Origin of the sequence: Synechococcus sp. A10-1-5-1 (assembly GCF_023115425.1) — a bacterium.
In the GTDB taxonomy this organism is placed as follows: domain Bacteria; phylum Cyanobacteriota; class Cyanobacteriia; order PCC-6307; family Cyanobiaceae; genus Vulcanococcus.
In genome coordinates this window covers 554,913-777,278 of record NZ_CP096032.1, presented here as the reverse complement: position 1 = coordinate 777,278, position 222,366 = coordinate 554,913, and the positions used below count along the sequence as shown (strand labels likewise).

224 protein-coding genes, 4 tRNA genes and 3 rRNA genes (2 of these 231 running past the window's edge) are annotated in these 222,366 nt (G+C 60.4%); 122 read left to right on the top strand and 109 right to left on the bottom strand.

Annotated elements, in window-relative coordinates:
* On the bottom strand, positions 1-287 hold the 5' portion of the coding sequence (locus MY494_RS04115) for an AEC family transporter (RefSeq protein ID WP_247911471.1). The gene continues 613 nt to the left of window position 1, outside the view; 287 of the gene's 900 nt are visible here — the first part of the coding sequence; the start codon lies at positions 285-287; the stop codon falls past the left edge of the window.
* Positions 288-310: 23 nt separating this feature from the next.
* Here MY494_RS04115 and MY494_RS04110 point away from each other — a divergent pair, with 23 nt between their 5' ends.
* The 6 genes from MY494_RS04110 (at position 311) to rrf (ending at position 6,625) form a co-directional block, all read left to right on the top strand.
* Positions 311-667: a hypothetical protein gene (locus MY494_RS04110; RefSeq protein ID WP_247911470.1), complete on the top strand. Its 357-nt coding sequence runs from the start codon at positions 311-313 to the stop codon at positions 665-667.
* Positions 668-1,234: 567 nt separating this feature from the next.
* Positions 1,235-2,719 (top strand): 16S ribosomal RNA (locus MY494_RS04105).
* 174 nt (positions 2,720-2,893) lie between these two features.
* Positions 2,894-2,967: transfer RNA gene (locus tag MY494_RS04100), tRNA-Ile, on the top strand.
* Positions 2,968-2,992: 25 nt separating this feature from the next.
* Positions 2,993-3,065: transfer RNA gene (locus tag MY494_RS04095), tRNA-Ala, on the top strand.
* Between the two features lie 421 nt (positions 3,066-3,486).
* Positions 3,487-6,362 (top strand): 23S ribosomal RNA (locus tag MY494_RS04090).
* A 146-nt stretch (positions 6,363-6,508) separates the two neighbouring features.
* Positions 6,509-6,625 (top strand): 5S ribosomal RNA (gene rrf / locus MY494_RS04085).
* The 16S, 23S and 5S rRNA genes sit together here with 2 tRNA genes alongside, the layout of an rRNA operon.
* 233 nt (positions 6,626-6,858) lie before the next feature.
* On the opposite strand, the gene MY494_RS04080 is transcribed toward rrf, so the two are convergent.
* The 3 genes from MY494_RS04080 to MY494_RS04070 form a co-directional block, all read right to left on the bottom strand.
* On the bottom strand, positions 6,859-7,008 hold the full coding sequence (locus MY494_RS04080) for a hypothetical protein (RefSeq protein ID WP_247911469.1): 150 nt from the start codon (positions 7,006-7,008) through the stop codon (positions 6,859-6,861).
* 267 nt (positions 7,009-7,275) lie between these two features.
* Positions 7,276-9,831 (bottom strand): ATP-dependent Clp protease ATP-binding subunit, encoded by a 2,556-nt coding sequence (locus tag MY494_RS04075; protein ID WP_247911468.1) that lies wholly within the window; start codon positions 9,829-9,831, stop codon positions 7,276-7,278.
* Between the two features lie 182 nt (positions 9,832-10,013).
* The gene (locus tag MY494_RS04070) at positions 10,014-10,478 is read right to left on the bottom strand and encodes a GNAT family N-acetyltransferase (RefSeq protein ID WP_247911467.1); all 465 of its coding nucleotides are present in this window, start codon (positions 10,476-10,478) and stop codon (positions 10,014-10,016) included.
* A 46-nt stretch (positions 10,479-10,524) separates the two neighbouring features.
* Between MY494_RS04070 and lysA the strand changes: the two genes are divergently transcribed.
* From lysA to MY494_RS04025, 9 genes are all read left to right on the top strand, one after another.
* Positions 10,525-11,904: a diaminopimelate decarboxylase gene (gene lysA / locus MY494_RS04065; protein ID WP_371820709.1), complete on the top strand. Its 1,380-nt coding sequence runs from the start codon at positions 10,525-10,527 to the stop codon at positions 11,902-11,904.
* Between the two features lie 90 nt (positions 11,905-11,994).
* On the top strand, positions 11,995-12,762 hold the full coding sequence (locus tag MY494_RS04060; protein ID WP_371820708.1) for a diadenylate cyclase: 768 nt from the start codon (positions 11,995-11,997) through the stop codon (positions 12,760-12,762).
* The gene (locus MY494_RS04055) at positions 12,759-13,553 is read left to right on the top strand and encodes an isoprenyl transferase (protein WP_247911464.1); all 795 of its coding nucleotides are present in this window, start codon (positions 12,759-12,761) and stop codon (positions 13,551-13,553) included. The genes MY494_RS04060 and MY494_RS04055 overlap by 4 nt, the downstream gene beginning before the upstream one ends.
* Positions 13,554-13,633: 80 nt before the next feature.
* Positions 13,634-14,536, top strand: coding sequence for a biotin synthase BioB (gene bioB, locus MY494_RS04050; protein ID WP_371820707.1), 903 nt, complete (start codon positions 13,634-13,636; stop codon positions 14,534-14,536).
* The gene (locus MY494_RS04045) at positions 14,533-15,447 is read left to right on the top strand and encodes a rhodanese-related sulfurtransferase (protein WP_247911463.1); all 915 of its coding nucleotides are present in this window, start codon (positions 14,533-14,535) and stop codon (positions 15,445-15,447) included. Before bioB ends, MY494_RS04045 begins: the two co-directional genes overlap by 4 nt.
* A 5-nt stretch (positions 15,448-15,452) precedes the next feature.
* Positions 15,453-16,394, top strand: a complete 942-nt coding sequence (locus MY494_RS04040) for a DUF952 domain-containing protein (RefSeq protein WP_247911462.1) — start codon at positions 15,453-15,455, stop codon at positions 16,392-16,394.
* 2 nt (positions 16,395-16,396) lie between these two features.
* Complete coding sequence (locus MY494_RS04035) at positions 16,397-16,894, top strand: hypothetical protein (protein ID WP_247911461.1); 498 nt, start codon at positions 16,397-16,399, stop codon at positions 16,892-16,894.
* Positions 16,891-17,535, top strand: a complete 645-nt coding sequence (locus MY494_RS04030) for a DUF429 domain-containing protein (RefSeq protein WP_247911460.1) — start codon at positions 16,891-16,893, stop codon at positions 17,533-17,535. Before MY494_RS04035 ends, MY494_RS04030 begins: the two co-directional genes overlap by 4 nt.
* An 11-nt stretch (positions 17,536-17,546) precedes the next feature.
* Positions 17,547-17,918: a DUF1622 domain-containing protein gene (locus MY494_RS04025; protein ID WP_247911459.1), complete on the top strand. Its 372-nt coding sequence runs from the start codon at positions 17,547-17,549 to the stop codon at positions 17,916-17,918.
* On the opposite strand, the gene lipA is transcribed toward MY494_RS04025, so the two are convergent.
* Positions 17,915-18,820 carry a lipoyl synthase gene (lipA, locus tag MY494_RS04020; protein ID WP_247911458.1) on the bottom strand — a complete coding sequence of 302 codons (906 nt, stop codon included), beginning with the start codon at positions 18,818-18,820 and terminating at the stop codon, positions 17,915-17,917. The genes MY494_RS04025 and lipA overlap by 4 nt on opposite strands.
* A 4-nt stretch (positions 18,821-18,824) precedes the next feature.
* The gene (gene recR, locus MY494_RS04015) at positions 18,825-19,460 is read right to left on the bottom strand and encodes a recombination mediator RecR (RefSeq protein WP_256463426.1); all 636 of its coding nucleotides are present in this window, start codon (positions 19,458-19,460) and stop codon (positions 18,825-18,827) included.
* A gap of 50 nt (positions 19,461-19,510) precedes the next feature.
* Here recR and psbP point away from each other — a divergent pair, with 50 nt between their 5' ends.
* Positions 19,511-20,074, top strand: coding sequence for a photosystem II reaction center PsbP (psbP, locus tag MY494_RS04010; RefSeq protein WP_247911457.1), 564 nt, complete (start codon positions 19,511-19,513; stop codon positions 20,072-20,074).
* A 20-nt stretch (positions 20,075-20,094) separates the two neighbouring features.
* Entirely contained in the window at positions 20,095-21,099 is a 1,005-nt protein-coding gene (locus MY494_RS04005; protein WP_247911943.1) for an FAD-binding protein, read from the top strand.
* Here MY494_RS04005 and MY494_RS04000 read toward each other — a convergent pair.
* From MY494_RS04000 to MY494_RS03990, 3 genes are all read right to left on the bottom strand, one after another.
* Complete coding sequence (locus tag MY494_RS04000; protein ID WP_247911456.1) at positions 21,096-22,118, bottom strand: NAD-dependent epimerase; 1,023 nt, start codon at positions 22,116-22,118, stop codon at positions 21,096-21,098. The genes MY494_RS04005 and MY494_RS04000 overlap by 4 nt on opposite strands.
* Positions 22,119-22,455: 337 nt before the next feature.
* Complete coding sequence (locus MY494_RS03995) at positions 22,456-23,868, bottom strand: nucleotide sugar dehydrogenase (RefSeq protein WP_247911455.1); 1,413 nt, start codon at positions 23,866-23,868, stop codon at positions 22,456-22,458.
* A gap of 141 nt (positions 23,869-24,009) precedes the next feature.
* The gene (locus tag MY494_RS03990) at positions 24,010-25,770 is read right to left on the bottom strand and encodes a TolC family protein (protein ID WP_247911454.1); all 1,761 of its coding nucleotides are present in this window, start codon (positions 25,768-25,770) and stop codon (positions 24,010-24,012) included.
* A 70-nt stretch (positions 25,771-25,840) separates the two neighbouring features.
* On the opposite strand from MY494_RS03990, the gene MY494_RS03985 reads away from it, so the two are divergent.
* Together MY494_RS03985 and MY494_RS03980 are read left to right on the top strand one after the other, a co-directional pair.
* Positions 25,841-27,148: an NHLP bacteriocin system secretion protein gene (locus MY494_RS03985; RefSeq protein WP_247911453.1), complete on the top strand. Its 1,308-nt coding sequence runs from the start codon at positions 25,841-25,843 to the stop codon at positions 27,146-27,148.
* Complete coding sequence (locus MY494_RS03980; RefSeq protein ID WP_247911452.1) at positions 27,145-27,345, top strand: hypothetical protein; 201 nt, start codon at positions 27,145-27,147, stop codon at positions 27,343-27,345. Before MY494_RS03985 ends, MY494_RS03980 begins: the two co-directional genes overlap by 4 nt.
* Here the strand turns inward: MY494_RS03980 and MY494_RS03975 are convergent.
* Together MY494_RS03975 and MY494_RS03970 are read right to left on the bottom strand one after the other, a co-directional pair.
* The gene (locus MY494_RS03975) at positions 27,342-28,388 is read right to left on the bottom strand and encodes an FUSC family protein (RefSeq protein ID WP_247911451.1); all 1,047 of its coding nucleotides are present in this window, start codon (positions 28,386-28,388) and stop codon (positions 27,342-27,344) included. The genes MY494_RS03980 and MY494_RS03975 overlap by 4 nt on opposite strands.
* Positions 28,382-29,335, bottom strand: coding sequence for an aromatic acid exporter family protein (locus MY494_RS03970; protein ID WP_247911450.1), 954 nt, complete (start codon positions 29,333-29,335; stop codon positions 28,382-28,384). Before MY494_RS03970 ends, MY494_RS03975 begins: the two co-directional genes overlap by 7 nt.
* Positions 29,336-29,402: 67 nt before the next feature.
* Between MY494_RS03970 and MY494_RS03965 the strand changes: the two genes are divergently transcribed.
* Positions 29,403-29,621: a DUF6737 family protein gene (locus MY494_RS03965; protein ID WP_247911449.1), complete on the top strand. Its 219-nt coding sequence runs from the start codon at positions 29,403-29,405 to the stop codon at positions 29,619-29,621.
* Here MY494_RS03965 and MY494_RS03960 read toward each other — a convergent pair.
* Together MY494_RS03960 and MY494_RS03955 are read right to left on the bottom strand one after the other, a co-directional pair.
* Entirely contained in the window at positions 29,618-30,514 is an 897-nt protein-coding gene (locus tag MY494_RS03960; protein WP_247911942.1) for an LCP family protein, read from the bottom strand. The genes MY494_RS03965 and MY494_RS03960 overlap by 4 nt on opposite strands.
* 111 nt (positions 30,515-30,625) lie before the next feature.
* Positions 30,626-32,416 carry an ABC transporter ATP-binding protein gene (locus MY494_RS03955; RefSeq protein ID WP_247911448.1) on the bottom strand — a complete coding sequence of 597 codons (1,791 nt, stop codon included), beginning with the start codon at positions 32,414-32,416 and terminating at the stop codon, positions 30,626-30,628.
* 185 nt (positions 32,417-32,601) lie between these two features.
* Between MY494_RS03955 and MY494_RS13195 the strand changes: the two genes are divergently transcribed.
* Positions 32,602-32,727: a hypothetical protein gene (locus MY494_RS13195; protein ID WP_256463425.1), complete on the top strand. Its 126-nt coding sequence runs from the start codon at positions 32,602-32,604 to the stop codon at positions 32,725-32,727.
* 126 nt (positions 32,728-32,853) lie between these two features.
* Here the strand turns inward: MY494_RS13195 and MY494_RS03950 are convergent, their stop codons facing one another.
* Positions 32,854-33,255 carry an RNA-binding protein gene (locus MY494_RS03950; protein ID WP_247911447.1) on the bottom strand — a complete coding sequence of 134 codons (402 nt, stop codon included), beginning with the start codon at positions 33,253-33,255 and terminating at the stop codon, positions 32,854-32,856.
* 323 nt (positions 33,256-33,578) lie between these two features.
* On the opposite strand from MY494_RS03950, the gene MY494_RS03945 reads away from it, so the two are divergent.
* Positions 33,579-33,779, top strand: a complete 201-nt coding sequence (locus MY494_RS03945; protein ID WP_247911446.1) for a hypothetical protein — start codon at positions 33,579-33,581, stop codon at positions 33,777-33,779.
* Between the two features lie 20 nt (positions 33,780-33,799).
* Here MY494_RS03945 and MY494_RS03940 read toward each other — a convergent pair whose 3' ends face one another.
* The 6 genes from MY494_RS03940 to MY494_RS03915 all read right to left on the bottom strand — a co-directional run bounded on the left by MY494_RS03940 (position 33,800) and on the right by MY494_RS03915 (position 45,256).
* Positions 33,800-35,632, bottom strand: a complete 1,833-nt coding sequence (locus tag MY494_RS03940; protein ID WP_247911445.1) for a DEAD/DEAH box helicase — start codon at positions 35,630-35,632, stop codon at positions 33,800-33,802.
* A gap of 92 nt (positions 35,633-35,724) precedes the next feature.
* Positions 35,725-36,078 carry a phosphomannose isomerase type II C-terminal cupin domain gene (locus tag MY494_RS03935; protein WP_247911444.1) on the bottom strand — a complete coding sequence of 118 codons (354 nt, stop codon included), beginning with the start codon at positions 36,076-36,078 and terminating at the stop codon, positions 35,725-35,727.
* Between the two features lie 9 nt (positions 36,079-36,087).
* A complete protein-coding gene (gene recD / locus MY494_RS03930) occupies positions 36,088-37,752 on the bottom strand; it encodes an exodeoxyribonuclease V subunit alpha (RefSeq protein ID WP_247911443.1) in 1,665 nt (554 codons plus the stop codon).
* The gene (locus MY494_RS03925) at positions 37,749-41,363 is read right to left on the bottom strand and encodes a UvrD-helicase domain-containing protein (RefSeq protein ID WP_247911442.1); all 3,615 of its coding nucleotides are present in this window, start codon (positions 41,361-41,363) and stop codon (positions 37,749-37,751) included. The genes recD and MY494_RS03925 overlap by 4 nt, the downstream gene beginning before the upstream one ends.
* Positions 41,360-44,617 carry an exodeoxyribonuclease V subunit gamma gene (locus MY494_RS03920; RefSeq protein WP_247911441.1) on the bottom strand — a complete coding sequence of 1,086 codons (3,258 nt, stop codon included), beginning with the start codon at positions 44,615-44,617 and terminating at the stop codon, positions 41,360-41,362. The genes MY494_RS03925 and MY494_RS03920 overlap by 4 nt, the downstream gene beginning before the upstream one ends.
* Before the next feature lie 3 nt (positions 44,618-44,620).
* Positions 44,621-45,256, bottom strand: a complete 636-nt coding sequence (locus MY494_RS03915; RefSeq protein WP_247911440.1) for a metallophosphoesterase — start codon at positions 45,254-45,256, stop codon at positions 44,621-44,623.
* A gap of 103 nt (positions 45,257-45,359) precedes the next feature.
* Here MY494_RS03915 and MY494_RS03910 point away from each other — a divergent pair, with 103 nt between their 5' ends.
* Positions 45,360-45,719, top strand: a complete 360-nt coding sequence (locus MY494_RS03910; RefSeq protein ID WP_247911439.1) for a hypothetical protein — start codon at positions 45,360-45,362, stop codon at positions 45,717-45,719.
* Positions 45,720-45,721: 2 nt separating this feature from the next.
* On the opposite strand, the gene MY494_RS03905 is transcribed toward MY494_RS03910, so the two are convergent.
* Both MY494_RS03905 and MY494_RS03900 read right to left on the bottom strand, forming a co-directional pair.
* The gene (locus tag MY494_RS03905) at positions 45,722-46,042 is read right to left on the bottom strand and encodes an MgPME-cyclase complex family protein (RefSeq protein ID WP_247911438.1); all 321 of its coding nucleotides are present in this window, start codon (positions 46,040-46,042) and stop codon (positions 45,722-45,724) included.
* Entirely contained in the window at positions 46,039-46,788 is a 750-nt protein-coding gene (locus MY494_RS03900) for a pyridoxine 5'-phosphate synthase (RefSeq protein ID WP_247911437.1), read from the bottom strand. The genes MY494_RS03905 and MY494_RS03900 overlap by 4 nt, the downstream gene beginning before the upstream one ends.
* A 122-nt stretch (positions 46,789-46,910) precedes the next feature.
* Here MY494_RS03900 and MY494_RS03895 point away from each other — a divergent pair, with 122 nt between their 5' ends.
* The 6 genes from MY494_RS03895 (at position 46,911) to MY494_RS03870 (ending at position 49,757) form a co-directional block, all read left to right on the top strand.
* Positions 46,911-47,642, top strand: coding sequence for a lysophospholipid acyltransferase family protein (locus tag MY494_RS03895; RefSeq protein ID WP_371820706.1), 732 nt, complete (start codon positions 46,911-46,913; stop codon positions 47,640-47,642).
* Positions 47,643-47,668: 26 nt separating this feature from the next.
* Positions 47,669-48,196 carry a hypothetical protein gene (locus MY494_RS03890; RefSeq protein ID WP_247911436.1) on the top strand — a complete coding sequence of 176 codons (528 nt, stop codon included), beginning with the start codon at positions 47,669-47,671 and terminating at the stop codon, positions 48,194-48,196.
* Between the two features lie 48 nt (positions 48,197-48,244).
* Positions 48,245-48,478: a BolA family protein gene (locus MY494_RS03885; RefSeq protein WP_247911435.1), complete on the top strand. Its 234-nt coding sequence runs from the start codon at positions 48,245-48,247 to the stop codon at positions 48,476-48,478.
* Between the two features lie 16 nt (positions 48,479-48,494).
* Positions 48,495-48,818, top strand: coding sequence for a Grx4 family monothiol glutaredoxin (gene grxD, locus MY494_RS03880; protein ID WP_247911434.1), 324 nt, complete (start codon positions 48,495-48,497; stop codon positions 48,816-48,818).
* Between the two features lie 229 nt (positions 48,819-49,047).
* On the top strand, positions 49,048-49,242 hold the full coding sequence (locus MY494_RS03875; protein WP_247910437.1) for a hypothetical protein: 195 nt from the start codon (positions 49,048-49,050) through the stop codon (positions 49,240-49,242).
* 284 nt (positions 49,243-49,526) lie between these two features.
* Positions 49,527-49,757, top strand: coding sequence for a hypothetical protein (locus MY494_RS03870; RefSeq protein WP_247911433.1), 231 nt, complete (start codon positions 49,527-49,529; stop codon positions 49,755-49,757).
* Positions 49,758-49,944: 187 nt separating this feature from the next.
* Here the strand turns inward: MY494_RS03870 and MY494_RS03865 are convergent, their stop codons facing one another.
* Positions 49,945-50,211 (bottom strand): DUF6761 family protein, encoded by a 267-nt coding sequence (locus MY494_RS03865; RefSeq protein ID WP_247911432.1) that lies wholly within the window; start codon positions 50,209-50,211, stop codon positions 49,945-49,947.
* Positions 50,212-50,317: 106 nt separating this feature from the next.
* Between MY494_RS03865 and MY494_RS03860 the strand changes: the two genes are divergently transcribed.
* Positions 50,318-51,070, top strand: a complete 753-nt coding sequence (locus tag MY494_RS03860; RefSeq protein WP_247911431.1) for a response regulator transcription factor — start codon at positions 50,318-50,320, stop codon at positions 51,068-51,070.
* Here MY494_RS03860 and MY494_RS03855 read toward each other — a convergent pair.
* Entirely contained in the window at positions 51,030-51,581 is a 552-nt protein-coding gene (locus tag MY494_RS03855) for a hypothetical protein (RefSeq protein ID WP_247911430.1), read from the bottom strand. The two genes, MY494_RS03860 and MY494_RS03855, sit on opposite strands and share 41 nt — an antisense overlap.
* A complete protein-coding gene (locus MY494_RS03850) occupies positions 51,578-51,847 on the bottom strand; it encodes a hypothetical protein (protein ID WP_247911429.1) in 270 nt (89 codons plus the stop codon). Before MY494_RS03850 ends, MY494_RS03855 begins: the two co-directional genes overlap by 4 nt.
* Before the next feature lie 31 nt (positions 51,848-51,878).
* On the opposite strand from MY494_RS03850, the gene MY494_RS03845 reads away from it, so the two are divergent.
* Entirely contained in the window at positions 51,879-53,264 is a 1,386-nt protein-coding gene (locus MY494_RS03845; RefSeq protein WP_247911428.1) for a glycoside hydrolase family 13 protein, read from the top strand.
* On the opposite strand, the gene crtH is transcribed toward MY494_RS03845, so the two are convergent.
* The 4 genes from crtH to MY494_RS03825 form a co-directional block, all read right to left on the bottom strand.
* Positions 53,261-54,802, bottom strand: coding sequence for a carotenoid isomerase (gene crtH, locus MY494_RS03840; protein WP_247911427.1), 1,542 nt, complete (start codon positions 54,800-54,802; stop codon positions 53,261-53,263). The two genes, MY494_RS03845 and crtH, sit on opposite strands and share 4 nt — an antisense overlap.
* 28 nt (positions 54,803-54,830) lie before the next feature.
* Positions 54,831-56,201: an FADH(2)-oxidizing methylenetetrahydrofolate--tRNA-(uracil(54)-C(5))-methyltransferase TrmFO gene (gene trmFO / locus MY494_RS03835; protein WP_247911426.1), complete on the bottom strand. Its 1,371-nt coding sequence runs from the start codon at positions 56,199-56,201 to the stop codon at positions 54,831-54,833.
* Positions 56,202-56,259: 58 nt separating this feature from the next.
* Entirely contained in the window at positions 56,260-56,382 is a 123-nt protein-coding gene (locus MY494_RS03830) for a photosystem II protein Y (RefSeq protein WP_185187962.1), read from the bottom strand.
* 103 nt (positions 56,383-56,485) lie between these two features.
* Positions 56,486-57,004, bottom strand: coding sequence for a gamma carbonic anhydrase family protein (locus MY494_RS03825; RefSeq protein ID WP_247911425.1), 519 nt, complete (start codon positions 57,002-57,004; stop codon positions 56,486-56,488).
* Positions 57,005-57,133: 129 nt separating this feature from the next.
* Between MY494_RS03825 and MY494_RS03820 the strand changes: the two genes are divergently transcribed.
* Positions 57,134-57,205: transfer RNA gene (locus MY494_RS03820), tRNA-Lys, on the top strand.
* Between the two features lie 698 nt (positions 57,206-57,903).
* Here the strand turns inward: MY494_RS03820 and MY494_RS03815 are convergent.
* The gene (locus MY494_RS03815) at positions 57,904-58,473 is read right to left on the bottom strand and encodes a PAP/fibrillin family protein (protein ID WP_247911424.1); all 570 of its coding nucleotides are present in this window, start codon (positions 58,471-58,473) and stop codon (positions 57,904-57,906) included.
* Positions 58,473-59,144, bottom strand: a complete 672-nt coding sequence (locus MY494_RS03810; RefSeq protein WP_247911423.1) for a hypothetical protein — start codon at positions 59,142-59,144, stop codon at positions 58,473-58,475. Before MY494_RS03810 ends, MY494_RS03815 begins: the two co-directional genes overlap by 1 nt.
* A gap of 165 nt (positions 59,145-59,309) precedes the next feature.
* Between MY494_RS03810 and MY494_RS03805 the strand changes: the two genes are divergently transcribed.
* Complete coding sequence (locus MY494_RS03805) at positions 59,310-60,368, top strand: fatty acid desaturase (RefSeq protein WP_247911422.1); 1,059 nt, start codon at positions 59,310-59,312, stop codon at positions 60,366-60,368.
* A 3-nt stretch (positions 60,369-60,371) separates the two neighbouring features.
* On the top strand, positions 60,372-60,629 hold the full coding sequence (locus MY494_RS03800) for a hypothetical protein (RefSeq protein ID WP_247911421.1): 258 nt from the start codon (positions 60,372-60,374) through the stop codon (positions 60,627-60,629).
* Here the strand turns inward: MY494_RS03800 and MY494_RS03795 are convergent.
* From MY494_RS03795 to MY494_RS03775, 5 genes are all read right to left on the bottom strand, one after another.
* Positions 60,626-60,937, bottom strand: coding sequence for a hypothetical protein (locus MY494_RS03795; RefSeq protein WP_247911420.1), 312 nt, complete (start codon positions 60,935-60,937; stop codon positions 60,626-60,628). The two genes, MY494_RS03800 and MY494_RS03795, sit on opposite strands and share 4 nt — an antisense overlap.
* Before the next feature lie 20 nt (positions 60,938-60,957).
* Positions 60,958-61,365, bottom strand: a complete 408-nt coding sequence (locus tag MY494_RS03790; RefSeq protein ID WP_247911419.1) for a sigma factor — start codon at positions 61,363-61,365, stop codon at positions 60,958-60,960.
* Between the two features lie 99 nt (positions 61,366-61,464).
* Positions 61,465-61,656, bottom strand: a complete 192-nt coding sequence (locus tag MY494_RS03785; protein WP_247911418.1) for a hypothetical protein — start codon at positions 61,654-61,656, stop codon at positions 61,465-61,467.
* A gap of 242 nt (positions 61,657-61,898) precedes the next feature.
* The gene (locus MY494_RS03780) at positions 61,899-62,594 is read right to left on the bottom strand and encodes a DNA-binding response regulator (protein ID WP_247911417.1); all 696 of its coding nucleotides are present in this window, start codon (positions 62,592-62,594) and stop codon (positions 61,899-61,901) included.
* A 67-nt stretch (positions 62,595-62,661) separates the two neighbouring features.
* The gene (locus MY494_RS03775; RefSeq protein WP_247911416.1) at positions 62,662-63,270 is read right to left on the bottom strand and encodes a sigma factor; all 609 of its coding nucleotides are present in this window, start codon (positions 63,268-63,270) and stop codon (positions 62,662-62,664) included.
* 68 nt (positions 63,271-63,338) lie between these two features.
* Here MY494_RS03775 and MY494_RS03770 point away from each other — a divergent pair, with 68 nt between their 5' ends.
* Positions 63,339-63,494: a hypothetical protein gene (locus MY494_RS03770; RefSeq protein ID WP_247911415.1), complete on the top strand. Its 156-nt coding sequence runs from the start codon at positions 63,339-63,341 to the stop codon at positions 63,492-63,494.
* Here the strand turns inward: MY494_RS03770 and MY494_RS03765 are convergent.
* The 3 genes from MY494_RS03765 to MY494_RS03755 form a co-directional block, all read right to left on the bottom strand.
* Positions 63,491-64,897: a glycosyl hydrolase family 57 gene (locus MY494_RS03765; RefSeq protein WP_247911414.1), complete on the bottom strand. Its 1,407-nt coding sequence runs from the start codon at positions 64,895-64,897 to the stop codon at positions 63,491-63,493. The two genes, MY494_RS03770 and MY494_RS03765, sit on opposite strands and share 4 nt — an antisense overlap.
* A gap of 713 nt (positions 64,898-65,610) precedes the next feature.
* Complete coding sequence (locus MY494_RS03760) at positions 65,611-66,102, bottom strand: MliC family protein (protein WP_247911413.1); 492 nt, start codon at positions 66,100-66,102, stop codon at positions 65,611-65,613.
* A gap of 33 nt (positions 66,103-66,135) precedes the next feature.
* Complete coding sequence (locus MY494_RS03755; RefSeq protein WP_247911412.1) at positions 66,136-66,282, bottom strand: hypothetical protein; 147 nt, start codon at positions 66,280-66,282, stop codon at positions 66,136-66,138.
* A gap of 376 nt (positions 66,283-66,658) precedes the next feature.
* Between MY494_RS03755 and MY494_RS03750 the strand changes: the two genes are divergently transcribed.
* The 3 genes from MY494_RS03750 (at position 66,659) to MY494_RS03740 (ending at position 67,392) form a co-directional block, all read left to right on the top strand.
* Positions 66,659-66,814, top strand: coding sequence for a hypothetical protein (locus tag MY494_RS03750; RefSeq protein ID WP_247911411.1), 156 nt, complete (start codon positions 66,659-66,661; stop codon positions 66,812-66,814).
* Positions 66,815-66,880: 66 nt separating this feature from the next.
* A complete protein-coding gene (locus MY494_RS03745) occupies positions 66,881-67,156 on the top strand; it encodes a hypothetical protein (protein WP_247911410.1) in 276 nt (91 codons plus the stop codon).
* 59 nt (positions 67,157-67,215) lie between these two features.
* A complete protein-coding gene (locus tag MY494_RS03740) occupies positions 67,216-67,392 on the top strand; it encodes a hypothetical protein (protein ID WP_247911409.1) in 177 nt (58 codons plus the stop codon).
* Positions 67,393-69,210: 1,818 nt separating this feature from the next.
* Here the strand turns inward: MY494_RS03740 and MY494_RS03735 are convergent.
* Positions 69,211-69,654 (bottom strand): hypothetical protein, encoded by a 444-nt coding sequence (locus MY494_RS03735; protein ID WP_247911408.1) that lies wholly within the window; start codon positions 69,652-69,654, stop codon positions 69,211-69,213.
* 138 nt (positions 69,655-69,792) lie between these two features.
* Entirely contained in the window at positions 69,793-70,092 is a 300-nt protein-coding gene (locus tag MY494_RS03730; protein WP_247911407.1) for a hypothetical protein, read from the bottom strand.
* Between the two features lie 111 nt (positions 70,093-70,203).
* On the opposite strand from MY494_RS03730, the gene MY494_RS03725 reads away from it, so the two are divergent.
* Genes MY494_RS03725 through MY494_RS03715 form a run of 3 tightly spaced genes read left to right on the top strand, consistent with a single transcriptional unit; the run spans position 70,204 to position 71,658 of the window.
* Complete coding sequence (locus MY494_RS03725; protein WP_247911406.1) at positions 70,204-70,863, top strand: L,D-transpeptidase; 660 nt, start codon at positions 70,204-70,206, stop codon at positions 70,861-70,863.
* Positions 70,844-71,299 (top strand): hypothetical protein, encoded by a 456-nt coding sequence (locus MY494_RS03720; RefSeq protein ID WP_247911405.1) that lies wholly within the window; start codon positions 70,844-70,846, stop codon positions 71,297-71,299. The genes MY494_RS03725 and MY494_RS03720 overlap by 20 nt, the downstream gene beginning before the upstream one ends.
* A 20-nt stretch (positions 71,300-71,319) precedes the next feature.
* The gene (locus tag MY494_RS03715) at positions 71,320-71,658 is read left to right on the top strand and encodes a phenylpyruvate tautomerase MIF-related protein (RefSeq protein WP_247911404.1); all 339 of its coding nucleotides are present in this window, start codon (positions 71,320-71,322) and stop codon (positions 71,656-71,658) included.
* A 6-nt stretch (positions 71,659-71,664) separates the two neighbouring features.
* Here the strand turns inward: MY494_RS03715 and MY494_RS03710 are convergent, their stop codons facing one another.
* Together MY494_RS03710 and MY494_RS03705 are read right to left on the bottom strand one after the other, a co-directional pair.
* Positions 71,665-71,961, bottom strand: a complete 297-nt coding sequence (locus MY494_RS03710; protein ID WP_247911403.1) for a hypothetical protein — start codon at positions 71,959-71,961, stop codon at positions 71,665-71,667.
* Between the two features lie 26 nt (positions 71,962-71,987).
* A complete protein-coding gene (locus MY494_RS03705) occupies positions 71,988-72,419 on the bottom strand; it encodes a secondary thiamine-phosphate synthase enzyme YjbQ (RefSeq protein WP_247911402.1) in 432 nt (143 codons plus the stop codon).
* A gap of 26 nt (positions 72,420-72,445) precedes the next feature.
* Between MY494_RS03705 and MY494_RS03700 the strand changes: the two genes are divergently transcribed.
* Positions 72,446-72,982, top strand: coding sequence for a hypothetical protein (locus tag MY494_RS03700; protein WP_247911401.1), 537 nt, complete (start codon positions 72,446-72,448; stop codon positions 72,980-72,982).
* A 224-nt stretch (positions 72,983-73,206) separates the two neighbouring features.
* Positions 73,207-74,010, top strand: a complete 804-nt coding sequence (locus MY494_RS03695) for a sterol desaturase family protein (protein ID WP_247911400.1) — start codon at positions 73,207-73,209, stop codon at positions 74,008-74,010.
* A gap of 36 nt (positions 74,011-74,046) precedes the next feature.
* Here MY494_RS03695 and MY494_RS03690 read toward each other — a convergent pair whose 3' ends face one another.
* Entirely contained in the window at positions 74,047-74,229 is a 183-nt protein-coding gene (locus MY494_RS03690) for a hypothetical protein (RefSeq protein ID WP_247911399.1), read from the bottom strand.
* Positions 74,226-75,230, bottom strand: a complete 1,005-nt coding sequence (locus MY494_RS03685; protein ID WP_247911398.1) for a lysozyme — start codon at positions 75,228-75,230, stop codon at positions 74,226-74,228. Before MY494_RS03685 ends, MY494_RS03690 begins: the two co-directional genes overlap by 4 nt.
* Positions 75,231-75,334: 104 nt before the next feature.
* Here MY494_RS03685 and MY494_RS03680 point away from each other — a divergent pair, with 104 nt between their 5' ends.
* The 4 genes from MY494_RS03680 to MY494_RS03665 all read left to right on the top strand — a co-directional run bounded on the left by MY494_RS03680 (position 75,335) and on the right by MY494_RS03665 (position 78,187).
* Positions 75,335-75,532 carry a hypothetical protein gene (locus MY494_RS03680; RefSeq protein ID WP_247911397.1) on the top strand — a complete coding sequence of 66 codons (198 nt, stop codon included), beginning with the start codon at positions 75,335-75,337 and terminating at the stop codon, positions 75,530-75,532.
* 182 nt (positions 75,533-75,714) lie between these two features.
* Positions 75,715-76,974 carry a cytochrome P450 gene (locus MY494_RS03675; protein WP_247911396.1) on the top strand — a complete coding sequence of 420 codons (1,260 nt, stop codon included), beginning with the start codon at positions 75,715-75,717 and terminating at the stop codon, positions 76,972-76,974.
* Positions 76,975-76,978: 4 nt separating this feature from the next.
* A complete protein-coding gene (locus MY494_RS03670) occupies positions 76,979-77,218 on the top strand; it encodes a TIGR03643 family protein (protein WP_247911395.1) in 240 nt (79 codons plus the stop codon).
* Between the two features lie 723 nt (positions 77,219-77,941).
* A complete protein-coding gene (locus MY494_RS03665; RefSeq protein ID WP_247911394.1) occupies positions 77,942-78,187 on the top strand; it encodes a DUF1651 domain-containing protein in 246 nt (81 codons plus the stop codon).
* A 463-nt stretch (positions 78,188-78,650) separates the two neighbouring features.
* Here MY494_RS03665 and MY494_RS03660 read toward each other — a convergent pair whose 3' ends face one another.
* On the bottom strand, positions 78,651-78,818 hold the full coding sequence (locus MY494_RS03660; RefSeq protein ID WP_247911393.1) for a hypothetical protein: 168 nt from the start codon (positions 78,816-78,818) through the stop codon (positions 78,651-78,653).
* A gap of 120 nt (positions 78,819-78,938) precedes the next feature.
* Between MY494_RS03660 and ppsA the strand changes: the two genes are divergently transcribed.
* The 17 genes from ppsA to MY494_RS03575 all read left to right on the top strand — a co-directional run bounded on the left by ppsA (position 78,939) and on the right by MY494_RS03575 (position 98,154).
* Positions 78,939-81,344, top strand: coding sequence for a phosphoenolpyruvate synthase (ppsA, locus tag MY494_RS03655; RefSeq protein WP_247911392.1), 2,406 nt, complete (start codon positions 78,939-78,941; stop codon positions 81,342-81,344).
* 55 nt (positions 81,345-81,399) lie between these two features.
* The gene (locus MY494_RS03650) at positions 81,400-81,840 is read left to right on the top strand and encodes an NAD(P)H-dependent oxidoreductase subunit E (protein ID WP_247911391.1); all 441 of its coding nucleotides are present in this window, start codon (positions 81,400-81,402) and stop codon (positions 81,838-81,840) included.
* The gene (locus MY494_RS03645) at positions 81,837-83,393 is read left to right on the top strand and encodes a NuoF family protein (protein WP_247911390.1); all 1,557 of its coding nucleotides are present in this window, start codon (positions 81,837-81,839) and stop codon (positions 83,391-83,393) included. Before MY494_RS03650 ends, MY494_RS03645 begins: the two co-directional genes overlap by 4 nt.
* On the top strand, positions 83,390-84,103 hold the full coding sequence (gene hoxU / locus MY494_RS03640; RefSeq protein WP_247911389.1) for a bidirectional hydrogenase complex protein HoxU: 714 nt from the start codon (positions 83,390-83,392) through the stop codon (positions 84,101-84,103). Before MY494_RS03645 ends, hoxU begins: the two co-directional genes overlap by 4 nt.
* A complete protein-coding gene (locus tag MY494_RS03635) occupies positions 84,100-84,663 on the top strand; it encodes an oxidoreductase (RefSeq protein ID WP_247911388.1) in 564 nt (187 codons plus the stop codon). The genes hoxU and MY494_RS03635 overlap by 4 nt, the downstream gene beginning before the upstream one ends.
* Positions 84,664-84,670: 7 nt before the next feature.
* Positions 84,671-86,110, top strand: coding sequence for a Ni/Fe hydrogenase subunit alpha (locus tag MY494_RS03630; protein ID WP_247911940.1), 1,440 nt, complete (start codon positions 84,671-84,673; stop codon positions 86,108-86,110).
* 10 nt (positions 86,111-86,120) lie between these two features.
* Positions 86,121-86,582, top strand: coding sequence for a hypothetical protein (locus MY494_RS03625; RefSeq protein WP_247911387.1), 462 nt, complete (start codon positions 86,121-86,123; stop codon positions 86,580-86,582).
* A complete protein-coding gene (locus MY494_RS03620) occupies positions 86,575-86,916 on the top strand; it encodes a hydrogenase maturation nickel metallochaperone HypA (RefSeq protein WP_247911386.1) in 342 nt (113 codons plus the stop codon). The genes MY494_RS03625 and MY494_RS03620 overlap by 8 nt, the downstream gene beginning before the upstream one ends.
* A complete protein-coding gene (gene hypB / locus MY494_RS03615; protein WP_247911385.1) occupies positions 86,917-87,600 on the top strand; it encodes a hydrogenase nickel incorporation protein HypB in 684 nt (227 codons plus the stop codon). It begins immediately after the preceding gene.
* Positions 87,584-89,908: a carbamoyltransferase HypF gene (gene hypF, locus MY494_RS03610; RefSeq protein WP_247911384.1), complete on the top strand. Its 2,325-nt coding sequence runs from the start codon at positions 87,584-87,586 to the stop codon at positions 89,906-89,908. Before hypB ends, hypF begins: the two co-directional genes overlap by 17 nt.
* 69 nt (positions 89,909-89,977) lie before the next feature.
* Positions 89,978-90,169, top strand: a complete 192-nt coding sequence (locus tag MY494_RS03605) for a HypC/HybG/HupF family hydrogenase formation chaperone (RefSeq protein WP_247911383.1) — start codon at positions 89,978-89,980, stop codon at positions 90,167-90,169.
* Positions 90,166-93,702 (top strand): pyruvate:ferredoxin (flavodoxin) oxidoreductase, encoded by a 3,537-nt coding sequence (gene nifJ / locus MY494_RS03600; protein ID WP_247911382.1) that lies wholly within the window; start codon positions 90,166-90,168, stop codon positions 93,700-93,702. The genes MY494_RS03605 and nifJ overlap by 4 nt, the downstream gene beginning before the upstream one ends.
* Positions 93,699-94,718 (top strand): dihydroorotate dehydrogenase-like protein, encoded by a 1,020-nt coding sequence (locus MY494_RS03595; protein WP_247911381.1) that lies wholly within the window; start codon positions 93,699-93,701, stop codon positions 94,716-94,718. Before nifJ ends, MY494_RS03595 begins: the two co-directional genes overlap by 4 nt.
* Complete coding sequence (hypD, locus tag MY494_RS03590; RefSeq protein ID WP_247911380.1) at positions 94,718-95,770, top strand: hydrogenase formation protein HypD; 1,053 nt, start codon at positions 94,718-94,720, stop codon at positions 95,768-95,770. The genes MY494_RS03595 and hypD overlap by 1 nt, the downstream gene beginning before the upstream one ends.
* Before the next feature lie 3 nt (positions 95,771-95,773).
* Positions 95,774-96,802, top strand: coding sequence for a hydrogenase expression/formation protein HypE (hypE, locus tag MY494_RS03585; RefSeq protein WP_247911379.1), 1,029 nt, complete (start codon positions 95,774-95,776; stop codon positions 96,800-96,802).
* A 199-nt stretch (positions 96,803-97,001) separates the two neighbouring features.
* Positions 97,002-97,187 carry a hypothetical protein gene (locus tag MY494_RS03580; RefSeq protein WP_247911378.1) on the top strand — a complete coding sequence of 62 codons (186 nt, stop codon included), beginning with the start codon at positions 97,002-97,004 and terminating at the stop codon, positions 97,185-97,187.
* A gap of 262 nt (positions 97,188-97,449) precedes the next feature.
* Complete coding sequence (locus MY494_RS03575; RefSeq protein ID WP_247911377.1) at positions 97,450-98,154, top strand: phosphoribosyltransferase; 705 nt, start codon at positions 97,450-97,452, stop codon at positions 98,152-98,154.
* Positions 98,155-98,277: 123 nt separating this feature from the next.
* Here the strand turns inward: MY494_RS03575 and MY494_RS03565 are convergent, their stop codons facing one another.
* A complete protein-coding gene (locus MY494_RS03565) occupies positions 98,278-98,505 on the bottom strand; it encodes a hypothetical protein (RefSeq protein ID WP_247911375.1) in 228 nt (75 codons plus the stop codon).
* Between MY494_RS03565 and MY494_RS03560 the strand changes: the two genes are divergently transcribed.
* Positions 98,491-99,222 (top strand): hypothetical protein, encoded by a 732-nt coding sequence (locus MY494_RS03560; protein WP_247911374.1) that lies wholly within the window; start codon positions 98,491-98,493, stop codon positions 99,220-99,222. The genes MY494_RS03565 and MY494_RS03560 overlap by 15 nt on opposite strands.
* 164 nt (positions 99,223-99,386) lie before the next feature.
* On the opposite strand, the gene otsB is transcribed toward MY494_RS03560, so the two are convergent.
* From otsB to MY494_RS03540, 4 genes are all read right to left on the bottom strand, one after another.
* On the bottom strand, positions 99,387-100,199 hold the full coding sequence (otsB, locus tag MY494_RS03555; protein WP_247911373.1) for a trehalose-phosphatase: 813 nt from the start codon (positions 100,197-100,199) through the stop codon (positions 99,387-99,389).
* Entirely contained in the window at positions 100,199-101,851 is a 1,653-nt protein-coding gene (gene treS / locus MY494_RS03550; RefSeq protein WP_247911372.1) for a maltose alpha-D-glucosyltransferase, read from the bottom strand. The genes otsB and treS overlap by 1 nt, the downstream gene beginning before the upstream one ends.
* Before the next feature lie 39 nt (positions 101,852-101,890).
* Positions 101,891-103,456 (bottom strand): trehalose-6-phosphate synthase, encoded by a 1,566-nt coding sequence (locus tag MY494_RS03545; RefSeq protein ID WP_247911371.1) that lies wholly within the window; start codon positions 103,454-103,456, stop codon positions 101,891-101,893.
* 263 nt (positions 103,457-103,719) lie between these two features.
* Positions 103,720-104,325, bottom strand: coding sequence for a LuxR C-terminal-related transcriptional regulator (locus MY494_RS03540; protein ID WP_247911370.1), 606 nt, complete (start codon positions 104,323-104,325; stop codon positions 103,720-103,722).
* A gap of 212 nt (positions 104,326-104,537) precedes the next feature.
* Here MY494_RS03540 and MY494_RS13190 point away from each other — a divergent pair, with 212 nt between their 5' ends.
* Positions 104,538-104,771 carry a hypothetical protein gene (locus MY494_RS13190; RefSeq protein ID WP_371820671.1) on the top strand — a complete coding sequence of 78 codons (234 nt, stop codon included), beginning with the start codon at positions 104,538-104,540 and terminating at the stop codon, positions 104,769-104,771.
* Here the strand turns inward: MY494_RS13190 and MY494_RS03535 are convergent.
* The 6 genes from MY494_RS03535 to MY494_RS03515 form a co-directional block, all read right to left on the bottom strand.
* Complete coding sequence (locus MY494_RS03535; RefSeq protein WP_247911369.1) at positions 104,698-107,340, bottom strand: cation-transporting P-type ATPase; 2,643 nt, start codon at positions 107,338-107,340, stop codon at positions 104,698-104,700. The two genes, MY494_RS13190 and MY494_RS03535, sit on opposite strands and share 74 nt — an antisense overlap.
* A gap of 219 nt (positions 107,341-107,559) precedes the next feature.
* On the bottom strand, positions 107,560-107,784 hold the full coding sequence (locus MY494_RS03530) for a hypothetical protein (protein ID WP_247911368.1): 225 nt from the start codon (positions 107,782-107,784) through the stop codon (positions 107,560-107,562).
* A gap of 86 nt (positions 107,785-107,870) precedes the next feature.
* On the bottom strand, positions 107,871-108,029 hold the full coding sequence (locus MY494_RS03525; protein ID WP_247911367.1) for a chlorophyll a/b-binding protein: 159 nt from the start codon (positions 108,027-108,029) through the stop codon (positions 107,871-107,873).
* A gap of 93 nt (positions 108,030-108,122) precedes the next feature.
* Entirely contained in the window at positions 108,123-108,278 is a 156-nt protein-coding gene (locus MY494_RS13300) for a hypothetical protein (RefSeq protein ID WP_371820669.1), read from the bottom strand.
* Positions 108,279-108,347: 69 nt separating this feature from the next.
* Complete coding sequence (locus MY494_RS03520; protein ID WP_247911366.1) at positions 108,348-108,539, bottom strand: hypothetical protein; 192 nt, start codon at positions 108,537-108,539, stop codon at positions 108,348-108,350.
* A gap of 842 nt (positions 108,540-109,381) precedes the next feature.
* Positions 109,382-110,659, bottom strand: coding sequence for an RtcB family protein (locus MY494_RS03515; protein ID WP_247911365.1), 1,278 nt, complete (start codon positions 110,657-110,659; stop codon positions 109,382-109,384).
* A gap of 160 nt (positions 110,660-110,819) precedes the next feature.
* Between MY494_RS03515 and MY494_RS03510 the strand changes: the two genes are divergently transcribed.
* The gene (locus MY494_RS03510) at positions 110,820-111,251 is read left to right on the top strand and encodes an Hsp20/alpha crystallin family protein (protein WP_247911364.1); all 432 of its coding nucleotides are present in this window, start codon (positions 110,820-110,822) and stop codon (positions 111,249-111,251) included.
* A gap of 43 nt (positions 111,252-111,294) precedes the next feature.
* Here the strand turns inward: MY494_RS03510 and MY494_RS03505 are convergent, their stop codons facing one another.
* On the bottom strand, positions 111,295-112,179 hold the full coding sequence (locus tag MY494_RS03505) for a sensor domain-containing diguanylate cyclase (RefSeq protein ID WP_247911363.1): 885 nt from the start codon (positions 112,177-112,179) through the stop codon (positions 111,295-111,297).
* A 110-nt stretch (positions 112,180-112,289) separates the two neighbouring features.
* Entirely contained in the window at positions 112,290-112,664 is a 375-nt protein-coding gene (locus tag MY494_RS03500; RefSeq protein ID WP_247911362.1) for a hypothetical protein, read from the bottom strand.
* 401 nt (positions 112,665-113,065) lie between these two features.
* Between MY494_RS03500 and MY494_RS03495 the strand changes: the two genes are divergently transcribed.
* Positions 113,066-113,314 (top strand): hypothetical protein, encoded by a 249-nt coding sequence (locus MY494_RS03495; RefSeq protein ID WP_247911361.1) that lies wholly within the window; start codon positions 113,066-113,068, stop codon positions 113,312-113,314.
* A gap of 31 nt (positions 113,315-113,345) precedes the next feature.
* On the opposite strand, the gene MY494_RS03490 is transcribed toward MY494_RS03495, so the two are convergent.
* Both MY494_RS03490 and cfa read right to left on the bottom strand, forming a co-directional pair.
* The gene (locus tag MY494_RS03490) at positions 113,346-114,227 is read right to left on the bottom strand and encodes an RNA polymerase sigma factor RpoD/SigA (protein WP_247911360.1); all 882 of its coding nucleotides are present in this window, start codon (positions 114,225-114,227) and stop codon (positions 113,346-113,348) included.
* A 7-nt stretch (positions 114,228-114,234) separates the two neighbouring features.
* Positions 114,235-115,482: a cyclopropane fatty acyl phospholipid synthase gene (cfa, locus tag MY494_RS03485; RefSeq protein ID WP_247911359.1), complete on the bottom strand. Its 1,248-nt coding sequence runs from the start codon at positions 115,480-115,482 to the stop codon at positions 114,235-114,237.
* A gap of 308 nt (positions 115,483-115,790) precedes the next feature.
* Between cfa and MY494_RS03480 the strand changes: the two genes are divergently transcribed.
* The 3 genes from MY494_RS03480 to MY494_RS03470 all read left to right on the top strand — a co-directional run bounded on the left by MY494_RS03480 (position 115,791) and on the right by MY494_RS03470 (position 119,480).
* A complete protein-coding gene (locus MY494_RS03480; protein ID WP_247911358.1) occupies positions 115,791-116,735 on the top strand; it encodes a fatty acid desaturase in 945 nt (314 codons plus the stop codon).
* Positions 116,736-117,008: 273 nt separating this feature from the next.
* Positions 117,009-119,237: a cation:dicarboxylate symporter family transporter gene (locus tag MY494_RS03475; protein WP_247911357.1), complete on the top strand. Its 2,229-nt coding sequence runs from the start codon at positions 117,009-117,011 to the stop codon at positions 119,235-119,237.
* 99 nt (positions 119,238-119,336) lie between these two features.
* The gene (locus MY494_RS03470) at positions 119,337-119,480 is read left to right on the top strand and encodes a chlorophyll a/b-binding protein (RefSeq protein WP_247911356.1); all 144 of its coding nucleotides are present in this window, start codon (positions 119,337-119,339) and stop codon (positions 119,478-119,480) included.
* A gap of 73 nt (positions 119,481-119,553) precedes the next feature.
* On the opposite strand, the gene MY494_RS03465 is transcribed toward MY494_RS03470, so the two are convergent.
* On the bottom strand, positions 119,554-120,228 hold the full coding sequence (locus tag MY494_RS03465) for a hypothetical protein (RefSeq protein ID WP_247911355.1): 675 nt from the start codon (positions 120,226-120,228) through the stop codon (positions 119,554-119,556).
* Positions 120,229-120,289: 61 nt separating this feature from the next.
* Between MY494_RS03465 and MY494_RS03460 the strand changes: the two genes are divergently transcribed.
* Complete coding sequence (locus MY494_RS03460; protein ID WP_247911354.1) at positions 120,290-121,432, top strand: sirohydrochlorin chelatase; 1,143 nt, start codon at positions 120,290-120,292, stop codon at positions 121,430-121,432.
* 368 nt (positions 121,433-121,800) lie between these two features.
* Positions 121,801-122,205 carry a DUF2811 domain-containing protein gene (locus tag MY494_RS03455; RefSeq protein WP_371820668.1) on the top strand — a complete coding sequence of 135 codons (405 nt, stop codon included), beginning with the start codon at positions 121,801-121,803 and terminating at the stop codon, positions 122,203-122,205.
* An 8-nt stretch (positions 122,206-122,213) separates the two neighbouring features.
* Here the strand turns inward: MY494_RS03455 and MY494_RS03450 are convergent, their stop codons facing one another.
* The gene (locus MY494_RS03450) at positions 122,214-123,833 is read right to left on the bottom strand and encodes a GMC oxidoreductase (RefSeq protein ID WP_247911353.1); all 1,620 of its coding nucleotides are present in this window, start codon (positions 123,831-123,833) and stop codon (positions 122,214-122,216) included.
* Positions 123,834-123,892: 59 nt separating this feature from the next.
* Positions 123,893-123,969, bottom strand: a tRNA-Met gene (locus tag MY494_RS03445).
* A gap of 55 nt (positions 123,970-124,024) precedes the next feature.
* Between MY494_RS03445 and MY494_RS03440 the strand changes: the two genes are divergently transcribed.
* Positions 124,025-124,690, top strand: a complete 666-nt coding sequence (locus MY494_RS03440; RefSeq protein ID WP_247911352.1) for a transaldolase family protein — start codon at positions 124,025-124,027, stop codon at positions 124,688-124,690.
* Here the strand turns inward: MY494_RS03440 and MY494_RS03435 are convergent.
* From MY494_RS03435 to MY494_RS03420, 4 genes are read right to left on the bottom strand one after another with little or no spacing between them, the layout of a single operon-like run.
* Entirely contained in the window at positions 124,687-125,661 is a 975-nt protein-coding gene (locus MY494_RS03435) for an asparaginase (RefSeq protein ID WP_247911351.1), read from the bottom strand. The genes MY494_RS03440 and MY494_RS03435 overlap by 4 nt on opposite strands.
* Before the next feature lies 1 nt (position 125,662).
* Complete coding sequence (locus tag MY494_RS03430) at positions 125,663-126,175, bottom strand: CGLD27 family protein (RefSeq protein ID WP_247911350.1); 513 nt, start codon at positions 126,173-126,175, stop codon at positions 125,663-125,665.
* A 12-nt stretch (positions 126,176-126,187) separates the two neighbouring features.
* Positions 126,188-126,616: a ribosome silencing factor gene (rsfS, locus tag MY494_RS03425; RefSeq protein ID WP_247911349.1), complete on the bottom strand. Its 429-nt coding sequence runs from the start codon at positions 126,614-126,616 to the stop codon at positions 126,188-126,190.
* Positions 126,609-127,244 carry a DUF3318 domain-containing protein gene (locus MY494_RS03420; RefSeq protein WP_247911938.1) on the bottom strand — a complete coding sequence of 212 codons (636 nt, stop codon included), beginning with the start codon at positions 127,242-127,244 and terminating at the stop codon, positions 126,609-126,611. Before MY494_RS03420 ends, rsfS begins: the two co-directional genes overlap by 8 nt.
* 126 nt (positions 127,245-127,370) lie before the next feature.
* Here MY494_RS03420 and carB point away from each other — a divergent pair, with 126 nt between their 5' ends.
* Genes carB through MY494_RS03405 form a run of 3 tightly spaced genes read left to right on the top strand, consistent with a single transcriptional unit; the run spans position 127,371 to position 132,744 of the window.
* A complete protein-coding gene (gene carB / locus MY494_RS03415) occupies positions 127,371-130,664 on the top strand; it encodes a carbamoyl-phosphate synthase large subunit (protein WP_247911348.1) in 3,294 nt (1,097 codons plus the stop codon).
* Positions 130,665-130,709: 45 nt separating this feature from the next.
* The gene (locus MY494_RS03410) at positions 130,710-131,384 is read left to right on the top strand and encodes a DUF3386 domain-containing protein (RefSeq protein ID WP_247911347.1); all 675 of its coding nucleotides are present in this window, start codon (positions 130,710-130,712) and stop codon (positions 131,382-131,384) included.
* A gap of 34 nt (positions 131,385-131,418) precedes the next feature.
* Complete coding sequence (locus tag MY494_RS03405) at positions 131,419-132,744, top strand: sodium:alanine symporter family protein (protein ID WP_247911346.1); 1,326 nt, start codon at positions 131,419-131,421, stop codon at positions 132,742-132,744.
* On the opposite strand, the gene MY494_RS03400 is transcribed toward MY494_RS03405, so the two are convergent.
* Both MY494_RS03400 and gorA read right to left on the bottom strand, forming a co-directional pair.
* Positions 132,741-133,448 carry an SDR family NAD(P)-dependent oxidoreductase gene (locus MY494_RS03400; protein ID WP_247911345.1) on the bottom strand — a complete coding sequence of 236 codons (708 nt, stop codon included), beginning with the start codon at positions 133,446-133,448 and terminating at the stop codon, positions 132,741-132,743. The two genes, MY494_RS03405 and MY494_RS03400, sit on opposite strands and share 4 nt — an antisense overlap.
* 4 nt (positions 133,449-133,452) lie before the next feature.
* Positions 133,453-134,814, bottom strand: a complete 1,362-nt coding sequence (gorA, locus tag MY494_RS03395) for a glutathione-disulfide reductase (protein ID WP_247911344.1) — start codon at positions 134,812-134,814, stop codon at positions 133,453-133,455.
* A 93-nt stretch (positions 134,815-134,907) separates the two neighbouring features.
* On the opposite strand from gorA, the gene MY494_RS03390 reads away from it, so the two are divergent.
* Positions 134,908-136,164 (top strand): glutathione S-transferase family protein, encoded by a 1,257-nt coding sequence (locus MY494_RS03390; RefSeq protein ID WP_247911343.1) that lies wholly within the window; start codon positions 134,908-134,910, stop codon positions 136,162-136,164.
* Between the two features lie 6 nt (positions 136,165-136,170).
* Here the strand turns inward: MY494_RS03390 and MY494_RS03385 are convergent, their stop codons facing one another.
* Positions 136,171-136,344, bottom strand: a complete 174-nt coding sequence (locus tag MY494_RS03385) for a hypothetical protein (protein WP_247911342.1) — start codon at positions 136,342-136,344, stop codon at positions 136,171-136,173.
* 82 nt (positions 136,345-136,426) lie between these two features.
* On the opposite strand from MY494_RS03385, the gene MY494_RS03380 reads away from it, so the two are divergent.
* On the top strand, positions 136,427-136,993 hold the full coding sequence (locus MY494_RS03380) for a DUF2808 domain-containing protein (protein ID WP_247911341.1): 567 nt from the start codon (positions 136,427-136,429) through the stop codon (positions 136,991-136,993).
* Here the strand turns inward: MY494_RS03380 and MY494_RS03375 are convergent.
* On the bottom strand, positions 136,974-138,575 hold the full coding sequence (locus MY494_RS03375; RefSeq protein WP_247911340.1) for an NCS2 family permease: 1,602 nt from the start codon (positions 138,573-138,575) through the stop codon (positions 136,974-136,976). The genes MY494_RS03380 and MY494_RS03375 overlap by 20 nt on opposite strands.
* Positions 138,576-138,599: 24 nt before the next feature.
* Between MY494_RS03375 and MY494_RS03370 the strand changes: the two genes are divergently transcribed.
* From MY494_RS03370 to MY494_RS03360, 3 genes are all read left to right on the top strand, one after another.
* On the top strand, positions 138,600-138,878 hold the full coding sequence (locus MY494_RS03370) for a DUF427 domain-containing protein (protein ID WP_247911339.1): 279 nt from the start codon (positions 138,600-138,602) through the stop codon (positions 138,876-138,878).
* Between the two features lie 73 nt (positions 138,879-138,951).
* Positions 138,952-139,134, top strand: a complete 183-nt coding sequence (locus MY494_RS03365) for a hypothetical protein (RefSeq protein ID WP_247911338.1) — start codon at positions 138,952-138,954, stop codon at positions 139,132-139,134.
* A 150-nt stretch (positions 139,135-139,284) separates the two neighbouring features.
* Entirely contained in the window at positions 139,285-139,680 is a 396-nt protein-coding gene (locus MY494_RS03360; protein WP_247911337.1) for a helix-turn-helix domain-containing protein, read from the top strand.
* Here MY494_RS03360 and MY494_RS03355 read toward each other — a convergent pair.
* Positions 139,677-140,081, bottom strand: a complete 405-nt coding sequence (locus MY494_RS03355; RefSeq protein ID WP_247911336.1) for an SgcJ/EcaC family oxidoreductase — start codon at positions 140,079-140,081, stop codon at positions 139,677-139,679. The two genes, MY494_RS03360 and MY494_RS03355, sit on opposite strands and share 4 nt — an antisense overlap.
* Before the next feature lie 63 nt (positions 140,082-140,144).
* Between MY494_RS03355 and MY494_RS03350 the strand changes: the two genes are divergently transcribed.
* Together MY494_RS03350 and MY494_RS03345 are read left to right on the top strand one after the other, a co-directional pair.
* Positions 140,145-140,804 carry a ParB-like protein gene (locus MY494_RS03350; protein ID WP_247911335.1) on the top strand — a complete coding sequence of 220 codons (660 nt, stop codon included), beginning with the start codon at positions 140,145-140,147 and terminating at the stop codon, positions 140,802-140,804.
* A 33-nt stretch (positions 140,805-140,837) separates the two neighbouring features.
* Positions 140,838-141,308 (top strand): universal stress protein, encoded by a 471-nt coding sequence (locus MY494_RS03345; protein ID WP_247911334.1) that lies wholly within the window; start codon positions 140,838-140,840, stop codon positions 141,306-141,308.
* Here the strand turns inward: MY494_RS03345 and MY494_RS03340 are convergent.
* Positions 141,305-142,804, bottom strand: coding sequence for a peptide ligase PGM1-related protein (locus MY494_RS03340; RefSeq protein ID WP_247911333.1), 1,500 nt, complete (start codon positions 142,802-142,804; stop codon positions 141,305-141,307). The genes MY494_RS03345 and MY494_RS03340 overlap by 4 nt on opposite strands.
* 90 nt (positions 142,805-142,894) lie before the next feature.
* On the opposite strand from MY494_RS03340, the gene MY494_RS03335 reads away from it, so the two are divergent.
* The 3 genes from MY494_RS03335 (at position 142,895) to MY494_RS13295 (ending at position 145,496) form a co-directional block, all read left to right on the top strand.
* Positions 142,895-144,259 carry a DUF2252 domain-containing protein gene (locus MY494_RS03335; RefSeq protein ID WP_247911332.1) on the top strand — a complete coding sequence of 455 codons (1,365 nt, stop codon included), beginning with the start codon at positions 142,895-142,897 and terminating at the stop codon, positions 144,257-144,259.
* A 301-nt stretch (positions 144,260-144,560) separates the two neighbouring features.
* Entirely contained in the window at positions 144,561-145,043 is a 483-nt protein-coding gene (locus tag MY494_RS03330) for a hypothetical protein (RefSeq protein WP_247911331.1), read from the top strand.
* A 138-nt stretch (positions 145,044-145,181) separates the two neighbouring features.
* Positions 145,182-145,496, top strand: coding sequence for a hypothetical protein (locus MY494_RS13295; protein ID WP_371820666.1), 315 nt, complete (start codon positions 145,182-145,184; stop codon positions 145,494-145,496).
* 206 nt (positions 145,497-145,702) lie between these two features.
* Here MY494_RS13295 and MY494_RS03325 read toward each other — a convergent pair whose 3' ends face one another.
* From MY494_RS03325 to MY494_RS03310, 5 genes are all read right to left on the bottom strand, one after another.
* Positions 145,703-147,028 carry a carbohydrate porin gene (locus MY494_RS03325; protein ID WP_247911330.1) on the bottom strand — a complete coding sequence of 442 codons (1,326 nt, stop codon included), beginning with the start codon at positions 147,026-147,028 and terminating at the stop codon, positions 145,703-145,705.
* 13 nt (positions 147,029-147,041) lie between these two features.
* Positions 147,042-147,497 (bottom strand): phycobilisome linker polypeptide, encoded by a 456-nt coding sequence (locus MY494_RS13290; RefSeq protein WP_371820665.1) that lies wholly within the window; start codon positions 147,495-147,497, stop codon positions 147,042-147,044.
* The gene (locus MY494_RS13285) at positions 147,403-147,978 is read right to left on the bottom strand and encodes a phycobilisome rod-core linker polypeptide (protein ID WP_371820705.1); all 576 of its coding nucleotides are present in this window, start codon (positions 147,976-147,978) and stop codon (positions 147,403-147,405) included. Before MY494_RS13285 ends, MY494_RS13290 begins: the two co-directional genes overlap by 95 nt.
* 223 nt (positions 147,979-148,201) lie before the next feature.
* Positions 148,202-149,302, bottom strand: coding sequence for a dihydroorotase (pyrC, locus tag MY494_RS03315; protein ID WP_247911329.1), 1,101 nt, complete (start codon positions 149,300-149,302; stop codon positions 148,202-148,204).
* A 24-nt stretch (positions 149,303-149,326) separates the two neighbouring features.
* Entirely contained in the window at positions 149,327-149,896 is a 570-nt protein-coding gene (locus tag MY494_RS03310; protein WP_010317753.1) for a YqhA family protein, read from the bottom strand.
* A gap of 163 nt (positions 149,897-150,059) precedes the next feature.
* On the opposite strand from MY494_RS03310, the gene MY494_RS03305 reads away from it, so the two are divergent.
* The 6 genes from MY494_RS03305 to selD are packed head-to-tail and all read left to right on the top strand — an operon-like array spanning position 150,060 to position 157,537.
* The gene (locus MY494_RS03305) at positions 150,060-151,133 is read left to right on the top strand and encodes an amino acid ABC transporter substrate-binding protein (RefSeq protein ID WP_247911328.1); all 1,074 of its coding nucleotides are present in this window, start codon (positions 150,060-150,062) and stop codon (positions 151,131-151,133) included.
* A complete protein-coding gene (locus MY494_RS03300; RefSeq protein WP_247911327.1) occupies positions 151,133-152,089 on the top strand; it encodes an ABC transporter permease subunit in 957 nt (318 codons plus the stop codon). Before MY494_RS03305 ends, MY494_RS03300 begins: the two co-directional genes overlap by 1 nt.
* Entirely contained in the window at positions 152,089-153,300 is a 1,212-nt protein-coding gene (locus tag MY494_RS03295) for an amino acid ABC transporter permease (RefSeq protein WP_247911326.1), read from the top strand. The genes MY494_RS03300 and MY494_RS03295 overlap by 1 nt, the downstream gene beginning before the upstream one ends.
* Before the next feature lie 8 nt (positions 153,301-153,308).
* On the top strand, positions 153,309-154,052 hold the full coding sequence (locus MY494_RS03290; protein ID WP_305852211.1) for an amino acid ABC transporter ATP-binding protein: 744 nt from the start codon (positions 153,309-153,311) through the stop codon (positions 154,050-154,052).
* On the top strand, positions 154,053-155,486 hold the full coding sequence (locus MY494_RS03285) for an MFS transporter (protein WP_247911325.1): 1,434 nt from the start codon (positions 154,053-154,055) through the stop codon (positions 155,484-155,486).
* A complete protein-coding gene (gene selD / locus MY494_RS03280) occupies positions 155,483-157,537 on the top strand; it encodes a selenide, water dikinase SelD (protein WP_247911324.1) in 2,055 nt (684 codons plus the stop codon). Before MY494_RS03285 ends, selD begins: the two co-directional genes overlap by 4 nt.
* Here selD and MY494_RS03275 read toward each other — a convergent pair.
* The 5 genes from MY494_RS03275 to MY494_RS03255 form a co-directional block, all read right to left on the bottom strand.
* Positions 157,534-158,310 carry a hypothetical protein gene (locus tag MY494_RS03275; RefSeq protein WP_247911323.1) on the bottom strand — a complete coding sequence of 259 codons (777 nt, stop codon included), beginning with the start codon at positions 158,308-158,310 and terminating at the stop codon, positions 157,534-157,536. The two genes, selD and MY494_RS03275, sit on opposite strands and share 4 nt — an antisense overlap.
* A 36-nt stretch (positions 158,311-158,346) precedes the next feature.
* Positions 158,347-158,631 carry a 2Fe-2S iron-sulfur cluster-binding protein gene (locus MY494_RS03270; RefSeq protein WP_247911322.1) on the bottom strand — a complete coding sequence of 95 codons (285 nt, stop codon included), beginning with the start codon at positions 158,629-158,631 and terminating at the stop codon, positions 158,347-158,349.
* A gap of 42 nt (positions 158,632-158,673) precedes the next feature.
* Complete coding sequence (locus MY494_RS03265) at positions 158,674-159,360, bottom strand: response regulator transcription factor (RefSeq protein WP_247911321.1); 687 nt, start codon at positions 159,358-159,360, stop codon at positions 158,674-158,676.
* A 201-nt stretch (positions 159,361-159,561) separates the two neighbouring features.
* Positions 159,562-159,801 (bottom strand): DUF3136 domain-containing protein, encoded by a 240-nt coding sequence (locus MY494_RS03260; protein WP_247911320.1) that lies wholly within the window; start codon positions 159,799-159,801, stop codon positions 159,562-159,564.
* 4 nt (positions 159,802-159,805) lie between these two features.
* Complete coding sequence (locus MY494_RS03255) at positions 159,806-160,024, bottom strand: CP12 domain-containing protein (protein ID WP_247911319.1); 219 nt, start codon at positions 160,022-160,024, stop codon at positions 159,806-159,808.
* A 90-nt stretch (positions 160,025-160,114) separates the two neighbouring features.
* Between MY494_RS03255 and MY494_RS03250 the strand changes: the two genes are divergently transcribed.
* A complete protein-coding gene (locus MY494_RS03250; protein ID WP_247911318.1) occupies positions 160,115-160,663 on the top strand; it encodes a hypothetical protein in 549 nt (182 codons plus the stop codon).
* The gene (locus MY494_RS03245) at positions 160,663-161,004 is read left to right on the top strand and encodes a hypothetical protein (protein ID WP_247911317.1); all 342 of its coding nucleotides are present in this window, start codon (positions 160,663-160,665) and stop codon (positions 161,002-161,004) included. The genes MY494_RS03250 and MY494_RS03245 overlap by 1 nt, the downstream gene beginning before the upstream one ends.
* On the opposite strand, the gene arsJ is transcribed toward MY494_RS03245, so the two are convergent.
* A complete protein-coding gene (arsJ, locus tag MY494_RS03240) occupies positions 160,995-162,224 on the bottom strand; it encodes an organoarsenical effux MFS transporter ArsJ (RefSeq protein WP_247911316.1) in 1,230 nt (409 codons plus the stop codon). The two genes, MY494_RS03245 and arsJ, sit on opposite strands and share 10 nt — an antisense overlap.
* Positions 162,221-163,225 (bottom strand): ArsJ-associated glyceraldehyde-3-phosphate dehydrogenase, encoded by a 1,005-nt coding sequence (locus tag MY494_RS03235; protein WP_247911315.1) that lies wholly within the window; start codon positions 163,223-163,225, stop codon positions 162,221-162,223. Before MY494_RS03235 ends, arsJ begins: the two co-directional genes overlap by 4 nt.
* Before the next feature lie 82 nt (positions 163,226-163,307).
* Here MY494_RS03235 and MY494_RS03230 point away from each other — a divergent pair, with 82 nt between their 5' ends.
* From MY494_RS03230 to MY494_RS03205, 6 genes are all read left to right on the top strand, one after another.
* Positions 163,308-163,619: a helix-turn-helix transcriptional regulator gene (locus tag MY494_RS03230; RefSeq protein ID WP_247911314.1), complete on the top strand. Its 312-nt coding sequence runs from the start codon at positions 163,308-163,310 to the stop codon at positions 163,617-163,619.
* Between the two features lie 91 nt (positions 163,620-163,710).
* The gene (pstS, locus tag MY494_RS03225) at positions 163,711-164,691 is read left to right on the top strand and encodes a phosphate ABC transporter substrate-binding protein PstS (RefSeq protein WP_247911313.1); all 981 of its coding nucleotides are present in this window, start codon (positions 163,711-163,713) and stop codon (positions 164,689-164,691) included.
* A gap of 457 nt (positions 164,692-165,148) precedes the next feature.
* Positions 165,149-166,114: a phosphate ABC transporter permease subunit PstC gene (pstC, locus tag MY494_RS03220; protein WP_247911312.1), complete on the top strand. Its 966-nt coding sequence runs from the start codon at positions 165,149-165,151 to the stop codon at positions 166,112-166,114.
* Positions 166,115-166,125: 11 nt separating this feature from the next.
* On the top strand, positions 166,126-167,010 hold the full coding sequence (gene pstA, locus MY494_RS03215; RefSeq protein ID WP_247911936.1) for a phosphate ABC transporter permease PstA: 885 nt from the start codon (positions 166,126-166,128) through the stop codon (positions 167,008-167,010).
* Positions 167,011-167,052: 42 nt separating this feature from the next.
* Positions 167,053-167,850, top strand: coding sequence for a phosphate ABC transporter ATP-binding protein PstB (pstB, locus tag MY494_RS03210; protein WP_247911311.1), 798 nt, complete (start codon positions 167,053-167,055; stop codon positions 167,848-167,850).
* Between the two features lie 15 nt (positions 167,851-167,865).
* On the top strand, positions 167,866-168,126 hold the full coding sequence (locus tag MY494_RS03205; RefSeq protein ID WP_247911310.1) for a hypothetical protein: 261 nt from the start codon (positions 167,866-167,868) through the stop codon (positions 168,124-168,126).
* Between the two features lie 3 nt (positions 168,127-168,129).
* Here MY494_RS03205 and chrA read toward each other — a convergent pair whose 3' ends face one another.
* Together chrA and ppk1 are read right to left on the bottom strand one after the other, a co-directional pair.
* On the bottom strand, positions 168,130-169,272 hold the full coding sequence (gene chrA, locus MY494_RS03200; RefSeq protein WP_247911309.1) for a chromate efflux transporter: 1,143 nt from the start codon (positions 169,270-169,272) through the stop codon (positions 168,130-168,132).
* A complete protein-coding gene (ppk1, locus tag MY494_RS03195; protein WP_247911308.1) occupies positions 169,269-171,371 on the bottom strand; it encodes a polyphosphate kinase 1 in 2,103 nt (700 codons plus the stop codon). The genes chrA and ppk1 overlap by 4 nt, the downstream gene beginning before the upstream one ends.
* A gap of 661 nt (positions 171,372-172,032) precedes the next feature.
* Between ppk1 and MY494_RS03190 the strand changes: the two genes are divergently transcribed.
* Positions 172,033-172,905, top strand: a complete 873-nt coding sequence (locus tag MY494_RS03190) for a CHAD domain-containing protein (protein WP_247911935.1) — start codon at positions 172,033-172,035, stop codon at positions 172,903-172,905.
* A 77-nt stretch (positions 172,906-172,982) separates the two neighbouring features.
* A complete protein-coding gene (locus MY494_RS03185) occupies positions 172,983-173,600 on the top strand; it encodes a Crp/Fnr family transcriptional regulator (protein WP_371820664.1) in 618 nt (205 codons plus the stop codon).
* A 3-nt stretch (positions 173,601-173,603) separates the two neighbouring features.
* Here the strand turns inward: MY494_RS03185 and MY494_RS03180 are convergent, their stop codons facing one another.
* The 4 genes from MY494_RS03180 to MY494_RS03165 form a co-directional block, all read right to left on the bottom strand.
* Positions 173,604-174,743 (bottom strand): cell wall metabolism sensor histidine kinase WalK, encoded by a 1,140-nt coding sequence (locus tag MY494_RS03180; RefSeq protein ID WP_247911306.1) that lies wholly within the window; start codon positions 174,741-174,743, stop codon positions 173,604-173,606.
* A 3-nt stretch (positions 174,744-174,746) separates the two neighbouring features.
* Entirely contained in the window at positions 174,747-175,451 is a 705-nt protein-coding gene (locus MY494_RS03175) for a response regulator transcription factor (RefSeq protein WP_247911305.1), read from the bottom strand.
* Between the two features lie 52 nt (positions 175,452-175,503).
* Entirely contained in the window at positions 175,504-175,686 is a 183-nt protein-coding gene (locus MY494_RS03170) for a hypothetical protein (RefSeq protein WP_247911304.1), read from the bottom strand.
* 68 nt (positions 175,687-175,754) lie between these two features.
* A complete protein-coding gene (locus MY494_RS03165) occupies positions 175,755-175,958 on the bottom strand; it encodes a hypothetical protein (protein WP_247911303.1) in 204 nt (67 codons plus the stop codon).
* 314 nt (positions 175,959-176,272) lie between these two features.
* On the opposite strand from MY494_RS03165, the gene MY494_RS03160 reads away from it, so the two are divergent.
* Entirely contained in the window at positions 176,273-176,491 is a 219-nt protein-coding gene (locus tag MY494_RS03160) for a hypothetical protein (protein WP_247911302.1), read from the top strand.
* Between the two features lie 126 nt (positions 176,492-176,617).
* Here the strand turns inward: MY494_RS03160 and MY494_RS03155 are convergent, their stop codons facing one another.
* Complete coding sequence (locus MY494_RS03155) at positions 176,618-178,312, bottom strand: iron uptake porin (protein WP_247911301.1); 1,695 nt, start codon at positions 178,310-178,312, stop codon at positions 176,618-176,620.
* Between the two features lie 265 nt (positions 178,313-178,577).
* On the opposite strand from MY494_RS03155, the gene MY494_RS03150 reads away from it, so the two are divergent.
* A complete protein-coding gene (locus MY494_RS03150; protein ID WP_247911300.1) occupies positions 178,578-179,165 on the top strand; it encodes a DUF2808 domain-containing protein in 588 nt (195 codons plus the stop codon).
* Here the strand turns inward: MY494_RS03150 and MY494_RS03145 are convergent.
* Positions 179,162-179,848, bottom strand: a complete 687-nt coding sequence (locus MY494_RS03145; protein WP_247911299.1) for a rubrerythrin family protein — start codon at positions 179,846-179,848, stop codon at positions 179,162-179,164. The two genes, MY494_RS03150 and MY494_RS03145, sit on opposite strands and share 4 nt — an antisense overlap.
* 203 nt (positions 179,849-180,051) lie before the next feature.
* Between MY494_RS03145 and MY494_RS03140 the strand changes: the two genes are divergently transcribed.
* From MY494_RS03140 to MY494_RS03115, 6 genes are all read left to right on the top strand, one after another.
* Complete coding sequence (locus MY494_RS03140) at positions 180,052-181,278, top strand: FAD/NAD(P)-binding oxidoreductase (protein WP_247911298.1); 1,227 nt, start codon at positions 180,052-180,054, stop codon at positions 181,276-181,278.
* Positions 181,278-181,787 carry an NADPH-dependent FMN reductase gene (locus tag MY494_RS03135; protein WP_247911297.1) on the top strand — a complete coding sequence of 170 codons (510 nt, stop codon included), beginning with the start codon at positions 181,278-181,280 and terminating at the stop codon, positions 181,785-181,787. The genes MY494_RS03140 and MY494_RS03135 overlap by 1 nt, the downstream gene beginning before the upstream one ends.
* Positions 181,787-182,479 (top strand): pirin-like bicupin family protein, encoded by a 693-nt coding sequence (locus MY494_RS03130; RefSeq protein WP_247911296.1) that lies wholly within the window; start codon positions 181,787-181,789, stop codon positions 182,477-182,479. Before MY494_RS03135 ends, MY494_RS03130 begins: the two co-directional genes overlap by 1 nt.
* Positions 182,480-182,544: 65 nt before the next feature.
* Positions 182,545-182,787, top strand: coding sequence for a hypothetical protein (locus MY494_RS03125; RefSeq protein ID WP_247911295.1), 243 nt, complete (start codon positions 182,545-182,547; stop codon positions 182,785-182,787).
* 48 nt (positions 182,788-182,835) lie between these two features.
* The gene (locus MY494_RS03120; RefSeq protein ID WP_247911294.1) at positions 182,836-185,004 is read left to right on the top strand and encodes a glutamine synthetase III; all 2,169 of its coding nucleotides are present in this window, start codon (positions 182,836-182,838) and stop codon (positions 185,002-185,004) included.
* A 97-nt stretch (positions 185,005-185,101) separates the two neighbouring features.
* Entirely contained in the window at positions 185,102-185,266 is a 165-nt protein-coding gene (locus MY494_RS03115) for a hypothetical protein (RefSeq protein ID WP_247911293.1), read from the top strand.
* 420 nt (positions 185,267-185,686) lie between these two features.
* Here the strand turns inward: MY494_RS03115 and MY494_RS03110 are convergent, their stop codons facing one another.
* The 8 genes from MY494_RS03110 to MY494_RS03080 all read right to left on the bottom strand — a co-directional run bounded on the left by MY494_RS03110 (position 185,687) and on the right by MY494_RS03080 (position 194,920).
* Positions 185,687-187,801: a heavy metal translocating P-type ATPase gene (locus MY494_RS03110; RefSeq protein WP_247911292.1), complete on the bottom strand. Its 2,115-nt coding sequence runs from the start codon at positions 187,799-187,801 to the stop codon at positions 185,687-185,689.
* Between the two features lie 381 nt (positions 187,802-188,182).
* Positions 188,183-188,821, bottom strand: a complete 639-nt coding sequence (locus tag MY494_RS03105; protein ID WP_247911291.1) for an isoprenylcysteine carboxylmethyltransferase family protein — start codon at positions 188,819-188,821, stop codon at positions 188,183-188,185.
* Positions 188,818-189,072 (bottom strand): DUF2933 domain-containing protein, encoded by a 255-nt coding sequence (locus MY494_RS13280; protein WP_371820704.1) that lies wholly within the window; start codon positions 189,070-189,072, stop codon positions 188,818-188,820. The genes MY494_RS03105 and MY494_RS13280 overlap by 4 nt, the downstream gene beginning before the upstream one ends.
* Before the next feature lie 698 nt (positions 189,073-189,770).
* Positions 189,771-192,887 (bottom strand): efflux RND transporter permease subunit, encoded by a 3,117-nt coding sequence (locus MY494_RS03100; RefSeq protein WP_247911290.1) that lies wholly within the window; start codon positions 192,885-192,887, stop codon positions 189,771-189,773.
* Positions 192,887-193,216 (bottom strand): hypothetical protein, encoded by a 330-nt coding sequence (locus MY494_RS03095; protein WP_247911289.1) that lies wholly within the window; start codon positions 193,214-193,216, stop codon positions 192,887-192,889. Before MY494_RS03095 ends, MY494_RS03100 begins: the two co-directional genes overlap by 1 nt.
* A 479-nt stretch (positions 193,217-193,695) precedes the next feature.
* On the bottom strand, positions 193,696-193,959 hold the full coding sequence (locus tag MY494_RS03090; protein ID WP_247911288.1) for a hypothetical protein: 264 nt from the start codon (positions 193,957-193,959) through the stop codon (positions 193,696-193,698).
* Positions 193,956-194,132 (bottom strand): DUF3721 domain-containing protein, encoded by a 177-nt coding sequence (locus MY494_RS03085; RefSeq protein WP_247911934.1) that lies wholly within the window; start codon positions 194,130-194,132, stop codon positions 193,956-193,958. The genes MY494_RS03090 and MY494_RS03085 overlap by 4 nt, the downstream gene beginning before the upstream one ends.
* Positions 194,133-194,194: 62 nt before the next feature.
* Positions 194,195-194,920, bottom strand: coding sequence for a DUF305 domain-containing protein (locus tag MY494_RS03080; RefSeq protein WP_247911287.1), 726 nt, complete (start codon positions 194,918-194,920; stop codon positions 194,195-194,197).
* Between MY494_RS03080 and MY494_RS13275 the strand changes: the two genes are divergently transcribed.
* Positions 194,807-195,184 (top strand): MerR family transcriptional regulator, encoded by a 378-nt coding sequence (locus MY494_RS13275; protein WP_371820662.1) that lies wholly within the window; start codon positions 194,807-194,809, stop codon positions 195,182-195,184. The two genes, MY494_RS03080 and MY494_RS13275, sit on opposite strands and share 114 nt — an antisense overlap.
* A gap of 299 nt (positions 195,185-195,483) precedes the next feature.
* On the opposite strand, the gene MY494_RS03075 is transcribed toward MY494_RS13275, so the two are convergent.
* Both MY494_RS03075 and MY494_RS03070 read right to left on the bottom strand, forming a co-directional pair.
* Complete coding sequence (locus MY494_RS03075) at positions 195,484-196,686, bottom strand: FAD-dependent monooxygenase (RefSeq protein WP_247911286.1); 1,203 nt, start codon at positions 196,684-196,686, stop codon at positions 195,484-195,486.
* A complete protein-coding gene (locus tag MY494_RS03070) occupies positions 196,683-197,174 on the bottom strand; it encodes an HdeD family acid-resistance protein (RefSeq protein WP_247911285.1) in 492 nt (163 codons plus the stop codon). The genes MY494_RS03075 and MY494_RS03070 overlap by 4 nt, the downstream gene beginning before the upstream one ends.
* Positions 197,175-197,274: 100 nt before the next feature.
* Between MY494_RS03070 and cysK the strand changes: the two genes are divergently transcribed.
* The gene (gene cysK, locus MY494_RS03065; protein ID WP_247911284.1) at positions 197,275-198,255 is read left to right on the top strand and encodes a cysteine synthase A; all 981 of its coding nucleotides are present in this window, start codon (positions 197,275-197,277) and stop codon (positions 198,253-198,255) included.
* Here cysK and MY494_RS03060 read toward each other — a convergent pair whose 3' ends face one another.
* From MY494_RS03060 to MY494_RS03045, 4 genes are all read right to left on the bottom strand, one after another.
* Positions 198,256-198,483 (bottom strand): DUF6447 family protein, encoded by a 228-nt coding sequence (locus tag MY494_RS03060; protein ID WP_247911283.1) that lies wholly within the window; start codon positions 198,481-198,483, stop codon positions 198,256-198,258. It lies immediately after the preceding gene.
* A gap of 26 nt (positions 198,484-198,509) precedes the next feature.
* Complete coding sequence (locus MY494_RS03055) at positions 198,510-198,896, bottom strand: hypothetical protein (RefSeq protein ID WP_247911282.1); 387 nt, start codon at positions 198,894-198,896, stop codon at positions 198,510-198,512.
* A 9-nt stretch (positions 198,897-198,905) separates the two neighbouring features.
* Positions 198,906-200,642 carry an ABC transporter ATP-binding protein gene (locus tag MY494_RS03050; protein ID WP_247911281.1) on the bottom strand — a complete coding sequence of 579 codons (1,737 nt, stop codon included), beginning with the start codon at positions 200,640-200,642 and terminating at the stop codon, positions 198,906-198,908.
* A gap of 156 nt (positions 200,643-200,798) precedes the next feature.
* A complete protein-coding gene (locus tag MY494_RS03045; RefSeq protein ID WP_247911280.1) occupies positions 200,799-202,517 on the bottom strand; it encodes an EAL domain-containing protein in 1,719 nt (572 codons plus the stop codon).
* A 286-nt stretch (positions 202,518-202,803) separates the two neighbouring features.
* On the opposite strand from MY494_RS03045, the gene MY494_RS03040 reads away from it, so the two are divergent.
* From MY494_RS03040 to folP, 5 genes are read left to right on the top strand one after another with little or no spacing between them, the layout of a single operon-like run.
* Entirely contained in the window at positions 202,804-203,646 is an 843-nt protein-coding gene (locus MY494_RS03040; RefSeq protein WP_247911279.1) for an ABC transporter substrate-binding protein, read from the top strand.
* 59 nt (positions 203,647-203,705) lie between these two features.
* Positions 203,706-204,896, top strand: a complete 1,191-nt coding sequence (locus MY494_RS03035; RefSeq protein WP_247911278.1) for a GGDEF domain-containing protein — start codon at positions 203,706-203,708, stop codon at positions 204,894-204,896.
* Positions 204,897-204,905: 9 nt separating this feature from the next.
* Positions 204,906-205,130, top strand: coding sequence for an RNA-binding S4 domain-containing protein (locus MY494_RS03030; protein ID WP_247911277.1), 225 nt, complete (start codon positions 204,906-204,908; stop codon positions 205,128-205,130).
* A 45-nt stretch (positions 205,131-205,175) separates the two neighbouring features.
* Positions 205,176-205,907 carry a triose-phosphate isomerase gene (gene tpiA, locus MY494_RS03025; RefSeq protein WP_247911276.1) on the top strand — a complete coding sequence of 244 codons (732 nt, stop codon included), beginning with the start codon at positions 205,176-205,178 and terminating at the stop codon, positions 205,905-205,907.
* The gene (gene folP / locus MY494_RS03020) at positions 205,907-206,740 is read left to right on the top strand and encodes a dihydropteroate synthase (protein ID WP_247911275.1); all 834 of its coding nucleotides are present in this window, start codon (positions 205,907-205,909) and stop codon (positions 206,738-206,740) included. Before tpiA ends, folP begins: the two co-directional genes overlap by 1 nt.
* Here folP and MY494_RS03015 read toward each other — a convergent pair.
* The gene (locus tag MY494_RS03015) at positions 206,737-207,417 is read right to left on the bottom strand and encodes a hypothetical protein (protein WP_247911274.1); all 681 of its coding nucleotides are present in this window, start codon (positions 207,415-207,417) and stop codon (positions 206,737-206,739) included. The two genes, folP and MY494_RS03015, sit on opposite strands and share 4 nt — an antisense overlap.
* Before the next feature lie 193 nt (positions 207,418-207,610).
* On the opposite strand from MY494_RS03015, the gene MY494_RS03010 reads away from it, so the two are divergent.
* The 4 genes from MY494_RS03010 to MY494_RS02995 form a co-directional block, all read left to right on the top strand.
* Complete coding sequence (locus tag MY494_RS03010) at positions 207,611-209,344, top strand: ABC transporter transmembrane domain-containing protein (RefSeq protein ID WP_247911273.1); 1,734 nt, start codon at positions 207,611-207,613, stop codon at positions 209,342-209,344.
* Positions 209,341-211,485, top strand: a complete 2,145-nt coding sequence (locus MY494_RS03005; protein ID WP_247911272.1) for an ATP-binding cassette domain-containing protein — start codon at positions 209,341-209,343, stop codon at positions 211,483-211,485. The genes MY494_RS03010 and MY494_RS03005 overlap by 4 nt, the downstream gene beginning before the upstream one ends.
* A gap of 35 nt (positions 211,486-211,520) precedes the next feature.
* A complete protein-coding gene (locus tag MY494_RS03000; RefSeq protein ID WP_247911271.1) occupies positions 211,521-212,918 on the top strand; it encodes an HlyD family type I secretion periplasmic adaptor subunit in 1,398 nt (465 codons plus the stop codon).
* Positions 212,919-213,109: 191 nt separating this feature from the next.
* Positions 213,110-222,366: the 5' portion of a DUF5801 repeats-in-toxin domain-containing protein gene (locus MY494_RS02995; RefSeq protein ID WP_247911270.1), read on the top strand. The gene runs 784 nt beyond the window's last position; the window shows 9,257 of its 10,041 coding nt (coding positions 1-9,257); the start codon lies at positions 213,110-213,112; the stop codon falls past the right edge of the window.

Sequence of the window (222,366 nt, the reverse complement as noted above, 5' to 3'; positions counted from 1 at the left end):
TAGCCGGTGTTGCCCACCACAGCCCCCAGTTGCAGGCTTCGAGCCGGCAGCAGAGCCGGGATCTGGCGGCAGAGGAACAGGCCGCTGGCGGTCACCGCGGCAATGAGTCCAGCCATGGGGATGGCGCTCAGGGGCAAACCGCTCTTCAGCAACAGTCCCGTGAGGCTTAAGGGCATCCCCCAGCGCAATAGAGGTGGGGCCAGTTGGCTCGGAAGCGCTGGGAAACGCCGGCCCAGCCAGAACCCAGCCAAGAGGCAAGGGGCGAGTTCCAGCAGCAGGCGAAGCATGGCCGCAGCCTGGCAGCTTGCCGATGGGCTTGGGCAGAGCTAACCAGGGGGTAAGCGCCGGAGGGGGAGCTGTGGACGACAGGCCGATCACACCCCATGCGGTTCCGATCTTTGATTCCGACGGCAACCTCACCTATGTGGGCGATGACGGTCGTCGTTATGTGGTGGGACCCCTTCCGGAAACCGACGAGGCCAATGTCGATCGGGTGATGGAACGCCTGCGGGAGGGACAGGCCCTGTTCTCCCAGATTGAGCAGTTGTCAGGGCAGTGGCTGGACCACGTCAGTAGCTCTGACTTGGCCCGTCATTCGGCGTTGGCCCTACTGCTGACGACCTTGGAGACCTTCCTGAGTGATCCGGAGTCAGACGAGGACACCTAAACAGCGCGGATCAGTAGCGGAGGCGACAGCGGCTCTGGTATGGTTGTGGGCCGCTCAGCGATCGCGAGATCACGGGCGGCGAACTGAAAACTGGGTTTACCCGGTGATGTAAGTTCAACAAGCGGTCGAGAGGCCGCGGACCGATAACCCGAGAGACCTGAGAGGGTCGAGCTGAGAAGCGTGTGGTTGTTGGAGCACCTGGACAACTGAACGTTTAGGAACTGACGCTTTCACTGCGTTAGTCGCGAGCTGAGGCTGAGAGGCTGAAGTGAGTGGTTAACGAAGATGCAGTGAGGGTGTGAGGTCCCGTCAAAAATTATTTAGTTGTGGAAGCTTGCTGCTTGCATGATTGTCGACTCTCACGGTTGACGGTTGTGTCGGTGTGCAGTGAGTGGAGCAACGACCGGATCTGAGATCCTGGAAAGTCTGAACGAAAGAGATTTTGTTTTGCACTCTTTGAACGCTTCTGTCAGAGGAAGTGGCATCAACTGCAGCAGTGCGCCAGTGCTGACTGTGGGTGAAGCAAATCAAATTGAGACTGTGAAAGCAGTCAATAGGATTTGATCTACAACGGAGAGTTTGATCCTGGCTCAGGATGAACGCTGGCGGCGTGCTTAACACATGCAAGTCGAACGAACCTTCGGGTTAGTGGCGGACGGGTGAGTAACGCGTGAGAATCTGCCCTCAGGAGGGGGATAACGGTTGGAAACGACCGCTAATACCCCATATGCCGCGAGGTGAAATGAATTTCGCCTGAGGATGAGCTCGCGTCTGATTAGTTAGTTGGTGGGGTAAAGGCCTACCAAGACATCGATCAGTAGCTGGTCTGAGAGGATGATCAGCCACACTGGGACTGAGACACGGCCCAGACTCCTACGGGAGGCAGCAGTGGGGAATTTTCCGCAATGGGCGAAAGCCTGACGGAGCAACGCCGCGTGAGGGATGAAGGCCTCTGGGCTGTAAACCTCTTTTATCAAGGAAGAAGATCTGACGGTACTTGATGAATAAGCCACGGCTAATTCCGTGCCAGCAGCCGCGGTAATACGGGAGTGGCAAGCGTTATCCGGAATTATTGGGCGTAAAGCGTCCGCAGGCGGTCTGTCAAGTCTGCTGTTAAAGCGTGGAGCTTAACTCCATTTCGGCAGTGGAAACTGACAGACTAGAGTGTGGTAGGGGCAGAGGGAATTCCCGGTGTAGCGGTGAAATGCGTAGATATCGGGAAGAACACCAGTGGCGAAGGCGCTCTGCTGGGCCATAACTGACGCTCATGGACGAAAGCCAGGGGAGCGAAAGGGATTAGATACCCCTGTAGTCCTGGCCGTAAACGATGAACACTAGGTGTCGGGGGAATCGACCCCCTCGGTGTCGTAGCCAACGCGTTAAGTGTTCCGCCTGGGGAGTACGCACGCAAGTGTGAAACTCAAAGGAATTGACGGGGGCCCGCACAAGCGGTGGAGTATGTGGTTTAATTCGATGCAACGCGAAGAACCTTACCAGGGTTTGACATCCTGCGAATCTCTTGGAAACGAGAGAGTGCCTTCGGGAACGCAGTGACAGGTGGTGCATGGCTGTCGTCAGCTCGTGTCGTGAGATGTTGGGTTAAGTCCCGCAACGAGCGCAACCCACGTCGTTAGTTGCCAGCATTTAGTTGGGCACTCTAGCGAGACCGCCGGTGATAAACCGGAGGAAGGTGTGGATGACGTCAAGTCATCATGCCCCTTACATCCTGGGCTACACACGTACTACAATGCTACGGACAAAGGGCAGCAAACTCGCGAGAGCTAGCAAATCCCATAAACCGTGGCTCAGTTCAGATCGTAGGCTGCAACTCGCCTACGTGAAGGAGGAATCGCTAGTAATCGCAGGTCAGCATACTGCGGTGAATACGTTCCCGGGCCTTGTACACACCGCCCGTCACACCATGGAAGTTGGCCACGCCCGAAGCCGTTACTCCAACCCTTGTGGAGGAGGACGTCGAAGGTGGGGCTGATGACTGGGGTGAAGTCGTAACAAGGTAGCCGTACCGGAAGGTGCGGCTGGATCACCTCCTAACAGGGAGACAAACAACGATTTTGATGCCTGAGTACTTTTATTCTTAGGCCGAAATCCTGTCACCTTAGGTCGATCGGTACCTCAACTTCAATCCTGTGAGTCGCAAGACTGCACAACGATTGATTTTTAGTTCCTAAACGTTGTCTAGGTCACCCCATAGAGGGTTCACTTCCTGGGCCATTAGCTCAGGTGGTTAGAGCGCACCCCTGATAAGGGTGAGGTCCCTGGTTCAAGTCCAGGATGGCCCATTCCAAACTCCATTTTGGATCCTTTGGGGGTTTAGCTCAGTTGGTAGAGCGCCTGCTTTGCAAGCAGGATGTCAGCGGTTCGAGTCCGCTAACCTCCACTAACATATCTGAACTCCAAAGCCAGGAAGAGCTTCTTGGTTGGTGACTAGACGTTGTTCGCTGAATGATTCCACTGGATAGCCAGTCGTATTCAGCCTCAGCTCATTCGATTGACACGGTTGTGTTGATTTGGTTGAGCTGATGCTGAGTTCACTCCTGAAAGGGAGGGGATTTAGCAGAACCTTGACAACTGCATAGGTGAGTCTGGAAAGACAAAGCATCTCATAGAGGCTAGTTCGAAAGAGCTAGTGATTCTATTTTTTGAGAGCCGAGACCTTCTAGCGTTCTTCCCAATCCGCCGAGGAGCGGGGAGTTTGATCCTTCTTTCTAACTGATGAGTGAGCAGAGCAATCTGTTGATTGATTAAGAGAAAGTCGAGAGAATGGGCCTCAACAGCCTGAAGCGTTAGGAGGATAAATTGGTCAAGCTACAAAGGGCTCACGGTGGATACCTTGGCACACAGAGGCGATGAAGGACGTGTTTACCTGCGATAAGTCTCGGGGAGCTGGAAAAACGCTTTGATCCGGGAATTTCCGAATGGGGCAACCCCTAGAACGGCCAGCTGAATCTATAGGCTGGCGCGAGCCAACCCAGCGAACTGAAACATCTTAGTAGCTGGAGGAAAGGAAAGTAAAAACGACTCCCTAAGTAGCGGCGAGCGAACGGGGAAGAGCCTAAACCGATAGTTTCGACTATCGGGGTTGTGGGACAGCAACGTGTATCAGGGATGTTAGAAGAAGCGTTTGAATGGCGCGCCACAGAGGGTGAAAGCCCCGTATTCGAAAACTGAACTGAGCTAGCTGTATCCCGAGTAGCACGGAGCACGTGGAATTCCGTGTGAATCAGCGAGGACCACCTCGTAAGGCTAAGTACTCCTGTGTGACCGATAGCGCAACAGTACCGCGAGGGAAAGGTGAAAAGAACCCCGGGAGGGGAGTGAAATAGAACATGAAACCGTGAGCTTACAAGCAATGGGAGCCCTACTCATAGGGTGACCGTGTGCCTGTTGAAGAATGAGCCGGCGACTTATAGGCACTGGCAGGTTAAACCGGAAATGGTGGAGCCATAGCGAAAGCGAGTCTGAATAGGGCGATTGTCGGTGTTTATAGACCCGAACCCGGGTGATCTAACCATGGCCAGGATGAAGCTTGGGTGATACCAAGTGGAGGTCCGAACCGACTGATGTTGAAAAATCAGCGGATGAGCTGTGGTTAGGGGTGAAATGCCAATCGAACCCGGAGCTAGCTGGTTCTCCCCGAAATACGTTGAGGCGTAGCGTCTAGTGCTCCAGCAGGGGGGTAAAGCCACCGTTTCGGTGCGGGCTGCGAGAGCGGTACCAAATCGAGACGAACTCTGAATACCCTGTGTGTAACTAGGCAGTCAGACTGTGGGGGATAAGCTCCATGGTCGAAAGGGAAACAGCCCAGACCGCCAGCTAAGGTCCCCAAATCAACACTAAGTGATAAAGGAGGTGGGATTGCCGAGACAACCAGGAGGTTTGCCTAGAAGCAGCCATCCTCAAAGGAGTGCGTAATAGCTCACTGGTCGAGCGATCCTGCGCCGAAAATGAACGGGGCTAAGTGTTGTACCGAAGCTGCGGATTAAACTTGTTTAATGGTAGGGGAGCGTTCTATGTGGGGTGAAGCGTTAGCGTAAGCGGGCGTGGACTGCATAGAAGTGAGAATGTCGGCTTGAGTAGCGAAAAAATGGGTGAGAATCCCATTCCCCGAAACCCTAAGGGTTCCTCCGGCAGGCTCGTCCGCGGAGGGTTAGTCAGGACCTAAGGCGAGGCCGAAAGGCGTAGTCGATGGATAACAGGTCAACATTCCTGTACTGATCATGTTTTGGGAAGGAGGACGGAGAAGGCTAGCCAATCCGGATGTTGGTTACCGGTCCAAGCGTTCGAGGCGTTGAGAGCTGGCGAAAACAGCTTGAGCTGAGGCGTGAGTGCGAGCTGCTACGGCAGCGAAGTTGGTGACGTCAAGCTTCCAAGAAAAGCCCTATACCCGTTAAGGCATGATTACCTGTACCCGAAACCGACACAGGTGGGGTGGTAGAGAATACCGAGGGGCGCGAGGTAACTCTCTCTAAGGAACTCGGCAAAATGACCCCGTAACTTCGGGAGAAGGGGTGCCAGCGAGAGCTGGTCGCAGTGAATAGGCCCAGGCGACTGTTTACCAAAAACACAGGTCTCCGCTAAGTCGCAAGACGATGTATGGGGGCTGACGCCTGCCCAGTGCCGGAAGGTTAAAGAAGTTGGTCAGCGCAAGCGAAGCTAACGACTGAAGCCCCGGTGAACGGCGGCCGTAACTATAACGGTCCTAAGGTAGCGAAATTCCTTGTCGGGTAAGTTCCGACCCGCACGAAAGGCGTAACGATCTGGGCGCTGTCTCGGAGAGAGGCTCGGCGAAATAGAATTGTCTGTGAAGATGCGGACTACGTGCACCCGGACAGAAAGACCCTATGAAGCTTTACTGTAGCTTGGTATTGTGCTCGGGCTCGCAATGCGCAGGATAGGTGGGAGGCTTTGATCCATTGCTTGTGGGTGATGGTGAGCCACTGGTGAGATACCACTCTTTGCGAGCTAGGGTTCTAACGGTTACCCGTTATCCGGGAACCGGACAGTATCTGGTGGGCAGTTTGACTGGGGCGGTCGCCTCCTAAAAGGTAACGGAGGCGCGCAAAGGTTCCCTCAGGCTGGTTGGAAATCAGCCGACGAGTGCAAAAGCAGAAGGGAGCTTGACTGTGAGACCTACAAGTCGAACAGGTACGAAAGTAGGCTTTAGTGATCCGACGGTTCTGAGTGGAAGGGCCGTCGCTCAACGGATAAAAGTTACTCTAGGGATAACAGGCTGATCTCCCCCAAGAGTTCACATCGACGGGGAGGTTTGGCACCTCGATGTCGGCTCATCGCAACCTGGGGCTGAAGTCGGTCCCAAGGGTTGGGCTGTTCGCCCATTAAAGCGGTACGCGAGCTGGGTTCAGAACGTCGTGAGACAGTTCGGTCCATATCCGGTGCATGCGCAGGAATATTGAGAGGATTTCTCCCTAGTACGAGAGGACCGGGAGGAACGCACCTCTGGTGTACCAGTTATCGTGCCAACGGTAAACGCTGGGTAGCCATGTGCGGAGTGGATAACCGCTGAAAGCATCTAAGTGGGAAGCCCACCTCAAGATGAGTATTCCCATGGCTTAAGCCAGTAAGGTCACGGGAAGAACACCCGTTGATAGGCTCTATGTGGAAGCGCAGTAATGCGTGAAGCAGAGGAGTACTAATAGACCGAGGGCTTGACCAAATCTCATCTCTCAAAACACAGTGTCCGTCAGGTCACTGTGGAGAGCTTTGACTTCCAGAGCGACTGCCGGAAGCCTGCGAAAGCAAGCCAAGGGCAGACTCGTAACCTATGCAGTTCTCAGGGTTCACCTGAGAGCGAATACCTATCCTGGTGTCCATGGCGCAGTGGAACCACTCCGATCCATCTCGAACTCGGCTGTGAAACGCTGTAGCGCCGACGATATTTGGGGGGTAGCCCCCTGAGAAAATAGGTCGATGCCAGGTAAAACATTCGCTCCAATCACTCAACTCATGCTGCTTGTCCTTGAACGGTTAAGCCATGGGTTGAGACGAGAAAGCCACCCCACAAGGGTGGCTTTTTTGTGTCTACACGACAGCAGCAGCTGGGGCCTGTGGGGCTGAGCTTGAGCCTCCTCTGAAGCTCTAGTGCATTAAAAAGAAAGCCGCCTGAGCTATGCCCTGGCGGCTTTTGCAGTCAAAGCAGTCGCTAACCCAACTCAGGAGCGGTGCACGTGCACCTGTTTCCAGCTCCCGCCAAGCTTCTGCCAGATTCGCGTCTCGCAGCAGCGCGCCGTCAGCGGATCTCCATTCACCAACTTCTGCGTCAGCCGGGTGTAGCTCAACACCACTGATTCATCGTTGAACATTGGATTAAGTGTATCATTGACTTGTTATCTTGCGGGTTGAATATGATTGAGCGAGCTCTCTTTCGTTTGGCGCTCCTGTCTTTTTGTTGAGAGGTCATTGCTCAAGAGCTGCTCTTTAAGGTCATCTGCATCTGTTTTTCTCTTGCATTTCTGAGGCCCTTGTGTTCCCTCTGTGGTTCCTTCCCTGAGGTGGCTGAGCATTATGGGGCAATAAAAAAGCCCGGTCAATGACCGGGCTTATCTGTTGATGCGAGTCAGACCTGAACTTCAGACGGAAGCGAATTCAGGGATGGAAGGAGTGGTGGAGTCCTTGCGGATGACCACCTGCTTGTCGTCGTCGACATCCACCAGGGCGGTGTCGCCTTCACCAATGCGGCCGGAAAGGAACTCTTCGGCGAGGGAGTCTTCCAGCAGGCGCATCACTGCACGGCGCAGCGGGCGAGCTCCATAGCTGGGGTTGTAGCCCTCATCGACCAGGCGCTCCTTAAAGGCCTCGGTCACCGTCAGGGTGATGCCCTTCTCCAACATCCGCGTGAAGACCTCCTTGAGCATGATCTCGGAAATCTCCTTCACCTCGTCGCGGCTGAGCTGACGGAAGACGATGATCTCGTCCAGACGGTTCAGGAACTCGGGGCGGAAGTACTGCTTGAGTTCTTCGTTCACCAAGGAGCGGATTCGGTTGTAGTTGGTCTCTTCGGCATCGCCGCCAGAGAACTCAAAACCGAGGCCACCGCCACCCTTTTCGATGACCTTCGAACCAATGTTCGAGGTCATGATGATCAAGGTGTTCTTGAAGTCCACCGTGCGGCCCTTGGAATCGGTCAGGCGACCGTCTTCAAGAAGTTGCAGCAGCAGGTTGAACACATCCGGGTGGGCCTTCTCGATCTCATCGAACAGCACCACGGTGTAGGGGCGGCGGCGAACCGCTTCAGTCAGCTGGCCACCTTCGTTGAAACCCACATATCCCGGAGGAGAACCGATCAGCTTGCTGACCGTGTGGCGCTCCATGAACTCCGACATGTCCAGGCGGATCATCGCCTCTTCGCTGCCGAAGAAGTAGGCCGCCAAGGACTTCGTCAGCTCGGTCTTACCGACACCGGTGGGGCCGGAGAAGATGAAGCTGGCGATTGGTCGGTTGGGGTTCTTCAGGCCCACCCGAGCACGACGAATAGCGCGGGAGACAGCCTTCACGGCTTCGTCCTGACCGATCAAGCGCTGGTGGAGGGTTTCCTCCATGTTCAGCAACTTTGCGGACTCGCTCTCGGTGAGCTTCTGGACCGGGACGCCGGTCCAAGAGGCCACGATCTGGGCGATGTCCTCTTCGGTCACCATCGGACCGGCCTCAGCGAACACCGGTGTGTCGACAACCGCCACAGGCGTCTCGGCCGTCGTGGTCTCTGCAGAGGTCTCTGCCGATTCGTCAGCGGGCTTCTCGTCCTTGCGGTTCTGAAGGATGGAGCGGATCTGCTCGCGCAGTTCCACTTCCTTGTCACGCAGCTCCCCGGCTTTGGTGAAGTCCTGCTCACGCACGGCCTCATCCTTCTGCTTCTCGATGTCACGCAGCTGCTTGTCGACTTCCTTGGCCGCTGGGGGCAGCTTGGAATTCATCAGGCGTACGCGGCTGCCGGCCTCATCGATCAGGTCGATGGCTTTGTCAGGCAGGAAGCGATCGGAGATGTAGCGATCCCCCAGGGTGGCGGCTGCCACCAAGGCCTCATCCGCAATCGTCAGACGGTGGTGCGATTCATAGCGCTCCTTCAGACCGCGCAGAATCTCGATGGTGTCCTCAACGGAGGGCTCACCCACCTGCACGGGCTGGAAGCGGCGCTCCAGGGCGGCATCACGCTCAATGTGTTTGCGGTACTCATCGAGGGTGGTTGCGCCGATGCACTGCAACTCACCTCGTGCCAGAGCCGGCTTGAGGATGTTGGCGGCATCGATGGCGCCCTCGGCTGCGCCGGCTCCAATCAGGGTGTGGACCTCGTCGATCACCAGGATCACGTTCCCGGCGCCGCGGATCTCCTCCATGATCTTTTTGAGGCGTTCCTCAAATTCGCCCCGATACTTGGTGCCGGCCACCAAGAGACCGATGTCTAGGGTCAGGACACGTTTGTCTTCGAGGATGTCCGGGATATCGCCGGAATTGATGCGCTGAGCCAAGCCTTCGGCGATGGCGGTCTTGCCGACCCCGGGTTCGCCAATGAGGACCGGGTTGTTCTTGGTGCGGCGACCCAGGATCTGGATCACCCGTTCGATCTCGTGCTGGCGACCGACGACGGGATCGAGCTTGCCGTCGGAGGCTTGTTGGGTCAGGTTGCTGCCGAATTCGTCGAGGGTCGGGGTCTTGGTCGAGCCCTTACCGCCGCCGCCGCCGCTGGCTACTTCGGCGGTTTCGCCGAGCATGCGGATCACCTGGGTGCGGACCTTGGCGAGATCCACGCCGAGGTTTTCGAGGACACGAGCAGCGACACCCTCGCCTTCGCGAATCAGGCCTAACAGCAGGTGCTCAGTGCCGATGTAGTTGTGCCCGAGTTGGCGCGCTTCTTCGAGCGACAGTTCGAGAACGCGTTTCGCCCTCGGTGTAAATGGAATCTCAACGGCTACGAAGCCGGAGCCGCGGCCGATGATTTTCTCGACTTCGACCCGAGCGTCCTTGAGGTTCACGCCCATGGACTTCAGGACCTTGGCGGCGACGCCCGTGCCCTCTCCGATCAAACCCAGCAGGATCTGCTCAGTGCCAACGAAGTTGTGACCCAGGCGGCGGGCCTCTTCTTGGGCCAGCATGATCACCTTGATGGCCTTCTCGGTAAACCGCTCGAACATGGGGCGGGGCCTGGCTGCATGTATCCCCAATTTATCAGGGTTGCTTGGGGGTGTGTGAGATCAATTTGAAAAGGTCGGAATCGACCGTCCCATCAGGGTTTAGGCGGCCTGATCGTCACACCGAAGCCGCTCAATGTTTCCGGTTCTCGCTATCAGGAATGGGCGGCAATCCGTACCGCCTCTCAGTCGTGTAATTCAAGCCATTGGATCAGGGCATCGCTTCCGTTGCGGTAGTAGCCGCGACGAATCCCAGCAGTCCTGAAGCCCAGCCGCCCGTAGAGCCCCAGTGCCGCCGCGTTGTCTGAGGCCACCTCGAGGGTTGCCTGACGGGCGCCATCCCCTCGCGCCTGATTGAGTAAGGACTGGAGAACTTGACGCCCTAAGCCCAATCGGCGGTGCGTTGGGTCGACGGCCAGGGTCGTGATTTGCAGTTCATCCAGCACGAGAAGGCCGCAGGCCAGGGCCAGCAGTTGATCGCCTTGCCATAGGCCCAGCCCGGGGCGCTTCTGGTCGGCGAGTTCGCTGATCCATTGCCCTTCGCTCCAGAGCCCCCCTAGGGCGGCTTGGTCGAGGACGAGGCAAGCGTTGAGGTGCTCAGGGAGCAGCGTCCCAAGGCGGGGCGTCGACGCGGCTGTGTCACTCGCCACCGGGACCTCGATAGGGCCTCTTTAGGATCGCCCCATGACTAGTTCGATGGCGACAGCCGATCTCCAAGTGAGCACCCGGCCCTTTGAGAGCAACCGCGATACCAGCAGTCCCAACCGCAACCTCACCCCGGTGACCACGGCCATCGGTCCCGAGGGCGGCTTGGAGGTTGGTGGCTGCGGGCTGAGCGAGCTCGCCCGGCGCTATGGCACACCCTTGTACGTACTGGATGAAGCCACCTTGCGCGGCACGGCGCAGGCCTACCGCAAGGCTCTGGCCTCCCACTACCCGGGTGCTGCTCTGGCGCTCTACGCCTCGAAGGCCAATAGCAGCCTGGCGATTACAGCCGTGGTCGCCTCCGAAGGGCTCGGCCTCGATGCCGTCTCCGCTGGTGAGCTGCTCACGGCGGTTCAAGGGGGAATGCCCCCTGAGCGCATCGTTTTTCACGGCAACAACAAGAGCCTGGAAGAGCTCCAGCTGGCTGCCGATCTCGGGGTCACCGTTGTCGCGGACAACTGGTCGGATCTCGAGCTGCTGGCCTCCCTCGGCTTGAGTCAGCCTGTGCGGTTGATGCTGCGCTTCACGCCCGGCATCGAGTGCCACACGCACGAGTACATCCGCACCGGGCACCTCGACAGCAAGTTCGGTTTTGACCCTGACCAGCTCGAGCCGGTGCTGCAGCACCTCAAGGGCTGCAGCTGGGCCCAGGTCAGCGGCCTGCACGCCCACATCGGTTCCCAGATTTTTGAGCTTCAACCCCACCGCGACCTGGCGGCCGTGATGGCTGATGCCCTGAAGCTGGCTCGTGAGCTCGGCCACCCCGTCTCCGATCTGAACGTTGGTGGTGGCCTGGGGATTCGCTACGTCGAATCGGATGATCCCCCGTCCATCGATGAATGGGTTCGCACCGTGGCCGAGGCCGTTGCTGGTGCTTGCCAGGAGCGGGGCCTTGATCTGCCCCGTCTTCTCTGTGAGCCCGGCCGCTCCCTGGTGGCCACAGCTGGTGTGACCCTTTACAGCGTTGGAAGTCGGAAGGACATTCCCGGGATCCGCACCTATCTCTCCGTGGATGGCGGGATGAGCGACAACCCCCGTCCGATTACCTACCAGTCCCTTTACACGGCTGTCCTGGCGGATCGTCCTGAAGCCGAGGCCAGTGACACCGTCACCCTGGCCGGCAAACACTGCGAATCCGGCGACGTTTTGCTCAAGGACCTCGCCTTGCCTCCAGCTGAGGCTGGTGATGTTTTGGCAGTCTTTGCCACTGGCGCTTACAACGCCTCGATGGCTTCGAACTACAACCGGATCCCCCGTCCTGCAGCCGTGATGGTGCATGACGGCATGGCGGAGTTGGTGCAACGACGAGAGTTGCCCGAGGAACTGCTGCGCTACGACGTTCTTCCCGAACGCCTTCGGCCGGTACTCTGATAGCCAGCAAGTAGAGCAAGGGTGCTCGGGTTGATCGGGGGAATCCAGCTGGGCTTTGTGCTGGATCTCCTGTTGGCCACTGCCCTTGGCATGGTTGTCCTGGCTCGGGTCAATGAGCCACGGACGCTTTGGTTATTGCGGGGCTACCTGACGCTGGTGGCCCTGGCCTGGGTAGTTCAGCGCTACGCCAACCTGCCCCTCACCAGCAAGTTGGTGGACGCGCTGGTCATGGCCTGCAGCCTGGCCCTGGCCATCCTCTGGCAAGGGGAGTTGCGGCGGCTCATGGAGCTGCTGGGGACCGGGCGCCTGGATGTCCTCTTTGGCAGTCAACGGGCCGACAAGATTGCCTCGAGCTCCGTCGGTGTCCTCAGTGAGGCGGCGGGTCGTCTCTCTCAGATTCGTCGCGGCGGCCTGATTGTTCTGGACCTGGGAAGTGACCTGCGTCCAGAGGACTTCTTGAACCCGGGCATTCCTCTGGACGCTCAGCTTTCGGTCGACCTACTGCTGAACCTCTTCTCCATCGACACACCGCTGCATGACGGCGCGGTTCTGGTCAAAGGCAATCGAATTCTCTCGGCCGGGGTGATCCTGCCCCTCTCCCGTCAGGGGGTGAACCGCTACGGCACCCGGCACCTGGCAGCCCTAGGCATCACTGAGCGCTTTGATCGCTGCCTCTGCATCGTGGTCTCCGAGGAGACCGGCACCTTGTCGCTGGCCAAACAGGGCCGGTTGGAGCGACCGATTACAAGTTCGCGCCTGCAGGAATTGTTGAGCGAAGCACTAGCGCAGGCCCCGAAATCCTCCGGTAAAGGTGGTGGTCGTAGCGTGTCCGTAGATTCGTCCGAGCCTCTCGCATGAGTCGTTCCCTGACGACTGCCTTAACTGTCGAAGGGAACAGGCCCTCGCGCTGCGCCCTCCCGCCTGGGTTGGACCCTGGCCGCCTACCGGCGCACGTCGCCGTGATCATGGACGGCAACGGTCGTTGGGCTGGACAGCGCAAGCTCCCCCGGGTGATGGGGCACCGCGAAGGGGTGGAAGCCCTGAAACGCACCCTGCGTCTATGCAGTGACTGGGGCATTGGCTCGCTCACGGCCTACGCCTTCTCCACCGAGAACTGGAACCGCCCCGGGGAGGAGGTCAGCTTCTTGATGACCCTGTTCGAGCGCGTGCTGGCCAAAGAGCTCAAGGCGCTCGAGCAAGAACAGGTGCGCATTCGCTTCCTCGGCGATCTCGAGCAGCTCCCAGAGGGACTGCAGCAGCTGATCGAGGACGCCACGGATCGCACCGCTTCGAACACCGGCATTCGTTTCAATGTCTGCACCAACTACGGCGGTCGCCGTGAGCTGGTTCGTGCTGCCCGGCTGTTGGCAGAACAGGTCGCCCGCGGTGAGCTGGATCCAGCGGCGATCAATGAGCAGGCTTTCGCCTCCCATCTCCTGACCGCCGGCGAACCGGATCCTGATCTGTTGATCCGCACCAGCGGGGAGCAGCGCATCAGTAATTTCCTGCTCTGGCAACTCGCCTATGCCGAGCTGCACATCACCGACGTCCTCTGGCCCGATTTCGATGAAGCGGCCCTGGTGACGGCTTTGATGGATTTTCAGAATCGCCAACGCCGCTTCGGTGGCGTTGAGTCCGTCTCCTCCTAAACCGCGTGACCTCCTCCTCCGTTTCGGTGCGCCACGACTGGAGCACCTCTGAGATTCAGGCGCTCTTGGAGTTGCCCTTGATGGACCTGCTCTGGCAAGCCCAGGGCGTGCATCGTCAGGCCAACCCTGGCTATCGGGTCCAGTTGGCCTCGTTGTTGAGCGTCAAGACCGGGGGCTGTGAGGAGGACTGCGCCTATTGCCCGCAGTCGATGCACAACAGCAGCGATGTGACGGGGCAACCGGAACTGGAGGTGGAACCTGTCTTGGCCCGGGCCCGGGCGGCAAAGGACGCTGGAGCCCATCGCTTCTGCATGGGTTGGGCCTGGAGGGACATCCGCGATGGGGCGCCCTTTGAGGCGATGTTGTCGATGGTGCGCGGCGTCCGTGCCTTGGGGATGGAGGCCTGCGTTACCGCCGGGATGCTGACCGACAGTCAGGCCGCCCGCCTGGCGGAAGCGGGACTGACTTCCTACAACCACAACCTAGACACCAGCCCGGAGCACTACGACCGGATCATCACCACCCGCACCTATGAGGAGCGGCTCGAGACCCTGGCCCGGGTACGAAAGGCGGGGATCTCGATGTGCTGCGGCGGGATCATCGGCATGGGCGAGACCCTGACTGACCGCGCCTCGCTGCTGCAGGTGCTGGCCTCGATGAATCCCCACCCCGAGAGCGTGCCGATTAACGCCCTGGTGGCTGTGGAGGGCACTCCGCTGGAAGAGCAACCCGCCATCGATCCCCTCGAGCTTGTGCGGATGGTGGCGGTGGCCCGAATCCTGATGCCCCACAGCCGCGTTCGCCTCAGTGCTGGCCGGGAAACCATGAGCCGTGAGGGCCAGGTCCTCTGTTTGTTGGCGGGGGCTGACTCGATCTTCTACGGCGAGACCCTGCTCACCACGGGGAATCCCGATGTGGAGGCTGATCAGCAATTGATGAGCGTGGCGGGCGTCACCCCCTGGCAGGAGCAGGTGCCGGCGTGAGCGCCCTGGTGATGGCCTTCTATGGCTTCACCGCCATGGAGGGTTTGCCTGGGCTGCAGCAGGAGCTGAAGGAGCTGGCGCAGCAGGGAGGCGTGCTCGGCACGATCCTGCTGGCTGAGGAAGGGGTCAACGGCACCATCAGTGGGCCCGATGCTGGTGTGAAGGCAGTGCTGGAGCGGCTGCGCCAGTTGCCTGGTCTGGGGGGGCTTGAGGCCAAGTTCAGCCGCGCTGAGCAGCAGACCTTCCATCGGCTCAAGGTGCGGCTCAAGCGCGAGATCGTCAGCATGGGCTGCCCCACGGTGAAACCGGCTGAGCAGGTGGGGACCTACGTTCCGCCGGAGCAGTGGGATGAACTGATCACTGATCCCGACACCCTGGTGGTGGATACGCGCAATCGCTACGAGGTGGAGGTCGGCAGCTTCGCTGGGGCGATTGATCCAGGAACTGAGAGCTTTCGTGAGTTCCCGTCTTGGGTCGAGCAGACGCTGCGGCCGCTGGTGCAGAAGACGCAACCCAAGGCAATCGCGATGTTCTGTACCGGTGGGATTCGCTGCGAGAAGAGCACCGCCTATCTGTTGCAGCAGGGCTTTGAGAACGTCCATCACCTCCAGGGCGGGATCCTGCGCTACCTCGAGGAGATCCCCGAAGAGCGCAGCAGTTGGCAGGGTGAGTGCTACGTCTTTGACCAGCGGGTGAGCGTCAATCACCAGCTCCAGCCCGGCAGCTACAGCCTCTGCCACGCCTGCGGCTTGCCGGTGTCCCCTGAGCAGCGCCTGGAGCCCAGCTACCGCGAAGGCATCAGCTGCCCCCATTGCGTTGAGCGCTTCAGTGACGCCGATCGCCTGCGCTTTGCCGAGCGCCAGCGGCAGATGCAGCTGGCCAGGGAGCGGGGCCAGCAGCACCTCGGCTAGGGCGGATGCGACCCGTTCTCTACAGCTTCCGCCGCTGTCCCTATGCGATGCGGGCTCGCCTGGCCTTGGCGGCCGGTGGGCTGGAGGTGGACCTGCGGGAGGTGTCCTTGAAGGCCAAAGCGCCGGAGCTCCTGGAGGCCTCGGCGAAGGGCACCGTCCCGGTCTTAGTAGAAGCCGACGGTGCGGTGCTTGAAGAGAGCCTGGAGATCATGCGCTGGGCGCTGGAGCAGGCCGACCCCCTGGGGTGGTTGCAGGCGGATGGTGCTGCAACCGCGGACCTGATCGCCCAGAACGATGGGCCGTTCAAGCGCCACCTGGATCGCTTCAAGTACCCCGATCGCCATGGCGAGGCGGATCCCCTGGAGCATCGCGCGGCGGCCCTGGTGATCCTGCACCAGTGGGAGCAGCGCCTAGCCGGTGGAGGTTGGTTGCTCGGTGCGCGGGCGACCCTGGCGGACTGGGCCCTGCTGCCCTTTGCGCGCCAGTTCCGTCTAGCCGATCCCGACGGCTTTGCTGCGGAGCCCGGGCTGCAGGGGCTGCGGGACTGGCTGAGGCGTTTTGAGCAGGCTGAACTGTTTCAGCGGGTGATGGAGTCCCCCTGGGCGGAGCGCCGCTGCTGGCGTTCACCGCGCTGGCTTTATCACCTGGCTTTGGCCTCCGATTGGCAGCAGGCCCGCCAGCAGGGTCAGTACCGGATCTCGACCCGGGGTCAGGGCCTGGAGCAGGTGGGGTTCATCCACGCCAGCTACGCCGATCAACTGGAGGGGACGCATCAACGCTTCTACGCCGATCTCAGCGATCTGCGCTTGTTGGTGATCGATCCAGACCGGTTGGCGGCCCACGGGATTGAGGTGCGTCCGGAGGCCGCTCCGGGCAGCGACGAGCTCTTCCCCCATCTCTATGGGCCCTTGCCCTTGGATGCAGTCTGTTTGGTGGAGCGCTGGTAGCCGTGGCTGAACGCTTGTCACTAACGGAGATCGAGCAACGGGCCGCGGCGCGGGGGCTGCTGCTGCGGTTGCAGGTCAAACAGCTCTTGGCGGTCACGACCCTGCGGGTGGTGGTAGCGCGACTGCGGCAGGGACAGCCGCCCCTGTTGCTCGGCGAACTCAAGGGCTGGGCATTGCCCCTGCCCGATGGCCTGCAGCTCGACACGATGCGCGTTCAGGGTCAGGACACCCAGGGGGTTGGTGCCCTGATATGGGCGGCCACCTTTGCCTGGGCCCTGGAGGCCACCCCCTGCCGCCGCGCCCGGTTGCTGGCGATCCGCGACAACGATCAGCAGCACCGTCGTTTGGTCCGTTATTTCCGTCAGCTCGGCTTTGAGCCCACACGGGAGGTGGCGGCCGCGGCGTTGGATCTCCCCCTGCGCCTGGTCTGGGGTGGTGCGGGCTTGCTGATGCGTGGGGACATCACCGAAGGGCTCGAGCGCGTCAGCCGCCGGCTGTGATCGTCGCTGGCATTGATGTGGGTGGTGCCCGCAAGGGTTTCCACGCGGTGTTGCTGGAGGGCCGCCGCGTGGTGGATCAGCTCAATACCTCCGATGCGGAGGCGTTGGCGCAGTGGTGTCTTCGGGCGGAGCGGATCGCGATCGATGCCCCCTGCGGTTGGGCCCTGGCGGGGCAGCGCTCGCGCCTGTGTGAGCGGCAGCTCTTGGCCGCTGGTATTCACTGCTTCGCGACACCCACCCGGGAGGCGGTGCGAGCCAGCCGCAGCAATTTCTACGGCTGGATGCTGCGGGGTGAATCGCTGTATGCGGCGCTGCAAGGGCATGGGGTGCCGATCGCCCGTGCGGTCCAAGCCCTGCAGGGTCGCTGCTGTTTTGAGAGCTTTCCCCACGGCATCACCATCGCCCTCTCCCCGCAGTTGGAGGTGAAGGCCGCCCTCAAAATTGAGCAGCGCTCAGCACTGCTGGAGCGTTTTGGCGTTTCGCGGAGTGGCTTGAGCAGCATCGACTGGATTGATGCGGCGGTCTGCGCTCTCTTCGCAGAGCGGTTGGCCGAGGGATCCCCAGTCGACATCTACGGCGAGCCGGATGGCGGGCTGTTGGTGTTGCCCGTCGGCGCGCGCCACACTGCGGGCAGCGGCTGAACACAAGGGCGATGGATCTCCATGGGACGGAGCTACTGCTCAGCCATTCGGCCCAAGCGCTTCGGCAGCTGCTGGAGTTCCTCTCGCTGATCTCCGTGGCGATCGGCTTGGTGGCTGTGTTGAGCGGCGCCCGCAAGTTACGGCTGCGGGAGATCCCTCCCCATCTGGCGCAACGGGGTCCGGTGACGATGGCCCGGGTCACCTTCGGCTGCTGGGTGGCCCTGGCGCTGGAGTTTCAGTTGGGAGCCGATGTGGTCTTGACCACGATCAGCCGCGAGCCCAATGCCCTGATTCAGCTGGGGGCGGTGGCTTTGATTCGGACGTTCCTCAATTTTTTCTTGGCTCTGGAATTGCGCCAAGAGGATCGGCACCCCGGCAGCTAGCTGAGGTCTGCCGCGTGATAACTACTGCGCACCAGGGGGCCGGAGCGCACATCGTTAAAGCCCAAGTCCTTAGCGATGTATCCCAGCTCGTCGAACTCCTCTGGCGTCCAGTAGCGCTCCACAGGGATGTGGGCCAAGGAGGGCCTCAGGTACTGGCCGATGGTGAGCCGCTGGCAGTCCACGGCCCGTAGATCGCGCATCGCCGCGATCACCTCGTCGGCTGTTTCACCGAGGCCGAGCATCAGACCGCTCTTGGTGGGAATCCCCGGCGCCAGTTCGCGGGCGGCGGCCAGTAGTCCGAGGGAGCGGCTGTAGGTGGCCCCGCGGCGGACCTCGCCCTGCAGGCGCTCCACGGTTTCGAGGTTGTGGTTGAAGCAGACCGGCTGGGCTGCGAGCACCGTCTGCAGCCGTTGTCGTTGGGCGGCGAGCGCCTCGGCTTCGTCGCGGTAGCCCCCCCAGAAGTCGGGGGTGAGCACCTCGATCGCGATCAGTGGATTTCGTGCCCGGATGGCGGCCATGGCCCGGGTGAAGAGGGAGGCCCCGTGGTCACCTTGATCGTCGCGGGCCACCGAGGTGAGCACGACGTAGCGCAAACCCAGGGTGGTGACGGCCTCGGCGACGCGCTCGGCTTCCTGGTCATCCAGGGGTTCGGGGGCGAGTCCCTTGTCCACCTGGCAGAAGGCGCAGCTGCGGGTGCAGATCGATCCCCCCAGCAAAAACGTGGCCGTTCCGGAGGCATAGCACTCACCGCGGTTTGGGCAGCGCCCCTCCTCACAGATTGTGTGCAGCCGCTGCTGCTTCACCACGGCCTGCACCGACTCCAGTTCGGTGGCATTGCCGATCGGCGTGCGGATCCATTCCGGCAGCCGTTCTTTTGGTGGGACCTTGCTGTAGCGGCTCATCGGATCACTCCATCCGCCGCCGGCCCTCGAGGGCCCGCGCCAGGGTCACCTCATCGGCGTACTCCAGTTCGCTGCCCACCGGCAGCCCGTAGGCGATCCGGCTGACCTGGGTGAAGGGTTTCAGTAGGCGGGCCAGGTAAAGGCTGGTGGTGTCCCCCTCGACGCTGGGGGTGAGGGCCAGGATGACCTCGTTGATGCCATCGCGGTCCACCCGTTCCACGAGAGGCTGGATGTGCAGGAGCTCCGGACCGATCCCATCCATCGGTGAGATCAGCCCGCCAAGGACGTGATAGCTCCCCTTGAATTCGCGGGTGCGCTCCAGGGCCAGCAGGTCGCGCGAATCAGCGACCACACAGATCACGCCGGTGCTGCGTGTTTCGTTGCGGCAGATCTCGCAGAGGGGATCAGCGGAGAGGTGGAAGCAGCGTTGGCATTGGCCCACCTGGCTGCGGGCCGCGAGCAGGGCGTCCGCGAAGGCTTGGATCTGCTCGCTGGGCTGGTTCAACAGGTGCAGCGCTAGGCGCTGGGCCGTGCGAGGCCCAATGCCGGGGAGCCGCTCGAACTGATCGATCAGCCGTGCCAGGGGTCTGGTGAAGCCGCTCAGATCCCTTTGGGCAACTGGCGAGAATCTAAGAGGCATCGCAAGCGATGCGCCGGCGCGTGAGAATGGCCCCGCTAAAGCGCTGATCAATGGCCGTGCTTACCCGCTGGATCTCCCAAGGACTGCGTTCGTTCCTGGCCCTCGGTTTGGTTTTGGTGTTGGTGAGCTGCAGTGCGGTCGCGGCGGGTCTGAACTCCTTCCAGAGCGCTGATGGCCGCTACGCCTTCCTCTATCCCACGGGTTGGACCCGGGTGCAGGTCACCGAGGGCCCTCAGGTGGTCTTCCACGACCTGATCAACGCCGATGAAACCCTCAGCTTGGTGGTCTCGGAGGTGAATGAGACCAACAGCCTGGAGAACCTCGGTAGTGCCGTGGCCGTGGGCGAGAAGCTGCGCCGCGTGGTGATTGCCCCAGAGGGCAGCGGCCGGGAGGCGGAACTGGTGGAGGCCTCTGAGCGCGAAGACGGCGGCCGCACCTTCTACGACTTGGAATATGCCGTTCACCTGCCCGATCGCGATCGCCATGAGCTGGCGACCGTTGTCGTGGATCGCGGCCGGCTCTACACCCTTGCGGCCAGCACCAATGAGCTGCGCTGGCCGAAGGTCAAGGGCCTCTTCCATCAGGTGATCACCTCCTTCACCCTGCGCATCTGATCGCTGCTCCGTTGAAGGAGGTGTTGATCGTTGGCGGGGGGCTAGCGGGCGGTCTGCTGGCCTTGGCCCTGCGGGAGCTCGAGGTCGACGTCTGTTTGATCGCTGCTCAACAGCCCTGCGCCACGCAGTGGAGCTACGGGGTGATCCCCGGCTGGCCGCTCGGTACCTCACCGCTGGCGCTTCAAGCCGCGAAGGCCTCGGGTCTCTGGAGAGACCTAGGGCGCCGCTATGGGGCGATCGGCTGGTCGCGATCTCGCCTTCAGCTTCACAGCGGTCAGCCTTGGTCGCGGCTTCTTCCATTACCCGCGTCCCAGGTCGACACCGCCCGTTTTCACGCCCAACTGCCGGAGCTCTTGCGCTCGAGCGGGGTGCGTCTTCTCTGTGCCGACGCGCTGGCCATCGAGTGGGATCGAGGGGAGTGGCTGGTGCGTTGCAGCGATGGCAGCGACCAGCGCAGTGCCCAGGTCGTGCTGGCTGCCGGGGCGGCCTGCCGCAGCCTCTGGCCGGCGTGGCCTGAGGTTTTGCGCAGTAGCTGGGCCGGGGTTCTCGAGCTGCCGGACTGGCCGGCAACACGCCTTCAGCTTCCGGCCCAGTTCCAGCGCCCCGCGATCGAACGCAGCAGTGGGGAACTCAAGGAACCCTGCTCCGTGGTCGATGCGGGTTTGGTGCCCCGAGGGGATGGCGCGCTGCTGGGGCAAATCAGTCGTTTTTTCCCCGGATTGGCTTTGGCAGAGTCCCCACTGGGGATGGAGCAGGAGCTGAGGCAGGCCATCTCCGCCTCAGCCCTGCCAAAGGGACTGTCTGAAGCGAGCGGGATCTGGCGCCAGGTACCCGTTGAGTTCTCCTTGACGGGAAACCCATGGGCGGCCCCCCTTCCGGATGCTCCGGGCCTGTTCGGCTTCAGCGGTTTCAGCGGCGGCTTTGCCCAGGTCCCTGTGCTGGCCCCGCTGCTGGCCCAGGTGCTGGCGACGGGCAGCGCTACGGCGCAGCGGCAGCTGGAGCAGCTGCAGGTGTGGCAGCCCTAACGGATGAATTCCGGGTGTTCTTGCACCCAGGTCGCGAAGGCCTCCAGGCCCTGCTGAAGCGGTGTGTTGGGCTGAAAACCAACCCAGGCCTCTAGGGCTGAGGTGTCCGCGGCTGTGGCTACGACATCTCCCGGTTGCATTGGTTGGAGGTCTTTGATCGCTGGGCGACCGAGGGCCTTCTCCAACAGAGCGATGAACTCCAGTAGCTCCGTTGGTTGGGAATTACCGATGTTGAACAGGCGGTGGGGGACCGCTGCCGTTGCTGGATTGGGATTGAGCGGATCGAAGCTCGAATCAGGCGTTGCTGGCTTGTCGAGACAGCGGATAACGCCCTCGACGATGTCGTCGATGTAGGTGAAATCGCGCCGCATGTGGCCTTCGTTAAAGACCTTGATGGGAGACCCCGAGAGGATGGCCTTGGCGAACAGGATCGGTGCCATATCCGGTCTGCCCCAGGGGCCATAGACCGTGAAAAAGCGCAGTCCCGTGGCGGGTAGCCCATAGAGATGGCTGTAGGTGTGCGCCATCAGTTCATTGGCTTTTTTGGTGGCCGCATAGAGGCTCACTGGATGATTCACCGCGTGCTGCTCTGAGAACGGCATCTGGCGGTTACCGCCATAGACCGAGCTGCTGGAGGCATAGACCAAATGCTCCACGTCTTGATGCCGGCAGCCCTCGAGGACATTCCCAAATCCATCGAGGTTGCTTTGGATGTAAGCGGCTGGATTCTCGATCGAGTAGCGCACTCCGGCTTGGGCTGCTAGGTGCACCACCGCCCGCGGCATCTTTTGGGCAAACAATTGGCTCACCCCAGCTGAATCTTTCAGATCCAGTTGCTCAAAGCTCCAATCACCATTGGCGCCTTCAACGCGTTGAAGGCGCGCTCGCTTGAGGGCAGGGTCGTAATAGCTGTTGAGGTTGTCCAGTCCAATGACGGCCTCACCACGGTTTAGTAGCCGTTGGGCCACTGCGGCACCAATAAATCCCGCAGCTCCGGTAACTAAAACGGGGCGTCCCACAAGCGGTGTCCCAAACCAACCAGGTGCTCAGGGCCCCATGGGAGCAACCTATTCGACTCAGCCGGTTTCTTCCCCTTCCAGGTGAGTTCCGGGGTGAGCGAGAGATCCACCTCGCTGGAGAGTCCCGTCTATAGCGCAGGCGCACATCGCGGAAGGCTTCCATGCTTGGACTGTTGGAGCAGTAGTTAACCGTCCGAGCTGAACCACAAGGGCCACGGCTGAATAGGGCCCAAGCTGATCAGCGCGCGCGAAAAACAGAGCCCCAGTCCATAAAAACTGATCTAGCTGCCGAGGTTGGACAGCCACTGGCCAAGCCAGAGGCGTTGAAACGGGGAACTCAGCCGCACCCAACCCGCCAGACCTGCAAGCCAGCTGCGCGAGCGGCTGCTAGATCCGCGATCGAGCGAGCATCGAACAGCCAGGCCGGTTTGCGCATGCGAGGGGCCAGATCAGCCCAGTCCAGATGGGTAAAGCTTGACCACTCGGTGAGGATCAAGACAGCATCCGCCTGGGCGACGGCCTCTGCAGGAGTCGCGACACGTTGCCAGACCCCTTCACCGCTCAGAGCCCCGCCAGTTGGGGCGTCTTGGGGTTCTGTTCCAAGGTCACCACTCATTTGGTGTTCGGGAACCTTGGGGTCGTAGATCGCGAGCTGAGCGCCTTCCTCCAGAAGGTCTTTGCAGATGCGGATTGCAGGAGCCTCTCGGGTGTCGTTGGTGTCCGCCTTGAAGGCAAAACCGAGAACCGCAATGCGCTTGCCGGTCACGGTGCCGAAGAGCCGTTGGACAACGAGCTGCGCAATCCGGTCTTGCTGCCAGGTGTTCAGCTCGACCACGCTTTGCCAGTACGACGCCTCAGCGTGAAGCCCGTAGTGGCCGCAGAGGTAGACCAAGTTCAGGATGTCCTTCTGGAAGCAGCTGCCGCCGAAACCAGGACCAGCCTTCAGGAACTTGGGACCAATGCGGGAATCAGTGCCGATGGCGTGGGCAACCTCGTTGACATCCGCGCCAGTGGCCTCACAAAGCGCCGCAATGGAGTTGATCGAGCTGATGCGCTGTGCCAAGAATGCATTGGCGGTCAGCTTCGAAAGTTCAGAGCTCCAGAGGTTGGTTCGGAGAATCCGATCTTGCGGGACCCAGTTGCCGTAAACCGAAGCCAAGCTCTCGATCGCAGCCGGATCCTCTCCACCAATGAGGACGCGATCCGGGGCTTCGAGGTCCGGGATGGCCGTGCCTTCCGCCAGGAACTCGGGATTGGAGAGAACGGAGAACGTCTTGGGAGAGCCGGCACCGGCGACCTCCCCTTGAGCCGCGGAAAGAATCGCCTTGACGGTGTCGGCGGTACGGACAGGAAGAGTGCTCTTCTCAACAACGATGGTGTGGCCTTGGGCACAAGCAGCTACCTGCCGAGCAGAGGCCTCGATCCAGCGCAGATCGCTGGCTTGGCCGGCACCAACACCCTTGGTTTTGGTGGGCGTGTTGACGGACAAGAAGACCATGTCCGCATTAGCGATCGCGGCATCGACCTCTGTGGAGAAGTGAAGGTTGCGCCCTCGGCAGCGACCGACGACCTGATCTAAACCGGGTTCATAGACCGGAAGCTTGGAGAGATCCGGGTCGTTCCAGGCATCAATGCGCGCCTGGTTGAGGTCCACCACCGTGACCTGGATATCGGGACAGCGATCCGCGATTACCGCCATGGTCGGGCCACCCACGTAGCCGGCGCCAATGCAGCAAATGGTGCGGATCATGCGCTCAGAAAACCTCGCGCAAGCCTATGGGTAAACCGGCTTAGGGAACCAGCAGCTGACGAAGAAGCAGCTCAATCCCACCTCGACCGTTATTTGCACCAAGAAATTAGGTGGGAAGTTTGCGAACACTCGAGCCAAGGGCTAGTCGCTGGGAGCAGGTGTGGCAGCCCTCCAGGTGAGCTCCGGGGTGAGCGGTGTGGCTGGATCCCGCGGCACTGGCAGGAGTTCGCGCAGCAACTGGGCGTAGGTGATGTTCACCCCAACGGTGGCGTTCAGCCGCTGCACCAGGCTGGCGATCAGGCGTTCCTGGGTGATCGAGAGATCCACCTCGCTGGAGAGTCCCGTCTGGTAGCGCAGGCGCACATCGCGGAAGGCCTCCAGGGCTGCGGCGACCCCGCGCCGGGCTGAGGCCAACTTGGCCAGGCTCGCTTCGTGGTTAAAGAAGGCTGCCTCCAGCCGGAGGCGAATTGCATTGCGGCGGGCGGCGTAGTTCTGCCCTGCTGCTTCGACGCGCCGCTGCAGGGCCCTGGTCTCGCCGCTGGTGGTGCCAGCGTCAAAGAGCAACCAGCGGACACTCAGGCCAAAGGACCAGTCGTATCCACTGCTGTTCAGGGTGGGGATCACGGTGGAGCCGCAACAGCCCCCGCCACTGGTGGTGATGTTGAACTGATTGACGTTCTGGCCGTAGCTGCCTCCCCCGGCAAACAAGGAGAGCCGCGGGAGCAGTTGGGCGGTGGTTGCGTCCTTTTGCAGCGCCAGGGCTGTTCGGGTGGCGAGGATCGCCTCGAGTTCGGGGTTGCCGCGGTAAGCCGCCAGCAGGCTCTGCTCGAGGTCCAGGGGCCACTGGGGCATCACGGCGATCGGATCGCTGGCGCTCGGGGTGACCGTGGCGGGCAGGTTCAGCACCAGGGCCAGCCGACGCCGGGCAATGGCACGGTCGGCCAGGGCCTGGATTAAGGCCTCTTGGTCACTGGCCTCGATGGCGCGGCGCCGCAGGACATCCAGCCGCGGAACCAGACCCGCCAATTTCAGATCGAGGGAGTCCTGAAGGATCAACAGGTCATCGCGCACCGCGGCGTCCTGGATGCGCACGTTCTGATCGGCCTGCTGCAGCTGGTAGTAGGCCTCGCTGATGGTCAGCTGGAGTTGACGCAGTTGGTTGCCGTAGACCTGACGCTCCCGCTCCAGCACCGCTCGGGCGCCCTGAACCCTGGGGGTGCGGGCGAAGTCCAGGAGGGCATAGTCCAGTTGCAGCCCCGCGGCTCCAATGCTGCTGGATTGGTTGAAGTAGGCCCCCCCGCCGGTAGGGACATAGAAGGCTCCTCCTGCTTGATAGAGGGGGCCCAAGTTCAGGTTGCCGTTGCCAACAGAGGCGGTGTTGTTGGAGCTGATCTGTCCGGTGCTCCCCCCGGCAAACGCGCTGATTCGCGGCCAGTAGGTGCCGAGGGCCGCCTGCACCTCATCGAGGGAGGCGGCGACCTGCTCCCGTTGGGCCTGCAGCTCCGGGTTGTTCTGAAAGCCAATGGCGAGGGCCTCAAGCAGGCTTAGGCCCTCAACGACTCCGTCTTTGAGCTGTTGGGGACTCGGAAGGCTCAGCGGTGCTGGGGCAGCGGCCTGGCTTGGCTGTAGTCGTTGGCTTGGGGCCCGATTGGGCTGCAGCAGGCTTCCAGGAATCGGAGCGGTGACCGCTTCGCGCGGCGGAATCCCTTGGGGATCGGCGGGGATCAGGGCATCCAGCACCCGAAGTTGCTCATCCAGCGCCTTCCAGCTGCGCTCCAGCCTCTTCACCTCCGCAGAGCTGGCTTCGATGCTGGGTTGCGCCAACGCCACCGGGCTACCAAGGCTCACCAGCACCAGGCTGCAGGCCAGGCTCGCGATTCGCCTTGTTGCAGCGACGCGCAACGTCCAAGAGAAGTTGTGCTGCAGTCTGACGAATCTGGCCAGAATCGCTCAGGCCCAGCATCCTGTCGCTATGTGGCAGCAACGTCGGCAGGACCTCCAGCAGCGTTGGCTGGGCTTGAGCGATCACAACCAGGTGGGCGTTTGCCTGGCTGGAGTCGGTGGAGTTCTGGCGCTCTGGGCGGTGTTCTGGCCCATACCTACTGAGGTGAGCGGTCAGGGGGTCTTCATCTACCCCGATAACGCTGGGGTCCTCAATGCCCGCTCCGGGGGACAGGTGCTCGACGTCGCGGTCAAGGTGGGCGAGCCGGTGCGCAAGGGCCAGGTCCTGATGACCCTCTATCTGCCGGTGCTGGAAAAACAGCTGGCGCAGCAGCGGGGAAATCTGGCCCAGTTGGAGCGAATTAATGCCGATCTTGATCAGCGCGATCTGCTCCGCTTGGAGACCGAAAAGCGCGCTGTGGAGGTGGCCCTGGCGAAGTTGACCGACGACAGCGCCCGCTATGCCCAGCTCCAGTCCACCTACAGCTCCAAGCTGAGCAATCTCGATTGGTTGGCTCGCCGGGAAGTCGTGGCCCCGCTCTCCCGCGAGGTGGTGGCCGTGCAGCAGGGCTTCACGAACACCAGCGTCGATCTCGACGCGGTGAAGATCCAGCGCAAGAAGGTGCTGACCGATTACGAGCAGGTGAAGCTCGACATCGAGACCGAGGCCCTCAATCGCCGCTATCAGATCGATGACCTCAAGCGGCAGATTCGCGTGACCGAAGCGCAGATTGCCTACGACGGGGAGGTCTTGGCCGGCCGAGACGGCAGCCTGCTCGACATTCAGGTCATCTCAGGGCAAACCGTCTCGACAGGACAGCGGCTGGGCACGATCGGACGTCCGCAGCAGCCTGGTGCCAAGGCCCCACCGCTGCGGGCCGTGGCCTATTTCTCCCCAGCCGATGCCCGGCGTTTGCCCCTGGGGTTGCGGATGGAATTGGTACCGCAGTGGAAACAGCGCGGGCGCTTCGGCGGCATCGTGGGGCAGGTCACCCAGGTCCTGACCCTGCCTGCCACCGAGGACGACGTCTCCACCACCACTGGCAACCCCCAGCTGGCCAAGGAACTCACCAAGGAGGGCCCGGTGATGCGCGCGGAGATCGAGTTGGGGCGCGACCGTTGGAGCAATGACGGCTACCGCTGGACCCTCTCCGGGGGCAGTGGGGTCTTCCCCGTCCGCGATGGCCTGACCCTGAACGCCCATGGCTACGTGGAGTGGCGCTCCCCCTTGAGTTATGTGCTTCCGGGGCTGCGTTCGCTCACCGGCGGCTACCGCACCCTCAGAATTGACGCCCTATGGAACCGTCCCTTCCTCAGGCAGCCCGGAACCTTGGAGTGAAGCTCAAGGCCTGGCGCTTACCTCCCATTCGCAATGCCCTTCTGCGCAAGGAGTTGCCCTGGTTGGTGGCGGAGGTGGTGTTGCTGTTGATCCTTTTCAACGCCAACGCCCCGGAGCTGTGGTTCTGGCTCGTGGTGCTGCTGGTGGTCTTGGGCTATCGGGTTGAGCGCTGGTGGGCCTCCAGGCCGGAGTCCTAGCGCGGTAGTAAGCCGGCCCAGGTCCGTTCGGCGTCCTGCATCGCCTGCTCCGCCTGGCGGCAGAGCAGCAGCCGAGCGGCGATCCGCTCCAGCCGCTCCAGCGGGATTCGGTTCAAGCTGGGGTCTGCGAGTTCGTGGTTCAGATCCAGCCAAGCCTGGGGCAAGGTCAAGGCTGAACTAGGCGGCAGGGGCAGGGTGCGTCGGCGCGCAGAGAGTTGTGCCTCCCACTGCTCCAGCCTCTGGCTCAGGACGCGCAGCAACGCGGCTTCGCCCTGATGGAGCTGTTCGATCAAAGCGCTGTCGTTCAGCGTGGGGGCCCGGTGCACCATTCCACCCACCATCAGGATCAGGCGCGAGCAGGCGTCATCGAGGCACTGCACCAGCCGAACGCTGGGATGGTGGCTGGCTCCTTCACCCAGTTCCAGGGTAAGGGCCGGCCGCAGTCCTCGCAGGCTGATCAGGCGAGCGCGCAGGCGCTTGTAGTCCGCGATCCCCGGTGCCGCTCTGGTGCTGTTCTCCAGGCGTTGGGCCAAGTCTTGGTAGGTCAGTCGCAGGTCGCTGAAGAGGGCGCCGTACTGCTGCAGGATGGTGTCGAGGCTGCGGGTCGGCCAGAACAGACGCAGGCTCAGCAGGCCCACCAGAACGCCAAAGACGGTCCAGAAGAAGCGCAGTGGAATCCAGGTGCCCAGGTCGGTGGAATGGGAGAGCCAGCCCATCACCACGATCAGTCCTCCCACTTTGTAGCCAACCAAGAGCTTGAGCCAACCCCCCAGTAGCCGTAGGGAGGCCAGGGTGATGGCAATGGCGAGTGGCATCGGCAGATCCCTTAATCCCCAGTAGCCCACCAGCAGCAGGATCGAGCCCAGTACGGTCCCCAGCAGCCGTTGACGACCCAACTCAATCGCGCCGCCGTAACTCCCTGTCCCGATGGAGACCACCGCCAACGGGGAGTAGAAGCCATAGGCCAAGCCGCTCATCGCGGCGAAGCCATTGCAGAGGCCAGCTGCCAGGGCCAGCCTTAATTCCGCGCGGCTGATCAGCATGGCTGGCGTGCCAGGGTCCCCAGGCTGGCGTGTAGGGGCCTGGTCTCTTCTTCGAGGGCAAGCAACTGCAAGAGGGGGAGCTGTTGGGTTTGGGCTAGCTCTTGCCAGAGTTGGGGCGCACGGGTTGGCGTGGCTTGGCCTGCGCCTTGCAGCTGCTGATTCAGCCCGCGGATGCACTCCTGCAGCGGAGTGGCTCGCCCGATTTCAAGCGTGGGTAGACCTTCGATTAAGCGCTCCCAGGCAATCCAGTGGAACTGCACGAGCTGCCAGAGCCGCAGTCGTTGCTGCCAGCGGCTGGAGTGCAGGCGCTTCTGGCGCGGGCCGCGGCGTTCCCGCTCCACCAAATCCGTCATTTTCATCAAGTCACTGGTCAGGGGAGCGGTGTTCAGCGGTCTGGGTCGCCCCTGCTCTCCATTGAGCCAGCCCTGGTAGCGCTCCAGTTGGCTCTGCAGATCAGCCAGGAGTCGATGGTCGAGCCTCTGCAACTCCCGGTAGCTATTGCGCGGCCAGAACAGCAAGCCCACCCCCAAGGCCACCAGGCAGCCCACCACTGTGTCGAGGCCGCGGTTGAAGACGTAGTCCCAATCCAACGCCTCGTAGCGAGGAATCATCAGGAACATCACACTCAAGGTGGCCGCGGTGCTCAGGCCCGATTGCCAGCCGAAGAGGCGCAAGACGGGAATCAACAACAGGATTGAGGCCATCACCCCGACCCAGCCGCTGAGGATGGTGTGCACCACAAAGGTCACCAGTCCTCCCACCACCGTTCCCATCACTCGAGCGGTCGCCGCTTTGACGGTGTGGTCATCGTTGTCATCGACAACAATCACCACCGCCATCAGCGGATACCAAACAAACTCAATTCGCTCAAACCACAGAGCAATGGCCGCCGTGATGAACACCGCCGTGAACATCTTGAGGGTGTTGCGCACCAGCAGGGCATCCACAGGCCGCGGCGTCGTTGTTCTGCGGGGAGCTTATGGAGAACTGCTGAGATGAGCTCGTTCTGAATCCATGCCTGAGTCCCAACCCGCGTTCTGGAGCCTGAAGCCCTGGTGGTGCCAGCCCTGGTCGATCCTCTTGACCGGAGTACTGGTGATCGCCGCCAGTTGGTTCCTGCTGCACCGCTGGTGGATCAGCGCACCAGTGGCCGTTGCTGTTCTGGCCTGGTGGGGTCTGTTTCTTGTCGCCGTTCCTTCGGCCTATCGCTCCGGTGCTCTTGAGGAGCCCTAGAAGAGGAATTTGAAGCGCTCGGAGCTTCCCGCTGCCGCGGCTCCGGCCGCGGTTGCTTCCGGCCATTCGGCTTTCCAATAGCTGACGCCCTCATGCATGAAGGGCTGACCGCCGAGGCGCTCGGCATTGAGTTCGGTGCTGCCCATGGCGCTGATCAAGCCACCGATTTCCATCGGCCCGAGGTCCGTGCGCAGGTCTTTGCCGGCGACGGCCAGGAGCGAGGGCAGGCGCACCAGGCTCTCCGGACGGGTGATCTGTTTGAACAGGGCCTTGAGCACCAAGCGCTGGCGATCCAGGCGACCGATGTCACCCATCTCGTCGTGGCGGAAGCGCAGGAAGCCTTCGAGGTCTCGGCCCTTGAGAACCTGTCTCCCGGGCTGCAGATCGATGTGCAGGCCTTGGGTGTTGTCGTGGTACCACATGCGCTTGGGCACGTTGACCTCAAGGCCGCCGAGGGCATCACCAAGGCGCCGGATCACCGCCAGGTTCACCAAGATGTGGTGGCGTACCGGCCGCCCAAGGTGCTTTGAGAGCTCGGCCTTCACGGCATCGGGGCCGCCATAGGCATAGAGGGCATTGGCCTTCACCGGGCCAAAGCTGCTGGAATTGATGTAGGTGTCGCGGGGCACCTGCAGCAGCTTGGTGACCCCGTTCTGCACACGCATGGTGTACATCACATCGGTGTTGCCGCCGCCCACATCGGTCCCGAGGATCACCACATCAGCGTCGCTGAGGCTGTTCCAGCTGCTGAAGGGATTGACCAGCTGATGGCGCTCGCTCACCTGGGGACTACTGAGGTAGTCCGCGACTGGAGAGGCCAGTAGGAGTCCACCACCCAGCCCAAAGCCAATGGCCGTCAACATCGCGCCGCGTTCATCGCGGCGGCGGGGCATCGGACTGGCTGGGGCTGTTTTCAGGATGGGACTCTTCATTCTCACAATTTATTTCTTTTTCTGCCGCCCATCTTGTGGGCCCCCTTGCTTTGGTGCCAGTTCTTTGGCTGGTTAGAGAGCTAGGGCCTCGTTCTGGCGCAGTCCGGCCTGAACGCGCCAGAGATTGACGTAGGCCCCGCCGGCCGCAATGAGCTCCTCGTGGCTGCCGCTCTCCACGATCCGTCCCTGGTCCATGACCACGATCCGATCCGCATGGCGCACGGTGGAGAGGCGGTGCGCAATCACCAAGGTGGTGCGCTCGGCGGTGATCCGCTCGAGGGAGCGCTGAATGGCCGCTTCGGTTTCGTTGTCCACCGCAGCGGTGGCCTCATCAAGGATCAGCACGGGCGGATTTTTGAGAATCGCTCGGGCCAGGGCAATCCGTTGGCGCTGTCCCCCGGAGAGGCGTTGACCCCGCTCTCCGACCACCGTGTCGTAGCCCTGCGGCAAGGCCTCGATAAAGCGTGAGGCTTCCGCCAGTTGCGCCGCCTGCTCGATGGCAGCGCGAGAAGCGTCAAAGCTGCCGTAGGCAATGTTCTCGGCCACGGTGCCGTGGAAGAGGAAGACCTCCTGGCTCACCAGGCCAATCGCCTTGCGCAGGTCCCCCAGCTCCAACTCCTGGACAGGCTGATCATCGATGCGGATCGTTCCGCTCTGCAATTCGTAGAGGCGCAGCAGCAGTTTCACAATGGTGCTCTTGCCGGAGCCCGTGGCCCCGACGATTCCCAGGGTGCTGCCGGCGGGAATCTCCAGATCAAAGTCCCGCAGCAGCAGGTCCCGGCCGCTGTAGCCGAAGCGCACCCGTTCAAAGCGGATCTGACCGCGGACGTTCTGGCTGGGCAGTGGGCGATGGCCGCTGGGGATGGCGATGGGGGTGTCGAGTAAATCCAGAACCCGCTGGGTCGAGGCCATGGCCCGTTGGTAGTCATCCAGGGTTCGCCCCAAGCTGGTCAGCGGCCAGAGCAGGCGTTGGGTAATGAAGACCAGGAAGGAATAGGTGCCGACATCAATCGCTCCGCGCCAGGCCTGAAGGCCGCCAATGACCAAGATCGCCAGAAAGGCAAAAAGGATCGCGAAGCGAATCAGAGGAATAAAGGCTGCCGAGAGGCGAATCGCTTTGCTGTTGCTCTTCTGGTAAGCACGGCTCTGGTTGCAGAGGCGATCGGTCTCCCACTGCTCGGCGGCGTAGCTCTTAATGGTGAGCATTCCTCCGAGGTTGTTGGCGAGTCGGCTGGCCAGGTCCCCTGCCCGCTCGCGCACCTCGCGGTAGCGCGGTTGCAGGCGCTTCTGGAAGTGCAAGGAGCCCCAGAGGATCAGGGGAATGGGTAGGAAGGAGACCCCAGCCACCGTTGGCGAAAGCCAGACCATGGCGCCCCCCACCGCCAGGACGGTTGTGATCAGCTGCAGCACCTCGTTGGCGCCGTGGTCAAGAAAACGTTCGAGCTGATTGATGTCGTCGTTGAGGATCGCCAGCAGTCGGCCGCTGGAGCTGGATTCGAAAAAGCCCATCTCCAAGCGTTGGAGATGGTCGTAGGCCTCCAGCCTGAGCTCGTGCTGCACCGTCTGGGCCAGGTTGCGCCAGAGCAGCGCATAGAGGTACTCGAACAGTGACTCCGCGCTCCAGATCACAAACGAGAGTCCCGCCAGGACCCCGAGTTGCCCGGGGATCGAGGTCACTCCCCAGCTGGCCAGCCAGGAGGTGTCTTGCTGGACAACCACATTCACCGCTAGGGCAATCAGCACCGGCGGTGCCAAGTCGAACAACTTGTTCAGCACAGAGCAGAGCGCTGCAAGCCGGACCAAGCGGCGATGGGGCCTAAGGGCGCGCAGCAGACGGCGCAGTGGGGGTTGAGCTGTGGTCATGGCGCCATTCAACGCCGGCGGGCTGAATTGAATATGAAGCTGCTCACGAGGAACTGATTTCCTGATCGCACCAGCGTTAGAACCGTGGTGTCTCTGACAGGAGGGTGTGTATGACCCGTTCGAGATCGTTTCATCGCTTCCATCGCTGGACGGCCAAGCTGAGAAGGCGCTCACTTCGAAGTGCCTTGCCTGAGCCCCGTGAAGGCGAGCTGCAGCCCATTCATCCCGTCTCCGAAGTGCGCTGCAAGGAGTGGCAGCGGGACCAGCTGCAGGATCTGATGGAGAGCGAGGCGCTCGAGGTCCGCGCCTGAGCGTTGGCTTGTCCCCTCAGCATCAAAAAATCCCTGTACCAGGACCCGTGATGGGCCTTGGACAGGGATTTTTCTTGGGATTTGGGGGAGTAGCGCCCTGGCCGTGAGGCCTAGAGCGCAACTCAATCACCAGCGATTGCCGCCGCCGCCGCCACCGCCGTAGCCGCCACCGCCGCCACCGCCGTAGCCACCGCCACCGCCGCCATAGCCGCCGCCGCGATTGCCGCCGCCACCGCCGTAGCCGCCGCCGTAGCCACCACGACCGCCGCCGCCGCCGCCACCGCCCTCACGGGGGGTCGCTTTGTTGACGCGGATCATGCGACCCATCCATTCGACGTTCTGGAGGTCGTCGATGGCTTTTTGCTCTTCAGCGTCGCTCGCCATTTCGACGAAAGCGAAGCCGCGCTTGCGGCCGGTCTCGCGATCGAGGGGCAGGCTGCACTTGCTGACCTCGCCGTACTGGCTGAACAGGTCAAGCAAATCCTCTTGTTCTGCTTGGAACGAGAGGTTTCCAACGTAAATGGTCATTCCTTAGACGGAACCTGAAAACTGATTCGTTGATGCTGTGGGGTTCCGTGTGGAGCCTGAAAGCTTTTTGGAATCAGAATCACCCTACAGTGCCGCCCTCCAAAACTCACGGTGCAGTCCAGCGATTGTTTTGGGCGTCTTCATGAGCCACTGACCACGCAGCGACGGACGATCGGCGACGAACGATTGGCTCGCTCCATCTGTTCTGTTATTGGAGCGGTAACGGGCCTTGAAGCAAGACCGAAGGGAAACCGAAGAATCCGGTTGATCCCCATTTATTGTCCCATTGTCAGCAAACGAACACCCGCTATCGGGAGCCCCTGATGACGGCACCAGTCCCCTGGAGTTTGGCTTGGAGCAAGAGCGGGGAGCTCGCACCCCAGGATCGCTTTGACCTGCTTCAGACCCTTGTGGCGATCGAAACCGAAGAGGTGCAGCCCACTTTGGTCATGGCCGTCGAGAGCATGAGCGTGGCTGAGCTCACCGCATTGTCCAGTGAATCCGTGACGGGCCTCTGTGCTTGAGGCCCGTTGGCTGGCTTGATTTAGCCCTGGACGCGAGAGATTTGAAGTTCGCGATTCAACACCTTTAGGCGCTTCAGGTTGTGGAAAACGTCCTCGGGCATGCCCTTGGGTAGGTCCACAAGGCTGTGGCTGTCGAAGATTTGAATGCGACCAATGCTGCGGCCGTTGAGGCCGGACTCATTGGCAATGGCTCCCACAATGTTTCCGGGCTTGATCCGGTCGCGCCAGCCCACCTCGATGCGGAAACGATCCATGTGGTCCTCGGGGGGGCCGTCCTGATCGCGGGGTCCGCGGCGGCCGCCGGGGGCATTGCGGGGGCCGCGATCGCGATCGCCAAAGCGATCGTTGCGGCGACCATCGCGGGACTGAGGTTGTTGGCGGATCCAGTTCTCGTCGTCATGGACCAGCAGGGGCTGATCGCCAACAGCCATCTGCAGGGCAGCCAGGGCCAGTTGCTCAGGGCTGACTTCGCTTTCTTGGCCAACCCGCTTGATGATTTCTGAGAGCAGGGCCTGCTGTTCGCTGAGGTTGCTGTTCTCCTCAGTATTCAGCCCGTTCACGGTTTGGCTCAGGCGCTCCCGCAGACGATCCAGGCGGCTCTGGTTGATGCTTGCGTTGGTTGGGATCTCCATCGGATCGATGGCGCGGCCAACAGCACGCTCTAGTCCGGTGATGAAGCGGCGCTCGCGCGGGGTCACGAAGAGGATCGCGTTACCGGTGCGGCCAGCGCGGCCCGTGCGACCAATCCGGTGCACGTAGGCCTCGGAGTCAAAGGGGATGTCGTAGTTCACGACCAGGCTGATCCGGTCTACATCCAGGCCGCGGGCAGCTACGTCGGTGGCCACCAGCACGTCAACGGTGCCGTTCTTGAGGCGCTCAATCGTGCGCTCCCGTTGGTTCTGGGCTACGTCACCGTTGAGCACTGCCACTCCGTAGCCCTTGGCTTCCAGGGCTTCGGCCACGGTGACCGTGATCGCCTTGGTGCGGGCAAAGATGATCACCCCTTCTTTGGTCTCGGCCTCGAGCACGCGGCTCAGGGCCTCGAGCTTCATTGGACCGTTGACGGTGATGAAGCGCTGCTGAATGCGGCTGGAATCCGACCCCTTGGTCTTGATCGTGATCTCAGCGGGGCTATTGAGGTACTGGTGGGAGATCCGGCGGATCTCGCTGGGCATCGTTGCCGAGAAGAGCACCACCTGCCGCTTCTCGGGTAGCTGGCTCAGAACCCATTCGACGTCGTCGATGAAGCCCATCCGCAGCATCTCGTCGGCCTCATCGAGCACCAGGCTGCGCAGCCCGGAGACATCGAGGGTGCCCTGGCGCATGTGATCCATCACCCGGCCGGGGGTGCCGACCACGATCTGCACACCTCGCTTGAGCTTGTGGATTTGATCGCGGAAATCTGATCCGCCGTAAACAGGAAGCACCCGTAGGTGGGGGAGCTTCGCGGCATAACTCTTGAAAGAGTCGGCCACCTGGATGGCCAGCTCCCGGGTCGGGGTGAGCACCAACACCTGGGGGGTTCGTTGGTTCTCATCCAGGGCCGCCAGCATCGGCAGGGCGAAGGCGGCGGTTTTACCTGTACCGGTCTGGGCTTGCCCCACCAGGTCGCGGCCAAGCATCAGCTCGGGAATGGCGGCCTGCTGGATCGGGGAGGGATCGCGGTATCCGATCTCCTCGAGGGCCTCGAGAATTTCAGGGGAGAAGCCAAAGGCTGTAAAGCCCGTCTTCTCACTGGGTTGTGCGGTCGTGATTTCGATGCTTTCGCTCGGGGCGCTGTCCTGGCTGCTAGCCAAATCGAGCGCGCTGAGATCCACAGAGCTGGTGGAGCTCTCGCAGGGGGTATTGGTCACGTAGTTGATCTGGGCCTGAATCCTTCGTCGACAGGCCGGCAGACACCCGTTTAAGAAACTGCCTTGCCCTTCACAAAGGGTGAAGAGTCAACTTAACACTTGACCCTTTGGTAGTCGTCTGCAAGCCGCTCAATGTCCTCCTCGCTGAGGTGCTCGCCCCGCTGAACTTCAACGATCAAGAGGTTTTCATCCATCGCGGCGGCGCGGTGCACCGCGCCGCGGGGCACCAGCAGGGTGGTTCCCGCCTCCGCCTTAATCGAGGTCCCGTCACATTCGAGTTGACCGGAGCCACTGACCACGACCCAGTGCTCCAAGCGGTGGTGATGGCGCTGAAGACTGAGGCGGTGGCCGGCCTGGATACAGAGGCGTTTCACCAGGTACCCCTCACCGGCACCGATGGTTTCAAACCAACCCCAAGGCCGGTGAACGATCCCTGGCTCCGCCATGGCTGCAGGCTAGGTCGGGCCTTGGTTTTGTCTGCTGCAGGCTCCAACCGGGGTGATCAAGGTGGCCTGCTGCTGGGCCCGGGTCAGGCCTGTGTAGATCAAGCGCGGATCCAGATGCCGATTTGCCGGCAGCAGGAACTGCACAGCTTTGTATTGGCTCCCCTGGGATTTGTGCACCGTCAGGGCAAAGGCGGGCTCTGCTCCATTGAGTTGGGCGGGGTGGAGGAGCCGTTGACCGGGCATCAGGATCCGGCGTTCCGCGCCGTGCTGCAGGACGACGCCGATGTCGCCATTCGCCAGGCCTTGATCTGCACGGTTCAGGCGATTGAGCACAGGGGTGCCAGGGGGCCAGTGCATCGGGGTGCTCTTGGCGAGGTCGCCCAGCAGGGCGCGGTGCACCGCCTCCACCCCCCAGGGACCCTGGCGGATCGGGCTCAGGACGACCAGGTCCTCCAGTTGCGCCAACAGCGCTGCGCTCTGCTCGGGGTCCGGGCGTCCCTCCTGCCAGTCCAGGGCTTGGCAGCTCTGGCGCAGGGCCGACGCTTGGTGCTGAACCGCCTGAAGCAGTGGTGCCGGAAGGGTGCGGCCTGAGGCTTCGAGCCAGCTCACATTCCCGTGGGGATCCAAGGCCTGGAGGCTCGGCTGCAGTTCAAGCAGCACCTCCCCCTGAAGTCCACTTGTTCCTTGGCGCAGCTGCTCGGCCAAAGCGGCAATGGCTCCGTCGTTGCGGTAAGTGGTCCGAAGCTCGACGGCGGCCTCCCCCAATCGCGGCAGTCGTTCTGGCCGGCAGAGCTCCTCGAGGACGGCCCCGGTTCCCACCGGCGGCAGTTGGTTGGCATCCCCGATGAGCAGGAGTTGCGCGTCCGCTGGCAACGCCTCCAGCAGGGCGGCCATGAGCGGCAGATCCACCATCGAGAGTTCGTCGACCACCAGCAGATCCAGCTCAAGTGGGTGGCGCCGGTTGCGGCCAAAGCGCAGCTCCCCTTGGGCCTCCAGCAGCCGGTGCAGGGTGCTGCTGGGCAGCATCTGCAGGCGCTGGGCCAGCTCCGCTTCGAGGCTTTGGCTTCCGTTGCTGACGGAGCTCGCCAGGCGGGCCGCGGCCTTGCCGGTAGGGGCGGCCAGTTGAATGCGAAGGGACGGCGTTTGGCGTAGGCAGGCGGCGAGCATCTGAACCACCGTTGAGGTCTTGCCGGTGCCGGGGCCGCCGGTCAGTAGCACCAGCCCTTGGCCCAAGGCGGCGGAGACGGCCTGGCATTGGCGGGGGTCCAGGCCTGCTTTTGCTGCGGCCGTGACCGCCCCTTGTCGCTCCGCCTCGCTGCAACTCAACTGGCGTTGTGCCCGCTGCTCGAGTGCACCCAGGCACTGATGCAGCTGCTCGTGCCAGCGCCTCCAGCGCAGGACCGTTCCGTCTTGAACGACCGGGGCTTCGGGGGCTCTGCTGGCTTGCTCGGCGCCCACCAGCCAGCCCGCCTCCTCGAGGGCGGAGACAGCGCCTGCAGGCCAGTCCTCGGTGTTGAATCCATCCGGTTCAGGGCCCCGTAGATCGAGTCCCAGCTCGCCTTCTTCCAAAGCCTCGATCAGGGCCTGGACCAGGGGTTGCAGTAGGGCACTACTGCGCTGGGGGGGGAGTAGCCGTTGGAGGCTCTCAAGGACGGCGGCGCTCAGGGCGCTCATGGTTGGCCCTCCCGCAGCAGTTCATCGAGGGCCATCACCCGCTTGAGGCTGGGTTGATCCACCAGCACCCCGGGGGTGGGGGCCTTTGGATCTGGGGTGGGGCCTGGCACGCCTCGCAGAAAGACGTAGGCGTAGCCCCCCAGGTGCTGGACGGGGTTGTAGTTCGGCAGTCGCCAGAGCAAATAGCGATGCAGCGCCACCAGATAGAGATGGGCCTGAAGGGGGTAGTGGCTACGCGCCATCAGGGTCTCCATTGCCGACTCGGAGTAGTCATTGGGGCCGCAGCGGGTGACGCTGCCGAGACGATCCCGCTGGCCGAGCCAATTGCTCTTCCAGTCCGCGACCCACCAGCGCCCCTCCCAGCAGAAGAGCAGGTCGATGGACCCGGTCAGAAAGCCCCTGCTGGCCACCTCAAGCCCCTGCAGCGTTTTGGCATAGCTCGCGCCAAAGCGGCCGCCGGGGTTTTGGGCGAAGGCCTGGGCCAGTCCGCTGCTGCGCACCACCCGCACCTCCCCGCCCTGGGTCGCCAAGGGGAGGTCGAAGTTCATCTCGTTGAGCCAGGACCCGGCCTGGAGGTCCCCCAGTCGGCAGGGGCCCAGGGGGCCGCCGAGGGGTGTCTGCATCAGTTGCTGCAGGGCCTCGAAGAGTCCGTCGCAGGCGTCCCCCTCCAGGCCAGCGCGCTGCAGCTCCTGCTCGATCACGGCATCGGCGTCCTGCCGTTCCCCGCGGCTCACCGCGCCGTAATCCAGGCGCTCCAGGATTCGGTGCAGGGCATCGCCAGGACCTGAACCCCGGGGGAAGTGGGCCAGGGGGCCCAGGTCTGGCCAGGACGCCGCACCACTGGCTGCGCTGCTCTCCTCCAGCAGGGCCTCCTCAAAGCCATCGCTCAGGGCATCGGTGTCTCGGCCCTCCTCCTGCACCTCCGGCGGCAGGCTCACCTGCGAGTGCGCCCAGGCGGAGTAGCTGGCCCGGCCCCAGCTGCTGTCGAGGGATCGCTTGGGACGGGGCCCCAGGCCCAGTTGGCCTTCTTCAGGTGCGGGTTGCCAGGGCTGGCTGATCTCCCCAGAGGCCTGGATCCGCTCGAGCGGCAGCTCCCGTTCCTGATCCCCCTCGAGCAACCAGCCGCTGAGGGGGTTCCCGGTGTCGGCTTGGTCAGGGCCGGGCCAGCCCAGCACCAGGAGGTGCTGGGCGCGGGTGCAGGCCACGTAGGCCAGCCGCTCGGCCTCGGCGATCTGGGCTTGCAGGTCCTGTTGGGCGGCGAGCCGGCCCACCCCCCAGTGGGTCTGCAGGTGCAGATCCAGTTGGGGTTGCCCGTCTGCTGTCCAGCGGCGGCCCAGGCGCTTGGCGGCTTTGGGGGCTTTCCAGAGATAGGGGCAGATCACCAGGGGGTACTCCAGTCCCTTGCTGCGGTGCACCGTGACCACGGCAATGGCGGCTTCGGCGGCATCGCTGCGGCAGAGATGGGCCTCGGGGGTGTCCCGGTTCTCTTCGAGCCGCAGCCGCCTGAGCCAGTCTGCGGCCGCTTGGGCCCCGAGGCCTTGGCGGTGCATCTGTTCTTGCACCAGTTCGGCGGCCTGCTGCACATCCGCCAGGGCCCTGCCCCGTAGGGAGAGCCGTGCCAAGCCTTCGGTGCCCTGCAGGTGAGCCAAGGCCGCCGTTAAGCCGAGTTTCGGCAGACGTGCGGCCAAGGTGCTCAACTCCGCCGTCAGCTGATCCCACTGGGCCGAGCTGCTGGCTTCGATCTCGGCGGCGGACCAACCGAGCAGGGCGGAGGCCGCCAGCAATTTCAAGCGCCCTAATTGGCCGGGTTGGGCCAGGGCATCGAGGAAGCGCTGCAGGGCACTGGCCCCCAGGCTTTCAAAGACATCACCGCGGCTCACCAGGCGGCTCGGGATCTGCCGTCGCTCCAGGGCTGCCCGGAGTGCCTCGGCTTGGTCGTGGCGGCTGACCAAGAGACAAATGTCGCCCGGGTTGATCGGGCGGCTGCGGTCCGCGGTGTTCAGCTGCAGGCCCTGGCTCAGCAGGTCCTGGCAGAGCCCCGCCACCTGGGCCTCCGGACTCTGGCTTGGATCGAGTTCCAACAGCTGCAGCGGCGCTGGGCTGCCGGGGAGCTCCAGGCTCCCCTTGCTGGCCTTGGCCAGCACCGCCGGCACCTCCAGCCGGCTCTGGATCAGCCCGGGCCGCATCAGGGCGTTCAAGCCTGCCACCAGTTCGCTGCTGGAGCGGCGGTTCTCGAATAGGCCAAAGCGCCCATCGGCTTCCTCAGCTGCCTGGCGGTAGGTCTGCAGCTCCCCGCCGCGGAAGCGGTAGATCGCCTGTTTGGGATCACCCACCATCACCAGCAGATGCCGGCTGGGCTCTTGGGCAAAGGCCCGCTTGAGGATCCGCCACTGGATCGGGTCGGTGTCTTGAAACTCATCGATCAGCGCCGCCCGGTAGCGGTGAGAGACCGCCCGTAGGAGAGCTGACGCAGCAGTGGCGTCCCGTCCCGGGTCGAGTTGCTCGAGCAGCTGGCCAAAGCTGATCTCACCGCTGCGCGCGCGCCGGCGTTGGAGCTCCGCTCGGCCCCAATGGCAGAAGTGCAGCAGGGCCAGCTCGGCTGGTCCCTCCACGACCGCGGCAATGGCCCGCAGCAGCGGGGCCTGGGGTAGGGAGACCTGATCGCCGTGGGCGGGAGCGGCGGCCTTGGTGAAGGGTCCGGGGTGGAAGTACTTCTTGAGGTCCTCCTGCTGCAGAACAGCGCTGTATCCGGCGGGAGCGTCCAGCTGGGAGAGCCAGGTCTGAACGCGATTCAGGCGATCGGGCTTGGCCTTGAGGCGATAGGGCTTGTAGTCGACCCCCAGGCTTTTGAGCTCCACCGCGGCCGCGGCGAAGTCCTGCTCCAGGGCCTCGCTGCGGGCTTCCCAGGCGGATCTGAACTGCTCCCAGCTCGCGTTCCAGTAGGGGCCGAGTTGCTCCGCCAGGTTCAGGGCGCTGCTCCAGCCCTCGGGCAACGGGGCGAGCTGCAGCGCTGGGTCGCCATCGAGGCTGCCCAGCAGGTTCACCAGCTGGTCGGGGGTGACCTGTTGGCTCTGCAGCCCCGCCACCAGATGGGGCGGAAGGGGGAGCACCTGCTGCTGCCAGTAGTCGTGGACCAGCTGCTGTCTGCGCTCGCGCCCCTGGCTCTCCAGGGCGACGTCGGGGCCTAGGCCGGCTTCGAGGGCATGGCGCTGCAGGGTCCGGCGGCAGAAGCCGTGGATGGTGGTGATGTCGGCGCGATCCAGCCGCTCCAGGGCGAGCAGCAACCGTCCCTTGATCCGAAGAACCTGCTCGGCGTCCAGGGCCGAGCGCCACTGCTGCAACGGTTCATCGGCCTCGGCGTTCTCCGCATCGAGCAGGACCAGGGCCTCCTGCAGACGCCGGGCAATGCGGTCCCGCAATTCAGCGGCGGCGGCATCGGTGAAGGTGACCACCAGCACCTCCTCGACCTCCAGGGGCCGTGCTCCCTCGCTCAGCAGCCGCAGCACCAGATGGGCCAGGGCGAAGGTCTTGCCGGTGCCCGCGCTGGCCTCCAGCAGCCGGATCCCCGGCGAGAGGCTGAAGGCGTTGGCGTCAAAGGCGGCCAGGCTCATGCCTTGACCTCCTTGCGGCACTCCAGCAGCGGCCCGTACAGGGCTAGGGCCAGGGCCTGGAGCTCCGGGGTGAGCAGGTCGCCCAGGGGCAGATCAGAGCCAAAGCAGACCCGCTGCACAGGGTCGTCCCGCTCGGCCCGTTGTTGAAAACCGCCCTCCCAGGTGTCCTTGGCCTTGGCCCAGCCGCGCCCTTGCCCCGGCCTGCTGCCCTCGGCGCTGGCATAAGCCCAACCGGTCTCCGGCGGTAGACCCCAGCAGTCCATGCGGTGATCGTCCCGCCAGCGCTGCAGTTGCCCCAAGAGCTCTCTGGCTCGCTCCGGGGTTGGGATCTCGTAGCGCTCCAGCACCCGGAAGCGATGGCGATCGCGCCCCACCAGGGCTGCACTCCGCAGTTCCAGGCCGGCGGCCGCCGCCAGGAGGCAGTCCAGCCAGAGCTGCAGGCGTTGGGGCGAGCGGGGTTTGGCGGTGTGGACCAGCACCAACTGGCCGCCGCGACTACTGATCTCGGTGCCGTAGCTCTGCCATTGCAGCGGCTGCTGCTCCGGCTCCCCCAACAGGGCCAGGCAGCTGCGCAGGCTCTCCCAGCGCTGCTCCAATTGCTCCACCTCCAGGGCACCGGCGGCCAGGGGAGGCAGCAGCCCCCGGCCCCGCTCGAGTTCGCGCCAGTTGGGACTCAGGGACTCGTCCTGCTGCTCCTCCCACTCGCGGCGCAGTAGGCCGGAGCGCTCCCGTTCCCCCAGTTCCAGGGCTTCGAGATCGAGCACGGGCTGATCGAATTCCTTAGGCCGAATGCCGAGTTGCTCCAGCCAGAGGCGTTGGGGCGCCTGGAGCCACTGCTGCAGATCGCTCCAGGCCGCGGTGGGAGAAGCCTCGGGAACCGGTGCAGCCTTCGGTGGGGTGCTGAAGGCCAGACCCTGCTGGCAGCTCAGGTCGCCTTGCTCGAGCTGTTGCCGCACCTGCAGGAGGCGTTGGTCGCAACTCGCCGCTGGCCAGGGAGCCATCTCGAGAAAGTTGCTGCGCTCCAAGGCATTGGCGGCGTGCTCCCGCAGGGGAACTGCAGCGCTGCCTAGCTGTTGGCCCAGCAGCTCCAACCATTGCCGCACCGGAGTTGAGGCTTCCAGGGTCTCGCCGGTGCGCTCATCGCGGCAGCTCCAACTCAGCAGCAGGTGCTGCCGGGCTGAGAGCAGGGCCTCCAGCAGGACATAGCGATCCTGATCGCCGCTGTTGGGATCTCCGAGCTCACGGCCGTGTTCCATCAGATGAAAGCCCGGCCGTTGGCGTTGACGGGGGAAGGCCCCGGCATCCAGTCCCATCAGCACCACCACCCGGTGCGGGATTGCCCGCATCGGCTCGAGGGCGCTGATGGTCAGGGCCCCTGAGCGGTGGCCAAAGCGGCCGCTGCCTTCGCTGAGCCTTTCTGCCAGGACATCGGCCACGACGGGGGCCGCTAACTCCAGGGGGCTGTCTGCGGCCACCGCCTGCCAGTCCGCCAGGGCGGCGTGGATGGTCTGCAGCTCCCAAGCCCAGTCCCCACCGTCGCCAAAGAGCAGGGGCAGTTGCTCCCGCAGGCCCTGCACCCACTCCGGCACCTGCCGCGATTGGGCGAACCAACGCAGGCTGCTGAGCAGCTGCCGCAGCAGGGCAATCCAGCGCCCCTGTTGCTCGAGGTTCCCGCTCAGGGCCATGGGGGCGGTGTCGCCTGGGGCCAGGCCCGGGACCTCGGGGAGCACCAGACCCAGCACGAGCCGATCGATGGCCCAACTGAGACTGTGGCTGGGATCCCCGCCGCGGTCTCGCCCATCGAGTCCCCAGCGGAAGCCAGCCCGCTGCAGCAGCGCTGTCAGTTCCCCCGACGCACTGGCTTCGAGCTGCTGGGCCGCTAGCAGTGGGCCACAGCTCAGCACGCTCTCCAGGGCGGTGGCCGTCAGGCGTTCTCCCCCGAGTTGCAGGAGGGCCAGCAGTCCTTGGGCGATGCCCGCTTCGCTCTGTTGGCTGCGGTCTGTCAGGCGCCAGGGCAGACGTACCCCTGTTGCCTCGGCATCGCCGAAGACGGCCGCCACCAGCGGGGCAAACGCCTCCACCTGGGGTGTCATCACCAAGATGTCTCGCGGTTCCAGGCTCGGGTCTGCCGCCAGCAGCTGCAGGATCTGGTCGCGCACGACCTGGAGTTGGCGCAGGCGGCCCGGGCAGGCGTGGAACTCCAGGGAGCGGTCCTGTGGAGCGCGCCTCAGGGGCTGATCGGCTTCGGGTTCGCCGGAGACCAGTTGCTCCTGCAGTTGCTCCAGCAGCGAGGGTTCCCGGTCGCCATGGCGGGCGACGGTGGCGGGGGCGAAGAAGAGATCCCCCTCCTGCCACTGGCCCAGTTGGCTCTCGCCTGTTCCTTCCAGCAATTGCTGAAATTCCGCGCCAAGCCGGCCAAAGCGGGCCTCCAGACTGGGGACGCTTAGCAACCAGTCCGCCGCCAGGGGATCGCTCTGGGCCGCGGGGCCGCTGCGCTGCCAGAGATCGCGGCAGGGGGTGAGCATGTAGAGCTCGACCTGGCGCACGGCGGAGAGGGCCTGCAGCAGCTCCACCTGCACCGGGGCCAGGCTGCTCAGGCCAAAAAACCTCAGTGGTTGATCGCTTTCCAGCTCGGGTCGCCAGCCCGCCTGGAGCCGGCCGATCAGCTCCCGCGCCCGGACGCCAAAGGGAAGGCAACCCAGGCGCTGCACCAGACGCCGCAGCAGCTCCGGTTGCCACTGCAAGCCCTCTGGGAGTGCCTGGGGTTGCTCGCTGAGCCAGGACTCCAGCATGGCCGGGCGATAGAGGCCGTAGTCATCGATGGCATCGGCGATCGCCCGGGCCAGTTGCCAGAGGGCCTGATCGAGTTTCTCCAGTCCGGAGGAGCGAACGGCCAGCCATTGGCGCAGGGGCTGCGCCGTTGGGCTCTGCAAGAGTTCCGGCAGCAGCTCCAGTAGCGGCCAGACCAGGTTTTGGGCCCGCCAGGGATCGGGACCGGTGGAGGGGGGGGCCTCCTCCTCGAGCCAGGCGTTCACCAGTTGCCGCAGCAGGCTGCTGGGGAAGGGGAAGCGCAGATTCGCGGCGATGCCGGCCGGGTTGGCTAGGGCCAGTTGCTCCCCCAGCCAACGACTGGTGGGCCAGGTGTTCACCACCACCTGGGCTTGCTCCAGCAGCCCTGGCGGATGCAGTTGCAAGTTCGTGGCCAGGACGCGAGCCAGCAGCTCAGCGCGATTGCTGCGGTAGACCGTGAGCAAGGCTCAGACGGGGCTCAGGCTGGGCGTCTGCAGGTTATGGGCAAGGCCGGGAACTGACACCACCTCGCGGCTCTCGGGGCAATAGGCGCTCAGGTCTCCGCCGTAGCAGGCGCCGGTGTCCACCATCACGATGTTGGGTAGGTGTCGGACGCTCGGGCCAGGGGTGTGGCCAATCACCACATCGCCAAAGCGCCCGTCGTACTGCTCCCAGAAGCCCATCCGCACCCGCAGATCCGGTTGCCAGGTGCTGGGGTTGAAGCCGGCATGGGTGGCGACCCAGCCTTCCCCCCAGTAGGCCAGAGGCAGTTGCTCCAGTCGCTTCAGCCAGAGGACGCAACCCTCAGGGCCGAGTTGACGGCGGGTCTCTGCGCCAGCGCCGCCGTTGCTGGGGGTCGTGCGCAGGGCTTCGATCAGGTCCTGTTCGTGGTTGCCACGCAGCCAGATGGCGCGGCCGCTCTCCACCAAACCCCAGATCCGCTCCATCGTCGCGGGGGTATCGGGGCCGCGGTTGATCGCGTCGCCGCAAAAAATCAGACGATCGCCCGCAGGCAACTGCGCCAGGAGGCTCTCGAGGGACCCCGAGCAGCCGTGCACATCACCGATGACCCAGTGGCGGGCTTTGCGACTGGCGGTCGTCATGGCTCCACTCTGGCCGGAGGCTTGACCATCTGTCAGCCCCTTGTGGGCATCCCCTCTCAGAGGCTGAAAACGCGATAGCTTCCCCCTAACCGCGCCACTCTGGATGGAGAGCCAGACCCCGGAGAGCCCCCAGCCGGTCGATCCCCGCAGCCTCTCGGTGGGACGGCGGGTTGCGATTTTGGTCAATGCCCTCGACGGGGCTAAACGCACCAACGAAGCGCTGGCCCAATGCGCCAACGGTGACGAAATGGTGGAGGTGCTTTTGAACGCCTCCTCCAAATTGGGCCTGGGATTGACCCAGGCGGAACTCATCCGGACGCCTCCGATCCGCGACTGGATCTGGTGGAAGAACAAGGAGGCGGTACTCACCATCGGCGATGCCAAGCCCCGCTATCAGCAGGACGGAGCGCAGGGCCGTTCCGATGGGGATCAGCCCCGCAAGAAGTTCCTGGGGCTGTTCTGAGCTCAGGTGGCGCTGGCTAGCGCGTCGGGGATCGTGCTGGAGGGGGCCTCAAAGCTGCCCTTGGCCACGAACTCCAGACGGAGCTTCATGAAGTCGATGAACTTCGGATCCGTGGAGACCACCGCAGCGGCGGGTTGGGGTACCTGGTCGGCAATGGCCTTGAGCTCGGGGGCCTGGAGGAAGGCCGGCCGCTTCACCAGCCAGAAGTCGATGGCCTTGCCCTGCTCGCCGTAATTGCGGACACGCTCGCGCAGCACCTCATCGAGGGGCTCTTCCACGGTGAGGAAGGCCTCACTGGCGGCCACGAAGTGGTACAGGGTCATGAACTGGTGCTGCCGAAGAGGGGTTCCCGGCGGGGATTCTGGACCAAAGCCTTCATCTGCCGCACGGCTTCCTCCAGACCCACCGCCAGGGCCCGAGCCACGATGGTGTGGCCGATGTTCAGCTCTTCCATCCCCTCGATGGCGGCAATGGGCTCAACGTTTTGATAGGTCAGGCCGTGGCCCGCGTTGACCCGCAGGCCCAGGCTGCGGGCGATGAAGGTGCCCTCGGTAATCCGTGCCAGTTCCTTGGCTTGGTGCTGCCAGCTGGCCTCGGCGTAGGTGCCGGTGTGCAGTTCCACCCAGCGGGCGCCGCTGGCCTGGCAGGCCTCGAGCTGGGCGGGATCGGCGTCGACAAACAGGCTGACCCCAATCCCGGCGTCCTGGAGACGGCCGGAGATTCCTTTGATGCTGCTCAGCTGGGATGCCACATCGAGACCGCCCTCGGTCGTGACCTCCTCGCGCTTCTCCGGCACGAGGGTGACCATGTCGGGTTGGATGCGCAGGGCGATGGTCTCCATCTCGGCTGTCGCTGCCATCTCCAGGTTCAGGCGACTGCGAACGACCTGACGCAGTAACTCCACGTCCCGGTCCTGGATGTGGCGCCGGTCCTCCCGCAGGTGCACCGTGATGCCATCGGCGCCGCCGAGCTCGGCGAGCAGGGCATAGCTCACCGGGTCGGGTTCGACCGTGCGGCGGGCCTGGCGCACATTGGCGATGTGATCGATGTTGACGCCAAGGCTCGCCATGGCAACCGCTGCTTCTAGGCGGATCCTATGGATGGCGCCCCCAGGCCCGCTCGATTAACTGCCTGCTTCCAGCGCTTTCGCGAAGGGATCACCCCTAGGTTCGATCAACTGTTTTGGCGAAGGTGTTCAGTCCGATGGCGGCGGCAGGCACGGCATCGGAGGCCCTGAGCGAGCGCGAGAAGAGTCTTTGCAACGGCATCAACCCCTGGCTGGCGCCGGTGGCGATGGTGTTGACCCAGGACGTGGCCTTGAAGGGCTTTTTTGGTGGTGGTCTGACGGTTCTTGGCCGCGAGAACCTTCCGGCTGAGGGGCCGGTGCTGCTGGCACCAACCCATCGTTCTCGCTGGGATGCACTGATGCTTCCCCACGCGGCCGGCCGCCGAGTGAGCGGCCGGGATTGCCGCTTCATGGTGACCAGCGATGAGATGACCGGTTTGCAGGGTTGGTTTCTGCATCGCCTGGGGTGCTTCCCGGTGAACCCCCGCAAACCCGCGGCCGCGTCCCTTCGCTTTGCCGTCGATCTTCTCGGTGGCGGCAATCAGTTGGTGATGTTCCCGGAGGGGAAGATCAACCAGCACGATCCGGCCATGCGCCTGATGCCGGGGTTGGCCCGCCTGACGGCCCTGGCGGAAGGTCAGGGTGTGGCGGTTCAGGTGGTTCCAGTTGGGATTGCCTATGGCCATGCCAAGCCGCGTTTTGGTGATCAGGCCGCCCTTTGCTTTGGCGCTCCGATGCGCCTTCAAGGCACCGAGCGAGAGCAGATCAATGCCTTGACAGCAGAGCTCACGCAGAAGCTGGAGGTCGCAGAGGGGTTGGCGCGGCAGGCGGTGGGGCGCCCTTTGCAACGCCCGTAGAGTTCACCCACTTCGCAAGTGGTCCCGTGCGCCGGCAGCTCGCCGCCTTCAGCCTCTCCGCCCTGGCGGCGGTTGTCCCTGCTCTCCTCTCGCAATCCGCCCTGGCCCAGGACGCCCAGAAGGTCCTGGCCTCCCCCAGCTCGGGCCTGAACCTGAGCGCCATCAAGGCCAAGGTGGCTGCCGGTGATGCCGCCGCTGCCGCTGGCAACCTCGAGCAGGCCAAGGCTGACTACGACTCGGCTCGGGAAGGCGCCCAGAACCTGACCCGCTTCTACCGCAGCCTCAGCGGTTCCTTCCGCGGCCTCGATGCTCGAATTCCCCGCGAGATGGATCAGAAAGGCCGGGACGCCTTGGAACTGCAGGCCAAGATCGACCTGCGTCTGGCGGCTCTGCTGCGCCGCATGAACCAGCCGGCCGCCGCCGTTCCCCTGCTGGTGGAAGTGGTGCAGATCACCACTCCGGCCAACCCCATGGGGCAGAAGGCGTACCAGAGCCTGCTCGAGTTGGGCTTCGTTACCACTCCCTTCGCCGGTGGTTCGGCCGCGGGCAACTGAATTCAGTGGCCCGTCTTCTTACAGTTCCAAGCTCACTGATCTGAGGTCATGGTTCATCCCGACCAGGTGAAGGCCGCCATTGGCGTCGCCCTTCCCGATGCCTGCGTTGAGGTGGAAGATCTCACCGGCGGCGGAGATCACCTGCAGGTGAAGGTGGTTTCCTCAGCCTTTGAGGGGCTCAGCCGGATCAAGCAGCACCAGTTGGTCTACGGCGCGCTGCGCTCTGAGCTAGCCAGCGAAGCGATTCACGCCCTCGCCCTGCAGACCTCAACCCCCTTCTGATTTCTCGATTCATCCCATGGATTCCGCCATCAAACAGCGCCTCGATCAGTTGGTGGGCAGCAGCCCGATCTTCGTCTTTATGAAGGGCAGCAAGTTGATGCCCCAGTGCGGCTTCAGCAACAACGTGGTGCAGATCCTCAACGCCATGGCTGTCCCCTTTGAGACCTTTGATGTCCTCTCCGACATGGAAGTCCGTCAGGGCATCAAGGAGTACTCCGAGTGGCCCACTATTCCCCAGGTCTATGTCAATGGGGAGTTCATTGGCGGCTCGGACATCCTGATCGAGATGTATAACTCCGGTGAATTAAAAGAGAAACTTGAGATTGCTCTCGCTAGCTGATCTTCTGGTTTGACTGAAACGATCGGGGCCCTGCTGGGCCCCTTTTTAGTGCCCGGAGACGCCAGGGAATAGGTCTTGGCCAAACTCAAGGACTCCCACGATCAATGCCTGCTTTCGCCCTCTGGCGCTGAGGGTGTACCCCATCCAATGAGTGAGCCTGATCCCAAAAGGGGATATCGGGATTAGAAGTTGGAGCGATTGGATAGGTACCGGCTCCACGAGGTAAGGGATGTCTATCCTTGTTGACCCCCTGCTCTGGCTCATTGAGCTGATCGCTGTCTTCATCGCCTTGAGCATCTATGGGGCGATGTGGAAGGGGGCTCAAGACCAAGCCCAAAAGGGCTGGTTCATTGCCCTGATCTGGGCCGTGGCACTGGTTGCGGCGCTCAATGGCCTGCGGGCGGGCTACATCCTCATGAGCTGATAGCCCTGAGCCGCCAAACCTGGGAATCCCCCACAGACATAAGGCAGTTACACCTGAGTCTCATGAGACAGCTGTTGCGGTAAGTCCGCGGCGGCGTGCAGCACTTTCGGTGATGCGCTTTTTGCAAGCTTCTGGATATGACTACAGTTTCGCTACAGGCTTAACGGCGGCGCGATAGCAATTGCAGTGTCTCATTGGCTTTTCGGTTATGTCTCCGCTTCGAAAAAGGGTTGATCAAAGGACTTGTAGCCCTTAAGAATTTCCTCATATTCCATTCACTCGGCATGCCCCAGGACCCTTGTCTCGCCATCTCCTCCACCGCAGTGCAGGCCCCTCGTCGCTATGAGCTGGCCATCCGCAAGCCGCAGCGCATGACCATCACCGTGCCTTGGGCGCTCTATGAGCGGATGCTCAAGCAGAGCGATGTTCAGGGTCGTTCGCTCTCGAACTTGGCTTGCCACTGGCTTGAGCTGCACGGGGACCAGTTGGATCGAGCTGGGATGTTGAGTCACTAGGGGCACCAAGCCTTTGCTTAGGGCCAAAGGCTTGGCTCGGCTGCCGGGGCCATGTGATCGCTGAGATCCCTTGGCCAGGCTGGGTTGGATGGATGACTCCGGCGAACTCCAAGAGACGCTGGAAGTGGCCCTGGCTAGCTGAATAAAAAAGGGGCCCTCGGGCCCCTTTCCTGTGCAGATCGCGGAACTAGTTGCGCCCCGTCTCGTAAAGGGTGCTCATGTCGCCATTGGGGCCGATGAAGCTGGAGGGATCCATGATCCAGCGGTCCACCAGTTCCTCCAGGCGGCGCTGGGTAATGGGATCAAGCAGGGCCGACCGCCGCAGGGCATGCAGGTAGCCGTCGGCATACAGCCTCAGTTCCGATGGCGCGTGGTAGCGATCCGCCAGGGACTGGCAGGCATCGCAGAGCGATTGGAAATGGCGGATGGCGTCGGGGTTCTGCAGTGCGGTCATGGTTCGAGAAGAGGGCCTCGACCCGGTGGCCAGATATCAAGGCAGCGCCTGATACCGATGAGCCTTTGAAATTACCGATAGCGTAGTGAGAATCAAGGAGAAGGGCGTGTCCACCACACCTCCCAGTCCTGAATCGAATCTCAAGCGGGTTCTGGTGGTGGATCCTCACCCCACCTTGCGCACGGTTCTGGCTCAGCGGCTGCGACAGGACGGCCATCTCACCGCTGCTGTCTCCACCGCCTCAGAAGCGGTCACCCTCTGTGAGGACCTCACCCCTGATCTGCTGGTCGCCGCCGAACTGCTCGAGGAAACGTCGGCCCTGAAGCTGGCCGGTCAGCTGCGCTGTCCCGTGATGGTCCTGACCGCCCGCTCCGGCTCCGAGCCGGTGGTCGCTCTACTCGATGCTGGCGCCGACGACGTCCTGCGCAAGCCCTTCGGTTTGGAAGAACTGGCCGCCCGCTGCCGCCTGCTGCTGCGCCGCAGTGGCACCGGTCTGCAGGAGCGGGTCTGCGTGGGTCCGCTCGAGGTGCATGTCCTCTTGCGTCAGGTGACCCTGCGGGATCAGCCCGTGGAGCTCAGCCCCCGGGAATTTGCCCTGCTCTGCGCCCTGCTCATGCCTCCCGGCATCATTCGCAGCCGCAGTGAATTGCTGCGCATGGCCTGGCCGCCCTTCAGCGGTGGTCCCCGTTCGGTCGACACGCAGGTGCTGACCCTGCGGCGCAAGTTGGAGCAGGCCGGCCTTGGTGAAGGTGGCGGCATCGAGACCGTTCGGCAGCAGGGCTACCGCTTCAGCCTCGACACGATTCCGGCCGATGGACTCAGCTCAGCCCCGTTGACGGGAGCACCCATCGCCCGCTGAGCAGGGCCCAGCCGACCATCGCCTCAAAGGCGAGCATGGCGGTGCAGAGTCCGGCCAGAAGCTGATAAGTCCAGGGCGGGCTGATCCGGCCGATAGAGCTGGTGTCCAGACCTGTCTTCTGGCTGAACTGGCCCAGGAATCCCTCGAAGGCTTGCACCCGTTGGGGGAGTAGGTAGGCCGAGCCGTCCTCTGTTCTGACATAGAACACGCGGCCCCCCTGGCTGGTGGCCACAGGGGTCAGGCCCTTGACCTCATCCCAGTTCAACGACCAACCGCGGCGCAACAGCCAGGAGCACCAGCTGGGATAACCCACCTGAAGGCCGCTCTCACTCAGGCTGACCTCCTCGCTCACCAGGGCCCAGACCAGCAGGAGTCCCAGGGGCAGGGCGCCAATCAACCAGGGCCGGAGCTCGGCCGGGGCCAGCCAGGGCAAGGGGAAGACCAGGGCCAGGTAGAGGCTGATCAGGGTGAAGCGAATCAGCGGTGCCATCGGATAGCGCTGATCGCTCATCGGTCCTCCGGGGAACCGGGCAGCGGTTCAATCACGCTCGAGGGTTGGTAACGCCCGCCAAAGACCTCCTGCTCGCGTCCCTTCCAGAACTCACCCAGGCGCATCAGATCGGCGTGGGCCTCGCGCAGCTTCTCTTCGAATTCCACGGGATTCATCGTGTCCTTGGCCTCCTTCAACTTGGTCAGCCGCAGCAGTTGCAACATCCAAGGTTTGGAGAGTTCACCCCGCTGCTCGAGGTAGCGGGCCAGCTCCTCGGAATTCGGCATGTGGGCAGTGAGCAAGACGAGGGGGCACCCTATGGAAGTGGTGTCAGCTGCTGCGAGTTCGGGTTTCTGTTTGCCCCCAGCCTGGGCAGCGGATGCCGTTGTCTATCAGATCTTTCCTGATCGCTTCTGCCGCAGTGGGCGAGCGCCCCAGCAGGACGACCTGCTGCTGGCGCCCTGGGGTAGTCCCCCCGATCAGCACCACTTTCAAGGGGGTGATCTCTGGGGCGTGCTGGACCGGCTCGATCACCTCCAGGGCCTGGGGGTGAGCTGCCTCTATCTCAATCCGATCTTCAGCTCGGCCGCCAATCACCGCTACCACGCCTACGACTACTTCCAGGTCGATCCGCTGCTGGGCGGCGAGCCGGCCTTTGAAGCGCTCTTGGCGGAGCTCAAACGCCGGGGGATGCGGCTGCTGCTCGATGGGGTCTTCAACCACTGTGGCCGCGGCTTCTGGGCGTTTCATCACCTGCTGGAGAACGGCCAGGCCTCGCCCTACCGCGACTGGTTCATTACCGAGCACTGGCCGCTGAAGGCCTATCCGGCGCCGGGGGAGTTCTGCGGTTACCACGCCTGGTGGAGCGACCCGGCCCTGCCGAAGTTCAACCACGCCCATCCCCAGGTTCAAGCGCATCTGCTGGCGGTCGGTCGCCACTGGATCGAGCGGGGGATCGATGGATGGCGCCTCGATGTTCCCGATGAGGTCGAGCCGAGCTTCTGGGAGGCCTTCCGGCGGGAGGTGCGCGGGGCCAACCCCGAGGCCTGGATCGTCGGTGAGATCTGGGGTGAGGCGCGCCAGTGGCTTGGCGGCCAGCACTTTGATGGGGTGATGAACTACCGGATCGCCTGGGGCACTCTGGGCTGGGTGGCGGCTGGAGCCCTCGCCAAGGGACACCGGCGGGAGTCGATTCCCTACCAATGCCTAACGACGGTCGGCTATCGGGCGCTGCTGCTCGAGACCCTGGGTTGGTATCGGCCCGAGGTCAACTGCGCCCAGCTCAACCTGCTCGATAGCCACGACGTCCCCCGGGCCCTGCACATGCTCCAGGGAGATGTGGGCGCCTTGAGGCTGGCCCTCGTGCTGCTCTTTGCCTTACCCGGAGCGCCCTCGATCTATTACGGCACTGAAGCCGGTCTCTGCGGCGGGGAGGAGCCGGCCTGCCGCGAAGCCTTCCCCTGGAAGAACCGACCCCTGGAGCTGAGTGCCTTTATCGCGGCACTCGCCCAGTTGCGTCGAGATCATCCCGCCCTTCGCTCGGCTGACCTGGAACTCGAGCCCCTCGGGGAGGACGCGCTGGTGCTCATCCGGGGAACGGGGGCCGATCAGCGGCGGCTCGTGCTGAATCGCAGCCGGGACTCAGACTTGGCACTCCCTGACGGCAGCCGGCTGGGGCCCCAGGACTGGGTGCTCTTGGCCTAGTCCGGCAGGGCCCAGGGGTTCAGGCCGAGGTCCGCGCCGATGCGGTGGGCGCAGGCAAAGCCGCTGAAGGCCACGGCGTTCAGGCCTTGACCCGGGAAGCAGGAATCGCCCACGCAATAGAGGTTCTGCAAGCCGGTGCGGTTGAAGGGCATCGGCAGCAGGCCAGGCAGGCGCAGGGCCGGGATCGGGCCATAGCTGCCGCCCATGCGTCCCAGGAAGCGGCGGTGGGTGCGGGGGGTGCCGATCTCCTGGTGGCGGATCGCGCCGCCCAGGCCCGGGAGGATGGCTTCGAGGCGCTGCACCAGGCGAGCGGCATCGGCGGCCTTCTTGGCCTTGTAGGCGCTGGGGCTCAGCTGCTTCCAGGCCTGGATGTCGCTTGGGGTGAAGCTATGGACGATGTGCCGCCCTTCCGGCGCCAGGGAGGGATCCAACAGGGTGGGGATCGAGACGAAGATCACCCCCTGCTCGTCCTCCATCGCCGCCCAGTCCTCCAGCAGCAGGTGGTGGCAGTGGAAGCCCTCGGGGATCACCGAGGCCTCCACCCCGAGGTGCAGGGAGAGGAAGGAGGGGGAGGGCTTGTAGCGCCGGCGCCAGGTGGATTCGGCCTTGGGGGTGTGGGCGGCATCCACCAGCGGTTGGCGCACCGAACCTTTGCCCGCAAAGGTGTCCCAGCGGGTGGCGTTGCTCACCACGCGGCGGGCCTGGATCGTCTCGCCGTCTGCGAGTTTCACGCCGGTGGCCTGGCCGTTCTCGATCAGCACCTCGGTGACCCGGGCCTTGTAGCGGATCGCGCCGCCGTGGCTCTCCAGGCCCGCCACCAACTTCTCGGCGATCACCCCAACGCCTCCCTTGGGGTAGTTGATGCCACCGGCATGGCGATCGGAGAAGACCATTCCGGCGTTAATCATCGGGGTGAGGTCTGCGGGCATCACGCTCCAGCAGAAACACTCCATATCGATCAGCTTCAGCAGCTGCTCGTCCTGGATGTGTTTGCGGGCCACATCGCCGACGTTGAAGGGCAGCCAGCGGGCCAGCCCGAGGCAGGCCAGGGGGGCCTTGAAGAAGACCTTGGCCAGATAGGCCGGGTCCTCGAGCGACAGCAGCGGCATCGCATCGAGGCAGTTGAACACCTGCCAGCAGGTGTCATAAAAGGCGCGGATGCCCTGGGCTTCGTGGGGGAAGAGCCCCGTGAGGCGGGCGATGAAGGCCTCGTAGTCCCGGTCGACGGCGACGTTCAGGCCACCCGGCAGGTGGTATTCGAGCTGGACTGGATCGGGGACCGTCTGGCAGTGCTGCCCCACATCGGCCAGCGCTCGGGTCAGCAGGTTCGTGTGGCCCTTCTCCCCGAAGCCAAAGATCATCGAGGCACCCACATCAAAGGTGTAGCCCTCGCGGCGGAAGCTGCCTCCGGATCCCCCGGGGATCAAATAGCGCTCCAGCACCAGGGTCTTGGCGCCTTTGGCTGCCAGCTGGGAGGCCGTGACCAGGCCGCCGATGCCCGAGCCGATCACGATCACGTCCCAGGAGGGCTTGGTCACGGCAGGGTCTTCCGAAGCAGGTCGAACCCTAGGCGGCGAGCGGGGTCTGCTCGCAGAAGGGGGCCAGATCGCTCAGGGCCCGGTCGCGGTAGGCCCCGTAGCGGCGTCGCTTATCGCGGATTCGCTCGGGTAGCTCCGGCAGCAGGCCGAAGTTAGGGGGCATCGGCTGGAACTTCTCGCTGGGGGCCTCGGCGATGAAGTGGGTCAGGGCACCGCACATGGTGGTGTGGGGCAGCTGAAGCGGTTCCTGGCCGCGTGCCAGGCGGGCGGCGTTGGTGCCGGCCAGCCAGCCGCCGGCGACGGCCGCGGCGTAGCCCTCGGTGCCGGTGATCTGCCCGGCGGCCAGCAGGGTGGGGCGCGTTCGGAACTGCAGGGTGGGATCCAGCAGCTGGGGCGCCTCGAGGAAGGTGTTGCGGTGCATCACCCCGAAGCGCACGAACTCGGCGTTCTCTAATCCGGGGATCATCCGCAGCACCCGCTTCTGCTCCCCCCACTTGAGGTTGGTCTGGAAGCCCACCAGGTTCCACAGGCGCCCGTCCTTGTCCTCCTGGCGCAACTGCACTACGGCATAGGCGCGCTTGGCTCGGCGCACGTCGCGGTCATTGACATCCCCCCAACGGGGATCCCAGAGGCCAATGGGCTTGAGGGGGCCGTAGCGCATCGTGTCCTCGCCGCGGCGGGCGAGTTCCTCAATCGGCAGGCAGCCCTCGAAGAAGGTGGCGTTTTCCTTCTCGAAGTCCTTGAGTTCGGCCTGCTCGGCGGCCAGCAGGGCCTCGCGGAAGGCGAGGAACTGCTCCTTGTCCATCGGACAGTTGATGTAGTCGGCGTCTCCCTTGTCGTAGCGGGAGGCCCGGAAGGCGATGGAGAGGTCGATGCTCTCGCCCTCGACGATCGGACTGGCGGCGTCAAAGAAATGGCAATCGCCTCGGCCGGTGAAGGCTCGCAGGTCTTCTGCCAGGGGTTCGCTAGTGAGGGGGCCGGTGGCCAGCACCGTGATTTGCTCTGGTCCCGGTAGCGCCAGCTGCTCGTCGCGCACCACCGTCACCAGGGGGTGCTTCTCGAGGGTTTCGGTCAGGGCGGCGCTGTAGCGGCCGCGGTCGACCGCCAGGGCGCCGCCGGCGGGGACGGAATGCTTGTCTGCGGTCCCAATCACCAGCGAGCCGAGGCGGCGCAGCTCCTCCTGCAGTAGGCCCGCGGCTCGATCACTGCTGAGGGCACCGAAGCTGTTGCTGCAGACCAGCTCGGCAAATTCGCTGCTGTGGTGGGCGGGGGAGCGGCGCACGGGCCGCATTTCCACCAGCCGAACCTGGATGCCGGCCCGGGCGATCTGCCAAGCGGCCTCGGTTCCGGCCAGGCCCGCCCCGATCACCAAGACGGATTGGGAGCTGGATTGAGACACGCGAAACCGGCTCCGCCTGAATTGATCAGGCTAGGAGCCGGCGGGTGGGCGCTTGCCCTTAGCCGTTGGCGCGCTTGAGCATCATCTGCAGTTGGCCCACGGCGGCGCGGCCGATGTTGAAGACAGCCCAGCTGGCGGCCAGAAGGATCGGGGTCACAACAAGCAGGAGCCGTGCGTCCATGACTGGGGGTAAAAGGAGTGACGTGATCTTACGAACTTCTGCTCCGTCCAAGGCTGATGCTCTGAGGTGCTGATCGATTTCGCAGTAATTGAATGGTTATGGGTTAGTGGAAGCCCAGGTCCGTGGAGCGGCCGGCGTGGGCCATGGCCAGTTGGCGGTAGCGCCGGGCGTGCTCCCGCTGCTCGGCGGCCTTCTCCTCGGAGAGCTCGCGTTTGACCTGGGCTGGAGCACCCATGACCAGCGCCCGGGCTGGCACGTCTTTGGTCACCACCGAGCCCGCCGCGACGAGGGCTCCCTCTCCAACGGTGACTCCGTTGAGGACGACCGCTCCGATGCCGATCAGGCAGCCGTCTTCGAGGGTGGCCCCATGGACCACGGCCCGATGGCCGATGGTGACGTCAGCTCCGATGAGCACCGGTTGGCCCGGATCCCCATGGAGCACGGCCCCATCCTGGACATTGCTGCCTTCTCCGATAACGATCGGGCAGACATCAGCGCGGGCCACCGCGGTGGGCCAGAGACTGGCGCCAGCGCCCAGTTGGACGTCCCCAATCAGCACGGCGCTCTCCGCAACCCAGGCATCGGGATGGACGGATGGCTGGGGCCACGGAGCGCTGGCCATGGGCTTGCTGCAAACGACGCGTTAGCGGCCATTCTCGGGGGGTTTGAAGGCGGGACCCTCCGGGTGATACCTTCACTCGGTGCCCAGTGATGGGCGCCCCCAAACGACGGTGTCTAACCTGCGTTCGGAGGGTCGTTAGCTCAGCGGTAGAGCACTCGGCTTTTAACCGATTGGTCCTCAGTTCGAATCTGAGACGACCCATTTTTGAATCGCTCGATCGTTCTGGCAGCAGCCGAGACGGTCGAGCTTTTTTGTGTCTTCCCCTTAGCTCAGCCAGCTGAAGACCAGCTCCAGCAAGGCGAAGCCCAGCAGGCAGAAGCCAGCCAGTAGGGACAGGGTTGGTGGCAAGTACAGGGCCTGTTACGCCTGAATCCGTTCTAGGCCTCCTCCAATGCCGGCTTGGCTGCCAAAAGCACAGGACACAAAAAAAGCGAGCACCAGCCCGCCTCGAGAAACCTCTTACGAATTGTAAAGGGTCTCTCAGGACCAATGTGAGACGCGCTCTTGCTGGGTCCTGGCCAACCATCCAGCCTGCGCCCCTTGGGATCGTGAGGCAATGGGTCGAATGGCTGATTGCCCAGGCTGGATCCCACGGTGATGCTGTGTCCATCGAACCCGGAGGCGTCCCCATGGACGACACGCCACCTCGCTAGCAGCAGAAGCTCGCTGACCCAAGGCCCCTGCTCCAACAGTCTTCACCCATCCGTAGGGCAGGTCGTCGGACCGGACACTGATTAGGGACGTCTGAGCCGTCGACACTCCATCTGCACCGCCTCAGGTGCCCCAGGAGAAACCAGCCCCACACCTGGACTCTCTGGCCCCAGGCGCCACACCAGCCGCTTCACAGAATCTGCATCCAAGACCCCCGGCCATTTGGTACGGGGGTTTTTGGTGGCCGCCTAGAGCAGTTGATCGAGCTCGAGATCCGGCCGTCGCAGGAGGGCAAAGACCGTTCCGGCATTGCCGCGGCAGATCCGTAGGTCCTGATCGACGACGGTGATGTCGAGCCAGGCGGGGAAAGACTGCTTGACGTTCTGGAGCCACTGCAAACGCTTGCCCCCAAGGCTTGGGCCAACCCAGCCGCCGCGGCGAAAGCTCACGCGCACCCTTTGCTCCAGGCCTGGGTCCAGGGCGATCTCGGCTTCGACGGCGATCCCCGCGATGGAGGCGAGGGGGCCGACTAGGCGAAGCAGATTGACCCCCCGTCCCTGGGATGGCGCCAGGCCCTGGAGGTTCTCCAGCCAAGGAGCGACCGATAGATAGGGCTGCTGGCTGCTGCTCCAACGCAATTCCCAGACCCCTTCGAGCTGCTGCAGGGTGATGGGGTCCGATAGATCGGCCGGCTGGTCGCGCTCCAGGGCTTCAATCAGGGCCTCGACTTGCTGGCGCTGCCGGTTGGCACTGCCCCTGGGTTGCTGCCGCAGGATCTCAAGCAGTTCACTGCGCTCGGGGGGCTTGTCCTTCGCCATCAGGCCTCTAGAACCTGTAGGCGGGCGTGGACCGTCAGGCTGACCTCGGCTTGGGTGTCGACGCTGAAGGCACGCCAGTTGGCTTTGGAATCGGGGCGTCCCTGGAGCTGCCCCCACTCAATGCGTTGCCCGCCGTAGGTGAGCCCAACGCAGGTCAGGCTCTCGTCATCGGCCAGGAGGCTCCAAAGCAGGGCGAGCTGGCTGCGCTCATAGTCCTTAGGCACTGCGCTGGCCCCCTCGCTGGCCACGACGCCGGGTTCCAGGGTGAGGGTCAGATCCCGCTCCCAGCTCAGAAAGCGACCGTCGTGGGTGGGATAGAACCAGCAGGTTTCATTGACTGCCTCCAGCAGTGAGAAGCGGTCGATGCAGTGGAGGGCGTCCGGATCCGAGCTCCGCTGGTAGATCCCGATGGCGTTGCCCTGGGGGTCAAAGCAAGGGATCTCCGCATCACAGATCAGACGCCGAAGCGATCCGCCGCTACCGGGGTCCAGCTGGCCGTCCCAGGGCAGATCGGCCAGGGCCTCGTTGCTGGTCTCGCCTGCGGTGAACAGGCGCAGGGAAAACCCCGTGCTGGGACCCTGATGCTGAATGGAAACGAGATCAGCCCAGGTGGTCTCTCCTTCGGGCAGCAGCGCCAGCGGAGCGATGAGGAACACCAGGGGATGGGCCATGGCAGGCATTCTGACGAGAGCGGCCCATCACTCCATAGATTCTTAAGCAAATCCGTAGCGCGTTTTGTCCTTTTTGCCCCGGTGGTCCGTTTGACAGCGGCCGTTTCTTCCCCCTCTCTCCGGCCGATCAGGGCCGCCCAACAAGAGTTCCCCAGCAAGGCGGAGGTGCTCAGCTGCCTGCCTGAGGAGTTGCTGCGCCATGACCCGCTGAAATCCTGGGGCAGCTTGGCGCTCTCCCTGGGCCTGTCCCTTTTTGCCTACGGGCTCGGGACCTTGATTCCCCTGAGTTGGGCTTTCTTGCCGCTTTGGCTGGTCTACGGGATGGTCACTGGGACTGTGGCCATGGGCTGTTGGGTGCTTGCCCATGAATGCGGTCACAACGCCTTCCATCCCAATCGCCGGGTCGAGGGGGTTGTGGGGTTTGTCTTGCACAGCCTGCTCCTTGTTCCCTACTACTGCTGGGCCCGTAGTCATGCGGTGCATCACGCCTACTGCAATGAGCTGGAGCGTGGTCAAACCCACGTCCCTCCTCGGGCAACCTCGCGCTCCGGGCAATTCACGCAGGCACTACGACGGAAACTCGGCCGCCGGCTCTCGGGTTGGGTCTCCCTGTTCAACCACGTGGTGCTCGGCTGGCCCCTGTATCTGCTGATGGGCGTCACCGGCGGTGAGGCCTACGGCCGGCCCGTCTCCCACTTCCGGATGCCGGCCCAGGGCGTTCCCTTGCAGCGCCCGCTCTTCCCGACAGCCTTCCGCCGTTGGATGGTGCGATCGAATGTCGGTCTGCTGGTGGTGCTGGCGGGCTTGGTGCTGGCCGCCATTCAGTTCTCACCCCTGCGGGTGCTGGCCGTCTATGGCCTGCCTTATCTCGTGGTGAATGGCTGGCTGGTGGTCTACACCTGGCTTCAGCACACCGATGTGGAGATTCCCCACTACGACTCTCAGCACTGGACCTGGGTTAAAGGTGCCCTGCAAACCGTCGATCGGCCCTATGGCCCGCTGATCAACCTGCTGCACCATGGGATTGGCTCGACCCATGTCTGCCATCACGTGAACTCCACGATCCCGCACTACAACGCTTGGCGCGGTACGGCTCTGCTGCGGCAGCGCTACCCCGAGCTGGTGCGCTTTGACCCCACCCCGATTCATCGAGCTCTTTGGCGGGTGGCGACCCGCTGTAGTGCGGTGCGGCAATCCCCGGTGGATGGGGCCTTTTATTTCTGAGCCATGGCTGATCACAACGGACGGCAGCTCAGTACCCGCGAGATGGTGCGGGCCCACGCCTACCCGGTGCTCGCGGCCGTCGCCAGCTTCAGCCTGCTGGCGATTGCGCTGCTGCAGGTGCCCCAGGCGGTGAAGACCCATCGCTACAACCGCTGTATCGATGCCCAGGTGAGCCTGCGCAGCGCCAGCAACCTCAAGGGTCAGCAGGGACCGGGCAAGCTCATTTACCTGAAGGCTGTTCAGCACTGCGAGGGGCTCTAGGCCCCAGCGGAGAGGTCCTCCTCCCAGAGCCCCATCCGAACTAACCATTGGTTGGATTGGCTGCGCTGCCAGCCGTGGTCGAGCTCCAGGACATCGGCAATGGAGACCATCAGATCGAAGAGCTCCGCTTCAAAACCGCCGCGTTGATCGGCCAGGGTTTTGAGTTCCTGGGCGAGTTGCAGCAGCTCGAGTTCCGCCAGCCAGTCCCCCTTTTCAAAGGAGTGGCGGCGGGGACTGGGGGCAGGGCGCCGCTGGCTGAAGAGAGGCAGCAGTCCAGTTAGCAGTTGGGTTAGGTCTTGAAGTCGCAAGGGTTCAGTGCGAAGGCCCCCTAGGGTTCCGGGGCCAAAGGGATGGGACGCAGTCCGCAGGCCTGGCGGCAATCGAGCCATTGGGCCAGAGGGATCCCCAGGCGGATGGCGATTTCCGAATCGGCGAGGTCCAGTTCCAGCCAGCGGCGGGCCTTGACCCAGAGCTCGCGGTAGCGATGGCTGATGCGGACCGCGAAGCCGGTGTCGCGCAGGTGATGCAAGAGCTCCCCTTTGACCTTGCTCACCAGGTAGCTGGAGGGGCGGTAGCCCTTGCGGGAATCGAATTGGGCCGCGCCTTTGCAGAGTCCTTCGTAGGCCGGGCTGAGCAACTCGTCGAGTGGCATGCCCCAGCGGCGGGCTTGTTGACGGGCCAGGCCCAGGTGCTGGCTGGCAAAGCGGCGTTGCTCTGGGGTGAGGGGCGTTCGCATGGTGTGAAAACAGGTGCGGGAGGCTACCCGCGGCGACAGAAGCCAAAAGAAGGCCAAAGAACGGGGCAGCCTGAGGGCTGAAAACCCCAGTGACGGAGATCAGCTCCCCACAGCTGTGCGCAGAAGCGCCACGGTTGTGGGCGGCGGTGGGGAGATGGCGGAAGCCAGAACCGGGAAAGAAAGCCCGGAACCCATGGCCACCCAATTGCTCTTGACCGCCCACCACCGCCAGGCGATGGCCATCGCCTGCGAGCGGGGGATGTGGCTGCCCTTGCCTCTGCCGCTGGACAAGCTGCCAACGCTTTTTTATCTTTCTGCACTGAGTCCGGCGGCGGAGGCGATCAGCACCATCGCTAAGATCAGCTGCTTTGAGCCCTGGTCTGGGGATCTCTGGCTACCGATGCTCGGGCGGCTGTTGCCGTTGCCCCGTCCTGTGCCTCTGGGGGATTGCCAATCCCTCGCGGGATGGCTCCCGAGCCGGAGTGATCAGTTCAAGTTGCTGGATCTGTTGCCGCTTCTTGAGGCCCCGCAACTCAGTGATCTGGTGTGCGGCAGGCCAGGTCGCGGGGGCGCACAAGGCCGTGTCCGAGCCCCCAGGCGATCAAGGCGCGCTGGTCACGAACGCCAACTTTGCGGTACAGCGCGCTGAGTTGACGGCGGATCGTGTCGCTGCGGCGTTGCTCCAGCGCCGCGATCTCCCGGCTGTTGAAGCCCCGGGCGAGCAGCTCCAGCAGGTGCTGCTCGTTGTTGCGTAGGGGAATGAGCCGCGGGGGTTGTTCGCGCAGCCGCTCCCCCAGCAGGGGATCGAGAGACTGCAGGCCGCGCATCAGCATCAGTACCGCCTGGAGCAGCCGGCCGCCGCCGCAGTGTTGGCGGCAACAAAGACCAGCCGCTCCACTGCGCCAGAGCTGGTTCAGTCGCTCTTGCGCAATCGAGGCATCAAGGCAGACCAGAACCGTGGCCTGGGGCAGTCGCTCGATTAGCTCCAGGGCCCCGCCATCGGCCAGCTCATCATCACAAATCAGCAGCAAGTTGTGCTGGCTGGGGAGTGGAAGAGCGAGTAGTTCAGCGATGGAGTCTGCCGCAAACTCACAGCCCTCGAGCAGCAGGGACGCAATCCCAATCAGGCGTTCATCGGCAGAGCAGACGGCAATCCTCCAGCCCTGCTGCAGCTCGGCAATGGCCCGCTGTAGAGCCTGAATCTGCTGGCGGGTTTGCTCAGGATTCACGGCCCCTGGATTGCCATCTGCTCTCTAGCGCTAGAGGCGCGTTGGGGTCTATTTCTTTGGTTTTGGATTAGGAAGCTATGGTCCTAATTGTGCAGGTCTGGGTGTCATTCCAGCTGCGGATCAAGGCTTCTAATTGACTGGACTGAATGTGTTTCTGCGCGGTGCTCAGCTGGGCGGCAAGCCAGCTCAGGCTGGGCTGAATTCCCCTGCGCCGGAGGCTGTCCTCGCTGAGTTGTTGGGCCTTGAGCACCAGGGCGGCCTGATCGCGGGGGAAGGCAATACTGCGGCGGCTGCGCTGGCAAAAACGCAGCAATCCGCGGCGGATCCAGAAGCTGGCGTAGGTGGAGAAGCGATAGCCCCGGGCTGGATCAAATTTCTCAGCGGCCCTCAGCAGGTTGAGGGCCCCTTCCTGCAGCGCATCGGCCGTTGATGCATCGTCTGCGCTGAGCTGGCTGTGCTGTTTTCTCCAGCTGAATCCCACCAGGGCCAGGTTGTGCCTCACCAGTTGATCCCTGGCCCGTCGTCCTCGCTTGCGAATCGCTGGGGGCGCCTGATCAGGCCCGCCTGGATGCTGCTGCCAGCGTTGAATCATGCGCGCCAACTCCAGCACGCTGCGCTCGGGAAGGGGCGGATGCAGGCGGCTGACCCAGAGCCAGTGGCGCACGGATGGATGCATGCGAACTCCCGGAGCTACCTGGAGTGTTCCCTGCCGTTTCGCGGATGCGCCGTGGCTAGAGATCGGTTATGAACAATCCATTCCGCCAGCTGCTTCAGGCCGACGAGCGTTCCTATTTCTGGATCAAGAAGAAGCTGGGCTTAAAAACCGAATACCAAGGGGCCTGGTTGGCCTGGATCGTGGGTCTGTTGATGGGTCTGCTGATCGGAGCGCTCTGGCTCTAGTGGCCGAGGAGTTCCTGGCCGCGGCGGTGAATCGCCTGGGCGTAGTCCGTCCAGGTGCCGTGGCCCCAGTAGCGAAAGCAGCTGGTCTCAAGCAGCAATACATGCAGTAGGGCTTCCTGATAGTCGGGGTCACCGGGCGTGGGTGTTGGGTAGCGCTGGTGGAAGGCTGCGCTGAGTTGCACCATGGGCTCGAGAACGCTCTCGTAGCCCTTGACCCAACTGAGGTCGTTGGTCCAGGAGGCCCCTTCGACATTGCATCCGGCGTCGATGCGCTCCTGCAGCTGCGCGCCCGTCCAGTGCTCTCCGAGGCCGCTGAGGAGTTGTCGCTGGCCGGCCGCCTGGATCGTGGGGTAGTGCTCGGGTTTGCAGCCTTGGGCCTCGAGCAGCTCCAGGAATTCGCTGCCGTTGATGGCGGCAGTCCCCGGCTTGCCGGCGCAGCGCTGGTTGGCCTGGATGAAGGCCTGGGGGAACTCGTTCATCATCACGCCCCCGTTTTCACCGTCGGCGATCTGGGAGACCAGGGACGGCACGCTGATGGCTCCCAAGGGGAGCCGATCGCGGCTGATCGCCTCGTAGTAGGGCTGCATCTGGCCGACCAGCTTGGTGTCGGAGCCCTGGGTCTTGATCAAGGCGGTGATCTCCCGCCGCTCACCCCGTCCATTGCGGGCGATCAGGCGATTGGGCAGGTACTTCTGGGCTTCGCTCAGGGGTTCGCCGGTGAGGGTCTCCACGCTGTGCTCCTGGAGCAGCAGCCAGCGGTACCCCGCCTGCTGCAGGGCTTCCACCAGTGCAAAGAGGGTGTCGGGGTGATTGGGCAGGGCCATCTCCGGTAGGGAGAAGCCGCGCACCCGCTGCAGGGCCTCCAGGCCGAAGGCCGCGGCGAACTGGTGCTGCCAGGCCTCGATCTGCAGCTGTAGATCCGGGATCGGCGTGGAGGGGGCGACGGCGTGGCCCCAGAAGCTGCCGAGCCACTCGACGTGCCGTTGCATCTCGGGATCACAGGCCAGGTAACGCCAGGCCTCGGTGATGTCGCTGCGGCCCATCTGCTCGGCCCCCCAGAGCAGATTTCCGGAGATGTCGAGCATGATCCGCGGGCTGCAGCCCTGCTCGGTCAGTTGGGGGATCAGATCGGCCAGGCGCCGGTAGCAGTGCGCGAAGGGTTCGGCGTTGTGGTTATCCCCCTCGCCGGGGTGCTCCAGCATGTACTGCAGGTGGGAGATCAGCGCTCCATCGGGGCCGGCCGGGATGGTCGGCTGATGCATGTGCAGCGCGCAGGCAAACCCCGAGCGCAGCTGATCGAGCTGCAACGGCGCCTGCCCAGACCAGTAGGGACCGCCGGCGGCCATGGCGGAGCGGATCTCGGTTTCGCGGCCGCAGAGGTGGGGCCTGATGGATGCGCTCATGGAGACGTTCGAACGATTGGACCGAGCTGCTGTGTTCCGGTGGATTTCCCTCGGCTCCACCGCGAAGAGGCCAAATAGCCATGAGAACTATTGCCTAAAGAAGACCGGATCTCTGATCAAGACAAGATTTTTTGCCCCCAGTGATAAGATTAAGAAAAGATGAAAGGCAAGTATTTGCTCATAGCTTTGAGGTGATCCTATGGCCAAGCTCGAATACAGGTCCGCTCGAGGCTCGACGATTCATTCAGTGCCAGGTGTGAGCAGCGCTGAGAAAATCTTTTATGCCTGTAATCGCGATGGTCTTTGTGCCTATTGCGAAGACTTCGCAAGCGCAAAGGATTACGTCGAGTTGCTTGAGATCGGTGACCTTTCTCCTGCTCAACAAGGACGGCGGCCTTTCCCTCGCCGCCGATCACAGTGAGTGATCTCAAGCGCCTTTTGGCTGTGTCATTCCTTGAATTAGCAATGACGCATTGGGTGGTCGTCGCCACTCCGATAGAAGGCCTTGCAGGACGGTTTTGTGTCTGATGGCCCAGGCCGTTTGGTCTTATGAGCGGCCACCACAGTCGCCGTGATGAATAGCGCGAGCAGGATGCCGTCGGTGAGTGGGTCCATCAGCCTCTCCGTGGCTGTCTCTGGTCTAGCTCTGCCTGGGTGTCTTGAGCTTGGATCCGCCAGGAGCGGTTCAAGCGTCCAGTGCAGCTGCCACAGCTTCACGAGCCTTTGAAGAACCTCGTGGATGGCAAGGTCCTCGCAACTGGTGATGGGAGTGCGTAGTCCGTTGCGTTGGGCAGGCTCAGGTGATGAGCGAGGTTGCTCTCGCAGCTCAGTTTCGTCCCGAACCAGTCGATCCGGGTGGTGCCCTGGTGCTCCCAGAGCTCCACGCCGCGGGCGGTGTAGCGGGCGCCGCTGCCGGAGCGGGCGCGGTCAAGTGCGATGTGTTGATCGCCGATGGCGAGATCAGCGCCGCTTGTCGTATAGGCCACCGAGATGGCGTCCTTGCTGCCGCGGCACTGCAGCGGTTTGCGCCAGAAGACGCTCAAGGTGTAGTCGCCCTCGCGGTTGAAGCGCAGGCCCTGGACACTGGCGCTGCGCTGATAGCTCTGCCCCTGCTGATCGGCCGGGAAGTGAAAGGCCCAGCGCTGGCCCATCAGGACGTTGACGTTGCCCTGGCGTTGGGAGAACTGACAGGGGCCGGACTCCACCGCAAGGGTATGGTCATGGCGGCTGAGCTGGCACTAGGCGAGGGTGCTGTCGGCCCGGGCGGGGAGTACATGCCCCAGGCCCAGGAGCGCCAGGAGGATCAAGCGCGAGCGGGGCATGGTTCCTGCGGCATGGGCTTGCCGTCCAACTGTGCAGAGGCCTGCCGGTTCTGCCCACAACACGCTCGGACAAAGAAAAACCCCCGGGTATACCCCGGGGGTTCAGGTTTCCTCTGGAGCGTTAACGCCTCACTTCTTGGTCATGGCAGCGGCACCGCCGAACGCTGCACCGACGATGGCGATGACGGCAAGGATTTCCATGGCTGAAGGTCTTGGGGTGATGGACATCACTGTCACCTCTGCAGCCCTCCTCTTTTGTTCAATCTGAACTCAGTTCACAGAATCTGGTTTCCGTTGCTACTGATGGGGAAATTGCTTCGCGAATGCGCGTTGTCCTGACGGGAGAGCGCATCAATACCTATTTCTTCGCAGGTGTTCAGAGCGGACAGTTCACTTCTGTTGGTCTCCCAACCCTGAAGACATCACCCGTCCATTGGCCATGTATTCGACGTCCAGCTCTGGTTCCCACCATGTCCGCCCTGCGGTGCAGCAGGCGGTCTGGAGCTGGCGTGAGGAACTGATGCGCCAGTCCCATTGCCATCCGGCAGAGCTGCTGCGCCACCTCCATCCCGCTGAGGGCATGCCGCGGCGCTGAAGTCAGCCCAGAGCTCGGTACTTCTGCTGCTTGATTAAGGGCTAGGCGCTGTGCCTGGATGGAGGCATGACGCCTGAATTGGCTGCTGACGTTCTGGAGGCGCTGTTGCTTCTCCACGAGGAGCTTTCGGCTGACCCCGAGGCCCCTTGGTACGTGGGAATGCCGGATCAGACCCAGGTGCTGCATGACGAGCTCTGGTTGCTGGCTGGGGCTAACCCCGAGATCAAAGGCGCGGCCTTGGTGGAGCTTTGGTACAGCGGTGGCCACTCCAAGCTGCTGCCGGTGAAGTGCACCGGTGAGTTGGTGAGCAGCCGCCATCAGTTGGTGGATAGCGCGGTTTAAGAGGTTCTGGCTGGGAGCCGATGGCAGCTGTAGCTTGCGGCCAGCAAGGGCGTTGAACCATGCAACACAGCGATCTGGATTCCTGGATTAAGGAGATTCCCTCGACCTATCACGCCACGATCACAACCTTGAGCGTGAAAGCGTCTGAGGTGGATCAACTCAAAGCACGCATTCAGGAGTTGGAGGACGAGAACGAGGACCTCAAGCGCAAGCTTGCGATTGCCTCTCCTCAATAGGTTCCTAAGAACTGCTAAGGCCTTCTGACGTACACGCCATCGTCCTTAGCTTGGAGCCGTAGCCAGACTTTGTGGAACGCAAGGCATGGGTACGGGATGTTCCACCGCCGGTAGGAGTACCGGCGTTTTTTTTTTTGCAAGACGATGGCATCAGGCCTTGTGGTGAAGCCTTCGGCACGATGGAGTGCATCGAGGCCTCTCCGGCTCGGTAGCAGTCGCTGGCGAAGTGCCCCCGTCTGCCACCAGATATAAAAAAGCCGTTTATCAAGCCGGCTTATTGCAACACAACTGTGTTGAGCACAGTTGCAGCTAGTGAGGCCATGTCCAACGCGGTGCGTGGTTGAGACGTTTGATCAGGCCCTCACCGCTCGATTGGTCCTAACGGCTCTTTGCTCGCATCAGTGGCCTGCAGTGGGGCCCGAGGGTGGCGCGCTTGATCCGGTGATAAGGTTGAGTTGAACACAAGAGACGTTGAGCGCTGGTCCGCAACGATCCAGCTCCTCAACCGGATAACGCGATAGCTGAGACCATCCATCCTTCCTTCGTGACGTATTTCTCCCGTTAGAGCGATACGTTTTTCAGGATCTTCTTACAAGAGTCACCCCCCTTGCTAGGGCCCTCAGTCATGCACCATGACGGGCATCGGCTCGACTGAGCGTTTGAATATCGAACCGTTGTTCATCTCAATCCGAGAACAAATGGAACGACAATCTCATTGGCATCTGTGTTCTTATACCCTCCAGTTCGTGATGTATGCACATTCCACGCCTAAAGCCCAGCATTCACTCTGATCCATCTCACGACGATCTCTGGTCGGCTCAAGCCAAGCGCTATTACCGCCTTGGTCTGAAGTCGGATTCAGTCCAATCCGGAACGACTGAAGTGAGCTATCAGGATCTCGTCAGCGGCGAGAGGGTGATTTGCGCATAAGCCATTGCACTGTCTTTTGGCATGGTTATGCAACGGTGGCCTGATCCATGGCCCAGCATTCCGTCGCTCCGCCTGAAAACAGGCACACCATGGTCATGTCTGGGTCAATGACCCTGTAGGTCGATCCGTCTGCAAAGTTCTTCAGCCTTGCGTGCAAGTGGGCAAGGTCGTGGTCTGGATGTTCCTCGGTTTGTCCCCAACCCTTGCTGGTGAGTCTTTCGATGATGAACACGCCCGTCTCGGAGGTGGGGCCACAAGGTCGGTCAGTTAGAACCCTTTGGGTGAAAACGACAGAAAGTTCTTGGGATCACGCCACTGATGGGGGACTGAAAGGTCTCGCTCGGCACCGGCCGCTACCGCTAGCGCTAGCGCTTGCTTTCTCCAGTCGCGCGTGATGCGTCGCCGTGATGTTGATTGGCTTCTCACTGAGCCCCCTGCGTTCAAGAGCGCATTTGGCGTTCTCTGGGGGGGGGCTGATCGGACTGGTTGATCCCAAAGTGAATCAACTGATTTTTGGTCAAATCAAATAGCGAAGAGAGAGTTGGTTCAGTCACCAACCTTCGGCAATGTGATGGCTGTTGTGATCCAAAGCCGAGCCCCAAATGAAGAGTCTTGGCACCTTGAAGGTAGTAAACGCAATCATTTCAAGGCTTATTTGACCGCATTAGCGAAGGCACGGGTCACGGGTCGGATCTATCGCCTTGTTGATCGTGATGGAGCAGTGCTCGAGCAGATTGATAAGCACCCTTCTCGAGGCTGAGGCGCTTGGCTCGCGCCAGCAGCACCCATGCCTTGCCTTGATGCTCATCAACCACTGAGATCACTCGGGCCAACAACTTGGAGAAAGCCTGGCTCTCACCAGGTCAAGCGGGTTTGAGCGGCACCGCCTTATTCCGGTGTGCCTGAGCCAACCCAGTTCGGGCTGTGCTTGATCACAGCCGAACAGAACTGCAACAGCTCCTGGGGCGTCATGTCGTGCTTGGCGTCATTGGTGCGCCAGGCGCATATCACGAAGTCGGGTTCTGCTTGGCTGCTGCGCTGATCAATGGTGGGGAGCATCGCGTAGCGCTTTTTGCTTTCGCCTTTGCCCGTGGCGGCCTCCCGGTTGTCGTAGGTGCCGATCAGCTCCCAGGCGAGCCATTCCCCAGTCCAGTGGTCGCGGCCCTCTGAGGCCAGCACCGCTTCGTGGATCGCCAGGCGGTATTGCTGCACGTTGCCCTTGCCACCGCGTTTCTGATCGCGCTTCGCCAGCGTCACCGCTTTGCGCTGCACCCAGCCTGGGTAGGTGCCTTTCGCGGCATCCGGCATCCAGTCGGGGGCGGGGGTGTTCATCGCGGGCCCGTGCGCATCTGAAGCATCCTGATCTAGGCCCGCTGGGCACTCATGGCCTTGTAGCCGGGGTACTGATGTTCAGCGATGCTCCGCCCTTTGTCGATCAGCTTCACCGCCCAGGTGGCTTGGGCCATCGCCCTAGTCCCCGCTGCTGAAGTTCAGCACCAGATCGCCAGCGTCATCACGCTCGATTGTGAACTTGAAGGAATCCACGGTGCCGCTCCAGATCCCCTCATCGGGGTCGGCGGATTCCCCGCGCTGCTGGGAGACGTCGTGGTCAAAAAGCTGCTCAAAGACATGGGCCGCCACGATGGCCGCCTGGTCCTCATCCATCTCATCGAGCTCATGGGGCTCGACCGTGCAGCCCTCCAGGGTTTCGGCATCGAGCACGTTCCCCGATCCCAGATCCTCCACCAGGGCCAGCAGTGCGTCGTCCATCGCTTCAGGGTGCCTGCCTTCATGGTGAATCCAGGAGCCCCGGCCGTCCAGGGTTTGTGCATGCAAATCCAGCAGCCCTCGCCAACATGGAGGTAGTGCTCCTGGTCCTGGATGCGACGTTTCACCTCGCTGGCCGGGATCGCCCTGGCCCTGGCCTTAAGCGGTTGTGGTAGCTCCCCCAAGACCAGTGCCACCGGCGCGCCGCTGGTGACAGCTCCGATCACGATTGAGCTGGATCAGAAGATTCCCGCCAAGAGTCAGGGGGTGATGGTGCGCGGTGATGAGCGCACGACCTTTCAGGTGGGCTTCGGGCGCTTGGGGGTGACCTGCGCCAAAACTCGCTTTGAAGAGGGCTACACCCCCCTGGGCCGCTTCAAGGTCAACGCGATCCTCAGTAACGATCGCTTTGAGATGGATCCCAAGCTGATCGCCCAGTCCGGCAAGAGCAAGGCGGAGCTCAGGGAGACCCTGTTCAAGAACATGAACGCCATCGACTTCAAGGGCGATGGCGAGATCGGTGAATACGGGATCGGTTACATCAGCCTGGAGCCGATCGATAGCGTCAAGCAGCCTTTTGCCTTCAACACCTACGACGGCAAATTCCGCTGGTACAGCTTTGCGATCCACGGCAGCAACAACGAAAAGCGCATCGGCGAACAGGTCACCGGCGGTTGCTTGAACGTCTCTGAACCCACCCTGAAGGCGATGCTCGCCTCGGTGCAACTCGGCGATGCAGTTGAGGTCAAAACCGATGGCCCCTGCACGCCCTAGGCCGCTGAACATCGATCACGCCCAGCGCCTGCGGAGCCTCTGGACAGCCTGGTTCCTCTGCCTGCTGTTTCATACCGACTTGGGCTTGATGCCGCTCTTCCATGGCCTTTCGCCAGAGATTGAGAGCCATGTCACCCCCGAACGTCTACCCCTGGTGTTCTGGGCGATGTTGCTCTACTTCCTCGTTCCGCTTGGGGCCTATGTCCTGACCAGCTACGCCTCCAGTGCCCCCGGTTGGCGGCGCTGGCGCTGGTTTCAGTTCGGCCTGAGCGTGGTTTACACCTTGACCAACGTTGCCCATTTCCTCGTCGACATCCTGATTCCTGATTCCCGCTCGGATCAGGTGTGGCTGATGGCAGTGATGTTGCTGCTGGGGCTGCTGATTAATGCCGAGAGCTGGCGCTGGTGCCGCTCCAAATCGTCGTGGCACATTTGAAGCAGTGCCCCTGAGCTGCGATGCCCTTGATCAACGTCCGCACATCGTTGCCTGAGCTGGCCGATGCCGCTGGGCTGCTCCAGGAGCTCTCGGCGGCCTTGGCCCAGCAGACCGGTAAGCAGGAGGCCTATGTGATGACGCTGCTGGAGACCGCGGTGCCGATGACCTTCGCGGGCAGCACCGAGCCGTGCGCCTACGTCGAGATCAAGTCGATTGGTGCCCTTAAGCCCCCGGCCATGACCGCGGCCTTCTGCAAGCTGATCGAGGCACGCACCGGCATTCCTGCCAAGCGGATCTATGTGGCCTTTGAAGATGTCAAAGCCAGCAGCTGGGGCTGGAACGGCAGCACCTTTGGCTGAACCAACTCAGTCCAGCTGCGCGCGTACCTTCTTGACCGCCAGCCCGGCTTCGGTGGCGGTGCCGCCGGCCAGCAGCAGCAGGCCGATCAGGCCCACCAGTTGGTTCTGCGCTTCGGCGGCGGGATCGGCGTTCTGTCCCAGCACGGCTCCGGCGACAAACCAGGCCGTGGCCAGGGCCGAGGTGATCCAGTAGGCCTTCCAGCGCCGCTGGTAGAGGTAGCCCGCCCCCAGGCCAGGGACCACGTTCAAGAGCACCGCCACCCAGCCGGCGGAGGCGGCCAGGATCTGTTCGCGGCTGGGCATGGCTGATGGGCGTTCGGGCGCCGACCCTAGGCAATCCATTGCAGGACGACCGTTCGCTGACGCGGCCCGTCCAGTTCCACCAGGATCACGTCTTGATAGGTACCCAGCACGGGCTTCCCGTCTTGAACGGCCACCATCACCTGGTTGCCCAGCAGGAGGGCCTGCAGGTGTGCGTGGGCGTTGCGCGGTTCATCGGCGGGGATGTTCGGCCGGAGCTCGAGGTCGTTGTGTTTCCAAGGCCGCTTCGCTGGGGCGATCTCCGCGAGCCAAGCCTCCAGGTCCCAGATCAGGCGCTCCTCCAGCTCGTTGATGATCACGGCTGTCGTGGTGTGCTGACCGCTGATCAGCACTGCCCCGTTCTGGGCGCCTTGCTTGGCGATGAAGCGCTGCAGTGCTTCGGTGATCGCGATGCACTGAAAGGACTCTTGCGTTGGAATCTGCAGGCGTTCAACGGTCATCGCGGGCCCCTCTGGCTACGGTCAGCATGAGCGGTGCAGGGGCGATGGAGCGTTGGCGATCCTGCCCAGCCCTGGCTGATCAAGACGAGGCGTTTCTCGCGTCCGTCGCGGACTATCTCGCTCAGCTTCAAGCGCTTTCTCATGAGCAGCGTCACTGTCTGGCGCTTTTCAAGGTGGCGGAGTTGGTCAATGCCTTGATTCAGATCAAGGAGCGCCGCGAGGCCGTTGATCGGGTGGGTCCGGAGTTGGCCCAACGCTCCTTTGCCCTGGTGCGCTCGGTGATCCGCAATCGCACCCTCCCCTACGCCGGTAGCCAGAGCCAATGCCTCAGGGATCCGCAACTGACGGCAGTGATCGATGAGGGCTGCCGGCTGTTTCATCTCGGCAAGACCAACAAGGACCTCTATCAACAAGCGCTGGCCCTCTCTGCAGCGCAGTGCCTGGCCCTGCAGGATCAGCTGGGGCCAGCTCTCGATCAGTACCTGCAGCTCTCAGGTTTGGTGGTTCCCAAGACGTTGGTCACTGCGGTGCGTAAGAGCTTCATTGAGGCCTACCGCAGCTAGAGCCTGCTGGATCAGAGCTCGCTTTGGCATCACTCTGGCCGATTGGATTGAACGCCTCATGAGGTCCGCTTGCTCACGACTTGAGGGCGATGCTCTGGTGGTGCTAGCCGACTTTCTCGCTGATTGGTTGATGCTTGTCCTGAAGCAGAACTGCGGCAAAAGCTGAGCAGTGATGCCAAGAAAACGTCCGCAACCGAGTTCATCAATACTCTCCTGAGTAAACCGTGGCCTGCTTGGTGGTGGCGCTCTTGACTCCTGCGTCGGCTCTTGGAGTGGATGGTGATATCGGTGGATTTATTTTTAATTTTATTGTGATCTTTGCGATTATTCAAAGTCGTCATATCCTTCTTGCGCTCATCCTGAGTGGATTGGCAAGTCGAAGCCTTTTATCGCAGAGGTCGGCTACAGCGAGCGAGCTTTGCCTCAGTCTTTCCTCGTCTGCGGTCTTTGCTTTGGTGATGGCCTTGTTTATTCGGCTTGATGGTCATAGATATCTGCAGATCTGCCAAAATGAGGGTGCGGTGTCTTGGCTCTTCTATGTGGCCAGTTTCATCGGTGCTCTTGTTTTGCAGGATGCTTTCTTTTATTTTGTTCATCGCGTTCTGCATCGTCCTTTTCTCTACCGCTTGGCGCACAAGGGGCATCACCGTTCCTCTCAGCCCTCTGTCTGGACGTCCTTTGCGTTTGACCCGGTTGAGTCACTCATTCATGCGATTTGTCTGATCGCGATCGTTGTCATCATCCCGCTGCACCCTGCGACATTGTTTGCTCTTTTGATGACAATGTCAGTCTGGGCTGCTGTTAATCACATTTCTCCCGAAACCTTGCCAGATGATTTCCCTCATCACTGGCTTGGTCCTTGGGTCATCGGCCCACTGCACCATTGCATTCACCATCGCAAACAGACGCTGCACTACGGCCTCTACTTCACGTTCTGGGATCGCGTCTTCCGTACGCAAGCCGAGGACTACGCCTTGCGTCTCGAGGCTGTCCAGAAGCGGTCTGCATCGTCCAATCTCCCGTCTTAGGTCGGTTGCGGGTGAGCTTTTCGACGCCTGCCGCCTTTAGCGCCGTTTGCGTTTCTCCCGCTCGCGTCGGTTCGCTTTGCGGGTGCCTCCGTATTGGTAGCCAGGCAGTGAGCTCTGTCGCTGCCAACAGCTGGGGCAGGCGAAGCGCCAGCTGGCACTGGCCTGGGTGCGAATCCTGTAGTGCAGGTCCCCAGGCTGCTGGCAGAAGTCGCAGTTCATGGCTTGCGGAACTCCATCCACCAGCCGCTGCCTGGACCTTCCACCATCCAGCGCCGTCCCCAATTGTGCTCGGAATAGCGCTGGGCTTGGCCGCTGCCGATGGCGGTCGTGACGTAGCCGCCCCCGATGAGATCAGCTTCGCCGTTGGGGTCATGCATCAGAAAGGTTCGTCTGCTCGGATCCCAGCCCACAACCACGCTCCAGTGCCCCACACCGGTTGGCTGCTCCACCGATCCGAGATGCAGCCAGCCCACCGGCGCTGGGATGCCTTGCTGCAGTGACGCGATCAGGTCTTTGATCGATCCATCCTGGCGGAACTGGGCCTCCAGGCCGCAGGCTTTGATCGCCTGCAGTTGGGCGGTTGCCTCCGTGCTCTCGCCATAGCGCAGCACCAGCTCGAGGTACTGGTCGTCGATCTGTCTGCCGCCTTGAAAGAACCCGGGCCGCAGGAACTCCACCGCCATGGCGCAGCTCGAGCTGAAGCACATGCGCGGGCCCTGCGTTGTGGCGCTGTTGTTCTGGCAGCAGTAGGGCACCGCCAGGGCGATTGAACTGTGGCGTTCGGCGTGTTGAATCTCGGCGGCTCGGCGCTGGATCAACCCTGCCAGGGGGCCGCGGGATCCCCGAATCCAGCGGGGGAGCTCCTCGCGGATCACCCGTGCTGGTGCTTCTCCAGCCAGAAGCCGCCTGCGCAGGGTGGATCGCTGCAATGCCCCTGCTCCGACGTTGAAGCAGAAGCTCAGCAGCGCATCCCACTGTCCCTGGCTCAGTGGCACGCCCGCTAGCAATGTCTCGAGGGCGCGCCCGCTGTCTTTGAGGTCCGCCAGCAGCCAGCGTTCAGCCTGCCTCTGGCTGATCGTTAGCCCCGCTCTGACGTCTGTACCGGTGTGGCCGTAGCCAATGCTCCAGGGCTCTCCGCCACTGCCGGGATCGGGATAGGCCACCAGCCGGCAACCCTCGAAGGTTTTGAGCAGGTCCAATCCGGCAGCGCTGATCTCCATGGCGAAGGGGGTGAAGGACCCTGAAGGGTTCCGGCCCCTTGGCTATCGATGCTGCAGACAGTGCCCATCCGGCTCTGCAGCATGGGCCGATCCAGTACGCCTTCATGAGTCCGATCTTTCCCTGCCGGGGGTGCGGAACCTTCATTGAGCGCTCCACCCAGCACTACCGCCGGGTCGAAGGTCAGGTGCTCTGCTCCACCTGCCTGGATGCCCGGGTGGAGTCCAGATCCAGTGCGGCCGAGCCACTCTTCAGGATTCTGGCTCGGATCAATCGACGTATTCGCTGCTTTGTAGAGGGATAGCTCTCAAGCGCGTCTGCAGAGTCTTGGCGCAGTAGGCAGCGATGGTCTCTAACTGATCCTGTCTTTGAGCTGAGCACCAGTGCCAAGACCTAGGCCGACCACTGACGCTGTCCTCACGGCGATGTCAGGGTCAGGAGCATGGGTCGAATCGATAACTTGATTGCTTGCGCGCGCCGGGGTCAATGCCTGCCAAGCCTCTGCCCAATACCGGTGCTGTGAGCGGCCTGAAGGAAGCCTTCGATTTCTTTGGCGATCCGAGCTTTGCCCAGCGGCGTTTTGAAACCTATGGCGATGTCTTCGCCACAAAGCTGCTGGCCCAGCCGATCGTGTTCATCCGCGGTGAACGGGCGATCAACGATCTATTCAGCCAAAGCGAGTCCCTGGAAGGTTGGTGGCCGGAGAGTGTGAAAAAGCTGCTGGGCAGCCGCTCCCTGGCTAACCGCAACGGAGCGGGCCACAAAGCCCGTCGGCGCGTGGTGGGCCAGTTGTTCTCTAGTGCAGCCCTCACCCGCTACACCCCATCAATCATTGGCCTGGTGGATGAACTCGCAGAGGAGCTGATTACTGCTGATGGCCCAGTGCCCTTGGCAGGGCGGATGCGCCGCTTTGCCTTCGCCGTGATCGCCACCACGGTGCTTGGGCTCGATGCAGGCAGCCGAGACGCATTGTTCGCTGACTTTGAGATCTGGACCAAGGCCCTCTTCTCGATTCCCTTGGCGATACCTGGCACACCCTTTGCCCAAGCCATGGGCGCCCGCCAGCGGCTGCTGAACCGCATCAAGGGCGTCTTGAAGGAGGGCAGCAACAAAGGCGGCCTGGATCTCATCAGTGGCGGCCTCGATGAGGCAGGGATCCCGTTGGATGACGACGATCTGGCCGAGCAACTGTTGCTGCTGCTCTTCGCTGGTTACGAAACCACCGCCTCATCGCTGAGCTGCCTATTCCGCGCCTTGCTCATGCATCCCGAGGTGATGCATTGGCTGCAGAGCGATGTGAGGGCCTCTCCATGGCCAGCGGCCACATCGCCGCAATCGGAAAAGCTGGATGCCACCGTGATGGAGGTGATGCGGCAAACACCCCCGGTGGGCGGCTTCTTCCGCCGCAGCTTGCAGGCCATTGAGCTGGCCGATGTGGTCGTACCAGAGAACAGCGTGATCCAGGTGGCCCTCACGCCAACAGCGACCAGCAGCGGAACCGATCTGACGCAGTTCCGTCCGCAGCGCCATCTCGATGGATCGTTTGATCAAACCCTGCTGCCCTTTGGTGGTGGCGAACGGGTCTGCTTGGGTAAAGCCCTAGCCGAACTGGAAATCCGGCTGATGGCCGTTGGGCTGCTGCAGCAGGTGCAGCTGCAGCTGCTGCCAGACCAGGATCTTTCCTTGCAGCTGGTGCCTAGCCCCACTCCACGCAACGGCCTGATGGTCACCGCAAAACAGCACTAACGCCATGCGCAGTTTTGAACCCGACGAGCTCGATCGCATCATCGAGATGGCTTGGGAGGACCGCACCACCTTTGAGGCAATCAACTACCAATTCGGAATTTCTGAACAGGAGGTGATCGAGCTGATGCGCCAGTCGATGAAGGCCTCGTCGTTCAAGATGTGGCGCAAACGGGTGAGCGGGCGGCAAACCAAACACGACGCCACCAGCCACTCCAACCGCTTCCGCGCCAAGTGCCACAAGTGAGCTCAGCAACACTTCAGCCAACCACTGGACGTGCCGCTGATCTGAGGCCATAACCGCCGCTTCCGGGGTTCGTTGTGCTCCCTTGGCCGAGACGGAAGACCCTGCCGAGTCCTCGCATCACTCCCGACCTCAGCTCAACGTTCTCGCCAGGATGCCTTGAACCACTCTGTTTCTCTGCCAGTTCTCAATGTCACTGCTGCTGGTTGCCTCATTGCTTCTGGGTCTGCTTTGGGTGACACAGACCCTGGTGCGGCGTGGAATGGATGACGGTTCCGGGGGATCGGAAGACTGATCCGACCAGTGATCGCGGTCGGCCTACACCAACCACCTACCGACCGGCGCATTTCTCTGGAGTTGGCGGGGCTGTTGCGCTGTCTGCCAGTGCCCCTCACCTGCGCCTCTGTCTTCGCAGGAGTTGCTCCGGCACTGCTCTTGGGCATGAAAAAACCCCTAGTGCTCGACTCAGGGGTCTGCTCTCCCTACCCATCGGAGTATCCCGATGAACATAGGTTGGCGGCTCAGGTCGACGTTGCAATTAGTACGTCTACTCATTGATGGGAAGCCGTGAACGACGCTGATGCCTGACTCAACACCCTGCCCCAACAAGCTGCACACCCCTCAGCAGTCCTAGAGGCCCGATCGACTGGTTCACTCGCCCAACGACGAGGAGCTTGCAAAAAATCAGCCGATCTAGTACACCTGTACTTCCAGTGTGGTGGGGTGATGGAGGAGGCCTGGCTGAGGGATCCAAGGGCCGGTTGGCAGGTGCGGTTCCACAAGGATCAGCGGACTTGGGGCCGCGAAACGTGGGTGTTCGTGGATACGGGCAAGGCGATGCCTGACCATCTGCCCCTTCTCAAGGAGCGCTATCACCTGCGCCGAGCCGATGCCCGTGTTCTCTGGGAGGGGCTGATGGCCTGCGGCTGGCTGAAAACCAGGCCGGCATGGGGTGTCTATGCGGAGCCCTGAGGGTGCACCGCGGCCAATAAAAAAGCCCCGCCGAAGGCAGGGCTAGGGGTCAGGAACAATCCGGGCGTCTGTCCTCGTTTCGACTCCGGATGAAGTTCCTCACTCCTCACACAGATGAATCTTCTCTCCCAACCGACGGGACGCCAGTCGCACGTGTGCGGAGATGTGACTGCCACCCCACATGGCCTTGTGGTGTCTTAGGACAGATCTGGAACATCACGTTCCTCCTCACACCACCTGAACGCTCCTTCGCGGGAGCGTTTTTTGTCTTTGAACGCTCAGGGCTGAGCCATGAAAAAAGCCGGTCACCAGGCCGGCTTTTTTCTCCCTGTGCTTGCCAAGGCACACCTTGGTCATGGCTCATCTCGGCCGCATCGTGCAACTGGTCGCTCGTTAGCCCCGGAACCCTCCGGTGTTCATTGCTCGAGCACCGATGCAGTCCCGTCGCTTACTGGTTTGCCTCTCAGCTGGGATCTTGGCCTTCCAAGGTTTCACGCTTGCGTTCGATCTGCTCAATTGCACGGCCCTGACCTGGGCTCAGTTGCATCGCTCGGGCCTGCTCGAACAGGCTTCGGAGCTGCCTGCTAGCTGCAATCGCCCAAACGGCCGGATCGATGAAGTCGTCAACCACGGGCTCAGTGTCCTCTCTGGCTTGGCCTTGGGGAGTTCAGTGAAGGGCCAGGGGCTGGGAGCTGCCCCTTCAACTCAGGTTGATCTCAATACGTTGAAGACACCACAGCGCTGATCTTCGATGGCAGCTGACAGCAAAGGGATGTCCAACTGGGTCCTCCCCTTTGAGTCGGTGGGATTGGAGTCCATTCCCGTGGTGGGAGGCAAGAACGCTTCCCTCGGGGAGATGATTCGATCCCTGGGTCCATGCGGGATCTGCGTTCCAGCGGGCTTCGCGACGACTGCCGCCGCCTATCGCCACCATCTGCAGACCGCAACACTCCGGCCCAGGCTGCATCAGCTCCTCGATGGATTGGATGTCGCTGATCTGCCGCAGCTCCAACGGGCTGGCCTGGCCGCTCGAGAGCTGCTGCTGAGCGCACCTCTCCCCCGTGATCTGGAGCAGTCCATTGCCGAGGCTTATCAGCGCCTGGGCTCTCCAGCGGTGGCTGTGCGATCCAGTGCCACCGCTGAAGATCTGCCCGATGCCTCCTTCGCTGGCCAGCAGGAGACCTACCTCAACGTGAGGGGAGAGGCTGATCTATTGGAGGCCTGCAGGCAGTGCTATGCCTCCCTGTTCACCGATCGCGCCATCTCCTATCGCCAGCTGAACGGCTTCGATCACTTCAGCGTGGCGCTCTCGATCGGTGTCCAGCGGATGGTGCGCTCTGACCTGGCTTGCTCGGGCGTGATGTTCAGCCTCGATACCGAGAGCGGTTTCCGAGAGGCCGTGTTGCTCACCGCCGCCTACGGCCTTGGTGAGAACGTTGTGCAGGGGGCGGTCAACCCAGACGAATACCTGATTTTTAAGCCCACGCTGCAGCAGGGCTTCGCTCCGATCGTCAGCAAGCGGCGCGGAGCCAAGGCGATCCGCATGGTTTATGGCGAGCGGGGCACACCCTGCAATGAACCTGTTCCGGAGGACGAGCGGCAGCGTTTTGCCCTTGACGATGCCGAGGCGCTGCAGTTGGCCCGCTGGGCCTGTCTGATCGAAGACCACTACAGCCAGAAGCGCGGACAATCCACCCCGATGGATATCGAGTGGGCCAAGGACGGAACCACAGGAGAACTTGTCATCCTCCAGGCCCGGCCAGAGACCGTGCAGTCGCGTCGCACGGCCAACGTGTTGCGCACCTGGAGCCTGCAGCCCCACCAGGCGCCGCTGCTCTGCAGGGGGCGTGCCATCGGGACATCAGTCGGTCAAGGTCCTGCGCGAATCCTGAGGCATCCCAGCGAGATCAACCGCTTTCAGAACGGAGATGTACTGGTCACAGAGCGGACCGATCCTGACTGGGAACCGATTCTGAAGCGGGCCAGTGGAGTGGTGACCAACCAGGGAGGGCGGACCTGCCACGCGGCAATCATTGCCCGGGAGATGGGCATCACTGCGATCGTTGGAGCGACTGATGCCACTGAGGCCATCGACGATGGAGAGATCGTCACCCTGAGTTGTTGCGAAGGCGATGAGGGCCGCGTCTATCGCGGCGCTCTTCCCTTTGATCTGGCCGAGCGCGATGTGGGCGACCTGCCACCAACTCGGACCAAGATCTTGATGAATGTGGGCAATCCCGAGGCCGCCTTCAATCTCGCGGCGATTCCCTGTGATGGGGTCGGCTTGGCCCGTTTGGAATTCATCATCGCCAACCAGATTCGGGTGCATCCGATGGCCTTGCTGCAGACCGATCGGGTCATGGACGGACAAGAGCGGGACGCGATCCTTCAGCTGAGCGCTGGCTATCTCCATCCCTCCGAGTACTACGTCGATCGCCTCGCCCAGGGCATGGGCCGTCTCGCGGCGGCGTTTTATCCCAAGCCAGTCATCCTGCGTTTCTCTGATTTCAAGAGCAATGAATACGCCAAGTTGCTTGGTGGAAGCAGCTTTGAGCCGATCGAGGAAAACCCAATGATTGGCTGGCGGGGAGCTTCCCGCTACGACGCTCCGGGATTCCGAGATGCCTTTGCTTTGGAGTGTCAGGCGCTGCTGCGGGTGCGCGAGCAGATGGGGTTGGTCAATGTGATTCCCATGATTCCCTTCTGCCGCACCCCGGAGGAGGCAGATCGGGTTTTAGCCGTCATGGCTCAAAACGGATTGGTCCGTGGGGAGCGGGGACTCGAGGTCTATGTGATGTGTGAGGTGCCAAGCAATGTGATGGCGGGGGAGGCCTTTGCTGAATGTTTTGATGGCTTCTCGATCGGCTCCAATGACCTCACCCAGCTGACCCTTGGACTTGATCGCGATTCGGCCCTGGTGGCTGATCTGTTTGATGAACGCCATCCAGCGGTGTTGGAGATGCTCCGTCTGGCGATTCGCACGGCAAAGCGTTGCGGCCGCAAGGTCGGCATTTGCGGGCAGGCTCCAAGCGACTATCCCGAGTTCGCGGCTTTTTTAGTGAAGGAGGGGATTGATTCCATCAGCCTCAACCCCGATGTTGTGATCAATACGCGAATGCGTGTCGCCGAGTTGGAGCAGAACTGCAGCGAAGCTTGAGCCTGCGATTGGCCTGTGCTTCTTAGCGTGAAGCCATGGGCGGGGTGTGCTTTCCATGCCGCAAAAGGTTGATTCCCTTGAGCGACTTCTGAGGCGCTTTGGCGGGCAATCCCATGGCCTGATCGAATTATTGAATGCGGCCCAGGAACGCGATGGCTATCTCAGTGAGCCCTTGCTGCGTGATCTGGCGCAACGGTTGCAGTTACCCCTGAGTCGCGTTCAGGCCACCGCCAGTTTCTATCACCTGTTTCGCTTCACTCCACCGACTCCCCACCGCTGCCGGGTGTGTACCGGAACGGCTTGTTTTGTGCAGGGGGGCGGCCAACTGCTAGCCGAGTTGCAACGGCAGCCCTTGTCCTCCATGGGTGTCGAGCTCGGGCAGGTGCGCTGCATCGGTACCTGCAGTGGTGCCCCCTTGGTGGTGGTGGATGAGGAGGTCTGGAATCACCAAAGTGGCGAGACCGTGCTGGCCGGATTAAGGAGGCTGAGGACGTGAGGAGCTGCCTGCGGGTTTGCAGCTCAGCCGGTTGCCGCAGTCGTGGTGGTGCGGTGTTGCAGCGAGCCCTTGATCGAGTCGCACGTGGTTTCCCTTCACGCCTCAGGGTCAAGGGCGTGGGTTGCTTTGGTCCGTGTAGTGCGGGACCGCTCTTCAGCCTGGAGCTACCGGATTCCTCCGGAGGGGAACGGCTCTGGTCAGCGCTGAGCTCCGGCCCCGCGGAGATCGCCGAGAGCCTGGAGCGGGCCGCTGAACACCAGGCCCTCGAGGACTGGCAACCAGCCAATGCCCAGGAATTTCTGGCGAGTGACCCCTTCTGGATTGGGCAACGTCGATTGGTCCTGGCCCGTTGCGGCCGACTCGATCCCACCTGCATCGACGATGCCCTGGCCCATGGTGCCTATGCGGTCTTGCATCGCGTCCTTGCGCAAGACGACCCAGAGGCCGTGGTTGCAGAAGTGCGCTCCAGCACCCTGCGTGGACGCGGCGGCGCCGGTTACCCCACGGGTTTGAAGTGGGCCGCCGTCGCTGCGATGCCATCTGGCAAGAAGTGTGTGGTCTGCAATGCCGATGAGGGGGATCCCGGTGCCTTCATGGATCGCACCCTGATGGAGGGGGACCCCCATGCACTCCTCGAGGGCATGGCCATTGCGGCCTTCGCCGTAGGTGCCCAGATCGGCTATATCTACGTGCGGGCGGAATACCCCTTGGCGATCGAACGGCTACGCGTTGCCATCGATCAGGCCCAGGAACGGGGGTGGCTGGGGTCGTCCATTTCCGGCCAGGCCTTCAGCTTTGCGATCGAGCTGCGGGTTGGGGCTGGTGCCTATGTCTGCGGCGAGGAAACGGCCTTAATGCAGTCGATCGAGGGGCGCCGTGGAGTCCCTCGCCCGCGACCTCCCTACCCAGCCGCCGAGGGTGTTTTTGGCTGGCCCACCCTGATCAACAACGTGGAAACCCTGGCCACGATCCCGCCATTACTTCGGGATGGGGTTGGCTCCTATGGCGTCGGGACCAAGGTCTTCTCCCTGACCGGTCACCTGCATCGCTGTGGCGTGGTGGAGGTGCCGATCGGAACGCCGCTACGCCTCCTTGTGGAGACCATCGGCGGGGGCGCTCCCCAGGGCCGGCGGATCAAGGCTGTGCAAACCGGAGGGTCCTCCGGCGGTTGCCTTCCCGCCACTGCTCTCGATACACCAGTTGACTACGAGACCCTGAGAAATCTGGGCTCAAGTCTGGGTTCAGGAGCAATGGTGGTGATGGATGAGTCCACCAACATGGTGGAGCTCGCCGCATTTTTCATGGCCTTTAGCCGTGAGGAGTCCTGCGGGAAGTGCATCCCCTGCCGCTCGGGCACGGTGCAACTTGAGATGCTTCTGCGCAAACTGCTGGAGCGGCGCGGGACAACGGCGGATCTTGCCGCCCTGGAAAGCCTCTGCCAGACGGTGGCCAGCGCGAGCCTGTGTGGTTTGGGGCAAACCGCACCGAATCCTGTGCTCAGCACACTGCGTCACTTCCGCAGTGATTACTTGGCCTTGCTGCGGGAGCCATGAGTCGCTGTCAGCTCTGGATTGATCAGCGCCCGATTCAGGCTCCATTGGGGACGACCTTGCTGCAGGCCATCCGGAAAGCGCAGATCCCACTGCCCACGCTGTGTCACTTGGAGGGGCTGTCGCCGGTGGCGGCCTGTCGGCTCTGTTTGGTGGAGGTTGAGGGCCAGCCAAGGCCACTGCCCGCCTGCATCACCAGCGTCTCGGAGGGACTGCGCGTGCAGACCAACACTCAACGGTTGCAGGAGATGCGTCTCACCCTGACCGAGTTGCTCTTCACGGAAGGCAACCATGTCTGCGCTGTCTGTGTGGCCAATGGCCATTGCGAGTTGCAGGACCTAGCGGTTCAGGTCGGCATGGACCACAGCCGTCTTCCCTATCGCTATCCGGATCGCTCTGTTGATCTCTCTCATCGGCAATTCGGGCTTGACCACAACCGCTGCATCCTCTGCACCCGCTGCGTGCGGGTGTGCGCTGAGGTGGAGGGCGCGAGCGTCTGGGATGTGGGCTGGCGTGGGGAGCGCTGCCAAATCATTGCCGGCTTAGCTGAGCCTTGGGGTTCCGTTGATGCGTGCACGAATTGCGGCAAGTGTGTTGAGGTTTGCCCCACGGGAGCCCTGTTTCGAAAAGGCGAGGGCTGCGAAGAGAAACAGGACGACCCAGCGCGCCTGACTGCACTCATGCAGGCTCGCCTGCGCCGGGAGCAGCCATGACTCGCTTCTCCGGTGCCAAGCCCCGTCTGGCGACCGTTTGGCTGGGTGGCTGTTCCGGCTGCCACATGTCCTTTTTGGATCTCGATGAATGGCTCATTGAGCTGGCCAACCAGGTGGAGATCGTCTACAGCCCGATTGCCTCTGACCAGAAAACCTTCCCCGAGGGCGTGGACATCGCCCTGGTGGAGGGGGCTGTGGCCACGACCGACAACCTGGACTTGCTGAACATTGTCCGCGCTCGTAGTCGCACCCTGATCAGCTTTGGCGACTGCGCCATCAGCGGCAATGTGACCGCCCTGCGCAATGCCTCTGGCGGCCCTCAGGCGGTGCTTCAACGCGCCTATCTCGAGTTGGCTGAGAACACCGCCCAGCTGCCCCATGCACCCGGCTTGATCCCGGACCTTCTGGAGACGGTGCGCCCCGTCCATGAGCTGGTGCCGGTTGAGGTTTACCTACCGGGATGCCCCCCATCCGCGCAGCGGATTCGTCTCGTTCTTGAGGCGTTGTTGCAGGGGAAGTCGCCGCGCTTGGAGGGCCGCGATCAGATCCGATTGGGGTGACGTGTTTTTGATGCGAACGATCCGTATTGATCCGGTGACCCGCATCGAGGGCCACGCCAAAATTTCAATCCAGCTGGACGACCAGGGAGCCGTCGAGAGCGCCCAGCTGCACGTCGGAGAGTTCCGGGGCTTTGAAGCGTTTTGCCGCGGACGTCCCTTTACGGAAATGGCGGGAATCACCGCCCGTATCTGTGGAATCTGTCCGGTGAGTCACCTACTGGCGGCGGCGCGGACCGGTGACAAGCTTTTGGCGGTCTCGATTCCACCGGCGGCTGAGAAGTTGCGTCGCTTGATGAATCTTGCCCAGATCATTCAGTCCCACGCGCTCTCTTTCTTTCACCTGAGCAGCCCTGACTTGGTCTTGGGTTGGGATAGCGATCCTGCGCAGCGCAACTTGTTTGGCCTGATTGCCGCCAACCCGGATCTGGCTCGCAATGGCATCCGCCTGCGGCAGTTTGGCCAGGGCGTGATCGATCAGCTGGGGGGTAGGAAGATTCACCCGGCCTGGGCCGTGCCAGGTGGGGTTCGCAGTCCCTTGAGCCGCTCCGGCCGAGATCAGATCTGCAGCGGTTTGCCCGAAGCCTTCGTCGTGGTGGATCACGCCTTGGCGTTGTTGAAGCAGTTGCTCGATCAGCAACTGCGCGAGGAACTGGAGGTCTTCGGGGCTTTCCCTTCTCTGTTTCTTGGCCTGGTGGCCCACGGGGATCGCTGGGAGCATTGCGATGGCCCCAGCTGTCTCGGCATTCGCGTGATCGATAGCGAGGGGCGGCGGTTGGCCGATGGCCTGCAGCCTGAGCACTACTCCAGTTGGATTGCCGAGTCCGTCGATGCCTCGAGCTACCTCAAAGCGCCCTACTACCGGCCCTTGGGACCGGAGGCTGGCGCCTATCGCGTCGGTCCACTGGCCCGCCTGAATTTGTGTGAGCGGATTGGCACCGACAGGGCTGATCGGGAGCTGATGGAGTTCCGTCAGCGTGGTGGCCGGGTGGTGACGGCCTCCTTGCTGTATCACCTAGCGCGCTTGGTGGAAATCCTGGCCTGTCTCGAGCAGATGCAGCAGTTGCTCGATGATCCTGAGATCACCGCAACCCATGTGCGTGCCCACGCGGAGCTGAATGGCCGTGAGGCTGTGGGGGTTGGCGAAGCGCCTCGCGGCACCCTGTTGCATCACTACTGCGTCGATGACAACGGTCTGATCGCGCAGGTGAATTTGATCATCGCTACGGGGCAAAACGTGCGGGCGATGAATCGCACCATCACCCAGATCGCTCAGCACTACCTCCATGGATCACGTCTCCAGGAGGCGCTGCTGAATCGGGTGGAGGCTGGCATTCGCTGCTACGACCCCTGCCTTTCCTGCAGCACCCACGCCGCCGGTCAAATGCCTCTGCAGCTGCAGCTTTGGAGTCGTGATGGCCAGCTGCTCCAAGAGCTCATGCGGGGATGAGGAGCTGCACATGAGTCAGGCACTCCCCCTGATCGTCGGCATCGGACAGGTTTTCCGTGGCGATGACAGTGCTGGCCATCGCATCGCCATGGCCCTGCAAGAGGAGGATCCGGCTGGCTTTCGCGCCCTCGCCGTGCACCAGCTCCTGCCCGAGCTCGTGGCTCAGGTGCATCAGGCCAGTCGGGTCTTGTTTATCGATGCCACGGTTGATCCCCGGCGTTGCCTGCAGTGGGCCGCTCTCGCCGTTGAACCTGTTCAGGCGGCACTGCTGAGCCAGCCGTTCAGTCATCAGCTCAATCCCGAGGGGGTGCTGGCCTTGACCCTGGCGCTCTATGGCCATCACCCACCGGCTTGGCAGTTGCTGATCCCCGCTCTCCAATGGCGCCACGGTGATCGGCTCTCTCCCTTAACGGCGACGAGCTGTTCCGCCGCCTTGGCCTTGTCTCGGGCTTGGGGAGTGGGCCATGCATGAATTGGCGCTGATGGAGGAGCTCTATCGCTTGGCCTCTGAAGCCGCTCAGCGGGAGGGGGCCAGTCGCATGGAGCGGGTGCACCTGCGGATTGGAGATCTCTCCGGAGTCGATCCTTCTGCGCTTCAGCAGGCCTTTTCCGTGGTGGTCTCCCAAGGCTCCTGGGGTGAGCCAACGCTTCAGCTCGAGCGCGTCCCCACGCGTTGTTTCTGCAGGTCGTGCCAGTCCCCCTTCGCTCCCAGGGATTTGATCTATGCCTGCCCGCTTTGCGGGCTGTTGTGCGCTGAGGTGCTCCAGGGACGAGAGCTGGAGTTGGTGGCTTTGGAGGTGACCTGAATGTGCGGAACCTGTGGCTGCGAACCCGATCCGGCCCCCCGACGTCTGGTGCTCCAGCAACGACTGCTCAGTCGCAACAGCCTTCAGGCAGAGCTGAATCGCGCGCAGTTTCGTGCCAATCGCGTGCTGGCAGTCAATGTCCTGTCGGCACCGGGCTCGGGCAAGACGGCACTCCTTGAGCAGATGGCACGGTTGTGGCCGATGGGTCCACTGGCCGTGATCGTGGGGGACCTGGCGACCGAGCGCGATGCCCAGCGCCTTCAGGCCGCTGGTGCTCGTGCGCTTCAGATCTGCACGGGTGACCTCTGTCATCTCGATGCCGCCCTGGTCAGTGCGGCCTGGGGTGAGCTCGGGTCGGATGATCTACGGCTGTTGATGATCGAGAACGTGGGGAATCTGGTTTGCCCGGCGGCTTTCGATCTCGGCGAACAGCTCAGGATTGCGATCCTCTCCGTCACCGAAGGGGAGGACAAACCCCTGAAATACCCGGCCCTTTTTAAGGGGGCGGATGCCGTCGTGCTCAACAAGATCGACTTGGCTAAAGCGGCTGATTTCGATCGACAACTGGCCATCGCCAATCTGGCGGCGGTTGCGCCTCAAGCCCGCTTGTTTGAAACCTCCGCTCGCCTGCAGCAGGGGCTCGATGGCTTGATCAGCTGGTTGATCGATGAGCTTGAGCACTGATCAGGCCCTGTCTTTGGAGCTGCAGGGGTTGGTGCAGGGCATTGGTTTTCGCCCCGCCGTTGTCCTCCGCGCCAGACGGTTGGGCTTGAGGGGGTGGGTGGCCAATAGTCCCAAGGGTGTTGTCCTCGAGGCCCAAGGTCCCAGGGCTCTGCTGCAGCAATTTTTGGATCAGTTGCTGGAGCATCCGCCGGATCTTTCCAAGATCACGGCCGTCCAGAAGCGTTGGCAACCCATCGTCGAGCTGGCCGACGAGTTCCAGATTGTTCCGTCCTCCCGCGGCGGATCCGTCTCTGCCTTGCTCAGTCCGGATCTAGCGATCTGCCTGGCCTGCCAGGCGGAGTTGATGGATCCAGCCAGCCGCCGTTTCCGTTACCCCTTCATCAGCTGTACCCACTGCGGCCCCCGTTACAGCGTGGCCCGGGCCTTGCCCTTCGAGCGAGAGCACACCAGTTTTTCGGCCTTCCCCCTCTGCGATGCCTGCTCCAGGGAGTACGCCAACCCCGTCGATCGGCGCTTCCACGCCCAGACAATCAGCTGCCCGAACTGCGGCCCGCAATTGTTTTGGAATGGAGCTCGCCTTGGGCTGGATGACGCCCTTGAAGCTGCTGTTGCCCTCCTGCGAGAGGGTCAAGTTGTGGCCCTTCAAGGCATCGGTGGTTTTCAGCTCCTGGCTGATCCCCGTTCCCGGGAGGCGATCGCCTCACTCCGGCTTCGAAAAGGGCGGCCTGAAAAACCGTTCGCCTTGCTCAGTCAGCCGCAGTGGCTCGATGACCTGTGCCATGGGGTGGAATCTGAGCTGGGTCTGTGGCACTCCCATGCCGCCCCGATCGTGTTGATGAGGCGGCGCGAGAACGCCGCCGTTGTTGATGGGGTCATGGGGGCTAGCCCTTGGCTTGGGCTCATGCGTCCTGCGGGAGCCCTGCAGCACTTGTTGCTGGATCACTTTGGCGCTCCCCTGGTCGCCACCAGTGCCAACCGATCCGGAGAACCCATTGCGGCCAACGCCGAGAAAGAGCAGGGACTGCTGGCACAGCTGGCCGACGCGGTCTTGAGTCACGAGCTCGCGATCCTGAATCGCATTGACGACAGTGTCATTCGCCTGGCGGCCAATGGACCGTTGGTGCTCCGTTTCGGACGAGGCTTGGCGCCACGGGCGATCACGCGGAGCAATGCAGCCCGCCAAACCCTGGCCCTGGGCGCCGAATCCAAGGGGGCACTGGCGCTCTCCCAAGCGGATCAACTGATCCTCAGTCCTGACCTGGGTGAGACCAGCAGTTGCACCGGTGCGGACCATTTGGAGGCGACCACCAGGCAATGGCTCCAACTCCATCGGCTAACGCCAATCCAACTGCGCTGTGACCAGCATCTTGGCTATCGCTCGAGCCAATGGGCTCAGCACTGGAGTCATCAAGATGGCTTGCCCTTGCAGACCGTGCAGCACCATCAGGCCCATCTCCTCGCGGTGATGGCTGAACACGGCATCAGGGAGCCAGCGCTTGGGGTGGTGTGGGATGGCAGTGGCCTGGGGGCTGATGGAACGCTCTGGGGCGGTGAGGCCCTGCTGGTGTCTGGGCATGGCTACCGCCGCTTGGGGCATCTGCGGCCCTTTGGCCTGGTCGGGCTCGAGCGTGCCCAGCGGGAACCCCGTCGAGCGGCCCTTGGGCTATTGGTTGAGGCCTATGGCGTCGACTGGCGCGAACGGCTCAGCAGCCTGCCGCATCTGCCCTGGTCGTCGGCCTTTGAGTCCAATGAAGCCGACCTGCTCGAGGCGTTGCTCCAGGGCGGCACCCAAAGCGGGGCGGTGGTTGTGCGGTGCTCGAGTGTGGGCAGGTTGTTTGATGCGGTTGCAGCTCTGCTTGGTGGCCCCCAGTGCTGCAGCTATGAAGCGCAAGCTGCCCTTGCCCTGGAGGCGTTGGCGATGAGCGCTCAGGAGCAACAGGTTGATCAGGTCAAAACAGCCTCAGCCCGTCGCTATGGGTTGCGACTCCACCATCAGCAAGCTGAAACGCCCTGGCACTGGGATTGGCGGCCATTGCTGGAGGCCATTCTGAGCGATTTGGAAGCAGGACTTCAGCGTCCCTGGATTGCCTTGTACTTTCACCAGGCCTTAGCGGATGCGATCGCTGAGTTCGCACGGCTGGAGGGTGCTCGGCAACTTCTGTTGGCGGGTGGTTGTTTCCAAAACCGAGTGCTGTTGGAGATGACCCTGGAGGCCCTTCAGGCGCGAGGCATTTGCGGGGTGTGGAGTCAGGCCTTGCCCTGCAATGACGCGGCGATCCCGCTGGGGCAACTCATCGCTCTGCCCTAGATCCACTGCAGCAGCAGCTGGAGTAGCCGGACTCTCCCTAGACCCAGATCAATGCGGCTGGGTTGTGCCATGTGCCTCGCCATTGCTGGCGCGTTGGTCAGCACCAACAACCACCCAGACCCCCTTTGGCGCATGGGGGAGGTGTGCTTTTCGGGGGTGATGCGGCAGGTGAGCTTGGCCTGCGTCCCTGAGGCCCAGGTGGGTGATCAGTTGCTGGTGCACGTGGGACTGGCGTTGAAGGTGATGGAGCCAGAGCCATGAGTGCGGCTCAAGCCTGGATGGATGGCAACGAGGCGGTCGCCCATGTGGCCTATCGCCTCAATGAAGTAATCGGCATCTATCCGATTACCCCTGCCTCTGCCATGGGGGAGTTGGCAGATGCCTGGGCCGCTGAAGGTCGGCCAAATCTCTGGGGGCAGGTGCCCGAGGTGGTGGAGATGCAAAGCGAAGGGGGTGTCGCCGGCCTGGTGCATGGGGCCCTGCAGGCCGGGGCCTTGAGCACCACCTTCACCGCATCACAGGGACTGCTCTTGATGCTGCCCAACCTCTACAAAATTGCTGGTGAGCTCAACGCAGCCGTTATCCACGTCGCCTCCAGGGCCTTGGCGACCTCGGCGCTCTCGATCTTTGGAGATCACAGTGATGTGATGGCAACCCGCGGAAGTGGATGCGGTTTGCTCTGCTCGGCCTCTCCGCAGGAGGCGGGGGATTTTGCCGCCATCGCCACGGCCGCCAGCTTGCGGGGCCGGGTGCCCCTGATCCATTGGTTCGATGGCTTTCGGACATCCCACGAGATGCAGCGGGTCGATCGGATCGATGACTCGGTCTTGCAGGTCCTGATGGATGCCTCAGCGATCGCTTCCCACCGGGCTCGCGCCCTGACGCCGGATCACCCCGTCCTGCGTGGCACCAGCATGAATCCGGATGTGTGTTTTCAGGCCCGGGAGGCGGCCAACCCCTACTACGAGCGGATGCCGCTCGTGGTGCAGGACGTGATGGATCAGTGGGCTGATCTCACGGGCCGCCGCTACCGCTTAGTCGACTACGAGGGCGACCCTCAGGCCGAGCGCGTCCTGGTGCTAATGGGAAGTGCTTGCGAGACCGCTGGATCCACCGCCCAGGCTCTGGTTCAGGCCGGTGAGCGGGTTGGAGTGCTGAAGGTGCGTTTGTACCGCCCCTTTGCTCCGCAGGCTTTCTTAGGGGCTTTACCCACCAGCACTCGGCGCATTGCCGTCCTGGATCGCTGCAAGGAACCCGGTAGCCAAGGGGAACCTCTTTATCTCGATGTTCTGGCGGCCATCAGTGAGCACTGGCGCGGTTCGGAGCGGCCTGAGGTTCTGGCCGGTCGTTATGGCTTGGCGTCAAAGGAGTTCACCCCGGCGATGGTCAAGGCGATCTTCGACAACCTGGCGGCCCCTCAGAGCCGGAACCACTTCACGGTGGGCATTGTTGATGACCTCACCCACCACTCTCTGCCTGTTGACGCCGACTACGAGTTGGAAGATCCCGATGGGTTGCGAGCGGTGTTTGTGGGCCTTGGCTCCGACGGCACCGTTGGAGCCAATAAGAACACCCTGAAGATCATCGGGGAAGCCACAGGTCTCTGCGGCCAGGCCTACTTCGTTTACGACTCCAAGAAGGCCGGCTCTGTCACGGTCTCTCACCTGCGCTTCAGTCCAAGGCCGATTCGCTCGAGCAGCTTGATTCGTCGGGCCCAGGTGGTGGCTTGCCATCACTGGGATCTGTTGTCGCAGTTCGATCTGCTCGATTTGGCCTCCGAGGGGGGCACTCTGCTGCTGAACGCCCCCTACCCAGTTGAGCGGTGTTGGGGAGAGCTTCCTCAACGCATTCAGCAACAGATCCAGCGCAAGGGGCTACGGGTGTTTGTGGTAGATGCCACGGCGATCGCTGAACGGCATGGCCTCGGGCCAGCGATCAACACCGCTCTTCAGGCCTGTTTCTTTGCCGTTTCGAAGCTGGTCCCGCTGACGGCTGCGACTGCAGCGATGCGCGACGCGATTCAGGCCAGCTACGGCCGCAAGGGAGAACGGATTGTCACGGCCAACCTCGCGGTGATCGAAGACGCCCTCGCTCAGGTCCAGCAGCTGAGGTACCCCGAGCATGAGGACGGCGCTGAGCCATTGCCCGCCATACCCCTCTCGGCGGCGATGCTCGAGGCCCCGGCAGAGGTGCGGGAACTCCTGCTGCCGCAGATCCAGCGTGCCGGTGATGCGATGCCTGTGAGTGCCCTGCCCTGTGATGGCACGTTCCCAACGGCTACCAGTCAGTGGGAGAAGCGCAATATCGCGGAGCAGGTACCTGTGTGGGAACCGGATCTCTGCGTGCAATGCGGCAAGTGCGTCTTGGTCTGTCCCCATGCGGTCATTCGGGCCAAGGTGGCTGGGGCTGAGGCCTTTGCGGGGGCCCCGTATGGTTTTCTGCAGACTCCAGCCCGCCACCAGCATTGGCAGGGTCAAACCTTCACCATTCAGGTTTCGGCAGAGGACTGCACCGGCTGCAGCATCTGCGTTGAGGTGTGTCCCGCCCGAGACCGCGAGTGGCCTCGCCGCAAAGCCATCAACATGGCGCCCCAGCGACCACTGCGGGAGTCCAGTCGAGCCAACTGGAGCTTCTTCCTCGGCCTGCCGGATGTCGAGCGCAGCACGCTGAACCCGTGCCAGATCAAAGAACAGCAACTGCAGCAGCCGCTGTTTGAGTTTTCTGGGGCCTGCGCCGGCTGCGGTGAAACCCCTTACCTCAAGCTCGCCAGTCAGCTCTTTGGTGATCGCATGGTGGTGGCCAATGCCACCGGTTGCTCGTCGATCTACGGCGGGAACCTCCCCACGACTCCCTGGGCGGTGAACGGCGAAGGGCGAGGGCCGGCCTGGAGCAATTCGCTCTTTGAAGACAACGCCGAATTTGGAATGGGCTTTCGGGTGGCGTTTGATCAACGCCACAGTCGCGCCTGCTCACTCCTGCAGCTCTGCCGAGATCAGCTCCCGGATGCCTTGATTCGGGAACTGCTTCAGGCCGATCAACGTGATGAGGCCGGAATTCACGAGCAGCGCGCCCGTGTGGCAGAGCTCAAGACGCATCTAACGCACCCCTGCGGAGCGGCCAAGGAGCTTTTGGACCTGGCGGATGACCTGGTCAAACGCAGCGTTTGGGTTGTTGGTGGTGATGGCTGGGCCTACGACATCGGCTTCGGCGGCCTCGATCACGTCTTGGCTAGCCAGCGGGATCTGACGGTGCTTGTTCTCGACACCGAGGTGTACTCCAACACCGGGGGGCAGATGTCAAAGGCGACCCCCAAGGGCGCCGTGGCCAAATTTGCCAGTGCGGGCAAGACCACAGCCAAAAAGGATCTGGGCCTGATGGCGATGTCCTACGGCCATGTCTATGTGGCCAGCGTGGCGATGGGGGCCCGCGATGAACACACCCTTCGGGTGTTCCTGGAGGCGGAGGCCTACCCAGGTCCCTCACTGATCCTGGCCTATTCCCATTGCATCGCTCACGGCATTGACATGGCCCGGGGCATGGCTCACCAGAAGCAGGCGGTGGAGTCCGGACGTTGGCTGCTTTACCGCTACGACCCCCGTAGGGACTACCCCCTGCAGCTCGATTCTCCAGAGCCAAGCATGCCGCTCGATCAATCCCTAGAGGCCGAAAATCGCTTCCGCATGCTCCGCTATAGCCATCCCGAGCAGGCGAAACGACTCATCCAGGAGGCGGACTCTGACCGTCGTCGTCGCTGGGAGCTGTATCAAACGCTGGCTCAGAGGAAGGGGCCATGACCAATCCTTTGGCCACGCGCTATCTGGGATTGGAGTTGCCCTCCCCGCTGGTGGTGGGTTCGGCGGCGCCCCTCAGCCTTGATCTCGACCGGCTTGAGCAACTGCAAGAGGAGGGGGCCGGGGCTGTGGTGCTCCGCTCCTTATGTCTTGATCAGGGCGAACGGGATTGGCAGGAGTGGTTGCACCATCAACGGAATGCTCGTCAGAGCCATCCAGAAGCGGAGAGCTACTTGCCCTGCACCGAACCGCTTCATTTGGGCTTGGATGGCTACCTGGAGGAGATTCGCTCCGCGCAGTCCCGGCTGTTGATCCCCGTGATTGCCAGTCTCAATGGTTGCCATGGCGGCCCCTGGGTTGAGGCCAGTCAGGCCGTCCAGCGAGCAGGAGCCCATGCGATCGAGCTGAACCTGTACACCGTTCCAAGCCAGACCCAGCGGAGCAGCGCAGAGCTAGAGGACGAGCAAATCCAGATCGTCCAGCAGGTGACGGCTGCGGTAAGCCTGCCCGTTGCGGTGAAGCTCAGCCCCTGGTACACGGCGTTGGCCTCGATGGCCCAGCAGTTCTCCCAGGTGGGAGCGCAATCCCTGGTGTTGTTCAACCGCTTTTACCAACCAAACGTGAATATCGAGACCCTCGAAACGGTGTCTCAGCTTGATCTCAGCAGCCCCGTGGATCAGCGTCTTGCCCTGCGCTGGATCGGATTGCTGTATCAGCGGGTGCCCCTCGCTTTTGCGGCGAGTGGCGGGGTGGCCACGGGTGACGATGTCGTGCGGATGGTGATGGTTGGCGCGCAGGTCACCCATGTGGTCAGCGCCCTACTGCGCCATGGCCCTGGGCATTTGCAGAGGATGCGCGATCAGTTGCTGCAGTGGCTGGAGCAGCATCGAGTTGAGCGCCTCTCCAGTTTGCGGGGAAGTCTCTCTCTGCTGCGCTGCCCTGATCCAGAGGCGTTTGAACGCGCCCAGTACTGGCGAGCGATCAGCAGTTACAGCCTGCCGCGGGAGCAGTTGATCTGATGCCTACTACCCAGGCCCTGCTGGAGCAGATCCATCAGCGCTGCACCCGTCCCTGGACGCTGATGGAGGTCTGTGGTGGTCAAACCCATGCCCTATTGCGTCATGGCATTGATCGCTTGTTGCCAAGGTCGATCGAGCTCATCCACGGCCCGGGCTGCCCCGTCTGCGTCACCCATACCCAGCTGGTGGATCAGGCCTTGGACTTGGCTACCCGAGCGGATGTGGTGCTCTGCTCCTACGGCGACATGTTGCGGGTGCCCGGCAGTGATGGTCGCGATCTACTCGGTCAACGGGCCCTGGGAGCAGATATACGAGTGATTTATTCGCCACTCGATGTGCTCGAGATCGCTCGATCAGAGCCCGATCAGCAGGTGGTGTTCTTTGCCGTTGGATTCGAAACCACCGCCCCAGCGACCGCTCTCCTGGCTCAACGCACCCTGGCTGCGGGCGTTTCAAATCTGCGCCTACTGCTGGCCCATGTGCGGGTGGCCCCGGTGCTGGACCAATTGCTATCGGATCCGGTGTGTGCCGTGCAAGGGGTTCTCGCCGCCGGCCACGTCTGCACGGTGATGGGGATGCCGGAGTACGCGGAGCTGTCCCTGCGTCATCGGTTGCCGATTGTGGTGACCGGCTTTAGCCCGGAAGCGCTGTTGCGGGGCATCCAGCGCTGTATCGATCAGCTGGAGCGGGGGGCCTACGGAGTGGAGAACGCCTACGCCGATGCGGTGGAACACCGAGGCAATCACGAGGCCCGTCGCCTACTGGAGGAGGTGTTTGAACCGATTGATACGTCATGGCGCGGCCTGGGCTCAATCACGGCGGGGGGATACCGCCTTCGGCCCCCCTTTGATGCCCTCTCCTTGGTGCCCTCCAGCTTGGAGGTGAAGGAGCCTTCGCCGGACCTCTGCCCGAGCGGTTTGGTTTTACGCGGTCTTCTGAATCCCTGTGACTGTCCCCGCTTTGGCTGTGAGTGCACCCCTGAGAAGCCCCTTGGAGCACCGATGGTCTCGTCAGAAGGTGCCTGTGCGGCCTACTACCGCTACGCACGCTGAGCCATGGTTCTGGGGGAGACGATCCAATTGGCCCATGGCGGAGGAGGTTCCCTCAGTCACCAACTGATCGAAGAGTTGTTGGTGCCTGCCTTCGGCCCGGCCGACGGGGTGCTGCACGATGCAGCTGTCTTGACGAGTCCTGGGAGACGGCTGGCCTTCACCACCGATTCCTACGTGGTGCGCCCTCTGTTCTTTCCAGGTGGTGACATCGGTCGTCTGTCGGTTTTGGGCAGCGTGAACGATCTGGCCATGGCCGCTGCTCGCCCCGTTGCCATGAGCTTGGGTTTGATTCTTGAGGAGGGCCTGGCCATGGCCACCCTTGAGAGGGTGGTCGACTCCATCCGCCTGGCGGCACAGGAGTGCGGCGTGCCGCTGCTCACCGGGGACACGAAGGTGGTGGAGCACGGCAAAGCGGATGGGTTGTTCATCAACACCAGCGCCATTGGGGTGCTGGAACACCCCTGCTCCAGTCATCCATCGCTTGTACGTCCAGGGGACGCGGTTCTCGTCAGCGGCGATCTCGGTCGCCATGGATTGGCGATCCTGGTCTCACGTGGTGAGTTGGGATTGCGTTCTGGGTTGGAGAGCGATTTGGCTTCCCTTCAGCCATCGGTGCAGGCCTTGCTGCTGGCGGGGGTGGAGCTGCACTGCTTGAGGGATCTCACCCGTGGCGGCTTGGCCAGTGCCATCGATGAGGTGGCACGCGCTGCTGGCTGTGACGTGGAATTAGACGAGGGGGCGATCCCCATTCACCCTTCGGTTGCTGCAGCTTGCGACCTCTTGGGTCTTGATTCTCTGGCGATGGCGAATGAGGGCCGGATGCTGCTGATTTGTCCCCCATCGGCGGTTGACCAGGTGCTGAATGTGCTCAGGCAATACAGACCAGAAGCGGCCTGTGTTGGTGAGGTGATGCAGCCTCTCGATCACGCTTCGTCGCTGCGACAACGGCATCCGGTTTCCCTTCGCAACAGCTTGGGCGTTCTACGACCCTTGGAGGTGGGTCGTGGTGAGCATTTACCTCGGATTTGTTAGAGCTCTTGTTTTTGATCGCTCTCAACGGTGGCTGACAGCCTGCCCCCCCATCCGGCATTAGCGCAGAGCGGATTGAGTGCAGCTGCATTCAGCTGCAAATTCGCTATCAATCTGACTCAGATTATCAGTGGATTGGCGTGGACTGGGCGAAACCACCATCCCTAGTCGATAGTTTTTCCCAAAAGGGCTATTGGGTGCGATGAGCGAACTGATTACTGTTGAGCTGACGGAACAAGAGGCTCGTCTTTTGCTCAATACCATTCGGGCAAGAGCGATTTATAAACCAGTCAAGCTGCCCCTCGGTGGTGCTGTTTGGTATCCCTGGATGGATGGGTTGCTACAGAAACTCAAAGAAGCTTTGCCGCTCGATGAATTCAAATACTAAGGGCGGTCTTTTCTGACCGCCATGAGCCAGTGACAGGGCTTAAACTACACCGTCCTGGTCTGGGCTCCTACTTCGTATATAACTCAATCAGGACCTTCTTGGGATTCGGTTTGCCGCACAAGAGTGAGCACTTTGCTGCAGGATCCGAAGGCGAGATTCCTCCATCACGACGCAATACCGTCATTGTTAAGTGGCTTGCGATGCCTCACTCCTGAGCCCAGCTCTTTAGAGCAGCCCATGACCATGGACAGAGGAGTGATCGATGCTTGAACGTCAACTGTTGTGGAAGAACCGTGCACAGGCAGGACAAGAGCTCATCGCTCGCCTGGGGGCCTGGCACGCCGATCCCAAAGGCTTGGTGGTGGGATTGCCCCGTGGTGGGGTTGTTGTTGCGGCTGAGTTGGCTCGTGCACTGACCTTGCCGATGTGCAGTTGGGCTGTTCGCAAGTTGGCGCACCCCCATGCTCCTGAGGTTGCTGTGGGTGCCATTGCCCCCGGTGGGGTCTTGGTGTGGGATGAGCCTTACTTGCGCCAGTTACACCTGGATCCACAACTGCGGCGAAGCCTCGTTCTCCAGGCTGACTCTGAGTTGCAACGGCGGCAACGTCTCTATGGCGATCCGCCCCTGGCTTCATTGCGTGACCGCCACCTGCTCGTCGTGGATGACGGTGTGGCAACAGGGATGACGGTGACGGCTGCTCTGCAGTCCTTACGCCAGGGGCATCCGAGCCGGATCAGCTTGGCTGTGCCTGTGATCGATCGAACGATCGCGGTTCGCCTGCGACCCCTGCTTGATGACTTGATCGCCTTGGCGGAAGTGGATGATCTGGTGGCTGTTGGATCTTGGTATGAGTCCTTTGACGCTGTTGATGACCGTCAGGTGCAAGCGCTTATGTCTGCTTGTAGTGCGGAGTTAGCCAGCAGCGCGGCAAAGGTTCACCCGACGGGAAGATCAGATCGGATTTGAGCAGGTCCCCAGGTTCTTGAAGTTCCTCCCCCGCGTGAAGTCGGCCCAAGACTTGTGGTGCAAAGGGATCGAAGAGTTGCTTGAGCTCCATCACCTCCACCAGTGAGTTGTCATCACGTGTTTTCAGGAACACAGCATCAATTCAATGGTGCTCCACTGGTCTAGGGCTGTTAGCAGATCCTGCAGGGTCCTTCTCTGCTGCATCGGCGCAGCAGGGCTCTTTGAGCTGAATGTTTCTTCCTTTTCTCTGGATTTGTTCAGCAGATCAGCTGCATCAAGACGTACTGCCTGCAGGAGATCCATAGCTTCGTGATAGGTCTCCACTTGGTTGCGGCGATGAAGCACCAGCACATTGCAACGCTGCAAGCTCTTTATGCCCATCCAGTGCCCCACAATCTGCAACTGCCCTCGGTGGAGGCCCTGTTCGTGGACCTTGGTGCCAAAGTCAAGCACCTTCCAGAGCACCGTCTGAGGGTGCACCTGAGCAACGGAAACACGATGGTCTTGCATGCTCCGCTGGACGAGGATGCCATCTCGCGGATCCGTTGGTTTTTACAACTGGCTGGAGTGACTCCAGAGCATCCATTTCCAACCCCTTCACAGGTCAAGGGTGAGCATGCCAATCGGTTGGTGATTCACCTGGATCATCGCGGGGCTCGCCTGTGGTGGCTTCGTGGTGACAACGTGCAGGCCGCAGATTTGCGACCCCATGGTCTTTGGCGTAGCCACCAGCGGTTAAGTCATCGGCACGACCGCGATGTGGCTGGGCAACGGGCACCGCTGGACTACGAGTATTTACGGGCTCTGAGTGAGGCAATCGATCAAGCCGATCGGGTTTTGTTGCTGGGCCATGGCCATGGCCAGAGTGATCTTCGAGAGCTTTTGAAGCACTACATCGGTGTACACCATCCAGCGCTCTTGGATCGTGTGGAGACGATCTCGGTGGATGACACCGCTTGTACGGACGCTGAGCTACTGGCGATCGCACACAAGCACTTTGGCAACCAACGGCATTGTCATGCTTCTGGCGCGCAGGGACAGGAGAGCTATGAGGCGACGACCTGGTGACGGCACTGGCATGAATCTCTTGATCGAAGTACAGGTGCGTAACAGAACGGACGATGCGGCGTTGTGATGAGTCCTGCTCCTACCCGTTCGATTTCATCGAGGCCGTCCTGGAACGCAGACTCTGAATCCATCAGGGGACTCGGAGGCTGTGTGGCAGTGGGGGGCTAGGCCAGCTTGCATCGAGCACCGAAAACCGCGTGAATCCAGCGGTTGACTCCTGCAGGGCCACCAAGGCGGAATGAGGCAGTGGTGGGTTGATTCCAGGGGCCTACCCGAACCCCCACTACCCCAGGCCATTGCTGGAATACATCTTCATCGGTGTCATCGTCTCCGAAATACAGCTTCAGGGGTAGGCGATGGTTTGCGGTTGAGCACACCCCGCGTCGACGAGCATCACGCTCGAGGCGTTGGGCTGCTTCCGCTTTGCCATGGTCAAAAGCCGGTCTGATCTCCAAAACCCGTCGTCCCCTTCGTAATTGCAGTAAAGAGGTCCTTTTCAGTTCCCCAAGCAAAGGTGCAAGTCGCTGTTCCATCTCAGCTTGTTTCGCCGGACTCAGTTGGCGCCCGTGCAGGCTCAGGCTCAAGCCCTTGTGCTCCACCCATGCGCCCGCAAGTCCTTTCAGGCGTTCTCTGGCCTCTGCTTCAAACTGATCGAGATGTCCCTGTAAAGCAACCGCGCGAGGGTCTTGCCAAACATCTCCGCGCAACTTCAGTTCTAGACCATGGTTTCCTGCGAGATTGATGCAACTTTGGTCCATAGGCAATCGACGGGAAAGATCCGCGAGCGAGCGCCCACTAATCACTGCAAGATCGACACCGCTCAATCGGCTGAAATCCTCTAGAACCTTGGCCAACCTGGGCTGAATTGTGCAGTGCTCAGGGTTGGCCCGAAGATTGACCAAGGTGCCATCAAAATCGAGGTAGAGCAGGATTGTTGGAACCTTGTTTGCTAAATCAGTTAGCAATTCAATTCCCATCATGCTTGTTCTAGTAAAAACCAGAGTGATTCGTAAGGGGCTAGATTTAAAAAATAGGGCTGATCCGTTATCACAGGGAAGCCATGGACTCCATTGCAGTGCATGGGCCGAAAACTGATATGACTGGAAAGGTCAATCTCCACAGGCTGCACAGTATTTGAGAGGTTGTGTAATAACAAAGCGGTCGTTCCTTGATGGCTACGGGTGAAACTCAGTACGCTGCGGTTGTTTGAACGCAGAAACTGAATATCTCCACGGCTAAAAAGAGGTTGACTTCGCCTCATCCTGATTTGGTGGCGTAGCCAATGCAAGAGAGAAGCAGGTGAACGTAACTGAGCATCGACATTGACGGCTTGATAGTTGTAAATGGGATCGGTGATGACTGGTTGGTAGAGCATTGAGGGGTCAGCACTCGAGAAGCCAGCATTTCGATCGTCACTCCATTGCATTGGTGTGCGCACACCGTTGCGATCACCCAGAAATATATTGTCCCCCATTCCAATTTCGTCGCCGTAGTAGATCACGGGTGCACCGGGAAGGCTCAATAGCAAGCTGTACATCAATTCAATTCTTCGTCGATCGTGATCTACCAGGGGAGAAAGCCTTCTCCTTATCCCTTCATTGAGCTTCATGCGGGGATCATTTGCGTATTCGCTATAGAGGTAATCGCGATCAGCATCGGTTACCATCTCAAGTGTTAGTTCATCATGGTTGCGCAGAAAAGTAGCCCATTGGCAGTTATCTGGTATTTCGGGGAGCTGGGAGATGCAGTCAACGATCGGTTGACTGTCTTCTTTCCTTAGAGCTAGAAATAGTCGTGGCATCAACGGGAAGTTGAAGGCCATATGAAATTCGTCTCCATTTCCAAAGTATTGAACAAGGTCATCTGGCCATTGATTGGCTTCTGCCAGTAGCATCCTGCCGGGATATTCGCTGTCAATTAGTTGTCTCATTCGCCGGCAAAAAGCGTGAGTTTCTGGCAGGTTTTCGCAATCTGTTCCTTCCCTTTCAAAAAGATAAGGAACAGCATCCACTCGAAAGCCATCAATGCCTAGATCAAGCCAGAATCGCATTGTATTGAGTAGGGCTTCTTGAACTTCCGGATTGTCATAGTTAAGGTCGGGTTGGTGTGAGAAAAACCGATGCCAGTAGTACTGCTTAAGTTGATGCTCCCAAGCCCAATTTGAGTCCTCCGTGTCAGGAAAGATAACCCTTGCTTGGGAGTAACCCTGATCATGATCACTCCAGACATAGTATGAGTGGTATTTCGAATCACGTACTAGTCTTGCCTGTTGAAACCAAGAATGCTGATCAGAGGTATGGCTGATGACCAGGTCGGTAATGACATGGAGATCTCGTTCATGGGCTGCCTCTGTTAATTCTTTAAGATCACTAAGGCTTCCAATCGACGGATCTATACTAAAGAAATCTGATACATCATATCCATCATCACGAAGTGGTGATGGAAAAATCGGCATCAGCCATAGGCAACTTACGCCCAGGTTCTGGATATAGTCTAGTTTTTCAATTAAACCCTGCAAGTCCCCCTTTCCATCCTTGCCACTGTCTTTAAAGCCACGTACATAGACCTGATAGAAGATTGCATCGATGAACCAGCTTGGTTTGTTATCTGATGCGTGGAACTCAGGCATTTGATTGTCTATGGATTGGACTGTGGATGTTTGCTAGGGCTAAACTGTTAATGTGCTTACGTCTGACTTCAGAGCCTTGCGCTGCCTGACTCGCTGGATGTCAGAAACAATCGAGCTGCCCCATTGATAGATATTCTGATCGGCCACTTGTTTTCTCATCTGAGTCATGCGCATGCGCCTTTCTCGCTCTGGCATCAAAAGCGCCCGCTGCATGCTCTGAGCCAGGGCCTCTACGGAATAGGGATTGACCAGTAGCGCACCCGTCAGTTCCTGCGCGCTGCCAGTGAATCTGCTGAGTACCAGAGTTCCATCACCATCAGAGCGAGAAGCAACGAACTCTTTTGCCACCAGATTCATCCCGTCGTGCAGAGAGCTGACGACACAACAGCGTCCCAAACGCAGTAGAGCAACGCGATCGATCAAACTTCGGTCTTCAATCTTTAGCTGAATCGGCCTCCAGCCGCCGTCTGCCCAGCGTCGATTAATCTGCCTAGTCAATGCTTCAATCTCTTGACGAAGGATCCGATATTCACTAATTGTCCCACGTGAACTAACTAGTAGTTGGACAACTTGAAGTCGCCCTTTTAGAGATGGATCAAGTTGCAAAAGGCGATCAATAGCATGCAGTCTTTGCATTAAGCCTTTTGTGTAATCCAGTCGCTCCATGCCAACAATCAACAGCTGATCAGTTTCTAGGTTCAGTTCACTGATCCATTGCTTCATGCTTAAGTCAACCTCATCGCTTGCTCCAACCTCATTCCAATAGTCAAAGTCGATACTGATTGGGTAGCTGCCAACAAGTGTTCGATGCCCATTTTGTGAGACTTGTTCTTGCTCTAGATCAACCCGCGCTTCGACTAGCCGGTCAGCTGCATCAAGAAAGTTATGCGCGTGGGATTTGCTCTGGAATCCCAGTAGATCATTCCCAAGTAATCCATGTATGAGTTCATCGGCGTAGGGAAATGTTCTTAACACCTCTCGGTTTGGCCAAGGTACGTGCCAAAACTGAACGGTAATTAGATTTGGATTTGCTTCACGCAGTATCCGTGAGACAAGGCTTAGGTGATAGTCCTGTATAAAGACCAAGGCTGGCTTTCCTGCGGCCTCTTCAAGAATCACCTCAGCAAAACGCTGATTAACTTCTCGGTAGACTTGCCAGTGGTGATGCTCAAACAAGGGTGCTACAAATGCAACATGGCAAAGAGGCCATAATCCGCGGTTAGACAAATTTGAGTAGTAGTCTTCGACTTCAGCTTTGCTAAGCCATACGCGCCGCAGGCGATACTGAGGCATATCTGGTGGAACATTTACGGCATCTTTTTCATCGACTGTGCAACGATCGGCATTTCCGCTTCCATGGGCAATCCACGTCCCACCCGTTGCTTCAGCGAATGGCTCTAATGCGGTAACCAAGCCGCTGGCCGGGCGATTGGCTTCAATCCATCCATTGTCGCAATGAGAATGGATCCAAGGTTCTCGATTGGAGACCAACAACATCGGGAGATCTCCGAAGCTGTTCTGTAGTAACTCCTGAAGTTGTTGTCGTGTGCAGTGATTGGTATTATTTGATTCACCGATACTCATCGGCACATTTGTGGACTGCATGAATATCAGGTGGATGCCTTCTTCATGATGGTCTTGTTTTCAAGACGAGGTCTGTCGCACCTCACTTAAGCCGCAGTTCCTCAGCGTTATCTGTGCAGACCAGTACTTCCAGTGATGCTTTTTGACCGTGACCTACCGCACCTCCGCCTCTCTTCACAAGATCTCGACTGATTCACTGGTCCTTCGTCTGCCTACGACCGATGGACTTGAACTTGTTCTTTACCTTGGAGTGATCCTTGACGGATTGATCGTATGAAAGCTTGTTAATCACATAAGTTAAGGCACCGCGCTAATACGGCTACACGAACCAGCTCAGATCCGCTAATCCTTAGCTTCTGAGCAATGATCTTGCGATAAGTCGCTACGGTATTCTGTGAAAGTTCTAGTGATTGTGCGATCTCCTTGTTGACGCGTCCTTTACCTAGCTCACATAACAGGCGCAGTTCTCTTGGAGCCAGTCGACTTAGTTCTTCTAGATTAATCTTTGCTTTTATTTGTTTGTCTACGTGTTGAGCTGCATTCCATCGTCGAAGTGCTTCGTTCAGCTCATTCCATCCCTTTGACTTGTCAACGACCCCTATTATAAAAGGGAGAAGCTTGGCGGGAATGTCTCGTTGTTCTCGAGTTGTGCTGATAAAAATGATTTTCCCCGATGGATTCGTCTTAATGAGTGCATCTACTGAGCGTTTCGAATCGATGTCTCCTGATTTCCACTCGCTGATTAGGAGGTCTGGCTTTTCTTGTTCGATCCAAGTGATGGCGGATTCTGTATCCGTGAACAGTTCCAGCACATGGAAGTCCCATGCTTCAGCAAGAAGACTCCCTAGCGCAAGGCACATGGTGTTCTCGTGGAGAAACAGTGCCTTCAATGGGTTCTACAGCCTTCTACATCCTTTCTACATCATGGCCGGCTGACGTTTTCCTGGGCGCGATGCTTCACTTCATTGCCCTGTCTGCGTTCTTGGCATTCTATGTCTGCGGTGAAACACTCATGGGGTCCTGATTTAGGGACGTGTCCCTTGTGCGGGACTTGAGATTTAGGCCGAGATTCGCCGAGGGTTGGATCAACGACCCCTGGGGCATGAGCCACGTGTTGAAACCATCCGTCATGCGCTCTAGCCAGCGACTATCGATCACCCTTCCTCATTTCTTATTTGAAGCGCTTGTCCGCCGAAGTGATGCCGAAGGTCGTTCGTTGAGCAATCTTGCGGCCTATCTCCTTGAGAGCAGCCTGAGTGGCGTTAAAGGACCTTCCGCCTTACCAATGTCTTCTGGATCTCGACCGCAACCAAAGGGCACAAGCTCAGTCCGCTGATCACAAGCCATAGATCGACTGGTAGTGGCCCAGTTCCGAGGGCTGCTGACCCCACACCCCAGTTCATCATCCAAACGTGGAGTGCGAAGCCACCGGCTGTACCCGCTACGACCACCGGTGAGTGCCAGGGCTGATCCTGGAAGACGGACTTTCTTTCCAGTCTGCTGTTACCGGCTTGCACCGTCTCAAACATGACCATCTGAAGCAGTAATGCGTTCCGCGCCTGTTCCACACCCCAGCCGTGTTTCAGTAACTCAGAAAATAAAATAAATCCGACTCCACCCATAACGACAGCCGCAAGCGCAGTGCGTTTGATTAGCAGCCCATTAAACACCGCTTCCTGCGGCGGCCTGGGCCTTCGTTTAAGCACATCTCCCTCTTCCGGTTCGAATGCAAGAGCAACATCTTGGATCCCATTGGTGACGAGGTTCAGCCATAGCAATTGAACTGGAAGAAGTGGTAGTGGGAGCGAGAATCCAACGGCTAGTGCGAGTACTGTGATTTCTGCTGCGCCACAAGACACAAGAAGGACGATGACCTTTCGAACATTGTCGTAAGCAATTCGCCCTTGTTGGATTCCATCTACGATTGATGGAAAACCATCATCAAGCAGGATCAAATCAGCCGCATCACGCGCAACGTCTGTTCCTGCACGTCCCATTGCGATGCCGATCTGAGCTGCACGGAGGGCCGGAGCATCATTCACACCATCCCCCGTTACCGCAACGAATTCACCAGCTTTCTGTGCTTGCTCAACCAATAAGAGCTTTTGATGTGGGGATACCCTTGCATAAACATTAGCTCGAGAGACGATTCTTTTTAGGCTTTCTGGACTGGCTGCCTCGATTTCAGCCCCAGTGACGACATCAAGGGTATTTTTGATGATCCCTAATTCCTTCCCAACGATTCCTGCAGTCGTAGGGTGATCTCCCGTGACGATCCAGACTCTGATACCGGCCTGGTGGCATTGATCAATGGCTTCCTTTGCCCCTCTGCGTAGGGGGTCTCTTAATCCGATCACACCCAATAGCTGCAAGTTCCCTGGTTCAGAAGGTGTTGTCTCTTCTAGGGCACTCTTACTGGTGGTTCCTGAAGCTAGGGCGAGTACTCGTAGTCCTCGATTCGCTAGTTCTTCAGCTGCCTCAATTCCCCACTGTGCCTCTGGCTGACACATTGGGATGATTCTCTCAGGCGCTCCTTTGACCGCCACCATGACTTCCCCATCATCTCTTTGGTGAAAACTTGCTGCATAACGCTGCTCCGGTTCGAAGGGAATTGTGTTGCACTGCGGCTGCTCAAGCAACTCCTTCTGCTTTGATACACCGAGTTCAATTCCCATGATCAACAATGCTTGATCAGTCGGATCTCCACGCCCTTCCCACCAGTCGTCCTTTTTATAAACCTCGCCCTCATTACAGAGTACAGCGCAGCGAGCTATCGGAAGTAATCTCTCCAGCTGTCTGGGATTTTCTCTTTTTTCTTTCTGGTGAAGAACTAGTCTAATTGGAGGCTCTCCCCTTAATACTACCTCTTGAACTGAGAGTTGATTGTAGGTCAGTGTTCCTGTTTTATCACTTGCAATTAGGGTGCAACTTCCAAGACCTTCTACGGCGGGAAGTCGACGGACAATCACCTTCTGTTTTGCCATTCGATGGCTTGCTACCGATAAGGCGACCGTTAATGCCACCGGTAATCCTTCAGGGATAGCGGAGACCGCTAGAGCTACTGCCAGTTTTAATGCCGTTAAAAGGTCTGTTCCCCCTTGAGCAATCGATAGCCAGCCAACAGCAGCGGCAGAGATGATCACGAATACACCAACTCTCTTACTGAAGAGATCCATGCGAACCACAAGAGGTGGTTTTCCTGGTGGCACGGTTTGAAGATCTGATGCGAGGTCTCCAACCTCGGTTGTTTTACCGGTTGCTACAACGACTCCAAGTCCTCTCCCCCGACTGACTGTTGTCCCTGCATAGGCCATGGTGCCCCGCTCAGCCAGGGGGGTTTTCGCTGCTATGAACCCTTTCGCCCTTTTTTGTACCGCTCCTGATTCACCAGTTAGTAGCGATTCGTCGATTTCAAGATTGTGGCTATCGACCAACCTCACATCGGCGGGAACGACTTGACCGCTTTCGAGCCATATTGCATCACCAATCACAAGACTTTCTGAATTGAGTTCAACCTTCTTTCGATCACGTAAGACGATTGCTTGCACTTTGATCAATTGGCGTAGTGCAAAGCAGCGAGCATGTGCTTTCCATTCCTGCAAGCCACCTATGACTGCATTGACGGCTACCACCGCACTGATCAATAGTGCATCTTTCTCATCTCCTACGACGGCAGAGAGCATGGCTGCCACGCCAAGGACAGCAATGAGCGGACTCTTCAGCTGTCGTAAGAGTGTGTGTATAAGGTTCGGTGATGCAGGTTGAGGTAAGACATTGGCTCCTGTCTCCTGCAACCGTCTTGTTGCTTCTTGAGTACTCAGTCCCTCAATGCTTGATCCAACTAACTCCCAGACCTTATTGGCATCGATGGCATGCCAGGGACTTTCTGCGTCGCTAATCTTCATTCTTGTTGTGTCTGTCTGACTTCTCCATACATTGCAATAATTGCTCCGTAAATGGGCTTTACCCTTTGAGTCAGACTTTCGACCTCATCCTCAGTATGTTTTGTTTTCCTTGAGTGTTCGAATATATCTTCTAATTCACGCTTGAGTTCGGAGATTCTGACCGTATAACATCCTGTTGTTATGCGGATGGGTTCTTCTTTGCTCACAAACATCTATTGATTATCGTCTTGCATTCTCAGTGATTGCCTTTGACTGAAGTCTCCAGCTGTTTTCACCTGTGACTTCAAACAGCATTTGCCTTACCCCTGCATGCATCTCACTGCCATCCGACATTCCTTTTAAATAACCAGCGAGAAACCACAGGGTTTGAGCCGCATCGTCCCCATTTAGGAGTTCCTCAAGGCTCTGTCCTTTGAACCCCACTTCCCAGTCACCAGCAGTCATGGCAATCTCATTGCGTGTGGAACCACTACTTTCTTACCCCCTAGGATCTGTTTGTGACCTTTGCAGCATCGATGCGGCAAATGTGCTTAGGCGAAGGGAAATACGCTTTTGATTTGTTGGAACACGCCTTGATTGGTCATCAGCTCGGTTGCTAATCCAATAACAAAGCCCAGCATCGCCAAGCGCCCGTTCCATCGTTCAGCTTGTTCGGTCCAACCCCAGTTGATTTTCTTGTTCATGTCCATCATGTATTGACCTACTCATGCAAGCTGCTTCTCGCGTCTGTGAGAATTCATTTCCCCAAATTGCTGCTGAATGGGTGCTAAGTGCTGCAGCTGTTATCGCGCTCCGATCCGCTCCTCGAGTGCTTGCTCCAATAGGTGAGCACACAGGTTGCTCAGGCTCCGCCCCTCCTCTGCAGCGATCGCACGCAGTTTTTCGTGTGTATTACTGCTGACGCTGACGCAAACCCGTGCTGTCCGGGCTCCGCTCATCGAAGCTTCCACAGCGTCCGAGCGCGCACGATCCATTGACCTGAGAACCAGTCTACATAGCCTATAGATTCAAGCGTCTCTTCTGGGTGGTTCAAGGGCCTTTAGCCGGTTTTCCAGCTCCTCCAGGCGCGATTCAACGTCCTCCATGACCTCCAACCCCAAATCACGCCGTACCAAGCGGGTGATGTAGGCCGTAGTGCTGATGCCCAAGCTGTTCGCTCGTGCCTTGATCTGCTCCAGCAGCTCTGGTGGCAAAACCATTGACAGTTGCTTGCGTGTCATCAGCTTTGCCTAGAGCGTCTCTGAGTTGAACTCGCTGCGTTCTGCATCACTTTGCCACACCATGCGGCTCGATGGGGCCTTGCTGCTCTGGGGCCGGCTTCATCGGATCCTTCGATTCGGTTCGAGTTGCACGCCTATCTGATTGATTGCATTCCTACTTAACCCAGTTACTCCAAGCGGCTTGAGCAATTCTCCGATCTGCCTCATAACTGATGCTCTTTGATCTTTATCTCTATTTCTTTTCTGGCAGGTCTTATTGATGTCCCTAAAGTGTTTTTCGCTTGCTACCTATTGCCACATTGAATATTTCCTCAGTGTATTTTATCTTTTGCGCTATTTGATGCGCGCTCGCTGCATTTCCTTATTTACATCCTTTCGCGATAACTCATCTCTTTGTTCCCAGTTCATTCTTAGCTGCTTTCTTGTTGCGGTAATTCTGTGCTTTATCGGCTGCACTTTCTTCCCTCCGCTGACTGTCATTTCTTAAATCGGATTGGTCAGAATCCTACGATGAACCATCAGCACTGCCAGACATGTTCCTATTGGGATCAAGCCAATGGGCTGCAAAACTCTAATCTTGGTAATCTTGCACCATGTACTCGTCATGCACCAGCTCACTATCGTATGGAGTCAATAGAAATTAGTAATGGAGCGCGCAACTTCTCCTCCATTTCCTCTGATCTTTTTTCTGCAGACTTTCAATTGCCGATAGCCTTTTGGCCGCATACCTCTGGCAACCAATGCTGCGGTGATTACACGCCCTGCGATCTTGATGAGTCTCTCAGACGAACTCGCACTCAATCAGCACCACTGATCTGATCCTAGCCTTGAAGGCAAAACAGTGGTTTTAGCCGAGCGATTGGCCGTGCAAGTCCTACTTGCTCGGCCAATTCATCCGCCCCTGCTCCATATGGTGCACTGGAGAGTGCGAGCTCTTCTGATTGATCGACTCCACACAGAATGGTTGTATGTGAGCCCATTGCTCCCCCGAGAATCAGTGGTCGTCCCATTGACTCGTATTCCCCATTTTCTGTGTAGTGCGATGGACCATTGGCATGTACAGCACCCCTACGCCAAATCCATAGATCTACGCTGTCATGACCAATGACATGTTGCTCTCGCTTGTAGCTATTCGAGGACATATCAACAATATTTGTGATTTGACTATCAGGCCATATACTCCCAATGGCTTCTCGTACGAGATGAGTTAATAGCTGTCGATAAGCTGCAGCAGCATTGAGACAGGCATGCATTGACCCAAGTAGTTCTTTGCCGTGTTGAGACTCAATGGGCTGCCATAGGTCTTTTCCGAGAATCACTGTTTCTTCGCGACATATCTTTTGACTCAGACCTGCCGATCCGGCCTCAATCAAAACGAGTACATCTGCTTCCCCTAAACCTAATGCGTTTAACCGTTCTAGATCAAAGGTCTGATCTATCACTTGTATCTCTAGATGATGATTTCCATTGCCAATATGACTGAGTCGATCCTTAAATGCCATTTTTGCCTGTGCCGAGATTGCCCCCGGATCGGCGTATTGCATTCTTCCCAGATCTTCGCATCTTACTAGATCTTCAAGGTATCCAATTCCCTGTTCTGTTATCCAGTGAGCCCCATTTCTCAATAGACGTTCGATCGAGTCCATTCCATAGTTCTCAAATCCTCGATTCTTCAGGCCTTCTACGATTCTAGTCTCTAGTACATGAGCTAATTTCTCCCTCTCTTCTTCCACTACATCACGTTTGAGATTTGTTTTTAGAAGGCGACTCCCCCAGGCATTATCAATTTCGATAGCACCAGGTCGAATGAGTGATTCCCTTCCCTTTCTAAATGCTGCGACATATCCATAGAGCGAACCAAACCTCCTATGCGTGTTGGGCATTAACACCACAGGTGTCATTAGCCCTGGCAAACCTGCAATCTCGCATGCTTCTTCTATTAGGGACTCATCAAATGTCCTTAATCGTTTTTCAGAACCCAGAAATCTAATAGCTACATTCATCCTATCCCTTGGTTCCAAGACCCATTGCCAGTTCTGATATTGTTGCCACTCTCCTTTTGGTCCCTTCACAAATCTCTGCCTCTGTTCTTCATTCATCTCGCCTTTACCTGTCTATCCATCTTGTTCTTATTAGCTCTAGCTTCCTACCTTCTTCACCAATAATGCCGTACATCTGATCCAGTTTTGCTTCTCACTCTGTTATCTGCTTTTCTTGATTCTACCTTTCGTTGGCACTTAGCAACATACAAGCTTTCTCATGGACCTCGCAAAATGGGAGCCCCTTACCGACATTCAGTCCATCCTTGATCGAACCCTGAGTTGGCCTGGTGTCAGGATTGCTTCACCGAGTTCACTTGATATCGGCCCACGGGTTGATATCTTTGAAAGCGATTCTCAGTATCAAATCAAGGCTGATGTCCCCGGGCTTCAAAAGCAAGATATTACTGTCAGTCTTTCAGGTAATCGACTAACGATTCAGGGTGAGCGTACGCTCGAAGATCGTGAGCTTCGACCCCGCTTCCATCGTCTTGAGAGAGCCTATGGCAGTTTTTGCCGCAGCTTCTCTTTGCCAGACGATGTCAACACCGCTGAGATCTCGGCCACTTGTGAGCATGGCGAGCTAACGGTCACCATCGCTAAGCATGATGTCTCTCAAATCGAGGAGGACCGTCCGGTTCCAGTCAACTAGATCCTTCAGCTAATCCTAACCGCCTACATTACGTAGGCGGTTCTTATTGGCTTAGCATTCTTACAACCTGATTACGTCCATTGCCTTTCGCTAAGTCAAGTGCATCCTGACTTCGCTTTAATATCTCAAAAAACGAGTTATCGGTTGTCGACATATTGGTCAAACCGCCACTCATTAATGGTTGATAGTCCGAATGATCAAAGACACCTTTCTGCTCTTCTAAGACTACTCTTATCCTCTCTGATAACTCGAGGCATGACTCCATCTCTCTGTCTAGCATTAAGACAGCAAACTCGTTATCACCAACTCGGCCAAATAAATCACTTTCCTCGAGTAAGGACTTTACCGCACTACAGATTTCCTTTAATACCCGATTCCCCGCCTCATGTCCCCATCGATTGTTGATTTGACCAAAGTTATCGATGTCAAATAACAGTAGGCTTAGCCCTTTCCCTTTGTCTTTCGCTTCTTGCGTCTCGATCTTTGCAAGTTGCAAAAAGCTCTCTCTGTTGAATACTTCAGTCAGTGGGCAGATCAAGGCCTTGCGCCTTAACTCCAGTTCACGTATTACCAATTGAGCTAATAATTCTAAGATCCTGACTTCTTTCTCGTTCAGTTCTCGTTCCTTGTTATCGACAATGCACAGCGTCCCCAAATTGTGACCTCTAGTTGACTTCAGTGGTGTTCCTGCATAGAAGCGTATATACGGTGAGCCTGTTACAAGTGGATTTTGTCTGAAGCGATAGTCGACTTTTGCGTCTGGAACGATCAGAGACTTGTCCTGATTGATTGTGTAAGCGCAGAATGCTACTTCTCTCGGCGTTTCTGTCACATTCAATCCGTTACTAGCCAAAAACCACTGACGTTGCTGATCCACCAAAGATATCATTGTTATTGGAGCATCAAAAACTTCTGCGGTCAGACTCACAATCCGCTCGAAATTTTCATCATGGTTTGTGTCTAGTACCCCATGTCTCCTTAGGTCTCGGAGTCTTTGTTCCTCGTCTTTTGGTACTGGATAGCTCGCTGCCCTCATGTTCATTCTTCCTCTGCCGCAGCTCTTCTTTCTTCCATCCTTATCTTGGCGTTTACCACACCCAGCTTCTTCTTTTCTTCTTTCTGTTCTATGCCTTTCAATGACTGTTCTTCTTTTTTGCCTGTTCTAATCTCTTTGCTCAATCCTGCCTGAAATCTTGTTTTACTATCAATCCCCTTCCTCCTCTCTTTATCCTCTCTTGCTTCTCTATGGCACATATGGTCTATCTCTCTACTATTCTCTTCTAAAATCTGTAGTCTTTCGTTCCTGGCACTTTTCTCTTCCCTTCCCCTGGACCTCGTCCCACATCCCGAGTGCCTCGGCATCCCCTTGGTGAATCTGGACTCTGCCTTGAGTGCAGTTTTTGCCTGAATCATATTTGTTTCTCCGTTACTCTATAGATAGCTGACTCTTGCAGTCCTGAACCGCTTTTCGGCAGATCTGCTCAGTATCTGCTGCATATCCTCCTCTCATCTAGTTCTTACGACCTTCCATTCTTCTCTTCTCCCTTTTTCTCGGCTTTTTAATCACATGAGATTCACTCATCCTCCTTTGACCTCCCCCTTTTTCTCTCTTGGTTCACAACTCCATGTCACCTGATTCATCCTTCCCCTATGCCTCACTTCGCTTCATTGTTCCCTCTACCTTCTGCAGCATGCTGCGGATCCGTCCTGCTTTTGACTCTGTTCTCTGTATTTTGACCTCTCTAAAGCTTCTATTCTCATGATTGGTAGGGGAGACCTTCCAGTTCACCAATCCTCTCATTCTCCATTTTCCTATGAATGACCGCGTTCGTGTGCTCCAGCGTCAACCACGCCGTATTTCTATTACCTTGAGCTATCACGTTCATGAGGAACTCTTAAATCGATCCGAGGAGGAAGGACGTTCTGTATCCAATCTCTGTGCCTTTCTTCTCGAAGACGCTCTGCGTGACAGCCACAAGCAATCACTGCCTGCTCAACCGCTTGCCCAAGCTACGAGTAATAAGTTTGAGCGTGGTGCTCCTAACGCCTACCGTCGTCTCTGACCCTTTCCTTTTAGCCTGTGGCCCCAAGGAGTTAGACATTCTTTGGGGCTTTGGCCTGTTCACTCCAGGTTGTCAACTCTGGATTCAGCATGGGCATAATCTTCTTCCTCAATTTGATGAGCGCGTAACGTTCGAGGCGCTGCACTTGGTCTTTTGAGCGACCCATCAGCTTTGCGACATCAGCGTAGGACCGTTGTTTTTCTTCCCCATAACGCAGCCTTATCACATCAAACTCTGGTGTTGACAGAATCTCCATCTGATCGTGCATCCAGGTGTAGTCTTCTTCGATTTCTGGCCCAATCCCATCTGACACTGTATCGAGTAAGGTCATCGACCCATCTGAACTTGAAAGCTGTTGATCGAGTGACACAGTGTTGCCACGATAGTTTACTGTCAGCGCGTGCAAGATTCTCTTGGACGATTCACCTAATGCTCCCGCCAGCTCCTCCAATGTCGTCCCATCCTCACTTACGCTCTGAGCCATGTGAACCTTTTGCGCCAGGTTAGTCAGCGTTGGAGGTATCCGCATATTTCCACTATGTTCTTGCAAGTGTCTATTAATTGACTGCCTTATCCACCAGTACGCATACGTAGAAAACTTATATCCCCGACTGGGATCATATTTCTCTGATGCTCTCAGCAATCCTAGGTTTCCTGCCTGAACAAGATCCATCGGGTCATGACCGTATTGACTTAGCCGTCTTTTGTATTTTAGGCAGACAGTCACCACCAAACGCAAATTTGCTGTGACAATCCTATTCATTGCTCTCTTCCCTCTCTTCTCTAACGAGCGCGAGGGTCCGTCTGTCTCCTTCCACTCCTTCACAATTAAGCCGAGATGAATCTCCTCCTGCGCCGTCAATAACGGTACCCTTCCAATCGTACGTAGATAGTCCCCGAAGGTATCGCCCATGATGTGGTTAAAGGCTGGCTCTTAGCTTGCCTTCAATCTTCCGTTCTTTTCCATCGCTGCAGCTCAGTTGACCTTTGAATGCCTCAACTTGCAGCGCAGGACATTCCTCATCTCTAGTTCTTGCAGGTCTCCATGACCGATAAGTATCAGTTCGCTCTGGCCTGCTCAGTACCACTTGCCACAGCTGACCTTGTCGCGATCTAAAAAAACCTGCACAACTCAGTAGGTAGAACTTCCAGAATCGGTAGCCTCGATCGTCAAGAACCAAATCTTGGTCTTGTTTTGATTGAACTAGGTTTTCATGCCAACAGCGCAAGGTCCTTTCGTAGTCGGTGCCGAAGCTTTCCCAGTCTTCAATGATGAACTTCTTCTCTAGTCCTTTGCAGAGATCCACCGCTGATGGAAGTCGGCCCCCAGGAAAGACATAGCGATCGATCCACTTATCCGTCCGATGCGTTGTCTCGACTGAACCAATTGTGTGGATGAGTGCCAATCCCTCCGGCTTTAAGGCCTTGCTGATCACGTCATAGAACCTTTTATCGTTCAGCCTTCCTACATGCTCATACATGCCAACCGAAGCAATCTTGTCAAATGGCTCCTCACCTAAGTCATTGAGATGCCGATAGTCACATACCTTGACCCTGATGTCTTGCCATGTCGTTTGCTCCTTGAGATATGCAGCCTGCTCTCTCGACACTGTTATTCCAGTGACTCTTGCTCCGTAGTTCTCGGCTGCATGTTTCGCCAGTGAGCCCCATCCGCATCCCAGGTCTAATAGCCTTTCACCCTCTTTCAACTCTAGTTTCTTGCATATCAACTCTAGTTTTGCTTCTTGTGCTTGGTCTAGGCTCTTTGCATTACGCCAATAACCACAGCTGTAGGTCATGGTTTTCCCTAGCATCGCTCTATATAGCTCTGGATTAATGTCGTAGTGCTGGCTCGTTCTTTTACGCGTTCTTTCTTCTGACTGCTGATTGACAAGTCTCTCTTGCACCCATCTCCAGCCTTCAGCTGTTCTCGTCCACCAGCTCAAAGGTCGATTCGCCTTAGCCCTTAATAGACGGTTAATCAGCTCGCAGAGGTCATCACAGTCCCAGTCTCCATTCATATATCCATCGCCAAACCCCAAAGACCCTCGACGTAGGATCTCCCCATAAAGTCTTGGGTTGTTGACCTGAACATCCCATGGCCGTCTTCCATTGAACTGGACATCTGCAGCCTTAGTAGCTGATGTCAGTGCCAAGGGAATCTTCATGGCCATTTCAAATTGACATTACATAACCTATTTTTTCGGAACTGCGTTCGTCTTGTTTCAGATCTGCTGCAGTTTCAGCGCAGTATTAGGTCTTCGCCGGTCTTCCCTGCAGCTCAGTCGTTCAGCTTTTAGCTCTCTTTGTTTCTTGGATCGTTTTGCATTCACTCCTCTGTTCACTTATCGGCATCACTAGTTGATGTCCCTGTCCTTCTGTTCCTTCTATTCGGTGCACCCTTCTTGGTGCTTATCTGCTGCACCGTGATTGTCTGTCATTTCCTTCATTAGATTGATTTGCTTCTGTTCTCTTTATGGCGGCTTTCTCTTCCGTGCCTTCAGTGGTGAAGGCCCTTCGTCATGAATTGAATTCTTTAAGTGGAGCTCCCACCCGTTTTGGTTATCTCCGCCTTCTGATCCTTTTACTTACCCTGGCTTTAGGCATATTCCTTTATTGGGTCCCTCATTTCTTCTTGCTTCGTGCCATTGGCTTATTTCTAATTGCAGCTGCAGTAACTTTTTTGTTGATTGCAAGCCATGAGGCATGTCATGGAACTCTGCTCGGGTTGCCTGCTCTTGAGTTTGTTTTCTCATTGCTGATTGGGTGGCCCATGGCTTGGCCTTCCTCCAGTTATCGCCTCCTTCATCTTCGCCACCATTCTTGGAATTCCATCGATCCCCGTGACCCTGAACGTGTCCAGCCCCTCCCAGGCACGTTGGGCTCGCTTGGTTGGAAGGCTCGTCATCCCCTGTGGTGGCATGTGTTCGTCCTTGGCGGTATCGGTCTGATTGTTCATACATTTCATGCTTCCTTCGTCTTGCGCTCAACTGATTTTCGTTTAAGCCGATGTCTGTTCGTTGACCTCGCCGGTATTGCCGTCACACAGGCTCTATTCCTTGCTCTCGCAACCTACCTTCACTGCCTTCCCCAATATCTCTTTTCATGGATTGTTGTTGAACGTCTGGCTGGCGGTTTCCTTCAGCTACGTGCTCTTATCGAGCATTGGGGTTTAGCCGCCAATTGCCCTCATCCCATTCTGACGCAGCTCTACGCTTCAAGCACCATTCATGTCCCTAATTGGGTCAACTTTTTCATGGGTGGCCTTCCCTATCACAGTGTTCACCATGCTTTTCCTGCGATTCCTGCCTCTGCTCTCCCTGCTGCGACCCGTCGAGTGGAAGCTCTAATTGCTTCTTACCAGCTCCGGCCTCTGCCGACTTATCCAAGTTATTGGGCTGCCATCCGCACTTTGGCTTGATGTATTTCGACTTCGTGATTGCTTCATCGCTTAATGCTACCTACCGTTGAAGATCTAATATCTCATCCTGGCTACTTCTATTCTTCTTCTATGGTCTGTCTTGCATCGTCCAGTTTGGTTCATTAATTCTTAGGCGAATCAACTCCTGGCCCCTTCACATCTTTCTGGGGGGCGTACGCCCTTTGACCCCAGATGGCGATGTCTCAGTTCGTGCCCTTGTAGTTGGCGAAAGGTATCGGCCTTTCCACCCTTCCTATAAAGCGCCCTGGCTCCGTGGACGACAGCAAGCTCTCTCTGCTGCATCTCCCACCCCTGAGTTGGCTGCTCAGGCTCTACCACGGGTTCATTCGGCAGTCCCTCGCCATCCAAATTCTTCAGGGCCTTGTCGCGGGACTTCTGGCGGGACGCCTGCTCCCGCCTCCACTGCTAGGGCCCCTTAGCCCCGTTGGAGATGGCTTTCTGCGTCTTTTTCAGATGCCGGTCTTGCCTTTTCTGAGCGTTTCTTTGATCGCTGGTGTCGGTCGTTTGCACCTGGCTCAGGCCAGCCGCCTGCTCGGCCGTTCGGCCCTGGTCCTGATCAGTTTTTGGGCTGTCGTACTTCTTGCGGTCCTCCTCGTGCCCGTTGGGTTCCCGAGTTGGCATGACGCTTCGTTTTTTAAGCCAAGCCTGCTCCAGGCCCCGAAACCTCTCGATCTCACTGAACTCTTCATTCCTGTCAATCCCTTTGCAGCCTTTGCTGATACCCAGATCCCGGCTGTTGTTTTGTTTTCACTCGCCCTTGGGATCGCACTGATTGCCGTACCCAAACGGCAACCATTGATTGATGTCTTTGATCGGATTGCCGACGCCCTGCTTGGGATCTCTGCGTTTGTGGCTCGTTTTACCCCGGTTGGTGTCTTCGCCATCCTTGCGACGGCCACTGCATCCATGGAGAGTTCACAGCTACCACGCCTGGCTGTTTATGTCGTTTTGCAGGGCGGCATCGCTCTTCTCATGGCTGGTCTTGTCTTGCCCTTGGTGATTGCGGGTGTGACGCCGATTCCCGCGCGTCAGCTTTTGCGCCGGTTCCGAACTCCACTCACCATTGCATTCGCCACAGCGAACATGCTCGTGGTCTTGCCGATGCTGGTCGAGCTCTCTAAACAACTCCTGTTTGAAGCCCGTGCTGCCCTGGCGAGTCCAGGGGTCAGTGATCAGGAGATCAAAGATCAGGTCGACCTTCCTGTTGAGGTCCTCGCCCCCCTTGCTCTGGTGTTTCCAGATATGGGTCGCCTGCTCTCTCTCGCTTTTGTTCCCTTCGCGGGCTGGCTCACCGGTAACGCCATCAGCTTCCAGGAGATGCCCGGCTTTCTGCTCACTGGCTTGGCCAGTGCCTTTCTTGAGGGGATCTTGGCCATGACCTTTCTCCTGGACCGTATGGGCTTGCCCAGTGATTTGGTCCAGCTCTACATCGCGATTGACCAAGTTGCAGTGGCTCGCCTCGGCACCTTGCTGGCCTGCATGAGTGTCATCGCCTTGGTGATCATCGGCACCTGGGTTTCCCTGGAGGGCTTCCCGAAGCATTTCAACCGTCTTCTGCCGGCCGCAACGGCCCTGGCGGTTCTCCCTGGTTTTGTCCTGTTGAGCCGTGCCAGTTTTCAATGGCTACCCAAGCCTGGCAATAGCGACCGTGATCAGTTGATGCACCAGGGTTTTGCCCTGGCCAAGGGCCGCGCTTCGGTCGTGGATGGATGGTCCCCTGTTGAGCGGCCCGGCAATTGGCAAGCCATTCGACGTGCCAGGGCGATTCGCTACTGCGTCCACGAGCAGGACTACCCGATGTCGTATCGCAACGCTGCTGGCGATCTAGTCGGAGCCGATGTGGAGATGGGCATGCTCTTTGCCAAGCAGATGGGCCTGAAACCCAGCTACGTGCTGATTAATCGCGTCGGTCAGCAGAACCAACCCCGTCCTGACACCCTCGAGGCCCTCGAGCGCGGCTACTGCGACATGAAGCTTTCGAGTGATGTCATGGCTCCGATGGATGCGGCCCGTACCCGCTACACCGATTCCCACCTGACCTATGGCGTTGCCCTTTTAATCAAGGGATCAGCCCTCAGTAGCAAACGTGCCTGGAGTGATCTGACCGAGCTCAAGGGTCTGCAGGTGGGCCTCGCTTTTGACGATCCGTTTCTGTTGCGCTTGGTGAGTGGTTGGTTGCCGCAGGCGAAGTTCATCAGTTCCCAAGGAACTCCTGAGCTGCTTGAAGCCCTGCAGGCGGGGCGGCTGGATGCGGTGTTGGTGACTGCACAGCAGGGGGCGTCCTGGAATGTTCTGCAGCCGAACCTCACTCTTCTCGTACCGCAGCCGTTGAGAAGCCTGCCGGCAGCTCGCCAGTTGCCGTTGGGAAGCGAGCCCTTGGCGGGAGTCTGGAATTCCTGGCTGCGCTTCCAAGACATGGACGGGACCCGCAAGGTCGTCTATGCCCATTGGGTTGAAGGTGTCGAGCTGCCGAAGCGTTAGGGGTGCCGCTTGCAAAGCACGGGAAACCGTCTTCTTGGACACGCCCAAGGGGCGTAACAAGGCTTTACACTTGCTACACGTTTCGTAACGACGTCTCCAATGGCTGACTCCAATTCCCGTTTCGGCTTCGTCAACTTCGCTGAGACCTGGAATGGCCGCCTGGCCATGATGGGCTTTGTGATCGGCCTGGCCACCGAACTGCTGACCGGCCAGGGCATCCTGACCCAGATCGGCCTCGGCTGATTGCCGTCCTCATCGGCATGACGAAGCCCCCGGCGCTCAGCGCCGGGGGCTTTTTGCTGTCTGGAGCGCCCGCTCAGGGCTGCCAGTCGGCAGCCGGGGGCTCCTTGTCGCTGTCCTTGAGGGACGGGAAGAGCTCGCGGATAGCCGTCGTCAGGGTCGAGCGGGCTTCCTGGCGGAAGGCTTCGGCGGCATCGGACGGCAGGACTGGGTAGCTGGTCTCGTTGTTGCCGTCACCGCGCAAGGGTTTCCAGCTGGTCTTCTCGTTGCGCTTGAGCTCCTCGAGAACATCGACGAAGCCGAATTGGCTGACGCGGCCTGCGGCAGCTGCCTTGCTGGCGAGCTGCTCGCGAATGGCGATCAATTCCTTGGCCTTCAAGGTGTCGGGTAAGCCCAGGACCGGCTGGTAGTAATCGATGGCCCGCAGCTCTTCCTGCAGCAGGATCGGCCAGACGGCCAGTTCCGCTTCACCCAGGCCCGCGGCGTTGTCGCTTGTGGCCATGGCATCGCGGTAGAAGGCAAGCCAGCGGTAGTAGGACTTGTCCTGAAGCTTCTTCTTCTCGGCTTTGCCGGTGACGATCTTCGGCAGGGCGGCTTCGGCCTTGCGCAGGAAGATGCGGTCCTCCCGCTCGAGGTTGATGGCGCCCCAGCGATGGCGGTATTCCCAGAGCTCTTCGTACTTACGGCAGTCTTCGGGGCTCCAGCCCAGTTCCTTTAGCTCGCCGGACCGGTGGTTCTCGCTCGTCTGCACGCTTTGATGCTTGGCTTTGGGTCACCCTAGGCCGATAGGGTCAGGTCAGGCAGGCCTTCCCATGACAGACCCCTCTCAGCAACTGGATCTTCAGGCGGTCGATGGTGGTCCGATCGGGGTCATGATCTGCGGCCACGGCAGCCGCAACAAACAGGCCGTGACCGAATTTGCCCAGCTGGCCGAGGGGCTGAGACGCCACCTTCCGGATGTTCCGGTCGAATACGGCTACCTGGAATTTGCCCGCCCGATCCTGCGCGACGGGCTCGACAGCCTGCGGGCCCAGGGGGTCAAGCGTGTCCTGGCGGTGCCCGGAATGCTCTTTGCCGCCGGCCACGCCAAGAACGACATCCCTTCTGTTCTCAATAGCTACGCGGCTGAGACCGGGCTGCGCATCGATTACGGCCGGGAGCTGGGGGTGGATCTCAAGATGATCCAGGCCGCTGGCGCCCGGATCCGGGAAGCCCTCGATGGGGCCAACACCCAAGCCGAGGTGCCCCTGGCGGAGACCCTGCTGGTGGTTGTGGGCCGCGGTTCTTCGGACCCCGATGCCAACTCCAACGTCTCCAAGGTGACGCGGATGCTGGTGGAGGGCTTTGGCTTTGGCTGGGGCGAGACCGTCTACTCGGGCGTCACCTTCCCCCTGGTGGAGCCCGGTCTGCGCCACGTGGTGCGCCTGGGTTTCAAACGGGTGATCGTCTTCCCCTATTTCCTCTTCTCGGGGGTTCTGGTCAGCCGCATCCGCCAGCACACGCAGCTGGTGGCGGCCGACCACCCCGAGGTGGACTTCGTGGATGCCTCCTACTTAGGGGATCACCCCTTGGTGATCGACACCTTTAAGGAGCGGGTCGAGGAGGTCGTCCGCGGCGAGACCCAGATGAACTGTTCGCTTTGCAAGTACCGCGCCCAGGTGCTGGGCTTTGAGACCGAGGTGGGCGCCCCGCAGCAGAGTCACCACCACCACGTCGAGGGCCTGATCGAGGGTTGCACCCTCTGTGAGCTCGAGTGCACCGGTGCCTGTCAGCCCGATGGCATCCCCATTCCTCTGGGGCATCACCACCATCACGACCACGACCACGACCACGACCACGACCACAGTCACGATCACGGGCATACCCACAGCCTCTATCCCCACGCTGAGCACCCCCTGGGTCCGCGCACCCTCTACAAGCCGCGCGCGAAATCGGAAGAAAACCCCTCGATATGACCCTGCTCAGCCGTCTCGGATCCATGCGGGTCCCACGAGACTGGCCCGAATAAGCCCTGCTTATCATTTCCGTGTTTCCCCAGGGCTTTCGCCTTTTCCCCAGGGAAAAACGATGTTTTCCACAGCTTGCGCGACCTGCATGCTTGCGTTAGTGCTGTTCCTGGGGATTGCGTGGTTTCGTTCGCTGGCCGCTTGACAGCCCGCCGAGACTGATTAGTCGACGGTTTGAGCGGTCCGAGAATCAATCTGAGACCCCCGTCTGGGGCTGCTGTCTCAGTCTGTCTCTCCCGACGTTGTCGCCTTTGACACGCGCTTTGACGGGGGCTGTCGCTTTGTGGCTTGCTGGTGGGCGTCAGAGGAGTGAATTGTTGGAGCGCAGCCGCTTGGATCACCAGGGTGTTGATGGCCTGCAGGCCGTTGGTGCACAGCACAAGCCCGAGCGGAAGGCCTCCGGTCACCCCTTGTTCGGTGAAGACCAGAACAGGGCCCACCTCAGCCGCTGCCTCAAGCAGCCTGAGTCCGTTGCGGCTGAGCCCGAGCCAGGGCCCGACCCAGAGCAGCCCCAGGGTGCCCCGCGGATCAGCCTGGAGGCAGAGGTTCCTGAGGCCCTCTTCGATGGGATGAAGGCTTTCTTGAGCAACCGTCCTGACTGGGATCAGTACCGGGTGATCACCTCGGCCCTGGCCGGGTTCCTGTTCCAGAACGGCTGCAGCGATCAATCCGTCACCCAGCACTATCTGAACGGTCTCTTCGTCAGCGCCGCCGATTCCTGAGGTCCGCCTCAAAGATCCCCGCGTTTCAGTGCCGCTGCGGCGTGGTCACAGGCCCTCCAGGTGAGGGCCATTTCTGTGAGCGTTGGGCTCTGCCAGCCCGCACTGGGCCAGCAGCTGCCGTCGGTCACCAGCAGGTTCGGGGTGCGCCAGAGCTGGTTCCAGGGGTTCAGCACGCCCTGCTCTTCCCGCTCGGCCATTGGCGCGCCCCCGAGTTCATGGATGTAGTACCCCGGAGGCGCAGCCCCCGGTGAGAGGGCCAGGCTGCCCTGCACCAGCGGTTCAATCAGTGGCATCACAAAGAGATCCGAGAGCGGCTTGATCTGCCCCCCCGCAGAGCGGACCACCGCCTGCATCCGCTCTCCCATGTGCGTGACCATCGCCTGCTCGTTTTCGCCCCAGCGGCAGTCGATGTGGGCAATCGGGATCCCCCAGGCGTCCCGGCGCTCCGGGTGAAGGCTCACTTGGTTATGGGCTTGGCTCAGGACCTCGCCATGGCCGATCAAGAAACCCACCGCACTGCCCCGCTCGCGCAGCAGCAGTTGGGGTGGATCAAAGCGCTGGATGCCGCACCAGAGCCCATAGCCCCGCTTGAATTGTCTCGACTCCAGGGTGTTGGGGATGAAGCAGCTCCCCGCACCGGAGAGTTCGCTGCTCCCAGGGGCCGGCTGATCGGGGATCGAGAAGAAGCAGCTGCGGGAGATGTGATCCATCAGGCCCAGCCCGAGCTTGCCACTGACGTCCTCCAGTCCGCTCTGCTGTTGGGAGTGGAGCAGCAGCCTGAGGCTCTCGATCGTGCTGGCGCAGAGCACCACCAGGGGCGCCTCGGCGCTGAAGTGCACCCCGCTGTTTCGATCGATGGCCTCGACACCTTTGGCGCGGCCGCTGGCGCGATCGATCAGCACGTGGCTGACCACGCTGTTGCTGCGGAGCTCCACCCGGCCGCTGGCCAGGGCGATCGCTAGGGCGCCCCCTTGGGAGCAGGAGCGCGGCCAGGGTGCCCCGTTGTTGCGGTGCAGCTCAAAGCCGCGGGACTGGATCAAGGGAAGGTCCAGGTCCCGCTGGATGGAGCGTCCCAGGTGTTCCTCGGCAGGCGTCAGGGGCAGCGGGGCTTGGAACTCCCCATCGGGAAGCTGAGCCAGGCCGTCCCGATGCCCCTTGACCGCCAATAGGGTCTCCAGCTGGGCGTACCAGGGGGCAAGGTCGCTGTGGCCGATCGGCCAGTCCATGCCATGGCCATCCCGGCTGCTCCCCTTGAACTCGTAGTCGGAGAGCCGCAGGGTGATGCCTCCCCAGGTGAGGCTTTTGCCCCCCACTTGTCTCCCCCGGGTCCAGAGGAAGGGCCGATCGCCGGGGGTGGAGTAGGGGTTGCGCTGCTCATCGACGAACAGTTCCGGGTTGGCTTTCCAGTAGCCCGGGTGATTCGCGGCGATGCGCTGCCGGCCACTGCTGATGTTGCTGAGGCGTTTAAGGCTGTTCAGCGGCTCGCTGCCAAAGGCCCGCTTCGCGCTCAGCTCCGGGCCGGCCTCCAGCACCAGAACCCGCATGCCCGCTTGGGCTAAGGCCATGGCTGCCACCCCTCCGGTGGCCCCGGAGCCGACGACGATCGCGTCAGGGTTGCTTGAAGCCATCATGGTTTCAGCCATTAAAAAAGCCCCGGCGCTTCAGAGAAGGCCGGGGCTTTTGGAGTTGGTGGCGGGGGGCGGATTTGAACCACCGACCTTCGGGTTATGAGCCCGACGAGCTACCAGACTGCTCTACCCCGCGGCGTCCCAGAAACCTTACAGCACAGCGGATCCCTCCGGCAATGGAGCCAGGATGGATGGAGCCGTTTTCTCCCATGGCGCTGCACCTCCTGCTGGATTCGGCCGACCCCAGCGCCTGGGATCACTGGTTGCCGACCTCCCTGTTTGCCGGGGTCACATGCAACCCCACGCTGCTCAAGCGCGCGGGGCAGCCCTGCAGCCTGGAGAATCTCCGGACCTTGTCTGAGCGGGCCCTGGCCCATGGTGTGCAGGAATTGCACCTGCAGGCCTGGGGGACCGACCTGGTGGGCTGCGGTCGCGCCCTGGCCCAGATCGCCCCGGATCGGATCTGGGTGAAGCTGCCCATCACTCGGCCTGGCCTGGAGGCAGCTCGAACCCTTCAGCAGGAGGGCTGCCGGATTACCTTCACCGCTTGCTACGAACCCCAGCAGGTTCTCTTGGCGGTGGCCCTGGGGGTGGACTACATCGCCCCCTACCTCGGGCGTATTAGCGATTTGGGCCGTGACAGTCACGCTGAGCTGATTCAGATGCAGCGCTGCATCGATGCGCTCGGTTCGACTCTGCGCCTCCTGGTGGCCAGCCTGCGCAGCCCTTCAGACCTGCCGCGTCTGGCGGCCGAGGGACTGAACACCTTCACCATCAGTCCAGCCATCGCCGAGGCGCTCTTCAGCGTTGAGGCCACCGAAGCTGCAGCGGCCCAGTTCGAGCTGGACGCGCTCTAGTTGCCGTTATCGAAGCGCAGCTCGCCGCTGACCTCGAGCTTGACCGCGGGGTTGGGGACCAGGAACTGAGCGCTGAGCTCCTCCAGGGTGAGAGGCGTGAGCCACTCCAGTTGTTGCATCAGGTGCAGGGCGACCGCCTGCTTGGCCCGCCGGGCTCCGTCTTCCACCTTGATTGCTAGTCCCAGGCCTTCGCCAACGCGACTAAGGCACTGGATTCCTTCGGCTCCACCCTTGCTCAGCACCTGGCCATGGCTGCTGCGCATCACGGCGGTGTCAAAACGCCCCTCACCGGCGATCAGATCGGGGTGGGCCAACATTGAGCGCGACAGGCGCTCCAGTTCAGGGTGCTGACCGGATCCGAGATGGGCAAAGAGCAGCGCCATTTGGGCTAGCTGCAGTTGCAGGGTTGGTGCCCCGCAGTCATCGCGGGCGGTGATCAGCTCCGCGGCGGGCATCCCCAGGAGTTCTCCGACGCGCTTGAGCACCTGTTGCTGCAGGGGGTGCTCGATCTGGAGGTAGGTCTCCAGTGGCCATTGCATCTTGCGGCAGGTTGCCAGAAAAGCGGCGTGCTTGCCGGAGCAGTTGTGCTCGAGCGGACTCTGCCTGCCCGCGGGGGTGGGGCACTGCAGTTGCTCGCTCTCGAGGTCGGCCTTCCAGAGGATCTTGAAGGCTTCGCGGGCCTGGCCGGCTTCACCGCCATGGGAGGCACAGGCAATCGCAAGGGCGCGGTCGTCGTGCTGGCCGAGATCGGCTGCTCCACTGCTGACAAAGACCTGAGCCTGGAATGGCTTGAGGGCTGAACGGATAAAGCTCAGTTGCTGCGGATCTCCAGCCCGCATCAGGACGCGGCCGCGCTGGTCGCAGACCACGGCGTGGACGCGGTGCAGCGATTCGCCAATCCCATTGCGTTTTAGGCGCACCTCGAGGGGTGGCACCCCAGGACGGCTGCCGAAGCTGCTGGAGAAGGTCATGTCAGAGAGCCTGACAGAGTCCGGTCGAGAGCAACAGCAGTCCTGCGGTCGTGGCCAGGGCCAGCTGGATCTTGCGCAGCACCGGTTTGACCTCGTGGGTGGCGACCAGAAGATCCTGTTGCCGCCAGGCCAGCGGTTTTTCCCAGACCTGACCGTCGTACCAACCCGATTCCTCGTACTCCACCTGGGTGGAGGTCAGGCGTCGCAGCACGGTTCTCCATCCCAGCCATTGGCGGGTGAGCATGAGCAACGGCACCACGCAGGCCCCAGCGGCACCCGCGGCGGTCAGCGCTGCTGGATCGTGGCGTAGCTGAAAACTGCCGGTGGCGAGATAAAGCGTGAGCGGCATCGCAATCAGCCAGCTTTGAATCAGCGGCTGGGCGATGTTCTGCTGGGCCCAGGCGAAGAACAGGGAGTTCTGCAGCTCCTTGTACTGCTCCAGCGGGCGCTGCTCTGGGGGGACCGGACAGGGCGTGCTGTTACTCAGCCCTTGGGAAGGATCGCTGCCAGCCATTGAGTGTCCGGCTCAGGCCGGTGGAGCGTCAGGCGAGCCTACGAAGCTCTCCTTCTCACCGTGGCCCCAGAAAGACTCCAGGTCGTAGTAACTGCGCTCATCGGGGGTGAGGCAATGAACGATGACCTCGCCGTAGTCGAGCAGGACCCAGCGTCCTTCGTTTTGACCTTCCTTCCGCAGGGGTAGACGTCCGGTGTGCTCCTCGAGCTTGTCTTCGACAGATCGGGCCATGGCGCGCACCTGGACATCAGTGAAGCCACTGGCAATCACGAACCAGTCAGCGATCGAAGAGATCTCCTCGACCCGGATCAGAACAATGTCGGTGGCCTTGCGGTCATCGCAGGCGTCAGCTGCCAGCAGGGCCAGCGCTTTGCTGTCGTCGAGGTCGAGCCGGGGCCGGTTGGGTTCGGGACTGGGCTTGGTGGCTTGGGCCTCAGCCATAAACGTTCTCGCTGCTCACGGATTGTCGGGAGCCCTGTTGCTGGGCCATCTCGGCCCGGGCTTTCCCTGCACTCTTGCGCAGCGCCTCCAGCCGATCCTCGTAGAACCCCCGCTTTTTCTTCTTGCGGGTTTGCTCCACCAGTTCCTTGAGGGCACCGCCGAGGCTCTTGTACGCGTTGGGCAGGGTGTAGCCAAAGCGGCAGGCCAGATCGATCGCCCGTTCATCGGCGGCGATGGCGTCCTGCAGACGCTTTTCGGAGTTGTTTTTCAAATAGAGGCGATAGCCCGCAAAGCCGGAGAGGCCGAGGGCCATCAGCAGCAGCAGGCCGTCCTGCACCCAGAGTTCACCGATGGCCCCACCCAGGCCAATGGCCAGTGCGGCCATCTCCCAGCCATCACGGGGAACGGAGTCGTTCTGGATTCGTCCCACCTCATGCCAGAAGAGGAGGTTGCGGTGGTCGATCGCCAGGGCATCCCACTTTTGAAGGTCGAGCTGAACCTCCACCTCATCCCGGCCGATCTCTTCGATGGTGATCAGCGGCGGGTCTGCCGAGGCCGCGGCTTCTACAAACACCCAGCTCTGCATCTCGGGAGGCAGCAACCCCTTCAGGCGCTGGAGTTCGCTCATGGGGACGCATTCAGGCGTGTTGCCGACAACACTAGCCACGGCTGGATCGTTGGCTGGGTCTGCCTTAACAGCAAGGGGTTTCGACCGCGTGAGAGGCTGGATGGGTTTGGCTGCCGGCCCCCTCCTATGCCCCGTCGCACGGATCTGCGTCGCATCCTGCTGCTGGGGTCAGGCCCGATCGTGATCGGTCAAGCCTGTGAATTTGATTACTCGGGGACGCAGGCGTGTAAAGCCTTGCGGGCCGAGGGTTTTGAGGTGGTGCTGGTGAACAGCAACCCCGCCTCGATCATGACCGATCCGGACATGGCGGATCGCACTTATATCGAGCCCCTCACCCCTGATGTGGTCCGGCGGGTGATTGAGCAGGAGCGCCCCGATGCTCTCCTGCCGACCATGGGCGGTCAGACGGCCCTGAACCTGGCGGTGGCCCTTTCCAAGGACGGCACCCTGGAGAAGTACGGCGTTGAGCTGATCGGCGCCAACCTCGAGGCGATCGAGAAGGCGGAAGACCGGGACCTGTTTAAGCGGGCCATGGGACGCATTGGGGTGGGTGTTTGCCCCTCAGGAATCGCCACGACCTTGGAGGAGGCCGAGGCCGTCGGTGATCAGATCGGCAGCTATCCCCGGATTATTCGACCCGCCTTCACCCTGGGCGGCAGCGGTGGGGGCATCGCTTACAACCCCGAAGAGTTCAGGGCCATCTGTCTGAGCGGCCTGGATGCCAGCCCCGTGAATCAGATCCTGATCGAGCAGTCCCTGCTCGGTTGGAAGGAGTTCGAGCTGGAGGTGATGCGCGACACCGCCGACAACGTGGTGATCGTCTGCTCCATTGAAAACCTCGATCCGATGGGGGTGCACACCGGTGATTCGATCACCGTGGCTCCAGCCCAGACCCTGACGGACCGCGAATACCAGCGTCTGCGTGACCAGTCGATCGCGATCATCCGGGAAATCGGAGTGGACACCGGCGGCAGCAACATCCAGTTCGCGATCAATCCCGCCAATGGGGACGTGATCGTGATTGAGATGAATCCGAGGGTGTCTCGCTCCTCGGCCCTGGCTTCGAAGGCCACGGGGTTCCCGATCGCCAAGATCGCTGCTCGCTTGGCCGTTGGTTACACCCTCGACGAGATCCTCAACGACATCACCGGCAAGACCCCGGCCTGTTTTGAGCCCACGATTGACTACGTCGTCACGAAGGTCCCCCGCTTTGCCTTCGAGAAGTTTCGCGGCAGCCCGGCGGTACTCACCACGGCGATGAAGTCTGTGGGCGAGGCTATGGCCATCGGTCGCAACTTCGAAGAGTCCTTCCAGAAGGCCCTGCGCTCCCTGGAGACCGGCCATGCTGGCTGGGGTTGCGATCGCCCGGATCCCAGCCCCGAGCGCTCCGATCTTGATCGGGAGCTCCGCACCCCTGCGCCCGATCGGATCTTTGCGGTGCGCACCGCCATGGTGAATGGCTACAGCGATGCCGACATCCATCGCATCTCGGCCATCGATCCCTGGTTCCTGGCGAAGTTGCGCCGGATCATTGAGGCCGAACAACGGTTGCTGAAGGGCCAGAGCCTGGCTGCGCTGGATACCGCCGCACTATTGGAGCTCAAACAGCTGGGCTTCTCCGACCGTCAGATCGCCTGGGCCACTGGCAGCAAGGAATTGGAGGTGCGCTCGCACCGCCAGGGCCTTGGGGTGAATGCGGTGTTCAAAACCGTGGACACCTGCGCCGCGGAGTTTGCCTCCAGCACCCCGTATCACTACGCGACCTATGAGCGGCCGATGGAGCGCTTGCTGGCGGACGGAAGCCTGGAATTAATGGCTCCGGAGTCGGAGGTCCAGCCGGAATCGCGCCGCAAGGTGATGATCCTTGGGGGCGGCCCCAACCGCATCGGCCAGGGCATCGAGTTCGACTACTGCTGCGTCCACGCCTCCTTTGCTCTGCAGGAGGAAGGGTTCGCCACCGTGATGGTGAACTCCAACCCGGAGACGGTCTCCACCGATTACGACACCTCCGATCGTCTCTACTTCGAGCCCCTCACTTTTGAGGATGTGCTCAACGTCATCGAGGCCGAGAAGCCGGAAGGGGTCATCGTTCAGTTCGGCGGCCAGACCCCACTAAAGCTGGCGATTCCGCTGCTGCGCTGGCTGGATTCCCCCGCCGGTCAGGCCACGGGCACCCGCATCTGGGGCACCTCCCCTGAATCGATTGACAACGCGGAAGACCGCGAGCAGTTCGAAGCAATCCTGCGTCGCCTCGACATCCGTCAGCCTCGCAATGGCCTGGCCCGCAGCGAAGCGGAGGCCCGGGTGGTGGCCGAGCGCGTCGGCTATCCCGTGGTGGTCCGCCCCAGTTACGTCCTCGGTGGCCGCGCCATGGAGGTGGTCTACGGAGAGGACGAACTGAACCGCTACATGATTGAAGCGGTGAACGTCGAGCCCGATCATCCGGTCTTGATTGACCAGTACCTCGAGAACGCCACCGAGGTGGATGTCGATGCCCTCTGTGATGGCACTGGCAAGGTCGTCATCGGTGGCCTGATGGAGCACATCGAGCCGGCTGGTGTTCACTCCGGTGACTCAGCCTGCGCCCTGCCTTCGGTGAGCCTGGAGCAGGACGCCCTGGCCACGATCCGCCAGTGGAGTGAGGCCCTGGCCCTGGCTCTTCAGGTCAATGGACTGATCAACCTGCAGTTCGCCATCAAGGACGGTCTCGTCTACATCATTGAGGCCAACCCCCGTGCGTCCCGCACGGTGCCGTTTGTGGCCAAGGCCACCGGCGTTCCTCTGGCCAAGGTGGCCAGCCGGATCATGTCTGGCAAAACCCTCGAGCAGATCGGTCTGACCAGCGAGCCCAAGCCGCCCCTTCAGGCGGTCAAGGAGGCGGTGCTGCCCTTCAAGCGCTTCCCCGGTGCCGACTCAATCCTGGGTCCCGAGATGCGCAGCACCGGTGAGGTGATGGGCACGGCCACCAGCTTTGGCCTGGCCTACGCCAAGGCGGAACTGGGGGCCAACGAAGCCCTACCCACCACTGGCACGGTGTTTCTCTCCACCCACGACCGCGACAAGTCAGCGCTGCTGCCCGTCGCCCAGCGCTTGGACCAGATGGGCTTCCGCCTGGTGGCCACCGAAGGCACCGCCCGTGCTCTCTCAGCAGCGGGGCTCAAGGTGGAGACCGTGCTCAAGGTGCATGAGGGCCGCCCGAACATTGAAGACGCGATCCGCTCCGGTGAGATCCAGCTGGTGATCAACACCCCCGTCGGCCGTCAGGCTGCCCACGACGACAAGTACCTGCGCCGCGCCGCGATTGACTACGCCGTGACGACCGTGACGACCCTGGCTGGTGCCCGGGCGGCGGTGGAGGGCATCGCTGCACTCCAGGCCCAGGAGCTGCAGGTGCGCGCCCTGCAGGACATCCACGGCTAGGGGGGGATTGCCCCGTAGGGTGAATCTTCTGTCGCATGTCTCGCCGTGACCGTCGCCCCAAGCTCTGCTCCGGTTAGCTCTGGTTCCGACTGCACGGCTGCCTTCCGGGCGGCCTACGAAAACCGCTACACCTGGGCCCCTGGCTTTGGCGGCTACAGCGGCAGCTGCATCTGGGAGCAGGGCGACCAGCGCGTGGAAGGCACCTTCAAGGTCGGCGCTGACCTCAAGGCCCAGGTGGAGGGCATTGAGAACGAGGAGATCCACAAGGCGATCGCGTCCCAGCTCTGGGAGGTCTGCATTCACCGGGTGCGCCGCAGCTTTGAGCAGACCCACGGCGAGAACACCTTCACCGCCGGTGAGACCGATGCGGTGGGCACTGAGGTGATCGTCGGCGGCAAGAACGATGGCGATCGCTACCGGATCAAGGATGACGTGGTGACGATGGTGCACCGCCACATCCACGGCACCGTGGTGACGATCTTCACCGAGAGCACCACCGACACCGGTAGTGGCTACCTCAGTCACACCTACACGAGTCAGTACGCCGATCCCGCCAGTGGCGAGGCCCGCGGCGGCAAGAGCAGCTTCACCGACACCTTTGTTCCCTTGGCCGGCGAAGGCCCCTGGGTGCTGAGTGAGCGGGTGGTGGAAACTGAGGCCTTCGGTGATAGTCCTGCAGGTCGTCAGGTCTTTCGTTTCGAAGCCCTGAGCCCCGCCTGAATCGTGCCACCATCGCCGGATCCTCTGGTGATGGATGGAACAACTCATCAAGGCCATCAACGACCCGATTAACGGGGTCGTCTGGGGCTGGCCCATGGTCACGCTCATCGCAGTCACCGGCATCGTGTTGATGCTGGGGTTGCGCTTGATGCCGCTGCAGCGCATTGGCTATGGCGTGCGGATGCTCGCCAAGCCCGCTGCGGCTGGAGAGGCTGGAGATATCAGCGCCTTCGGTGCCTTGATGACGTCCCTCTCGGCGACGATCGGTACGGGCAACATCGCCGGGGTCGCCGGAGCGATCGCCATCGGTGGTCCCGGGGCGGTCTTTTGGATGTGGGTGATCGCCGTCTTCGGCATCGCCACCAAGTACGCCGAGGCGGTCCTCGCCGTTCGCTACCGGGAAGTCGACGGCCTGGGCAACCACGTTGGCGGCCCGATGTACTACATCCGCAATGGCCTGGGTCCCAACTGGCAGTGGTTGGCGGTGCTCTTCGCCATCTTCGGGATGTTGGCGGGCTTCGGCATCGGCAATGGCGTCCAGTGTTTTGAGGTCTCCAGTGCCCTGGCGGCGGCTGGGATTCCCCGGGTGGCCACCGGTTTAGTGCTGGGCGGTTTGGTTTTTGCCGTGATTGTTGGCGGCATCAACCGGATCTCCCAGGCCGCTTCGGCTTTGGTGCCGGCGATGTCGATCCTCTATGTCCTGGCCTGCCTGGTGGTGCTGGGACTCAACATCAGCGATGTGCCGGCTGCCTTCGGCACGATCTTCAGCAATGCCTTCAATGGACAGGCTGCCGCCGGTGGCGCCTTCGGCCAGGTGGTGCTAATGGGCTTCAAGCGCGGCATCTTCTCCAATGAAGCCGGTCTGGGCAGTGCTCCGATTGCCCACGCGGCAGCCCGCACCAATGACCCAGTTCGTCAGGGGACGGTGGCCATGCTCGGCACCGTGATCGACACCCTGATCATTTGCACCATGACCGCCCTGGTGATCATCACCACGGGTGTCTATGGCAGTGGTGAGTCGGGCTCCAACCTCTCGATCCTGGCCTTCAACACCGGCCTGAGCGGCTCGGGTTGGGTCGTCACCGCCGGCCTGGTGATCTTTGCCTTCACCACCGTTCTGGGCTGGAGCTTCTACGGCGAGCGTTGCACCGAATTTCTGTTCGGTGAGCGGGCGATCAAGCCCTTCCGCTTCGTCTGGGTTGCAGTGGTTGTGATTGGTTCGGTGGCCGGTGATCGCGGTGTGGTCTGGGGGGTGGCTGACACCCTCAATGGCCTGATGGCTCTGCCCAACCTGATCGCCCTGCTGCTGCTCAGCGGCACGGTCTTCCAGCTGACCCGTGAGTACAAGTTCGAGCGTTAGGCCTCCAGGTTGCAGTTCACCGCCAGCTCAAAGGGCACACAGCTGTTGGGTTGCTCCAGCAGCTGGCTGGTGAGGGAGGCGAGGTCCTCGCTTTGGGTCATCTGCTCAGGCGGCAAGGCCTTCACTGCGGCGGCCATGTCGGTGTTGACCCAACTTGGGCAGATCGCCGTGACCCGGATGCCGCTCTCCCAGCCTTCATTGCGCATCGTCTGACAGAGCCCCATCAAGGCGAACTTGCTGGTGCTGTAGGCCGCCAGGCGTCCCTTGGTGCGTTTGCCGCTCATCGACACCAGCACGACGATTCGGCCGGAGCCATGGGCGGCCAGCTGCGGCCAGGCGGCGCGGGTCAGCCACCAGGGGCCCATGACATTGACCTCGAAGAGGCGCTGAATCTCCTCCTCTTGGCCGCTTTCAAACACCAGCGGCACCCGCGAGAAGATCCCCGCGCAGTGAATCACGCTGTCCAGCTGTCCAAAGCGCTCCAGCGTCGCCTGCACCCAGGCTTCGGCATCGCTTGGCACAGCGGCGTCATAGGGATGCAGCAGCACGCGATCCGCTCCGGCCTTATCCGGATCGAGGGGGCTGCCCTTGAGATCGTCTGGGTTGCGCAGGCCCAGGCTGAGGCGATGGCCATCCCTCAACAAACGCTCAGCCATGGCCCGGCCGATGCCGCGGCTGGCGCCGCTGATCAAGAGTGTGCGCATCGCCTTAGTTGGGCAGGGTGACGAACTCCTCGGAGATCGTCGGATGGAGCGCCATCGTGCGGTCGAAATCGGCCTTGGTGGCCCCCATGCCCACGGCGATCGCGGCCATCTGAATGATCTCGGCGGCGTGCTCCCCCACCATGTGGCAGCCGACCACCTTGCCCGTGGCCGCCTCGAGGACGAGTTTCAGCAGCACCTTGGGATCGCGGGCCGGTAGGGCCTGACTCATGGGCCGGAAGCGGGCCCGGTGCACCTTGACGCCGTCTGGTCCAAATCGCTTGATCGCAGCCTCCTCGCTGAGGCCGACGCTGGAGAGCTCCGGCTGGGAGAAGACCGCAGCGGCCACCAGGTCATGGTCCACCTGGCGGGGCTTGTTACCCCAAATCGTGTCCGCCAGGGCCCGGCCCTCATCGATGGCAACCGGGGTCAAGTTGATCCGATCGGTGACGTCTCCCACGGCGTAGATGTGGGGCACGTTGGTGCGCTGATCCGCGTCAACGGGAATGCGATGGCCTTCCACGGCCACCCCAGCGGCCTCCAGGTTGAGGCCCGCTAGGAAGGGCCGGCGTCCGGTGGCCAGCAGCACGCCGTTGCAAGCGATCCGCTCGCCGCTTTGGGTCACCACTGTCAGGTCCTCCGGTTGTCCTTCGATGGCGGCGGGGCTGTGGGCCAGGCGGACTTCGATGCCTTCGGCCTCCATCGCTTCCTGGACCGCCAGGCCGCATTCCCGGTCGAAGCCCCGCAGCAGGTGGTCGCCGCGCACCAGTTGGGTGACCTTGACCCCCAGGCCGTTGAGGATGCAGGCGAACTCACAGGCGATGAAGCCGGCGCCGACGACCACCACCTCTTTGGGGAATTGCTGGAGTTCGAACATGTCGTCACTGACCCAGCCCAGCTCGGCTCCAGGGATCTCGGGGCGATGGGGGCGCCCCCCCACGGCGATCAAGATCCGCTCCGCCGTCAGCCGATGGGTTTCTACCCCGCTGCTGTCCTGCACGCTGATCGTCCGGTCATCGGCAAAGCGACCCCAACCGCTCAGCAACTGCACACCCGCCTTCTCCAGGAAGCCGATGTGCAGTTGGTTGAGTCGATCGACCTCAGCCCGCACTTTGCTGAGCAGCACGCTGCTGTCATGGCAGCTCTCGCCGAGGCTCCAGCCGTAGCTCGCGGCATCGCTGAGTTGATGGCGGACGGCTGAGCCATAGACCATCAGTTTTTTTGGGACGCAACCGCGGATGACGCAGGTGCCGCCGACTCGGTCCCCTTCGACGATGGCGACCCGGGCGCCGTAGGAGGCCGCTCGCTTGGCGGCGGCCAGTCCGCCAGATCCGGCCCCGATCACGATCAGATCGAAGTGGTCGCTCATGCCATCGCCCTTGCCTGCCCCAAGTGTTGCCTAGAGGGGCCCGAGCTGCTGCCTTGATTCCCTAAAACAGGGGACCGTCCCGCCCTCCCGTTGATGTTCAGCTCCCCGGGTCCGCAAGCACTGAGCTGGGACGACCTCGCTGAACTGCTGCCCCTCCAGAGCGAAGAGCAACTGCTGCAGCTCCGCCAGGAGGGGCCCACCAATGCCCAAGCACGGCTGCGGCTGTTTGGCCGGCCGGAGTCGGAGGTGCGCGTCACCCTCTACCGCGATCACCACGCCTGGTGCCCCTACTGCCAGAAGGTCTGGCTCTGGCTCGAGGAGAAGCGGATTCCCTATCGGATCCGCAAGGTCACGATGTTCTGCTACGGCGAGAAGGAGCGCTGGTACAAGCAGGTCGTCCCCTCAGGGATGCTCCCGGCCCTGGAGCTCGATGGCCGGCTCTACACCGAAAGCGACGTGATCCTGCAGACCCTTGAGGATGGCTTCGGTCCCCTGGAGGCCGGGTTGAGCGATCCCGATGTCTTCCCCCTGCGGCAGCTCGAGCGCCGCCTCTTTCGCGCCTGGTGTCAGTGGCTTTGCTACTGCGACGGTGAGGGGGCCCACAGCGCACCAGCGGAGCAGCACTTCGCCCGGATCGCCCGCTTGGTGGAGGAGGCCCTTGAGGCCACTCCCGGTCCGTTCTTCCTCGAGCGCTTCAGCAGCGCCGATGTGATCTTCATCCCCTACCTCGAGCGGATGAACGCCTCCCTCGCTTACTACAAGGGCTACGGGATTCGTCAGCAGCACCCGGCCATTGACCGTTGGTTCACGGCGCTTGAGCAGCGCCGCACCTACCTGGGAACCCAAAGCGATTTCCACACCCATGCCCATGACCTGCCGCCGCAGATGGGCTGTTGTTTGGCCAGTGGTGGTGCCCAGCAACGGCGGGTCGCCCAGTTGATCGACCAGGGGCCCTGGCCCCTGGAGGATCCGGCGGTGATCGAGACCCGCCAGACGCAGCCGGAAGGGGCCCACATTGAGGCGGTGTCGCGGGTGCTGCGGCATCGGGAGAGGTTGATTGCGCTCAATCCCGCCGCCTCACCGGCCTTTGATCAAGCCCTGCGCTCGGCCCTCACCCTGCTGCTGAAGCCGAAGAACGGTCCCATCGCTCCCCCCGCCGGGACAGCCGTGGGTCTGCGCTATTTGCGGGATCGCATCTCCGTCCCGCGGGATATGTCCTTGCATGCCGGCCGTCTGCTACGCAGTGCCCTGGAGACCACTGCGGCGCTCGACAGCCAGGAACAACCAGCCCCGCTGCCGGTGCAGCACCGGCGTGATCAGAACCCGATTCCCTTTCTCGCCGAGGCCTGAGCGGATTTAACGGCCGCTGACCTCGGCCTTCTTGGCCATCAGGTACTCGACCAGTTCCTGCTGCAGGGTGACCAACTCGCGGGTGCAGCCGCGGAAGGCAGCCCGGTGACGGATTTCTTCGTGGCGGGTGTTCAGATCACGCAGCATCAGTTCGATGGCATCGAGTTCAGCCCGGTTCATCGAGGTGCGCTGCAGTGCTTTGAAGATATCAACTGCTCCCCAAAACGCTGGCTAGCGTTCAACCATCCACACCAACGCTGCTATGGCTGCTTGGAGAGCGTCATCGGCTGCCGCCTGCACGGCGCTGGGTTTGCTTCTCTCCGGCGTGCCGGATGCCATCTCTCCTGAACCCGCGGCGGCACTGGAGCTCAGGGGGCAGACCTACTTCACGAATCCGCCCTGGAAGGTGGATTTCACCAACTACTACTGGTACGTCAACCAGGCCCAGGGGGAGTACTACTTCACCGTCACCCTGGCGGAAAAGGCCGGGGCTGGTTTAGGTGGTCTGGTGATCACCCAGATCCGCGGGGTGGATCGCCAATTCTCCTTGGCGCCCAAGCGGGCACGGGCGTTCATCGGCCGTCCCCGGCGGGAAGGGGCTGCCGTTCCCGTGGAGGCCACCTTTGATCAGGCGACCCGCACCCTGCGGGCAGTCTTCCCTGAGCCTCCCCAACCGGGGCAAGTGGTCACCCTGGCCCTGCGGCCGCCGCTGAATCCCACCTGGGCCGACACCTATGTCTTTGCAGTGCAGGCCCTGCCCGCTGGTCCCAACCCGGTGCCGGCTCCGTTGGGGGTGGCGCGGCTCGAGATCATGAGTCGCTTCTGGTGATCTGGCGCCTGAGGCTGGCCACTGCGAAGACCACGGCCATCGCCAGATAGCCCTGGGCCCAGGCCGCCCCCGTTCCCCAGCCGAGCTGCAGGGTGGTGTCGCTGGCACTGAACTGCCAGGCGTGGATCACGCCAAACCAGGAGCAAACGGCGGCCACCAAGGCCGTCAGGCAGGCGGCCTTGAAGCGCTGCTCGATCGCGTAGACCACCATCGCGGCCAGGAGCATGGCTGTGATGATCTGCCCCTGCTCCAGGGCAAAAGCGCCGGCGGCCCAGACATCTGCTTGCTGAAGCCCCTCCAGCAGCCCGGGACCAAAGGGGGTCTCTGGACCTCCGGCACCACCGGCCCGCAAGCCCGCCTTGATCAGTAAGGCACCCCATCCAGCGAGGCCCGGCATCAGCCCCAGGGCGACCGCGGCGGCATGGGAGCGGGGGGTGGCTTCAAAGGCCTGGGCGGTGATGACCAGGCCGATGTAGAGGACGATGGCCATCCCGGCTTCGATCGGCACGATCTGGCCCACGACGCCAAAGAGGCCCAGTAGGCAGGCCGCCCCCATCAACAGGCCGTTCAACCAGGAGTAGCCAATGCGGGCCCCCATCCCTTTCCAGCCGGGATGTCCGATGTAGATCGTGGTGGGGAAGCAGGACCCCAACCCCGCCGCGACCACGGTGCCCAGGCCATTGATCAAGAGGGAACTGCGCACTGGATAGCGATCACCGGCTGCCTCGGCGCTCTCAATGTTCTGCAGCGAGCCCAGCACGTTGAACAAGCCCATCGGCACGATCACCCCGAGCCAGGGCAGCAGTTGCCCTCGCGCTGCCCAGAGACTGCCCAGTTCCAGCTGGGGCATGCGCCAGCCGATCTGGGCTGCCTCCTGGGCCCAGCGCTCGGGGTTGGCCTCGATCAGTCCGCTGCTCCAGGCCAGGACACAGCCGACCAGGACCGCCAGCAAGCCGCCGGGGATCGGAAAGCGGACTTTCCCGTAGTAGGTGGCCAGGATCACTGCCAAGACCGCCAGACCCACCAGGGGGTGGGCATAGGTGCGCAGCAGGAAGCCCAACGCGATGTAGCCCAGGGCAATTCCAGCCAAGGTTGAGAGCAGGGCGGCCCGCGGCAGCCAACGCCGCAGCCAATCGGCGCAGAAGGCTCCGCTGGCCTCGATCAAGCCTGAACCCAGGCAGGCCATCAGGCCCGCTTGCCAGGAGAGCCGAACTGCGGTGGCCTCATCGAAGCCCTGGCTCAAGGCGGTGAGTTTCACCGGCAGCATCACCAGGAAGATGTAGGCAAACAGGCTGACGGTGTTGATGCCGTAGGGCAGGGCCGTTCGGTCGCTACGCCTCTCCCGTTGCGCCAGCCGGTAGGCCTGCAGGGCATAGGCGCCATTGCCGATCAACAGGCTGATGCCGGTGGCGGGAAGAATCGTTCCAAAGACCAGGGCATCGGGGTAGCCCAGGACTCCTCGGCAGAGCCCCAGGATCAGCAGGATTTGGATCAGGTTGTCCAGGCTTAAGCCCAGAAAGCCATCCAGATCGCCGCTAACGAACCAGCGGGGTCCCGTCTTGCTCGGGTCAGGCGAGATCATGGCTGTAGTGGCATCCCCTCAAGCATGCAAGCCAGCTGGAACGGAACCGTGATTGCCGAGAGCGACGACATCGTCATGGTCGATGGCAATCCCTATTTCCCCCGCGCTGCCCTCAAGCAGGAGTTCTTTCGAGACAGCAGCCACACCACCAGCTGCGGTTGGAAAGGCACCGCCCGTTACTGGGATGTCGTGGTCAATGGTGAGGTCAATGCCAACTGCGCCTGGAGCTACGAGACCCCCAAGCCCGCCGCCGCAGAAATCACCGAGCGTGTGGCCTTCTGGAAAGGGGTGAAGGTGAGCTAATCCTTGGCACAAATGCCGATTGACGCGGTTGGAGTCACGGCTTGCATGAAGGTGTTTCGCAACGACCCTGGCCATGGCGAGCTTCAAAGAGGTCGCAAGCTTGCTGTTGCTTGGCCTCTATGGCTTCATCGCTCTGCGGGTTCTACTGACCTGGTGGCAGCAGCGCCGTCAGCGCCGTTGGCGAAATGCTGCCCACTCCCCATTGGCATCGACGACCTTCGCTGCAAAACGGACGGCCTCAGGTCGGATGCGTTGAGCACTATGCAGATACTGCATAGTGCCCCGAATTCCATGACATAACTCCATTCGGTTCAGGATCTTCCCGTAATTTTTGGGACCCAGGATTTTTCTTTTGCCGGGTCTCCCAGCTCATCAACGGGTTGTGAACCCTGCAGATGCTGAGGTGATGCGGACGCTGGCCGTTTATGTCGCCGAGCATTTCGCAAGCGATCTGCGGATGCCTGACCTCGCGGCGCACGTCCATGTCAGTGTCCGCTCCCTGCAGAACCTGTTCAATAGCCATTGTGGTGAGCCACCGCTCAAGGCCCTGAGGCGTTTCCGCCTGCATCAGCTCTACAGCCTCGTCATGGACCGTCCCTGGACGCCCCTGCGTGAGCTCTATCGCCAATGTGGCCTGACGGGATCGGTGGCTGATCGCGATTTCTTCCTCGAGATCTACGGCCTCACCATCCGCGAGCACCAGGAGGGATCACGGGTGAAGTCGTCCTCCCCTCCGGTCCCCTCGGTGTTATCGGAGCTGCCCAGAGGCGAGCTGAGGCACATGCTCAAGCCGGCGGCCTAGGGCAGCAGCGAGGAGTGGTGGTGCTCAATGCTCCACGTCCCATCCCTGTAGACGTAGACAAAGGTGTAACGGGCCTGCACCCAGCCTTGGTCATCGAGTTCAAAGCTGTAGTTGCCGGCATCGATGGCGACGTTGCAGTCGCTTTGGATCACCCGTTGATCGATGCGACCGGTGGGGTGTTTGCTCAAAAAGCCCTTGAAATAGTCCTCGATCCCGGCCGTATTGGTGCGCGCCTGATCCGAGAGGGTGGGTAGCAGCAGGGCATCGGGGCGATAAAGGGCGCTGACTTGGGTGGGATCCCCGGTGGCCAAGGCCGTATTCCAGCGGTCGAACAGTCCTGCGACTTGCCTCTCCGAGAGGGTGTGGCAACTGGCGGAATCAACGGCCTCGGCACTGTTCACCCCAATACACAAAACGGCGAACAGAGACAGCAGCAGTTGAAAAACCCGGTTTAGGTTCGAGCGATGCCTTTGCATCTGCCACCGTTTCATCCCCTGCCGCCCCCCACGGGGGGCAAGAAAGCGCTGTTGGAGGTCCCAATTCAGGATTTGCATCCGACTCAGCTCTGCGTGGGCATGGCGGAGATCGTCAGCCGCCAAAGGGATTTTGCTGAGGATGACCCCAAAGAGCAGCGTCAGTACTTAAAGCGCAAGCCCACGCCGCTGGTGCGCAGTGCCTCCGGAGAGCTCTGGATGCTGGATCGCCACCATCGCCTGCGGGCTCTGCTGGAGCTCGATCCCAGTGCCACGGCCTTTGGATATGTGGCGCTGGAGGTGCAGAGCGATGACCCCACCGTGGTGTTGGGCGAATTGCACCGCCGAGGTTGGCTCTACCTCTATGACGGCCGCGGCCTGGGGCCACTGGACCCCTCGAGCTTGCCCCCCACGCTGCTGGGGACTCAGGACGATCCCTACCGCAGCTTGGTTTGGAAGTTGAAGCGCGAGAAGGTCATCGCCTCGGCGCCCTTGATTCCCTTCCATGAGTTCCGCTGGGGTGCATGGTTGCGCAGTCGCCAACTCCCCCCCTTCAGCTCGTCGAAGTTGGAGCCGGCCCTGCCCGCCGCTCGCGCCCTGGCTCGCTCCCAGGGCGCGTCCCAGCTCGCCGGTTGGATTGGTCCGTCCTGACTAGCTTGCGGGTAGAGCGAAGGACTGCGGCTGATGTTTCGTCATCTCCTGGTGCCAACTGACGGTTCAGAACTCTCCCAGTTGGCAGTGGATCAGGCGGTCCAGATGGCCAGTGAAATCGGTGCCATGGTCACCTTTTTCCATGTTCAACCCAGTTTTTATGGCCGCCCTGACGTGGCCCTCTATGGCGAGGGCTTAGTCCTCGATCCTCTGTTGAGCGAGCAGTTCAACAAGGCCAATGCGGACTACGCCGAATCGGTCTTGGAGCAGGCCAAGGCCAAGGCCAGCAGCAAAGGTGTGCTCGCGAATGGGGAGACCTCGGTCAATGCCGTCATCTACGAGGCGATCCTTGAGGCAGCCAGCGAGAACAATTGCGATCTGATCTTCATGGCCTCCCATGGCCGGCGCGGCTTGGCTGGTCTTGTGCTCGGTAGTGAAACCCAACGGGTCCTCACCCACGCTGACCTCCCGGTGCTGGTCTATCCCGGCCGCGGCCAGGATTAGGGCCCGCTCTTGACGTTGGTGGCCTGCTGGATGAGCTGACCGGTGGTGGCCGTGTAGACCTGCTTGGCTTCTGCGGCGCTGCGGCCCACGCAGGTCATCCCCAACTTGCCGTACTCCGAAAGGCAGCCCAGTAGATGAAAGACGCTGCCCCGCAGGCGGGCGGGGTCGTAGTGCAGATCCGCTTCGGCAACGATGTCAATCAAGTCCGCTGGCAGGAGTCCTCGCAGGTTGGGGTGGGTGAGGTTGTCGGTGGCCATGTAGTGCAAGGCCTGTCCGGTGGGGGAGAGAAATTCACCCGATTCCCCATCGAGCGTGCCGGTGGTAATGGCCCGAAGGGCCATATAGGGGTGGGTGGTTCCTCCTTGCCTCAAGTTGACCTCGATCGCTTGCAGGTCCCACTGCCCATCGATCAGGCGGGCGATGAAATCGACTGCATAGCGCTCGAGCGCTCCTTCAGCGGCCAGGGCTTCCCCAACGGCATGGCCATGGCGCATCAGTGCGAGGCGATAGGCCTTGTCCGCGGGGAACCGGCAGCCTTGATAGGTCTGTCCATTGGTCCCCCCCAGGATCTGCTCATGGGTGGAGAGGACCTCAACGGAGCCCCCCGGATGAATGGTCCCTTGCACGCTGGGGGAGCTGAGCTGGTCGCCTCCTTCAAGCCAGGCTTCCACCAGGGCACCCTGCTCAGCCAGCAGGCTCAGCCAGCCCTTGGCGGGCATCGGTAAATGATCGAGTTCTTGCCGCAGCCGCTGGCGACGGCCTGCGGCAGAGAGCTCCTGCAGTTGCAACAGCTCAAGATCTAGGGATGCATTGCCTTCTCCACTGATCCCTTCGTTGAGCTTGACCACGCAGCGCTTGAGTTCTGGGTGGGCCTCCCAGAGCTCTGCAGTGACTTCGGCCAGGTCCTCGAGGTTGTGGACCAGATCACTCCCCGGTGGATGGGGAACTGTGCAGCGGGCAAAGAGCTCTCGACTGCCGGCTTTGCTGCCCCAATGGCCCAGGGCTGGGTCTGTGCCCAGGAGCGGAATCTGCAGTGCCTCGGAGAGCTGTTTTTCCAACTCGGTCACCACGAAGCAACTGATGAAGCTGCGGCCGGGTCGTAATTGCTCCTTGATCCGTGCGAGCAGGGCTGGGCGCTCCAGCAGTTTTTCAGTCAGCGGACGGTTCGAGGCGTCGTCGGCATCAAAGAGCTGCAGACGCCGGCGGGCATGGGAGGTGGGCACACCGGGTAAGAGCTCCAAGACCGCATCGACCACCAGCTCTGGCAGCAACTTGCTCGTGACGTAGATGGCCCTGACGCCGGGATCCCGGAGCCGAATCAGGGAAAACAACTGGCGCTCTTCGTAGTGGTGCGCTCCGGTCACCAAGGCCATCAGGGCCTGGTCCATGCTGAGTGAGGGCACGACCAGAACGTCAAACTGGCCGCTCTGACCGCTGTGTTCACAGCCCCAGCCAGGCTGCAGTTGCGCTTGGAGTTCCCGAAAGGAGAGGGCCATAGGGCGAGGCGCGCATCTCCATCTTTGCCAGGTTCTTCCGTTTTGCCCGTTGGCCAGCTAAGTCGTAAATAGGTGCACTGCCCTGGCCCGGTGAGTTCGAGCGATTCCAACTTGGCTGGATGGGAGGACCTGGCGCTTTGGCAACCGGTGATCGATCGGATGGATCCGATTGCTCGGATTGAAGAGCAGAACCACACGCGCTTGCCTTGGCTGATCCCTGAGCGCCATCGCCGCATGGCCGAAAGTCCCTTCGCTTGGTTCAGGGGTACGGCAGCCCAGATGGCGGCGGATCTGGCTCCGTTGCCCCGCAGTACCCATCAGGTCCAGCTTTGCGGCGATGCCCACCTGCTGAACTTCGGTTTTTATGCCTCGCCAGAGCGCAGTCTTGTTTTTGATATCAACGACTTTGATGAGACGGCTCCTGGGCCGTTTGAGTGGGATGTCAAACGGCTCCTGGTCAGTGCCGTCCTAGTGGCACGGCAATGGCAGCTGGATAGGGAGGAGCAATTCCGCTTGGCTCGCAAGGTGGCGGGGGCCTATCGCAAGGCCATGGCGGAGTACGCCAGCCTTCCCACCCTGAAGCTTTGGAATTGCCTGCTCCACGTTGAGCGGTTTGTTGAGGCCCTGCCGGCCACGGCCTTTCGATCCCATCTGGAGGCTGCGATGGGCCAAGCTCTGCGGCGTTCGGGCCGTCATGCCATCCAGAAGCACTGTGAGTTCCTGCCCGATGGGACGGCCCAGATTCGCCATGAACCGCCGTTGATCTGGCGGCACGCTCTGCTGGATCCTGCCCAGTTGTGGATCTCACCGGAGCCTGTCGATCCTGCCTCTCTCCCCAGCCATGCCGAGGCGCTGGCCTTCCTGTTGGCGGGCTATCGCGACAGCCTGCCGTCCCACCGGCGTTATCAGCTGCAGGACTTCGCCATGATCGACACCGCTCTGAAGGCCGTCGGTGTCGGTTCCGTGGGGACCCGCTGTGCGATTGGTTTGATGAAGGGGCCGCACCCCGAGGATTGGCTGCTGCTGCAAAGCAAACAGGCTCTGCCGTCCTGCATCAGCCAGCAACTCGGAGAGCAGGCTGGGCATGAGGGACAACGGGTTGTCGAAGGTCAGCGCTTGATTCAGTGCGTGTGCGATTCCTTCTTGGGCTGGACCACTACGCCGAAGGGGTTGCCGTTGTATTGGCGGCAGTTCAGGGATTGGAAGGCCTCGGTCCCCCTGGACGCGATGAAGCCGGCTTCCTTGAAGGCCTACGCCAAGCTTTGCGCCTCGGTCCTGGCCCGGGCCCACGCCAGAAGCGGACAGCGCCAAGCGCTCCATGGCGCCCTGGGGGATGACAAAGCGTTTGATCGGGCCATGGCCAGCTTTGCTGTGGCCTACAGCGATCAGGTGGAAGAGGACCACCGCGCCCTGCTCCAGGCGATGGCCTCGGGCCGTCTCACAAGCTCAGACTGATCTGGACGCTGGTGGCTAATGGAACGGCGTTCAGCCAGGTTGAGCATGTTTTTCGTTATCGATATATAGAGCAGGCTTGAGTTTCCGTGTTTATCGCTCCAGGGCTAGTGAAAACCTGGATTTATCGGCTGCCAATACTGTGCTTCGGAATTTCAGAAAGAGGTTGCTATTTTCAGTGTCCTTGGCAGGATAAAAGAGTCCATTTAAGGGTTATTCAAGGGTGATTTAATCCGTGCTTTAGTCGCCCAATTCGACTCCCTTGGTTTCCTTCGGTCTTCTCGTTAACGCAATCTCAATCCCAATGGCTTCGTTAAACTCTAATCAAGACAAGGCGTCTTCTGTGCCTTTGAAGGCAAAAATAGCCAATGTTTTTCAGGCAAGAAAAGCCTTTCATGGTAAAAGTCTGCTCGGCAGGCTGAATAACAAAGTTGCAACAAGCATTACTAACAGCGTTGGAACGATGTGGTGTGCTTATATATTCGCAGCTCTTGCACTTGTCTCACTCCCTGATGCTTTGAGCTCAGGTAATCTAATAACAATTGTCGCGTGGACGGCGCAAACCTTTTTGCAGTTAGTCCTGTTGCCCATCATTATCGTTGGGCAAAATATACAGGCAAAGCAAACTGACCTCAGGGCCGAAGAGGATCATAAGAATATCATTACGGTTCACGAGCTTGCTAGTGATAATCATAAGTTTATCCAGGAAGCGAGAGACATGAAACATCGCACAGGCGAACGACTCGCCGCCATTGAGAAAAAGCTCGACCTTCTCTTGTCTTCTTAAGTTTTATTCTGGTGCTACCTTGAGCGCCGCCCATGCTTAAGCAGCGAAGCCCACGCCTTCGTAGTCACGTGTTTGACAAAAGAACCTTGATAACGAGTTGCTCCTCATAGAACTCGAAAAGCCCCGGAGAGGACCCTGATGGCTTGGGCTAGGACACCTTTAGCTCTCATAGGTTTTGGGTTCGGTTTGCATAAAGTTATAGAAGCTTTGTGCGCTACGCATAGGGTACCTCTGTCAAAAATAGATGTAGATATCCTTGCTCTTGTAGTCCTTGTGACGGGAGTATTCTATTTGATATCAGCTGTTTGCAGTCACAGTAAAGAGCTGGATCGATTGCGTGATCCAGGCTTTGTGTATGAAGGCTCCGCCAGATCTGCTTCCACTGTAAGCCTAATGATTGCTTTGATCGGAGTGGTGGCATCTGTGCTGGTGATAACTAGTTGGTTCAGGTAATGCTCAAAGGTTCTTGAGGTGTATATTCCCGCAAATATCGAGCTTCAATGTGCAATCGATCTGAATAGGTTCGATCGATTTCCTTCTTGGTGCCCTGGGCGAGGGCAAAACATTTGATTGGGCCATGGCCAGCTTTGCTATGGCCTACAGCGATCAGGTGGAAGAGGACCACCGCGCCCTGCTCCAGGCGATGGCCTCAGGTCGTCTCACAAGCTCAGACTGATCTGGACGCTGGTGGTCAGGATCCCTGGGGTGGGTTGTTCGCGCCCGCTTGGATCGAAGATCCACTGCAGGGTGGGTTGCAGATTCAGGTTGGGATTGAGCTGCAGCCGGTAGCCCAATTCCAGGACGCCCTCATAGGGCCGGTTGGGATAGGCCGGTGGTGCACTGGAGCTCAGGCCGGCGTGGCTGCCCCCCAGGATCAGCAGGTCCTGGGGGCGGTTGGGGACGACGCCTTGGACCACCACGCCACCGCCGATGAAGCTGGGGGCCTGGTTCAGGCTGAAGTTCGGCGAGTAGGCCGCGCCAATCCAGACCCGATCATCGAGTCCCAGGCGTAATCCGCTCTTCCAGGTCGCGCTTCCATAGACGCCTTCGCCCTGGAAGTCCGTGGTGAAGCCCCCCACCGACAACAGCTCAGCGGGCAAGGTGGGGGTGGCGGCAACGGCACCCTTTGGCGTGTAGTTCAGCTGCAGGATGTGGGCATCGCCGACCTTGGTGGGTGTGAGGTTCACCGGCGCCCCCAGGGAGGTGATCACGGGGATCGCTGTTTTCAGGTCAAACCAGCCGTAGTAGACGGCGAGGCTCTCGTGGGGATGCAGATCCAGCCGTGCCGCGAGGGCAGAGAAGGGCGTAACCGGAATGTTCCCCGCATAGATGTTGTAGGTGTTGTTCAGCGCCGAGTGCACATAGCTATCGAGGATCGGGGCCGTCATTAAGGTCCCGTCGAAATCGCTATTGATCGGGATGACACCAGCGCGTAGCCCGATCCAACTGGTTCCGGCGTCACGCTCCAGCGAGAGTTCCGTGGGGTAGAACCCGGCGGGGTAGGCCAGGGTTTGTGGGGCGAGGAAGGCGCCAATCCGGCCGGCATAGCTGACGTCGCCGGCGACGTGGTTGACGTTGAGATTCAGGCTCCAGTGGTCCAGCTCGACCCAGTCCGTGGAGGCCTTGCCCAGGCCAGCTCCGACCTGGAGATCGAGGTCGGTGTCTTGGATCCAGGCCGATGTCTGCGCCGCGCCGCCGATCGGGTTGGCCATGGGCTCGGCGGTGTAACTGATCGAGACGCGCAGCCAATCCGGCAGCTTCAGTGCCTGCTGCAGGCTGAAGGGCTGATCAGCCGAGGCTTCCGCGGTGGGCGTGTCGACTTCGCCTGCCCACGCGCCCGCCCCAAGCAGCAGTCCCAGCAGGCAGCCCAGGGATCCAGTGGCGAGGCCGCGCGCGATCACCGTGGCGTCCGAAAAGGTGGCCCCATCTTGGCGGCAATCGCCATGAAAAACCCCCGGCCGCTGGGCCGGGTAGCTGGCATTCACTGAGCTGGACAGCTCAGCCCTTGGAGCGGCCGCGGCCCTTGGCTTTGGGCTTCTCCTCTTTGGCGGGTGCTTCGGCGGCGGGCGCCGGTGCTGCGGTGTTTCCATCACCACTGACGACGACGCTGACGACGCGGCCGCCCTGGCGCAGGATGCGCTGCAGCGCCTCGTTCATCCGGCCGTAGGGCACCCGGGTGGTGTAGGCGCCGTGGCGGATGCAGCGGTTGTTGGCGATGCCGGTCGCGGTGATCGTGACCACGCGGCTGCTGTCCGCTGCACCGGCATTCGGAGCGGAGACCAGCAGCTCATTGCTGCGGAAGCCGTAGGCGGGGGTGCCATCGATGCGGCGGGTGCTGGGCAGGTCGCCGCTCGGCAGATCACTGCCGGACGAGACGGCTGCGCTGAAGGGACCGTCGGTGGAGATGTGGGCGTACTGAGCCGCGCTGGGGGTCCGGTTCGGAGTGGAGGGCACCGCTGACGGGGATCGGACGGTTCTGGTGCAGGGCTTGGCCCAGCTTGAACTGGGTGCCGTTGCGGTCGCCCTTCACCGAGGCGGCGGCGCCGCGGGCCAGTTGCATCAGATGGGAGAACTGCCGGCCTTCATGGCCAATCGAATAGCCCCAGCCATGCATTTGGGGAACGCGGTGGTTGCCGAAATTGCGGTTGTATTCGGCGCTATCGATGTAGGAGTCGATCTCCGCGTCGTAGCCCTGCTCCTGCAGGATCGTGAAGTGGTGGAGCATCTCCTCTTTGTTGTGAGGAGCGCGGCCCAACAGGTGCTTGTGGTTGAGCTCGATGAAGCGATAGGGGTTGCAGTTCTCGAAGAACCGGGCGCGGTACTGGGCGCTCTTGGCCACGAGGCGCACGAATTCCCGCACGTTCAGGTAGCCGTTCCGGAAGAGCGACTCGCTGCCTTCGAGTCGATCGCTCTTCATCACATGCTGTCCGCCCAGAACCTGCTGGTAAACGGCGCGAATGATGGTGCTGTTATCGCTATCGGATGCCTGCTTCCAGTGTTCTTTGTTCTGGCCGTTTGCAAACCTCTCGATGCCCAGGGCGGGCGCCTTTACAAGAGACAGGTGGTTCGGGCGGACTGTGGGAGAAGCGCGTGATTCACGCAGCCGCGTCGAAAGTAGGCAGGTTTGTCTTGGCTGTCTTTGAAAGATTGCGAGCTCTTTACGCCGCTTTTGTGTGCCATTGGGCCTGATTGAGGCGCCAATTCAGTGCTTCACCGGCGTGAAATGGCACCAGGGTTGTGGGAGTCGTGCTGCCGTTCTCGAGCTCCATCAGGCCTGGAATCGAGTCGTTGCTGCCGCTGCGTTCCAGTGCAATCGTGCCCGTGTTGAGCGGGAGCCCGTAGAAAGTCGGGCCATGCACGCTGGCGAAGGCCTCGAGGCGATCGAGCACCCCCTCTTCTTCGAAGACTTGGGCGTAGCTCTCGATGGCAAACGGTGCGTTGTAGATCCCGGCGCAGCCGCAGGCCGATTCCTTCGATCCCCTCGGGTGGGGCGCTGAATCGGTGCCCAGGAAGAACTTGCTGCTGCCGCCGGTGGCCGCCGCCCGCAGGGCGAGGCGATGCCGTTCCCGTTTGGCGATCGGCAGGCAGTAGAAGTCCGGCCGCAGGCCCCCTTGGAAGAGGGCGTTGCGGTTGATGTGCAGGTGGTGCGGCGTGATCGTCGCCGCCAGGTTGTCGGGTCCGGTGGCCACGAAGTCCGCCGCGTCGGCGGTGGTGATGTGCTCGAGCACCACCTTCAAGCCCGGATGGCGCTGGAGCAGGGGGATGAGCTGCTGCTCGATGAAGACCGCCTCGCGATCAAAGATGTCAACGGCTGGATCGGTGACCTCGCCGTGGATCAGCAACGGCATGCCAATCCGCTCCATCGTCTCCAGCACGGATTGGATGTTGGCGAGATCGCGCACCCCGGCATCGGAGTTGGTGGTCGCGCCGGCGGGATAGAGCTTGGCGGCGCTGAAGACCCCTTCGCCGTAGCCCAGCTCGAGCTCGGCGGGGTTGATGGTTTCCGTCAGGTAGGCGGTCATCAGCGGCGTGAAACCTGCTGCGGCGTCAGCCCCTTGGCTGGCCCTCAGGGCGGCCGTGATCCGATCGCGGTAGGCCTTGGCCTGCTCCACCGTGGTGATGGGTGGCTTGAGGTTGGGCATCACGATGGCCCGGGCGAATTGCCGCGCCGTGTGGCCGACTACCGCCTGCAGCATCTCCCCATCGCGCAGGTGGAGATGCCAGTCGTCTGGCGTGCGGATCGAGAGGGTGCTGGTCATCCCTTCGTTTTACACAACAGTGCTCTACTCAAAGGGGGTCTCCCTGGGCTGGTTCCAGGTGGATCGGTTTGGACCACCGGAGACCAGGTAGGCCGAGAGGGCCAGCAGTAGCACCGAGCCGGAGAAGACCAACAGATTGGTGGTGTTGTCGATCGGGAAGATCAACATCGACTTAAAGGCGGCCACGATCAAGGCCACCAGGATCACCTTCACCAACTTTTCCTTCAGAACATCCAGGCTGCGGATGTCCAGCAGTCCGTTGCCGCCGGCGCCAGGGCTGCGGGCCGCCTCGATGTCAGAGATCAGCAGCTCGTAGACGCCATAGCCAAAGATCATCAGGGCGATCCCGATCAGATACAGATCGACGCCGCCCACCAGCTCCCCAAGCAGCAGAGCCACCGTGCGGCTGTCGTCCGGGGAGGCATCAAGCAGTAGGCCCATGGAGTGCCAGATCTCTGAAGTGCCGCTGATGAAGGTGGCGCCGCTGCCCAGCAGGCTCATCACCACGGGCACGATCGCGATTAATCGGAATTTCCAGAGCCAGCGTTCAAAGACGTTCTCAATGGCCCAGCTCAGGCGCTTGATCGAACTCATCGAAGCGTTGGGTGCAGCGATAGATGGGGTGACCCTAGGCCGCTGTTTCGGCGACGTTGTGGGGCACTCGTTCGCGTTCAGAGCAGCCGAATGAAAAAACCAGTGGCAGGCTCAGGCCTCATTGGAGGACCGGTGGCACAATTCGCGAAATGAGCCCTGGTTGATGCCCTTTTCCCCTTCGCTCAGCGGCAAGGTCATCCGATCGCTGCCCCTGCTCGCTGGCCTGGCCCTCACGGGTTGTGCCGTTGAAGGTTCGGGGGTGCAAAGCCAAAAGCTCGCTGCGCTGAAGGCCCGCGGTGAATTGGTCTGCGGCGTCGACGGCAAGTTGCCGGGCTTCAGCTTTGTCGCCCCTGATGGCCGCTACCAGGGCTTTGAGGTGGACCTCTGCCGGGCGGTCGCCGCTGGAGTGCTCGGCGATCCCGCCAAGGTGGAATTCCGCGATCTCAGCGCCAGTGAGCGCTTTGCGGCGGTCAATAGCGGCGAAGTGGATCTGCTCTCCCGCAGCACCACCATGACCCTCAGCCGCGATGCGGCAGGGGGCAACGCCCTGAGTTTTGCGCCGGTCCATTTCTATGGCGGTCAGGCCGTGATGGTGAACGCGGGAAGCGGCATCACCTCCTTGAAGCAGCTGGCCGGCAAGCCGATCTGCGTGACCACCGGGACCACCACGGAATTAAACCTGGCGGATCGGATGCGGGAGCTCAACGCCGCCTACATGCCGCTGAAGTTTCAAAACGACGGCCAGACCTACGGGGCCTATCTCCAGGGCCGATGTGTGGCGGTCACCAGTGATCGAGCTCTGCTGGCCGCCAAACGCAGCAGCTTTCCCGACCCCAAGGCCCACGTCCTGCTTGCCGGCGACCTGAGCAAAGAACCCTTGGCCATGGCCACGGTGAACGGTGATCCGGCCTGGGCCGATGCGGTGCGTTGGATCGCCTTTGCCCTGATGCAGGCGGAAGAATCCGGCATCACCCAGGCCAACGTCGAGACCAAGCTCGCTGAGGCCCAGGCCGACAGCAACCAGGCCGATCTGCGGCGTTTTCTCGGGGTGGATGGCCAGTTGGGCCAGCAGCTTGGCTTGCCGGCTGATTTCGTCGTTCAGGTGATCAAGGCCGTGGGCAATTACGGCGAGATCTTTGATCGCAACTTGGGCGTGAACACCAGCATCGATCTGGAGCGGGGCACCAATCGCCAGTGGACCGATGGCGGCTTGATCTATTCGCCGCCCTTCCGCTGATGGCTGAGTCGGTCACGCCTTGGTGGCGCAACCGCCGCCTGATCCCCTGGTTGGTTCAGGCCGTGGTCGGTCTGCTGGTGCTGGTCCTGGTGGCTTTCCTGCTGGGGAACTTGGTGCAGAACCTGGCCTCGGCCGGTTTGCTGCTGACCTGGCGCTGGATCGGCAACCCCGCCGGTTTTGACATCTCCGGCAGTTGGTTGCCCTTCAGTGCAGAGCAGCCCTACTGGTGGGCGCTGCTGGCGGGACTGGTCAACACCTTGCGTGTTGTCGTTCTTGGTTTGATCGGCGCTTCGATCGTCGGTACTGCCGTTGGGGTGGCCTCCTTTAGTGGCAACGCCTTGCTGAGGGGCCTGGCGCGGGTCTACGTCGAGCTGATCCGCAACATTCCCCTGCTGCTGCAGTTGGTGTTCTGGTATTTCGTGGTCTTTCTCTCCCTGCCGGGTGGGGCCCAGGCGATTCAGTGGCCGGGGCTGGTGTTGGCGCAGTCGGGCCTCTACCTGGGGATGCCTGAGTTGGTGAATGGGGTTTGGCAGGCACCGATTCGTCTGAGCGTTGAGTTCGCCGCCCTCCTGACTGGCTTGATCGTCTACATCTCTGCCTTTATCTCGGAGGTGGTTCGGGGAGGGATTGCCTCGGTGCCCAAGGGGCAGTGGGAGGCCGCCCGATCGCTGGGCTTCAGCCCTCTGCAAACCCTGCGCCGGGTGGTCCTGCCCCAGGCCCTGCCGGTGATCGTTCCAGGTCTGAATAATCAGTACATCTCCCTGGCTAAGAGCTCTTCGCTGGCCATCGCCTGCGGCTACGCCGATCTCTATTCCGTGGCGGAGACGACCTTGAACCAGACCGGGCGAGCTGTGGAGGTCATGGTGATCCTGCTGGGGGCCTACTTGGCGATTGATCTGGTGATCTCCGCTCTGATGAACGGGCTGAACCGGGCTGTCCAGATGAGGAGTCGCTGATGGAGCGCTCCTCCCAACTGCAGCGCCTGCGGGCCGCCTTCTTCGCGTCTCCCCTCGATGGCCTGATCACGGCCCTGCTGCTGGCCGCCCTGTTGGCCGGTGGCCATGCCTTGATCCAGTGGCTGGTCTTCAAAGCCCAGTGGGCGGTGATTCAGGTCAACAGCACCCTGTTCGCCATTGGCCGCTATCCGCTTGATCAGCAGTGGCGCCTGTGGTTGCTCACGACCCTCCTGGCGGGTGCCACGGGCTTGAGTTGGGGACTGCTGCGTGCTTTGCCTCGCCCCGATCGTCGGGCCGTGCTCTGGCCGGGCAATGATCGTTTGGCCGTTGCGCTGCTGGCGGGTCTGGCGGGGCTCTTGCCGCTGTTTCTTCAGCTGAGCTCCGCCATCGCCCTGCGCTGGTGGCTGGTCACGACTCTGTTGCTCTCTTGCCGTTGGTTGGCCGGGCGCTTTGGGGCAGCCCTACCTGCTTTGCTGCGTCGGGGCTGGCCCTTGATCTGGCCGTTCCTCTACGTGGTGGGCATGACCTTGATCGCGGGGGGCTTCGGTCTGCCCGCGGTTTCCCCTTCCCGTTGGGGTGGGCTGCTGTTGACCTTGATCGAGGCCAGCTTCGCGATCCTGCTTTGCTTCCCTTTGGGGGTGCTGCTCGCCCTCGGCCGGCGCAGCCGCTTGCCGCTGCTGCGTTGGCTCTCGGTGATCTACATCGAGTTCATCCGCGGGGCGCCGCTGATCACCCTGCTGTTTCTCGGCCAGAACATCCTGGGGCTCTTGCTGCCAGGTGGCTTCACTCCGGATCGGGTCTGGCGCGCGGCTTGGGTGCTGACCTTCTTTGCGGCGGCCTATGTCGCCGAAGCCGTGCGGTCGGGGTTGGTGGCCTTGCCCCCGGGACAGATGGAGGCAGCCCGCGCCCTGGGCTTGCCGGTTCATCAGGCCATGCTCAAGGTGGTCTTGCCCCAGGCCCTGCGGGTGGCCTTGCCGGCCATGGTCGGGCAGTTCATCAACCTGCTGCAGGACACCACCTTGCTCTCGCTGATCGGTTTGTTTGAGCTGCTGGGCACGGCCCGGGCGGTGATGGCCAACCCTGCTTTCCTCGGGAAGGACGCCGAGGTCTATCTCGTGCTGGCGGTGCTGTTTTGGTGCTGCTGCGCGGCCTTGGGTTTGGGGAGCCGCGCCCTGGAAACCCGCCTGAATCCCAACCCTCAACCCGCCTGAGTCTCCCCATGACGGATCGCGACCTGATCATCGAGGCCCGCGGGGTCGAGAAGTGGTACCCCAACGGCTACCACGCCCTTCGCGGTGTGGACCTGAGCGTCTATCGCGGTGAGGTGGTGGTGATCATGGGGCCCTCCGGCTCCGGTAAGAGCACGTTCATTCGCACCTTCAACGCCCTCGAGGATTTCCAGGCGGGATCGATCGTCGTCGATGGGATGGCGCTCTCCGATGACGTCCGCAACATCGATGCGATCCGCCGTGAGGTGGGGATGGTCTTTCAACAGTTCAATCTGTTCCCCCATCTGACGGTTCTCGAGAACCTCTGCCTCGCACCGGTGCTGGTGCGCAAGCGGGACAAGGCCGAAGTGGAGCAGGAGGCCTTGGACCTGCTGGAGCGCGTGAATATCCGTGAGCAGGCCGACAAGTATCCCGGGCAGCTCTCTGGCGGTCAGCAGCAGCGGGTCGCGATCGCCCGATCGTTGTGTATGGAGCCGCGGGTGATGCTCTTCGATGAACCCACCAGCGCCCTCGATCCCGAGATGGTGCAGGAGGTGCTGGAGGTGATGCAGGAGCTGGCCCGCGATGGGATGACCATGGTGGTGGTCACCCATGAGGTGCGTTTCGCCCGTCAGGTGGCCAGCCGGGTGGTGTTGATGGCCGAGGGGGAAGTGGTTGAGATTGCTCCGCCCGAGCAGTTCTTCAGCGCACCGCAACACCAGCGCACGCGGCAATTCCTGAGCCAGATTGCCTAGATGGAACGGCGCCAGGTTCAGGCCTATATCGACGAAGTTCCCCGCTGGTCCAGTGGCGAAGGCCTGGCGGGGCCCCCCCTCTCCTCGATGCAGTGGCTGGTCTGGGTCTTGGCCTCGGCGGGCAAGTTTTTCGAGGGGTTCGTCGTCTTCATCGGCGGCATCGCCCTGCCGCTGGTCCATGAGGAATTTGCCCTGAGCGCCGCCGAGGGCGGTCTGCTGACGGCGGCTCCTCTGTTGGGGATCTTGATCGGTGCCTTGGTGCTGGGCGGCCTGGCGGATCGCTGGGGGCGCAAACCGGTCTTCATTACCGAGATGCTGCTGCTGCTGCTCGGGTTGGTCGGCGCGGCCTTCAGTCCCAGCTTTGGCCTACTCCTTAGCTGTCTGTTGCTGGTGGGTGTTGCCCTGGGGGCGGACTATCCCACGGCCCATCTGGTGATCTCCGAATCGATCCCCTCCGCCATTCGTGGTCGTTTGGTTTTGGGGGCCTTCAGCTTTCAGGCCCTGGGGGCCCTGGCGGCCACAGCCCTGGGGATTGGGGTGTTGCTGCTGCGCCCCGAACTGCAGGCCTGGCGCAGTTTTTACCTCTATCCCGTGATTCCGGTAGCCCTGGTGGCTTGGGGCCGCTTGCTCCTACCGGAGAGCAGCCATTGGTTGGCCTCCCGCGGTGATCTACAGGGCGCCGAGCAGCAACTGGGATTGCTGTTGAACCGCTCCGATGTGGAGCTCAGGCCCGCTGAGGTCTCCTCCCCGGGCAACGGCTCCTGGAGGGAGCTGTTCCAAGGGCGACTGCTCCGGGCCACGGTGCTCTCTTCGGTGCCCTGGTTCCTTCAGGACATCTCCACCTATGGCATCGGGATTTTTACCCCTGTGATCATCGGTGCCTTCTTCGGCACGGCGATGGGCGGGCATACGGTCAGTGCCGTGATTCACGACGACCTGCTGGGCGCCAAAGGGGCGGCGCTGGTGGATCTGGCCTTTGTGGCGGGCATCGCTGTGGCCATTGCCCTGGCGGATCGCTGGGGACGAATCCCCCAGCAGGTGATCGGTTTTATCGGCTGCGCCTTGGGGCTGGCTTTAGCGGCTCTGGGCTCCGGTGATGGGCCCTGGGGGCAGAGCCTTCCCCTGATCCTCTGCGGCTTTGTCCTGTTCCAATTCATGACCAACGTCGGGCCCAATGCCCAGACCTATCTGTTGGCGGGGGAGCTCTTCCCCACGCATCTACGGGGATTAGGGGCTGGTGTGGCGGCCGCCGCCGGCAAGGTGGGCGCGGTTCTCACGGCCTTTCTTTTCCCGGTCTTGTTGGCGCAATGGGGCACCCAACGGCTGCTGCCGCTGCTGGTGCTCTCGTCCCTGGTGGGGGCTGCTGTGACCTGGATCTATCGCATTGAAACCAAGGGTCTAGATCTGGGTGCGGCGGCCCAGAACCGGCCTTGAGCCATCCACGTCAGCTGCTGCTGTTAGCCGGGGGTGGCCACAGCCATGTCCTGCTGCTGCGGCGCTGGTTGATGCGCCCTCAGCTCAAGCCCAAGGACACAGCGGTGGTGCTGGTCAATCGCGGCAGCACCGCCCTCTATTCCGGGATGGTGCCAGGCCTGGTGGCGGGCCTCTACGGTCCAGGCGAGTGCGCCATTGATCTTCGCGATCTCTGCAATCGAGCAGCTGTGTCCTTCGTGCGGGCTGAAATCACGGGCATTGATCTGCCGCGTTCGCAGCTGTTGCTCAAGGGCAGGCCGCCGCTTGCGTTCGATCGCCTCAGCCTCGATGTGGGTTGTCAGACCAGGGATGCCGAGGGCCAGCTCGGCGTCAAGCCGTTGGAGCCGTTTCTGCGTTGGCTCGAGCAGGCCCCGGCTTCGCTGCTGATTCGTGGGGGCGGGGCCGCGGCGGTGGAGTTGGCCTTGGCGCTCCGGGCCCGGGGCCACCAGCCCAAGCTGCTCTTGCGGGGTGAGCAGTTGCACCTGGGATCACCGGCGGCCAACCGCGCTGGGGAGCTCCTGCTGGCCGAGGCGGGGGTTCCTCTGAGCCGCGGTGTGGGCCCCGAGATGCCTGCTGATTTGGCCTGCACCGGCTCTCAGGCACCGCCCTGGTTGGTGGCCAGTGGTCTGCCCTGCGACCCCGTGACGGGCAGGATCTGGACTGAGCCAAGCCTGGCGGTGGAGGGCCATCCCCGCGTGTTCGCCTCCGGGGATTGCGGTCTGCTCCGTCGCGATCCTCGGCCTGCCTCGGGGGTCTGGGCCGTGCGCGCAGCGCCGCTGCTGGCGGTCAATCTCAAACGCAGCCTGGAGCAGCCCGGGCGAGGGCTCAGGCCTTGGCACCCCCAGGCTCGCGCGCTGCAGTTGCTGGGGGATGGAGGCACCCGGGCGGTGGCGTTCTATGGGCCCTGGTCACTGGGGCCCTCCCGCTGGCTTTGGCGCTGGAAGCAGCGGATCGACCGACGCTTCATGGAGGGGTTTGCGCGGGGCGCTGCCATGGGTGATGGGGAGGAGATGGCCTGCCGGGGCTGTGCCGCCAAGGTGGCCGCCGATCCGCTGCAGGGGGCCCTTGCCCGCCTACAGCCTGAGGGGAATTGCCCACCGCCGGAGGATGCCGCGGTCCTGGCGCCCACTCGAAGCGGAGATCTGCTGTTGCAGAGCCTCGATGGCTTCCCTGCCCTGGTGGATGACCCGTGGCTGAATGCCCGGCTGACCACCCTGCATGCCAGCAGCGATCTTTGGGCTTGCGGCGCTCAGCTGCAGAGCGTTCAAGCCCTGGTCACCTTGCCTGAGTCCGCCGCCTCGGTGCAGCAGGAACTGTTGTTCCAGACCTTGGCCGGTGTGCGCTCCGTTCTGGACCCCCTGGGGGTGCCCTTGCTCGGTGGTCACACCCTTGAGGGACGCGATGGCGCTGGTTTGGGCTTGAGCCTGAGCGTTAATGGATTAGTGGCCCCAGATCAGCACTGGCCCAAAGGGCCCCTGCAGGGCGATCAGGTTTTGATCTTGACGCGGCCGATTGGTACGGGGGTGCTGTTTGCTGCGGCGATGGCTGGGGTCGCCAAGCCCCAGTGGATTGACGCCGCTTTGGAGACGATGCAGCAGAACCAAGCACCCCTGGTGGAGCTGTTGCGGGCTTACGGCTGCAGCGCCTGCACCGATGTCACGGGCTTTGGGTTGCTTGGCCACCTCATTGAAATGCTTGGAGCCGGCCAAGTGGTGGAGTTGAATCCCGGCGCCATTGCTGCCCTCCCCGGTGCGCGAGCCCTATTGGAGCAGGGGCAGGCCAGCACCCTGGCCCCCTCCAATGCCCGGGCTCTGGCCCAGTTGGATCGCGGCGGCTGCGTGCACTTGAGCGCTCCGGCTACCGCTGTTGATCAGCAGTTGTGGATCGATCCACAAACCTGTGGACCCCTGCTGGCCGCCCTTCCGGCCTTCCGCGCAGAGGCCGCACTCGGGCGCATGCGGGAGTTGGGCTTTGATCAGGCTGCTGTGATTGCCAAGGTGCTGGCGGCCTAGTCGCGCACCAGCCAGCCCACCGTCAGGTCTCCGGGATCCCGTTGCAAATAGAGGTAGCCGCGGGCACCGTTGCTGCGGCGGCCATTGACGATCAGCGCGCTGTAGTTGTAACTCCGTCCGGTCTGATCGGTTTCCTGGATCGTTCCCCAGCAGCTCCTGGGATTCAGGGTCAGCTGGCCGCTGTAGCTCGCGGTTTCGCTGTTGCCGCCGTAGCTGGAGAGGGCGATCCCCTCCACGCTGCCGTTCTTCCACTGCTCCCGCTGCACAACGGCGTTGGGGCTCCAGCCTCCGCTGACTTGGCTGAGGCCCATCTGACGGCTAACCACTAGCCCATTGAGGTTGGCGTTGTTGCAGCGGCCCGTGGCCATCGGCAGCCAGCTGCTGCTGATCACCCGCCCTGTGCTGCGGATCAAGCCATAGACGGGGCGACCGCGGCCATCGAGGACCACCTCGCTGCGGTCCAGGCCCCAAGGCAGCTGACGCTCAATCACCGCGACGCAGTTGCTGCCGATGCTGCGCTGGCCCCGGTAGGCGCTGCGGCGCTCCTGGGAACCGAGTCGCTCCACCAGCAGACCCTCGACGCGTCCATTTGGGAGCCAGCGCTCCTCCATCAGCCGCGCCGTCGGGGTCTTGCTGCCCTCGATCACTCCGGCTCCCCACACGGCGAAGCGTCCAGTGCTGATTGGGCAGGTTGCGGGCGCAGCTGGGCTTGGACCCGCTGGAAGTGCCGTGATCAGCAGGGCAGCAGGCAGAACAACACGAGTCACGCCCATCGCAGCAGATCCAGCAGTGGTGCTCGCATCATGGGTTCAATTCAGTTCGGCGGCCACATCCGTTCGCAGCAGACAGTCGCTGCGCGGATAGCTGACGCAGAGCAAGGCGTAGCCCTGCTCGATTTGCTCTTCATCGAGGAAGCTCTGGTCGGCTTGATCCACCGTTCCTTCCAACACTTTTGCTGCACAGGTGCTGCAGGCCCCAGCCCGGCAGGAGAAGGGAAGCTCATGGCCGGCGGCCTCGGCTGCATCAAGGATGTACTCCTCGCTGTCGCATGGGAAGGAGCCACCCGCTTCAAGCTTGATGGTGTGGCTGGCCATGGCAGCAGACTTCAGCTATCTGATTTCTAGCCACGCTTTGGCTTAGATCTTGACCATCCCGCAACGCATTCCTTTGAGCACCGCCTGAACCCTGTTGTTGACCTCCAGGGTTTTCAACAGTCGCTTGGTGTAGGTCCGCGCTGTTTCCTCGCTGACGACCAGCTGCTCGGAGATCTCACGGTCCGTCAGGCCGCTGGCGAGGAGGTCCAGCACTTCATATTCCCTGGGAGTCAGGCGCGGGCAGCTCAGGTAGGGCAGCTGCCCTGAGCGCAGGGAGGGACTCCGGTAGGAGTGATTCCCCATCACCGCCAGGACGGCGGCCTCGAGCGGTTTCTGGTCTTCGATGAAGTCTGCTTCTGCCACCACCGCTTCCAGCCAGGGCGCCTCGGCGTGCTCCACCGGGATGGCATCACCGAGGGCCAACATCACGACCTTCAGCTGGGGCTGCAGTGCTTTGGCTTTCTTGGCGAGGTCAAAGCCGCTGCCGCTCTCCAGAAAATCGGTGCAGATCAGCAGCTCATAGGGTTCTTGGCCGAGGTAGCTCAGGCAGCTCTTCTCATCGGTGACGGCGCAGCCGATCATTTCAGTCTCTCGGAAGCTCTCGCACAGGCAACGCAGAAAAAAGCGCCCCTTCATCGCGAGCGCCACCTTGCCGCTAACCGCAACCGACAGGAGCACCTCATCAAGGTTGCTTCCTTGCAGCGTCTCGAGATAGGGGGTGAGATCCATTGCTCACTCCTCAGCGGAGGAAAGCTCCAGTGGAGCTTCATCCATCATCAATGAGCGCCTGCCCGACCGGTTTGATCGTGTCGAACTGACTTATTTCGTTCGTAAAACAATCAATCTTCCATCAAAAACCCACACAGGCTAGTTGCCTCGTGCAGGCTTGAATGATCGCTTGGCGCTAGGTCTATCAGCGAAGGCGTGGCTTCACTGTTGTTGTGCGGACTGGGCTTTGACCAGCTGGGCGTAGAGATAGTCAGGAGCTTTGTACTGCCTGGGTAGGCAGTGGTGGAGCGTCTCCAGCTTTCCCCAACACACCGTTTTCTGGATCTTGTTGAGGGTGCGCTTTTCTGCAATCAGCATCTTGAGTGCTTTGCAGTACAGCTGGTAGTTCGCCTCCAGCTCGCCGATGGTGATGCTGGGTGCCTGGGGAACGGTCATTGTCATTTGACTAGTCGTCATAGACGAGGCAGCCGGGAGCCTCGGGGTTTAGATCGCAGTAGACCTCCATTGGGGTGGGGTCTTTGCTCTCTTCAGGGTGGTGAGCCTTGTAGGTCTCCAGGTCCTTGAGCTCGGCTTCCAGGTGAGCGGCCTTGGATTTGTCGCCTTTGATGCGGGCTTGTTCCAGCTCGCTGCGGTCTTGGGCGATGTGGGCGTCGATGCTTTCCAAGAGCTCATCTGTGCTGCGAAGTACAGCTAGATCTGGCCCCTGTTCCCTCGATACCCCCAAATGGGGTCGTTGTGGTCGTGTCCTGCGAGCATGGACGCACTCTCCCGGATGGATGGGATGGCTCTCCCTCGGCTAGGGGCCGTGGCGCTGGTGCTGGTGTTGATGTCGGGTTGTTCTGGGCGTAATCAGAAGGACACGCCAAAGAAGGACAGCGAGGCTCAGCGCCAGGCCTTGGTCCAGTGCCGCCGTTACCGCGAGAGCCTGCCGCCCTTGGTCGAGCGCTACCGCGCGACGGAATCCCGTCTGAAGGCGATTGAGGCGGAGTCATTCACCCAAGCCATGGCTCCATTGCCCTTGGACCCTGAGGAGCAGCGCCTGCTGACGATCTACGACCAGCAGACCGAGCAGGAGCAATACGAGCAGGCCGTTGCGGAGTGGCAGCGCAGCGAAACCAAGCGTCGCCTGGTCTGGCAGGACGCCCAACAACAGCGCCAGGCGGCGGCGGTGACCGAGCGGGATCAGCTTGCGGATCAATTGCGCACGATTCATCCAGCCCTGTTGACCCAGGCCAAGCCCCCCAGCCTTGATTCAGCGGAGTTGGAGCGCTTTTTGGCCTGCTCACCGGAGCGCCTGCGTTAATGCGGCTCCGTCTGTACTCAACCTTTTGTGCGTTGGTGATGGCGGCACCCATGGCGAGCTGGGCCCAGCCGCAGCCCCCACAAGCGCTGCCGGATTGCGTCCGTCGTTTTGGTCACACGGGCTGTGCGGCTCGCCTCTATGCCCAGCTGCTCTGCGACTCCTTTGATCAGCCTGCACTGTTGCTCAGCCAACAGCAGCGGCTCGTTGAGGCGTTTGAGCGGGAGGGGGTGTCCTTTTCAGGAATCACACCAGATGAGGTGGAAACCGCTGCTGTTCGCTACTACACGCCGATGCTCTGCCGGGAGCGCAGCCCCAGAATTCGTGCTCTGTTTCAGCGTTGAGCCGCTCGCACTGGCGGTAAGCGCAGGCTGAAGAGCCAGGCCAAGGCGACCATCAACGAAGAGCACCAAAGACAGGCCTGAAGACCGCCGATCAGGAAGATGGCGCCCGAGAGCAAGGTGCCCATCAGCCGACCAGCGGCGTTGGCCATGTAATAGAAGCCCACATCCAGGCTCACCGACTCGCTGTCGCTGTAGGCCAGAACCATGTAGCTGTGAATCGATGAATTCATGGCAAAGACCGCTCCAAAGGCAGCCAGTCCAGCAACGATCGCCAGCCCTGGATCCGCCACCTGCCGCCAGAGGGCGATGGCGATCAAAGCGGGAATAGCGGTGAGCAGGGCACTCCAAAACTGAACGGCGCTCACGCCCGGGCTGCGGGTCTGCCCCCAACTGCGCCGCAGTGCCGGCGCGGACCCCTGGACGATCCCGTAGCCGATCACCCAGAGGCCCATGAAGCTGCCCACTTCCCAGAAGCGCCAGCCCAAGGCCGTCTCCAGGAAGACCGGCAGGGCGACAACAAACCAGACATCGCGGGCGCCAAACAGGAACATCCGCGCCAGGGAGAGGACGTTGATCCCTTCGCGTTTGGAGAGCAGGGAGCGGACCTTGGGCTTGTGTTTCATCTGCCCCATGTCCGCGGGCAGCCCCAGGGTGACGAGAAACGCCAGCATCAACCCCGCGGCCATCACGCCCACCGAGGCGTTGAAGCCCAGGGTGGTTAGCAGTACGCCACCAAGGAAAAAGCCGACCCCCTTGAGGGCGTTCTTCGAGCCGGTCAGGATCGCGACCCAGCGGAAGAGTTGCTGATCACCGTCGTTGCTGTTGACAACGGTTTTGATCGCACTTTTGGCGCTCATCTTGTTGAGATCCTTGGCGATTCCGCTGAGGGCCTGGGCGGCCATCACATAGGCGACGCTCCACCACTTCGGCCAGGAATCCGCCACTGGAATCAGCATCAGCAGGGCGCCGATCTGCAGCCAGGTGCCCAGCCAGAGGGTCAGGCGCAGGCCAAAACGTGCCCCGAGCCAGCCGCCATAGAGGTTCGTGAGAATCCCGAAGAATTCGTAGAAGAGAAAGAGAAAGGCGATCTCCAAGCTGGTGTAACCCAGCTGGTGGAAGTGGAAGACCACCAGCATCCGTAGGGCCCCATCGGTCAGGGTGAAGGCCCAGTAGTTCGCGGTGACCCGCTGGTATTGCTCGAGGGCGCTGAGGCTGCTCATCCCTGCTCGATCACATGGCAGACCAGATCGGCCATGCGGGAGCTGTAGCCCCACTCGTTGTCGTACCAGCCGTAGACCTTTAGCTGGGTGCCATCGACCACCATCGTCGAGAGGGCATCAACCACCACGCTGCGGTTGTCGTTGACGTAATCCACCGAGACCAGGGGCCTGGTTTCGTAGCCGAGGATGCCTTGGAGTGCCCCTTGGGACGCCTGCTGGAAGGCTTGGTTGACCGCCTCGGTGCTGGTGGGCCGCTCCAGCTCAAAGACCGCGTCGGTCAAGGAGGCATTCAGCAGGGGAACGCGCACGGCATGGCCGTTGAGCTTGCCCTCGAGTTCCGGGAAGATCATTGCGATCGCCTTGGCTGAACCGGTGGTTGTTGGGATCAGCGATTGAAGGCAGGAGCGTGAACGCCGTAGGTCGCTCTTGAAGGCATCAACGACGACCTGGGTGTTGGTGACGTCGTGCAGGGTCGTGATCGAGCCGTGACGAATCCCGAACTGCTCGTGCACGACCTTCACGATCGGAGCCAGGCAGTTGGTGGTGCAGGACGCCGCCGTCAGCAGCCGGTGCTCGCTTCGGTCATAGAGATCGTGGTTGATCCCGTAGACGATGTTCAGTGCCCCCTTGACCGGGCAGCCCACCACCACACGCTTGATCCCGGTCTGGCTGAAGTAGGGCTCCAGGGTCTCCGTGGTCTTGAAGCGCCCGCTGCATTCGAGCACCAGTTCCACCCCGGCGGCCGCCCAGGGCACCTCAGCGGGGGTGGCGCAGCGGCTGAAACCCAGGCGTTGCCCGCCGATCAGCAGTTCGGTTTCGCTGGTCGCTTCCGCCTGGCGATCCCAGCGCCCATGGACGGAATCGAAGCAGAGCAGGTGGGCGGCGGACTCGGCCGTGGCCTGGTTGTCGTTGATCAGAACGATTTCAATGCCCGGCCTTCCCCAAAGGGCGCGGCAGACCAGCCGTCCGATCCGCCCGAAGCCGTTGATGCCAATCCGCATGCGCTGCACACGATCAATCAATCAATCTTGATGCATCAAGGTTTCTTGATTGGTTAAGGTTCGGTTAGGCGCGGCCTGAGCCATGACCCCAGCCACCAGTGCTCAGCAGCTCTGTGCCCTGTTCAAAGCCTTGGCGGCCCCGCGCCGCCTAGAGGTGGTGCGGGCCTTGGCGGCCGGAGAGCGCTGCGTCTGTGAGCTCACCGAGCAGATGGGAGTGGCCCAGTCCAAGCTCTCTTTTCACCTCAAGGTGATGCGGGAGGCGGGCCTGCTGGAGTCCCGCGTCCAGGGACGTTGGATCTACTACCGCCTGCGCCCGGAAGCGTTCGCGGAGTTGGGCGATTGGCTTGAGCGTTTGCAGACCTGTGAGCCGCTCAAAGCCCAGTCCTGCTGTTGATTGATGCAATGTTCACGCAGCCTTAACCCGCCCCTAACGCGGGGTGGAGCTTCGGTTGCGTTGATGGAGAAGAACCCCAAAGGTTTTATCCATGACCTTCGCGAAGAAGGCCCTTCTGATCGGCTCCCTGCTGGCGGTCGGCACCGGCATGTCCGCCTCGGCCGCAGACCGCCTCAGTGCTGCTGGCGCAACCTTCCCCGCCAAGATCTATCAGCGCTGGTTCGCTGACCTGGCGAAGGCTGGTGGCCCCCAGGTCAACTACCAAGCCGTTGGCTCCGGCTCCGGCCGGAAGGCCTTCATTGACCAGACCGTGAACTTCGCGGCCTCTGATGATCCGATGAAGGCCAAGGACATCGCCAAGGTGACCCGCGGTCTGGTCCAGATCCCCATGGTGGGCGGCACCATCGCCTTCGGTTACAACAAGCCCGGCTGCGAGCTCAAGCTCACCCAGAAGCAAGCTGTGCAAGTGGCGATCGGCAAGATCACCAACTGGAAGGACCTCGGTTGCTCCGCTGGTGCCATCACCTGGGTGCACCGCTCCGATGGCTCCGGAACCACCAAGGCTTTCACGCAATCCCTTGCTTCTTTCTCCCCGGAGTGGAAGTTGGGTGCTGGTAAGTCCGTGCGTTGGCCTGGTGCGAACGCCGTGGGTGCCAAGGGCAACTCCGGTGTCGCCGGCGTGATCGCCAATAAACAGGGTGCGATTGGGTACGTCAACCAGTCCTACATCCGTGGTGCCGTCAAGGCTGCTGCTCTGCAGAACAAGTCGGGTGAGTTCATCAAGCCCAGCTACACCTCCGGTGCGAAAGCTCTGAACGGCATGAAGCTCGATCAGAACCTGGCTGGCTCGAACCCCAACCCCACCGCAAAGGGCGCGTATCCCATCGCGACCCTCACCTGGGCCCTGGCCTATGCCAAGGGCAATGGTGCCAACGCCGACACCATCAAGAAGACCTTCAACTACATGCTGAGCGACCAGGCTCAGGCCAAGGCTGACGACCTCGGTTTCGTTCCCCTTAAGGGCGCGATCCTCTCGAAAGCCCGCGCTGCTGTGAACAAGATCGGCAAGTGATCCTTCGGGATGACTGATGGATGAAGGGCAGGTTTGATCCCCTGCCCTTTTTTTCTTGTGAGCTGAGTCGAGTTTCCAAAAAAAACCACCCCTTCGAGGGTGGTTTTTTTTGGAAATAGAACTATCTCTTGTCCACTGCTGGGGACTGCTCCTCTTTTTCTGATTTTTGCTTCTTGCGCTTCCCAGGCTGATCGCGCTGGTTGACACTGTTCACCCATCCGCACCCGGGGACGAAGCTGATGGATCCGAACGGGGTATTGACTAGCAATGTTGATGAACATAATTTGTTAAAGATATCGGCTTTCTTTCTTGTGTGGAGTATTCCTTGCTACCAAGAAAGTGCTTTGTCGGCCTTTTGCTTGTCGACGATGGTCGCTCTTGTTAAGCGCCTCTTAAGGAGACTTTGCCTGGGTTGTGACAACTTATAGGAAGTGACTTTCTAGTTGTGGATCAGACCGTGCCTCCCTCCCATGAGCAGGGGGCTCCTCCGGTTTACACGCTTCGACGACGGCCCATTTCCGAGAAGTTGGTTGATGAGGGATTCAGGCGACTTGTTGTCGGTTTGGCCTCGATCGTGGGCTTGGTTCTGGCTGGGATCTTGATCACCGTTCTGTGGGGATCAAGGGAGGCGATGGCCGAATTCGGTCTGTCCTTTTTGGTTGTCTCCGATTGGGATCCTGGCCTGAATAGCTATGGCGCACTTACGGCGATCTACGGCACGTTGGTGTCGTCCGTGTTGGCCATCTTGATTGCGGTGCCGTTGGGTGTGGGAACGGCCATCTTTATTACCGAGAACTTGATTCCTTCCGGCTACCGGCAAGTGATCGGCTTGATGGTCGAGCTGCTCGCGGCGATTCCATCGGTTGTGCTCGGCCTCTGGGCGATCTTTGTGATGGAGCCGTTCCTTCGGCCCATTCTTCAGGTCTTGCACGACCGATTGGGCTGGATGCCCTTCTTCGCGACGGAGCCCTTGGGACCTGGGATGGCTCCTGCTGTCTTGATCCTTGTGGTGATGATCTTGCCCATCATCACCGCGATTGCCAGGGATTCACTGCAGCAAGTGCCAAATGAACTCCGCCAAGCGGCCTACGGCGTCGGCACGACCCGTTGGCAGGCGATTGTTCAGGTGATCTTGCCCGCTGCTGTCTCGGGGATCACCGGTGGTGTGATGTTGGCCTTGGGCCGGGCGATGGGGGAAACCATGGCGGTCACCATGATCATCGGTAATTCCAACAACTTCAGCTTGAGCCTCTTGGCTCCTGCGAACACCATCTCGGCCATGCTGGCCAACCAGTTCGGCGAAGCCGACGGTATTCAGATCTCCGCTCTGATGTATGCCGCGTTTGTCTTGATGATCATGACGCTGATCGTCAACGTGTTGGCGCAGTGGATTGTGCGTCGGCTCAGTTTGAAGTACGCCTAGGAGGAAGACCAATGTCGATTTCTAGGTCGAATCGCTCGCTTTATTTCAACCCGAACCTGCCCCGCAATCGCTGGAATTTTGCGTTGACAGCGGTTGCTGTTGCGTTTTCCTGCTTCGCAGTCCTGCCACTCGTGCTGGTGCTGGGCTACGTGCTGCTGAAGGGCGGATCCTTTCTTTCCGTCTCGCTGTTGACCGAATTGCCCCCACCTCCAGGTCTTGAGGAGGGCGGCATCGGCAATGCCATCGTCGGCACCATCATCGTCACCTTGATTGCCAGCGTCATTGCCGTTCCCGTTGGCATTGGCGGTGGCATCTATCTCGCGGAATTCTCCCGTTCCGGTTCCTTTGCCTCCTTTGTTCGCTTTGGAACCAATGTCTTGGCTGGGGTGCCCTCGATCATCTGCGGCGTCTTCGTCTATGGCTTGATCGTGAGTACCCGGTTGCTCTTCGGCCAGAGCTACAGCGCCCTTGCTGGAGGAATTGCGCTGGCCGTCTTGATGCTGCCAACCGTGATCAAGACCACCGATGAAGCGTTGAAATTGGTGCCCAATGAATTGCGCTGGGGGTCCTTGGGGTTGGGCGCCTCGCAGTTTGTCACGGTCACGCAGGTCACGCTGCCTGCGTCTTTAACCTCGATCGCGACAGGGGTTGTGTTGGGTATTGCCCGAGCAGCGGGTGAAACAGCTCCCTTGATCTTTACCGCGCTCTTTTCTCCCTTCTGGCCCGAAGGCATTCTCGGCCCGATCGCCTCGATGTCGGTGCTGATCTACAACTTCGCGATCATGCCGCTGGAATTCCAGAACAACTTGGCTTGGGCCTCTTCTTTTGTGTTGGTGGTGATGATCTTGCTCTCCAATCTTCTGGCGCGCTGGATCTCGCGGGTCACATCCAACTAGTCCTTCCGTTTACACCCTCTTGTCCTGATCTCCTGAGTTGCCATGAACCAAGCCGTTCCCTCCTCCCCTTGCCTGGAACTGGAGAATGTCACCATTAGTTACTTCTCCAACGTGGCCGTTCGCGGGGTACATATGCAGATCCCTCGGCATCAGGTCACGGCCTTTATCGGTCCATCTGGTTGCGGCAAGAGCACGGTGCTGCGTGCGCTGAACCGCATGAATGATCTGATTGACGGTTGTTCATTGCAGGGGCGGGTGATCTTCGATGGCCACGACATGTATTCGTCTGCCGTTGACCCGGTCGAGGTGCGACGGCGCATCGGCATGGTGTTTCAAAAGCCCAATCCCTTCCCCAAGAGCATCTACGAGAACATTGCTTTTGGTGCACGCATTAATGGCTATTCCGGCGACATGGATGAGCTGGTGGAGCGATCTCTGCGCAAGGCCGCACTTTGGGATGAGACCAAGGACAAGCTGGCCGAAAGTGGCTATGCCCTCTCCGGTGGTCAACAACAGCGCCTCTGCATTGCCCGCACCATTGCTGTGGAACCGGAGGTGATCCTGATGGATGAACCCTGCTCCGCCTTGGACCCTATCTCTACCTTGAAGATCGAAGAGATGATCCATGAGCTGAAGAACAGCTACACGATCGTCATCGTCACCCACAACATGCAACAGGCCGTGCGTGTGAGCGACATGACGGGCTTCTTCAATGTCAACAGCTTTGAGGACACCGACGCCAAAGTGGGCTGTCTGGAGGAATTTGCGGATACCGAAACCATCTTCAATGCACCGCGCCAACAGGCCACCCAGGACTATGTCTCTGGGCGCTTTGGTTGATTGCGAGTTACCGCTATGCACTCCTTTCAGCCCAATGAGCCTGACCGCTCGGACGTAGGCCCCACCCCGCTCGAGGCCTTCAGCCACTACAGAGGACCGGACTGGTCGCCGGAGCGGTTGCTCTTCCATCAAAACCTTGAACGCTTTGCTGACCGCGTGGGTTTGATCGTCGGCTTACAGGGCAATGGAAAGATCACCCAGGATGCGGCCTACGACGAGATCAAGAAGCTCTGGAGTGAGTTGGGCTTGAGCCGCTCCCACTTGTTTGAGGACTGAGTCTTAGCGAGCCACCAGCAGTCCAAGGCCCGCTGCCCCCAGCAGCAGTACCGCCGTTGAGATCTTCCACTGCAGTTGCAGCACGAAGGCGACGAGCAGGACGGACCATTGGCCGAGCCCATGCAGACTGTCCAGGCTCAGGCGAAGGGCTGCTGCGGCGACCACGGCTGGAACAGCCGCAATGACGCCGTCTCGAAACGCCTGAACGATGGGGCGGGTTCGGATTCTCTCGATCAGGGGTGCGGCCGCAAGGATGAAGGCAAAACTCGGCAGGAAGATGGCTGTTGTCGCGACCAACGCTGCCGCGATCGCGAACCAACCCCCTGCCAGGTTGGCCCCGGCTTGAAATCCCACGAAGGCGCTGCTGAGCACCACCGGTCCTGGGGAGAGTTGACCAATGGCGATGCCATCGAGAAAGCCACCGCTGCTCATCCAGCCGTGATCGAGAACCGGCCCCTCCAGCAGCGGGATGATCACAAAGCCGCCTCCAAAAATGAGCAAACCTGCCCGCAGGAAGACGTCGAAGAGTTCAGCGATGAGGTGCAGCTTGGGCTGGGCCGCCATGAGCAGTTCCAACCCCAGCCATGGAGCCAGGGATAGAGAACGCGTCCTCTGCTGCCACGCCATGCGCAGCAGCCCGCTCGCCAGCAACACGAGGCCAAGCGGCGCATTGACTCCCCACAGCTGACAGGCGGCCAACATCACAAAGACCAAGCCTGCACTCCAGCGCTCCCAGGTTGGGCGTTTGCGCTGGAGGAGTTGCGCGGCAAAGGCCCAGATCACAGCGGCAACCACCGGTTGGATCGCCGAGGAGATCGCCCGGAGTGCCTTGAGGTCGCTGCTGGACCGCCAAAGGACACTCAAGGCGAGGACCACGAGCAATCCAGGCAGCAGAAATCCAAGGCCGCTCACTAATCCCCCGGCCATACCGCGGCAGCGCCAGCCCAGAAAGATCGCCATTTGGCTTGAGGCCGGTCCCGGCAGTGCTTCGCAGAGGGCGAGCCCTTCTTCAAAGTCTTCCGCTTTGACCCAGAGGCGTTGTTCAACAAACGTCTCCCGCAGCAGCGCCATATGGGCCTGGGGACCCCCAAAAGCTACAGCCCCCAAGCGCAGGCAGATCAGACCCAGCTCCCCGAGGCTGATCATCTCTTGCTCTGCATCAGCTGCTCTTGGGCGCTGTTATCTGGCGTTTCTTGCCCGGGCGGCCTGTAGCGGCCGTTGGCCTGAAGTAGCCAGCCCGCAGAGCTGTCCTTGATGTAGAGCTCCAGTAGTTCCCCTAGCCGTTCCACCAGGCCGGGTTGCTCAATCGGTACGACGGCCTCCACCCTGCGGTCCAGGTTGCGAGGCATCCAATCGGCGCTTCCTAGCCAGACCTGGGGCGCGTTGTCGTTCTCGAACCAGAAGACTCGTGAGTGTTCAAGGAAGCGGCCCACAACACTGCGGATCCTGATCCGCTCACTCAGCCCGGCGACTCCGCTGGTGCAGCTGCAGGCCCCCCTCACAATCAGCTCGACCGGAACCCCTGCCTTTGAGGCGTCGTAGAGCTTGTCGATCAGGCGTTGATCCACCAGAGCATTCATCTTGGCTTTGATCCCGCAGCGGCGCCCGGCACAGGCGTGCTCGATTTCTCGCTCGATCAGCTCCAGCATCCGTTCCCTCAGGGTCGTCGGCGCCACGAGCAATTTCCGGTAAGCACTCTGTTTGGAGAAGCCGGTCAGGTAGTTGAACAGGCTTATCAGGTCTTGCCCCAAGTCGGCATCCGCCGAGAGCAGGCCCAGATCGGTGTAGAGCGCGGCTGTTTTGGAGTTGTAGTTCCCGGTACCGACGTGGCTATAGGTCCGAAGCGCTCCTTTCTCGCGTCGGATAACCAGCGCAATTTTGGTGTGGGTCTTGAGGCCGATCACCCCATACACCACATGCACCCCTGAGCGCTCCAGTTGCCGTGCCCAGCGGATGTTGTTGTCTTCGTCGAAGCGTGCCTTGAGTTCGACGAGTGCCAAGACCTGTTTGCCGCGTTCCGCCGCAGCAATCAGGCTGGCGATGATCGGGGAATCCTTGGAGACGCGATAGAGCGTGATCTTGATCGCTTGAACGTCCTGATCGCAGGCTGCTTGGTGGATGAACTCCTCCACCGTGGACTCAAAGCGATCAAAGGGATGGTGCAGGAGGACATCACCCCGTCGAATCGCCGTAAAGATGCTTTCGCGAGCTTGTCGTCCCTCCTCTGGAGACTGGCAGCCCCGTAGGGGTGCGGGGGTTGAGCCATGGAAGGGGCGGTCCTTGAGGGCTGGTGCATTGACCCCGTGCAGCGCCATCAGGTCCTCGAGCCCGAGGAATCTGTCCACCCGTTGCACCCAATTGGCGTCCACCCCCATGCCAGCTATCAGTTGCTGTTGAACCCTGCGGGGGGTGTCGCCGCTGAGTTCTAGGCGCACGACCTCGCCACCGGCTTTTCTGCGCCGGAGACTGGTTTGCATCGCCTCCATCAGATCCTCGGCCTCCTCCTCTTGGAGAGCGAGATCGGCGTCGCGGGTGACGCGGAACAGACTGATGCTGCTGATCCGGCGTCCTGGAAGGAGGGCCCTCAGGTTGTTGCGGATGACCTGCTCGAGCGGGACGCAGAGGTGAAGGGCGCCAGCGCGTTCTCCGTGCAAGGCCACCGGAAGGGTGATCCAGCGTGGGATGTTTTTGTTGGGAAGCTTCAGGCGAATCAGTTCGTTCGTACCTAAGCCCGAACCTTGAATCTCGACTGCGAGGTTGAGGCTCAGGCTGCTGATGAAGGGAAATGGTTTTCCTGGTGTGTTCAGTCGTGTCGCCGTGAGGACCGGCTGAATCTGGGCCTGGAAGTAACTCGCCAGCCAATCCTTTTGGCGTCTGGAGAGTTGTGGGTAGTCCAGGATGCCAACGCCTCGCTGCTCCAGTTGGGGCAGAAGCCGGTGCTTGAGATGGTGGTGCTGCTGCTTGAGGAGCGGCCCTAGCTGATGGTGGATCGCTTGTAATTGTTCAGCCGCCGAGCTTCCGTCAATACTGAGTCGGCTGGAATTGGACTCTAGTTGTGCGATCAGGGAGGCCACCCTGACCATAAAGAATTCATCAAGATTATTGCTAAAAATCGCGCTGAACTTGGCCTGCTCAAGCAGAGGTGACTTGCTCTGCAAAGCAAGATCGAGAACCCGTTGATTGAAGGCAATCCAGCTCAATTCACGATTGATATATCGTTTCGCCCTGACGTCGTCTACGTCCATCGTTCTGGATGCCAAGCTCCCGTCTACCTGGTCAAGGTTATGGGCCGGTTAAGGCGGCCTGGCCTTGTTTTGTGGCTCACTATTCTCTTGCCTGTAGCCCTGATCACGGCTGCGGGAGCGACTCTTCTGTTGCAATACAGCGGTTGCTTTCGGATGGGCGTGAGCTGGCTCCGGTCTTCACTCTCCTGCCTGCTGATTCAGGGTCTTTGCCTTGTCGCTGTGACCCAAATCCAGCGCATGGCCGGATCGTCTTCTATTGATTCAACTCCAGTGTTACGCGCTCTTTAATCTTTCTTCTTGACTGTTAACGGTCCGCGCGTTGATGCTGAGGTTAGAACCGGGTTTTGGACCACTCGCGTGAGCCAATCCCACGACCTTTCCTCCGGCTCTCAGTCGCAAGATCCTGGCGTCTCTGAACCGCTTCGCGTGGACTCTTCTGAGCAATCAGTCCCTGGCGCTGCAGAGCCGCAGGATTGCGATGCCCGCTGGCGTGAGCAACTCCTGGAGAGTGGCTCAACACCCGCACGTCTCTTTTTTTGATTGCTCGGTATTAATTCGCCGTTAATCCATCTGGCTGTCAGCGGCGTTAGCTCTGGAGCATGCCGCTGCTCAGGCTGTGGTGAAATTCACACCTCAAACTGATGTCACCTGTTTGGCGTACGTGCAGGGGGCCATGCACGAGAACCTCAGGCGGATCATTTCCCTGCAGTCCGATGTTCTGGCGGATCAGGATCCGGAACCTCTGCATCAGCTCAGGGTCAACCTTCGCCAACTGAAAACCCTTCGGCTGCAGTTCTCGGCCCTCGGGGTCTGGCCTGAGGAGTTCAGTGCGCCGCGCATTGCCAAACTCTGTCGTCGGCTGGGACTCACGCGCGATCTGGATGTATTGCGTCAGCGGATCGATGCATCCTTGTTGCCGCTGCTTCCCGAGGCCGAAGTGGTGGCGATTAAACCGTTTCGGAAGCAACTCAAGCGGGAGCGTCGACTGGCTTTTGCTGAGCTCAGTGAGACCCTGCGCAGTCAGCGCTACCTGAAGATGCTCTCTCGGCTGCAGGCCTGGATCAAAGCTCCTATCGGTACCGCCCTTGCCGCGGAGCCCCTGCACGATTGGCTGCCGGAGCTCCAGGGTCAGCTGATCGGCGATCTCTTTCTGTTACCGGGCTGGATGGTTCCTGATGCCAGCGAACCCAGCTCGGCTGCCGTTCTGCATCAGTTGCGCAAGCGACTGAAAACGCTCCGCTACGGCCTGGCACATTTTCATCAGGCCGCCGTTGTGGAGCATGGCTCCCTGCTGGCTCAGCTCAAGGCTCTGCAGGATTGTCTGGGTGACCTCAACGACCTAGTGGTGCTGCGAGGAGCCCTGCGTACCAGCCTTGATCTCAATCCCAAGAAAGCGCTGCCGCGGTTCTCTGATCAGTTGGACGCTGCCCACGATCAGGCCTGGCTGCGTTGGTTGGAGCTCTCCCGGGCCTGGCTCACCAAGGGCGATCGATTGCGCCTTTATCAACGGTTGCTGGTGCTAACCGATGCTTAACCAATTGGCTACCCAGTCTTTGTTGCTGGTCTGGTCGGGCTTCATACATTGCTCTGGACGCCTGAGCACACCGCTCCATGGTTTTCACGCCTAGCCATTCCTCGAGCTTCCGAGGAATGCTCGAAGATACTTTCCGTCGCCGCGATCTCGTCACCCTGACCGCCGGTAGCCGCGTGCCCATGCTTCGCAACCACGTTTGGTTGGTGGCGCGTGGCATGGTCAAGCTGAGCTCGATGAATGAGCAGGGGGAAGATGTTCTTCTAGCACTCGCCGGTCCGAACGAACCTTTCGGCGAGCCTCTCAGCAACCTGGATCTCTACGAGGCCACGACGTTGAGTGATTGCGATCTGCTCTGCCTTCCCATGGAGGAGATTCAGCAGGCCCCGCATCTTGCACAGACACTGATGTTGGCGCTGATCAGTCGTACCCGTCAGTCCGAGGCTTTGATTGCGCTTCTGGGACGTCGCCGTGTTGAAGACCGGGTGCGCGGCTTTCTGGAATTGCTTGCTGAGGAGTATGGCCAGCCCTGTGAGGACGGTCTACGCCTGAATCTGCGATTAACCCACCAGGACATTGCCGGTGCGCTGTGCACCACTCGCGTCACCGTGACCCGGATCTTGGGTTTGCTGCGGGAGGAGGGTTGGCTGAAGCAGGACAGTCAGCGCCAGCTGGTGATTAGCAACCTGCCGATCTAATCCTCAAGCCCTGGGCAGGAAGAGTTCCAGCACGGCGCCTCCCTCCGGGTGGTTTCGCGCCCGCACTAGACCCCCTTGGCTCAGGGCAATCTGTCGAACGATCGCCAGCCCCAAGCCGCTCCCGTTTCTTGGCCCCCGAGCTCGGGAGGGATCGCCCCGGTAGAAACGCTCGAACATGCGATCCAGATCGGTTTCGCTTAGGCCGGGGCCGTGGTCGCGCACGGCGATCAGACACCAGCGATTCCGCTCTTCGATGGTGAGTTCGATACTGCTGCCATCGGGGCTGAATCGCAGCGCGTTCTCGATCAGGTTGAAGAGTGCTTGGTGCAACCGAGCTGGCTCGACGCAGACCTGTCTGGCTTGATCGTTCTTGGGCTCGACCCTGAGTTGGATGCCCCTTGGCAAGGCGAGCTCTTGCAGGGTGGACCAGGTCTGATCAATGACGTCTCTGGGATCGAGGGTTGCTGGTCGCCGGCTGGGGCTTGCCAGGGTGTTGTCCAGCCTGGAGAGATCCAGCAGGTCCCCCACCAACTTCTGCAGTCGCGCGAGCTCTTTCTCCAGGCGCTCCACGAGAACCGCCTGGCGACCTTCGGCCTTGAGGGAGAGGCTTTCACTGACCAACCGCAGCGCTGTGATCGGGGTCTTGAGTTCATGGGCCACATCACTGACCCACTGTTCTTGTTGCTGGAGTTGCAGTTTGAGCGGGTTGCTTCCTTCAATCTGCAGTGCCAGCCAGCCCCGTTCTCCGGGCATGACGCGTACGGAGAGATCGGCGCGGCCAATGCTCCATTCACCCCGTTGGGCGAGTCCTGTGTTGCGGCAAAGCTCTAGCAGGTGCAAGAGCTCGGCGCTGGGTTCAAGGTCATTGAGGTGGTGGAGCTGGGGGGCCAGAGAGCTTTCTCGAACCAGGAGTGATTCAGCGCGGTGATTGATGATCTCGATCCGGTTCGCACCATCGAGCACGAGCCAGCCTTGCGGGGCGGAGCTGATCCATTCGCGCAACTGCAACTCAGGGATCGGTTGCCGGCGCCGCAGTCGCGTCAGCACCACGGCTTGCTTGCGCTTCCCGCCGTGCCAGAGCCCAACAATGAGGCCGCCGAGGGCAAAACCGAGGGCCAGTTGCAGGGCGGTTTGGGCTGTCATCGCCTATCCGAAGCGATAGCCAAAGCCGCGCACCGTGATCAGCTTGGTGGGTTTGGAGGGGTCCACTTCGATCTTTTCGCGCAACCAGCGGATGTGGACATCAACGGTTTTGTTGTCACCGATGTAGTCGAAGCCCCAGACCTGCTCAATCAATTGCTCGCGGCTCCAGACCCGTTTGGGGTGCTGCATGAAGAGCTCCAGCAACTTGAACTCCTTGGGGGAGAGCTTGAGCTCGAGCCCGTCGAGGCAGACGCGGCATTCGGCGGGGAACAGGCTCAAGTTCTCCGTCTTGAGTTCGCTTGCCTGTTGGTCACTGGGTTGATGGCGCCGCAGTAGAGCGCGGCAACGGGCCACCAGCTCACGGATGCCAAAGGGCTTGACCAGGTAGTCATCGGCCCCCAGTTCCAGGCCCAGCACGCGATCGGTTTCGGTGTCCCGGGCGCTCACCATCAGCACCAGGGGGCGTTGCGGCAGCTCGATCAGTTGGCGGCAGAGATCGAGACCGTTGATGCCCGGGAGCATCACATCGAGGACGATCAGTTCAAACGGTTCACGTTTGAGGCGATCCCAGGCGCTCTGGCCGTTGGTCGCTGCCGTGACGCTGAAGCCTTCGATTTCGAGCGCTTCGCAGACCGTGTCCCGGATGGTGTCATCGTCTTCGACCACCAGCAGCCGTGTTCCGTTGCGGCCTGGGGAGAGCACCGTCATCCATCCATTCTCGTGGTCAGGGCCTGTAGCCCAGAACACATCACGAGGGTTCTTAGCCCCTGTTCTCCCCGTTGAGATTGCACTGGGTGAGATCGGGATTGGTCAGGCGTTCGAGGACCCGTTGCAAATCCACTGGGGAGAGTTCGCCGTCGTTGCCCCACTTAAGGCTGGTGCTGGAGGCAGAGCGCTGCTTGCCGTCCTGGCTTGGCTGTTGGCTGATGCTGTCGGGCCCCATGCCGTTGCTTTGTCCTGAAATCCACACTAAAGGCCTGGGTTGCTTTTGCTTTCGTTACTGGCTGTGTTTTAGAGTGATGGGTTGCAGGGCTTCGGCTGGTCATTGGTTGCGGCTGCAGCAATGAAAGCCTCCAGGAGCTCTTGAGCGATCTCTTCAATCGATTGTTCAGAGGCTTGGCTGAGCGCCATCAGCTGACGGTGGGTCTCTTCACTCAGCTCGAGGTCAAGCCGCGCGCTGAGTTCTGGCTCGCCTCGGAAGGGATATGTCTCCATCGGTGGATTAACCAATGCTGGTCAGCGCTTCTGTTGCCCATGGCGTTGCTGACCCCGTCGTATCAAGGGCATGTATGAGCGCTTGGTTTTCTCCAAACCCTTTGCGCCTCGGTGATCCTCGTCTGAATAGACCTGAGGCGTTAGCGGCCCACGCAGCAGCCATCCGTCCAAAGCTAAAGAAAACCTTAAGGATTCTAGGTCTGGTTTGAGCTCTGTATCCGATCGCGCAATCTCACGTCACAGCCCGCAAGCGCCATGGTTGCGCTCGCCTCAAAACCAAAGCAATAATTAAAAAATCAGTGTGCGGAGGTGGCATGGAATACGTGCCTACCAGCAACGCCCCTGGTCCTCCCGGGGCTCAGGTCAGGAGTTCCAAGAGAATTTCGATCACTCTCAATTACGAGACGTTCAAGGCTCTCGAGGAGATCAGCGCTGTCGAAGGGCGCTCCCTAAGCAACCTGGCCTCCTATCTCCTTGAGCGCTCGTTGGTCGACGCTGCTGAACGGCAGCTTTCCAGCGCGGCCCCCCATTGAGTCCATGGATGAGCCCCTCCAGGGCTTGTCTTGTTCTCTTCACTGTGGTTTGTCCCGAAAAAAAGCCCCCCTGCTGAGGCAGGAGGGCGAAGGGATTTGCGGGTGCGCGTGAGGCTTAGTTCTCGATCAGAACTTGAAGCGGGTGGCCAGGATGCCGCCGAACACGCCGGGGTTGTCGCCCTGGGTGCTGGTCTGGCTATAGCCGGCGCCAGCGGAGCTGGGGTTGCTGGAATAAAACAGCATCGGGGTCACAGCGATGTTGTCGCTGACCTGGAACTGATACCACCACTCCCAGACGTAGCCAGCGTCGAACGGGGTGGTGCCGTTGCGGGTGCTGGTCACGAAGGTGGGCTGACCCACGGACATGCCGGCCTTGTTGCCCTTGACGAAAGCGTCATCCCACTTGAGGGCGACGGTCCAGGACTGGGTGGCGGCGATGTTCTCGTCCTTGAGGTTGCCAGCGATCTGGGTTGCGCCAGTGCTGCTTAGAGCGGCGCCGGTCTGGTTGCGGGTGGAGCTGGTGTAGTTCAGGTTGTCGTAGGAGACAGCCTGGTAGCCCCAGCCGAGGCTGACGGCGGGCATGAGGGTGCCGCCGTTCTTGGGGCGACGGGCCAAACCCACAGCAAAGGAGTTGCGCTCACCACCGGTTTTGATGCCGTTGTATTCGCAAGCCTGGCCTTGAACGCGGCCGGCGGCCTCAGTGCCGCGGCGGGACATCCTGCTGCCGCACTGTTCCCAGTTCCAGCCGAAGGTGCCCTTCCACTGGTTGGCCTGGTAGCCGAGCTGGGTCAACCAGCTGGCTTGGCTGCCGCTGGTGAAGATGCCGCCTTCGTCAGGGTTGCCATTGTTGCCCTTGGGGGCGACGTAGCTGGTGGACGCGGCGAAGTAAGGCTGTCCCTTCTTGACCTTTTGCTTCCACTTGAAGCCCAGCATGCTGCCGGTGGCTTTGTTGTAGACGGCAGGCGCACCGCCCAGCTGGAAGAAGTCGAGGCCCTTGAAGTCGCCGTAATAGAAGGGCTTGACCGCCAAGAACTCGGTGTTACGCGAGATGGGGCCGACTTGGGCACTGAAGCCCTTGCCGATGGGGAAGCGGTAGTAGAGGCGGTTGATCTTGACGACGTCTGCCGAGGATTCGGCGCGGTCCAGGTAGGTGATGTTGTAGGGCTTGCCGCCGAAGGGGCTGCTGCCGAAGTTGCCGGCGCGCAGGCGGGTGTAGAGCAGGTCCTTGCCGGTGAAGCTGGTCTTGAGGTTCAGACGAGCGTCGTAGACGAAGTTGGTGGCGCTGTAGTTCTTCTTGTACCAATCAGCGCTGCCGGTGCCGGCGCCGTTGCTGCTGCCTGCGGTGGGGACCACAGCACCGATCGCCCAGTAGTAGTCACCCTGGAGCTTGGTGGTGGTGGAGAACTGGGTCGCTTCCAGTTCGCCCACGCGGGCTTCGAGGCCGTCGACGCGGCCCTTGAGGATGGCGAGCTCGCGCTCGAATTCCTTCATCAGGCGCTTGAGCTCGTCGGTCACTTCAGTGATCCGGTCGAGGCAAGCGTTCAGCAGTGCGGCCGCTTCATAGCGGGTCATCGCACGGTTGCCGCGGAAGCTGCCGTTGGGGTAGCCAGCGACGCAGCCGTAGCGCTCGATCAGGTTGCTCAGTGCCTGATAAGCCCAATCGGTGGGCTGCACGTCAGAGAACTGAGTGATCGAGGTGACCTGGTCCTGGCTGCTGTAAGCGCTCAGGCCAGCGATGTTGACATCAGAGGCGTTTGCAGCGACAGGAGCCAGAAGGCCCAGAGCTGCAGGCGCCAGAAGAAGCTTCTGGAACAGTTTCATTGGTCCTCACACCGAAAGAGGAGAGAAGCCCAAACGGGCTGGTTGAACATTAACCAGCGAAAAGTTACCACTTGGTGTGTCAGAAGTCCTCGTGATGTGCGCTGAAGCACTATGGTTGTTTCAGTAAACACTTGGCCCTTAACGCATTCTTTCCTGGGCCTTAATCCGTTTTTAATCTTGACGGCGAATCTGGATCCCTCGTCTCTCGTTCTTCTCGACTATTTGGTCTAAGTCTTGCCTCAAGTGCCCGACTAATATCTCTTCGATGGACAAAATCAGACTGCTCGAATCCATGGTTAAGCGGAGTGCGTTTGGCATCGTCTCTGCGTTGAGCCTCGTCGCCTCTCCGGTGTTCGTGGCGCCTTCTCAGGCGGAGGGATCCAGCAGTGCAGGCTTTGAATTTCGCTGGGATAACAACAGCGATTTCCGCAAGCTGTACTACTACACGTCTTCAGCCCGCTCCACCGCGCGGGCTGACTACTACCTGATCCTGGGTCCCAAGGATCGCAAGACCGCCCTGATCAAATTGGCGGTGTCTGTACCCGAGTCCTTCAACGCCCAGATCAAGCCAGAGAACGTCGAGCTTTGCCGAATGGAGCGTGGTGGCGCGCTCAAAAAGACCCGCTGTCTCGAGGTCATCCCCGCGGCGGTTGAGGTCACTGGTAATGGCACTGCCGTTGAAGTGTTTCCCCAGAGGCCGGTCCCGATCGGGGGCAGCATTGGCCTGCACTTGCAGATCTTCAACCCGGACTCCGGGATGTATCAGTTCAATGCCCTCGGGCAGGCTCCTGGGGATGTTCCGGTCTCTGGCTATCTCGGTAGCTGGGTGATCGAGGTGTCTGCTGACGATTAGCCCGTGTAGGGGATGAAGTTGGCCTTGCGAGTGCCGCAGATCGGGCAGCTCCAGTCCTCAGGAAGGGCTTCAAAGGCTGTCCCCGCGGCGATGCCGGAATCGGGATCTCCCTGGGCGGGGTCGTAGATCACGCCGCAGACCTTGCAGATCCAGCGGCCACTTGGTGCGGCTTCCTTCTTGGCGCCATCGTGCACGCCGGTGAGAACTTGCAGGGCCTGGTCGTATCGCCCGGCATGGTGCTGCTCCACGGGTGCGAGCAGGCCGAAATTGCGGGCGGCCGTTTTGAAGATCCCTGCGTGCTCCATGGATTCATCGATCTGCTCGTTGAATTCCGCTACCGCGTTCTCGTCGCGATCCCGCTGCGCCTGGGCAGCGAATTCCGGGTACATCACCTCGAACTCGTAGGTCTCCCCTTTGATGGCCAGCTCCAGGCAGCGCGCCAAGAGGGCGTTCTTGGCGTCCTGGTCCAGGGCTTCCGGGTCCTCGACCACCAGCTCGGGGTGGAGCAAGCGGAAGTGCGCAAAGGCGTGTTCGGTTTCCTGCTGAGCGGTCTCGCGGAACAGCCGTGCCAAATCGCCGTGGCCGAGCTGCTTGGCCAGATCGGCAAAGAACAGATATTTGCGGTTAGCCATGCTCTCGCCGCCAAAGGCCGCTTCCAGGTTCTGCAGGGTGCCGTTGTCCATCGGTCTTGCTTCGACTGCGCCCATCCTAGGACCTAAGTCGAAGTCGTTATGAGTACGACCTCTGATTGGAGTGTTTTTGGCTAGGGCTGCCGCTTCTTCAGCCCTGACGTGTTTCTCGATTGCGCTGGTCATCCCCCGGCAGGGCTGCCGAGTTGGCCCCCTTCTGGTTAGATCTGGAGTAAGCGCGTCTTTTCTCAGCGGCCATGGGCCATCACCAGGTATTGATCGTGGGCGGCGGTGCCGCCGGAATCACCGTGGCAGCTCGCCTGAAGAAAGCCCGTCCGGCCTTGGATATCGCCATCCTTGAGCCTTCGAGCGATCACTATTACCAACCGGGTTGGACCCTGGTGGGTGGAGGGGTCTTTAGCCTCGAGCAGACCCGCCGCAATGAAGCCAGCCTGATTCCCGCTGGCGTCACCTGGATCCGCGAGTCCGTGGCGGGCTTCGCCCCGGAGAACAACAGCGTCAGCACCAGCGGCGGCCAAGCCATCAGCTACGACGCGCTCGTGGTGGCCACCGGCATGAAGCTCAATTGGGATGCCATCAAGGGCCTTCCGGACGCGTTGGGCAAAGGCGGGGTCTGCAGCAACTACTCCAAAGATTTCGCCACTTACACCTGGGAGTGCATCCAGAATTTCAAGGGCGGCAACGCGGTCTTCACCTGCGCCCCCATGCCGATCAAGTGCCCCGGTGCGCCGCAAAAAATCGCCTACCTGGCCGATGACGCCATCAAGCGCGACCCGGCCATCGCCGCCAAGAGCAAGGTGATCTACGCCACGGCGACCCCTGGAATCTTTGGGGTCCCGACCTACGCCGCACCGCTGCGGGAGGTCGTGGCCCGCAAGGGGATTGATGCGCGCTACTCCCACACCCTGATCGAAGTTCGCCCGGCCAGCAAAGAGGCGGTCTTCAAGGTCAGCAAAGAGGGAGAAGAGCCCCGCGAGGAGGTCATCAACTACGAACTTCTGCACGTCACCCCGCCGATGGCGGCTCCTGACGTGGTGGCCCAAAGCCCCTTGGCTGCTTCCAGCGGCTTTGTCGAGGTGGGCAAGCACAACCTCCAGCACGTGCGCTTCCCCAATGTCTTTGCCATCGGCGATGTCAGCGGCATGCCCAACTCCAAAACCGCCGCCGCCGTTCGTGGTCAGGCCCCGGTGCTAGTGACCAACCTGCTGGCCCAGCTTGAGGGCGGCCAAGGTCAGGGCTCCTACGACGGCTACAGCTGCTGCCCGCTGATCACCGGCTATGGCAAGACGATCATGGCCGAGTTCAACTACGAACAGCAGCCCGTTCCCTCCTTCCCCCTGGATCCCACCAAAGAGCGCTGGAGCATGTGGGTCATGAAGACCGCGGTTCTGCCCTGGGTTTATTGGAACAGGATGCTCAAGGGCGGTGACCACGAGCGGCGCTTCATCCCCGGGGTGAAGTAATGGCTGACGTTCTCGTCCTGGCCGCAAGCAATGGGGAAAACCTCAAGCTTGCGGAACGCTTTGCAGCGGCGGCCCAGAGCCAAGGCAACAGTGCTGAAGTCCTAGACCTCACCGCTATTGATCTGCCGCTCTTCACACCGCGGGCCCAGGAGAAGGGCGCCCCGGGGGCTCTTGCCGGGCTGCAGCAGCAGCTGATGGACACCCCCCGTTGGGTGATCTGCGCGCCGGAATACAACGGCTCGATCCCGCCGGTACTCACCAGTGCTATTGCCTGGCTCTCCGTTCAAGGCAGCGACTTCCGTGCCCTTTTCAACGGCCGGCCGGTGGTGATCGCCACCCACTCCGGTGGTGGGGGTTACACGGTCATGACCGCCCTGCGGCTCCAACTGGCGCACCTGGGTGCCCACGTCGTCGGTCGTCAGCTGGTCAGCAATACAAACCAGCCTGCCCAGGACGACAGCATTGAAGATCTGCTCGCCAGACTGCAAAGGCTTCAAGCCCCTGAGTAATGCCCCCGCTGTTGCGTCCCGCAGCTGAGCGTTTTCACAGCCAGCTCGATTGGCTCGACAGCTGGCACAGCTTCTCCTTCTCCAGTCACTACGACCCGGCCTGGATGGGCTTTGGTCCCCTGCGCGTCATCAACGACGACGTGATTGCCGCGGGGAAGGGCTTTGGCATGCACCCGCACCGGGACATGGAGATCATCACGGTGATGATCGAGGGGGAGTTGCATCACCGCGACTCGATGGGCCATGCCGAGGTGCTGCGCGCCGGGGAGGTGCAGCGCATGAGTGCGGGCACTGGCGTGGTCCATAGCGAGGTCAACGGCGGGGCGGCCCCTTGCCGTCTGCTGCAGATCTGGATCGAACCGGCCACAGCCGGCATCGCCCCGGCCTACGAACAGAAACCCTTCGCTCTGCAGCAGGGTTGGACCCCCCTGATCGATCCCGAAGCCGCTGGTGAGGCGATGGCGATCCATCGGCCTGTGCGGCTCTGGCGGGCCCAGGCGGAAGCCGGAACCCAACTGCCTTGGCCGGCTTCCGGCAGCTGCGCCAGTTGGATTCAGATCATCAACGGCGGCTTGGCGGCCCCTCAGCCCCTGTGCCGCGGCGATGGCCTGGGCCTCTCGGCCGGTGAGGCCCCGCCATCCCTTGAGGCTGGAGCAGAGGGAGTGGATCTGCTGCTCTTTGAACTGCGTTAGCGGGACACGCGTGGCTGTGTTCTGCGTTGCTGCACGGATCTGCCGTTGCGGCCACGCTTGGCGAAATGACCCTCTTAAGTCCCTTTCCCGTGGAATTCCGGCTGACGGATCGAGGCGGCGAGCCCCATCCGGTGCTTGATGACCTGTTTGAGAGCGTTGAGCTGGCCCAGAGCACTGCACTGGCTTGGCTGGTCCATCAGGGCCTGATTGATCCGGCCTTCCCTGCGGAGCTCCAGGAGCAATTGATGACCCAGTTCGTGGGCCTTGAGCGTCGAACCCCTAGCGGTGACTGGCGCACCCTGCGCTAGGTGAACGGCCGTCCCCGATGATGGTTTCACTCTGATACCAAAGTGGCCATGCCAAGCGCTGAGCGTTTTGCTGCCCTGCAGACCATTCAGCGGCGCAAGCCCGCTGCGGTGACCAAGCCATCAGCCCTGCATGAGATCTGGGCTGATGACGTCTTCACCCTGGCTCGGATGAAGGAGGCCCTGCCTCGCCAGGTGTTCAAGTCGGTTCAGAAAACCATCCGTGAAGGTGGTGCGATCGACCCGTCCGTCGCCGACTCCGTGGCGAACGCGATGAAGGACTGGGCGACCAGCCGCGGCGCTCTCTACTACTCCCACGTCTTCTATCCACTCACCAACCTGACCGCGGAGAAGCACGACGGCTTCATCACCCCGAAGAGTGATGGCCGCGCCATTACCGCGTTCACAGGCAAGCTTCTGGTGCAGGGTGAGCCCGACGGTTCCTCCTTCCCCAACGGTGGCCTGCGCTCCACCTTCGAGGCCCGCGGCTACACCGCTTGGGACGCCACCAGCCCCGCCTGGCTGATGCGCACCCCCAATGGGGTGACCCTCTGCATCCCCACGGTCTTCGTCTCCTGGACCGGGGAAGCCCTCGACAAGAAGACCCCGCTGCTGCGCTCCAACGCAGCCGTGAACCGCCAGGCCCGCCGGGTGCTGCAGCTGCTCGGTGAGACCGAGATCGCTCCGATCAACTCCAGCTGCGGCGCGGAGCAGGAGTACTTCCTGGTGGACAACGCCCTGATGGCGCTCCGCCCTGACCTGCAGCTCTCCGGCCGCAGCCTTTTTGGCGCGCCTCCGGCCAAGGGCCAGCAGTTTGATGACCACTACTTCGGCGCCATCCCGGAGCGGGTGCAGGTGTTCATGCAGGACGTGGAGGACCAGCTCTACCGCCTGGGCGTCCCCGCCAAGACCCGCCACAACGAGGTGGCCCCGGGCCAGTTCGAGATCGCTCCGGTGCACGAGGCCGCCAACGTCGCGACCGATCACCAGCAGCTGATCATGACCGTGCTCAAGAGCACGGCCAAAAAGCACGGCTTCACCTGCCTGCTGCACGAGAAGCCCTTTGCCGGTGTGAACGGCAGCGGCAAGCACGTGAACTGGTCGATCGGCAACAGCACCCAGGGCAACCTGCTGGATCCCGGCCACACCCCCCACGAGAACATGCAGTTCCTGCTGTTCTGCGGGGCTGTGATCCGCGGCGTTCACCAGTACGGCCCGCTGATGCGCGCCGCGATTGCCACCGCCAGCAATGACCACCGCCTCGGGGCCAACGAGGCTCCCCCGGCAATCATTTCGGTCTACCTCGGCAGCCAGCTCGAGGATGTCTTCAATCAGATCAAGGCCGGCCAGCTCAAGAGCTCGGCCACTGGCGGAATGATGCGTCTGGGCATCGACAGCCTGCCGGAGTTCCCCAAGGATGCCGGCGACCGTAACCGCACCTCCCCCTTCGCCTTTACCGGCAACCGCTTCGAGTTCCGCGCTGTGGGCTCCGGTCAATCCGTGGCCGGTCCCCTGGTGGTGCTCAACACCGTCCTGGCCGACTCCCTGGCCTGGATCGCCGATCAGCTGGAGGCCTGCACGGCCAAGGGCGAGAGCATCGAGCAGGCGAGCTTGGCTGTGCTCCAACAGATCACCAAGGAGCACAGCAACGTGATCTTTGGCGGCGACGGCTACTCCAGCGAGTGGCATGAAATGGCCGTCAAGGAGCGCGGTCTCGAGAACCTGCGCACCACCGCCGACGCCCTGCCGGTGCTGCAACGTCCGGCCATCCGCGACCTGTTCTCCCGCCACAACGTGCTCAGCCCCGTTGAGCTGGAGAGTCGCTACGAGGTGTACTCCGAGCAGTACTGCCTAGCGATTGAGGTGGAGGCCCGCCTGGCCGTGCGGATCGCCCGCACCCAGCTCTACCCCGCCGTTAGCGCCTACCTCGGTGAGCTGGCCGGATCCCTGCAGGAGCAGGAGGCCATTGGCTTGAATCCCTCGAAGGCGATCGCTCAGCAGATCGCTGGTCTGAACCAACAACTGCTGGACCGCGCTGCGGCCCTGGAGACGGCCCTAGGCAACGCGCCCCACGGCGCCGAGGCCCACATGCGGCACTGCGCCGATCAGCTGATGCTTCGTATGGGCGAGCTTCGCGAAGCCGCCGATGCCCTGGAGGTGCTGGTGGATGACACCGCCTGGCCCCTGCCCACCTACCAGGAGATGCTGTTCGTCCGTTAGGGCGTGGCTAGGGCAAGATCGCTGTTTTTAACAGCTCTCTTGCCCGCTCTTTGATGGGCCTGCAGTGGTACCCCTTGTTCACTGCGCTCGATCAAGCGTGACGTTTGCCATCCCTCGGGCTTCGAGCAGTGGGAGCTCAATTCATTCGGCCGTTGCCAAGCTGGGCTTGGCGATGGATGAATGCATCATTGGTCTTGAAGATGTGTACACGTTGCTGAGTGCCGTTTCGATCAGCAGTCACTCCTTTGAAGAGGTCAGCTAGAAGGACCCTGGAGACCAAGCCCAACCCGCGCGATGGCCGCACATTGAACCGGGCTCATGCCGCGCAGCATGCCTCTTCATAACCTCCAGGTGCGGAGTGAAGGAACATTCACTTGGGCGACGTCTCTGCGCTGCTGAACTTTGCGCTTGACAGCTTGAGTCTTGAATAGGCAAATCTGCTTCTTGTTTCCCTTTTGGGATGCGTCAACGGTGGCAGTTGTATCCACGCGACCTTTGAGTTAGAGGGGGGCTCAATGGTCTGCAGGCCCAACATGCAGGTCTGAATCAGTGACTCAGGCCATTGAGGAATTGCGTCATTCTCGGACCCATCACAGTTGTCGCCAGAGCTGGTGAACTTGGGATCACTTCCTGGTTTTGCGTCTAACTACTGACAAACGACTTGGGGAAACCTTGGGGGCGCTCAAGCCGAGGCCTTTCTGTAGTTTCGCAGCAACGAGGAGTTGACGATCACCGACAATGAACTGAGGGCCATCGCTGCGCCAGCGATCATGGGGTTGAGCCAACCCATCGCTGCGATCGGTATCCCCAGGCTGTTATAAGCAAAAGCCCAGAAAAGGTTCTGGCGGATCTTCCTCATCGTGGCCTTTGAGAGCCCGATGGCGGTCACCACGTCGCGTAGGTCATTTCCGAGAAGCAGAAGATCACCAGCTTCTTTGGCTACATCGGATCCCGAGCCAATAGCGATGCCGATGTCAGCAGTGGCCAAAGCAGGGGCATCGTTCACACCATCACCGACCATCGCCACGATTTGGCCCGTGCTCTGCAGGCTTTTGATCGTGGCGGCCTTGTCTGCTGGGCGCACCTCAGCGATCACCTCGCTGATCCCTAGCTCTGCAGCAATGGCCCTGGCGGTCGTGCTGTTGTCGCCGCTCAGCATCACAACACGAATCCGCCGCTGTTTGAGGAGCTCGACCGTCTGGCGTGATTCCGGACGAACCGTGTCGGCTACTGCGAGCAGCCCCAGCACCTCCGGACCGTGTCCAAGCACCATCACCGTATTCCCTGCAGCCTCGAGCTGCTGCAATTGATGCTCTACCCCTTCACTGAGCTCATCGATAAACCGCTCGGCCAGGGTGCGATTCCCTAGCCAGAGGTTTCGTCCGCTCACTACGGCCTGCACTCCCTCCCCGACCTGAGCCTCAAAATCGACAGTTGGCAGAAGCGGTAGCCCCTCGGCGGCAGCGGCTTCCAGCAGGGCCGACGCAAGGGGATGCTCAGAGCCGTGCTCTAGCGCGGCCGCCAGCTGCAGGATCACCTGCCTTGTTCGCTCCCCCAGCGGGACAACCTGCGTGAGAGAGGGCTTTCCTTGGGTCAGGGTGCCGGTTTTGTCGAACACCACGGTGGTGAGCTGCTCTACACGCTCCAGGACTTCACCGCTACGGATCAGGATGCCTAGCTCAGCACCCTTCCCTACTCCCACCATCAAGGCTGCGGGCGTGGCGATACCCAGTGCACAGGGGCAGGAAATCACCAGCACGGCAATGAAGGCCAGCAGGCCACTACTGAAACTGCCGGCCAGGGTCCAGAGGGCAAAGGCCCCGAACGCCAAGGTCACCACTGCTGGTACGAACCAGGCCGCGACCCGATCGGCCAGCACTTGTACTGGCGCGGAGCTGACCTGGGCCTCCTCCACGATGCGGATGATCTGTGCCAGGGCTGTGTCTGCCCCCACTCGAGTGGCCTCAAAGCGCAGTAGGCCAGGGCCGTTGAGCGTGCCACCGATGAGTTCTGAGCCGGTCTGCTTGCTCACGGGGAGCGATTCGCCGGTAACAAGCGCCTCATCCACGGACGAGGTCCCACCAACGACAACTCCGTCGGTCGGTACCTTTTCTCCGGGCCGCACCAGCACCAGATCACCGAGCCGCACCGTCTCGGCCGGCACCGTCATTTCTTGGCCTGATCGAATGACGGTTGCATTGGCCGGCTGGAGATCCAGCAGTCGCCGCACGGCTGCGGAGGAGCGCTGCTTAATGATCTCCTCCATATATTGACCGAGCAGCACAAAGGTGATGACGACGGCCGACACCTCGAAGTAAACACTCCCCTCGTCTATGCCGACCGGAAGCCACTGCGGAGCAAAGACCACGACCACGCTGTAGGCGTAAGCCACAGAGGTGCCTAGCGCGATCAGGACGTCCATATTCAGGGCCCGACGCCTTAGGGCCGACCATGCCCCCACATAAAAACTCCACCCCCCGAACACCTGTACGGGCGTAGCCAGCAGGAATAGCCATACCCCCCATGTGAGCCAGGGAAGCTGGGCTACCGGAGTCATGTTGATGATGCTCACCCCGGCGGCCAGGGCGAGGAACGCACTCGCGCGCAGAATCGCTAAAGCCAGCACTCCACTCAGCGCAATCCCAATACGGCGGCGCATACGCCGCAGCTGCTGTTGAGGGGCTAGGAAAGTCTGCTGGCAGCCCTCGCTGCAGAAGTAGTAGGTGCGTCCTGCTCGTGTGGCGGACAGGGCAGTGGCTGTGGGCACGACCATGCCGCAGATGGGATCCTTGGCCATCAGGCTCAAGGTCTGTGCGGGTGTTCTGCTGTCCATGACGTCAGGTCGGGAACCTGGTTTGTGTGGTGGTCATCAGCTGATGAACGAAGTCGCTGCCAAATAGATCACTGACAGCATGGACATGGTCTGTGGCATTGCATTGTCATGCTGCATTCATTCACCAGTTATGCCGGAGTCGCTCATGAACACTCTTTCGGTGTTGCTGTTTGTGGTATCAGCTCTTACGTCTCTCAGGGCGTCAGAAACTTCCTAAGTCACGATTAAATATCGGGCTTGGATCTCTGGGATTTTGGCTTTGTGGCGGTGCATGAGGCTGATTCTCTCTACGTTTTGCCTGCCTGTCTCTCTCGTCTATCTATTAATTATTCTTCTGAAGATGTTTCATCCGCACTTCCGTGGAAACCAGGCTGGCACCTCTCCTTTATACCGCAGGTACCGTATGCCGAATTCGCGCGTCACTTCGCGTTCCTCTTGGTGGGCTAGGCGGACATACATTGTGATCAAGATTGGGTACATTAACAATGTCAGCAATGTTGGCCACTGAAAAAGAAATCCTGTCATTACAAGAATAAAGCCCATGTATTGAGGGTGTCGTAATCGTGCATAGACGCCCGTTGTTGCTAGTTCCTGTTTTTGCTGCGCTTTGTAAAGCACTTCCCAGCCCCTCGCTATAAGAGTGAAGCCGAGAATGATTAGAGTAAAACTGGCAATATGGAATGGACCGAAATGAGGGTTATGTCTCCAGCCAAACAGCATTTCCAGGAGATGACCCGCGTCATGCGAGAACCAGTTGACAGAAGGGAGCTGTCTTTGTAGCCATCCAGACAGAAGGTAGATTGTCAAGGGGAATCCATACATCTCAGCGAATAGGGCCACGATAAAGGCACTAAATCCTCCAAACGTTCTCCAGTCACGACTCGTCTTGGGTTTAAAAAAGCTAAGCGCAAATAAAACGAATACCGACGCATTTACTGCGACTATTCCCCAGTGACCATAGGCGGGCATGTTTGGTTGACTCATTTCTGTCCGCCTGTATTCGGTTGACTGCTTTCTGCCCCATGGTCGCTATATCCGTGAGAGCACCGATTCCCTCCATGCATCAATAGGTGCATTAGCGGGCAAATGAGAAAAAGTAAATAGGGAAGTGCGCCCAGGGTATGGGCTGTGTGCTCCAGTATTAGGTATATAACGCTGACAAATAGAAAGCCGTAAAAGACGAGGTGAGATCGTTTTCTGTTTGGTTGGTTCCTGATTTGGGCTGCCTGGTGCATCGCCTGGGGCATTGGGGTGAATTAACAATGTCTTTTCTGGATGTGAATCCACGCAAAAGTGATTATTGCGTATCGATATTGTGGCTTTCATGTTGCTTTGCAGTAATAAGAAACTTCTGATCACCAATGTTGAGATGAGATCATCACTGCGTCTCAGCGTCAGAGCGTGATTCGACCCAGTTGGCCCTGAATCTTTTTTCTTCGTGTGTCTGGAGTCCAGCTTTTATGACTGCGGAGCCTGGCGTTTGTGATGCTCAAGATGTTGTTGGTGTTTGCAGGGTGGTTCTCTCGTATCACAGCAACCTCCATGCATTGGGCCGTGATGTGGATTGTTGATGGGCGTATTTGGAGGTGGATGTTGGCGTTGCGGTTGTTGCGCGTTCGCCGTTGATAACGCGCCTGCTGACAGCAGGCCAACTATGGCAGCGATTGCCAGGACTGATTTTTCGTTGGAAGTTTTCCTCATTGAAATCGATATTGCTTGTGGGGTGCATTCCCAGTGAAGACAACCCCATTGCGGTGTTTATTCATTTCAGCGATAATGCCCAAAATCTGCATACCTCGAGACTGCATCGGCTTTGTCAAGCCTCTGAGCAAATAATTGGAGCGCCAGAACACCAATCCGCGAGGCAGCTCTTGGAATGCCGCAGCGCTACCCCGAGCTGATGCGCTGCGGCTCTGCGAGGGGCTATGGGTCTCTAACGGCGGAGGCCATTCTTTGGCGCTTGGCTCAAGAGTGCCGTGCCGAACTGGGCGTAGAGCGCAGGGAGCACCACGAGGGTCAGCAGCGTTGAAGTGGGCAATCCACCAAGCACAACGATGGCTAGCGGCTGCAGGATCTCGTTCCCTGCCCCGAATGCCAGGGCAAGGGGCAGCATGCCGAGTGCGGAGGTGAGGGCTGTCATCAAGATTGCGTTGAGCCGTTCCAGACTTCCTTCACGCAGCACTTCCGTCAGCGTCTGACTGGAGGCATGGCGGCGGCTGTAGTTATCGACCAGTAGTAGTCCGTTGCGCACGGCCACACCGAACAGGGTGATGAAGCCCACGAGGGAGGCAATGGAGAGCACGCCACCACTGATGACAACTGCTACCAGGCCACCCACAAGGGCCAGGGGAAGATTGATCACGATCGCCAGCGTGGCTGGCCAGGAGCGCACGGCCATCCACATCAAAAGCGTGATCACCGCGGCAGCAAGCAAGCTGTAGGTCAGCAAATTGAAAGTCGCGCGTTCTTCTGCCTCGAACTGCCCGCCGTAGCGAATCACATAGCCTCTTGGGAGCTTGATCCTCTTGGTGAGGGTGCGCTGGATGTCATGCACCACTGAGCCGAGAGGCCGATCGCTGACATTGGCCGAGACGACGATCAACCGTGAGACATCCTCACGATTGACGATATTTGCACCAAGGTCGTAGTCGACTGAGGCCAACTCCCCTAGGCGGATCAATGTGCCCGATCCAGTCAAGAGCGGAAGGGCTCGAATCGCATCCAGGTCGTTGCGATCATCCTCTGGGACGCCAACAAACACGTCCAGGGATTGCTGTCCATCATGGATGCGGCCGACTACTTTTCCGTTCAATGCGATCTCGGCCTGAGTCGCCAGCTCCTGAATCGTGCTGCCGCTGGCCATCACTGCGTTGCGGTTGAACTGCACGCGCACCTGCTGGATGGGTAATTGCGGATCAAGTTGTAGATCGACAACTCCTTCGATTGGATGGATGGCCTCGCGGACTTCCTCTCCGATCCTGCGTAGTTCCTCGAGGTCTGGCCCGTAGATCTTGACCGCAATGGCACTTCTCACTCCTGAGAGCACCTCATCCATTCGGTGGGAGATGAAGCCTCCGACATTTGGTGCGACGCCCGGCAGCCGCAAAAAAGCCTCTCGCAGAGCACGAATGGCCCCGGAGCGATCAGCCATGGCCTGATCGCTTAACTCCACATCCACATGGGCCATGTTTACCCCGGCCCCATCGGCATCACCGGGTGCGCGTCCCGCTCGAACCTGCACCCACTGGAATCGAGGATCCCCACTGAGTGAGTGGCTTAGCGCTGCCCCCGCTCGGCTGGTCATCTCCAATGACACCCCGGGGTAGAGAACCATTGAGTTCACCAGGGATTGCTCTCTGAACTCAGGAAGGAAGACCCGTCCCAGACTGGGCAGAATCAGAGCGGTCGCTACGACACAGGCCAAAGCAGTTGTTAGGACACGACGGGGTGATTTGAGGGTTGCCTCGAGGATGGGTCGATAGAGACGCTCCGCCCGATCCACGATCCATGTGTTTTGGATCGGCAGTGCTCTTGGAGCGAGCAGCAATGCACAAAGGGCTGGCGACAAGGTGACGGCGACCAGGGTTGATGCTCCAATCGAGAGCAGGTAGGCCAGTCCCATCGGTTCAAAGATTCGTCCCTCGACACCGGAGAGAGAAAAGATCGGTGTGAAAACCACCAAGATGATCAGAGTGGAGAGCATCACTGGCTGGCGCACTTCTAGAGAGGTCTCATAGACCACATCCAAGGGATTCTTGGGGTCGGTTGCTCTTTGATTGCGCCGCAATCCTCGATAGCAGTTCTCCATGTCGACGATCGAGTCATCAACGACCGATCCGATCGCGACAACGAGACCGCCCAACGTCATGGTGTTGATTCCTAACCCCAAGGCCTTCATCAGCAAGAGACCAATCAGCAGCGAGAGGGGAATCGCACTCAGGCTAATCAGCGCTGCCCGCCAGTTCATCAGAAACAGCGTGATGATCAGGGCGACGATCACCACTCCGGAGATCAATGATGAACTGACATTTCTGATGGCCGTGTCGATGAAGTTGGCCTGTCGGAACGTGATTTGAATCTCAACGTCTTTAGGTAGTGTCCGGCTGATGGCGTTGATGCGTTCCTCCACCGCCTGCGTCACTGTTGGTGTATCGACATCCGGTTGTTTATTGACCATCAGCACGACGGCTGGCGCACCGTTGAAGCTGGCTTCCCCACGCCGCAAGGCTCCTCCTCTGCGGACTTCTGCGACATCCCTTAGGGAGATCGACGTTCCGTTGCGTCCTTTCACGGCGGATTGCGCCAAGGTCTCACTCGAGCGTGCGCTGCCATCAATGCGCACTAGGGCTTCTCGCCCGCCTTGGATTAGAAAACCGCCAGGACCGCTGTGGCTTGCGGCAGCGGCCGCTTCCCCAACTTGAGTGAGGGAGAGTTGATTCCGGTGGAGTTTGGCTGGGTCAACCCATACCTGTTGCTGGATCTCATCTCCCCCGTAAATCGTCACCTGCGCCACGCCGGGAATCTCCAGCAGCGGATGAGTGAAGCTCGACGCCACTAGTTGGCGGAGTTCGAGTTCCGGTGTGCTTCCCCCAGGCTTGAGGCTGAAGGCGACCTGCAGGACCGTGCCTAGCGGAGAGACCAGGGGTGAAATTTCCGGCTCATCAGCCGTTGGGGGCAGTTGCGACCGCACCGGCTGGAGGCGTTCGGAGACGGCCTGCCGGGCCTGGTTGATGTCCACATCAGCCGCGAAGACCACCTGCACCATCGACAGCCCGACCTTGGACGATGACCGCACTGTTTCCACCCCGGGGACTCCCTGTAGGGCTGACTCGATTGGGAGGGTGATGTCCTTTTCGACCTCCGCCGGTGCTAGTCCCGTTGCATTGGTCTGGACGTCCACCTGCGGCGGTGCAAAGGGAGGGAAAACATCCAGCGGCATCTGCTGGATGGCGAAGAGCCCCCAGGTACTGACCAAGATGGCTGCGGCGACGATGAGCCAGCGGCGGGCGATCGAAAACCGAAGCGTGGCGTTGAGGAGACGCTCAAGCATTACTTGCTGCTAGGGCGTCCCCGGACAATGCCGATGCCAATGGCGCTCACGACGGCAAGGGCCCCCACGACACCCAGAACATTGAGCGGCTTTTCGGTCGCTTCATTGGCTCCCGTCTTGCTCTGGTCCTGAGGTTGCTGGGTTTTCTTGGACTCGGCGTAAAGGCTTAAGGCACCTTGAACCACCACGTTCTCACCTGGGGTGACGCCCGTGAGCACCACAACACGCCCATCCCGTGCATCGCCGGTGGTCACGATTACCGGGTCATAGGTGCCTTCGCTTTTGACGAAGACCAACGTCTTCCCATCGGCTTGGATGACAGCGCTCATCGGGAGGGTGACTCCCGCTGGATCGTTCTGAGCTGGTTCGGTGCTGATCCCTAGAAGGACATCCTGTTCACTGTTGCTTTTGACTTGCCTGATATCACCCTGCTGTTGAAATTCATCACCGTGCCCCACGTGGGCGATCACCGGAACAATGACGCTCACCCCGGCTCCCAGAATGCAAGCCGAGGCAAGAGTTCGAACAACGGAATGGAGCACGGACTCGTTGATGCATGGCTTCTCCAACCATGGCGAGGCAGCGAGAGAAATGCCTGAATCAGCAACAGTTCTCAGCTGTCTGGCTCAGGGGCTTCCCGACTAATCAGTTAACCAAAAGCGCCCGCTGTCGCGAGGGAGCCATCTGATTCGGGAGTCCTCGAAACTCGAGAGCAAGTGGGATCGATGAAGGGTTCAGCCACCAGCCGATGGCGCTGCCATTGAAGAAGCTCAAATTCAATTGGGCACTTGAAGGATCTGGGACCAGCTCAAAAACGAAGGTCTTTCTTTCGCGTTGGAACGAGAAGAGAAAGCCCAGACAGGATGATGACCAGTGTAAGTATTCCGAGCGTTGCGGAGTAGTAGGGCTGCAGGTTGATGGGGCCGAAGCGTCCTGTATGGATCTTTAGCAGCCAGAAAGCATCAATTCCCTGCTCAAGCAATCCGCTATAAATCGATCCTGATAGAGCCGTAATTAACAAGGGCGCGGCCGCGATGGGTACGAGAAGTCGGTGGATCTTCCGTGCCTTCATTGCTTTCTTTGGGCTCGATGCAGTTCAGCTTCGTCACGGCAAGGCATCCATGCACCATTGTTTTGATGGGCGCCTTCGCATCCGAGCTTCTTTGCTTGCTCGAGTGCAGCTGCTTCTGTCTTGTAGATCCCTTTGCTGTGGGCGATGGAAGCCTGTGGAAGGATGCCAATCATGGTCAACGAAAGCAAGAGTCTTGAGAGTCCGGCTCTCGGACTCTTTTGATGAAAAAGACGCATCATCTTTTTGCCTTGATGGAGAAAAGGTGATCAAATTGCCGATACTCAGGCTTGCTTAGCCCCTGATGTTTGAGCATTTGCCTTAAGCGGTTGATCTCGTGCCTTTGACTGCGGATGATTTGCTCTGAGAGTCTTTGGATTGTCGTGCTTCTTGACTTTTTCAAGGCATCGTGAGCCATCTGCAGTGCTCCGCCATGGTGCATCAGCATTCCCTCCAGAAACCAGACGACCCTGGTTTCTGGAGTCGGCTTGGTTCCCGTCATTTGCATCCCCTGAATTTGCGCAGGTGTCATGCGTACAAGCTCAGCCTGGTTGTTTGGGTTTGCTCCAGAGCGCCAAGCAACTGGGTAGACGGGTGCGTCTGGATACCAGGCTCTGCGCCACTGGAGCATCGCCTTGATCTCCTTGGCCTGCTCGTACCAAATGTCATTGGCTAATGCGCCAAGACCAGGTGCGCCGATATTTAAAACCTCTTCGCTCATTCGCAAGGCACCCGTGTGGTGCTGAACCATTGCGTCGAGCCATCGCAAGTCGTACGTGGTGCCAGCGGGTCCTAGATCGTGCTGGTGTTCATGGCCGGCATGGGGTGCATCAATTGGCTTTGGGGCACTATGTGCTTCCGGCATCGCGTGATGACCGTGATGCATGTGGTCGTGATGCTCTTGCGTCATCACCGGAGCAGCCCACATGGTTGTGGCGGTGATGGCAGCAAGCAGACGGTTCACGGAAGGGCCAGGGCTGATCAATCATTAGAGCCTCCACCAACTGGAGAGTCAATCCGTTTCTACTGGGATGAGGGCTTGCTGGAGCCCACTTCAAGCAGTCAATCGCGCAATCGACGCTTCAACGAACAGATGTTCGCGGAGTTGGCCTTGATCTCTCGCTTGCGGGCTATGGATCTTCCACTCGTCAACGTCGCGTACTCCAGTCCACCCTCAGAAGCAAGGTGGAAGAGACAGGGGCCCGCTTGGTTGAGCGGTCCCTGTTGAAAGAGGAGCTCTGGTTCCCTTGGGGCCTGAGGATGCCTTGACTGCTTTTTGACCGTAATGACAGTTCCCCATCACCTAGATCTCAATCGGCGGCGACAGGAGTCGAACCTGTGAGCTAGTGCATCCAAGCTCGATTGATAAGTCCTGGGTTGTTCTGGTGAGCGTGTGCTCTCTGCCAGTACAGCAGCTCAAGCGCTGTACCTGATCCAATCTGCTCTGATGTTTTTATGCAGCAACCTGCTGCAACGGTTGTTGTTGCTTCGGCTTCTCCTCACTTACCAGGAGATGATGGTCGTCCTTTAGGGCGCTAGCAGCTTTGGCTTCGGCAGCTGCCCCGGGAGTCCATCCCTTAAGGGCCGCTGCCGGGCCATCCAAACCCGTCTGGCGATCGGGCCCATCAGGCCTCGGCTCAGCGCTAACCCGTGGCGCAGTGCATCAGTGCTTCCAATCCAGTGGCCCTGGCGTGCCTCGGCCAGCTGCAGGCTCTGCAATCGATTGACCTCCGGTCGCCGTCTGCGCTCGATTGTTTCCGCTGCGGTGTCAAGGTTCTGGCCGGCCAGCAGCTGTTCGGCGGCAACAGCGCTGTCCCGCAGGGCCAGGTTGATGCCCTGGGCGCGAACCGGACTCATCGGGTGGGCGGCATCGCCAAGCAAGAGAAGGCCTGGTTGCCACCAGCGCTCCGCCATGCCGACCTGGACCTTGAAGCGCACTGGAGCACTAAGCGCGTTCCCCCGCTCCCGAAGCAGCTGGGCTAGGGGCTCTGGCGCCAGTGTTTCCAGTCGCTCGGCCCAGGCCTCGGCGTTGAGACCCTCAGCGCTGTCCTCTTTCCTGAGCAACCAGGCCAGCTGCAGTTGGCCCGAGGCATTCAGGCAGGCACTGCCGATCCGCCCTCCGGCAACGAGGGTCTGGAAACCCCAGACGCAGTCCTTGGGGATTGGCCCGGGCAATTCAAACCACAGCAGCTCCAGGGGCTTGCCCGAGGTGCGGAGCTGGATCCCTGCCTGTTGACGTAGGAGTGATCCGCGGCCATCGCAGCCGATCACCAGGTCGGCCTCCAGTTGCTCGCCGTTGCTGAGTTCCACGCCACTGATGCGCGCCCCCCGTTGAACCACGCGCCGGACGGCTTGCCCAGGGCGCCAGTGCAGCGTGGGGCAGCGCAGCGCCCGCTCGAGCAGTGCCTCCAGCAAGGTCTTCTGGGGCACGAGCCGGCAGGGTTGCAGGGATCCCAGGGGTTCTGCCACCTGGAATAGGCGCTCGCGCTCGAGCCAGACGCTCCATCCCTCCAGGGGCCGCTGCGGCAGGTGCTCCAGCAGCGGCAGCAGCCCCATTCGGGCCAGGGCCTCCTGGCCGCTGGGCATCAGGGCATCACCACGGAACTGCCGGCTGAAGCGCTCACTGGCTTCGATGAGCTCGACCTGGGCTCCGCCTTCGGCAAGCTTGAGCGCGAGGCTCAGGCCAGCGGGTCCCGCTCCGACAACGATGAAACGGGGCGGTGGGGTCACTCAGCCGTCAGCAGCCTGAACCCAGTGAAGAACAGAGAGATCCCAAAGAGGGTGCCGACGGCCCAGAGGCTGTCGCTGGGCCACTCCGCCACCAGTAGGCCACCCAGGAGTGCCGTAACGAGACCATCGGCCAGCACCAGGCCCCGCGCCTCTGCCTGGCTGGCGGCGGCGGAGGCCAGCTCCATCACTCCTTCGAAGATCAGGAGCAGGCCGACGAAGAGCGTCAGGCTGATTTCACTTTCGACCGGGTAGGCCACCACCCAGATGCCAGCAATGACATAGAAGAGGCCCGAGAGCGCCCGAAAGATCTTTCCTTTGGTGTCCTCGGCTTGGCCGATGCGCAGTAGTTGGGTGACTCCAGCCACCGCGGCAATCACGCCAAAGCTCAAGGTGAGGGCGGTGGCGGAAATGAAGGGCAGTGCGATCGAGGTGACCCCAGCCAGAACAAGCAGCACGGCGGCGATGCGACGCAGGGTGTTGGGGGCCACAGACCGACTACGAAATCAACCGAAAGCTAGGAACGCTTTCCCTATTTGCCTGCCCCGTTCTTAGGGTGCGAACACAGTTGTGTGTGCAGCCCAGAGCCCCATGGCCGCGATCTTCAGCGACAACAGCCTCACGATCGGGCGCACCCCACTGGTTCAGCTGAACCGCATCACTGAGGGCTGCGGAGCGCGGGTGCTGGCCAAGATCGAAGGTCGTAATCCCGCCTACTCGGTGAAGTGCCGGATCGGTGCGGCCATGGTCGCGGCAGCTGAGCGCGACGGTCTGCTCGGCCCCGGCAAAGAACTGATTGAGCCCACCAGCGGCAACACGGGCATCGCCTTGGCCTTCGTGGCAGCGAGTAAGGGGATCAAGCTCACCTTGACCATGCCAGAGACGATGAGCCTGGAGCGGCGCAAGCTGCTGACGGCCTTTGGCGCCCATCTGGAACTCACCGAGGGCCGGCTCGGAATGACAGGGGCGGTGAACCGGGCCAAGGACATCGCCGCGAGCGACCCCGATCGCTACGTGCTGCTGCAGCAGTTCGTGAATCCCGCGAATCCTCAGGTGCACCACGACACCACGGGGCCTGAGATCTGGAGCGATACCGATGGCAATGTCGACGTCTTTGTCTCCGGCGTCGGCACAGGCGGCACCCTGACCGGGGTGAGCCGCTATATCAAGAACACCCTGGATAAGCCCCTGCATACGGTGGCGGTTGAGCCGATCAACAGCCCGGTGATCAGCCAGACCAAGGGCGGCCATGCCCTGCAGCCCGGTCCCCACAAGATCCAGGGCATCGGTGCTGGCTTCGTCCCAGGGAACCTGGACCTGGCCATGGTCGACTCGGTCGAGCAGGTCAGCGATGAAGACGCTGTGGAGATGGCCCGTCGCCTCGCCAAGGAGGAGGGGATCTTGGCCGGCATCAGCTGCGGGGCTGCCGCGGTGGCAGCCCTTCGCCTGGCCAAGGATCCAGCCCATGCCGGCAAGACCATCGTCGTGGTCCTCCCCGACTCCGGTGAGCGCTATCTGAGCTCGGTTCTCTTTGAGGGGATCTTCAACGAGCGGGGCTTGCCGATCGCCTGATCAGTCCGCCATCGGGGTGACGCCCTGCAGCCTTTCGTTCAGCTGCATGGCCATGGACTGACGGCCGACGGCCAGCACCTTCAGGGTGTCTTCGTGCATGCGCAGTTGTGCATCGGCAACCTGCATGCCGCGGACCAATTCTTTGACCTCTTCCGGAAGACCGTTGAGGTCGTAACGCTTCCCTTCAAAGGTCAGAACAGGGGGGATCTGGGCGGCGGAGTCGGTCACGACACAAGGCGGTAGACCGGGCCACCTTACGGGTCTTTCTTGGTCTCTGCTGGCGCAATTTGCTTTGGAAGGGGGCGCAGCGGCCGCTTGAAAAAGAACATCAACAACTGCCCAACCTGGGTGGTGGTCGTGAGCTCCCAACCCTCCTTACCCAGAAGATTCAGGAAGTACTGGAGTTGCTCGGCGGGGTGCTTCGGTGCGGCCTTTGCCTTGGCCTGTTGATCGGGTCCGTACTGCTGCGGAAATTCCCGGCTGATGAATTCGGGGCTGAGCTTGCCGCCCATCCGCTCACTGGCCACCTTCGGGTCAGGGGGAGCAGGCGGATTGTTGTTGTCCACATTGATGTGGATGACCCGATACTCCCAGACGGGCATCTCACCGAGTGGCTTGGCGGTGGGCCCTGGATCCGTCATGGGACCAGGTTAAGCACCGCGAATCAGCTGGCGTTCGCAGAGGTCGCGGTAGCGGCCCGGGCGGCTGATCAAGAGATCGTGGTTGCCCTGATCAACAATCTGGCCGTTCTCCAACACCAGGATGGAGTCGGCCTCCTGCACGGTGGAGAGGCGGTGGGCAATCACCAGGACCGTTCGGCCCTGCATCGCTTGATCAAGGCCCCGTTGCACGGCTTCCTCCGCTTCAGCATCCAGGGCGCTGGTGGCCTCATCCAGCAGAAGCACCGCCGGGTTGCCGAGGACTGCCCGGGCGATAGCCAGGCGCTGGAGTTGACCGCCGGAGAAGTTGCTGCCCCGTTCTTCAACGCGTGCGTCGTAGCCCCCCGGAAGGGCCTCGATGAAGACATCGGCATTGGCCAGGCGTGCAGCCGCTTGGATCTGTTCGCGGCTCGCCGGGCGGCCAAAAGCAATCGCTTCGGCCACGGTCCCGGAGAAGACGGCGCTCTGCTGGGGCACCAGCGCGACGGCCGTCCGCAACTCGGCTGCCTTGAGGTCCGCCAGGTTGCGGCCGTCCAGCAACACCGCTCCGCTTTGGGCGGTGTTGAAGCGCAGCAGCAGTGAAAAGAGGGTGCTCTTGCCTGCACCGGAGGGACCCACCAGGGCCACGACCTGACCCGGTTTGACCTGCAAGGACAGGTTCTTCAGGACAGGCTGCTTCGGGTCATAGCCGAAGTTCACCTGCTCTAAGAGCAGCTCGCCGGCAACGCGGCCCAGGGGTTGGGCATCGGGGCGGTCGGGTTGCTCTACGGCTTCCCGTTCGATCTCCCGCAGTCGCTTGAGGGAAGCCTGGCCCTGCTGGAACTCGTTGAAGTTTGTGGTGAGGTGGCTGATCGGGTCGATCAGCATCAGCAGAGCTGCGACATAGCTGCTGAAGCCCTGACCATCGAGGTCGCCACTTTGGATCCGAGCTGCGCCCATCAGGAGCACAGCCAAGATGCCGGCGGCCTCAAGGAATCCCACCACGGGGTATTGCAGGGCCAGCAGCTTTTGGGTCCGGTAGCGGGCCTTTCGGTGCAGGTCGATCTCGACCTCAAAGCGCTGCTGCAACCAGGGTTCAGCGGCAAAGGCCCGCACCAGGGGGAGCCCTGAGATGGCCTCGCCAAGTAGGGCGGCCAATTCGCTGACTTGCTTTTGGCTCTTCTCTGCGGCCCCCATGACCTTGGCACCAAAGACGCTGACCAGCACCGCCACTAAGGGAGCAAGCAGCAGGGTCCCGATGGACAGCTTCCAGTCCAACCAGACCATGTAGCCGAAGACCACGACCAGCTGCAGAACCGAAGGGGTGGTGTCCTGGATGGTCTTGTAGATGACCTCACCAACCCGGTCGGCGTCTTCGGTGAGGCGGTAGGTCAGGTCGCCGGCGGAGAGCTTCTCGAGGACCCCGAAATCCAGGCGCTGGAGCCGTGCAAAGAGACGGCGGCGAAGTTCCTGGCTGACCTGAAGCGCCGGTCCGGCCAAGAGGGTGTCCTGGCCAAACTGAGCCACCTTCTGGAGCATGAAGACCGTCAGGGCCAGGCCGATGACCTGGAGCACCCTGTTGAAATCACCGGCACCAATGGCGGGAATCAACTGACCGGCCAGCCAGGCCAGCAGCGGCCAGCAGAGCACAAAGACGAGCATGCAAGCCCCACCGGCAATGAGTGCGGGGCGGTGGGGCTTCAGCAGCGGCAGCAGACGCCGGAAGCCGGCCGATGAGGGAGCAAGCATCGAGGCAAGCTATCAGCGCTTTTTGAAACGACTGCCGCTGGAAGAAAGAGTCGCTGGTCGTTTAGGGAAAGGTCCACGCACGCTGTGTCGACGCAAGCTGGTCGAGCTGCTGGCGTACGGCCTTGTCTGATTGGCGCTTGATCTGGCTAGGTCCACTCATCCAGGCTCGGTGCCCATGCACAGTCGCTTCGCATGGCTAAGCAGGTCGTTGAGCTCTCTAGCTGTCTCTTCGGCACTCTTCGGCTTTGCCAAAAGAAAGCCCTGAAAGCCATCACATCCCAGTCGCTTGAGTTGCTGGAGTTGTTGGATCGTCTCAACTCCTTCGGCTAGGGATTTCAATCCGAGTCCGTGGGCGAGTTGGGTTGTGGCTCGAACAATCGCATAGTCATTAGGGTCTCGCCCCATATCTGTGACAAAGCCCTTGTCAATTTTGAATCCCTTGAGTGGCAGCCTCTGCAACGTTTTCAGATTGGAAAATCCCGTACCAAAATCGTCAACCCAAAGACAAACCCCCAGCTTTTGAAGTCTTTGAAGGCGCATTGCTGCGTCATTCGGATTTTTGAGTAGTGCAGTTTCTGTGAGTTCCAGCTCGAGACGATTGGGTGAAAGACGCTCCTGCTGACAGATATCGGCTATTAACTCATCGAGCGGGTCTGCATCGGGATTGAGTTGTTCGGCTGAAACGTTGATTGATAGTTTTGGAATGTGGATGTTGTTGCGCTCCAGCTCGGCGAATTGGTGAACTGCTGTTTTTAAAGTCCAGCTTCCAATGCCTTCGATTAATCCACTCTGTTCGGCGATGGGGATAAATCTTGTGCACGGAATAAACGCTTCCCCTTGGCGGTCCCAGCGAAGCAGTGCTTCTGCTCCCATGAGGCTGCCGTTGTGATCAAACTGCAGCTGATAGTGAAGTTTGAGTTCATTTCTTTCTATGGCCCTCGAGAGTTTTTGCTCGAGGTCGAGGGCCTCGCGAATCGACGTGCTGAGAGATTCTGAGTACACCTGAACTTTCCCTTGGCCGCGTCTTTGAGCAGCAGCAAGAGCTGTTCTGGCGGCTTTAATCGGATCGTCATCGGCTGTCGTGATGCCAGGCCAGGTGCTGATTCCAACGCAGGCACTGAGGTGTATGGATGGCAATCTTTCTAGGCTCCTCGAGGCTGTTCGAAGACTCTCCTGTAAGCGTTTGCCATGCTGGATGGCGTCCTTAGTGCTCTTGACTACGTCTGTCTGAATGATGACAAAGCTGTCGCTGTCGAACCTTGCAAGCCAGTCTTTGGGGGCGATCTGATCGCGAAGATGTCTCGCTAGCCAGACTAAGAGTCTGTTCCCATTTGAGATTCCAAAAGTGTCATTGATCTCTTCGAAATGATCGATATCTAGGCAGGTGACTGTGATCGTGGTGCTTTTCCTGGCTCCACTGATGAGGTCACTGATGTAGATCTCTGTTGCTGCTCGATTGGGTAAATGTGTGAGTCTGTCTCTTTGGATGGGCTCGTATCTTTCGCCTTTAGTGCTCTGAAGCTCTGGGTACTCCTGTATGGTCCCGATGGAGTAGAGGGGGTGCCCTTCGTTGTCGAAGCTTGTAAAGCAGCGATGATCCACAAAGCACTCATTACCATTCTTCAATCGAAGACGATGCTCGATTCGAGTGGCTTGTCCGCTCAATTGTGATTGCTGGAGTTCCGTTCGGACTCGCTCTCGATCTTCTTTGGCAACGACATCGAGTAACTGGTCCATGGTCTGCCCGCTTCCTTCCTCCGAGCGAAGAAGCTGACAGAGCTGCGGCGACCAGAGCATCGACCCATTGCCACCATGCTTCTGGAGCCAGCAGCCAAGTTTGAGGTGGTACTCGGCATCCAGTAGCAGCTGAAGCATGGCCTCTGGATCACTGACTGCTCTGGACAGAAGGCACGACGAACCAACTCTTCAGCTCAACCCTAGTCACAGATCTGAGTGAGATCTGCTTCGAGTGAAAGGCTTTTTCCTCAGGGTTGGCCAATAGGTTGAACTTGGCCTCAGGCTGCCCCCCTGGATGTCTCGGAGATCCCTTCCTGGCCTACTGCTGGCTGCCTGCCTTGTCTGGTTCGTTGGGTCTTGCGCTTCACGTCGTCCCTCCATTGATGTTCCTGTCTCGAGTTGGCCTGGCTATGAGTACTTCTATTTGGCTCGCGAGTTGGGGTTTGATCGGGTCGAGGGTATTGAGATCTTTCCTCGGCAGTATCCAGATCCTCAATCCATTGTTCATGCTTATCTCAGGGCAGAGCTTCCGATAGCACAATTAACCACTATCGAGTTGGTTGAACTTTGTGCTCGAGTGCCTGAGCGATGTCCGGTTGTTGTCTTGGTTCTGGATGAGTCAGTTGGGGCTGATCAGATCATTTCTGTTCCGTCACTCCGGTCAATTCGAGATCTGAAGGGCAAGTCGATTGCCGTTTCGCACTCCAACTTTGGGCCGTTTGTCCTCGGTCGGGCACTACAGCTTCATGGTTTATCGCTCAGTGAGATCAAGATGCGCAAGATGGCACTTGGGTTGATGCCAAAAGCCTTGTTCACTGGCTCTGTCGATGCAGCGGTCCTTCCCTCTCCCTCTAGCAGCGTTACTTTGCGAGGTGCTGCCTTTCGCCCACTCTTCAATAGTGCAGTCATTCCAGGTGAGGTCTTGACTGTTTTTGTGGTTGAAAAAAACTTTCTTAGATTAAATCAAAATATCGTTGTTGCCCTATTGAGGTCCTGGTCTGCTGCCCACACCGAAGCCAGGCTACGACCTCAGAGCGCCCTCCCACTTCTGGCTGAACGGGAACGCCTGACCGTCGATGAGTTCCGAGCAGCGGAACAAGGTTTGCGTTATTTCAGTTTGTCCGATCAGGTTGAAATGCTGCAGCCTGAAGGACACGTCGCTCGCAACATTAAAGCGGTGCGTGACTTGCAAGAGAAACTGCAGCTCATTCCCCGGGGGACGATCACACCGACGGTGACGTCTACGTATGTTGAAGCGGCACAATGAGTCATCTCAGATCAGCACAACGACTTGTTTCATCAACCAAGGGGCTTCTGCATCAACGGGTGAATCAGGAACTGATCTTCCTGTCACTGGTCGTAACCGCTTTGGGTTCTTGCCTCTTGGTTGGGGTTAGCGGATTTCTGGTTGTGCAAGCCGCTATGAGCGAGGCAGAACGCCAGGCACGATCCATTGAGTACGATCTTGTCACTAGTGTCACCAGTTATCAACCTGTCGAGCAGGTCCAGCGGGAACTCCAGCTCAAAGCCGCTTCAAGAGATTTGCAATCGGTTGTTCTTCTAGGTCCAGGTGGAAGAGTCATTGCGGCGAACGACAATACGATGCTGGGTCGTTCAGTCTTTGGCCTCAGCTGGTGGAAAAGGCTGGGGAGAATCCCGAGTGACGTGTTGACTTGCCTTCGTCCAAGCGATGTGGCTGCCGCTTGCCATTCTGTTCAACCAGTGAATCAGTTTCAAGGATTCATTCCTGCCTTCGGCAGCCAGCGACTGGTCCACTTTGCTCCGACTCCCTTAGCGATTGAGGGGCGGCCTGATCTGGGTAACCGCGGGCTATTGGTAATCGAGCTTGATCTCTCTCCCGTGACTCAGCGGTGGTCCCGTTGGGTTGCGCTCGTTTTTGTTGCAGGTTTTGCACCACTCTTTCTCACGGAAACGGCGCTGGTGTTCTTTTTGCGTCGCCGCCTTTTGCCAGAGTTATTGGGATTGGCTCAAGTTGATTGTTTGTCTGGGGTTTTTAATCGACGTTCTTTTTTTGAGATGGCTGCCCAGCGGATTGGAGAGTTCAAGCAGAATCAGTGCCTGTGTGTTGTCGCTTTGATTGATATCGATCGTTTTAAGTCGATTAATGATACCTATGGTCATCCTGCTGGGGACGAAGTGATCACTCAGTTATCCGCCCTCTTTCGTGATGTGATTCCTTCTGGCGATCTGATTGGCCGCCTCGGAGGCGATGAATTTGGTGTCCTGATGCTGGAGTCCGCTGCGGAAGCTGCTGCTGTTCTGGAGTCCTTGCGCTGTCAGGTTGCAGCACGTTCCTGGCGGATGAATGACGGGTCTCTTGTGCATTTCACGTTGTCGATTGGCATGGCGGATTCACGATTGGCTCAGGCCTGCAACATCGATGAGCTCTTGGCTGCTGCAGACGTGGGTCTCTATACGGCTAAAGGCAATGGTGGGAACAGCCTGGTTCCACCGAACGAGGCGGGAACTCAGGGTTGGACAATGCAATTGGCATGAGTTGACAGCGTGAGCACACCCCTGGGGACTTCCGAGCCCATTCGCTTGGATCAATTTCTGAAATGGCAAGGCTTGGTCTTCACAGGTGGTGAAGCCAAGCAGCGCATTCAAGGCGGGGAGGTCCGGGTCAATGGCTTCCAGGAGACCCAGCGTGGTCGGAAGCTGAAAGCCGGTGACCGGATCGAGCTCGCTGGAGAGACAGTTCTCGTACCTCAGCAGCTCGACCTTCGCTGAGGTCCCCAGACCTTAGGTTGGATCGTTAGTCGACCTATGAACGCAGTGCGGAAGGCTGTCATCGCGGGCAATTGGAAGATGCACATGACCTGCGCTGAGGCGCAGGCCTTTGCTGAGAGCTTCAAGCCTCTGGTGGCCGGCCTCCCTAGCGATCGTGAGGTGGTTTTGGCCCCTCCTTTTACGGCCATAGCCAGCTTGAGCAGTTCCCTTGCGGGCAGTGGGATTCGGATTGCGGCTCAGAACATCCACTGGCAAGAGAAGGGGGCCTTTACGGGGATGGTCTCTGCCGGAATGCTCCTCGAGCATGGAGTGAGTCACGCCATCGTTGGCCACAGTGAGCCACGCAAGTACTACAGCGAGACCGACGAGCAGATCAATCTTCGGGCCCGAAGTGCCCAGAAGCACACCATCACCCCGATCCTGTGCGTTGGCGAGAGCGATTCGCAGCGGGAGGCAGGGGAAGCAGAGAAGGTGATCCGCCGCCAGGTGCAGCAAGGGGTGGATGGCTTGGATCCCAGCCGATTGATCATTGCCTACGAACCGATTTGGGCCATCGGCACGGGTAAAACCTGTGAAGCTGCTGAAGCCAATCGGATCTGCGGTCTGATTCGAGAGTGGGTTGGTTATTCCGACGTGGTGGTGCAGTACGGCGGTTCTGTGAATCCAGGAACGATTGACCAGTTGATGGCCCAGAGCGATATCGACGGTGTTCTCGTGGGTGGGGCTTCCCTGGATCCAGAGGGCTTTGCTCGCATTGCGAACTACCAGCCGGTCTGATGGCCAGGGCCTTGGGCCAGCCAACCCAGGTAATGGGGGTGATCAATCTCACTCCTGATTCCTTCAGCGATGGAGGTCGCTTTCGCTCTCCAGACCAGGCTTTGAGGCAGGCCAGGAAGCTGGTCAAAGCAGGGGTGGGGATCTTGGACCTTGGCGCGCAAAGCACCCGTCCCGGTGCTGAGGATGTCGGCGGTGTAGAGGAGCTCAATCGCCTCCTTCCAAGTCTCCAGACGATTCGATCAGCCTTCCCGCCGGGATTGGGTCAGCCGCTGATCTCGGTGGACACCTATCGGGCCTGTGTCGCCCAGCGGGCCATTGAAGCTGGTGCGGATTGGATCAACGACATCAGCGGCGGCGTTCGGGATCCCGATTTGTTGGCTGTTGTCGCTGCAGCGGACTGCCCCTATGTGCTGATGCATTCCCGAGGCGACAGCCATTCCATGGATTCGTTGACGGACTACGGCCCTGAAGGAGTGATTGCTGGCGTTCTCAGGGAGCTGCGGCATGCCACCGAGCGCGCTCTTGCTGCGGGTGTTCGCCCGGAGCGCTTGATTTGGGACCCGGGCTTGGGGTTTGCCAAAACCACCGAGCAAAACCTTGAGCTGCTCCAGGGACTTGAGCAGCTCAAGGTCGATGGCATCCCGCTTCTCGTGGGGCCTTCGCGCAAGCGGTTTATCGGAGCTGTGTTGGATGAGCCCCGCCCTAAGGCCCGACTCTGGGGTACAGCAGCTGTCGTCGCCCGTTGCGTCGCGGCTGGTGTGGATGTGGTGCGTGTTCACGATGGAGCGGCCATTGTCCAGGTGGCACGCATGGCGGATGCGCTTTGGGCCTAACTCGCGAATTCAATCTCGCCGGCTGGCGTGAGTTGAGCCTCACTAAAGAACTTGGCCGTTTGCTCTGAAATCACCCCTTGGCTCGCCAGGATCTCTCCAAGCCGCTTGCCATTCATCCGCTGGTCGGCCAGGGCTTGATTGAGTGTGGTCTCGCTGATGAGCTCTAGGTCCTTCAGTCGCTCTCCGAGGCGCTGGTCATTGAAGCCTCGATCGGCATAGAGCGACGGATTGATCAGTAATTCCAGCATCGGCCCAGAGACCTTGAGATTCAGCCTCAGGAATTCACCCAAACGCTGGTTCGCGGCAAAGGGTTGGTAATCCAACAGGACTTGCTCGAGCTCGTCCAGATCGATCACTCCTGCACCAACCAACTTTTGGCCAAGGGGCTTGGTCTGAAACAAGTCTTTCGCAGCCTCGTCATCGAGCAGGGCTTCTTCGAGTTCTCCTTCGATCACCGTTGGGCTCTGAAAGCTTTCTTGAATCCAGGGGTCGTTTTGAAGAAAGCTCAGTAGATCCCCTGGCTTCACACACAAAGAGCCAAAGTGCTGTTCGACTAACTCCTCAACAAAGGCCATCTCGGTCGCTGGACCGATCACCTGAAAGGGTATGGACTGTCCTTGTCCATTGGCGATTAATTCCACTTGATTGCGCTCAGTGGATAATTGAAAACGAAACACGAGCCAATCCTCGCAGCCTTGCTTGGTTGTACCGAAGACTAATCAGATCGATTCCTGCTGTCGGTTGATGGGGTGTGCTTGATGCTTGTGTTTCGAAACGCGACGCGAAACGACTCCCTTTCTTAAGAGTTTCCCTGGGGCCTCCATCAGGCTTGGAGCTGCATATCTTTTCTTCAGGCAATTTTGAGGGCGCATGGTTTCGAGCCTTGATGAGGCGTTCCTATCGCGCAAGAACGTCCGGCATGTTCTCTCGGCATCGGTTCGTCGCAGCAAACAGTCGCTGAATGCTGCATTTGACCTCTTGGAAGAAGCGATGTCCCATCGCTTCTTCCAGTCCTTGCGAAACGTTCAGTGGTCGGATTACCAGCTCAAGCCCATCTTGGTGGCTTCAGTGCTGATCAACATTCTCGAGCTTTCTTCCCCGCTTTACATCAATATCGTCTTCACCTCAGTCCTCCCCTCTGGCTCGATGTCGAGCTTGGTGGTCTTGAGCGTGGGTGTCGTGCTCTTGATGATCTTGGGGGGCTGGCTCAAAAGTGTGCGTCTGGTGTTGACCGGTGCTGATGGAGCTCGCGTCGAGCATCAGAAACGGCTCGAGGCTGTGTCCCATTTCTTGCAGTTGGGACTGCCGGATTTCTTGGCACTATCTCCAGGCCGGCATTTGCAGCGTTTGAACAGCATCAACCTCCTGCGGGATGAGAGTGCTTTGCAGGCGCTGACCACGGCCATTGATTTGGTGTTCTCGCTGCTGTTTGTGGTCGTCTTGTTCTTGATCGCTGGCAGCGTTGGCGTGATCGCTGTTCTTGCGATCATTGTCTACCTCTTTCGCGCTCTGGCCTTCGCGCGGGACTATGAGCGGCTCTCACGACGTCGGGACCAAACCGAGCTTGAGACCCGCACGTATCAAGACAAGTTGGTCGATGCCATGGATTTGATCAAATCCAATGGTCTTGGTTCGCAGTTTTTGGTGGCTAGTGAGCGCTACCAAGAAGAGCAGGCCTATGACCGGATGCTGCACAACACCTTCGCGGGGCAGTACCAGGCTTTTGGTTCCTTGATGGGACAGATCACCTTCGCCGCTGGCGTCACCTGGGGGGCGCTGTTGGTCGTGAACGATCGTCTACTCGTCGGTGCCCTTGCTGCTGCTCTGCTGTTGCTTGGCAAGATCCTCGCCCCTTGGCAGCAAGCGATGGGGCTATGGAACAGCTATCACCGCTTGAGCCTTTCGAGGGATGAATACGACGCACTGATGGCCTTGCCTGTCGAGGGTAGTGGGGGCAGCAGGCAGCTTCCATCTGGGGGGCTGCTCACGATTTCGCGGCACGGTTCTCCATTGGTCGAGGCGAAGAAAGGGTCTGTGGTGTTGCTTCGGGATCAGCGCTTTGGCGTCGATGTGCGGCAGTTGTTTTTGGAGTTAATTCAGGTCAGCCCCAACCCTGAGTTGTGCCTGGATGGTGAGCCGATCGCGTCCTATCGACGCGTTCAGCTACGGGATGACATTGCTTACGTCGATCCATCCCGCGCTTTTTTCCAGGGGACGTTGCTGGAGAACATCACCTGTTTTCAGCCCAGTCGTCTGAGACGAAAAGCCTTGTTCTGGTCCTTCCTGACTGGCTTGGACCAACAGGTTCGTGCCTTGCCCCATGGCTATGGAACAGCCATGGGTGGAGCGCTTCCAACGGGCCTCTCGCGTGACGCTCAAGCCCTTGCGCACCTGGTGACGGCTCTGACTCGTAATCCTCACCTCCTGCTTCTTGATCTCAGTGATTGTTCCTACGGGAAGGCTTTTATCGATGGACTCACACGGGTCCTTCATCGCTGTCACGGCCACTTAACCGTGTTGATTGCGGGTAGGGGGTTGGTGCTCTCCGAGCTTGCTGATCAACAACTCGATCTCCAAGCCGCCCTGCAGGAGGCCAGCTCATGAAGTTGTCCCGTAATGGCTCTGACTCCAGCAGTCGCGCTCAGTTGATTCGTGATCTCACGCTTAGTTCCGACGCACCGTTGGCCTTTTGCCTGCGACTGTTGTTGCAGCAGTTGATGTGGATGGGACGGTCAGAGCAGCTGTTTGAGCTGTTTGGTCCTGATCCCCGCCAGATGGACCTGGTGGATGCCCGGAACCTGCTGTTGCGGTTGGGCTACGGCAGCACCCAGGAGATTCTTCAGAGCTGGGATCAGCTACAGGGTTACGGCCTACCGGCGCTCTATCTGACACCCGAGCAGCACCCTTATGTGCTGTCACGGGACGAGCAAGGCCGCCTGTTGGCTGCCAACGCTGAAGGTCGCGTTGGCATTGAAGATGTGCCTGTCGGCGGCAGCCTGGTTGTTTTTTACGAAGCGCCTCCCAGCGACCGCGTGGCCTTGGTGCAGCAGGTGCTGTACCGCTTCCGGAATCGCATTTCGCTGCTCTACGGCATCAGCTTTGCCCTTGCTCTATTGGCACTGGTTGTGCCCTTCTACATCCGGGCCGTTTACAACGTTGTGATTCCCAGTGAAAACCTCTTCACCGGAGCCTGGTTGTTTCTTGGCGTCTTGTTGTTGTTTGGTCTGGATTGGACCTTGCGTCAATGGAGAAGTAGTCAGTTGGCACAGCTGGCGGCACGCCTTGACGCCTTATTGGGCGTGAAGCTGATCGAGAAGACGATCGGACTGGATTCCAACCAGACTGAAACCTTCGGGACTCGCAGCTACCGCAATCGGCAACGCAATCTTGATGCGCTTTTGGTGTATCTACAAGGACCGCTTGCCCTGGCCCTGCTGGACTTTCCATTTGTTCTGCTCTATCTGGGTGCGATTGCACTCATCGCAGGGCCCTTGGTGTTGATCCCCTTGGTGTTGATGGGAATCACCGCCATCTTGGTCCTGGTGATGGCTCGTTATTACGGCGTCGCTGCTGATCTGAGTCTCTCCAGTGAAATCGGAATCGCTCAGGCGCAGCAGGAGTTGGTCAGCCGCTTTCTGGAGGTCAAGCAATCCAGTTTGGAGTGGGTCTGGCTTCAGCGGTTGCGCGGTCTCTCGGCTCAGAGCACCAGCAGCGCACTGACGATTAACCGCCAATTGGGGCGCCTGCAGGTTGTTGTCAGCACCGCCTCTCAGCTGGCCGGGGTGTTGACTCTGGCTTTCGGGGTTTGGCTCGCTTCGAACAGTGAGGAGGGTGCCGCTGCCATGGGCACTCTGATTGCCGCAATGTTCTTCGTCTGGAGGGTCTTTACGCCCTTCCAGCAGTTGATGAATGCGATGTTGCGTTTGGGTTCGATGCGCAAGCAGTTCGCCCAACTGGATCAGTTCTTCAAGCTTCGTCAATCCACGAGGATGGCGGCTGAATCACCGCATCATCGGCTCTATGGCTCGGTCCTTTTGGATTCCGGCACCTGTCGATTGGGCCGTGACAGCAGTTTGGCTTTGACGCGGGCTTCCCTATCGGTCGAACCCGGACAAATCCTGGCCCTGACGGGAAAAGCCGGCTGCGGAAAAAGTGCGGTGTTGCGGGTGATTGATCAGTTGTATCCGCTCTCCAATGGCTCATTGCTCTTTGACGGTGTCGACTATCGCCAGTTCAGTCCTGATCTGATTCAAAGCAACATCGCTTTCGTGATGGAGCGCTCAGAGCTGCTGCCTGGGACGGTGCTCTCCAACTTGATGGCGATGAATACCGACGTCACGCCGACCCACGTGCGCTCGATTTGCGATCGCATCGGGATTTTGGACTACCTGGAGTCATTGCCTGATGGGCTCGATACCTCCCTGGATGAGGCCTTTGTGTATCAGCTGCCCCATGGGGTATTGCGTTTGCTCTCCTTGGCGCAGGCCCTGATTAAAGACACCCCAATCCTGTTGATCGACGACCTCAGTCAGGGGCTGTCTCCAGATCAATTCCAAATTTTTCTCGAGGCCCTGCCCTCTTTTCGGGTGTCGTTCTTCAGCGGCCAACCGCGCAGTGTTGTGATCGCCACTGACAACCGCTTGTTACTGGAGAAGGTCGATCAGCTCTGCATCCTCGACAAAGGGGTGACCACCTTCCAGGGCACTCCTGAGGAGTTACGCCAACGGCTGCAAAACAGGCCCTAGATCCGATCCACTGTTCACCATTTTCTCTTCAGGCCATGACTTCCTTCCCTGTCAACACCAACCCTGAGCCAAGCAAGAACGAGGGTGCATCCACCCCCCCCTCTGCCGGCTGGTTCGCCAAGCTGCCTGGCTTGGATCAATCCGACGTGGCGGCGTTGGTTGGACATCAGCGTTTATCCCAGGCCCTTGATCTCGAGCAAAAGCCGGACAATCGTCACCTGCGCCTGTCCTTGTACTTCCTGGGTGGTGCAGCAGCTTTGTTTGTTCCCTGGGCGGCGCTGACTCCGTTGACGCAGGTCGTTCAGGCTTCCGGTGAGGTCGTGCCGGAGGGTGCGGTGAATGTGGTTCAGCACTTGGAGGGAGGGATTGTCTCCAAGGTGGATGTCCGCGATGGCCAGGAGGTGAAAGAGGGACAGGTGTTGCTGGAGCTCAACCCCAAGCTGGTGGGCAGTGAATATGACGCCGCTGAGCAGAAGCTCGAGAACCTGTTGCTGCAGCAAAAGCAACTGCAGGCGGCGATCCGTGGTGACGCCACCATCTCAGTTGACGATCTCAAGGGGATGGAGCAGGGCAACAAGGTCAGTGCTGCCCAGCAACAGCTGCTGACCAGTCGCCTTGCCAATCGAGCTGACCAGTTGGCGGCTGCTCGGGCGACGGTGCAGCAAAAGCAGGCGGAAGTCGATGGGTTGAACGAGCAGATCAATCTCCAAACCCAGCAGGTGGCGATGTGGGCGTCGCTTCAGGAATCCGGCGGGGCCTCAAGGTTGCAGTTGCTCCATACCAAGACGCAGTTAGCGGAGATGAAGGGGGCGCGGAATGAAGCGCGCAAGGCCCTGAGCCAGGCCCAAGCCAACCTGAAGGGGGTGGAATCCGGACTGCAGTTCGAGAACAACTCACAAATTGCGGAGTTGGTGAGCGAAGAAGCTGTGGTGGCCGAAAACATCAAAAAAGTGCGCAACCAGCTTGAGCGCACCAAGGTCACGGCCCCGGTCAGTGGGGTGATCAGCGACCTGCGCTACAAGGCCCCAGGTGCTGTGGTGGGCCCAGGTGCCGTGGTTCTGCAGGTCGTTCCGACTGGCAGTAAGAAGTTGGTGGAGGTGCGGGTGCCATCCAAAGACATTGGCTTTGTGAAGGTCGGTCAACGGGTGGACGTGAAGCTCCAGCCGTTTGATTCCACCATTTATGGCTCTGTGCCCGGCAAGGTGCTGAGTTTGGCGGGCACCACGGTTCAAGATCCGGATACCCGTGCCTACTACTACCTGGCACGGGTGGAGCTGGACCGGCAGTTTGTGGATCAGCGCCGCAAGAAATTTCCGATTCAAGCGGGGATGCCTCTGGTTGCGGATATCCAGGGGCAACGCCGCAGCGTTCTGCGTTATCTCTTCCAGCCGTTTACTCGGACGATGGATTCAGCACTTCGGGAGAGTCGCTAAAGACCTCTCTTTTGTTTGTCTCGTTCGATCACTTCCTTCCAGATCAAAGCCTGCATGCGGGATCTGGAAGGCCTCTTTCTATCTCCTTTCGATTTGCCTTGATTCTTAACCACCTGCCCTACTTCTTTGCCTTCTGAAGGCAACCGAGGTCAATACCTTGGCAATAGATGTGCGCTTCGGCGTAGGGATCGATGCCAGCAGAAGAAGGACTCGGTTTTGCTCTCAATCCTGGTGGCGATGCCCAAGCGGCAGAAACCGATCGGGACATGGCGGGCAACGTCCAGGACCGGAAGGTGCCAGATCCACACGGTGAGTTTGTTCTGCCAGGTGGGGCCAAGGCATTTCAGAACATTCCCTACGAAGGGATCCCGGAAACGGTGGACCAGCCACCACCGCCAGAGGTTGTGGCGAAGCCCACGATCCCTGGTCCGCAGTACGCACCGCAGGGGAGCAGCGGGGGCATTCCTTTGTTCCTCACTACAACTGCTGAGGAGTCCCAACCGGCATTGGTCCCGCAGCAGCAGCCTGGCCAGCCACCGACGGGGGTTGCAGCGACACCGCTTCAGCCCTTGCCTGCTGCAGCCGACGCTGTTGAATCGGCTCTGCCTGCTGATCCCCCATTCGATCCCAATCCGCCGATCATCGATGCTTCTGACTTAGGTGAAGCACTGACGTTTGATGGCGGCTTAATCGACGGCAATTTTGTCGGCGATCAGGGAGCTGGCGATACAGATCCGAGCCCAGTGGTTGCCAGTGTTGATTTCTCCGCCAACTTCACGGTCACAGCACCAGGGCCTGGAGCAACACGAACAACGACCTATGCGCTTGTGTTGGATAGTGACTACCCGGAAGGATCGCCATCTGGATTGACGAGTGGTGGCGTACCGATCCGTCTTTATGAGATAGGAGGGGTGATTTATGGCTCGACGTCATTGACTGAGGGCGGAGTGAATGCTGGGAATACCGCCTTCACGATTGAGATGAATAGCAGCAGCGGGGTGTTGACGCTGACGCAGTCGTATGCAATCGATCACAGTCAGTCGGATACGTACAACGGATCCTATATCGAGGACTTGGCTTTGCTAGCCAATAGCCAAGTGGATCTCTTGGTCAGTGTCACCGATGACTATGGCTCGGGAATTGTCAGATCTGCTACGGCATCTATTGATTTAGGAGGGAATATCCGATTTGGTGATGATGGCCCAGGTAACCCGACGTTGACGTTGAGTGGAACGGAGCCGATTGCGCTGACGTTTGATGGAGGTTTAAGCGGCGGAAACTTTGTTGGAGTGGAGGGAGCAGGGGATACGAATGGGAGCCCAGTGGTTGCGAGTGTGGATTTTTCAGGAGCGTTTGCGAGCGGAAATCTGAGTGACTACGGAGCGGACGGAGCGGGAACAGGTAGCGTTGTGACGTATGAGTTAATTCTGGATAGTGCGTACACGGAAGGAACGCCATCTGGATTGACGAGTGGAGGAGTGTCGATCCGTCTGTATGAGTCAGGCGGAGTGATCACGGGATCGACGTCATTGACGGAGGTCGGAGTGAATGCTGGGAACACGGCATTCACGATTGTTGTGAATAGCAGCAGCGGAGTGTTGACGCTGACGCAGTCGAAGGCGATCGACCATTTGCAGACGGATACGTATGACGGAGCGTATATAGAGGACTTGGCGTTATTAGGGAATGATCTGATTGAACTGAGGGCGACAGCGTCAGGGACGTTTGATTCAGAAGGAGATGTGTCGACGGAAGCGAGTGCGAGTTTGGATTTAGGAGGGAATATCCGATTTGGTGATGATGGCCCAGGTAACCCGACGTTGACGTTGAGTGGAACGGAGCCGATTGCGCTGACGTTTGATGGAGGTTTAAGCGGCGGAAACTTTGTTGGAGTGGAGGGAGCAGGGGATACGAATGGGAGCCCAGTGGTTGCGAGTGTGGATTTTTCAGGAGCGTTTGCGAGCGGAAATCTGAGTGACTACGGAGCGGACGGAGCGGGAACAGGTAGCGTTGTGACGTATGAGTTAATTCTGGATAGTGCGTACACGGAAGGAACGCCATCTGGATTGACGAGTGGAGGAGTGTCGATCCGTCTGTATGAGTCAGGCGGAGTGATCACGGGATCGACGTCATTGACGGAGGTCGGAGTGAATGCTGGGAACACGGCATTCACGATTGTTGTGAATAGCAGCAGCGGAGTGTTGACGCTGACGCAGTCGAAGGCGATCGACCATTTGCAGACGGATACGTATGACGGAGCGTATATAGAGGACTTGGCGTTATTAGGGAATGATCTGATTGAACTGAGGGCGACAGCGTCAGGGACGTTTGATTCAGAAGGAGATGTGTCGACGGAAGCGAGTGCGAGTTTGGATTTAGGAGGGAATATCCGATTTGGTGATGATGGCCCAGGTAACCCGACGTTGACGTTGAGTGGAACGGAGCCGATTGCGCTGACGTTTGATGGAGGTTTAAGCGGCGGAAACTTTGTTGGAGTGGAGGGAGCAGGGGATACGAATGGGAGCCCAGTGGTTGCGAGTGTGGATTTTTCAGGAGCGTTTGCGAGCGGAAATCTGAGTGACTACGGAGCGGACGGAGCGGGAACAGGTAGCGTTGTGACGTATGAGTTAATTCTGGATAGTGCGTACACGGAAGGAACGCCATCTGGATTGACGAGTGGAGGAGTGTCGATCCGTCTGTATGAGTCAGGCGGAGTGATCACGGGATCGACGTCATTGACGGAGGTCGGAGTGAATGCTGGGAACACGGCATTCACGATTGTTGTGAATAGCAGCAGCGGAGTGTTGACGCTGACGCAGTCGAAGGCGATCGACCATTTGCAGACGGATACGTATGACGGAGCGTATATAGAGGACTTGGCGTTATTAGGGAATGATCTGATTGAACTGAGGGCGACAGCGTCAGGGACGTTTGATTCAGAAGGAGATGTGTCGACGGAAGCGAGTGCGAGTTTGGATTTAGGAGGGAATATCCGATTTGGTGATGATGGCCCAGGTAACCCGACGTTGACGTTGAGTGGAACGGAGCCGATTGCGCTGACGTTTGATGGAGGTTTAAGCGGCGGAAACTTTGTTGGAGTGGAGGGAGCAGGGGATACGAATGGGAGCCCAGTGGTTGCGAGTGTGGATTTTTCAGGAGCGTTTGCGAGCGGAAATCTGAGTGACTACGGAGCGGACGGAGCGGGAACAGGTAGCGTTGTGACGTATGAGTTAATTCTGGATAGTGCGTACACGGAAGGAACGCCATCTGGATTGACGAGTGGAGGAGTGTCGATCCGTCTGTATGAGTCAGGCGGAGTGATCACGGGATCGACGTCATTGACGGAGGTCGGAGTGAATGCTGGGAACACGGCATTCACGATTGTTGTGAATAGCAGCAGCGGAGTGTTGACGCTGACGCAGTCGAAGGCGATCGACCATTTGCAGACGGATACGTATGACGGAGCGTATATAGAGGACTTGGCGTTATTAGGGAATGATCTGATTGAACTGAGGGCGACAGCGTCAGGGACGTTTGATTCAGAAGGAGATGTGTCGACGGAAGCGAGTGCGAGTTTGGATTTAGGAGGGAATATCCGATTTGGTGATGATGGCCCAGGTAACCCGACGTTGACGTTGAGTGGAACGGAGCCGATTGCGCTGACGTTTGATGGAGGTTTAAGCGGCGGAAACTTTGTTGGAGTGGAGGGAGCAGGGGATACGAATGGGAGCCCAGTGGTTGCGAGTGTGGATTTTTCAGGAGCGTTTGCGAGCGGAAATCTGAGTGACTACGGAGCGGACGGAGCGGGAACAGGTAGCGTTGTGACGTATGAGTTAATTCTGGATAGTGCGTACACGGAAGGAACGCCATCTGGATTGACGAGTGGAGGAGTGTCGATCCGTCTGTATGAGTCAGGCGGAGTGATCACGGGATCGACGTCATTGACGGAGGTCGGAGTGAATGCTGGGAACACGGCATTCACGATTGTTGTGAATAGCAGCAGCGGAGTGTTGACGCTGACGCAGTCGAAGGCGATCGACCATTTGCAGACGGATACGTATGACGGAGCGTATATAGAGGACTTGGCGTTATTAGGGAATGATCTGATTGAACTGAGGGCGACAGCGTCAGGGACGTTTGATTCAGAAGGAGATGTGTCGACGGAAGCGAGTGCGAGTTTGGATTTAGGAGGGAATATCCGATTTGGTGATGATGGCCCAGGTAACCCGACGTTGACGTTGAGTGGAACGGAGCCGATTGCGCTGACGTTTGATGGAGGTTTAAGCGGCGGAAACTTTGTTGGAGTGGAGGGAGCAGGGGATACGAATGGGAGCCCAGTGGTTGCGAGTGTGGATTTTTCAGGAGCGTTTGCGAGCGGAAATCTGAGTGACTACGGAGCGGACGGAGCGGGAACAGGTAGCGTTGTGACGTATGAGTTAATTCTGGATAGTGCGTACACGGAAGGAACGCCATCTGGATTGACGAGTGGAGGAGTGTCGATCCGTCTGTATGAGTCAGGCGGAGTGATCACGGGATCGACGTCATTGACGGAGGTCGGAGTGAATGCTGGGAACACGGCATTCACGATTGTTGTGAATAGCAGCAGCGGAGTGTTGACGCTGACGCAGTCGAAGGCGATCGACCATTTGCAGACGGATACGTATGACGGAGCGTATATAGAGGACTTGGCGTTATTAGGGAATGATCTGATTGAACTGAGGGCGACAGCGTCAGGGACGTTTGATTCAGAAGGAGATGTGTCGACGGAAGCGAGTGCGAGTTTGGATTTAGGAGGGAATATCCGATTTGGTGATGATGGCCCAGGTAACCCGACGTTGACGTTGAGTGGAACGGAGCCGATTGCGCTGACGTTTGATGGAGGTTTAAGCGGCGGAAACTTTGTTGGAGTGGAGGGAGCAGGGGATACGAATGGGAGCCCAGTGGTTGCGAGTGTGGATTTTTCAGGAGCGTTTGCGAGCGGAAATCTGAGTGACTACGGAGCGGACGGAGCGGGAACAGGTAGCGTTGTGACGTATGAGTTAATTCTGGATAGTGCGTACACGGAAGGAACGCCATCTGGATTGACGAGTGGAGGAGTGTCGATCCGTCTGTATGAGTCAGGCGGAGTGATCACGGGATCGACGTCATTGACGGAGGTCGGAGTGAATGCTGGGAACACGGCATTCACGATTGTTGTGAATAGCAGCAGCGGAGTGTTGACGCTGACGCAGTCGAAGGCGATCGACCATTTGCAGACGGATACGTATGACGGAGCGTATATAGAGGACTTGGCGTTATTAGGGAATGATCTGATTGAACTGAGGGCGACAGCGTCAGGGACGTTTGATTCAGAAGGAGATGTGTCGACGGAAGCGAGTGCGAGTTTGGATTTAGGAGGGAATATCCGATTTGGTGATGATGGCCCAGGTAACCCGACGTTGACGTTGAGTGGAACGGAGCCGATTGCGCTGACGTTTGATGGAGGTTTAAGCGGCGGAAACTTTGTTGGAGTGGAGGGAGCAGGGGATACGAATGGGAGCCCAGTGGTTGCGAGTGTGGATTTTTCAGGAGCGTTTGCGAGCGGAAATCTGAGTGACTACGGAGCGGACGGAGCGGGAACAGGTAGCGTTGTGACGTATGAGTTAATTCTGGATAGTGCGTACACGGAAGGAACGCCATCTGGATTGACGAGTGGAGGAGTGTCGATCCGTCTGTATGAGTCAGGCGGAGTGATCACGGGATCGACGTCATTGACGGAGGTCGGAGTGAATGCTGGGAACACGGCATTCACGATTGTTGTGAATAGCAGCAGCGGAGTGTTGACGCTGACGCAGTCGAAGGCGATCGACCATTTGCAGACGGATACGTATGACGGAGCGTATATAGAGGACTTGGCGTTATTAGGGAATGATCTGATTGAACTGAGGGCGACAGCGTCAGGGACGTTTGATTCAGAAGGAGATGTGTCGACGGAAGCGAGTGCGAGTTTGGATTTAGGAGGGAATATCCGATTTGGTGATGATGGCCCAGGTAACCCGACGTTGACGTTGAGTGGAACGGAGCCGATTGCGCTGACGTTTGATGGAGGTTTAAGCGGCGGAAACTTTGTTGGAGTGGAGGGAGCAGGGGATACGAATGGGAGCCCAGTGGTTGCGAGTGTGGATTTTTCAGGAGCGTTTGCGAGCGGAAATCTGAGTGACTACGGAGCGGACGGAGCGGGAACAGGTAGCGTTGTGACGTATGAGTTAATTCTGGATAGTGCGTACACGGAAGGAACGCCATCTGGATTGACGAGTGGAGGAGTGTCGATCCGTCTGTATGAGTCAGGCGGAGTGATCACGGGATCGACGTCATTGACGGAGGTCGGAGTGAATGCTGGGAACACGGCATTCACGATTGTTGTGAATAGCAGCAGCGGAGTGTTGACGCTGACGCAGTCGAAGGCGATCGACCATTTGCAGACGGATACGTATGACGGAGCGTATATAGAGGACTTGGCGTTATTAGGGAATGATCTGATTGAACTGAGGGCGACAGCGTCAGGGACGTTTGATTCAGAAGGAGATGTGTCGACGGAAGCGAGTGCGAGTTTGGATTTAGGAGGGAATATCCGATTTGGTGATGATGGCCCAGGTAACCCGACGTTGACGTTGAGTGGAACGGAGCCGATTGCGCTGACGTTTGATGGAGGTTTAAGCGGCGGAAACTTTGTTGGAGTGGAGGGAGCAGGGGATACGAATGGGAGCCCAGTGGTTGCGAGTGTGGATTTTTCAGGAGCGTTTGCGAGCGGAAATCTGAGTGACTACGGAGCGGACGGAGCGGGAACAGGTAGCGTTGTGACGTATGAGTTAATTCTGGATAGTGCGTACACGGAAGGAACGCCATCTGGATTGACGAGTGGAGGAGTGTCGATCCGTCTGTATGAGTCAGGCGGAGTGATCACGGGATCGACGTCATTGACGGAGGTCGGAGTGAATGCTGGGAACACGGCATTCACGATTGTTGTGAATAGCAGCAGCGGAGTGTTGACGCTGACGCAGTCGAAGGCGATCGACCATTTGCAGACGGATACGTATGACGGAGCGTATATAGAGGACTTGGCGTTATTAGGGAATGATCTGATTGAACTGAGGGCGACAGCGTCAGGGACGTTTGATTCAGAAGGAGATGTGTCGACGGAAGCGAGTGCGAGTTTGGATTTAGGAGGGAATATCCGATTTGGTGATGATGGCCCAGGTAACCCGACGTTGACGTTGAGTGGAACGGAGCCGATTGCGCTGACGTTTGATGGAGGTTTAAGCGGCGGAAACTTTGTTGGAGTGGAGGGAGCAGGGGATACGAATGGGAGCCCAGTGGTTGCGAGTGTGGATTTTTCAGGAGCGTTTGCGAGCGGAAATCTGAGTGACTACGGAGCGGACGGAGCGGGAACAGGTAGCGTTGTGACGTATGAGTTAATTCTGGATAGTGCGTACACGGAAGGAACGCCATCTGGATTGACGAGTGGAGGAGTGTCGATCCGTCTGTATGAGTCAGGCGGAGTGATCACGGGATCGACGTCATTGACGGAGGTCGGAGTGAATGCTGGGAACACGGCATTCACGATTGTTGTGAATAGCAGCAGCGGAGTGTTGACGCTGACGCAGTCGAAGGCGATCGACCATTTGCAGACGGATACGTATGACGGAGCGTATATAGAGGACTTGGCGTTATTAGGGAATGATCTGATTGAACTGAGGGCGACAGCGTCAGGGACGTTTGATTCAGAAGGAGATGTGTCGACGGAAGCGAGTGCGAGTTTGGATTTAGGAGGGAATATCCGATTTGGTGATGATGGCCCAGGTAACCCGACGTTGACGTTGAGTGGAACGGAGCCGATTGCGCTGACGTTTGATGGAGGTTTAAGCGGCGGAAACTTTGTTGGAGTGGAGGGAGCAGGGGATACGAATGGGAGCCCAGTGGTTGCGAGTGTGGATTTTTCAGGAGCGTTTGCGAGCGGAAATCTGAGTGACTACGGAGCGGACGGAGCGGGAACAGGTAGCGTTGTGACGTATGAGTTAATTCTGGATAGTGCGTACACGGAAGGAACGCCATCTGGATTGACGAGTGGAGGAGTGTCGATCCGTCTGTATGAGTCAGGCGGAGTGATCACGGGATCGACGTCATTGACGGAGGTCGGAGTGAATGCTGGGAACACGGCATTCACGATTGTTGTGAATAGCAGCAGCGGAGTGTTGACGCTGACGCAGTCGAAGGCGATCGACCATTTGCAGACGGATACGTATGACGGAGCGTATATAGAGGACTTGGCGTTATTAGGGAATGATCTGATTGAACTGAGGGCGACAGCGTCAGGGACGTTTGATTCAGAAGGAGATGTGTCGACGGAAGCGAGTGCGAGTTTGGATTTAGGAGGGAATATCCGATTTGGTGATGATGGCCCAGGTAACCCGACGTTGACGTTGAGTGGAACGGAGCCGATTGCGCTGACGTTTGATGGAGGTTTAAGCGGCGGAAACTTTGTTGGAGTGGAGGGAGCAGGGGATACGAATGGGAGCCCAGTGGTTGCGAGTGTGGATTTTTCAGGAGCGTTTGCGAGCGGAAATCTGAGTGACTACGGAGCGGACGGAGCGGGAACAGGTAGCGTTGTGACGTATGAGTTAATTCTGGATAGTGCGTACACGGAAGGAACGCCATCTGGATTGACGAGTGGAGGAGTGTCGATCCGTCTGTATGAGTCAGGCGGAGTGATCACGGGATCGACGTCATTGACGGAGGTCGGAGTGAATGCTGGGAACACGGCATTCACGATTGTTGTGAATAGCAGCAGCGGAGTGTTGACGCTGACGCAGTCGAAGGCGATCGACCATTTGCAGACGGATACGTATGACGGAGCGTATATAGAGGACTTGGCGTTATTAGGGAATGATCTGATTGAACTGAGGGCGACAGCGTCAGGGACGTTTGATTCAGAAGGAGATGTGTCGACGGAAGCGAGTGCGAGTTTGGATTTAGGAGGGAATATCCGATTTGGTGATGATGGCCCAGGTAACCCGACGTTGACGTTGAGTGGAACGGAGCCGATTGCGCTGACGTTTGATGGAGGTTTAAGCGGCGGAAACTTTGTTGGAGTGGAGGGAGCAGGGGATACGAATGGGAGCCCAGTGGTTGCGAGTGTGGATTTTTCAGGAGCGTTTGCGAGCGGAAATCTGAGTGACTACGGAGCGGACGGAGCGGGAACAGGTAGCGTTGTGACGTATGAGTTAATTCTGGATAGTGCGTACACGGAAGGAACGCCATCTGGATTGACGAGTGGAGGAGTGTCGATCCGTCTGTATGAGTCAGGCGGAGTGATCACGGGATCGACGTCATTGACGGAGGTCGGAGTGAATGCTGGGAACACGGCATTCACGATTGTTGTGAATAGCAGCAGCGGAGTGTTGACGCTGAC

What these genes read in the sequence shown, in the direction of transcription:
- MY494_RS04110 (WP_247911470.1), top strand. Translation starts at nt 311, where the DNA reads ATGGGCTTGGGCAGAGCTAACCAGGGGGTAAGCGCCGGAGGGGGAGCT.
- MY494_RS04080 (WP_247911469.1), bottom strand. Translation starts at nt 7,008, where the DNA reads ATGTTCAACGATGAATCAGTGGTGTTGAGCTACACCCGGCTGACGCAG.
- MY494_RS04075 (WP_247911468.1), bottom strand. Translation starts at nt 9,831, where the DNA reads ATGTTCGAGCGGTTTACCGAGAAGGCCATCAAGGTGATCATGCTGGCC.
- lysA (WP_371820709.1), top strand. Translation starts at nt 10,525, where the DNA reads ATGGCGACAGCCGATCTCCAAGTGAGCACCCGGCCCTTTGAGAGCAAC.
- MY494_RS04060 (WP_371820708.1), top strand. Translation starts at nt 11,995, where the DNA reads ATGGTTGTCCTGGCTCGGGTCAATGAGCCACGGACGCTTTGGTTATTG.
- MY494_RS04055 (WP_247911464.1), top strand. Translation starts at nt 12,759, where the DNA reads ATGAGTCGTTCCCTGACGACTGCCTTAACTGTCGAAGGGAACAGGCCC.
- bioB (WP_371820707.1), top strand. Translation starts at nt 13,634, where the DNA reads ATGGACCTGCTCTGGCAAGCCCAGGGCGTGCATCGTCAGGCCAACCCT.
- MY494_RS04040 (WP_247911462.1), top strand. Translation starts at nt 15,453, where the DNA reads ATGCGACCCGTTCTCTACAGCTTCCGCCGCTGTCCCTATGCGATGCGG.
- MY494_RS04025 (WP_247911459.1), top strand. Translation starts at nt 17,547, where the DNA reads ATGGATCTCCATGGGACGGAGCTACTGCTCAGCCATTCGGCCCAAGCG.
- lipA (WP_247911458.1), bottom strand. Translation starts at nt 18,820, where the DNA reads ATGAGCCGCTACAGCAAGGTCCCACCAAAAGAACGGCTGCCGGAATGG.
- recR (WP_256463426.1), bottom strand. Translation starts at nt 19,460, where the DNA reads ATGCCTCTTAGATTCTCGCCAGTTGCCCAAAGGGATCTGAGCGGCTTC.
- psbP (WP_247911457.1), top strand. Translation starts at nt 19,511, where the DNA reads ATGGCCGTGCTTACCCGCTGGATCTCCCAAGGACTGCGTTCGTTCCTG.
- MY494_RS03995 (WP_247911455.1), bottom strand. Translation starts at nt 23,868, where the DNA reads ATGATCCGCACCATTTGCTGCATTGGCGCCGGCTACGTGGGTGGCCCG.
- MY494_RS03985 (WP_247911453.1), top strand. Translation starts at nt 25,841, where the DNA reads ATGTGGCAGCAACGTCGGCAGGACCTCCAGCAGCGTTGGCTGGGCTTG.
- MY494_RS03975 (WP_247911451.1), bottom strand. Translation starts at nt 28,388, where the DNA reads ATGCTGATCAGCCGCGCGGAATTAAGGCTGGCCCTGGCAGCTGGCCTC.
- MY494_RS03965 (WP_247911449.1), top strand. Translation starts at nt 29,403, where the DNA reads ATGCCTGAGTCCCAACCCGCGTTCTGGAGCCTGAAGCCCTGGTGGTGC.
- MY494_RS03960 (WP_247911942.1), bottom strand. Translation starts at nt 30,514, where the DNA reads ATGCCCCGCCGCCGCGATGAACGCGGCGCGATGTTGACGGCCATTGGC.
- MY494_RS03955 (WP_247911448.1), bottom strand. Translation starts at nt 32,416, where the DNA reads ATGACCACAGCTCAACCCCCACTGCGCCGTCTGCTGCGCGCCCTTAGG.
- MY494_RS03950 (WP_247911447.1), bottom strand. Translation starts at nt 33,255, where the DNA reads ATGACCATTTACGTTGGAAACCTCTCGTTCCAAGCAGAACAAGAGGAT.
- MY494_RS03945 (WP_247911446.1), top strand. Translation starts at nt 33,579, where the DNA reads ATGACGGCACCAGTCCCCTGGAGTTTGGCTTGGAGCAAGAGCGGGGAG.
- MY494_RS03935 (WP_247911444.1), bottom strand. Translation starts at nt 36,078, where the DNA reads ATGGCGGAGCCAGGGATCGTTCACCGGCCTTGGGGTTGGTTTGAAACC.
- recD (WP_247911443.1), bottom strand. Translation starts at nt 37,752, where the DNA reads ATGAGCGCCCTGAGCGCCGCCGTCCTTGAGAGCCTCCAACGGCTACTC.
- MY494_RS03925 (WP_247911442.1), bottom strand. Translation starts at nt 41,363, where the DNA reads ATGAGCCTGGCCGCCTTTGACGCCAACGCCTTCAGCCTCTCGCCGGGG.
- MY494_RS03915 (WP_247911440.1), bottom strand. Translation starts at nt 45,256, where the DNA reads ATGACGACCGCCAGTCGCAAAGCCCGCCACTGGGTCATCGGTGATGTG.
- MY494_RS03910 (WP_247911439.1), top strand. Translation starts at nt 45,360, where the DNA reads ATGGAGAGCCAGACCCCGGAGAGCCCCCAGCCGGTCGATCCCCGCAGC.
- MY494_RS03905 (WP_247911438.1), bottom strand. Translation starts at nt 46,042, where the DNA reads ATGACCCTGTACCACTTCGTGGCCGCCAGTGAGGCCTTCCTCACCGTG.
- MY494_RS03900 (WP_247911437.1), bottom strand. Translation starts at nt 46,788, where the DNA reads ATGGCGAGCCTTGGCGTCAACATCGATCACATCGCCAATGTGCGCCAG.
- MY494_RS03885 (WP_247911435.1), top strand. Translation starts at nt 48,245, where the DNA reads ATGGTTCATCCCGACCAGGTGAAGGCCGCCATTGGCGTCGCCCTTCCC.
- grxD (WP_247911434.1), top strand. Translation starts at nt 48,495, where the DNA reads ATGGATTCCGCCATCAAACAGCGCCTCGATCAGTTGGTGGGCAGCAGC.
- MY494_RS03875 (WP_247910437.1), top strand. Translation starts at nt 49,048, where the DNA reads ATGTCTATCCTTGTTGACCCCCTGCTCTGGCTCATTGAGCTGATCGCT.
- MY494_RS03870 (WP_247911433.1), top strand. Translation starts at nt 49,527, where the DNA reads ATGCCCCAGGACCCTTGTCTCGCCATCTCCTCCACCGCAGTGCAGGCC.
- MY494_RS03865 (WP_247911432.1), bottom strand. Translation starts at nt 50,211, where the DNA reads ATGACCGCACTGCAGAACCCCGACGCCATCCGCCATTTCCAATCGCTC.
- MY494_RS03855 (WP_247911430.1), bottom strand. Translation starts at nt 51,581, where the DNA reads ATGAGCGATCAGCGCTATCCGATGGCACCGCTGATTCGCTTCACCCTG.
- MY494_RS03850 (WP_247911429.1), bottom strand. Translation starts at nt 51,847, where the DNA reads ATGCCGAATTCCGAGGAGCTGGCCCGCTACCTCGAGCAGCGGGGTGAA.
- MY494_RS03845 (WP_247911428.1), top strand. Translation starts at nt 51,879, where the DNA reads ATGGAAGTGGTGTCAGCTGCTGCGAGTTCGGGTTTCTGTTTGCCCCCA.
- MY494_RS03830 (WP_185187962.1), bottom strand. Translation starts at nt 56,382, where the DNA reads ATGGACGCACGGCTCCTGCTTGTTGTGACCCCGATCCTTCTGGCCGCC.
- MY494_RS03825 (WP_247911425.1), bottom strand. Translation starts at nt 57,004, where the DNA reads ATGGCCAGCGCTCCGTGGCCCCAGCCATCCGTCCATCCCGATGCCTGG.
- MY494_RS03815 (WP_247911424.1), bottom strand. Translation starts at nt 58,473, where the DNA reads ATGGCGAAGGACAAGCCCCCCGAGCGCAGTGAACTGCTTGAGATCCTG.
- MY494_RS03810 (WP_247911423.1), bottom strand. Translation starts at nt 59,144, where the DNA reads ATGGCCCATCCCCTGGTGTTCCTCATCGCTCCGCTGGCGCTGCTGCCC.
- MY494_RS03800 (WP_247911421.1), top strand. Translation starts at nt 60,372, where the DNA reads ATGGCTGATCACAACGGACGGCAGCTCAGTACCCGCGAGATGGTGCGG.
- MY494_RS03790 (WP_247911419.1), bottom strand. Translation starts at nt 61,365, where the DNA reads ATGCGAACGCCCCTCACCCCAGAGCAACGCCGCTTTGCCAGCCAGCAC.
- MY494_RS03775 (WP_247911416.1), bottom strand. Translation starts at nt 63,270, where the DNA reads ATGCATCCATCCGTGCGCCACTGGCTCTGGGTCAGCCGCCTGCATCCG.
- MY494_RS03770 (WP_247911415.1), top strand. Translation starts at nt 63,339, where the DNA reads ATGAACAATCCATTCCGCCAGCTGCTTCAGGCCGACGAGCGTTCCTAT.
- MY494_RS03765 (WP_247911414.1), bottom strand. Translation starts at nt 64,897, where the DNA reads ATGAGCGCATCCATCAGGCCCCACCTCTGCGGCCGCGAAACCGAGATC.
- MY494_RS03750 (WP_247911411.1), top strand. Translation starts at nt 66,659, where the DNA reads ATGTATTCGACGTCCAGCTCTGGTTCCCACCATGTCCGCCCTGCGGTG.
- MY494_RS03745 (WP_247911410.1), top strand. Translation starts at nt 66,881, where the DNA reads ATGACGCCTGAATTGGCTGCTGACGTTCTGGAGGCGCTGTTGCTTCTC.
- MY494_RS03740 (WP_247911409.1), top strand. Translation starts at nt 67,216, where the DNA reads ATGCAACACAGCGATCTGGATTCCTGGATTAAGGAGATTCCCTCGACC.
- MY494_RS03735 (WP_247911408.1), bottom strand. Translation starts at nt 69,654, where the DNA reads ATGAACACCCCCGCCCCCGACTGGATGCCGGATGCCGCGAAAGGCACC.
- MY494_RS03730 (WP_247911407.1), bottom strand. Translation starts at nt 70,092, where the DNA reads ATGGACGACGCACTGCTGGCCCTGGTGGAGGATCTGGGATCGGGGAAC.
- MY494_RS03725 (WP_247911406.1), top strand. Translation starts at nt 70,204, where the DNA reads ATGCGACGTTTCACCTCGCTGGCCGGGATCGCCCTGGCCCTGGCCTTA.
- MY494_RS03720 (WP_247911405.1), top strand. Translation starts at nt 70,844, where the DNA reads ATGGCCCCTGCACGCCCTAGGCCGCTGAACATCGATCACGCCCAGCGC.
- MY494_RS03715 (WP_247911404.1), top strand. Translation starts at nt 71,320, where the DNA reads ATGCCCTTGATCAACGTCCGCACATCGTTGCCTGAGCTGGCCGATGCC.
- MY494_RS03710 (WP_247911403.1), bottom strand. Translation starts at nt 71,961, where the DNA reads ATGCCCAGCCGCGAACAGATCCTGGCCGCCTCCGCCGGCTGGGTGGCG.
- MY494_RS03705 (WP_247911402.1), bottom strand. Translation starts at nt 72,419, where the DNA reads ATGACCGTTGAACGCCTGCAGATTCCAACGCAAGAGTCCTTTCAGTGC.
- MY494_RS03700 (WP_247911401.1), top strand. Translation starts at nt 72,446, where the DNA reads ATGAGCGGTGCAGGGGCGATGGAGCGTTGGCGATCCTGCCCAGCCCTG.
- MY494_RS03690 (WP_247911399.1), bottom strand. Translation starts at nt 74,229, where the DNA reads ATGAACTGCGACTTCTGCCAGCAGCCTGGGGACCTGCACTACAGGATT.
- MY494_RS03685 (WP_247911398.1), bottom strand. Translation starts at nt 75,230, where the DNA reads ATGGAGATCAGCGCTGCCGGATTGGACCTGCTCAAAACCTTCGAGGGT.
- MY494_RS03680 (WP_247911397.1), top strand. Translation starts at nt 75,335, where the DNA reads ATGAGTCCGATCTTTCCCTGCCGGGGGTGCGGAACCTTCATTGAGCGC.
- MY494_RS03675 (WP_247911396.1), top strand. Translation starts at nt 75,715, where the DNA reads ATGCCTGCCAAGCCTCTGCCCAATACCGGTGCTGTGAGCGGCCTGAAG.
- MY494_RS03670 (WP_247911395.1), top strand. Translation starts at nt 76,979, where the DNA reads ATGCGCAGTTTTGAACCCGACGAGCTCGATCGCATCATCGAGATGGCT.
- MY494_RS03665 (WP_247911394.1), top strand. Translation starts at nt 77,942, where the DNA reads ATGGAGGAGGCCTGGCTGAGGGATCCAAGGGCCGGTTGGCAGGTGCGG.
- ppsA (WP_247911392.1), top strand. Translation starts at nt 78,939, where the DNA reads ATGGCAGCTGACAGCAAAGGGATGTCCAACTGGGTCCTCCCCTTTGAG.
- MY494_RS03650 (WP_247911391.1), top strand. Translation starts at nt 81,400, where the DNA reads ATGCCGCAAAAGGTTGATTCCCTTGAGCGACTTCTGAGGCGCTTTGGC.
- hoxU (WP_247911389.1), top strand. Translation starts at nt 83,390, where the DNA reads ATGAGTCGCTGTCAGCTCTGGATTGATCAGCGCCCGATTCAGGCTCCA.
- MY494_RS03635 (WP_247911388.1), top strand. Translation starts at nt 84,100, where the DNA reads ATGACTCGCTTCTCCGGTGCCAAGCCCCGTCTGGCGACCGTTTGGCTG.
- MY494_RS03625 (WP_247911387.1), top strand. Translation starts at nt 86,121, where the DNA reads ATGAGTCAGGCACTCCCCCTGATCGTCGGCATCGGACAGGTTTTCCGT.
- MY494_RS03620 (WP_247911386.1), top strand. Translation starts at nt 86,575, where the DNA reads ATGCATGAATTGGCGCTGATGGAGGAGCTCTATCGCTTGGCCTCTGAA.
- hypB (WP_247911385.1), top strand. Translation starts at nt 86,917, where the DNA reads ATGTGCGGAACCTGTGGCTGCGAACCCGATCCGGCCCCCCGACGTCTG.
- hypF (WP_247911384.1), top strand. Translation starts at nt 87,584, where the DNA reads ATGAGCTTGAGCACTGATCAGGCCCTGTCTTTGGAGCTGCAGGGGTTG.
- MY494_RS03605 (WP_247911383.1), top strand. Translation starts at nt 89,978, where the DNA reads ATGTGCCTCGCCATTGCTGGCGCGTTGGTCAGCACCAACAACCACCCA.
- nifJ (WP_247911382.1), top strand. Translation starts at nt 90,166, where the DNA reads ATGAGTGCGGCTCAAGCCTGGATGGATGGCAACGAGGCGGTCGCCCAT.
- MY494_RS03595 (WP_247911381.1), top strand. Translation starts at nt 93,699, where the DNA reads ATGACCAATCCTTTGGCCACGCGCTATCTGGGATTGGAGTTGCCCTCC.
- hypD (WP_247911380.1), top strand. Translation starts at nt 94,718, where the DNA reads ATGCCTACTACCCAGGCCCTGCTGGAGCAGATCCATCAGCGCTGCACC.
- hypE (WP_247911379.1), top strand. Translation starts at nt 95,774, where the DNA reads ATGGTTCTGGGGGAGACGATCCAATTGGCCCATGGCGGAGGAGGTTCC.
- MY494_RS03580 (WP_247911378.1), top strand. Translation starts at nt 97,002, where the DNA reads ATGAGCGAACTGATTACTGTTGAGCTGACGGAACAAGAGGCTCGTCTT.
- MY494_RS03575 (WP_247911377.1), top strand. Translation starts at nt 97,450, where the DNA reads ATGCTTGAACGTCAACTGTTGTGGAAGAACCGTGCACAGGCAGGACAA.
- MY494_RS03560 (WP_247911374.1), top strand. Translation starts at nt 98,491, where the DNA reads ATGAAGCACCAGCACATTGCAACGCTGCAAGCTCTTTATGCCCATCCA.
- otsB (WP_247911373.1), bottom strand. Translation starts at nt 100,199, where the DNA reads ATGGGAATTGAATTGCTAACTGATTTAGCAAACAAGGTTCCAACAATC.
- treS (WP_247911372.1), bottom strand. Translation starts at nt 101,851, where the DNA reads ATGCCTGAGTTCCACGCATCAGATAACAAACCAAGCTGGTTCATCGAT.
- MY494_RS03545 (WP_247911371.1), bottom strand. Translation starts at nt 103,456, where the DNA reads ATGCAGTCCACAAATGTGCCGATGAGTATCGGTGAATCAAATAATACC.
- MY494_RS13190 (WP_371820671.1), top strand. Translation starts at nt 104,538, where the DNA reads ATGAGCCACGTGTTGAAACCATCCGTCATGCGCTCTAGCCAGCGACTA.
- MY494_RS03535 (WP_247911369.1), bottom strand. Translation starts at nt 107,340, where the DNA reads ATGAAGATTAGCGACGCAGAAAGTCCCTGGCATGCCATCGATGCCAAT.
- MY494_RS03530 (WP_247911368.1), bottom strand. Translation starts at nt 107,784, where the DNA reads ATGACTGCTGGTGACTGGGAAGTGGGGTTCAAAGGACAGAGCCTTGAG.
- MY494_RS03525 (WP_247911367.1), bottom strand. Translation starts at nt 108,029, where the DNA reads ATGGACATGAACAAGAAAATCAACTGGGGTTGGACCGAACAAGCTGAA.
- MY494_RS13300 (WP_371820669.1), bottom strand. Translation starts at nt 108,278, where the DNA reads ATGAGCGGAGCCCGGACAGCACGGGTTTGCGTCAGCGTCAGCAGTAAT.
- MY494_RS03520 (WP_247911366.1), bottom strand. Translation starts at nt 108,539, where the DNA reads ATGGTTTTGCCACCAGAGCTGCTGGAGCAGATCAAGGCACGAGCGAAC.
- MY494_RS03515 (WP_247911365.1), bottom strand. Translation starts at nt 110,659, where the DNA reads ATGAATGAAGAACAGAGGCAGAGATTTGTGAAGGGACCAAAAGGAGAG.
- MY494_RS03510 (WP_247911364.1), top strand. Translation starts at nt 110,820, where the DNA reads ATGGACCTCGCAAAATGGGAGCCCCTTACCGACATTCAGTCCATCCTT.
- MY494_RS03500 (WP_247911362.1), bottom strand. Translation starts at nt 112,664, where the DNA reads ATGATTCAGGCAAAAACTGCACTCAAGGCAGAGTCCAGATTCACCAAG.
- MY494_RS03495 (WP_247911361.1), top strand. Translation starts at nt 113,066, where the DNA reads ATGAATGACCGCGTTCGTGTGCTCCAGCGTCAACCACGCCGTATTTCT.
- MY494_RS03490 (WP_247911360.1), bottom strand. Translation starts at nt 114,227, where the DNA reads ATGGGCGATACCTTCGGGGACTATCTACGTACGATTGGAAGGGTACCG.
- cfa (WP_247911359.1), bottom strand. Translation starts at nt 115,482, where the DNA reads ATGAAGATTCCCTTGGCACTGACATCAGCTACTAAGGCTGCAGATGTC.
- MY494_RS03480 (WP_247911358.1), top strand. Translation starts at nt 115,791, where the DNA reads ATGGCGGCTTTCTCTTCCGTGCCTTCAGTGGTGAAGGCCCTTCGTCAT.
- MY494_RS03470 (WP_247911356.1), top strand. Translation starts at nt 119,337, where the DNA reads ATGGCTGACTCCAATTCCCGTTTCGGCTTCGTCAACTTCGCTGAGACC.
- MY494_RS03460 (WP_247911354.1), top strand. Translation starts at nt 120,290, where the DNA reads ATGACAGACCCCTCTCAGCAACTGGATCTTCAGGCGGTCGATGGTGGT.
- MY494_RS03450 (WP_247911353.1), bottom strand. Translation starts at nt 123,833, where the DNA reads ATGGCTTCAAGCAACCCTGACGCGATCGTCGTCGGCTCCGGGGCCACC.
- MY494_RS03440 (WP_247911352.1), top strand. Translation starts at nt 124,025, where the DNA reads ATGGAGCCGTTTTCTCCCATGGCGCTGCACCTCCTGCTGGATTCGGCC.
- MY494_RS03435 (WP_247911351.1), bottom strand. Translation starts at nt 125,661, where the DNA reads ATGACCTTCTCCAGCAGCTTCGGCAGCCGTCCTGGGGTGCCACCCCTC.
- MY494_RS03430 (WP_247911350.1), bottom strand. Translation starts at nt 126,175, where the DNA reads ATGGCTGGCAGCGATCCTTCCCAAGGGCTGAGTAACAGCACGCCCTGT.
- rsfS (WP_247911349.1), bottom strand. Translation starts at nt 126,616, where the DNA reads ATGGCTGAGGCCCAAGCCACCAAGCCCAGTCCCGAACCCAACCGGCCC.
- MY494_RS03420 (WP_247911938.1), bottom strand. Translation starts at nt 127,244, where the DNA reads ATGAGCGAACTCCAGCGCCTGAAGGGGTTGCTGCCTCCCGAGATGCAG.
- carB (WP_247911348.1), top strand. Translation starts at nt 127,371, where the DNA reads ATGCCCCGTCGCACGGATCTGCGTCGCATCCTGCTGCTGGGGTCAGGC.
- MY494_RS03405 (WP_247911346.1), top strand. Translation starts at nt 131,419, where the DNA reads ATGGAACAACTCATCAAGGCCATCAACGACCCGATTAACGGGGTCGTC.
- MY494_RS03400 (WP_247911345.1), bottom strand. Translation starts at nt 133,448, where the DNA reads ATGCGCACACTCTTGATCAGCGGCGCCAGCCGCGGCATCGGCCGGGCC.
- gorA (WP_247911344.1), bottom strand. Translation starts at nt 134,814, where the DNA reads ATGAGCGACCACTTCGATCTGATCGTGATCGGGGCCGGATCTGGCGGA.
- MY494_RS03390 (WP_247911343.1), top strand. Translation starts at nt 134,908, where the DNA reads ATGTTCAGCTCCCCGGGTCCGCAAGCACTGAGCTGGGACGACCTCGCT.
- MY494_RS03385 (WP_247911342.1), bottom strand. Translation starts at nt 136,344, where the DNA reads ATGAACCGGGCTGAACTCGATGCCATCGAACTGATGCTGCGTGATCTG.
- MY494_RS03380 (WP_247911341.1), top strand. Translation starts at nt 136,427, where the DNA reads ATGGCTGCTTGGAGAGCGTCATCGGCTGCCGCCTGCACGGCGCTGGGT.
- MY494_RS03375 (WP_247911340.1), bottom strand. Translation starts at nt 138,575, where the DNA reads ATGATCTCGCCTGACCCGAGCAAGACGGGACCCCGCTGGTTCGTTAGC.
- MY494_RS03370 (WP_247911339.1), top strand. Translation starts at nt 138,600, where the DNA reads ATGCAAGCCAGCTGGAACGGAACCGTGATTGCCGAGAGCGACGACATC.
- MY494_RS03365 (WP_247911338.1), top strand. Translation starts at nt 138,952, where the DNA reads ATGGCGAGCTTCAAAGAGGTCGCAAGCTTGCTGTTGCTTGGCCTCTAT.
- MY494_RS03360 (WP_247911337.1), top strand. Translation starts at nt 139,285, where the DNA reads ATGCGGACGCTGGCCGTTTATGTCGCCGAGCATTTCGCAAGCGATCTG.
- MY494_RS03350 (WP_247911335.1), top strand. Translation starts at nt 140,145, where the DNA reads ATGCCTTTGCATCTGCCACCGTTTCATCCCCTGCCGCCCCCCACGGGG.
- MY494_RS03345 (WP_247911334.1), top strand. Translation starts at nt 140,838, where the DNA reads ATGTTTCGTCATCTCCTGGTGCCAACTGACGGTTCAGAACTCTCCCAG.
- MY494_RS03340 (WP_247911333.1), bottom strand. Translation starts at nt 142,804, where the DNA reads ATGGCCCTCTCCTTTCGGGAACTCCAAGCGCAACTGCAGCCTGGCTGG.
- MY494_RS03330 (WP_247911331.1), top strand. Translation starts at nt 144,561, where the DNA reads ATGGCTTCGTTAAACTCTAATCAAGACAAGGCGTCTTCTGTGCCTTTG.
- MY494_RS13295 (WP_371820666.1), top strand. Translation starts at nt 145,182, where the DNA reads ATGGCTTGGGCTAGGACACCTTTAGCTCTCATAGGTTTTGGGTTCGGT.
- pyrC (WP_247911329.1), bottom strand. Translation starts at nt 149,302, where the DNA reads ATGACCAGCACCCTCTCGATCCGCACGCCAGACGACTGGCATCTCCAC.
- MY494_RS03310 (WP_010317753.1), bottom strand. Translation starts at nt 149,896, where the DNA reads ATGAGTTCGATCAAGCGCCTGAGCTGGGCCATTGAGAACGTCTTTGAA.
- MY494_RS03305 (WP_247911328.1), top strand. Translation starts at nt 150,060, where the DNA reads ATGCCCTTTTCCCCTTCGCTCAGCGGCAAGGTCATCCGATCGCTGCCC.
- MY494_RS03300 (WP_247911327.1), top strand. Translation starts at nt 151,133, where the DNA reads ATGGCTGAGTCGGTCACGCCTTGGTGGCGCAACCGCCGCCTGATCCCC.
- MY494_RS03295 (WP_247911326.1), top strand. Translation starts at nt 152,089, where the DNA reads ATGGAGCGCTCCTCCCAACTGCAGCGCCTGCGGGCCGCCTTCTTCGCG.
- MY494_RS03290 (WP_305852211.1), top strand. Translation starts at nt 153,309, where the DNA reads ATGACGGATCGCGACCTGATCATCGAGGCCCGCGGGGTCGAGAAGTGG.
- MY494_RS03285 (WP_247911325.1), top strand. Translation starts at nt 154,053, where the DNA reads ATGGAACGGCGCCAGGTTCAGGCCTATATCGACGAAGTTCCCCGCTGG.
- MY494_RS03275 (WP_247911323.1), bottom strand. Translation starts at nt 158,310, where the DNA reads ATGGGCGTGACTCGTGTTGTTCTGCCTGCTGCCCTGCTGATCACGGCA.
- MY494_RS03270 (WP_247911322.1), bottom strand. Translation starts at nt 158,631, where the DNA reads ATGGCCAGCCACACCATCAAGCTTGAAGCGGGTGGCTCCTTCCCATGC.
- MY494_RS03265 (WP_247911321.1), bottom strand. Translation starts at nt 159,360, where the DNA reads ATGGATCTCACCCCCTATCTCGAGACGCTGCAAGGAAGCAACCTTGAT.
- MY494_RS03260 (WP_247911320.1), bottom strand. Translation starts at nt 159,801, where the DNA reads ATGACAATGACCGTTCCCCAGGCACCCAGCATCACCATCGGCGAGCTG.
- MY494_RS03250 (WP_247911318.1), top strand. Translation starts at nt 160,115, where the DNA reads ATGGACGCACTCTCCCGGATGGATGGGATGGCTCTCCCTCGGCTAGGG.
- MY494_RS03245 (WP_247911317.1), top strand. Translation starts at nt 160,663, where the DNA reads ATGCGGCTCCGTCTGTACTCAACCTTTTGTGCGTTGGTGATGGCGGCA.
- arsJ (WP_247911316.1), bottom strand. Translation starts at nt 162,224, where the DNA reads ATGAGCAGCCTCAGCGCCCTCGAGCAATACCAGCGGGTCACCGCGAAC.
- MY494_RS03235 (WP_247911315.1), bottom strand. Translation starts at nt 163,225, where the DNA reads ATGCGGATTGGCATCAACGGCTTCGGGCGGATCGGACGGCTGGTCTGC.
- MY494_RS03230 (WP_247911314.1), top strand. Translation starts at nt 163,308, where the DNA reads ATGACCCCAGCCACCAGTGCTCAGCAGCTCTGTGCCCTGTTCAAAGCC.
- pstS (WP_247911313.1), top strand. Translation starts at nt 163,711, where the DNA reads ATGACCTTCGCGAAGAAGGCCCTTCTGATCGGCTCCCTGCTGGCGGTC.
- pstA (WP_247911936.1), top strand. Translation starts at nt 166,126, where the DNA reads ATGTCGATTTCTAGGTCGAATCGCTCGCTTTATTTCAACCCGAACCTG.
- pstB (WP_247911311.1), top strand. Translation starts at nt 167,053, where the DNA reads ATGAACCAAGCCGTTCCCTCCTCCCCTTGCCTGGAACTGGAGAATGTC.
- MY494_RS03205 (WP_247911310.1), top strand. Translation starts at nt 167,866, where the DNA reads ATGCACTCCTTTCAGCCCAATGAGCCTGACCGCTCGGACGTAGGCCCC.
- chrA (WP_247911309.1), bottom strand. Translation starts at nt 169,272, where the DNA reads ATGATCAGCCTCGGGGAGCTGGGTCTGATCTGCCTGCGCTTGGGGGCT.
- ppk1 (WP_247911308.1), bottom strand. Translation starts at nt 171,371, where the DNA reads ATGGACGTAGACGACGTCAGGGCGAAACGATATATCAATCGTGAATTG.
- MY494_RS03185 (WP_371820664.1), top strand. Translation starts at nt 172,983, where the DNA reads ATGGTTTTCACGCCTAGCCATTCCTCGAGCTTCCGAGGAATGCTCGAA.
- MY494_RS03180 (WP_247911306.1), bottom strand. Translation starts at nt 174,743, where the DNA reads ATGACAGCCCAAACCGCCCTGCAACTGGCCCTCGGTTTTGCCCTCGGC.
- MY494_RS03175 (WP_247911305.1), bottom strand. Translation starts at nt 175,451, where the DNA reads ATGACGGTGCTCTCCCCAGGCCGCAACGGAACACGGCTGCTGGTGGTC.
- MY494_RS03170 (WP_247911304.1), bottom strand. Translation starts at nt 175,686, where the DNA reads ATGGGGCCCGACAGCATCAGCCAACAGCCAAGCCAGGACGGCAAGCAG.
- MY494_RS03165 (WP_247911303.1), bottom strand. Translation starts at nt 175,958, where the DNA reads ATGGAGACATATCCCTTCCGAGGCGAGCCAGAACTCAGCGCGCGGCTT.
- MY494_RS03160 (WP_247911302.1), top strand. Translation starts at nt 176,273, where the DNA reads ATGGAATACGTGCCTACCAGCAACGCCCCTGGTCCTCCCGGGGCTCAG.
- MY494_RS03155 (WP_247911301.1), bottom strand. Translation starts at nt 178,312, where the DNA reads ATGAAACTGTTCCAGAAGCTTCTTCTGGCGCCTGCAGCTCTGGGCCTT.
- MY494_RS03150 (WP_247911300.1), top strand. Translation starts at nt 178,578, where the DNA reads ATGGACAAAATCAGACTGCTCGAATCCATGGTTAAGCGGAGTGCGTTT.
- MY494_RS03145 (WP_247911299.1), bottom strand. Translation starts at nt 179,848, where the DNA reads ATGGACAACGGCACCCTGCAGAACCTGGAAGCGGCCTTTGGCGGCGAG.
- MY494_RS03140 (WP_247911298.1), top strand. Translation starts at nt 180,052, where the DNA reads ATGGGCCATCACCAGGTATTGATCGTGGGCGGCGGTGCCGCCGGAATC.
- MY494_RS03135 (WP_247911297.1), top strand. Translation starts at nt 181,278, where the DNA reads ATGGCTGACGTTCTCGTCCTGGCCGCAAGCAATGGGGAAAACCTCAAG.
- MY494_RS03130 (WP_247911296.1), top strand. Translation starts at nt 181,787, where the DNA reads ATGCCCCCGCTGTTGCGTCCCGCAGCTGAGCGTTTTCACAGCCAGCTC.
- MY494_RS03125 (WP_247911295.1), top strand. Translation starts at nt 182,545, where the DNA reads ATGACCCTCTTAAGTCCCTTTCCCGTGGAATTCCGGCTGACGGATCGA.
- MY494_RS03120 (WP_247911294.1), top strand. Translation starts at nt 182,836, where the DNA reads ATGCCAAGCGCTGAGCGTTTTGCTGCCCTGCAGACCATTCAGCGGCGC.
- MY494_RS03110 (WP_247911292.1), bottom strand. Translation starts at nt 187,801, where the DNA reads ATGGCCAAGGATCCCATCTGCGGCATGGTCGTGCCCACAGCCACTGCC.
- MY494_RS03105 (WP_247911291.1), bottom strand. Translation starts at nt 188,821, where the DNA reads ATGAGTCAACCAAACATGCCCGCCTATGGTCACTGGGGAATAGTCGCA.
- MY494_RS13280 (WP_371820704.1), bottom strand. Translation starts at nt 189,072, where the DNA reads ATGCACCAGGCAGCCCAAATCAGGAACCAACCAAACAGAAAACGATCT.
- MY494_RS03100 (WP_247911290.1), bottom strand. Translation starts at nt 192,887, where the DNA reads ATGCTTGAGCGTCTCCTCAACGCCACGCTTCGGTTTTCGATCGCCCGC.
- MY494_RS03095 (WP_247911289.1), bottom strand. Translation starts at nt 193,216, where the DNA reads ATGAGCGCTGTCATCCAAGCCGATGGGAAGACGTTGGTCTTCGTCAAA.
- MY494_RS03090 (WP_247911288.1), bottom strand. Translation starts at nt 193,959, where the DNA reads ATGAAGGCACGGAAGATCCACCGACTTCTCGTACCCATCGCGGCCGCG.
- MY494_RS03085 (WP_247911934.1), bottom strand. Translation starts at nt 194,132, where the DNA reads ATGATTGGCATCCTTCCACAGGCTTCCATCGCCCACAGCAAAGGGATC.
- MY494_RS13275 (WP_371820662.1), top strand. Translation starts at nt 194,807, where the DNA reads ATGTGCTTCCGGCATCGCGTGATGACCGTGATGCATGTGGTCGTGATG.
- cysK (WP_247911284.1), top strand. Translation starts at nt 197,275, where the DNA reads ATGGCCGCGATCTTCAGCGACAACAGCCTCACGATCGGGCGCACCCCA.
- MY494_RS03055 (WP_247911282.1), bottom strand. Translation starts at nt 198,896, where the DNA reads ATGACGGATCCAGGGCCCACCGCCAAGCCACTCGGTGAGATGCCCGTC.
- MY494_RS03050 (WP_247911281.1), bottom strand. Translation starts at nt 200,642, where the DNA reads ATGCTTGCTCCCTCATCGGCCGGCTTCCGGCGTCTGCTGCCGCTGCTG.
- MY494_RS03045 (WP_247911280.1), bottom strand. Translation starts at nt 202,517, where the DNA reads ATGCTTCAGCTGCTACTGGATGCCGAGTACCACCTCAAACTTGGCTGC.
- folP (WP_247911275.1), top strand. Translation starts at nt 205,907, where the DNA reads ATGGCCAGGGCCTTGGGCCAGCCAACCCAGGTAATGGGGGTGATCAAT.
- MY494_RS03010 (WP_247911273.1), top strand. Translation starts at nt 207,611, where the DNA reads ATGGTTTCGAGCCTTGATGAGGCGTTCCTATCGCGCAAGAACGTCCGG.
- MY494_RS03005 (WP_247911272.1), top strand. Translation starts at nt 209,341, where the DNA reads ATGAAGTTGTCCCGTAATGGCTCTGACTCCAGCAGTCGCGCTCAGTTG.
- MY494_RS03000 (WP_247911271.1), top strand. Translation starts at nt 211,521, where the DNA reads ATGACTTCCTTCCCTGTCAACACCAACCCTGAGCCAAGCAAGAACGAG.